This window comes from Adhaeribacter radiodurans (assembly GCF_014075995.1).
Taxonomy (GTDB): Bacteria; Bacteroidota; Bacteroidia; order Cytophagales; family Hymenobacteraceae; genus Adhaeribacter; species Adhaeribacter radiodurans.
In genome coordinates this window covers 403,700-634,385 of record NZ_CP055153.1, presented here as the reverse complement: position 1 = coordinate 634,385, position 230,686 = coordinate 403,700, and the positions used below count along the sequence as shown (strand labels likewise).

The window sequence follows — 230,686 nt, the reverse complement described above, 5'->3', positions numbered from 1 at the left end:
CCACCCGAAACATTAATGGTTTTTAAAGACAACTCAATACCCTTATTACTTACCGAACCCACGTTATCTTTAATAGAAACCCAGCCATTTTCGATAGCTATGTCGCGGTCCATAATAACGCCTTTCGAAAGCTTATCATAAACGTCAATAGAACCCGATATGCGGCCGTCTAACAAAGCATAGTCTAAACCTAAATCATACTCGCGTGTTCGCTCCCAGGTTAATTCCTGATTGGGCAAACGGTTAGAGGTATAACCCAAACCCAGGGTACCGCCATAATCGTAGAAAACCGGATTACTTAAATTCATTTGGGTACCGTATGCATTAATGTTGTTATTATTACCGGCTATACCGGCACTGAATCGAGCTTTTAAATCATAAATTAAAGGAATGTCTTTTATAAAATTTTCTTCGGATAGCCGCCAGGCCAAGGAAGCCGACGGGAAGGAAGACCATTTTTGACCGGGAGCTAATTTAGAAGAGCCATCCCAACGGGTTGCCAACGTAACCAGGTATTTATCTCTAAAATAATAATTTACCCGGGCCATGTACGAAACAAGGGATGATTTACTAAAACCACTTTCCACTCTTTCTCTAACGGCGGCTGTTCCAAGGTTGTAAAAAGAAGAATTAAAAGGAAGGTTAGTTGCCCGGATAAAGCTGCTTTCCAATCTATCCTGCTGCAAACTATGTAGCCCGGTAAAGGTAATACTATGCGCGCCATAGGTTTTCCGGGCGGTAATTAAGTTATCCAGAATATAAGAAAACGCTTCCTGGTTCTGCATTTCAGCGGCGGGTTGCAAACCACCACGGTTTTCGGTCTGAGAGCCCCAGTAACGTCCGGTTCTATCAAATGTAATCCGGGGAGAAAAAGTAGACCGGATATCTATCCATTTAACCGGGGAATATTGAAGGTATAAATTACCAACCCCAAAAGAACGCCGGGTATTATTCTCGGAATTGGCGTTATCTAACAATGGATTAACGGAACTGGTAATACTCGTCACATTTGTTGTTCCGGGTATAGCAATCTGACCAGGCCGGAAGACCAGGTTACCATCCGCATCGTATGGTGAAAAAATGGGCGACATCCGGAAGGCATTAGTAACGGCCAAATCACTACCCCGCTCTATTTCGGCCAGCGAAAAATTAAAACTTGCTCCGGCGGCCCACCGGTCATTCAGTTTATGGTCGGCACTAGCTTTAAAGTTATACCGGTCGAATTCTTCATTAATTAAATTTCCTTTTTCGTTCTGATAACCGGCGCCGATAATGTATTGAATATTATTGCTGCTCGTACCCGAAATAGTTAGCCAGTGATTGTTCTGGGTTCCGGTGCGCAGCACCAGGTCGCGCCAGTTAGTATATTGTTTATTAGCCACCCGGTCGGCAATGGTAGGATTATCGCCACCAGCACTACCGATAGTAGTAGGATTATTTCCAGCTATTAATTCCGGAACGATATACGAATTTTGGCGATACTCCCATACTTCATCGCCGCTCATAAAGTCAGGCATGCGGGCATTTTGCCGAATACCGGTGTACCCATCGTAAGAAATAGTAGCCTCCCCTTTTACGGTACTGCCTTGTTTGGTAGTAACAATAACTACTCCATTAGAGCCCCGCGAGCCGTAAATAGCCGTAGAAGCAGCATCTTTCAGGATATCCATTTTGGCAATATCCTGTGGGTTTAAAAAGTTAATATCCGATACAATTACTCCGTCTACTACGTATAAAGGAGAGCCGCCAGCCAGGGAATTTTGACCTCGTATTTGAATATTGTAGCTAGAACCTGCCCGGCCAGTTCCAGCCGAGATATCCACTCCTGCTACCTGACCTTGCACCGCTTGTAAAGGGTTTACCGTTCCTCTTTCGGCAATGGATTTCCCTTCTACACTGGCTACGGCTACGGTAACATCACCTTTTTTCTGCGTGCCATAACCCACAACCACTACCTCCTCCAGCGCCTTGGTATCGGCTTTTAGACTTATATTCAATTGCGTTTGATTGCCAATTTTAATGGTTTGTGTTTGGTAACCCACGTAACTAACTACCAGATTGGCGGTTTCCGGAGAAGGGACATTGAGAGAAAACTTACCCTCCATGTCTGTAGAGGTACCATTAGTGGTTCCTTGAACCAGAACCACTACTCCCGGCAAGGGGTCCTTGGTGTCTCCATCTGTAACCTGCCCGGTTACTGTAGTGGTTTGAGCCAAAGCTGGTACTGTGCAGGCCCAAATGAGGCAAAACAGTGATAATAGTCTTTTCATTGTATAATTGTTGGTTTATTTAAAATTTGGAGTTGGGTCAAATGCCCATAGCTTTCTAAAACTTTACTATTAATTACCGGGAAGTCTAAGCTTTTTGAATGAGAAAATAGCATCCATTTTTTGTTCATTCAGCACTCAATTCAACCATTAATTACCCTTCGGTTTTTAAATAATTCAATAATCTTAGCCATTAAAAAAATGGTTTACCACCATTCGGAGAGATATATTTATGCAATCGATGCCGGGAACGATTGAGAAAAAAGTGCGATAATTACAAGGAAAACGAAAGTACCCGTTAGCTGGGAATAGAACGGGTGAACCCACTGGTTATAGTAAAACAGCAAGTAAACAAGGACTGGTAAATTCTTAAAAATTAAACCTGGTAAGTACGTTGCCGAGTTTAGAATTTAAGGCAGTAAAAAAGTATAAAGAAGCGAAAGAATTATAACTCAATTAGAGTGTCTGGTATTTATAGCACTCCAGAGGAGCTTGCAAGAGAAAAGCAAAATGAAGCCAGGCACGTTACTGGCAGGTATTTAAACCAAGGGAGCTTTTAATGATTTTACATATTCAGAGGGAGTAACTTGGTATTGCTTTTTAAAACAGGTGCTGAAATAACCGGCATTATTAAAGCCTATCGCATAAGCCACTTCCGAAATATTGTTTTCTCCGGCATCTAATAACTGTTTCCCCCGCTTCAGCCGCATTTCCCGGACAAATTCAACGGGCGCCAGGTTGGTGAGGCTGGTAAACTTTTTGTAAAAAGTGGTTCTTCCCATACCTACCGTTTCTGCCACCGCATCAATGTTAAATTCGGGGTCAGACATCCCGTTTTCAACAATGCTGATTATCTTTTTTAGAAATACCTCGTCTTTAGAAGTAATTACAATTTCGCTCGGGCTTAGGTCAATAGTTCTTTTATCCCCTAGTAAAGACTCAAAAATTTTCTTGCGCTGATGGAGTAGATTTTTAACCGCGGCCAGTATAAAGTCCGATTGGAATGGCTTGGTAATGTAATAGTCCGCGCCATAATTTAAACCCTCAATCTGATGTTCGACGGATGTTTTGGCGGTTAACAAAATAACCGGGATATGACTGGTTTCTACGGTGTTCTTTAACTTATCGAGCAACTGGATACCGTCCATCTTGGGCATCATCACATCACTGATAACCAGGTCCGGAAGTTGCTGCATGGCTTTGGCGAGTCCTTCTTCGCCATTTTCGGCCTGGATAACTTTGTAATATAATCGAAACTGGTCCGTCAGTAATTTTCTTAAATCAGGATTGTCTTCCACAATTAAAACCAACGGTAGCGATTCTAAAGCTGTTACATTGGTATCGGCATTTTCAAAAGCTGGTAAAGCCTCATCAGCGGGTTCGTATTTTCTGCTTAATGCCAAGGGCGTATCTAGCCAAACCACCTCATCAGCAGTAAAATGTTCTTTTCCTGTTTTTAACTCTACCATTATGGTTACACCTTCGGTAGCATTATTTTGGGCGGTTATTTTACCATGATGTAACTCTACTAATTCCTTTGCCAGAGCCAGCCCAATACCAGTGCCTCCCCAGTTATTAACGCCTTTTTTATCGCCTTCGTAGTAAAGCTCAAATACATCATTTAGCTTATTAGCCGGAATCCCCACTCCCTGGTCTATAACTTTGATTGTAAAGAAATCGGCCAGTTTATCATAATGAACATCAACCGTAACGGACTTGCCAGCCGATGAAAATTTTATGGCATTGGAAAGCAAATTATAAATAACAATATCCATTTTCTCCAAATCTATCCAGGCCGAAAGTTCATCTACATTAGACGTTACCGAAAGGGTTATTTGCTTTTCAGCCGCAGCTTCGGTAAAATGACTGCTAATATCTTTTAAAATGGAAATAATTTCGGTTTGCGCTATTTTGAGTTTCATTTTTCCGCTCTGGGCTTTTCTGAAATCGAGAAGCTGGTTGATAAACCGAACCATGCGGTTAGTATTTTTGCGAACCACCTGGATATATTCCCGACTTTTAGGCGTTAAATCGGCCTGCTGGGAAATGGCCTCAATGGGATTTACAATTAAGGTTAAAGGAGTACGCAGTTCATGCGAAATGTTGGTAAAAAACCGCAGCTTTAATTCCGTCAGTTTTTGCTCAATCGCAATCCGGTTACGTAACCGAATCATTGAGAATGCCACTCTTCTAACGATTTCCAAGAGAATTAAAGCTAAAATAATATATACCACATACGCCCACGTGGTACGCCAAATAGGAGGGTGAATGGTTACGGCTATTTTTTTATAAGGTAAGCTTTGAAATAATTCAGGATCCTGGCTTTTCACCTCAAACACATACTCGCCGGGGGGCAGGTTGGTATAGGTTGCCTTCCGCTGATTTTTTACCTGATGCCATTCTTCATCGAAATTGGTTAAACGATACGCATAGTTTAGCTTATCACTGGCATGGTAATCCAGTACGGTAAATTCAATACCCAGTATATTTTCGTTATAAGCAAGTTCTATGTTTGGGGTATAATTTATACTTTGTTTTAAGGGTGATTTAGGGCTCGTAAGGGTAACGTCTTTGTTGTTTATCTGGAAGTTAGTGAACACCATGTTGGCGGCCACCTTCCGTTTCGTGGTTTCTGCCGGATTAAAGGTGAGATAGCCGCTTCGGGCACCAAAAAGTAAATTGCCGTTTTGTAACTTTATAGCGGCCGCCTCCGAAAAGCCGGTTTGTTCTAAGCCTTCGTAGGAATCAAAATTTTTGAACTGCTGCGTTTTCGGGTTGAATTTAGAAATGCCATTTTCAGTCGCCAGCCATAAATTACCCTGGTTGTCTTCGGCTACGCTCAAAATATAATCGTTGGGTAGTCCTTGCTCCTTCGTAAAAACTTTAAATATTACGCCTTCTTTGCCAATAATAGCTTGGTTTAACCCACCACCCGACGTGCAAACCCACATAACATTTTTACTATCCTTAAAAATATACTGCACATCGTTATTTCCAAGGCTGGACGCGTTTCCCGAAACTTTCTTATACAAAGAGAATTTATCACTAACTTTCAGATTCGGATTTAAGACGACTAAGCCATCGGTGGTAGCAATCCAGATATCGCCGTTTGGCCCCTCTTGCAGGTGCCTGATTTTAGTATGTGTGCTTATTTTATGATGGCTTAACTGGTTATTTGCATTAATAAACCGGAGTTTATTTAAAGTTTGCTCCACTAAATTTATTCCGTGGCCATAAGTACCCACCCAGATGCAGCCTTTCCTATCTTCCAGAAAAGCATAAACCATATCGCCACTTAAGCTGTACGAGTCGTTTTTATCGGGTAAAAAATGCATTAACTGGTACATGCCAGAGGCATTGCCCGTAGGTTGGGCCTTAAATAAACCATTTCCTTTGGTTCCCAGCCAAATATTGTTTTTGCTGTCTTCGAAAATAGTATAAACTATTCCCAGCCCCTCTTTGGGCAGGTTTACAAATAAGTTCTGAACCAGGTGGTGCTGGTCATACACGTATAATTTGCCGGATTTAGCCGCCAGCCAAATCCGGTTTTTACTATCGTTGTAAACGCCTCTAACTTCATTATCTGAATTATTAGCAGTATTGGGGACTAAAATTTTATAATCGAAATAATTTTCCTGGAAAATTACTTTATTAATTCCCCTGTCGTTGGTACACAACCATAATACCCCCGTGTTGTCCAGATACAAACTGGACACATAATTTGAAAATCGATGTTCCAAACTGCCCGGCTCATTGTAGAAATATTTAATGGCGTCGGTGGTTGGATCGTAGTAACCAAACCCGCCTCCTTGCATACTCACCCATACTCTTTTTTTATGGTCTTCGAAAACTTTATAATTCTTTACCGATATGTGAAAAGTGGCATCTATGGGTTGGAAAAAAAACCTAAATTGTTTAGAGCCTGGATTATACTTAATAGCGCCCCGGAATTCCGGCTGAATCCATAGCAGGCCAGATGTATCTTCAAAAACCGATAAAAAAGCACCTTTGCCCTCCACTGAGGCGGTAGTGGTGCTTAAATCGGAGGTATTTACGGTTAATAACTGACTTTGGGAATTTACCAGATACAGTACGTTCTCCCTTTTGCGGGATAAAAGAAGGCCGTTTATTTTACTGCTGCAAATCTTACTCTTGACAAAAGTGTTTGTCTTTTTTTCATATGAAACCAGGTAACCATTGCTGGTTCCAAACCAGATTTTATTTTTACCCTCTATCACACAGGTAAAATTAAGCTGGCTTAAAGAATCTGTTTGTAAGCTCCCGTTGGAGTAAGGACCGTCTGCTTTGGGTGAAAATTGATGAAGCCCTTGGGAGCTACCTACCCAAACCGTATTATTTTGAGCGGGGTACAAAAAATGAATCTGGTTGCCAGCGTTTGTTTTACCAACCGCCTGATTAATTGGATAAGGAATAATCTCCGGACGAGCAGAATTTGCTTTTTTAACGCAAAATACCCCCTGATTGGTAGTAGTTAACCAAACCACTCCCGGCTGGGCGAGTACAATTTTGTTGAAAGCAATATTCGTAATTCCTTTTTCCTGAAGCAGATCAGCTATCGCAAAAAATTGTTCTGTTTTTTTATCAAATCTATAAACTTGGTTATCGTAAGCGGTTAGCCACAGAAAGCCCGCCTGGTCTTCTACAATTTCCCCGATTCTGTTATTCTTAAGTTTAGAATTATCGCCCGGATAAGCTTTGTAAGTAACAAAATTATGACCATCAAACCGGTTAATGCCATCCCAGGTGCCAAACCACATAAAGCCTTCCTGGTCTTTGATCATGGTCATTACGCCATCGTGCGACAAACCGTCTTCCGTGGAATAACGCTCAATCTTAGCTTTTATCTGCGCGTGGGAAGTTATGGTTATTAATAAAAATAACGATAAAAATAAAAATTTCCCGAAAGCAGTATTTACCATTAAATTTGGTATAACTTATAAACAAGATTAATTACCAATCTAATGTAATCTTATTTATGAGTTATACCAAATTTTAAAATATTGAACCGTTGAGCAGCTATTTAGTTTAAGACCAACCAAATTCTGTTAAGATACAAATAAAAGAAGAACCTCCTGTGTTTGGTTTTTTTTACCAATACAACAGGAGGCGCTTCTGTTTTACACCCCAACTAAATTTCTAAAAAATTCTATTCAGAAAATTTTAATTATAACCAGGATTTTGGGTGAATTCGGATTTATTTTGTAGTACATCAATTTCTATTTGCGGTATGGGCCGTAGGTTGTGGTACTCCTGAATATTAGGAGCTGCATCCGGATTGTACATTTTTACGCGTTCAACCAGTTTACCAGTGCGCTTTAAGTCAAACCAGCGGAGTTGTTCACCGGCAAATTCACGGGCCCGCTCCTCCAGAATAAAATCCAGGTTAATGTCGGCGGCAGTTACCCGCATGTCTTCTACTTTACCCGGCAAGGCGGCCCGTTCCCGAATGGCATTCACAAAATTAGCGGCTTCGCCGGTATTGTTTAACTTCAGGCTCGCTTCGGCGGCAATTAAGTACATTTCGGCCAACCGGAACACAAAGGCATCCCGTTTACTTTCCACCACATTCACCGTGGCCCGCGTAGGGTCGTGAAATTTCCACAAGGCCGGATACCGCTGGCGAGGTTCTTTTGGCAAGCCATTAACATCATAGATATCGTCTATATCGTAAATGGTATAGGGCTTGGACGCCTTGTATTCGGCACTAAGCGGTTTTTTAGAAACAACGACTATGGTATCGCCTAGTTTTTTATCGGCCGGGAGCGTAGTAGGGTCATTGGCAAACCAAACCGTTCTGAAAGAACCATTAAACCGGGCATCTTTGGTTTCGTCGTACAGATTTAACAGGTATTTAGATGGCATGTATTGCATTAAAGCGCGGCCTGTTTCGAGCGTGCCGGTATAACCTTTTACTCCTACAAAGAAAGGCAGGTAATGCATGTGCGAATGGTTCCCACCTTCCCACAGCCAGAAATAACCTAAATCATCGTACCGGCCATAATCATTGAACACGTTGTTGGCAGCGTAATTTACAAACCAGATTACTTCTTTGTTGGTAGTGCCATTACTGTTTCCGATATCCCAAATAGCTTTATAATCATTGTTGAGCGCAAAGTCATAATCCTTGATAACTTTAGTGGCATACAGTAAAGCATTAGTATTATCATTTAGGGTGAGGTATACGCGGGCCAATAAAGCGGCTACAGCTGGTTGAATCACTCTTCCGCCTGCCGGGGTTATCTTGCCACTCAGATTGGTATAGGCAAAGGTTAAATCCTCTATAATCTGATTATAAACCTCATCCACCGGAGCGCGGGTGGCTGTTAATTCCGGAGCTACGGTTTCTTGTAACCTTAACGGGATGGGGCCAAAAATCTCCACTAAATGATAATAATAAAAGGCTCTTAGAAAACGGGCTTCGGCTTCTCTTTCCAGCTTAAGATTTTCGGTTATTGGTGACAGGGCCATTCTCCCGATGGCCGTGTTACAAGCATTTATTCCTTTGTAGAATGATTTCCACACAAAGTAAAGTCCGGTGCCATTGGTGTTAGCTCCTTGCAACAAAGCATTATAGGTATAATGCGGATAGGTATTGCCGGCCGTATTCCCATAAAGCATTTCGTCGGTTCCGGCTTCTGTAAGTAAATGCCCGATGGTTTTGCCGTACCAGGTACGGGTGGGCGTATAACAGGAATTAACAACGGCTTCCATGCCTTCGGCGGTAGCATAAAAAGTATTAGCCGTGGCATCGTTTCGGTTAGTCTCGTCCAGAAAATCGGTACAAGAGGTAAAAGTAGCTGCGGCAAACGTTACTAACAGCCCTATTAGGAAATTATTTTTTTTCATTTTTTTAAAATTAAAACCTTTATAATGGTTAGCATTACAACCCAATGTTTAAACCGAACACCAACTGCTTCGTCAGCGGAAACTCCACCGTTCCCCCTCTTTCCGGGTCGTAATCTTTTATTTTGCTGAAAGTGAAGTAATTTTTAGCCGTGCCATATACGGTAATATTCAGCGGGGTATTTTTAATAAAATTTCCCTGGAACGTATAAGCCAAGCGCACATCTTTTATTTTAAAGAAGGAGCCGTCCTTATACTTTAAAGTCGAGAGATACGGGTCCTGGCTTCTGGTAGGGCGGGGATACGCATTGGTCGGATTTTCTGGGGTCCAATAATCTACTACAGCCGCTGTATTACCCGGATAATAATAACCATGATAGTCGCTGCTGATTGTTTGACCTACCCGGGCCAGCGTGAGAACCGACAAGGATAAGTTCTTGTAAGTAAAATTATTGTTGAAACCAGCGGACCATTTGGGAGTAGACTGCCCGACAATAATCATGTCTTTGTCGGCAGTTAATTTTCCATCGCCGTTTTGGTCTTTTATTTTTATCATCCCGGGTTTGTTATTCGGGTGGAATCTTTTGGCTTCCTCGGCTTCGTTTTCCTGCCAGATACCAATTTTTTCGTAATCGTAGTACACCCGGGTGGGCGAGCCAATAAACCATCGGTTGCCAATGTCATTGCCCGATTGGCTTAATTCCACAATTTCTTCGTTGAAAGTTGAAAAATTAAAATCGCTCGACCAGTTAAAGGATTTGCCTGCCACGTTTACCGTTGAAAGTACGGCATCAATACCATAGGTTTTCGTTTTTCCAATATTCGCAATGGTCGAACTGTAACCAATCAGAGAAGGCAGGATGCGGTCCATCAACAAATCTTTTGTTTTGGTTTGGTAGGCATCTACGGAACCAGTAACCCGGTTATTAAATAATCCAAAATCAACAGCAAAGTTTAAAGTGGCAGTAGTTTCCCAGCCGAGGTCTTTATTTGCCAGCAGTTTTGGCCAGTAACCAAAGGCCGCTGTTTCGTCGAAAGAAAAAGCTACTTTAGATAAGCTGCCTTGGGTTTGATAAGCGTTTACGGCACTATTGCCGGAAACCCCATAAGTGGCCCTGAATTTTAAGTCGGAGAAAAGAGTTCTTAACCCGGAAAACACCGGCTCCTCAATGGCCCGCCAAGCTACGGCCACGGATGGAAAATAAGCCCATTTGTGCTCCTCGGCTAATACCGAAGAACCGTCAGCCCGCAAAGAAGCTGTTACCAAATACCGGTCTTTAAACTTGTAATTTGCCCGGCCAAAATATGAACTTAAGGCAGTCTCGGTCAGGCGACTGTTTGTGATTATATCCCGGTCGTTGGTGCTCAGGTTATAAAACAGCGAAGAAGAATAAGGCTGGTTTTTTCCTTCTCCGGAAAACAAAGTAGAACGGTTCTTTATCATACTGTTTCCGGCCATTAAGGTAAACGCATGATTCCCGACCTCGGCATTATAAGTCAGAACATTTTCCCAGGTAAGGGCGTTTGACTTGTTATCGATTAAAGCCGCCCGCGAGAAACCACTGTTTACACCCGACTGGGTAGTATTCGGACTTTCGTAAATTCCTTGCTGCGAAGAAATAATATCAGCCCCCAGATTTGTACGAAGCGTTAAGTTTTTCCGGATAGTCCAATCTGCAAAGCCTTGCAGAAAAAAATGGTTGAGCTTGGTATTATTGGCATATTCATTCGGGTTTTCATCCAGCAGTGGGTTCAGAGCCAAAGAACCGCTTGGGAATGGATATTTCCGGATAGTACCATCCTCGTTGTAAGGAATACCAAGCGGACTGTTTTTTATCAGGTTCCAGAAGCTGATGTTTCGTCGGTCCTGATTAGAAGTATTAAAATTAAGAACCGTTCCGACCTTCAAATTTTTAAAAACCTGGTGATCCAGGTTCAAATGCTGGATATATCGTTTCAGCTCGTCATTTTTGAGTAAGCCTTTTTCATTAAAATATTCCGAAGAAAGGCGAAAAGTAGTTTTTTCGGAACCACCCGAAATCGCAATATGATTATTCTGGACCGTTCCCTTATGCACCATTAAATCTACCCAATCGGTATTTACGCCATTGTTGATGTTCGCTAGGGCATCATTAAAAATTTTAGGGTCATCGGCCGGGCTGCTCCACTGCCCTACCGAGCGAAACTCTTCCCGCCAATAATCTACTAACTGCTGCGTATTGGTAATAGCCGGAAAAGCCGTTAAACTATTTACCCCGTAGTAGTTATTAAATTCTACTTTGGTTTTTCCGGCTTTACCGCCTTTGGTGGTAATTAAAATAACGCCGTTCGCTCCTCTCGAACCGTAAATGGCAGTGGAAGAGGCATCTTTTAAAACCTCTACTGAGGCAATGTCGTTGGGGTTAATATCTACGTAAGAACTGTACTGAATGCCGTCTACCAGAATAAGCGGTGAGTTGGAGGCTTTTAAAGAACGGTTTCCCCGTAACGTAAAATTCATGGCGGCACCCGTTTCGCCGCTGCTGCGGGTAAGGTCCAGACCGGCTACTTTACCTTGTAACGATTCCAGCACGTTTGTAACCGGCGTAGAAGTTATCTGCTCGGATTTAACGGATACCACCGAACCAGTTAAATCTGATTTCTTCACCTGGCCATAGCCAATTACCACTACCTCTTGTAAGCTTTTGGTATCCTCCAGTAAAACGATGTTAATGGTTCTTTCATTACCCACTACCCGCTCCTGGCTTTTAAAGCCGATATAATCAAATACCAGCACGGCCTTTTCGTCGGCTACTGTAACCGAAAATTTTCCATCTACCCCCGTTGTTGTACCTTTAGAAGTTCCTTTTATTAAAATGCTTACTCCCGGCAACGGAGCACCTTTATCATCGGCCACTTTACCGGTTACTTCTATAGCAAAAGCAGCTACTTTCTTAATAGTTATAACCCGATTAGCAGATGTTCCCACTGTAACATTCTCTTCTATTCGGTTCCGTTCTTTTTTAAGGGCAGCATTACTCCTTCCCGAATGAACCAATGCAGCAGGATAATCCATAGCGAAAGCCTCGAACGTAGAAATCAAAACTATTACCAGAATAGAATTGACTTTTAGCCGGATTTTAAAAAAAGGGTGCCCGGGCGAAGGGCAACCGTAATTATAAGAGTTCTTCATACTTTTTAGTTAATAAAGTGAGTGATTAAAATTTTGATAGGGTTGGAATGGTTGATTACCTATTTGCAGGAACTGCGCTGGTAGTTTTTCTTTTAAATAGTTAGATAAATTTCTTTTCATACACGTGGGCTTTAGCGTTTTACAATTGTTTATTCTGTAATTGATTTTTGATAAATAAGTATGGATTAAGGCTTGACATCCGAATGAAAGCCATTAGTCTTTTAAAGACGTTAATTGCGTTTTGTACTCTTCTACTTCGCTACCAATTCCTCCCCTACCTGACTCATTTATCTCTGAGTAATAGCTATATCCAGCGAGCTTTTATGGAAAGTCTCATTTACAAATCAGAAAATCAGGATGTGATTTATTTAACCTTACCGCTGACAAACACAAAACTTTGTTTGTCATAAAAGAGTATTAAGGCGGTATTTTTATTAAAAAAGTGAGTTAAAAGTATGCAACCGGGCCGGCAAACTGTTTTAAATTTTGGTGAAACTCTTTTAAAAATTGGCTTTAAAGCTTGAAGAAGCACGTTTTTGGGAAATTTTAATTTTAGAGGCGCAAAAATGTTCGTTCCTGATAAATTTTTCACCCACCTGTAAGGTATTTCTGGATTTTCTAAATTTCGAAGAGGAATTTTGCAATTTTGACAAGGTCGCCATAGTGTAGCCTCCTTTACTTTTCCCTGAAAGTGGCCAATTTCAAGTAGTCCTATTTTTATCAAAAATTAGAAGGTACAAACCTTTTATAGCTTTAAAAATTATCTATAAGGTCTTGAGTATTCTTTAATTAAAATATCGAATTCTACTATTAATTGCAGTTACGCACCTTAGATATAAGTCGGGCTTGGGAACTATATTTGGGCACTTCGTTAAGGGAGCAATTATTATCCTAAAAGGTTAAAACTAGAAAAGCGGTAGCGAAAAGGGATAGTCAGCGGTCGGGACAACGAGGGCCTGCTGGTTTTCCGGTGCTGCCTGGCAGCATTCCGAGGACGAGGAAAGGAAAAGCAGCCCGTCCGAGTGGCCCGACGAGGCCCGCCGGCCCTGAGGCAAACTCAGCCTTTTAAAGCGCATCCGCACAGCTGTCCAGAACTTGAAAAGGCTCCACCGAACGACGTCTCACCTATTCATCATTAAGCAAAGAATTGGTTTTGAACACTAGTAGTTTAATTTGCCTGATTTATAATCCAATCTTTTTCACCCTTAAAAATATTTTCTAAAGTATATTTTTCCGCTTCCTTTTTGGAAAGTTGCTTGGACCAGGGAACCCGTTGCGCGGTACCGGCACCTGCGCTCTGATATTCGGCGTAAAAAGCTGTTTTTTCTTTATCCGGAAACATTTTATCTCCCGGCCAGGCATGCCAACCTTCCGGAATAATGTGAGCTCCCATTTGGGTGCGTATAAATACTGTTTTGGCGTAGGGCCGCCAGGGCCGGCCTAAATAAACCTTTTTCGCTTCTGGAGCAGCTATTAATTTGCAGTCGAAAAAAACGTAACCAAACTTTTGAGATTTTCTCTGGGCCGAAGCCGTAATATACGATTCAGAAAGGCTGCGGATTGTACAGCTTTGGAATACACAAGTGGCCTCCCCGAAAATAAAATCAGTGGTACCTTCAATTATGCAATTTTCGTAGTATTGTCGGCTTTCTTCTTTGGCCGTGTACAAAGTATCCTGGTTACCCAGAATATGGCAGTTCCGCACAACAATCCTATCGCCTTCCACGTGCAAAGCTACGGCCTGCCCTACCCGTCCAGCGGTATTTTCAATAGTCAGGTTCTCCAGGATGGCATCGTTTCCCTGCACCAGAACGGTAAAAGAAGTATAGGTAGAATACTTTTCCAGGGTATAGCCATCTTTCCCGCCAGGTATCAATTTGCCCGAATAGTCATTGCCGGTAATAATCGTAGCTTCTGGGCTCTCGCCAATTAAGGAAATTTTAGTTTTCCAAGAAGGTATAATAACTTTTTCGTGGTATTTGCCTTTTTTAATATAAATCTGTACCCGCTGCTCTCCTAAATCACGCACGGAATTAACGGCTTCTTGAATGGTTTTGTAATTGCCGGTGCCGTCCTGCGCCACGGTAAGCGTGGCCGGATAATTTGTTTGCCCAAAACTATCAGGAGTAAAAAGAAAAATCACCAACAGAAAACCTACTATATATTTAGCCATGGTTCTTATTGATTAAAGTTTAGAAGGTTTATGGTCATTGTTTTTTGTATTGGGAGTAACCACCCATTTTAAAAGTTCCAGATTTGATTTCTTCATCTCATCCAGAACCAGTTCCGCTAACAGCCTGGCGCCATATTCACTAAAGTGCGTATTATCGTTTATTCCGTTCGGGAATTGCGGATTAATGCCGGGTTCTGAAACATTGAAAAGTAATTTTGAATATTCCGGACCAAAAGATTCGTAAAGCTGGCGGCTTCGGGTATCCAGGTCTAGCAGGGAAACCTTATGAGCAACTGCCACTTCGGCTACCACTTGTGAATACTCGACGTGGGTTTCCAAAGCTTTCCCCTCCGGACTAAATTTACGCCGCGATACCGGCGTTACCAAAACCGGATTGGCTTGTTTCGCTCTGGTTTCCGTGATAAACCGAATCAGATTTTTGCGGTAATCTTCCGGCGAAGTATACCGCTCTTTGTAAATTTCTTCTTTTGCTTCATCGTTATGCCCAAATTGCATCAGAACGTAATCCCCCGGTTTTAAGGCAGCGGCAATGAGTTGCCAGCGGTTTTCACCTATAAATGTCCGGGTGCTTCTCCCGCCTTTAGCGTGATTCGCTACGGTTACCTTTTCGTTGAAAAATACTGCGAAGGGTGTTCCCCACCCGGTTACCGGCGCCTGGGAAATGGGCTGGGTACAAACCGTGGAATCGCCGATAAGATATACGGTTATTTTAGCCGGCTCCGATAATTCAAAAGAACAAAGGGTAACTACTATAGCCAGAGCCGCTACTTTATAAAAAATGCGCATACAAATCAGATTATTTTTTAGGTACTGGTTTAAAGAAATGACCGGCTATGCCGCCCGGATTGAGCGTTTTTAGTTCGGCAAAAACAATTTCCGCCATTTTGCGGGCTCCGAGTTCACTAAAATGCGTGTCATCCACTTTTCCTTCCGGATAGTTAGGGTGTTGGCCCTGCTTCAGATAATTATAGAGCCACTTAGAGTTTTCCGGTCCGAAAGTTTGTAGTACAGCCTGGCTTTTTTTATTCAGCTCAATGAGGGGTACTTGCTCTTTTTGGGCTACCTTCCGAATCAGTTCCGAATAAAGCTGATGCGTATCCTGAATTTTTCCTTCCGCATTAAAACTCCGCCGGGCGGCGGGAGTAATTAAAACCGGTATTGCTTTTTTGGCCTTGGCATTTTTTATATACGTCGCCAGATTTTTTTGAAATTGCCTGGGGGTTGTTGCCTGGGGCTTGGTTGCCACTTCATCATTATGCCCGAATTGAATGAGCACGATATCGCCTGGCTGCAATTTATTTACAATGGGCTCCCAACGATTTTCTTCCAGAAACGATTTTGTACTGCGTCCGTTCTGCGCGTGGTTGTATACAACGGTGTTGCTGGTATCCACAAATTTGGCAAACATCATTCCCCAGCCGGTTTCGGGATAGGCGGTAATTTGTTTATCCGACATAGTTGAATCGCCAATCAGAAAAATCTGGCGCTTAGGTGGCGGGGTTATAAAGGCCAATCCAACCAGGGCCATTAATACAAGTACATAACTTTTATTATTTCTCATAAACTAGCTATTGGATTTGTACTGCTTTGGTAGTGGCGCCATTCAGCGCTTCGACTTTATGGATGGAATTAGCCATATCGGTGTTTAAAAGCCGAATACTTTTGCTTCGTTCGCCATTTACTTTCAGGAGCAGGTTGGTATTTTGGTTGTAGGTTAAATCATCCACCAGAATAGAACGGCTATTTTCGACATATACTACCGGGTTTGCTTCGGAGGCAGTTAGAGCTACCTTCTGTAAAGTAATTTGCTCGGCTTCTATTACTTCGGCCCCAATGTTGGCCTTCAGAACCGAATTTTTGATGCTAATATTTTTAACGCTCATTTCCGGCAAACCCCGGATAAATATACCCTTATTGGCGCCGTTACACACCACATTATCTATTTCGAAATTCCGGAATTGGGGCGTTTCTTCGGTGACGGTTGGCGTTTTTACTTTTTCGCCCGGAGCAGGCGGTTTGGTAAAATAGTACATATCAAAATAAATAGCCTCGTCCACGATATCTTTCATAAAGATGTTTTTCATGTAAATATCTTCTACTACTCCGCCCCGGCCTCTTGCTGTTTTAAACCTCAGCCCTTTGTCGGTTCCCACAAAGCTGCAATCCGAGACAAAGATGTTGCGAGCGCCACCACTCATTTCGCTGCCTATCACAAAGCCGCCGTGCCCTTTGTATACCACGCAGTTGCGGATGACAACATTTTCGGTGGGCATGCCTCTTTCCCGGCCGGGTTTATCTTTGCCAGATTTTATACAAATGCCATCATCACCCACATCAAACGTGCAGCCCTCTATTAATACATTTTTACAGGATTCCACGTCTACCCCGTCGCCATTCTGGGCATAATCCGGATTTTTCACAAACACATTTCTGAGGGTAATATCTTCACTTATGAGCAGGTGCAGTCCCCAGGCCGGCGAATTCTGAAAAGTAACACCCTCCAGCAGTATTTTTTTACACGAAGCTAAATTGAGCAGCGTGGGCCGCAAAAAGTCTTTTACCGCTGCATAATCTTTTTCGGTTTTCCCCGGCATAATGGCGCCGGGTTCTTTTAGGCTGTGCCCTTTCCGCGTTTTTTCCGAAGGAAACCAGGTACGTCCATCTTCGCTTACTGAGCCACCACTGGCTACTTTCTTTTGCCATTCCTGTTCAGTCAGGGCATCTTTGGTGACCATTCGCCAATAATCGCCGTTGCCATCAATTATACCTTTACCCGTAATGGCAATATTTTGCAGGTTAGTTCCGGAAATTGGGGATTGATTCCGCATGGATGGTTTTCCCTCATAACTGCCTTTTACCAGTGAATATTGATTAAAATCATTGGTAAAGAGCAGAATGGCACTGCGGCTGACGTGCAAATTCACATTGTTCTGCATCACTATCGGGCCGGTTTGCCAAACACCCCCGGGTACCAACACCACCCCTCCCCCTTTCTGGCTGCAGGTTTTAATAGCATTATTAATACTCTCGGTGTTCAGGGTCAGTCCGTCCGGCTTAGACCCAAATTGGATAATGTTAAAAGTATCGCTCTTAAATACCGGAACAGCCACTTTTGGCAGATTACTCCAGGAATATTTTTGGATGGAAGATTGTCCGTAAAGGTTACATAGACTTACCACAAGGAGCAAAAACACCAGTAGAGGCCGGAAGAATATTTTCATATAAGTAAGAATATTGGTTTTAAGCGTTAAATTTTAGCATGAAAGTATCCTTAAGGAGGATAGCCTTCATACTTTTGATGCTCATAGTAAATGAAGAGTATGCTTCTCAGCAGGTACTTTTGGTTATTTTCGGTACCATTAATCCATATTTATCCTTTAAACCCTAGTACGTAGGGTTTAAAGGGTGTATAACTGGCTTTGTCGAGAGCAGGAGTTATAAATCTGGTAAAACCGACCTCCGATCCGAGGTACTACAAAAACTTTTGCTACCCCTATTCACTTGCCTATAGTTAGTTCTTTAGCTTAATCCGGATAAATTGCCAGTGGATTAAACTGCTCATTTGGTTTTATTTTTCTCCGAAGTAGCCAATGGCTTTCCTTTGAACACTTTGTTTAAAAAGTTAACGGTGTACTGCAGAGTAGGCTTAAACCATGGCTCAAAAAGCCAGAAGGTATGCGGCGTATCAGGAATTAAGTAAGATTCATAGTAGATGCCGTGGCTTTCCAGTATTTTAATCATATCGGCTTTGCCAGCGTGAAACCGCAGATGCGAACTGGCAATAAACAATACGGGTGGGGTATTTTTGCCAGTATGAGTAAGGGCGGAGGCCTGAGCCCAAGTATCCGGAGCTTCTTCGGAGGTTCCTCCTAACCACTGCGCCGCCACGGTTCCCTCTTTTGATTCGGGATGCTTAAAGGCTAAAACACCGTCTACATCCACGATGGCTTGTACCTTATTGGAACGGGAGCGATATTCTCCTTGTTCTTCCAGCATTCCCGAACCATTGGTAGTGCCCACCAGCGCCGCTAACTGTCCGCCCGCAGAAGTACCATAAATAGCTATTTTACTCGTATCTAAATTATAATCCTGACCATGAGCCCGCAGCCAGCGCAGAGCTGCTTTTAAGTCATGCACAGCTGCCGGATAAGGCGCTTCCAGCGAAAGCCGGTACTCTGCCGTTACGGCTATATAACCTTGAGCTGCTAATTGTTGTGCCATAGGCCATTCCATGGATTTATCACCGGCCCGCCAGCCCCCTCCATGAATCAGCAACACCCCGGGGTAACCTTTAGTTGTTTTTTTTGCGGGATAAAACACATCCAGGTGAAGCGCTCTTTGGCCGAGTGAGCGGTAAACAATATTCTCTTTGCTCTTAACTCCAGCGGGCAATTTTGGCAGAACGGGCTTAACAATAGGATATTGCTTTTTAATATTTTTGAAGGCACTGACTACCGTAAAAGAAGTATCGCGAGGAAAATCGACCCGCTGCGCAACCGCCGTTCCTCCCAACAGCCAGCACCAGAACAGTAAATAAACAGTCTTTTTCATGATTACCTTTCTTATCTCATCCGGAAAGTTTAGTGCGTAACACACCGCTTTTATTCCCTGACTTTGACGTTCATCAAAACATTTTTTAGGCTTACTTCTGGCTGCTCTCCGTTATTTCGGTTGTAAGAGGCGTAATCCGGAACCAATCGTAGTCGGCGTAACCGGAGTCGTTAATCTTATCCAGCCGGGTAGCAAAAATCCCCACTTTCGCGCCTATCCAGCGGCCTGCCACTGCAGTAAAAGCAGTATCAGCATTCCGGAACTGGCTGCCATCTTCGCTATAACTGAATTGGCATTTGGCATTTTTACCTACACTTACCCGGAAGTACACTTCATTCCCGTTCAGTTTTCCCAACACTTCTTCTTTTTCGGGTGTACCTTTAAAAGCCTCTTCTACCGTATTGTAGGTTAAATAAATTCCATCCTTCTTACTTACCAGAGAAACGTAAGCATAATCTTCGCCCATCACTATCAGACCGGTTCGCTCGTTCTGGAGCTTTGCGTTCGGAGTGAATTTTAGCTTGGTAGTAACTGTAAAAGTATCAGCCGGAAATTTTTGCAGCAGCAGGTTGGGCACATCCCAATAATTTCTAAAATCAGCCGGAACCTGGTCGGTAAACAAACGCAATTGTCCTTTACTGCCAGTGATAAAAGCCCAGGTTGCTTTTGGGTTAGCGTGCCATTGCCATTGTAGCCCCAACGTGTGGTCGTCAAATTCATCCGACTCCTGTGGGGTAGTGACCGGAAAAATTTTACCCATATTCGGTTTTTTATAAGTGAGCACCGGCTGGCCTTTCCCATCGCCCTCTTTATCTTCTCCTATTACCGGCCAATTGTTTACCCACTTCATGGGCTGCAGGTGCATTACCCGCCCATATGCTCCTATATCCTGAAAGTGAAGAAACCAGTCTTCGCCGTTTTTATTATCTACCCAAGCCCCCTGATGCGGACCATTAACAGGGCTGGATCCCTGGTCCATCACAATGCGTTCCTCATAAGGACCATACACATTTTTAGAACGCAGCACTAATTGCCAACCAGTAGCCACCCCACCGGCCGGAGCAAAAATGTAGTAATAACCATTGTGCTTGTAAAACTTAGGCCCCTCTACCGTTGGATGGGCATCATGCCCATCAAACACCATCACTCCTTCATCTAACACCTTTGTTCCATCCGGGCTTAGGCGGTTGATGGTTAAAATACTCTTAATGCCGGCGCGGCTTCCCGCCCAACCATGTATTAGGTAGGCCTTTCCGTCCTCGTCCCAGAACGGACAGGAGTCTATTAACCCTTTTCCTTCCTTTACCAGTACCGGCTTCTCCCAAGGGCCAGCCGGATTTTTAGTTTTTACCATATAAATACCAAAATCCGGATCTCCCCAGTAGATATAAAACTCTTCATTGTGGTACCGGATAGAAGGGGCCCATACGCCATTGCCGTGCTGCGGCTTAGAGAAATGCGCATAAGGCGTTAATCGGTCTAAGGCATACCCTATTATTTTCCAGTTAACTAAATCCTTAGAATACAGAATTTGCAAGCCCGGCACCGCATTAAAACTGGAAGAAGTCATGTAATAATCATCTTCTGCGCGGCATACATCCGGGTCAGAATAGTCGGCGTAAAGAACCGGGTTCTTATAGGTGCCATCTCCCTGGTCGGCTACCCACACCTTAGAAATCCCGGTAACTGGAGCAGCCTCGTTGGTGAGGGATGTATTGCTGGCTGCTGTATTACGTTGAGCAACGCTGGAACAGGAACTACAAAATAAGGCTGCAACTACAACAGAATAAGTAAAGGATAGGCGGAAGAAAATCATTGTGTTTACTATTAATCATTTTACCAAATAAATTTGCCGCTGAGCAGCCCAGTAATGAAATTGGTCAGGTACCAAAAGAATGTAATTGCTCTTCGTTTACTTTCTCTATTGCTTTATTTGCTTTCAATGTTTTTAGGAATAAAGCCCATTTCATTCAGCCATTCTTCACATAGATTAGTCCATAATTGCGTAGAGCCCGGGTTATTGCGTAGGGCAATGGCATGCCCGCCTTGGGGGAAAATATGTAAACTGGCCGGAATTTTATGGTTCAGCAAGGCTTGGTAAAACAAGACACTGTTGAGCGGACTAACGGCATTATCATTGGTCGCATGCACTAAAAAAGTAGGTGGAGTAGCGGCAGTAACCTGTAATTCTGTAGAAAACCTTTCTACTAGTTTTTTAGCAGGCTTGTCGCCCAACAGATTGTCTCTGCTACCGGTATGCGCATAAGTTCCCAGGCTAATGACGGGAGATATTAGAATCATGAAATTTGGCCGGAAGGATACCTTATTGTACGTGTCATTAATGGCAGCTACATCTTCCGGGTAAGTACCCAACGTAGTAGCCAAATGTCCTCCTGCCGAAGAACCCATAATGCCTATTTTCTCCTGGTTAATGCCCCATTTGGCGGCATTGGCTCTGATTAGACGAACCGCCCGCTGGGCATCCTGCAATGGGCCAATTTGTCTCTCCTTCAAATCTGGTGAATTGGGCAGCCGGTAGTTGAGCACAAAAGCACTGATACCTATGGTATTAAACCACTTTGCCAATTGCAGCCCGCTAATAACATAAGCCAGCCGGGCATATCCACCCCCCGGACAAATTACTACCGCTGTTCGCTTGTTTTCCTGATCCGAAGGGAAATAGGCATACATGCCAGGCGTACCTACCTGATAAATCCTTTCATTGGTGATGCTGTCCTTCAAGGAAAGCCCTTTTGAATTGGGCATCTTGTTTTTAGGCCAAAGCGGAATAAATTCCTGTGCATTCACTTTTGGCAAACTTAGACACAGGATCAAGACTAATAGTAAGAGACGTAACATGTACGATTGTTGATAAAATGGATAATAGTTCTTTTTATTATTATTTGGTATTACATTAATAATTCATTTTGGAAAATAATTTAAATAGTTAGTGTGCTTAGAATGGACTAAATAGTGCTTGGTTTAATATTTACCAAATAATAATATTAGCTGTATTTATAATTTACAATTTCAAGTCCAGAGTATGGGGGCATAAGTTTGACACAAACCAGATTTAGTAAAATTAGCCACTATCAAAAGCTAACATAAAACAATAATCTCCATAATGGCAAAGTCATAAGCAAATATAGATAAGCAGAAGAGATTGGAGTTTTAAAAATTGGTGAAATACTTTAAAAAACAGTTTATCCTTAACTAATATGCCTTGTAACTTCAAGATTCAGGTAGCCTAAATTGAATTAATCTTAAATACTTACTACTACCAACATGAAATGAGAATGATGTCCATTTCTTGAGCTAGTATTGAGTAGATATTTTGTAATGATTTCTTTCTTTTTCGCTACCGACTTAGTTCGACAAATATTTTCTTTAACATCGTACTCCCTTCTTTCAATTCCTTTAGCCGATCTACTTAGCAAGAAGTTTACAAGATCATCTGCTTAGATAAAGCCAGTTATTACCTTGAAAACGAATTGCGGGTTCACGAAAACATTGGCCTAGTTTATTTGGCTACTACTAAAACCCAGGAAAAAGATTTTAACTAAAGTCAATGTGGTTCTTCGCACCTTCTGGTTAAACCCGAATTTATAAAATGCATTGCCACTATTACCTTGGCTTACTCCTACGAACAAATTAATTCTCTACTCTACTCCACTCCTCCTACATCAACCAGATCGTCCAATAACTTTTAAACACTATGTAAATACCTTTATTATTAGACAAATGGAATATGAAATTTGGTAAAATTTTTATATTCCATTTTGGCTAAGAAATTTATTCGATTAACCGAGGAGGAACAGTTTAACTTACAACAAGGCCATAAGCATCATGCTCCTGCTCCAGTAAAGACCGTTGTCATTGCTAAGTGTTGAGCCCCCAAGGCAAGGAAGTTAAGAAATTGGATCAAATCTTAGCTTTAATTCCGCTTTCGATTTATTCCTGGTTTTACCGCTGGGAAGAAAAAGTATTAGTGAGCCGGTTCAACCAAAAAGGAGGAAGAAAGCAATTTTGGTTGAGGCGGAGCGAGCCATCATTAACCAGAAAGTACAAGCTCATCAGCAAAAGCTTTCCCTAGTCCGAAAAGAACTAATATCGGAACTCCAAAAAGAGTTCTTTGCAAAAACTTTGAACCGCTTATTAAAAGCTTAGTGTTGGCTGGAAACGTTGGCGAAGATGATTGAAGGCGCAGCAAGCCCCAGAAAAAGTACTCGATAAGCAGGCCCGTTTGGCCGAAATAGAGCATTTAGAACTGATGGGTAAGAAAGCGGCTTTTATTTACGGCCGGTGCTGGTTTACGGCTGGCCCTACCCAGGAGAGGAAATCAGAATACCGCCGCAAAATTCAAAAAGAGTAAACGTGTTTGGGTGATGACAAAGAACAATAAGTTGCTTAGCTTTCAAAATGAAGGAAGTTTGCAAACGGATCTTATATCATATAATAGAGTGCCTTCAGCATTGGGCAGACACGCTCAGCAAGCCAACAGTTCTGGTGTCAGATGGTGCATCTATTTATCAGGCTATGCCCTTTTTGATTCAGTTGAAGCAATGGCATGAAAAGAATTTGTTTATTTTATTTTTACCGAAGTATTGCCCGCACCAGAAAAAATTGATACCCTTTAGCGAAAGATTAAATATGAAAGGTGCCAGCCAAAAACTATGCTTCTGTACCCGTGTTAAAAGAACCGTTAGGGCAGGCTCTCTCCCAGATAGGTTAATAGTATTCCATCAATTTTAGGAATTCTACTTTATAATCCTTTGTGACTAAGCACTTACCATTTGGAATTTTTAGTTGTTGGGTGAAATGGCAGTACCTTTATTCCTGTGCATTTAGCAGCGCATGGTCAATGACGTTCAGTATCCGCTGAGGAGGATTAGTTATCAAACCTAGACTTGAGGCCACTTTATCGGTCGAGAAAAGCCAATGCCTTAGATGACCATGGCTAAGCGATAATGATTATTTTGAACCATCTCAATGGCATTGTTGCCATACGTTTTATAAATTTTGACCGCAAACAAAGTAGAAATATTATGAGATTGTAAAAACAACATGACATTCCTAATTTCCTGATGTTCTATCCAGGCCTGGCGGATCATTTCCAGCTTCAATCTAGCAATTCCTTCTACTTCGGTTAATCTTTCGATATTTGATTCAAACACCTTCAGGGTTTAAGCGCCAAAATGCTTCACAATTCTTTTTGCAGTTACCGGGCCTACCCCTTTAATTAATTCCGGAACCTAAGTACTTTTCCAGGGCGTTAGCCGTAGCCGGTTTCCGTTCAATAACTTTAGTAGCTTTAAATAGCAGACCATAACTCGTATGCGTGATCCACTGCCCATAAAAGTCAAGGGTAGCTCCGGCAAACACTTTGGATTGATGCACCAGTATCGTGATTTCTTCCTGAGGCTTCTGAAAATTGTTTACCTTAAGCACGGTATAGCCGGTATCCACACTGTGGAAAGTAATGCGTTTGACGATCCCGGAGAGTTTTTCCATCTCCGCGGAAGGTTCCAAGTCAGGTGCCGGCATATGGAAGGAATTGGTTATACCAAAGATAATATTCCCCAATAAGATAAATAAAAGTAACCTTTCTTTTCTGGTTTACTCTAATGTAAATGGATCTCATTCCATCTGGGACATGAAGGGAGTGGGAAAAAGCTTAATTGCGGATAGCCATATAGGCAACGAAACCAACTACTTAGTTTACCTTCAATTAGAATGTATTAGCATTTTAGAGGAGTTCTTTAAAACCAAAACGGATTTAGGTAAACCTATACCATTCTAAGTATCTTTCATTAAGACGGCTTAAGTTATAATTCCTAAAATTATAACTTAACAAAGCAAGTTAAAGAGTAGTTAAGTGCTTACCTAAATAAATCTAGTGTCCGAAATATTTCCGAAATAAATAAAAAAGCCTCTTCGTTTGAAACGAAGAGGCTTTTTAGCTGTAGGGGAAGGAATCGAACCTCCACGGAGTAGTTAGGCAAGAATCAACTTAGAGGTCGAAAACGCTTTATCCTATTTATCTCCACCCCCGAGAGAGGAGGGCATGTCTGCCAGTTTCAACACCCTACAGTGTGTTTTTATTTATTCAAATATACGGCTTAAAATTAATTACTTCAAAATATTTTAAATATTTTACTTAAAAATTATGTTATTTTAAATTTATCCTTACTTTTGTTAAAACAAATCAAAAATCGGCGAATTTTATGCTCAAAAATTTAGAAATTGACAATACGGATCTTAAAATCCTCTCTCTGCTGATGGAAGACGCGAAAATGGCGTATGCAGATGTAGGAAAAGAAGTGTTTGTTTCGGGTGGTACCGTCCACGTCCGGATGAAAAAAATGGAACAAATGGGAATCGTAACCGGTACCCAATTAAAGTTAAATTATGGTAATCTGGGTTATGATGTAAATGCTTTTTTGGGAATTTACCTGCGCAAAAGCTCTATGTATAACGAGGTGTTAGAGCAACTCCGTCGGATACCAGAAGTAATTAGCGTAAATTATACTACGGGAATTTACAGCATGTTTGCCAAACTTATTTGCAAAGATACCATGCACCTTAAAAACGTTTTAACGGATAAAATCCAGAAAATACCGGGTATTCAACGAACCGAAACTTTTATTTCCCTTGAAGAAAGTATTAGCCGGCCCGTTCAGCTACTATAATAGCAAGGAGAAATTCTATCAACAGCTAAGTTTAGCCCATAAAAAACTGCATCTGCCTTTAGGTAAACCATTACCCTATTAGCAGATGCAGTTCTATAATTATATTGGTCAAAAAACTTATTTCAACCGGATATTCAGTTCGTTCAGCTGCGCTTCGGCAATCGGCGACGGAGAATCAATCATGGTATCGCGACCAGAGTTGTTTTTAGGGAAAGCAATAAAATCGCGGATAGAGTCGGCTCCACCAAATAAAGAACACAATCGATCAAAACCAAAGGCAATACCTCCGTGCGGTGGAGCTCCGTATTCGAAGGCATTTAATAAAAAGCCAAACTGCTCGCGTGCTTCTTCTTCGGTAAAGCCTAATAATTTAAACATGCGTTCCTGTAAGGGCCGCTCGTGAATCCGGATAGAACCGCCTCCTACTTCTACGCCGTTAATTACCATATCGTAGGCGTTGGCCCGAACAGCCCCCGGGTCCGTTTCTAGTAAGCTAAAATCTTCCTGCTTGGGTGAGGTAAAAGGATGGTGCATGGCAAAATAACGTTTCTCTTCTTCGTTGTATTCCAGCAGCGGAAAATCCAGCACCCACAGAGGCGCAAAAGTATTCTTATCGCGTAAACCTAAGCGCTCTCCCATTTCTAAACGTAATTCTGATAAGGCTTTACGGGCTTTATCAGCGGCCCCCGCAATTACTAAAAGTAAATCACCGGGTTTAGCCGCAAATGCTTGTACCCATTGCTGCAGAGCCTCCTGATTAAAGAATTTATCTACCGATGATTTTACCGTACCATCTGCTTCTACGCGGGCATAAATTAAGCCAGTAGCTCCCAGTTGTGGTCGTTTTACAAACTCGGTTAATTCGTCTAATTGCTTGCGGGTATAAGAAGCAGCGCCGGTAACATTTATTCCAATTATTAATTGAGCGTCGTCAAAAACCTTAAATCCTTTGTTTTGCACAAAGCTATTCATCTCCACAAAACGCATGTCAAAACGAGTATCCGGTTTATCATTGCCGTAGTACTTCATGGCATCGGCGTAAGTCATCCGGGGAAACTCCGGCACTTCTACCCCGCGTACTGTTTTAAACAAGTACTTTACCAACCCTTCAAAAGTATTCAGAATATCTTCCTGCGAAATAAAAGAAAGTTCACAGTCTATTTGGGTAAACTCAGGCTGGCGATCGGCTCGTAGATCTTCGTCGCGAAAACACTTCACAATTTGAAAATACTTATCGAACCCCGATACCATGAGCAATTGCTTAAACGTTTGCGGCGATTGCGGCAAGGCATAAAACTCACCCGGGTTCATCCGGCTAGGTACCACAAAATCGCGGGCTCCTTCGGGAGTTGATTTAATTAATACGGGAGTTTCTACCTCAATAAACTGCAAGCCATCAAGGTAAGCCCGGGTTTGTTGCATCATGCGGTGACGAAGTTCCAGATTTTTGCGTACGCTGCTGCGTCGTAAATCCAGGTAGCGGTATCTCATACGCAAATCATCGCCCCCATCCGTATCGTCTTCGATTAAAAAAGGTGGTAATTTAGCCGGGTTCAGAACGGCTAAATCATGTAATTGTATTTCAATATCGCCGGTGAGTAGCTTATCGTTTTTAGATATTCGCTCGATTACGGTACCAGTGGCTTTAATTACAAATTCGCGGCCTAAATTACGCGCTTGGCTAATAGTTTCGGCTGGAGTAATTCCTTCCTCGAGCTTTAATTGAGTAATGCCATACCGGTCGCGCAGATCAACCCAAAGCATACCGCCTTTGTCGCGGGTACGTTGCACCCAACCAGTAAGGGTAACCTCCTGTCCTACATTTTCTAATCTTAATTCGCCACAAGTATGGGTTCTAAGCATATAATTAATCTATCTAATCTAAAAACGTTCAATCTTTTAAATACGCAAGTGAGTTGCAGCTTACTAAAAGAATTTCTCAAGTAAAAACAACCCTCACCACTGCCTAAAATTGGAGGGGCAAACTTAAAAAAAATAAGTAATTCAGCCAAAGTTAGCTTTGCTACTAGTTTTAATTTAACAGCACCTCAGAATAATAGACAAAGATTAGAATATCTCTTAAACTTATACCAGAATTGCAGTAAATATTTCGAAGGAGAAATGTAGGTATGTACACTATAGCAAGATAAAACCAAGGCTTTATCTACAGGTAACCTAACATTAAAGTGCTCAAAACTAATTTCATTTCAGGACTTTAGATAAGTATACTAGGTAAAAGCCCTGAAATGAATAAGTGTAAAACGAATTTTGGGATGATCTCACCCAGAATAGCTTTTGCTGTATTAATTCGTTTTATATGTAAAAGAAAGAGAGTTTGCTTGGCTAAAACACAGCTAGAATACGCGTATAAACCTGAATTTACTTTAATGCAGGAACAAAGATCCTAAAAAGTTTTATTCAGGAGATATACGAAATAGGCCGATTGGCACTTACTGTTATTTTAAAGTAGCGATTCTGCCAGAAGCGGCTTTGTATTGTTCGTACTCCGGAGAGGAAGCATAGATATTCGCTTTCTTAGCTACTTTCTTTTCTTCGGAGTTGTAGTTTAAAATAAATAGCAGACTTATAAAAGCAATAATATGAAACAACAAAGAGCTTAAACTATAAAGTTCTTTTCTTCGTTTGGCACTCAATTTTTTCATAGCAAACAACCGCAAATAAAACTTAAGATATCAACGTCAAGACCCTCCCCATGCATACTTAGTTGCACGTCCGAAAAATTTATTTACTTTTTTCTTCTACACAATTCCTAAATACTGTTCTTAAGAAAAAAAGTTTAACTCGTTTACCCAAGAAGCCAAAGGTAACATTTGAATTTAAATAGAACTAGATAAATTTAACAATTCTCTAATAATTTAGTCTGATTACAAGTAAGAATTAAGTATTTAAGCTGTTTAGGTTAAAAAAACAGAATAAATACGTACTTATTAAGCTTATCTCCTGACACCTTAGCTAAAAAATAAAGAAAGGTTACCTGGCAAAAAGTAGTCCCAATGGTATAACAACCCCAATTTTTGAAGCAACTAACCTTACAATCTTTTTGTTATAAGTAGTTGGTCTATTAAAATAACAATAATAATTAACCAAGAATTTTCAATCCATTTCTATACTTTAAACTACCTTCGTTGAAGTATTTAGTAAAAATAGTTGGCAATTAACCAGAACTTATTTTGCCTTTTTATTTTGCAAACATTTATGAAATATCTCTTTCTTTCTTTAACATTAGTTTTTGGGCTAAGCAGCTTTGGGCCTGGCAGGTTAAAACCAATTAAGATTACTAAAAATATTACTACCTCTTTGCCCGCTGATTTTGGGGTTATGCCAGACGAATTGATTGCATCGAGGTATCCGGCGCAACGGAAACCTATTGCAGCTTATACCGGAGCCAACGGCTTAGTTGATTTAGTGGTTACAGAAAAACCTTCTACTTTCGCGAAGAAAGACATACCGTTGCTTCAAAAGTTTTATAAACCCGCCATTTTAAGTATGTATTCGGAGGTACAATTTATCCGGGAGGAAGTAACTACTCTTAATGGCCATGAATTTTTGGTTTTTGAGTTTGTATCGTCAGTAAAGGATGATGACAAGAAAAAAAATAAATTAGCTCCTATCCAGAAATACACGATTGTTCAATACGCAATTGAAAACGATAAGCTGCTGATTTTTACTTTTAATTGTCCGGCAAATTTAAAACCCGAATGGCAAGCTACCGCTAATAAAATAATGCGTTCCATTAAAATTAGCTAAAAATAACAGAACAAATCGGGCTAAAGGCAGTTAAAGTTATCTGACTTCATATTTTATTTTATTAATTATAACCCACGTGCTTTCAGTACTCAGCGACGAACATTTTATGAAAGAGGCGTACAAACAAGCATTGTACGCTTTAGAAGAAGGCGAGCTTCCTATTGGCGCAGTAGTGGTTAGCCAAAACAAAATAATTGCCCGGGCCTACAATCAAACCGAAAAGTTAAACGATGTAACCGCCCATGCCGAGATACTGGCTATTACAGCGGCAGAAAATTACTTAGGTAATAAATACTTGCACGAATGCACCCTGTACGTAACCGTAGAACCTTGTGTTATGTGCGCGGGAGCAAGCTATTGGGCGCAATTAAAACGATTGGTATATGCTACAGCTGATCCGAAGCGAGGCTTCCGGCGTTTTGGGAGTACTTTATTGCACCCGAAAACGGAAATGGAAAGCGGTATTCTGGCGCACGAATGCTCGGAACTGCTCCGGGAGTTTTTTTTGAATAAACGAAATTAGCGGCTATCTTTGGCTGCTTTTGCTGGTATTATACATACTTGAATATCTAACCTTTAAAACTATAAAACTATGGCTTTCGAACTCCCTCAATTACCTTATGCTTACGATGCCCTGGAACCACATATCGACCGGCAAACCATGGAAATTCATCATACTAAGCATCACCAGGCGTATACTACCAACTTAAACAATGCCATTCAGGGTACCGATTTGGAAGGAAAATCCATTGAAGAAATCCTGCAAAATATTGGTAATGCTCCAGCGGCAGTGCGCAATAATGGTGGTGGTTACTACAACCATAATTTGTTCTGGACCATTCTGGCTCCTAATGCCGGCGGCGAGCCCACCGGGCCAATTGCCGATGCAATTACCAGTTCTTTTGGCTCCTACGAAAAATTTAAAGACGAATTTACGAAAGCGGCTACTACCCGATTTGGTTCGGGTTGGGCTTGGCTGTGCCAAATGGAAGGTGGCAACTTACAAATTTGCTCTACCGCCAACCAAGATAACCCACTTATGGATGTCGAAAAAAATTGCGGCGGTTTTCCTTTATTAGGTTTAGACGTTTGGGAACACGCTTACTATTTAAAATACCAAAATCGTCGGCCTGAGTATATTACTGCTTTCTTTAACCTGATTAATTGGGACGAAGTAAACCGCCGGTTCTCACAAGCTAGCTAATTAACTTTTTTATATTTTTAAGGGCTTCGGTTATTTAACCGAAGCCCTTTCTTTTTTATGCGTTTAATCAAAGTAAGTTTAAGAATTTTCAAATTAACTTAGCAAAACTTAAAAACTCACATTTAAAATTAACTTAACTTTACCTGTTCAAATCACCCAAACAATTCTGTTCCGCGTAGAACAACCTGCCAGGTGAAAAACACAATTATCTTATTCTAACACCATATGATTTACACCTTTACTTTTTTATGGAGCGATTTACGGGGTTGATTGGGATAGTACTTATTTTAGGTTTAGCGTTCCTACTATCCAATAACCGCAAGGCCATTAATTACCGGTTGGTAGGAGTTGGTTTATTACTGCAATTTGGGCTAGCCATTTTTATTTTAAAAACCGATACTGGCAAAGCTATTTTTGGCTACGTAGGTCACAGCATCGAGAGATTATTGAGCCTTGCGCAGAAAGGTTCAGAATTTGTGTTTGGCGCATTAGTAAACAAAGAGGTACTCGAAAAAGCTTTTGGGATAGGCAACGGTCATATATTTTTCTTTAATGTTATTCCAACTATCATTTTTGTGGCGGTTCTGGTAAATATTGCCTACCATATTGGTTTGATGCAGATAATAGTATCTGCTATGGCCAAGGCCGTGCATTGGGCCATGGGCGTTAGCGGTGCCGAAGCGGTATCGAACGTGGCAAGTGCTTTTGTGGGCCAGGTAGAAGCACAGATTATGATTAAACCTTACCTTAAAGGTATGACCAATTCGGAGCTAATGGCCTCAATGGCGGGCTCGTTTGCTTGTATTGCGGGTGGAGTTATGGCTACTTATATTTCTTTTGGTGTACCTGCGCCTTATTTACTGGCGGCTAGTTTAATGGCTGCCCCGGGAGCTTTGGTAATAGCTAAAATTGTTTACCCCGAAACCGAACAATCCGAGACGAAAGGCATTGTAAAGCTCGAAGTAAAAAAAACACACACCAACATTATAGATGCTATTGCCGCTGGGGCTTCGGATGGTTTAAAAGTAGGCTTAAATGTAACCGCCATGCTAATCGGGTTTATTGCCTTAATAGCCTTAATTGATGTTTTACTCGGCAAACTGGGTCCGCTTATTCAGGTACCTGCTCTTAGTTTAAATTTATTATTGGGGAAACTCTTTGCCGTATTTGCCTGGGCCATGGGTGTACCAGGCAAAGATGTGGAAACGGCCGGAGCATTAATGGGTACTAAAATGGTGGTAAACGAATTTGTAGCTTACCTGGATTTAGTAAAAATTAAAGAAACCCTGCATCCTAAAACTCTTCTTATTACCAGTTTTGCCCTTTGCGGATTTGCTAATTTTTCATCTATTGCTATTCAGGTGGGCGGTATTGGCGAATTGGCTCCTTCGCGCCGGGCCGATTTAGCAAAACTAGGATTTAAAGCCCTTATCTGCGGTACCTTGGCCTCTTATCTTTCAGCTACCTTGGCGGGTTTACTAATTTAATTTTTTAAATGTTCGGTCTGAATAAAGTACCAAACTCAATTCCTGTGACTGCCTGTTAGTTGCAAAAATACTCCGGTAAATTTGGAAATATCTCCAAACCTATACTTAATTTGCAACATCAAACCCTGTTACCAAACAGAATTGATTTATAAAGAAGAGGCGAGAGAATAGGCTCCCTGACCCTCTGGCAACCATCAGCCTTTGTTGAAAGGTGCCAATTCCTATCCCGATGTAGGGGAAATATAAATTAATTTTATATGAAATACACTAAATACCTTTCTGGGTCTACTATTGTGCAGCCTTCTGCTGTTCTGCCAAGTTTTTTACGTTCTATATGGCCTGTAACTTTTGGTTGTTGTAGCTGTTAAGCTATTTTCGTTTCCCGCATTTTTACTTTTTTATAATTCGTTTTTTAATCCGGGAAGTACCGCGAATACTAATCTGTTTTATCTTGCTGCTATTATTTTTTAAACTTCAACCTTAAGCTTATGTCTGCTCCAAATTTAAAATTTGAAACCTTACAATTACATGCCGGCCAAGAAGTCGATCCAACCACTGGTTCCCGCGCGGTACCTTTATACCAAACTACGTCTTACGTGTTTAATAGCGCGGAGCACGGAGCTAATTTATTTGCCCTGAAAGAATTCGGGAATATTTATACCCGGCTTATGAACCCTACTACCGATGTGTTTGAAAAGCGCATGGCGGCATTAGAAGGGGGTGTAGCCGCTCTGGCAGTAGCTTCGGGGCAGGCTTCGCAGTTTATTGCTTTAAATAATATATTACAAGCCGGCGACAATTTTGTGAGCACCTCGTTTTTATACGGTGGTACCTACAACCAATTTAAAGTAGCTTTTAAACGCCTTGGTGTAGAAGTACGCTTTGCCGACGGCGACAATCCGGAGAGTTTTGAAAAACTAATTGATGATAAAACTAAAGCACTTTACTTGGAAACAATTGGTAACCCAGGCTTTAATATTCCGGATTTTGAAGCCATTGCCGCTCTTGCCGAAAAACACAACCTACCTTTAATTGTAGATAATACTTTTGGCGCCGGTGGATATCTTTTTAGGCCGTTAGAACACGGCGCCCACATTGTAGTTGAATCAGCCACGAAGTGGATTGGTGGCCACGGTACCAGCATTGGCGGGGTAATAATAGATGGCGGTAAATACGATTTTAATAATGGCAAATATCCACAATTCTCTGAACCAGCCGAAGGCTATCACGGCTTGGTATTTGGCGATGTATTTGGCCCGAATGGTCCGTTTGGCAATATTCAGTTTATTATTCGCGCCCGCGTAGAAGGGCTTCGTGATTTTGGTCCGGCTATTAGTCCGTTTAACTCGTTTTTACTATTACAAGGCTTAGAAACCTTATCGTTGCGGGTAGAGCGTCATTCACAAAATGCACAGGAACTAGCGCAATGGTTGGAACAACATCCTCTCGTTGATAGTGTAAATTATCCGGGTTTACCCAGCAGTTCTTACCACGAATTAGCTAAAAAATATTTAAAAAGAGGCTTTGGAGGTATGTTGTCGTTCAATATAAAAGGCGATAAAGAAAGCGCTACCCGGTTTATTGATAATTTAAAACTTACCAGCCACCTGGCCAACGTAGGCGATGCCAAAACGCTTATTATTCAACCGGCAGCTACTACCCATCAGCAATTATCCGAGGTAGAACAAAAAGCCGCCGGTGTTTCCCCAACCTTTTTGCGGGTATCGGTAGGTATTGAACACATTGATGATATTAAAGCGGACTTTGAGCAAGCTTTTGCCCAGGTAAATACTTCTGGTGGGTCTGGTGGCTCAAATACAGATGCTACTAGCCCCGGTTCAGAAATTACCGAGAAGATTATAGAATCTGTTTAATTAACTTAGCCGGCTATTTTCTTTAACCAGGCAATAGCCGGCTAAAAAATCTTTACCCGGCAGGATTATAGGAAGTGTAAGTTGGTAATAGAAATTAATCCGCTATAGTTTATCTATCTATTTTTAAGAATTAACAGTGAAAAAATATAAAGACTCAAAATTACCTCTGTTTTGTTGTTGCAGCAATTTCTGCTGTTGCCATAACAACGGGTGGGCGGCGCAGGAGTGGAATTTCCTGACTGTAAATTTGGTTTTTGTATCTTTGCGGAAATAACACAACGCATGAGTCAGGAAATTTTACATTGCCCACAGCCTTTTTTACTCGAATGTGGGAAAACGTTACCTCAGCTTCAGATTACTTATCATACTTACGGTACGCTAAATGCCGAAAGAAATAATGTTATTTGGGTATGTCATGCGCTTACGGCCAATGCGGATGTGTTTGATTGGTGGAAAGGCTTATTCGGAACCAATTTTTTATTTAATCCGGAAGAACATTTTATTATTTGCGCGAACATCTTAGGTTCCTGCTACGGTACCACCGGTCCACTTTCTGAAAACCCTGAATCGGGTGAGGCTTATTTTCAGTCCTTCCCAGATATTTCTATTCGCGACATGGTGGCCGCTCACGAAATTTTACGGCAACATCTGGGCATTTCTAAAATTAATATTTTAATTGGTGGTTCTCTGGGGGGGCAACAAGCCTTGGAATGGGCAATTCTGCAACCCGGAATTGTTCAGCATTTACTAATAGTAGCTACCAACGCGTTTCATTCGCCGTGGGGCATTGCCTTTAACGAAGCCCAACGCATGGCCATTCGCGCCGATCATACCTATCATTTGAACGTGCCGGATGGAGGCCGAAAAGGTTTAAAAGCTGCCCGGGCCATTGCTTTACTCAGTTATCGTACTTACGATACGTACTCTAAAACGCAACGCGAAACAGATTTAAATAGAACCGATAATTTTAACGCCAGTTCCTACCAAAATTACCAGGGCGAAAAATTAGTTAATCGTTTTGATGCGTATTCTTACATCTCGCTCAGTAAAACCATGGATTCGCACAATGTAGGGCGGCATCGCGGCAGCGTAGAAAGTGCTTTACAACAGGTAAAAGCCAAAACTTTAGTAATAGGAATAAGTTCCGATATCTTGTTCCCAACATCAGAGCAGCGGTATCTGGCTCAACATATCCCGGGAGCAATCTATCAGGAAATTGATTCTTTTTACGGGCACGATGGATTTTTAATTGAAACCGAAAAATTAACGCAGCTTATTGAGACGTTTCTGGCCGTACCAGTAGCGAAATAAATTTTTGCAAGATATTGGTTTCCATTAATTTTGCATTCTAATTAGTACCACAACGTTATACCGGCTGTGAAAACTTCAGCCAAAAACGTGTTATTTATTACTTATGACTAAGATTCAGAAAATAGGTTTGTTTGGGTTTGGCTGCGTAGGACAGGGGTTATATGATGTATTGGAAAACAGCCGCGGTATTAAAGCCAGCATTGAGAAAATATGTGTAAAAGACCGCACTAAAAAGCGTAAGTTACCTACTTCCTACTTTACGTTCGAAAAAGATGATATTTTAGACAATCCGGAAATTGACCTGATTGTTGAATTGATTGATAATGCCGACGAAGCCTTTGAGATTGTAGCTACTGCCTTAAAAAAAGGTAAAAACGTGGTAACTGCCAATAAAAAAATGGTGGCTCAGCACTTAGAAGAGTTGGTTCAATTGCAGCACGAGCACCAGGTATCGTTGTTGTACGAAGCCTCATGTTGCGGTTCTATTCCGATTATCCGGACACTGGAAGAGTACTACGATAATGAGTTACTGTATGCCGTAAGTGGTATTTTTAATGGTTCTTCGAACTATATTCTATCAAAAATTTTTAACGAGAATTTAGATTACGACATAGCCCTTAAACAAGCCCAGGATTTAGGCTTTGCCGAAACCGACCCCACCCTAGACGTAGGTGGATTTGACCCTAAATATAAATTAACTATTATCGCGGCGCATGCTTTTGGCTTATTCCTGAACCCGGATACTGTTTTTAATATCGGCATTCAAAATTTATCGAAGTACGATATTCAATATGCCCGCGAGAAAGACTATAAAATCAAATTGGTGCCGCACGTAAGTAAAGTAGACGAAGCTACCGTTACTTTATTTGTAATGCCCCAGTTTATTACCCGCAAACATCCCCTTTACAACGTTGACAACGAATATAATGGCGTGATTGTAGAGGCTGCTTTCTCCGAAAAGCAATTCTTTTCGGGTAAGGGAGCTGGTGGGTATCCTACTGGTTCAGCCGTTTTATCGGATATATCGGCTTTAACCTACGGCTACAAATACGAATACAAAAAACACCTGCAGCACATCGAAGTAAACTCTACTAATAATATTGAGGTAGAAGTTTATCTGCGCTACACCAACAAAGATTTACTCAAAACGCTGCAGTTTGAAAATATTTCCGAGAAATTTATCGCGAAAGATTTTAAATACATTATCGGCTATGTGCGGCTCGACACTTTATTGCAGAACATTGAGTTACTCCGCGAATCGGATGCGTTTTTAGTAAGTACGGGTAACTTTCAGGCCAGAGATACTACACCTGCAGACGTACGGGAAAAAGCTATTGAAGAAATAGAAGTAATTTAAAAATTATATACTCTTAACAAGAAGGTTGTGCTGTTTTAGTGGCACAGCCTTTTTTATTTCCTTTTAAAGTAATTTGTACTTAATATTAACTTTCTCCACTCAGGACTTTTTACGTGGCCAATACCTCTCAATAAATAGAATATTTTACCCATGATCTTTCCCCCTACTCTACGGGTCGGCGATAAAATTGCGATTTGTGCTTTAGCCCGTAAAATTACCTTATCCGAAATTCAACCTGCTATTCAGATACTTACTTCATGGGGTTTAGAAGTAGTTATTGGCAAAAGTATAGCCGGAGATTACCATCAGTTTGCCGGTAACGATGAGTTACGCGTTTCTGATTTGCAAACCATGCTGGATAACCCAGAAATTAAAGCCATTATCTCTGCCCGGGGTGGCTACGGCACCACTCGCCTGCTGGATCAAATTGATTTTACTTTATTTGCGCAATCTCCTAAATGGATAGTAGGGTTTAGCGATATTACTGCATTGCTATTTCATTTAACCGGGCTAGGTTATGCTTGCATTCATGGCATAATGCCTTCTTTATTCGGGCGGGCAGGCAGTGAAGCGGCCATCGAGAGTCTACGCCAGATTTTATTTGATGAACCCATTAGCTACCAGGTTACAGGGCACAATTTTAACCGACCTGGCGAAGCTACCGGCCAACTAATTGGCGGCAACATTAGTTTGCTAAACACTATAATTGGTACACCTTCTGATGTGGATTATGCGGGCAAAATCTTGTTTGTAGAAGAAATCGACGAATATTTATATAACCTCGACCGGATGTTGGTACAGTTAAAGCGTTGCGGTAAATTAGCAACCTTATCCGGTTTAATTGTGGGGCACATGACCGATTTGCGCGACAATCCGGTTCCATTTGGAAAAACAGCTTACGAAATTATTCAGGAACACACGGCTAACTATTCGTATCCAATTTGCTTTGATTTCCCAACTGGTCACGAAACGAATAATCTAGCTTTAATTTGCGGGAAGCAAGTTCATTTAAAAGTAAAGGCAAATGGGAGTTTGCTGGAGTACGTATCGGAGGAAGTTAACCTTTAAATATAATTTCACTAAAATCAACGGCAACCACCTGGTAAACTACAAGTAAAAGTAAAACCCCGATAAACTGCTATTTACCGGGGTTTTACTTTTAATGTTTTCTTCTGATAAAATTTAGAAAAAGGGTTTAAGCTTATTCTTCATAAGCCCAGTCAATGCCGGTTTTCATGTCTTTAACCACAATTCCTAATTTTTTAAACTCGGCCCGAATTTCATCTACTTTGTCGTAATCTTTGGCATCTTTGGCTTCTTTGTAAAACTTAAGGAGCAAGGCTAGCATCTGGTCCAAGTTATCTGGTTGTTCTTCGGTTAAACCTAATACATCGGTTACTAAGGCCCGGTAAGTAGTTTTTAAATTTTGGAACATACTGATGCTTAAACTAGTTACCGGCACCTGCCCCATGTAAATGCTGTTTATTTTCTTTAAAACATTAAACAAAGAGGCAATAGCTTTAGCGGTATTCAGGTCATCATTTAAACTGCGGTAGCAATCGTCGAGTAGCTTTTGCAGGTCGCTGTCCTGAGCGCCCGTTTCTTGGCCTTCAGAAGGATAATCAATTTTATCTAAAACCTTTAAACCGTTCATTAACTTTAAATACCCTTTTCGGGCAGCCAGCAAGGCTTCGTTCGAGAAATCTAAAGTACTGCGATAATGCGCCTGCAACACAAAAAAACGGATAGTCATGGGAGTATAAGCCGTTTGCAGTAACTCATGCTGACCGGAGAACAACTCGCGGAGCGTAATAAAATTCCCCAACGATTTACCCATTTTCTGGCCATTAATAGTAATCAGGTTATTATGGACCCAGTATTTAGCGGCATCGGTATGGTTACTAGCCTGGCTTTGGGCAATCTCACATTCGTGGTGCGGAAACATTAAATCCAAACCACCACCATGAATATCAAACTGTGCTCCTAAATACTTGCGGCTCATTGCCGAGCATTCTAGGTGCCAGCCCGGAAAACCATCGCTCCACGGCGAAGGCCAGCGCATAATATGCGCTTCCGAAGCTTTCTTCCAAAGAGCGAAATCGAGCGGCGAACGCTTTTCCTGCTGCCCGTCCAACTCACGGGTGTTTGCTAATAAATCATCGATAATTCGGCCCGATAATTTACCGTAGTGGTGTTGCTGGTTATAAGCTTGCACATCAAAATAAACCGAACCATTTACCTCGTAAGCATAGCCATTGTTTATGATTTCCTGAATCATACCTATCTGCTCAATCATATGACCAGAGGCGCGCGGTTCAATACTCGGTGAAAGCACATTTAGCTGCTGCATATCCTGGTGGTAGCGGCTGGTAAAATGCTGCACCACTTCCATGGGTTCTAATTGAGCGGCTTTAGCCTGTTTGGCAATTTTATCTTCGCCTTCGTCGGCATCGTTTACTAAATGACCAACATCGGTGATATTGCGCACATAACGTACTTTGTAGCCAATATGAGTTAAATACCGGAATAGCACATCGAAAGTAATAGCCGCCCGACTATGGCCTAAATGCGCTTCGCCGTATACCGTAGGGCCGCACACATACATTCCTACAAAGGGAGCGTGCAGCGGTTCAAATATTTCTTTTTTTCGGGTAAGGGTGTTATAAAGAGCTAAAGGTTGCATGGGCGCAAAGGTAGTAGATTTAGTCGATAGTCCATAGACGATAGTCAATAGTCCAGAGAGTTTGAATGGCTATATATTTTTTCAGTCTGGTATTATTCAGGCTTAAAAAGCTAATTATGGTTTCACACTATACAGTATAAACCGTGGACTGTCGACCAGTGTCTATTGACTAATTATATAAGTAGCCGTTAGCGGAAAATGGTCGGAAAAAGTTATATCGTGGTGTACTTTAAAATTACTTACTTTTAAAGCAGGACTAAAAAACTGATTATCGATACGAAGTAAAGGCAAAATACCATTATAAGTACTTCCCACTCCCCAACCAGCGGCCGTATGTGCGTTTAGTAACTGGCGGTTCAATTTTTGGTAAGTATAACTGTAAGGCACATCGTTTAAATCGCCGCAAACGATTACCGAGTAAGGCGAATCTTTAAGATGGTCGTATAAAGTATTTACCTGGTAACTGCGTTTAATAAAACCATTCTTTAAACGGCGTAAGACTTTCCGTAAATCTTTCCCGAATAAATTTTGCTCCCGGTAGGTATTAATAATATCCTGCTCCTCAATGCTCATCGATTGCAAATGAAAATTGTATACCCGTACGGTATCATTCTTAATTTTCAAATCGGCAAACATTGCGTGGTTTTGAGTAAGCTTCTCGAACTTAATTGTGCCTTTATTTAAAATTGGATACTTAGAAATAATTGCCATCCCAAACTGGCCATTTACCCGGTTAATTAAGGTATTGGATATGAAATAATACTTACCGTATTTTTTTACAATTTTTTGTACCGAATTATAAACAGAAGATTGGGGCTCGTTGTAGAACTCCTGCAAGCAATATACATCAGCAGAATTTTCGGCTACCCATTTTATCATGTCCCGGGAATTAGTGGCCTGTTTATCTTGCAGGTGCGCGTAAGTATTAAAAATACGCACATTATAACTTAACACATCTAGGGTTGCGGTTTTAGGTAAATTAGCAGCTTTTGCTTCAGAAGGCTTTTCGTTAAAATTCAGGGTTAAACCCCGCTGGTAGTAGTTCCAGGCAAATACTATTACTAAAACCGGCATAATAACCAGGCGTGAGCGTTGCCAACCCCAAGTAAAAAGGTAAACCAGGTTAAGTACTAACGGAATGGGCGTGGTAAATAAAAAAAAGCCGGTTAGCCAAAAATAGTAAGATGGAATACGCATGGATGCAATTGCCAGCAATAACCAGATTACCAGAATATAATAAAATGTAACCGAAACTTTTTTACGCACGCTTTAAAAATAAACCAGAACAAACTTACAAATTAAGGTTTAATGTCTATAATTTCACCTTAGTAAATATACCAAACAATTAAAATTAGTAATAACCTGCTTTTAGCTACCTTAAAGTACTTCTTTTACCTCTCTCTTCTATTCTATTGGTACTTTTATCTTAGTATCTGTAAGGTAATCAACCAGAAAAAATTAAAGCAAAAAGAATGGAATTTGTTTTAAACGTAATTTTTTCATACATTTGTACAAATTAATTGGATGAAGAGGGGACAGGCGTCCCCTATTTTGTTTTTTAGAAAACAGAAGTACATGACGCTAAACGCGGAAAATATTAAAACAATGTTACCCAGTTGTCTGCCTTCGGATGAATTATTCGTAGTAAAAGTTCAGGTATCGGATAATCCGGCTAAGCCCAAAATTACGGTAATACTGGATGGCGATAATGGCGTAGGAATAGATGAATGCGCCGTGGTTAGCCGACGGCTGAACAACCGCATTGAAACTACATATGGCGACGATATTAGCTATGTCCTGGAAGTAACCTCGCCGGGAGCAGATCAGCCTTTAACGTCGGAGCGACAGTACAAACGCCATGTTGGCCGTAAACTGAAGTTGGTACTAAAAGATGGCTCTGAAAAAACCGGAATCTTAGAAGAAGTACTGGCCGATGGCATTAAAATTACGGAAGAAGTAAAAGAAAAAAGTAAAAAAGTTACCCTGGTACCAACCCAGGTAAACTTTACGGATATAGTGAAGACGAATATTGTAATATCTTTTAAATAAGAAAGAAAAATGAACAGTTCAGTCCTGATAGAATCATTTGCGGAGTTTGCCAAGTTCAAGAATATTGACCGTCCTACTATGATGCGAATTCTGGAAGACGTATTCCGGACCATGATTCGTAAGAGGTGGGGAACGGATGAAAACTTCGATATTATCCTGAACGTGGAGAAAGGGGATTTGGAAATCTGGCGTAACCGCGAAATTGTAGATGATAATTCCGAAGACATTTGGGACCACGATAAAATTGCCTTATCTGATGCTCAAAAAATTGAGCCGGATTTTGAAGTAGGGGAAGAAGTATCGGAAGAAATAAAATTAGAAGATTTTGGCCGCCGGGCCGTTTTAACAGCTCGGCAAACTTTAATTCAACGGGTAAAAGATCTGGAAAAAGATTTAATGTACCAGAAATACAAAGATCTGGTAGGTGAAATTATTTCCGGCGAAGTATATCAGGTTTGGAATCGCGAAGTAATGCTCGTGGACCAGGACGACAACGAGTTAATTATTCCAAAATCAGAGCAAATACCCAAAGACCGTTACCGGAAGGGCGATGTAGTACGGGCAGTAGTACACCGCGTAGAAATTCATAATGGTACGCCTAAAATTATTTTATCGCGTACGTCTCCTGCCTTTTTGGAGCGGTTGTTTGAAAACGAAGTACCTGAAATTTACGACGGCTTAATTGTAATTAAAAACATTGTGCGTGAACCGGGAGAACGGGCTAAAGTAGCAGTAGAATCGTACGATGACCGCATTGACCCGGTAGGAGCCTGCGTAGGCATGAAAGGTTCCCGGATTCACTCAATTGTACGTGAACTGGAAAACGAGAATATTGATGTTATTAATTACACCGATAATCTTGAACTGTATATCCAACGCTCTTTGAGCCCAGCTAAAATTAGCAGCATTCGCATTAACGAAGAAGACGGTCGGGCTTCCGTTTTCCTGAAACCCGACCAGGTTTCATTGGCAATCGGTAAAGGCGGACAAAATATTAAATTAGCTAGCCGCTTGGTAGGTTTAGAAATTGATGTATTCCGGGAGCAGGAAGAATACGAAGAAGATATCTCTCTGGACGAATTCTCCGATGAAATTGATGCCTGGGTAATTGAAGAACTCAAGCGGATAGGTTTAGATACCGCTAAAAGCGTATTGGCTGTTACACGCGAAGATTTAGTACGCCGCACCGAATTAGAAGAAGAAACTGTAGATGATTTACTAGCAGTTATCCGGCAGGAATTTGATACAGATAACAGTTAAACTTGGTGTATGCGCAGCGGAACGAACAACAGCTACTTATTTGTTATACTTATTATAGTAACAGTTGAATAATATTTTTTTGATTACGAAAAATTTGGATTCAGAAACGCATTATTTCATTTAATTTAGCGCGAAAATTACGGCGATTCAACCGATTACCAATAACCTATTAAAAAAGACAGCATATTTAGAGCATGGCAGAAGAAAAAACGATGAGGCTTAAACAGGTAGCAACAACCTTAAACATCAGTACGTCTACGGTGGTAGACTTTCTGGCGGCTAAAGGTTTTGATATCGAGAACAAACCTACCTCAAAAATAACATCGAAGCAGTTCGAGGTGCTGATGAATGCATTTGAATCGTCGGTTCAGGCTAAAATTGAGGCTGAAAAATTAAATATTAACAAAAAGCCTTCTGGTGTTGCTGCCCAAACAGAAGTGCCTGAGGTGAAGAAAGCCGACCCAAATATATTTGCGAAACCTAACCCTGCACCAAAACCTACCCCTACTCCCACTATACCTGAGGTAAAAAAACCTGAGATTCCTAAAGACGTGCCCGTTGAAACCGGAGTTAAATTACCAGGTCTTAAAGTAGTTGGCAACATTAATTTAAATAGCCCCAAAACTGCCCCGGCCCCAGTAGCTGCGCCTGCGCCAAAGCCTGTAGAACAACCGGTAGCAGTTGCGGAACATGAGCCTGCCCCAGTGATTGTAGATGTAGAGGAAAAACCAATAGAGATTCCGGAATTTAAAGAGCCTGAGGTTGAAGTTCCTCAACCAGAAATAGTTCATACCCCGGAACCGGAACCAGAAGCACCAGCAATACAACCAGTGATGGAGAAGGTTGAGGAAGCACCCGTTGCAGAAGTTCCTCAACAGATAGAACCGCAACCACAACCTGTAGCAGAACTTCCTGCTCCAACTGCCTCCGTAAATGATACTACTGTAGAAGAGCAAGCAGAAGCAGATGTGGAAGAAACGGAAGTTACCAACGAAGAAGTTTCACATAATAACGACGAAGAAATAGAACAAATTATTCCGGCCAAGGCAGATACCTTAAAAGGCCTTACTGTTTTAGGTAAAATTGAATTACCTAAAGATTTTCCGCGTAAAAAAGGCGGTAAACCAACTCCTGAAATCAGAAACAAGCCAGCGAGTGCCCCTGTAAGTAATAACCAGAACCAACATAGTTCTGCTAATACTGGTGGAGGCAGCGGAAACAATAAGAAAAAACGGAAACGTATTATTGTTCAGAACAACGCTGCTGCACCTGATCCATCTGAACGGCCGGTGGTAACACGCGGCGAGCGTAAAGATTTTAGCCAGCCGCGTCCAAACCAAGGAGGTAATAACAACCGGCCTAATAATCGTCCTGCTACACCAGGTGCCAATAACCGGCCGCCAATAGCTGCAGGAGCAAAACCAGAGGTTTCTGACAAACAAATTCAGGATCAAATTAAAGCTACCCTGGCTCGTTTAAGTGGTAACAAAAATACCAATACAAACCGGGCAAAATATCGCCGTGAGAAACGCTCGGCTATAGCTGATGCTACTGAAGAAAGAAGACAACAGGAACAATCAGAAGCTAAAATTTTAAAGTTAACTGAATTTATTTCGGCTAATGACCTGGCTTCACTCATGAACGTATCCGTTAACGATGTAATTAAAGTTTGTATGTCGTTGGGTATGTTCGTCTCTATTAACCAACGCCTGGATGCAGAAGCTATTACTATTATTTCAGACGAATTTGGCTACGATGTAGAGTTTTTATCTACTGAAGAGGAAGAAGTAATAGTAGAGGAAGAAGATGATACCGATGACCTGGTAGACCGTGCACCAATTGTAACTATAATGGGTCACGTTGACCACGGTAAAACTTCATTGCTCGATTATATCCGTAATTCTAAAGTAACTGCTGGTGAGGCAGGTGGTATTACCCAGCACATTGGAGCGTACGATGTATTAACGGATACCGGTAAACGCATTACCTTCTTAGATACACCAGGTCACGAGGCCTTTACGGCGATGCGCGCCCGGGGTGCTAAGGTTACCGACGTAGTTATTATTGTAGTAGCTGCCGACGATGATGTAATGCCTCAAACTAAAGAAGCATTAAATCATGCGCAAGCAGCAGGTGGTCCTATTGTAATTGCAATTAATAAAATAGATAAGCCTTCCGCGAACCCAGATCGTATCCGGGAACAATTAGCCGCTATAAATGTACTCGTGGAAGATTGGGGCGGTAAGTACCAATGCCAGGAAATCTCGGCCAAAACGGGGGTAGGTATACCGGAGTTGCTGGAAAAAGTATTGCTTGAAGCCGAATTATTGGAATTAAAAGCAAACCCAGACCGTAACGCGGTGGGTACTATTATTGAAGCTTCGTTAGATAAAGGCCGCGGTTATGTAACTACCGTGCTGGTACAAACCGGAACCTTGCACGTAGGAGATGTTATGTTAGCTGGTTCACATTACGGCCGCGTTCGGGCTATGACCGATCACCGGGGCAAAAAAATGAAAACAGCCGGACCTTCTACTCCTGTACAGGTGCTGGGTCTGGATGGTGCGCCGCAAGCTGGTGATAAGTTTGTTGTATACGATACAGAACGGGAAGCACGCGAAATTGCTTCGAGCCGCCAGCAGTTGCAACGCGAACAAAGCTTACGTACCAAGAAGCACATTACCTTGGATGAAATTGGCCGCCGTTTAGCAATTGGTTCTTTTAAAGAATTAAACGTAATTGTTAAAGGTGACGTGGATGGTTCCGTAGAAGCCCTTTCCGATTCATTACTAAAACTTTCTACGAACGAAGTTCAGGTAAATATTCTGGCAAAAGGCGTTGGTCAAATTTCAGAATCCGATGTATTGTTAGCTTCCGCTTCTGACGCAATTATTATTGGCTTCCAGGTGCGGCCATCGGCCAACGCGCGGAGACTCGCCGAGCAGGAACAAATTGATATCCGGCTTTACTCTATTATCTACAATGCTATTAACGAGTTGAAAGATGCAATGGAAGGTATGTTAGCACCAACTATGCAGGAGGTAGTAATAGCCAACGTAGAAGTACGCGAAGTATTCCGGATTACAAAAGTGGGTACTATTGCCGGCTGTATGGTTACTGATGGAACGATCAACCGCAATAGCCGGGTACGATTAGTGCGCGACGGTATTGTAGTTTTCTCTGGTGAAATCCTAGCTCTGAAACGCTTTAAAGACGATGTATCTGAGGTACGCCAAGGTTACGAATGCGGTATTAGCATTAAAAACTTTAACGATATTCAGGAAGGTGATATTATTGAAGCATACGAAGAACGCGAAGTGAAACGTACCTTGTAGAGTTAAGTCTTGCGTCAAGCAAGTAAGTTTTAAACAAAATTTATTTAAAATAAAAAAGCCGGAAGTGTACTTCCGGTTTTTTTATTTCCGTTATGTTAACAACTTTTAAAATGCTTAGCTGTTCTGATTAAATAAAATGGATGATTGTAGCCAGGATTACTTTTTACTTTCTTTTAATTAATTTACTAAAACCAATAGAGCAGCAATAGCAACAATGACTAGACTTCCAAAGGCTTTCATTAACTAGTCACTTTTAAACCTTTACAAATCATTAATGGCAAAACAGTAGTATACTGTATAATTTACCTAATTTTGCAACTTATTTAAATACAGTTAATTCCTGATTGCAGCGTGAGTTTTGAGATAAAGTTATCCCTTTTTGAAGGCCCTTTTGATTTGCTTCTTTTCTTTATTGAGCGCGATGAACTGGATATCCATGATATTCCAATCTATAAAATCACAAACGATTTTATGGCGTACATTGCTCAACTCGAAAAGTTAAATATGGACGTAGCCAGCGAATTTATTTTAACCGCTGCTACCTTAATGCGTATTAAGGCTAAAATGCTCCTGCCCCGGATAGAAAAGGACGAACAGGGTAACGACATAGATCCGCGTAAAGAACTGGTACAGCACTTACTTGAGTATAAAAAATATAAAGCCATAATCGGCGATATGGCCGAAATGGAAGAAAGACGCTTGCTCCAGGAAGAACGGGGTAATATTGAAGATGAATTACAGCTAATAGCTAAAAAAAGTAAACTCGATTATGAACTTCAGGATTTAAGCTTATATAAACTCATGCGGGTTTTTGAAAAAGCAATGAACCGCTACGAGGAAGAACAAAACCGGCCCAAACATACTGTTTATACTTACCCGTATACCATTGAACAGCAACGTGATTTTATTCAAACCAAATTACAAAAAGCTGGTTCTATCACTTTTACGGAACTCATAACGGCTTTTCCGGATAAAATTGGAATTATTTTTAATTTCTTAGCCATTTTGGATATGCTACAACTGCAGGTAATTAGCATAATTATTGACGAAGGCTTTAATAATTTCCGGCTTAAAGTATTTGAGGAATCTTTACAAGTAGCTTCTGATGGATCTGAATAGAAAAAAATTACTGGAAAACTTTTCGACAAAGCGAATATTAATTCCAGTATTTATTGGATTGGTGGTAATTGGCTACATGTTTTACCGGAACAACAATATCACCGATTTGCAAAATTTAAAAAATGCCCAGCCCTTTTGGCTGGTTATGACTATTTTGGTGTTAATAGTTCGCGATGCAGGATACGTTTATCGTATTCGGCATATCACCGAAAAAGTCCTTACCTGGCGCAAAAGCCTGGATGTAATTATGCTGTGGGAGTTTGCCTCCTGCGTGTTGCCGTCGGTGGCGGGTGGTTCTACGGTAGCGGCCTTTATTATTAACAAAGAAGGCATTCCATTAGGTAAGTCGTTGGCGTACGTAATGGTTACCGCTATGCTCGACAATATGTTTTTTTTAGCAGCAGTACCTCTAGTTTTGTTTGCCACCCAAGGCGATGTTTTCCCCGATGTAACCGCTCTACCCGAATCATTTAAAGCAGGTTTAGAGATTGCATTTATTATTAGCTATTTACTAATTGCTTTATACGCGATGTTAATGTGGTACGCTTTATTTCGCAACCCTAAAGCAGTTAAACGATTATTCCTACGAATTACTTCAATAGGTTTTCTAAAAAAGTGGCGGTTAGCGGCTTATAAACATGGCAACGAGTTAGTATGGGCGTCGCGGCAATTAAAAGGTTATTCTTTTGGTTATTGGAGCAGAGCCTGCTTATCTACTATCTTCGTCTGGACGGCTCGTTACTATGTTATTAATTGCTTGATTGCAGCTTTTACCAATATTGGCTTTCAGGACCACATGCTTATTTTTTCGCGTAACCTAATTTATAAAGTAGTACTGTTAGTAGCTATAACGCCCGGAGGCGCTGGTTTCGCCGAAATTGCTTTTCCTACTTTTTTTGGTAAATGGCTAGGTAGCTTTACCACTGTTATTGTATTGCTTTACCGCATGGTTACCTATTATCTTTATTTAATTTTAGGTTCTGTATTTTTACCACGCTGGGTATCCAGGGTATTTGGCACTAATGTTAAACCAGAATTAGAGCCGGAGCTATCAACCAAATAAAGTTTCTGAAAGGCCCCCTTTGTTAAAAGGTCTGGTTTCTTTTATAGAAATAAATTTTAAAACTAAGCATGCTTCTAATAATAAAAGAGAAAGCTGGCTCATTAAAATGAACCAGCTTTCTCTTTTATTATTTTAATTTAATGTTTACCCTATTTCATTATTGTTTGAAAAGCAGCCATTTAGAAACGCTCATCGGCAGCAAAAAAGAAATCTCCCTCGATTTGGGCATTTTCATCAGAGTCAGAGCCGTGTACGGCGTTGGCTTCAACAGATTTAGCAAACTTTTTCCGGATGGTTCCTTCTTCGGCTTGGGCCGGATTAGTAGCTCCAATCAACTTACGAAAATCGGCTACTGCATTTTCTTTCTCCAGAATCATGGCTACAATTGGGCCAGAGCTCATATAATTTACTAAACCCTCGTAAAAAGGACGTTCTTTGTGCACTTCGTAAAACTGACCAGCCCGCTCCGAAGTTAATTTTGTTTTTTTCAAAGCAACAATCCGGAAACCACCCGCTTCGATCATTTGAGTAATAGCGCCAATGTGGTTGTCTTGTACCGCATCCGGCTTAATCATTGTAAATGTTTGGTTAGTAGCCATGTATATAAATTTGTTTTTTTTAGTAAATAATAATATTTAATAGTTTATAAAGGTATATGTTGAAAAACTGGATTGCTGAATTGTTTTTAAATTGTACAACCTATTATGGATTATGTAAAAAAGTAAAACAACTTTCCAGTCTTTTAACCTTCCAACTTTAAAGCCAACCGCAAAACCGGCGCAAAATTAACAGAGTTCGGCAATATACTACTAATAATTAGCTGGTTTAAGCGTTATTTGACTGCTGTTTGAGCCTTGATAATTAATGTTTTGTTTTAAATTATTTTATACCGAATTTTGTGTCTTGCACCTAATTTTTAAAAAGGAGCTTTTAAGCTAAGAATGCAACAAATTACTGCTCTAAAGGAACTGCTTCAGGAACCAAAAGAGATTCTGATCACCACTCACCATAAACCTGATGCCGATGCATTAGGTTCTTCGCTGGGTTTAGCTGGTTACCTCAAAAAGAAAGGTCACGTAGTTACAGTAGTTACCCCTTCTGATTACCCGGATTTCCTTAACTGGATGAACGGTAACAACGAGGTAATTACCTACGACCCGAATGTAAATGATGAACTAGTACGTAAATTAATAAATCAGGCCAACGTTATTTTCTGTCTCGATTTTTCTTCGTTGAGTCGAATTAATGAATTGGGCCCTTATGTACAAGAAGCGCCGGGCGTAAAAGTACTGGTTGATCATCACTTAGAACCCGAGAATTTTGCCGAAATAAGTTTCTCCAATACCAAAGCTGCCGCTACCGCCGAGTTGGTGTTTGAATTAATTCGCGATTTAGGCGACCAATCGTTAATTGATGTTCATATTGGCGAATGCTTATACGCGGGCATTATGACCGATACGGGTTCTTTCCGGCATCCGAGTACCTCGCGTAATGTTCACTTAATTATTGCCGAACTGCTGCACGTTGGCGTGAACACTTCTAATATTCACCGTCTTATTTACGATAGTCATACTGAAACCCGGCTGCGGTTTTTAGGCTATGTGCTGAAAGATAAGCTAACCGTACTCCGGGAATTTAGAACAGCTTATATTGCTATTACAGCCGACGAATTAAAACACTATGATTCTAAAACCGGCGATACCGAAGGCCTCGTAAATTTTGCCTTATCTATTGAAGGAGTAGTTTTTGCTGCTTTAATAATTGACCGTAGTAACGCCGTTAAAATGTCATTCCGGTCGGTAGGCGATTTTTCAGTGAACGATTTTGCGCGCAAACATTTCCAAGGAGGTGGCCACCGCAATGCGGCTGGCGGTATATCGTACGATTCACTTACCGATACAGTAGCTAAATTTTTACAAACTTTACCTGAGTATAAAGACCAACTAACCAAAGATAATTAATTCGTAACCTATATTTAAAATGTTAAAAAAAAGTAAATTTTTCCTTCCCGTGCTTGCGGGTCTTTGTGCGTTACAAGCTTGTAACAATAATAAATCAGTAGATTTTAAGAAAGCCGATAACGGCGTTGAATACAAATTATTTACTAAAAACAAAAACGGTAAATTTGAACCTAAAAACGCACCTGCCAAAACGGATACAGTTGGTAAACCAAAAGAAGGACAGGTGCTTACCTTGGAAATGAAGTATTTTACCCAAAATAAATCCGGTAAAGATACGCTCTTGTTTGACACGCGTAAAAACGGTTTCCCGGTTCAAATTCCAATAATGAAAGCTACCTTTAAAGGCGGTTTAGAAGATGCATTTTCATTGGTTCGGCCAGGTGATAGCGCTGTTTTCCGAATCAGTGCCGATTCTTTATTTGCCAGAACGTTTCAGCAACCTATGCCTCCTTTTATTAAGAAAGGCTCAAAGTTAACCTTCCAGGTATTGGCTCAAAAGGTACAGTCGCAGCAGGAAGCCATGATGGATCAGCAGAAAATGATGATGGAATTCATGGAGAAACAAAACAAAAAAGATGAGCAAATTATTCAGGAATACGTTAAAAAAGAAGGTTTAAATGCTCAGAAAACAGCTTCTGGTTTATATTACGTAGTAAACCAACCGGGAAGTGGTGCACCGGCTAAAGCTGGCCAAACAGTTTCGGTTAAGTACAAAGGCACTTTGCTGGATGGTAAAGTATTTGACTCGTCGGATAATCCGCAATTAGGCGGTAAACCTTTTCAGTTTACTTTAGGCCAGCAGCAGGTAATCAGAGGTTGGGACGAAGGTATTGCTTTATTAAATAAAGGAGCAAAATGCACCTTAATTGTACCCTCCACTATGGGTTACGGACCACAATCGCAAGGGACTATCCCGGCAAATGCGGTGCTCCGCTTTGATGTTGAACTAGTAGACGTTAAATAATTGTTTGATTAAGTAGGATAGTGTAAGATACTGATTCCGAAACAGTTGAAAGAAAACAGGTTACATTCGTAATGAAAAGCGGTTGCAATAAACGGCCTACCTCTTCGTTTCGAGTGTAATCTTTATCTGACTAAAAATCCGGAGATTTAAATCCTATTTTTAACAAAATTTAACAACACTCATGAATCTAAAATCCATTTTTACTACGGTTATTAATAACCGATTATTAACTGCAATTTTCTTTTTTCTAAGTTTAACTGCGTTTTACGGCTGTAATAACAACGATGAACTGGAAGATGAAGCCCGCCGTCGGGAAGAAGCGTACAAAAAGCAATTAGCTATTGATACAGTTACTATCAAAAACTATATTCTTACTAAAAATATACCTAATGCCCAACGCTCGCCTTATAAATCCGGCTTGTTTTATGCCATACAAAAACCGGGTACCGGCGATAGCGCAGCTTTAGGAAAAACAGTAGTTACTCATTACATACTAACCAATTTACAAGGCGACACTCTTGATACCTCCCGTAAACCACGTTCTGGTCAAACAACCATTACCCCATTAACTTTCCAACTGGGCCGTGCTAATATTCTTTCGGGCTTCCAGGAAGGAGTTTCGCTGATGCGGGTAGGAGAACGTTCTTTATTCTTTTTACCTTCGGGCTTAGCTTACGGAGACCAGGCACAGGAAAAAATTCCGGCTAACAGCGTGTTAATATTCGACATTGAATTGCTGGAAGTAAAATAACTTATAATTTATGTTCCCAACTTTTAAAACACCCAGATTAACTACCATCCTCTGTTTTTTGGTGCTATTGCCCTTCTTAGGCTGTAAGAGCGAAGATCCGTACGAAAAATACAACCGGCAGCAACGTGAAGCAGACGACCAGTATATTCAGGAGTATCTAACTGCTAATAAAATTACAAACTTTACTAAAACGTCTACTGGTTTATACTATTTGCCCCAACAAGCCGGAACGGGGGCTAAGGTGCAAAAAGGCAATTTGGTGAAGATGCATTACATAGGTAAATTCCTGAATGGTCAAAAGTTTGAATCATCTTACGATACTGGTATTCCGCTTACTTTCACGGTAGGATCTGGTCAGGTAATTCGGGGTTGGGATGAAGGTGCCTTGTTAATGAGTGATCAGGAAAAGGCTACTTTAATTGTTCCTTCGCATTTAGCTTACGGGCAATATGGAAGCCCATCCGGCTCAATCCCGGGGGGTACTGTTTTAGTATTTGATATGACTATATTAGAAGTTAAATAGCTCGTTCTCCTTCTTAATCAACCAATTATTAAAAAGAGAGCGCCACTTAGTAGTAAGTGGCGCTTTTTTATTGATAAAGCATTTAACCGCAAATTAATTTAGCTAAATCAATGCCTTGGTATAATTAAGCATAAAGGCATAAGTTATTTAACAGTAAAATTTTAATACTTTAATTTAATCAGATAACACTTCAGAAAGTACTTGCAAAGATTTGATTTCGCCGAGTTTTTCCACGTGTAATTGATAATACCGGATTAAAATAAGTAAAAGTTCTTTCCGGACTTTATTGTTCATAAAAACCTCCTCGGAGCTCTGCATTAAAGCATCAAAATAAGCTTCAAACATCTGAAAATGCAGTACTGAACCACGGCTTTGGGTAGCCGTACCCACCGAAAAGGCTACTTGCGAAGTAATGTCGGCCCCCGAGGTAGGACCAAAACCTAGATAATGCGCTAACTGCAGCAAAAAGAACAGATGGAAATTACTAAATCCTTGCTCTTGCTGATCGAAATAAACAATAGAATCGTACAAAAACCCGAATAAAGGCGGATTCTCTTCTTCTTCCTGAATAGTATAGGCTAGTACTTCCGATAAAAATAAAACAATACTACTCTTGCGGGTATCGAACGGAATACTGGAAAACGGGTAATTACATTTATACTCCGATATTCGGGTAATGCCGCCCTTAGACGAAGTGTACACCACCATATCCAGTAAAGTAAATGGCTGAAACAAAGCAATTCGGGCTCCAGGTCCTTTCTTGCGCACACTGTTTACAATATAGGTTTGCAGGCCTAATTGTTCGGTATAAACCCGGGCAATAATAGAAGTTTCTCGGTACTTTATAAAATTAAGAACAATACCGCGTGTTTTTACCAGCACCGCTTGGGGAGTTTAGAGTTATAAGTTAAGAGTTAAACGAATAGAATAGCTCAGAAGATTTAGTTGAATAGTAGCAGAGATTATGAAAAAGTAAGTAGTAAAAATGTCATTCCAGATTTATAAAAAGTAGTTATTACTCCGGAAAGAATTTCTACTTTATTTAATAAGAGAAATTTACCCTATAGGTATTCAAAAAACTGTAACCTAATCCACTACGGCTACTTTACTAATGCAACTCTGGCTGCCATCGGAAGTGGAACTAAAAACCAGATATACGCCGGTTTTTACGCGACGCCCGTGCACATCGCGGGTGTTCCAGGCTACTGTACCGCCGGCAGCTTGGGTTTCGTAAACTAAATGGCCCGCTGTATCGGTAATTTTTACGCGCGCGTTATTGGGTAAATCTGAAATAGCTACTAAGCCTTCCGACTCGGGGCGTACCGGGTTGGGGAAAACCGTAGCGCAACTTGGCTTGCCTTCGGTAACGGTAGCCGCTCCTCTATAACTTACTAAACCAACATCGGTGGAGATAAATACTTCGCCGGTTTTTTGGTTTATACTAATATCTGCAATTTTATTAGACAGCAAAGGACTATTTTCACTGGTAAAGTTAGCCAATAACTTATCTCCATTTTCGTTAAACAGCCACAATCCCGCATCGGTGCCTATCCATTTTCGGTTACCGCCATCTACCGCAATGGCCCGTACTAATTGTCCTTCCAGAGTGGGTCGGCCATTAATAATTGGCTGACTAGCCGTAAAATCGTTACCAAAAGCTTGATCCGGATCATCAAAAATGGCTAATCCATTATTTGTACCTACCCAAATAGCACCCATTCGATCTTTAGCCAGACTATAAACATCTAAGCCAGGTAGGTTAGCATTAGCCGGCGTGAAATGTTTAAAAGTATTGGCCACGTCATCAAAGACTAATAAACCTTTTGCACTCGTACCATTTTTACTAAGTGCCATCCACTTAAAGTTTACATCGTCTATTACAATACGTTCTAAGTTGCTGCCATCCGAAAAGCCAGGAAAAGAAAACGATTGCCAGGTATTGTCGAGCTTTAACACGTGCAAACCCGGTAAATTAGGAAACTGATTACGATTTAATACCCAAATATTTCCTTCGGCATCGGCTGCCACATCGGGTACCCGGGTAAAGTTATTGTTATTGGGCAAAGAAGATAGTAAAGTACTATTTGTAGGGTCATATACTTTAAATTGTCCCAAACCTGCCCATTCCAAAAGCCCATTACCGTAAGAACCCATGTATAATTTTTGATTAACAGGATTGCGGACTGCCCGGGTTAAATCGGTTATTGCCGGAAATTGATTAGGATCGGTTTGTAACCAGCTGGTATAATTTGTCCATTGCCCGTTGGCATATTCGTAAAAACCTGCTTTAGCGCCTCGCTGTTCGTACGATTGGTTATAGCCGCCTTCCAGCACGAAAGTAGCTGCATTATCGGAATACACACTAAAGGCTTGATTAGAAAATGGCCCGGCCGGTACAATAGCTGTATAGGTATTATTTACTAAATGCATCAACCCCCTACTGTAATCGGCTATCCAATAGCTTTGATCGGCACTTTGCAGGGCTGCCCGAGGCTGTTTTAATAAAGGATCATCATAAATTTGTACCTGACCAGCGGCATCCAGCAAAATAACGTTGTTCTGGTTGGCAATAAGTAAATGATTGGCAGTTGCATTTAATTGGTACGCTTCGGTATTAGTTAGGTCTGCGGCGGTAGGCACCCATGCTTTTCCGTTAAATTTATAAACTCTTTCCTGATTTAATCCGGCGTAGATACTTTGAGAAAAAGTGGCAATGGTTTTACTAACAGCAGCTACCGGCAAACCAGCTTCCGTACCGAAAGTGCGCCAACTTTTATAATCGAGTAAGTTAGGCCCGTTTAAAGAAGCTGCCATTAAGCCGTTTGAGGTGGCTAAGTATATGCTATCGTTAAGCGTGGCGCTGGCATACACATCTAAAATTTGCCCGTTTAGCCCCAGATTGCTATACGTTTCTTTAATTTCCAGCTTTTCTAAATCCAGCACTACTACACCAAAGCTTGTAGCCAGATAGGCGTTTTTATCACGAAAAGTAATTTGATGTATCGTTTTGTCGCCTGGGATGTTCTTGCGAGCTATATCGGTTAAAGCAATTATTTCGCCTTCCCGAAGCAAATCCAAATGGGTATCTTCGTAGGCAATTACCAGCGTTTGAGTACCAGTTTCATACGCCAGGGTACTAATATTAATGCTATGAAAACCGTCGGATTTAGAAAGCGTTTTTATTTGATTAAACTCTGTATCAAATAAAAAAAAACCATCTTCGGTGGCACAATAAATTTTACTATCCACTTCAGCTATTGCTTTAGCCCGGTTATAAGGTACATGCACTTGCCATTTTCCAAGCCCCAAAGTACTTTGTTGCGCGTAAACTTTTCCGGCCCCAATACACCCAAGCACTATCCCCAAAACACTTATATATACCCGGTTTACCAGCAGCCTGTTACTCACAAAATTTACTATTTGTTCTTCAGCATAAGTTAATATTTTTCGCCCATAAATCAGTTATCCTTATTCTTCTAAACTTTCGAATTGAATGCCTCCTACCCGACCGTCTTTTAAAATATCTATTACTATCATTCCTCGGGTTGGATCTTCCAGAATTAAATTTTCTTTGAACTGCCACTCCGCGCCGGGTAAATCTGCATTTTTAAGAGTAACAAAATAGATGTAATTCTTCTTTTCCCAAACGCCCCGGGTACATTGTTTAGCTGCCTCTATAATTTCAATTTTTTCCGGCAATTGCTCTTTTAGTAAATTTACCAGCCAATTCGGATTATATTTTACCCACATTTTCAGGTTGAACGTTTAAAAATTTACTATTTACATTTAACCAGGCCCGATAAGCTTTGTTATGAGCAGGTTCTCTATTTAAATAATCTGGAATTTAAAAGTAGTTCGATTTAGTAAAGGATTGGCTTATTTGATACCACTACTTTTGAGCTAACTGTTTCATTCCTTCCAGAAAACAAATACGGCAACGAGCTTCATACGAATCCGTTTCGCCGAGCAGGATTTTTTCATCTGAAGCAGATACCCGGAAGGAATACGAAGCAATATCGCCGCAGCACACACATACAGCATGTACTTTAGTTACATATTCGGCAATAGCCATTAAGGCCGGCATGGGTCCGAAAGGCTTTCCTAAATAATCCATATCCAAACCCGCTGCAATTACCCTAATGCCGCGGTTGGCCAGAATGTCGCACACTTCAATTAAACCTTCATCAAAAAATTGTGCTTCGTCGATACCTACTACGTCGCAACTACTGCCAAGGAGTAACATATCGTGGGCAAAGTTTACCGGAGTAGAACGAATAGTCATAGCACTATGCGTTACTACATCTTCCAGATGATAGCGGGTATCTAATGCCGGTTTAAATATTTCAACGCGTTGATGGGCAATTTTAGCCCGGTTTAACCGGCGAATTAACTCTTCTGTCTTGCCCGAAAACATGGCCCCGCAAATTACCTCAATCCACCCGCGTTTTTGGTTATGTTTTACTCCAACTCGTGGCTCTATAAACACCTTCTAAATATTAAAATATGATTATCCCGATCAGGATGAAAAATTTAAATTTAAAACACTAGTACTTCACTTTGAATAGATTACGTGCGGAAACTTGGTTTGCTCGGGTATATAACCGCTCACTTCGCCAGTGGGCAACATACATTGGCACAATAATCGTTCGTTCTCTTTCAGCCGACCCTGGTTACGAAACTTTTGTTCGGCGGCGCTTAAGGCAGTAAAATAAGATTGTCCTTCGGTAACAATTAACCGGCAGGTAGTACAACGGCCTTTAGCACCGCAAGCGTGCATCCAATCAATACCGGCTTCTAAAATAGCTTGCAAAATTGTTTGCCCGGCGGCAACGTTAATAGCTTTGCCAAACAGGTTTTGTATCTTTACTATCGGCATTCTTTTTATCTTTGCCAGCCAATTAGTCTAGTTGTCGTCATGAAAGACAAATATAATCAAATAAGCGTAGAGCGGTACAGTCGTCAGTTAGCAAAAGTCTTATCCGATCGGTACTTTAACGCCACGGATACTATTAATGGTCAGCAACTCATCCATTTTGCTCCCATTAAACAAATTAACTTGTTCCTGATAAAAGAACTCCTGCATCAGTGGAACAACGAAATGGCTAACTTAAAAAGTCCTTATTTCGATTTTGAAAACGAGGAAGTGAAAGAAGCCTTGGTGCAGTTTATGAACGTACTTTCGCGTAAAATACTAATCCGGCGCACTCACTTTGAACCTTTACTAACCAAAGCCATTGCTGATACTTTTCTTTGGGTTCTAGATCCGGTTGCTGCCTTTGATCAGAAGTTTTTGCAAGTTTCGGAAGATTTATCCGCTGCTTCGCTCGAGGCGCAAGTAAAATATGTGAATATAGATAAAGAGTTGGTCCGGGAATTTATTTCTACTTTACCACCAGGCACTTTAAGCAAGGAAAACATACTGACTAAATTTAGAGAACTTCTGGAAAGTCGATCTTCCGAAAAAACGCAACCAGAAGCTATCATCGCCGAATTTAATGCTTTACTTTCCATTAAAAGCGAAGACATCGAGCATCCTGTTCCGCAAGCAGCTGTTCCCACTACTACCCGCACCGTTGATGAGTTAACCATTTCTCCGGAACGGTTTACGCCGCAACCACCATCGGCCGTACCGGTACATCCAGCATCTGCTCCGGTAAAACCAGTTGCTGCTCCCCTTAATGGAACTAAAGAAAGTAATTTGAACGAACGCTTTAAAGCCGAACGTTCGGGCACCACCTTAAACGAAAAGTTTGTGAAGCTCGAGGTGCCTAATATTGCTAACAACGAAATGAGTAAAAAAATAGAATCGCTGAAAGACTCTATTTCCATAAATCAGCGGTTTAGTTTTATTAATGAGTTGTTTAACGGGGAAAACGTGGAATATTACCAGGCTATTCAAGCACTTGATAAATTTGAAGATGCTGCCAGCGCTAAAAACTATGTTACGCAAAACTTAGCTTCCCGCTACGATTGGACCCGCAAAGAAGAACACATTAATAAATTACTCCGGCTCATTGACCGTAAATTTGCAGATAGCTGATAAAATTATTCGTTCTACAAAACAAAAAGCCGGAGATCATTACTCCGGCTTTTTGTTTTGCTATTGCTATGTTCTGTTAAAAGAAGGCTCGCTTTTACTTTGTTGCGGTAGGATAACTGCTTTTTACGTTATGAATGGTTTGTAATAAGCCATCGGTGTAGGTATCGCTGGCTAGTTGCCAGAACATGATTCCTCCTAATTTATTATCCAGCACGTATTTCGTTTTTATTTCAATTGAGCGCTTGTCATCGTAAGTAAAAAACAGCTTTTTAGCTGAGTTGTATAAATAAGGTGCTTTGGCGGTTTCGTCCCAAAAAGATACATAACCACTGTCGGCGGGTAATTGAGTAGTAAAATCTTTAAAATCTACGCCACTTTTAAACTTACCAGGTTGGTTAAGACCATTATTCACATTTTCTACGTTTTGGAACATTCTGCCGTAAAATGCAGCTCCTACAATTAGTTGTTCGCGGGGTATACCTAAATTGATTAAGTAATTTACGGCAAAGTCGGTAGAATTTTCCTGATTTGGGGTAGAATACAAACCCGTATGGTGGCCGGTAACCTTAGAATACCCGTTTATCAGGTCGTAGGTCATCAAGTTTACGTAATCTACCTGATGCATTACTTTCTTCCATTCAACGGCTTTTTCTAAAAATTCTTTAAACCCACCCGCCGCAAAGCTCAACTCATATTTAGAGTCTAATTTTCTTAATGTTTTTACCAGCTTCGTAAAGTTCTGTTTATCTGCCGGGGTAAATTTATGGCCAGGATACCCTTCTACCGCTGGATATTCCCAATCTAAATCTAACCCATCGGTACCAAAGTGCTGGTGCAATTCTTTTATAGATTGCGCGAATTCTTGTCTTCCTTTTTTAGTAGAAAAAACATCGGAACAAGGTTCGCAACCACCCCACCCACCCAGGGATACAATCACTTTTAGCTGCGGATTTTTCTTTTTTAAGGATACCATTTTTCGAATAGTAGCGGAATCCTGAGCGCTTCTGACCTTAAAACGATTTCCTTCTAAGTGACCAAAGCAGAAAATAATATGTGTCATTTGATTAACGTCATAGCTATCTAACTCATCCGGACCGCCCGCATAATAAGCCAAAACGCGCATTTTATTCGTTGATTGCCCAAACCCAACCGTGGTAAATAGGCAAAGTGCCAGTAAAGTCAAAAGTTTTATCTTAGTAATAATCTTCATTCTATTTTTAAGTAAGTAAATGTATTCCACCAATCCGGTGAAAAAACGCAAATATATTTTCATGAGCCGATACGGGCAAAACAACTTTCACCAGATTCAGCTTTTATAATTTAAAATTTAGTAAATAAAATCTAACTACACACCCGATAACTCGGCAGGTTGGGTATTAGGAAGAGCCTGGTACAACACGAAAGAACCTTTTTCATCTTTTTCTGGCTGTACTTGCTGTTCTTTAGTGCCTTGTTTTACTTTTACCGCTTTCCAGGTGGCAGGCACGTAGGTTTTTAAAGTAAGCGGCAGATCATACAAATTTTTATCTAGAGAGTGCGTTAAATTAACGGTAATAATATTTCCTTTTTGTTCGCCTTGAACTTTGCCGTTCATTCTTTCCCGCATATATTTGGCAACATCCCCAAAAGTAGCAACCCAAAGTTTATCTTCCTTAGCCTTAATGTACCTGAAATATTCGTCAAGTAAGGTTGTGGGCAAAGCTTCCCAGCCAATTCCTTCTACCCCGTGTATAACCAACACCAACCAGTTATTATCGTGAGCGGCAACGGTATCTACCCAGGATTTCATTAAAGGCAAAGGTGTTTTAGTAGTAGCGCCGCGTTGCCATTGCACGTACTCTTTTTTTAAACTACCCGGCTGTTCGTCGCTGCCACGGTTTATCTCGGCTAAGAAGGGTTCGGGCATGCGGTTTCTTAAAGCCGGGTATATTTTTTTGGCGTATTCTACTACCCGCTCATTTTCGGTTCCGTATGGTCCTTCGGCCGAGAAAGTATATTTTGGACCGAGTTGCTTTAGAATATCCTCTTTACTTTTTTCCAGCTCATAAAGCATATTGGGCTCATCTAAGGCAGCTAAGCGAGGGTGGGTTACGGTATGGCTGGCAAATTCATGGCCTTGCGCCGCGTAACTCCGGATTTTATCCCAGGTAACTCCTCTGGCTTCGGCTACTTCTTTATTGGCCAGGTAACCGGGTTTAAAGGCTCCTTCTCTTACTTTCTTATAAACTTCATCTATTACCTTATAGGCTTCTTCTGGTTTTCCGGCATCTACTAAAGCACCGGCCTGGCTATGATAGTCGATGGTTCCCTGGTAACCTAAAAAGCCAACGGCCGATGCCCGTTCAAAAAAGTTTTCTTTGTTGGTAGGTTGGGTAGCGGTTTCGGCAATAATTTCTTTTACTGGTCGACCAATAAACCGGCCTTGGTACTGAGAACCTGGTATTTGTCCGGTAATAATAAAAAAGGTAGCCGGAAAACCCAGTTCGTTCATAATAGGCAGCGCTTTGGCAAACTGGTTAGTAGAACCATCGTCGTAGGTAAGCGAAACAGCGGCCTTTTTGCCGTACTGCCAATTGGCAATTTCGGTTTGACCAATAACTTCTTCCTTACGGTTACAGGCACTGATAATTGAAATAATAGCCGCTGAAACTAAGGTAATTTTTTTAAACATGATATGAAGGAAAAAAGAAATAAGTGCGTGATTTTAGTTAAGGTAGTACCTGGTGGATGGTGGAGATTAAATACTCTTTCGGGTCGCGAAAATATTCCCAGAAAAATATGCCAGCTAGTTTATTTTTTTGAATGTACTTACACTTTTGCTTAATGGATTTTTCGTCGTCGTAGGTGATAAATACTTTGCTGCTGGTATTAAATAAATAAGGTGCTTTGGCTTTCCGGTCCCAGTAACGTTTGTAACCCTGCTGGTTAATCATAGCATCTTTAATATCGGAATATCCGCCGCCTTGAGCAGCTTTTACGCGGGTTTGGTTTAAGCCTTTGTTCTTGGCGCTGCCGGCTTCCCAGCCCTTGCCGTAAAATGCAGCCCCTAAACCTAGTTTATGCGCCGGAACACCCGCCGCTATAAAATTTTTCACCGATTGGTCGGCCGAAGAACCCGGCACCTCACTCTTAGCTGGGTACAAATTGGTATGATGCCCAACGGTATTGTTTTTACCAGAGTAGTCGTAGGTCATTAAATAAATGTAATCCAGGTATTGCTGCACCTTATCCATTTCGGTGTTTTGGATGAAAGATTTAGACCCACCAACGGCCGCTGTTAATTCATACTTTCTTCCAGTTTCTTTTTCGAGTTTATCTAATTCTTCCCGAACGGCTTTAAACATTAAGGTATAATTTTGCTTATCCTCGGGCCGGAAAATATTACCTTCTTCGCCTTTCATGGCCGGGTATTCCCAATCAATATCTACTCCGTCCAGTTTATATTGCCGGATGATATCTACGCTGGTGCGGGCAAACAAAGCGCGGGAAGTAGGCGTTAAAACGGCATCCGAAAAGAAATCGCTCCAGCCCCAACCGCCAATTGAAATTAAGATTTTCAAATTTGGATTTTTAAGCTTCAGCGCGTTCAGCTTCCGGAAATTAATAGAATCGGTAGCCAGATTGGTTAGTACTGCCATGCTGTCTTTGCAATTAACAAAGGCGTAAATAATATGCGTTAGTTTTTCAGCATCAATTTGGTCGGCCGCAACTAAACCTCGGAAGCCTCCTACGTAACCAGTTACCACGTATTTTTTTGGCTTAGGAGTTTCCGGAGGATTGGGTTTGGGTTTAGTAAAAACTGTTAGAGCGGTAAAGAAAGCCAAGCAGAATAAGCTGAATCGTTTATTTATCATATATTAAACTTTAATTACTAATTTTCAAGGACATAATGCAGCAAGCACCAATAGTTCCAAATTCCAGCATTTTTTCAATCCAAGTGAAATGAAACGAAGTTAATCCTAAACTTTCTGGGCAGCTTAAACCGAAGCGCGGGAAAGTTCTTCCCGGAGGCGGGTGGCTACTATTTTTTCCTGTCCGGGTTTCAACATCCAAACGGTAACAGTAATGTTGTTTTCCTGACCATCGCCTACTTCAATGGAAGGATTTCCCATGCGCAACTTTTCCTGCAAATCCGTTGACTTCATTTTTATTTTGCTCTGGTCCCAGGCTATTTTCAGGGTGGGGGTATGATTACCTAATGGCGGAGCTGTAACCGAAGTAGTAATACCGTCTACTTTTTTAACTGCATTCTCAATATGGGCGACACCTGCTTCCCATTGTTTCCATACTTTATTCTGGTCCTGAGTCACGAACTTCTCCAGCGCCACGTACATGCCCAGAATTTCTTCTTTGTTCACCTTCATGCCCCGGCCAATATTATAGCCCCGTGGTAGCATGTGCTGGCGGGCAGCGGCAATTATATCCTTTTTACCCATTAGAATACCTGCACTTTGAGGGCCACGTAGAGCTTTACCACCTGAAATTACCACAAAGTCGAAGCCCATGTCGTTAAATCGCCAGAGATTTTCTACTGGAGGCACATCGGCGGCAATATCAATGGAAGTAGGTATGTTGTGTTTCTTACCTAAGGCTACCCATTCTTCGTGCTGAATTTTTCCCTGGTCGGACTGGATATGCAGGAAATGCATTAAAGCTGTTCGCTCGTTAATAGCTTTTTCTACATCTTCCACGGTTTCAACCATTACCATTTTGCAACCAGTATTGGTAAGGGCATGGTTATACACAATATCGTGGCCTTTTTGGCAAATAACTTCCGATTTCATGCCGGTGTATTCCAGGTGGGGTAAGGCTTCAATTTTTTTCTGATCCATACCTGTTAAAATGCCCGCCAGGCCTAAAGTCATGCCTGCAAAGGCACCGGACGTAACCACCGCTGATTCGGAGTGAGCAATTTTAGCAATCTTCTCCCCTACCTTATCCTGCAATTCATCAATCAAACAAAAATCTTTTGCGCTGCCGTTAATGGCATCCAGCACTTCGTCGTGCATCAGGGAACCGGTCATGCGGGTATAAGTGCCTGCCGCGTTAATAAAGGTACGCACTCCTAATTCCTTAAATAAGTCTCGCTTCCGGGACGGAGCAGCCAGGGAAGCTGATACGGGTAAGGCTGGCCCCAACAATCCGCCTACAAAAGGAATAGCAGACAAATGTTTAATTAATTTTCTTCGGCTTAACATGAAAGTAGTTGTTTGTTATTTGTTGTTCGGACTCTAATCTTTTGGTAGAAAACTCCTTGTGAGTATTTATATTATAAACCAATTTCGTAGAAGTAATTACTATTCAGACTTTTACTTCGTTACACGTAAGCAATACAATCCATTTCTACCAGAGAATCGCCGGGTACGCCGCCGTAAGTGGCTACTGTAGTACGCACCGGTGGTTTGCTGCCAAACCGTCCACGGAAAACTTCGTTCATAGCTTTATAATCGTTTAAATCAGCCAGATACACATTCACCTTTAATACCTTTTGCATAGAAGAACCCGCTTTTTTTAGTTCGGAATCCAGTTCTTTTAAAACATGCTCGGTATGTGCTTTAATATCACCCTCAAAATGAGCTCCTTTGCCGGCCACAAAAACCAGATTACCCATTTTAGTAGAGCCCGAAAATAAAGGTACGTCCTGATAATTAGTCACATTAAATACTTCTTTTTCCAGGGGAGCACTGGCTTTGGCGCTATTAGTTAAGCCCAAACCGGCAATACCAGCCACAGAAGCAAACAATCGTTTTAAAATAGATCTTCTTTGTACATTTTCCATAGGTACCTGAATAAGTTTGGTTGAAGAATAGAGTTGATTCGTTGCTCTAAATATAAACTTTTTGCCGGCAATGCCCCAAATTCTTTAAAGCTGGAATAAATTGGCAAGTCTTTTTGTGTAAGCCTCAAATTGATGGTAGTAATTTATTACAAAATGCTCATAAAAAAGCATTCAGGCGAAGAGGGTATCTTTTTGAATTCAAGTACTCTGGTTTTAGGAATCTGGATTTTTGTATTATATTAAAAGCTCTATTTACCTGGTTAAATTTTTATGCACCTACTTTTTCATAAAAAAATAAAAAAACTCAACTATTCCTTTTTATTCTTTTTCGGTTTAGCTGTTTTACTTACTCTGGAGAATTGTGCTCCCAAGAAAAAACAAAGTAGTATAGTTTGGGATAAAAACCTCTACACCATTGGTTCGCAATCTTCGCCGAGAGCCGAAGATTTAAATAAAGATGGCGTATTGGATATTGTTATTGGTGGGGGCAAAAACGAATTTCAACAAAGTGACCAAGGAATTTTGGCCTTAAATGGTAAAACCGGAGAAGTATTATGGCAACAGGAAGCTCCAGACCAGGTATATGGTTCAGCTACATTTTATGATATTTCCGGCGACAGCGTAAAAGATATTTTTATTGGTGGCCGGTCTCCGAACTTAAAGGCTTTGGATGGTAAAACCGGAAAAGTAATCTGGAAGTATGATTACCAGTACGAGAAAGATCCTATTTTACGCTATGCCCGTTTCAATTTTTACAACATTGCCTTAGTTCCCGATCAAAATAAAGATGGTTTGCCAGATTTACTGGCTCTTAACGGCGGTAATGCGCAGGCCAAGCCTAATTCCGAAGCGGACCGATTTCCGGGCGTGTTAATGGTTATTGATGCGAAAACTGGTCTGGTGTTAGCCGCCGACACCATGCCCGACGGAAAAGAATCGTATATGTCGCCGTTGTGCTTTAAACAGCCCGACAGTCCGGATTACAATATTGTATTTGGCACAGGCGGCGAAACCATACCAGGAAGTTTGTACATCACGAAACTTTCTGATTTAATGGAAAAGAAATTGAACCGGTCCAAAGTACTTGCCACCGAGAAAGGCCACGGATTTATTGCCCCACCGGTTTTAGCCGATATAACGCAGGATGGTAATTATGATATTGTAGGCATCTCGCACGGTAGTACCGTTTTTGCCATAGATGGAAAAAATCAAAAACAATTATGGAAGCAAAATATTCCGGGTACCGAATCCAGTAATAGTTTTGCCGTGGGCTATTTCACCGACGATGATATTCCGGATTTCTTCACTTTTGTGAGCAAAGGCGCTTGGCCGGCAAATACCGGTACCATGCAAATGTTAATAGATGGCAAAGACGGCCACATAGCGTACCAAAATTCCTTAGGTTGTTCCGGATTTTCTTCGCCGGTAGTTTATGATTTAAATAACGATGGTCAGGACGAAGCAATTATTAGCATTAATGAATATGATTGCACCCGCGATTTAACCAATCAATCTTCTTTCCCGATTGAAAACAAGCTTTTAGCCATCAACTTTAAAGACAAATCTATTAACACCATTGACCAAACCAGCGGATTTAAAAATATTTTCTCCACTCCCTGGATTGGCGACTTGGATAATGATGGGTTTCTGGACATTGTTCATTGCCAGTATTTCAGCCATTCCGATATCCTCTCTTTTTTGGGTATGCGGGTAAAACGAATTGATACTCCCATTAAAATTAAAGAAAAGCCTCTATGGGGAGCCTACATGGGTTCTAATGGTAACGGTTTGTTTTCGACGGCCCGGTAAGAGGTTATAAGTAGTAGGTAGTAGGTAGTAGGTTTTAAGTTTTACGTTAAATTTAATTCAAATTATCCGGCGAAAATCTTCTCTTCACCGAAACAACAAACTTCTTTTAAGGTGGGTTGTTTCAATAAAGTAAGCCCCAATTGAAAATTTAAATTGATTCCTGCGTAAAAAAGCCATTACCTTCGCTCTTGTTGTCAAAAGAATTACTAAACCATGAAATTACACTACCGCGATTTAGGTCAGGGCACTCCGTTTGTTATCTTACATGGTTTATTTGGCCTTTCGGATAATTGGCAAACTTTGGCTAAATACTGGAGCCAGAAATACCACGTATACCTGCTCGATTTACGAAACCACGGTCGCTCGCCGCACAGTACTGATTTTAATCACGACTTAATGGTCGAAGATTTAGCAGAATTTATAACCGACCACCAGTTAGTTAATCCGGTTGTGATGGGTCATTCGATGGGTGGTAAAGCAGCCATGAACTTTGCTCTCAGCTATCCTGAAAAAGTAAATAAATTAATTGTGGTAGATATAGCTCCGCGTCCTTACCCTGTGCACCACCAAGATATTATTAACGGATTAAATGCCATTAATATAAGCACCATGACCAGCCGTAGCGAGGCAGAAGCTGCTCTGTTACCTTATATTCCAGAAGCAGATACGCGGTTATTTTTGCTAAAAAACCTTTACCGAAAAGAAGATAACACCTTTGGCTGGCGCATGAATTTAGCCTCAATTGAACAAAACATTGAAGAAATAGGCCGCGAAATTACTGCTGAAGTACCATTTACTAAACCTACATTGTTTATAAAAGGAGGCAACTCCCGCTACATACAGGAAAAAGACTATCCAGCTATTCAACGTTTATTTCCGCAGTCGCAAATTGTCGCTGTGGAGAATGCTGGCCACTGGGTACACGCCGAAGCGCCTGAAAAGTTTTACCAGTTGGTTGTAGATTTTATCCGTTAACGGCATGCCTACACCCGGTATAATTTACCTTATTCCCACCATACTTGCCGAGGATACTGCGGCGGCCGTTATTCCGGCGCAAGTAACGCAGTGCATTTCCGGACTTTCGTACTTTATCGTGGAAAACGCCCGCACAGCCCGGCGTTATATTAAAACCATGGCTACCGATAAAGTTATTGAATCGTTGCTGATTACCGTAATTGATAAAAACTCTTCGGAAGCAGAAGTTAAAAAAGCTTTAGAGCCGATTACCAAGGGGCAAAACGCCGGTATTATTTCGGAAGCTGGCTGCCCCGGCGTAGCTGACCCGGGTGCCGAAGTAGTAAAATTGGCGCATCGCGCCGGAATAAAAGTAGTGCCCTTAGTAGGTCCATCGTCGATATTAATGGCCCTGATGGGTTCTGGTTTTAACGGGCAGTCGTTTGCTTTTCACGGGTATTTGCCCATCGAGAAAAAAGACCGGGTACAGGCCATCCGGAATTTAGAAAAAGAAATGCTGCAGCGCGACCAAACGCAAATCTTTATGGAAACGCCTTACCGCAACAATCAAATGCTCACCGATTTATTGCAACAGCTTCACCCTACTACCCGCCTTTGCATTGCCACCAATATTACCGGCCCGAACGAATTTATCAAAACCAATACCATCGCGAATTGGCAAGGCAATTTACCCGACATTCATAAGCAGCCCACGGTTTTCTTAATTTACCGCTCATAGTTTACTATTTTTGTTAATGTTCTTTCGGTCTTGGTTTTTCCTTTTTCTATTTTGGTTTATACCAGTTTTTAATTTTGCCAAAACCGCAGGAACAAATAAAAAATTACCTCTCCAACGGTATGAGTACAGCCACCCGCAAATGGGTACTGTTTTCCGGATAGTTCTGTATGCTCGCTCTGCAACTCAGGCCCAATCAGCCGCTGAAGCCGCTTTTAACCGCGTAGACCAGTTAAACCAAGTAATGAGCGACTATATTCCGGATAGCGAACTAAATCAGCTTTCGGTAACAGCAGGTACGGGTAAAAAAGTAAAATTAAGTCCGGACTTGTGGCAGATCTTACAAATTTCACAAGAGGTTGCCCAAAAAACAGAAGGAGCTTTCGATATAACCGTAGGCCCATTGGTGCAACTTTGGCGACGAAGCCGTAGGAAACAGCAACTTCCAAGTCCCGAAGCGTTAGCCAAGGCTAAAGCGGCAACTGGCTACCAGCATTTAATTTTAAATAAGCAACATAAAACCGCGCAATTACTGGTACCCAATATGCAGTTAGATTTGGGCGCCATTGGCAAAGGCTACGCCGTAGATGAAGCCATGGAAGTTTTGCGACAAAATAGAATAAAAATAGCCCTGATAGATGGCGGTGGAAACATCCGGGTAAGTAAAGCGCCACCTGCTACTAAAGGCTGGGAAATTGATTTAAGCATTGGCAACGAAACTAATTACATAGGCGGTAAGCAAATTTATCTGAAACACGGCGGCGTTGCTACTTCCGGTGATTTGTACCAATTTGTAGAGCTAAACGGCCAACGCTATTCGCACATTATTAATCCTTTTACCGGCCTAGGCCTTACGGACCAGCGACTGGTAACCATAATAGCTAAAAACGGCACCGATGCCGATTGGCTTTCTACAGCTTTAAGTGTTTTACCTATAGAGCAAAGTATAGAGTTAGCCAATCACACACCCAAAGCAGCTGCGGCCATTGTAAACAACGTTAGCAGCACTATTAAGCAACATCAATCGCGCCGCTTCCAACTTTTAAAGTGGGTTAAGTAAGTGGGTTAGAATAAAGCACCGTTTATGGTGGAACAGACAGTATATTAAATTTGCTTAACGTACCCCTACTCAGAAGACATACTATTCAAATGAACTTCTTCTTTAGGTTTAAACCATAAACAGAATACTAATTTTACTTGCAAGGGAACGGCATAAGTCTAAACTTTGTGGTATAAGTAAGCGGTTGATGGCAACCTATAAACTAAAATAATATTTACCACATGAACTTAACCAGACGTCCGCGCCGGAACCGGAGAACAGAAGTAATCCGGAACCTGGTTCAGGAAAATAACCTTACCGTTAACGATTTAATATTCCCCATTTTTGTGCTGGAAGGGGAAAACAAGAAAGTAGAAATTACCTCGATACCCGGCATTGCCCGGTACTCTACCGATAGAATGCTCGACGAAATTGCGTCTTGCGTAGACCTTGGCGTGAAAGCCTTTGCACCTTTCCCCAATATTCAGGAAAGTAAAAAAGACCGGTTTGCGTCCGAAAGCTTTAATCCTGAAGGCTTATTTCCTTCTTTTATCCGGGAAGTAAAAAGAAATTTTCCGGACGTGATTTTAGTAACCGATGTGGCTATGGACCCCTACTCTTCCGATGGTCACGACGGTATTGTAGATAATGGCGAAATTTTAAACGATGCGACTTTAGAAATACTGGCCAAAATGGCTTTAGAACAAGCCCGCGCAGGTGCCGATATTATTGCTCCATCCGACATGATGGATGGCCGGGTTGGCTTTATTCGCGAGCAGTTAGATCGAAATGGATTTCAGAATGTAGCTATTATGAGCTATACCGCTAAATATGCAGGTGCTTTCTACGGTCCGTTCCGCGATGCTCTTGATTCTGCCCCAAAATTTGGCGATAAGAAAACGTACCAGATGAACCCCGCGAATAGCCGGGAGGCTTTACTGGAAGCTGAGTTAGACACCGCCGAAGGAGCCGATTATTTAATGGTAAAACCAGCTTTAGCCTATCTGGATATTATTAAACTGTTGCGCGACAATTCACATTTACCCATTGCCGCTTATAATGTAAGCGGTGAGTACGCTATGGTAAAAGCGGCAGCCCAAAATGGTTGGATTGATGGCGAAAAAGCCATGATGGAATGTTTACTAAGTATGAAACGGGCTGGTGCCGATATTATTCTCACTTATTTTGCCAAAGAAGCCGCTCAATATTTAAAAAAAGGCTAACAATTAAGTACCTCCATAAAACAGAAAGGCCAGCTAAATACAGCTGGCCTTTCTGTTTTATGTAATCTTTAACTATTTAAAAGCTGTTTCGCATTAAAAAAAGTAAAAATTTCGCCTAAGAGTTTATCCTCACCACCATATAGGACTTTGCAACTAACTAATGGTTACTAAAATAACCCGATAATAAATAAACTTCTAAAATGCGGAACAGCTGTAAAGTTTAACTTCTAGTATCTAAAGGATTTTCCTTTAACGATTCAAAACACAATAGTATTAAGTAGAAAACCAGTGCTTAACTCTGATTATTTACTAAAATTCAAACTACTTACCTTGAATTAAATAAGTAGATATAAGCGCCTTATATTTAGAGTGGTGATAATAAATAATATCCACTTTTTTAATCACCTAAAAACAGCACCTTCCCCGACTCCATATCGTTGGCTGTAGCAACGGTATACAAATACATTCCCCGATGCACCTGTGCTCCCGTAGATGAGCGGCCATTCCATTGCACAGTGTTGTTACCGGGTTGTTTGCTTTCGTCTAATAAAGTGGTTATAAGCCGCCCCGCCACATCGTAAATTTTAATAATTACCCGGCTTTGCCGCGGTATGGTATACTCAATGGTTATCGGTTTATTTACCGTAAACGGAGAAGGGTAAGCTTTTACCGCAATCTGATCGGTTGCTGCCGGGCTTTCAATATCTACGTTATAATTTACCGTGTATACGCCATTACCGTGGGTTCCTACTGCCACCAGGTTATCTACCGACCGGGATAAAACCATATCCACCGGAACATCGCCAATGGTAGTCTGGCCTTCTTTCAGCCAAATGGTTTGTTCGCCTTGTAAGTTAGCCGTAGCGTATAAGCCGGTACTGGTTCCTACAAAATACTTGGTTTGACCACCGGTTGTAGAAGGTAAAATACTTACCCAACGGGTAGAAGGGCCATTTCCGGTGCCATCAGGTCTTTGTTCTAAATTACCGGCCACTGCTACCCAGGTAGTACCGCCATCTTTGGTTTGAAATAAACTAAGTACCCCATAGTTAGAAAATGTAACTATTACTTCGTTGGCATCGGCTGGATTTACCGCAATACAAGAAATATAACCTGGCGGGAAATTAGTTCCGGTAATAGTAGTTCTGGCTGGAGTGGCTCCTCCCGGGTTGGTTAACTTAAATAACTTGCCATTATCCGTACCAAAATAAACAATATCAGCGGGTGTTTTACTTACTGCTACTGCGGTGATGCGTCGGGATAAAGAAGGATCGACGGTGCTTATGATGCGCCAATTAGGAGTTTCTTCGTTTAAATCCCCTTTGGACAACGGAATAGCTGAAATATCGCTGTTGCGGTACAAGGTATCCCCTTTGGGCAAATACATTACAAATTGGTTATTCGGATCAATAAGGTACGGATTAATAAATTCGTAACCTTCTACTCCCGCTGGATTAAGCTGTGCATAACCTAAAAATTCGTTTGTATTACTAAAAGCGTATCGCACAATAAAACCTTCCTGAGCTGAAACAATCCAGGAATTTTTAGTAATAGCAGTAGTAGCACCATCGCCGAAAAACAAATTACTCCAGTTAGTGGTCGCACTGTTGTTTTGCGTTACCCAAGAGCCGTTATCCTGAAATCCGCCCAGAATATCGTTTTCTTGTTCGTTTAAGTTAATGGCAATACTATAGCATTGGGTGGTAATATATCCCCGGTTTAAATCTTCGTAGCGGATGGAATCGGAAGTATTAATATTATTAGCCCGGCTAAGTCCTCCATCGTGCCCGGAAAGAATCCGGTTTGGGTTAGATGGATAAAATACCAAAGCATGTTGGTCCGGGTGATGGTTGGGATACCAATCTACATTTTCCAGGTAACCACCAATCCAGCGCGTTTGATTACCAGTAGCAAACCCATTTCTGGACACATACAAGTTGGTACCTCCAATAAAAACTATGTTCGGATTATCAGGTTTCACCTGAATAAGCATATTATAATTATCCTGAGCATTGTAATCTCCTATATCTTTCGAAAAATCAGGTACGTTAGCCGATCGATCTTCCCAGGTACCGCCCGCTCCGCTACCATCACCAGAAATATAGGTATATTTCCAGATACTGGCATCAAACTTACCAAAATTGGGAGTATGAGCCAGGAAATAAACTATGTTTTCGTTGGAAGGCGCAATAGCCAGCACAATCCGTTCAAATCCTTCCGGAAATTTAGCTGGGGTTATATTAATCCAGTTGGTGCCTTCCGTTGACCGAAATATGCCTTTTTGGGGTGAGCTGCCGCTACCGCTGGTTGTAATTTCGCTCATGGTAGCATAACGCACTCCTTGACTACTAATGGCAATATCGGTATAACGGGAGTAATTATTACTTTGTACGGCACTGTTCGTGCCTAAGGCATTCGTCCAGGTAGTGCCGCCATTCACGGAACGTTGAATACCGCCAATCGTAGCCACGTATACTTCATCCTGATTAACATTAGCCGGGTTCGTGACCAATCGCCAACTCCACTGAAAAACGTTATTAAAGGTGGTTACGTCGGTAGTTTGTGTAGAGGGTAGAATTTGCCAGGATATTCCATTATTTGTTGATTTATAGATTCCGTTGCCCCGGTAATTGGCCGAAGGCGCTGCTGCCGAATTACCCTCCAACTCGCCGCTGCCATGGTACCAAATATTTGTTTTACCCGGACGCGTGTCTTGCGCTAAGGCGGAAACGCTGTGCAGCATACTAGGTTCCGTTGTTTTTTCCCACGACACGCCATTATCCGTAGAACGCCACATACCACCCGAAACCCCACCGGCTAAAATTACATTCTCGTCGGCCACATCAATAGCTAAGGCCCGCGTACGCCCGCCTACATTATACGGACCACGTTGGTCCCAGTCGGCAATTAGTTGCCTGGCTGCCGGATTTACATTTTTATACTGCAATAAAGCTGTGTTGCGCGGTAATTTAGCAGCAAAGCTTAATTCTTTCGCGCGGATATTTTCCGGAATATCTCCGGTAAACGGATTTTTTAATCTGTCAAATTCATAACGGGCACGGGCACCCGGATCTTCCTCTGAGCCAATTTCAGATTTTACTTTTTTCTTGATGCGGTGAATGTAGTAAGAAGCAGATTGCGCGTCTTTACCCCTCAGCATTGTTTTAGTAGAAAAATAAAACGCACCACAAAAAACAATAAGTAAGAAAAATATAGATAACAGGTAGCGATTCCTAGTTGATGAATGCATTATGCCCAAAAGGTAAGTAATAAAGGAATGTTTTTTTCTAGTCTGAAGTATAAGTTACTGGTATCTACCTAACAATGCAAGCCCAGGTTTTGCCATTTATCAGTTACAAAACCTTACTTTAAAAAGCACTAAAGAAGCATATAGTGACCGCTTAAGGGTTAAGGAATTTGATAAACTGCCACCTGGTACCAAGGCGAAGTGGTGCCAACCATCTCCGCACCCGGTGAAATATCAGCCTGAAAAGAACTACCTATTTTTAAACCGGGTAAAGGGGTGGTCATGTTTGGCAACAGTTTAGCCGAAGGTTGTAAAGAAAAAGTAAAATAAGCGTTTATTTCTTGGTCTACGGCCAGCGTTTGATTAAAGGAATGTCCGTAGCCCAATATCTTTTGAATTTTTACTTTAGCCCGGCAAGGTACCTGACCACAAATACCGGTAACTCCGGCTTCCGGTTCCGGCGAAATAGCAATTACTTTCCCAATGATGCGGCAATGCCCGGGAGAAATAGCCGGCGCCGCTGCTTGCTGGTTACTTTGCTTTATAGGTAAAGGTGGCGCTTTTTTCTTCTCAGGCATTTGGTTTTCGGTAGTAACGGGTAGTTCCGCTTCTGTTTTTTGCTGAGCCGTTAATTTGCAACCCCATAACAATACAACAGACCATAAGCACACAGTTACCCATTTAATAAGTATTTTCATCTAGCTCCTTCTCTTTCTTAAGCAGTTTAACCTTTTGCTTTTAACTCCTGCGCTTCGGTTTATAATGCGAATTATTAAAAATCTTTTGGGCATCTTTTTCCGCCATAAGCTGCGGCAAAGTAACTTCCGGATTTTCTTCCATGTATTTCCGCACAATTTGCCAGCCTACCCACCGGCCAATTCTTCCCGGGCATTTGGCATCAATCTCCGGTACGGTGGGGCGTTCTTCCAGGTATTTGCCCGTTTTAAAATGATTGGTTTCAAAAAGTAAATTTTTCTCTACTAAATGCGCCCAAATTTTACCCTCATTGTATTGCACATCGGCAATTTGCTGGTCCGAGAAACCAATTATGGTAGAATCAGGGGTACAGGGCAAAACATGTTGTGTAAAGTAGTACGACTTTCCGTAATAGATCATCTGAGCCATCATGCGTTTATCGTCTAAATCCGTGGAGTTAAATTTGGCCGATTGCTGCAGCATTACCGCCGGAATTAAATTTTGTGGTTTGTAGCGGTCCAAAATGTAATTGGGTTGTTTAGGTCGATAACTAGCTTTATCACCCACAAAATAATCCAGACCCAGTACAATTATGCTATCGCTCACCACTAAATCCGGCCCCAGTAAGCCCGATACAAAAGTTTGGACCTGCGGTAAGTTTGTTTTCGGATAATAATATTTAATGTGCTTAAATGCCGTTACTAAATCGCGTTGCTGAGGCTCCAGATTACCAAAAGTCTTCTCGGTTTCGGTTACAAATTTACTTAATTGCGGATTGGTAACCAGACCATAAAGGGAGTTTATTAAGTTGTTATCTAAATGGTTAGCATCAACTTGCAGGTACTTCCGAGCGAATAAAGAATTTGCCTGTAAGAAGCGTTGCACATCTTCTTTTGATTTACTGGCGTATAAAGCTTTTTCCAGCCGTTGTATTGGCAGATTAATGTTAATGGCAGCAATTCTGGAATCAATTTCGCAGGATTTTTTCTGGCAACTGAATACCAACAACAAAGAAAGAAAAACAAATATTTGGCTATGTTTTATTAAATACATTTGCTACAAAACTAAACTATTATACTGATAGGCTTTTAATCTGTTTATTTAATTTACAACTATGAAAAAAATTACTTTTATCTGTCTCTTATTGGCTTTTACGTCTACTGCTTTCGCCCAGGAGCTAGAATTAGGCATTAAAATTACACCTTCCATTGCCGGCCAGCGTCTTATTGTACCTTCTAATGTAGACTTTGAAAAAGAAGGTGCTAATTTCCGGTTTGGGTTTGGGGTAATTGCTGATTTATACTTTACCGAAAATGCCGCTTTCTCCACAGGTTTATCTTTTACCGGAAAAGGTGGAAGCGTTTCTTACCCTACTTCATTTATTCAACCTGGCGTTAGTGGTCGTACTACCGACGACATTTCCTTACAATACTTAGAAATTCCACTTACGGTTAAATTATTTACGAACGAGGTGGCTCCCGATATGAGAGTTTATTTCCAGACTGGTTTTTCGCTTAACCCCCGCATGGGAGCAAAGGTTAACGGTGAAAAATTAGACCCAGATAATAAAAAATATTCTAAACACTTCAACGTATTTGATGCGGATGTTATTTTAGGAACCGGCTTGGAATACCAGGTTGGGGAAACTACTAAATTATTCGGTGGTTTATCATATCATCGTGGCTTAGCCAGCATTGATGATTATTATGAAGAAAGAATTAGCGATAAAATTGAAGTAAGAAACAATATTTTTTCTCTTGATTTAGGAGTTAAGTTTTAGAAATAACTTTCTGGTTTAAATTTCTCTTACAATTCTAACTTTGAAGCATTAAAAAACCCGCCGTTTAATTAACGGCGGGTTTTATTTTTATTAATAATGGGTGCTAATTAAACTACTTCGTCTACTGCTTCAAACTTATCTTGTACACTGTTTACTTCTATAGCGCTGGAGTGTACTTCAATTTCTTCGTTACGTTCATCCATTATCTTATATTCCGTTAAGCCCAACGAAGTATCTTTCATAACTCCAATCCATTTATAATAATGGAAGAACCACTTCAGTTGCTTCGAAATCAGGCCCTTGGTGTAATACGCGTGTAAAAACGGATGCACGTAAAGCGTAATGTTCTTCTGATTCTGGTTCGTTAGTAAATCGTCAATAGTATTTTCGATTTCGTCGGTAACCAAAATGCTGGCCGATATTTTACCAGTGCCGTTACAAGTCGGGCAAACTTCGCCAGTAACAATGTTTTGTTCCGGTCGTACGCGCTGGCGGGTAATCTGCATTAACCCAAATTTAGAAATAGGCAAAACCGTTGATTTAGAACGGTCCCTTTTCATCTCTTCTTTTACTACATCAAACACTTTCTGGCGGTTTTCCGCCGATTTCATATCAATAAAATCCGTAACAATTATACCACCTAAATCGCGAAGTCGCATTTGGCGTACAACTTCGCGGGCAGCCGTTAGGTTTACATTGAGGGCGGTTGCTTCCTGATCCGTCTCGGTGTTCGATTTATTTCCGCTGTTCACGTCGATTACGTGTAGCGCTTCGGTGTGTTCAATTACCAGGTAACCTCCACCGGGTATACTTACCGTTTTACCAAACAGCGATTTTAGCTGCTTTTCAATTCCAAACTGCTCAAAGGTTTTTACTTTACCTGAGTAGTGCTTTAAAATCCGGGCTTTATCCGGTGCAATTTTCTCAATATAATTTTTGGTCTCTTCGTACAGTTTGGCACTATCTACCACTATACTGTCGAAGCTTTCGTTTAAAATATCCCGCAGGATGGACGACGATCTTCCTAGTTCGCCGAGAACTTTATCGCGCTCTTTGGCTGTACGTAATACATTAAAGCCTTCTTCCCAATTAGCCACCATGCTCCGCAGATCTTTATCCAGTTCTGCCACATCGCGGCCTTCTGCTACTGTCCGGATAATTACCCCGAAATTTTCGGGCTTAATGGACATAATTAACCGCTTCAGTCGCTGGCGCTCTTCTTTGCTCACAATTTTCTTAGATACGCTCACCGTATTCGAAAACGGAACCAGCACCAGATACCGACCAGCCAACGACAACTCGCACGAGAGTCGCGGCCCCTTGGTAGAAATAGGTTCTTTAACAATTTGTACCAGTAATTGCTGCCCTTTTTTCAGCACATCGCTGATTTTACCGAGCTTATCAATTTCGGGTTCAAATTTATACTGACTTAAACGAGCCGTAGCGTTTTTTTGCGTCTGAGCTACTTTTACGAATTTACTGAGCGATCGAAAATTGACGCCCAAGTCGTGGTAGTGGAGAAAAGCGTCTTTCTCGTATCCAATATCAATAAAAGCAGCATTCAGGCCGGGCATTACTTTTTTAACAGTGCCCAGAAAAATATCTCCTACAGTATAGTTGGTATCATTACGTTCAAAGTGATATTCAACTAATCTTTTATCCTGTAAGAGCGCGATTCGTTCCCCATCCTGAGTAGAATTGATAATTAATTCATTACTCACTATTTTAAGGATTAGGTGTTAACTAAAATACCAAAACCCACGATTGCGCGCTGCAACGTGGGCCTGCAAAAAAATAACAAAGTGCTATTTTTTCTTATGTCTGTTTTTCCGTAGACGTTTTTTTCTTTTGTGAGTAGAGATTTTGTGTCTTTTTCTTTTTTTACCGCAAGGCATAATTTTTTGATTTAATGGATTAAACTTTTTTGATTTTTTGGGTAATCTAACTACAACAGAATTTTTGCTACAGCTAAATTAGTACTATTTTAATTTACTTAATTCATTATCTACCGATGCCTGAAAACCAGGATCATCGCTGAGCGATTTAGCTCTTTTTAAGGCTGTTTCGGCCTCTTGTTTTTTGCCTGCTTCTGCCAATGAAACTCCCAGGTAAAAATTACCTTGTACGTGCTTCGGATTAAGGCTTACTAATTTCTCAAATCGCTCAATAGCTTTATCGTACTGCGTAGATTGAATAGACAAAATACCCAGGTTAAACAAAGCTTTTTCGTTATTTGGATCGGTAGTAATTACTTCCCGTAGCAGGGTAATTCCTTGCATAGGCGACTCACTGGCAATGTAAGTCATGGCTATGTTGGTTTTAGCATCCAGGTTAGCTGGGTTATTTTGCAACACTTTTTCGTACAGGCTCCGGGCTTTTTCTCCTAGTACCTTCGAGCGGTCTTCGGTGGCCGCAAAGCTAAATGCCTCAAAGTATTGATCTGCCGCTTTCTGATATGCTGTTTCACCGGGACGAACCGCTGCTACCTGCTCATAAAAGTAACCAGCACTATCATATTTACTAATTGCCGCGTACTTCTGCCCTAACTGGTTAGCTAGTTTCAGGCGCGCCAAATCATTTTTTTCCAGGTTATATTGCCGCCGCAAAAGATTTAATTCGGCAAGTTGCTGAGGGGTTGCTTCTACGTGAGCTACCTCTTCGGCATCATGGCCTTCGCCGGGGGCGTGCGCATGACCTTCGTGGCTTTCTTCTCCGGAGGCAGGTGCGGTTCCTTTATCGCGAGCCGCACCTGATTTGGAAAGAGCTCCTTGCTTATCTTTGTTTATAATAACTCTGGGCAAAAAAAACATTCCAATAATAAGCGCAATTGCCGCTATTACCACTAAAATTTGAGGTCGGAAGATCGTTTTCAGAAGCTATTATAAATTATTATGATACAAATAAGATAAGTTAACTATTCCCATTTATTGAGAAACAGCTGCTACGTTCAGCTTTTTGCTATTTTTTATTTTCTGAATAAATGTTTTTGAAGGCTTAAAGGAAGGAATAAAGTGCTCATCAATAATAATAGCCGTATTTTTGGAGATGTTACGGGCTACTTTCTTCGCTCTTTTCTTATTGACAAAGCTACCGAATCCTCTCACATAGATATTGTTACCATTAGACATGGAATCTTTCACTACTTTGAAGAATGCTTCAACGGTAGCAGCTACATCCGTTTTCTCAATACCTGTCTTCTCTGCAATCTCTGATATTACTTCTGCTTTAGTCACTGTGGTAAAGTTTGTTTGTTAGTTAAAAAAATAATTAAATAAAATTGTTGCGTTATAAGGCTAACTCTGTCTTTTACTTAGCTTTAAATCGGGGCACAAAGGTACTCCCACTTTTCGATAAGTAAAAACTATTTACTCAAAAAATCATTTTATGCTGTCAGATTGTTGTTAAGCATACTATTTTTAAGTCAAATAATACCATAATGGCGCTTCCTACTCCTGATTATTTTGCCACTACCTTAATAAATTGGTACCAACGTCATCAACGTTCTTTACCTTGGCGCGAAACCAAAGATCCGTACGCTATTTGGCTATCCGAAGTAATTTTACAACAAACCCGGGTGAAACAAGGATTACCTTATTACCTGGATTTTATCTCTGCTTACCCTACTGTTCAGGATTTAGCAGCCGCTCCGCCTGACGAAGTACTCCGCCACTGGCAAGGTCTGGGGTATTATTCCCGGGCCCGCAATATGCACCAAACGGCCATCTATATAACGAAAGAATGTAATGGAATATTTCCTGCTACTTACAATGGTTTATTGCAATTAAAAGGAATTGGTCCGTATACAGCCGCCGCAATTGCTTCTTTTGCTTATAGAGAAAAGGTAGCCGTAGTAGATGGTAACGTGTTTAGGGTACTGGCCAGAGTATTTGGGTTGGCCGAAAACATTGCTAGTCCGGCCGGTAAAAAAGCCTTTCAGGTACTCGCCGATTCGTTAATTCCCGCTGATCACCCGGATACTTATAACCAAGCCATTATGGAATTTGGGGCTATCCAATGCACCCCATTAATGCCCGATTGCTTGTTTTGTCCTTTCCAGCAGGTGTGCTACGCGTTTCAGCACGGCCTGGTAGAAGCCTTACCGCATAAAGTTAAAAATAAAGGCAGCCGCTTGCGATATTTCCATTATCTGGTGTTTCGACACGAGCAAACGTATTATTTAAAAAAGCGAACGGAAAGTGATATTTGGCAGGGGCTCTACGATTTTTATTTATTACCCGAAGAGGAAGCTGCTTTTTCCCCGGAAAGTATCCGGCAACAAGTATCCAGTCTGGAACCTTCTATAGATTATAAATATATTCAGGAACCCATTAAAACGTATAAACGTACTTTAAGTCACCAGAAAATAGTAGCCAAATTTTATCTGATAGAACTAAATTTCCGTTTAAGGGAGAAAAGCCTGGAATCAACTGACTTAGTGGCTTATTCGAAAGATGAAATTGAGCAATTACCTAAATCTGTCCTTATCAGCCAATATTTGCAGGATACCGGATTTTAATTATATTTAAACTTAACTTTAGTTTTGTAAACCTAAACGCGTTTTCTATGGCAAGTGTAAACAAAGTAATTTTAGTAGGTAATTTGGGCAAAGATCCGGAAGTACGGCATCTGGAAGGCGGCGTAGCTGTAGCTCGTTTTCCGATTGCTACTTCTGAGACTTTTAAAGATAAAAATGGCGAAAAGCAGGAACGCACCGAGTGGCACAACATTGTGGTATGGCGTGGTTTAGCTGAAGTAGCCGAGAAATACTTAAAAAAAGGGCAATCAGTTTACATTGAAGGTAAAATCAGAACGAACAATTATCAGGATAAAGAAGGTATTCAGCGTTACTCCACCGAAATAGTAGCCGATAACATGACTATGTTAGGTGGCCGGACCGATGCCGGAGCAAATAACAGCAACCCGGAAACGGCTGGTTCGAGTTCAGGCGGGCGGGCTGAAGCGCCGGCCTTTGAGGGTGAACCAGATGATTTGCCCTTTTAACCCGATGTTCCACTAAACAGCTTTACTTTGGAAAATATTGATTCGGGCGGCGACCCTGAGAGTAAAAGTTTTATAGTACTCTCCTTACTTTTAATCCTTCCCGATTTTTCGGGCTTGTTGCCGTATCTTACTTTCATTTGCATTATTTTTTTACTAACAGCCTCAGCCCTGGTTTCGGGAGCTGAGGTTGCATTTTTCTCCTTATCCGAAAACGACCTGATACTTTGCCGGCAAAGCCCGAAGCGCTCGATACATCTGATACCAGTTTTACTGGAAAACCCGCGCCGGTTGCTTACTACTCTATTGGTACTCGATACTATTATTAATTTGAGTATTGTTATTATTAGTTTGCATCTTTTTTGGGAGGTAGTTGCTTTGCCCACTATTAACATGGGCATGTTATTAGGCTTTACCTTACTATTTACCTTGGCAATTGCTTTTTTTGGCGAAGTATTACCAAAAGTATATGCCAATCAGAAGAACCTGATTACGGCGCAACGAATGACGGGCGTAGTAAATACGGCACAAAATTTACTTTCTCCGCTTGTTTCATTGCTTTTATACATTACTCAAGCCATCGAGAACCGATATCGTCATCGGCCCACTACCCAAATTATTGAAGAACTACAGCAAGCCATTGAAGAAGCTAGCACCCCTGAAACTACCCACGAAGAAAAAGAAATCCTGAAAGGGATTGTTAATTTTGGTTCGCTTACGGTAAAACAAGTAATGCGCTCCCGCATGGATATTGCTGCTTTTGATATTACCCAAAAACTCGCCGAAATTATTCCGTTAATTAACCAGTATGAGTACTCCCGGATTCCGGTTTACAACGGCAGCATTGACCAGATAGAAGGCATTTTATACGTAAAAGATTTGCTTCCGCATTTAGATGCCAGCCCTGACTTTATTTGGCAAACCTTAATCCGGCCGCCGTATTTTGTACCGGAAATTAAAAAAGTAGATGATTTACTAAAAGATTTTCAGGAGCGCCACGTTCATATGGCTATTGTTGTAGATGAATACGGCGGCACGTCGGGTTTGTTAACCTTTGAAGATGTAATTGAAGAAATTGTGGGCGATATTAAAGATGAATTTGACGAAGAAGACGAAATTGTTTATTCGCAAATCAACGAAAACACCTATATCTTTGAAGGGAAAACCTCGCTGGCCGATTTCTGCCGGATTATTGGTAGTACTACCGATATTTTTGAGCCGGTAAGAGGTAAAAACGAATCAATAGGAGGTTTAATGATTGAGTTATTTTCTAAAATTCCGCAGGATGGCGAAGATACTGAATTTGATAAATTTAAGTTTGTAATAGAATCAGCGGATAACAAACACGTTAAACGTGTAAAAGTATATGTGGGCGAAAGCAAGGAAAATATTTCATCGGTGGCTTAAGCAACCAGTTTTGCTGTTGTGCTTAGGTTCTTTTGTTTTCTATTCGTGCTCCGAAGAGTTTACTCCTAAACCTAAAGGCTACAACCGCATTGATTTACCGGTGCCAAAGTACCGGCCGCTTACCGAAAAACATCCATATTATTTCGAATATTCGGTATACAGTAAAATCCGGCCAGACTCCTCTCGGCTGGCAGAACCACATTGGATTAACGTGTTTTACCCTCGTTTTAACGCCAATGTGCAGCTTACCTATCGAACTATTAACCATAATCAAAAGACCTTTAATGCGCTTATCGAAGATGCTCGCCGCTTAACCTCCAAGCACCAGATAAAGGCCGAAGGAATTACGGAAGCAGTAATAAAAACTCCTACAGGCAAAACCGCTAATTTATTTGAACTAAGCGGCGAAGTTCCCAGCCAATTTCAGTTCTATGTAACCGATTCTACGGAGCGATTTTTCCGGGGTGCCTTGTATTTTCGTACCGCTACCGCCAACGACTCGCTGGCTCCAGTAATTGAATACATTAAAAAGGACATTGTTCATATGCTCAACACTTTGGAGTGGAGGTAAACAATTTAAGAATTTGAAATTAAAAATTATGAATTAGAAATTTAAAAACTATTTGATATTGATTGAAAATTAAAAAAGCAAATGCTATAATATCAAGGAATGAAATCTTCTTGTTTAGATTCATTTCCAATTTTTAATTTCTAATACATAATTTAAAAGAGTGTCTAACTTTTTCCGTACTAAAATTGAGTTTCTGAAAGGCATAGGTCCGCAAAGAGCAATTTTGTTGCAAACAGAACTTACTATTTTTACGTACGGCGATTTAATTCAGCATTATCCTTTCCGCTATCTTGATAGGACCCAGGTTTATAAAATCTCTGACCTCGACGAAGGTTTGCCTTTTGTGCAGATTAAAGGGTTTGTAAAATCAAAAGAGTTACTAGGGGAAGGCCGCAAACAGCGCTTATCGGTTATAGTACAAGATAGTACCGGTGAATTAGAATTGGTTTGGTTTAAAGGCGTTAAATGGATGCAAACGCAACTCCAAAAAAGCTTGGAGTATGTTATTTTTGGTAAGCCTACATTTTTTAACAGCCGCCTGAATATGGCCCATCCGGAGATAGAAGCTGTAAGCGAAATAAAAGCTGATCAAAGTTTTCTGCAACCGGTTTACAATACCACCGAAAAACTTAAAAATCACCGTATTGATAGTAAGGCCATTAGCCGCATGATGGCCGAATTGCTAAAGCTGGCTCAACCGCAGGTAAAAGAAACTTTGCCTTTTAGTTTGTTGGACCGGTATCGCATGATTTCGAAGCTAGATGCCTTACAGAACATTCATTTTCCGGCATCAACCGAAAAGCTTACTGCAGCCCGCTTCCGACTTAAATTTGAAGAGTTGTTTTATGTACAACTAAAGTTACTTCGGCAGAAAACAGTGCGTAAAGCCGAACTTAAAGGTCAGGTTTTTAAACAAGTGCCTACTCTTACGGAGTTTTATAATAACCATTTAGCTTTTGATTTAACCAATGCTCAAAAAAGAGTAGTTAAAGAAATTTACAAAGATTTAGGCGCTGGCAAACAAATGAACCGGCTCTTGCAAGGCGATGTAGGTAGTGGTAAAACCATTGTGGCTTTTATTGCTATGCTCATTGCCTACGACAACGGCGCTCAATCTTGTTTAATGGCTCCCACCGAGATTCTGGCCGATCAGCATTATGTAGGTTTAAAGCAATACGCTGATAAATTAGGTATTTTAATAGGCAAACTTACCGGCTCTACCAAGCAGAGCGAACGCAGAATTTTGCACGAACAACTGCAATCGGGCGAAATGAAAATGATTGTAGGTACTCATGCGCTGCTCGAAGATGTAGTAAAGTTCCAGAACCTGGGCCTTTGCATAATTGACGAGCAACACCGGTTTGGGGTAGCCCAACGCTCCAAACTTTGGCAGAAAAATCCATGGATTATACCCCACGTGCTCGTTATGACGGCTACTCCTATTCCGCGCACTTTAGCCATGACCTTGTATGGCGATTTGGATGTATCGGTAATTGATGAGTTGCCCGCCGGCCGAAAAGAAATAATTACGGTGCACCGCTACGATGCGCACCGGTTGCGGGTATTCGGCTTCTTGCGTGAACAAATAAAACTGGGTCGCCAGGTCTACATTGTGTATCCACTTATCGAAGAATCCGAAACAATGGATTACAAAGATTTAATGGATGGTTACGAAAGCGTGACGCGGGCATTTCCGGAATACCAGATTAGCATGGTGCACGGCAAAATGAAGCCGCAGGACAAAGATTTTGAAATGCAGCGCTTCGTAAAAAACGAAACTCATATTATGGTAGCTACTACTGTAATTGAAGTGGGGGTAAATGTGCCTAATGCTTCGGTTATGATAATTGAAAGTGCCGAACGGTTTGGTTTATCGCAACTACATCAATTACGCGGGCGCGTAGGACGGGGAGCCGAGCAAAGCTACTGCATATTAATGACCAGTTACAAACTAAGCAAGGAAAGTAAAATTCGCTTAGAAACAATGGTTCGCACGAACAACGGTTTTGAAATTGCGGATATAGATTTAAAACTCCGTGGACCGGGAGATTTAATGGGCACGCAACAAAGTGGAGTATTAGATTTATTAATTGCTGATTTAGCAAAAGATGCTAAAATTTTGCAGGAATCAAGGGCAGCAGCTCTGGAAATTTTAGAAATGGATCCGGAATTAGCTTTGCCTGAACACGAGAATATAAAGCAGCACATTCAATCGCTACAAGCAAATACCGTAAACTGGAGCAGAATAAGTTAAAAGGAAAGTATTATTTCTGGCTGATATAAAATTGCTGAATAGGTGAATTTACTACTTTAGTAAAATTATTATCACTTACAGGGTAAGTAGCAGGAATGCTTTCTTTGTTTGCTTTAGCGGTAAGGTGCCAGTTTTGCTTATCTAAGCGACTTACAACCATTAAACTTACTAATAACAACAACTTAAGTATAGATTTCATATAAGGTTTGGTCTGTTTACAACTAGAGCTTTACTAATATTTTTAAGAATAAATTTAAAAATATTAGCTAGTTAACTGTAAATATCTGTTTGTTGATTTCATCTTGAAGGTAAAAAGTTGTTACCTATTCACTTTTAAAAGCTTTGGCAATATAATTTAATCAATAACCTTCCGGACTCAAAATCACACAAAAAAAGTAAGTAATACTATTATTTACTTTGAGCTATAAAGGTAATAAGCTCCATTCATACAATTCCCATCACATAAGAATATTCCTATAACTTTCTTAGTATTTTCCTCTTAATTTAGTAATTAATCAAATTATTTTTTTATAACATTCCTTCTTATCCTATCTTCAGGTAATAATTTATTAATACTACTCTATTTTATCTTCAACAAAAAGCATTATAATTTTAAAATATTCAATAACAGAGAATTTAATAGCTGCTTGCTTTTTACAATCTTAAAATAGAATATTACTTCATTATCTTTAGCTTAAATTTAGCTCAAACATAATTTTTAAAGTATTAACAACGTGCATGTTCGGCCTTATTAAATACTATAATTTAGAAGTTTGTCTAACAAGTTAAAATATCAAAATTTCCGCATTAGCAAAAAAGCCAACTCCTAATTTAGGAGCCGGCTTTTAAAGCATTTTTTAGTACGTTTAGTAAATAAATTGGTTCTGTTGAATCATCTCCGAAGCAATGCGGCGCCGGGCTTCTTTGATGTTAAATGGTTCGGCTTTGGTAAACCGTTTAATGCCGATGAATAACAATTTATATTCATCGCCTTCGGCCATGGCGGCTATAGCTTCTTTACCTGCTAAGTAAATACCATCCAACGCATCGTATAAATACACCAGAGCCATATCCTTTTGGCGAGCAGCTGCTTCTTCCCCCTTCAGATTAATGAGTTTTTCTACCCGCAATAAGGTTGATTCAGCGATGTAAGTTTGTATGGCCATATCGGCAATGTTCATGAGTACTTCCTGTTCTTTTTCCAGGGTCATCATAAACTTTTGTACCGCCGTGCCCGCTACCAGCAAAATAGCTTTTTTCATGTTCCGGATAATTTTCTTTTCGGCTACAAACAGGCCTTCTTCCTCTTCGCCAAAATCCGGAATACTCATAAGTTCGTCCTGAATGGCTTTGGCCGGGCTCATCAGATCCAACTCCCCTTTTAACGCTTTTTTCAGGAGCATATCCACGGTAAGCATACGATTAATTTCGTTGGTACCTTCAAAGATGCGGTTAATACGGGCATCGCGGTAAGCACGATCCATAGGATAATCAGCCGAATACCCGTAACCACCATAAATCTGTACGCCTTCATCTACCACATAATCTAACGTTTCGGAACCGTCTACTTTTAACATGGCCGCTTCTACGGCAAATTCTTTTGCGGCTCCTAACAAAGCTTCGGCGAATGGTTTGCCCGCGGCTAGTAATTCTTGTTCTTTCAGGTAAATGTCATTACCCGTGCGGTATAAAGCGGATTCGCTGGCAAATATCCGGGTAGCCATTTGGCCTAATTTATGGCGGATAGCCCCAAATTTTGAAATCGGAATTTTAAATTGAGAGCGTTCATTGGCATATTTCACCGCCAGATTAATTACTTTTTTAGAAGCTCCCAAGGTAGCGGCAGCTAATTTAATCCGGCCTAGGTTTAGAATATTAAACGCAATTAAATGGCCTTTACTAATTTGCCCGAGCACGTTTTCTTTAGGCACTAAGCAATCGGTTAGAAAAACCTGGCGGGTAGAAGAGCCTTTAATACCCATCTTATGTTCTTCGTTACCCAAACTAAAACCGGGAAAATCTTTTTCCACGATAAAGCCGGTAAACTTATCACCATCTACCTGAGCAAAAACAATAAAAACTTGCGCAAAACCGGCATTGGTAATCCACATTTTCTGTCCGTTCAGAACGTAATTTTCCCCGCCGGCATCCAATACCGCTTTGGTTTTAGCGGCTAATGCATCGGAACCGGAGCCTGGTTCGGTGAGGCAATAAGCCGCAACCCACTCCCCACTGGATAATTTTGGTAAGTACTTTTGCTTTTGTTCTTCGGTACCAAAATACAGAATAGGCAGCATGCCAATACCAGTGTGGGCGGCAAAAGCAACCGGGAACGAATGTCCGCCTCCTACCGATTCTGTTACCAGCAACGACGTGTTAAAGTCTTTATCAAAGCCACCGTATTCTTCGGGTAAGGATAAAGCAAACAAACCTAGTTCACCGGCCTGTTGCATCAACCCTTCCATCAACCCTTCTTCGTGGTTATCCAGCCGGTCTAGCAGTGGCTCCACTTGCGTTTGTACAAATTCTTTGGCCGTTTCGGCCATCATGCGTTGCTCTTCGTTAAATTCCTCCGGAATAAATACATCGGCCGCCGGAGTTTCTTTTATCAAGAACTCGCCGCCATTTAGGGTTTTATTAGCTACTTCCATGTTATTAGATGTTAGACATAGGAATAAGGATGTTAGACTGTTTTATTTAACGATGCTTTAAAAGCATTTATCATTTTCTGAATTCGTTGAATCTGATTTATAATTTCATCAAAATTTTTCTTTTGTATAAACCCGAAAGAATGAGCTAAGATTAATTGTGTTTCTAGTTCAAAAGCAGAACCAAGTGCGATTCCTAAAAACTGAAGAAATTCTTTATTAGAGTTTCTTCAGTTTTTAGGAATCGCACCTTCAGCTATGTTAGAGGCAATAGAAACAACGGATCTATTTATTTGCGATGTTAGACTAAACTTCTCATTAGCTGGAAAATTCGCCGTTTCCAAGTATACTGCTTTTGCTATTTGTATAGATTCTTGCCATATCCTTAGTTCCCGAAAATTGTGCATATAATAGTCTTTTGTCCAACATCCTTTGTCCTATATCTAATCAACTCAAAAGTTCATAAATCCCCGCCACTCCCTGACCACCGCCTACGCAGGCAGTAACCAGGCCGTACTTTTGCTTCCGGCGGCGGAGTTCGTGCCATTGCTGGATGCTCAATTTAGCCCCGGAGCAACCTAATGGGTGGCCGGTTGCAATAGCGCCACCACTCACATTTAACTTTTCTTCCGGAATATCCAGATGGCGGACTACAGCTAAGGTTTGAGCGGCAAAGGCTTCGTTAATTTCAAAAAGGTCAATATCATTCAAGTGCAAACCGGCTTGTTTAATGGCTTTAGGTACCGCCACAATAGGCCCCATACCCATAATGCGCGGGTCTACTCCGCCTGTTGCGTAAGTAACCATGCGGGCAATAGGCTCCAGATTTAATTCTTTTACCAGGCGCTCGCTCATGACGATTACAAAAGCAGCGCCATCCGAAGTTTGCGAAGCGTTGCCAGCCGTTACGGTACCATTTTGCGCAAATACCGGTTTTAGCTTGGCTAGTTTTTCTAAGGAAGTATCGGCCCGGGGACCTTCGTCGGTATCTACCACAAAGGAGCGGGTTTTCTTCTTACCATTCTCATCCACATAGGTTTCTTCGATGGTGATGGGCACAATTTGCTCCTGGAACAAACCGGCTTCAATGGCTTTTATCGCTTTTTGGTGCGAGTTATAAGAGAATTCGTCCTGGTCTTCGCGCGAAACGTTGTAATCCTTTGCTACTGCTTCGGCGGTTAAACCCATGCTTAAGAAATACTCCGGGTGCTTTACGGCTAAGTTGTAATTAGGAGCCGTTTTAAAACCTACTGTTGGTACCAGCGACATAGATTCGGTACCGCCGGCAATAATGCAATCCGAAATACCGGCGGCAATTTTACTACAGGCAATCGCAATGGTTTCAATACCGGAGCCACAGTAGCGGTTTACCGTCATCCCAGACACGCTGGTAGGTAACGCTAATAAGGCGATCATTCGGCCCATTTGTAAACCTTGTTCTGCTTCCGGGACCGCATTTCCTACAATTAAATCATCAACTCGCTCGGAGTCTAACTGAGGCACCGAAGCCAGTAAATGCTTAATGACATCGGCAGCTAAGTCGTCGGGGCGGGTAAACCGGAAGCCGCCCCGGTTTGCTTTGGTAATAGCCGAACGATAACCGGCTACGATATAGGCATTTTGCATATTTTTAGATGTTAGATATTTGATATTGGAGATTAGATTATCCGTTATAAGCAATTCAAACTTCTACAACTCCAAGCTTCTCATTCAATTTTTAAATTTTTTAATTTCGGAGCGGTTTACCCGAGGTTAAAATGCTTTTGATGCGTTCCAGGGTTTTGCGCTCACCGGTAAGGGACAAAAATGCTTCGCGTTCCAGATTCAATAAGTATTGCTCCGATACCAGCGTAGGTGTCGACAAATCGCCGCCCGACATCACATAGGCCAGCTTACGGGCAATTTTCTGATCGTGCTCTGAAATATAACTTCCTTCGTACATGGCGTACACGCCTGAAATAAACATGCCTAAAGCGCCGCGGCCCAGTACTTTAATATCCTTGCGCGGTACAGGTTGCGTATAACCAGCTTCGGCGAGTTCAATGGCGGCTAGTTTAGCTTCGGCGAGTAAGCGGTTGTTGTTAATAGTAATCGCATCGCCCCGGCGCATAAAACCTAAATCAAAGGCTTCTTGGGCGGAAGTAGATACTTTAGCCATAGCAATGGTGGTAAAGGTATTGCGTAAACTATTAAATTCCGGATCACCTTCTTCGAATGAATCCGCGGTGCGCAAAGTCATTTCTTTGGTGCCGCCGCCCCCCGGAATTAGACCTACACCAAATTCTACCAGCCCCATGTACGTTTCAGCGGCAGCCTGTATTTTATCGGCGTGCAGACTCAATTCGCAGCCACCGCCCAAAGCTAAACCATGCGGGGCAGCCACTACCGGAATAGCGCTGTAACGCATGCGCATCATAGTGTTCTGGAATTGCCGGATCATAATATTTAATTCATCATAATCCTGATCAAGGGCGTACATGTATACTAAAGCCAGGTTTGCTCCCGCTGAAAAGTTTGGCGCATCGTTGCCAACTACTAAGCCCCGAAAATCCTTCTCCCCTATTTCTACAGCTTTGTTTAAACCCTGAATGATCTCGGAGCCCAGCGTATTCATTTTGGTATGAAACTCCAGGTTTAAAATACCATCGCCGATATCAAACAAAGTAGCGCCAGCGTTTTTCCAGACCACATTGCTCTCTCGAAAATTATCTAGAATAATAAAGCTTTCGGTACCCGGAATATTTTGGTAAGATTTACTGGGGATGTCGTAGTAAAGGCGCGAACCTTGGTTTGTTTTATAAAATGAAGTGTTACCAGCGGCTAGAAAATCGTACACCCAGGCGGCTGGCTTTCGATCTTCGGCTTCCATGGCTTTCACGGTTTCAGCTACGCCTAAGGCATCCCATAGCTCAAACGGACCAATTTCCCAACCAAAGCCGGCCCGCATGGCATCATCAATCCGGTATAATTCATCGGATATTTCCGGAATGCGATGCGAGATATAACTGAATAAACCGTGCGAAGTAGCTTTAAAAAACTCAGCGGCTTTGTCGCTACCGCTATACAAAGCTTTCAAGCGGGGTTTTAAGTTATCAATAGTTTTAAGCGGCTCCAGGCTGGCAAATTTCACTTTTTGCTTCGGAGCGTACTCCAGGGTATTTAAATCCAAGGTTAAGATCTCGGTTTCGCCCTGTGCATTTTTAGTTTTTTTGTAAAACCCCTGACCAGTTTTATCGCCTAACCAGTTTTTATCCAGCATTTGCTGCACGTAATCTGGTAATTGAAACAACTCCCGGGCTTCGTCTTTCTCGCCGGTTTGGTACAAACCTTGGGCAACTTTGGCTAAAGTATCTAAACCTACCACATCTAACGTCCGGAAAGTAGCGGATTTAGGACGGCCGGTAATTGGTCCGGTAATACGATCGACTTCATCGATGTTTAAGCCCAGCTTTTGCATTTGGCTGAACGTATCCATAATCCCGAAAATACCAATGCGGTTTGCGATAAAGGCTGGGGTATCTTTGGCTAATACGGTAGTTTTACCCAGGTATAAATCGCCGTAGTGTAGCAGAAAATCAACCACACTTTTATCAGTTTCAGGGGTCGGAATTATTTCGAGCAGTTTTAAGTAGCGCGGCGGATTAAAAAAGTGCGTTCCGCAAAAGTGCTTCCGGAAATCATCGGAACGGCCGGCAGTCATCAAATGAATAGGAATACCCGACGTGTTAGAGGTAATAAGCGTACCCGGTTTACGATATTGTTCTACTTTTTCGTAAAGACTTTGCTTAATTTTTAAATTTTCGACCACTACCTCTATCACCCAGTCGCAGGAAGCAATATTTTTTAAATTATCGTCAAAGTTTCCGGTGGAAATGTATTTCGCGTCGGCTTTCCGGTACAGCGGAGCCGGGTTGGAACCAATGGCAATTTGCAAGGCACTGTTTACAATCCGATTTTTTACAGTTGGATGATCCAGGGTAAGACCCCGTTGCGCTTCTTCCGGGGAAAGTTCTTTGGGAGCAATATCAAGCAGCAAAACCGGTACGCCAATATTAGCAAAGTGACAGGCAATGCGCGAACCCATGATGCCCGAACCTAAAACCGCAACTTTTTTAATTATTCTTTTCATTTGACAGACACGAAGTAGTTGTTCGTTATTCGTTGTTCGTTATTCGACGAAGGAATTTTAAAAATTAACAAATTTCCATCATTCAAAAGCCAGATTAATCTTCCAGCAGTATTCAAAATCTGGTTAAAACGACATCAGCATACTATTTATAGATTTCTTTACTTTCAATTAAGCCGTTAATTTGGTTGATCACTTTAAAAAAAACCGCCAGATCGGTTTCGGGTATTTGTTCTCGCACTTTCTGGTTAAAGGTTCTTACGGTTTGCCGGGCCAGTTCTTTTTTCTCTAATCCTTTTCCGGTTAAAAATATACGCACCGACCGTTTATCAACGGCATCCCCTACTTTGTAAATCAGGCCGTCTTCTTCCATGCTTTTTAAAATGCGGGTTAAGCTGCGAGCTTCCAAGCCCATTTTAGGTGCTATTTTAGTAGCGGGAGTACCTTCCTGCGGATGAATATTTAAAAGCACGAAACCAATAGAAGTGGTAACATCATACTTAGCAGCTTGCAGATTGTACATGCGCGCAATGGCGTGCCAGCACACTTTTACATTATAATCAACGGTTTCTTCGGGCTTCATACATTTAAGCTGTATTACCAAATATACGAAAATTTTAAAAATTTATTATGCTTGCATACTATTCTACTAAAATAATTTTCACCTCACGTGCTAACTTGTTTTAGTAGTTTCTACGAGAAAAATACAACAGGAATGAACCGGTAAAAGTGATTTAATGCCGGAAGAAAGCAACCAGAAGAAAGTCCAGAAATACTTGAGAAACGTAAATTTTTTAAATTATTATATTACTTAACAATTAGCCACAAGCAAAGCTAGCCTGCTTAGGTGTTGCAGGGTTCAAGAGAAAACAGAAATAAGCAAAAATGTACTTAATAAATCTTTTCGATGAGCGCCTGATTGTTCTGCAAGATAACTTTGCGTTTCAGGCTTAGTTTGGCCGTTAACTCGCCGCTCTCAATGGTCCAGGGTTTAGGCATGAGTTCGTGGCGTTTAATTTGTTCCCACTGGGCAAAATGCTCGTTGTAACTTTTTACTTCCCGGTTAAATTTCTCTAGCACCGCAGGGTGATTAATCATTTCGGCATCAGTGGTATAAGGAATATCATGCAAGCGACAATACTCCCGCAAATCCGGGAACGAAGGCACAATTAACGCCGAGGCAAATTTGCGCCCGTCGCCAATTACCATTACCTGCTCAATCAGGTTAGATTCTTTTAATTTATTTTCAATGAGCTGCGGGGCAATGTATTTACCGCCAGAGGTTTTAAACATTTCTTTTTTGCGATCGGTGATTTTTAAATATTTGCCTTCCACCATTTCCCCAATATCGCCGGTATGAAACCAACCATCCGCATCTATTACTTCGGCGGTGAGCTCCGGGTGTTTGTAGTAACCTTTCATGACGCTGGCGCTGCGGGTTAAAATTTCGCCGTCGGTTTCGGCTATTTTTACTTCCATGTCATCCACGGGCGGCCCTACGGTGCCAATCATGTGGTCTTCGGGGTTGTGGCGGTTGACTGCAATTACCGGCGAAGTTTCGGTAAGACCGTAACCTTCCATTACCCGGATATTAGCGGCGCCAAATACCCGGGCTAAACGCGGCTGCAATGCTGCCCCACCCGATACTATGGCAATAACGTTTCCGCCCAAAGCTTCGCGCCATTTATTAAAAATTAACTTATTGGCCAAGGCTAGTTGCGCAGTGTACCAGGCACTCATGCCGCGCACATCGTATTTTAACCCCAACTCTAAAGCCCAGAAAAATAAATTTTTCTTCACCCCGGTTAAATCTTTGCCTTTCGCTACAATTTTATCGTACACTTTTTCCAGCAAACGCGGCACGGTAGCAAACACGTGGGGTTTTACTTCACGTAAATTTTCGGCTACTTTTTCAATGCTTTCGGCGTAGTAAATACTTACGCCCTCGGCCATGTACAGCACCGATAACATGCGTTCGTAAATATGGCAAAGTGGCAAAAAACTTAAAGCGCGATGTTGATTATTTACCGGTACGTACGGCTGGCACGACTTGTAATTACTTACAATATTGTTGTGCGTGAGCATAACTCCTTTGGGGTTACCGGTGGTACCAGAAGTATAAATAATAGTAAATAAATCTTCGGGAGTTACCGCGGCTTTTATGGCTTTTAACCGATCTAAATCTGCTTCCCGGGCCTGGTTCAAAATATCGGACCAATGCTTCACTCCCGGCAAACGATCGAACGAATAAATTCCCTGTATGCCTTCTATTTGGGCAGTAGCCGCGCTTACTTTACTATACAGCTTTTCATCCGAAACCAAAATCAGTTTTACTTCTGCTTCTTTAAGAATATAGCGGTAATCATCTTCGGTAATGGTGGGGTACAGGGGCACACTAATGGCACCTATTTGTTGAATCCCTAAATCCGCAATAATCCACTCGGGGCGATTAAAAGAAACCAGCGCAATTTTATCTTCTTTTTTAAAACCCATGGCCAGTAAACCCAAACTAAACTGGTACACGGCATCCACTACTTCCTGGGTACTTTGTTTATGCCAGGTATCGTTAATTTTAGCCGACAAACAATCGGGTTGCGGATACTTTTGTAATTGATAGGCTAAAACATCGAAGGCTCGGGTTATTTGCAGCATGGTGTTAAAACGCAGACGTGGTACTTTTTAGAACTAAAACCTGTAACAATATACCAGTTATACGCTGGTTCAGAAAAAACGGCATCTCCGAAATATAATACTTTCCGGGGGAATACCCCCATTTTTTTAAAAAATTACAGAGCTAAACTGCATTGGTCCGGAGCAGTCTGCACATTTTTAGTATTTTTGGTATTCTTTAACGATCCCGCATGAATTTAGCCATTTTCTTTGAGCCGCTTCCCGAAGAGCTTTACCTGCATCAAAGCAACCCGAAAACTTTTGGGGCCAGCATTGATCCGTTTATTCATAAGTTTCCGGAGTGGCGCCAGGCCGATATGGCCATACTGGGAGTAAATGAAATCCGGGGTACTGGTCAGGATACGAACCCGGAGCTACGACCCGCTACCGAAGTAAGGCGTCAGCTATACGCCCTTAAGAAAGGCACCGGCCGGTATAAGATTGCGGATTTAGGCGACTTATTGCCCGGCATAACCTTAGAAGACACTTACCTGCGGATTAAAGAAATTGTAGAAAATTTAATCAGCCAGAACACTTTACCAATTATTATCGGGGGCAGCCACGACCTGGATTACGGGCAATTTCTGGCCTACGAAAACCTGGGTAAAGCTATTAACCTGGTTACCATTGATTCGCACATTGACATGAGCGAAGAAGTTGGAGTACCGCCACATAAACAGCACTTACAACGCATTCTGCTGCACGAGCCTAATTACTTGTTCAGCCTGAGCCAGATTGCCTACCAATCTTATTTTGTAGAACAGGAAGTAGCCGTAGTTTTAGAAAAATTACACTTCGAAACAGTACGTTTGGGTTTGGTGCACACTAATATCCAGGAAGTAGAGCCGGTAGTGCGGCACGCCGATTTAATTAGTTTTGATATTCGGGCCATTAAACACCACGATGCGCCCGGCTACGAACCCGCCAACCCATTTGGCTTAACCGGCGAAGAAGCTTGCCAATTGTGCTGGTACGCTGGCCTAAACGATTCGCTGAGTTCTTTCGGCATTTACGAATACAACCCGGCTCTGGACGAACGCCAGGTAACCGCTACTACTATTGCGGTAATGCTCTGGTATTTTGTAGAAGGCTTTTACCACCGCAAGAACGAAACGGATTTTACCAGCAACAAATTTTTAAAATATGCCATTGGCTTTCATGATAACCCGAATAAAATGGTGTTTTACAAAAGCAAAGTGAGCGATAAATGGTGGATGGAAGTAGAACCCTTACGCTCCGAAAAGCAAGCCAAAATAATACCTTGCTCCTACGAAGATTACCTGCTCGCCGCCAAAGGAGAAATACCGAATCGCTGGATTTTAACCCAGTCGCGCCTGGCATAATGGTTACAAGTTACAGGTTTAGTAAAATGTAGTACTCAAGCCTTATACTGCTACTTATTACATTATTATATTTAAATGACAGAACAAGTACTCCCGGAATACACTAAAAATCAATTGGCTTTGCGTAATGGGCAGGATCGCGAAGAAATCTGGATTGCGTACGAAGGCAACATCTATGACGTAAAAAAATCGCGGCTGTGGAGCCGGGGCAATCACTATGAGCATTGGGCCGGTCAGGACTTAACTGAAGAACTAAAAGATGCCCCGCATACCGAATACGTGTTCGACAAATTTCAAATAATTGGTCGTCTGAAAAAGTAAAATTTTTAAAAATTTACCCGTACCAACTTTTTATTAGCCATTAAAAGATAAAATTAAGCTGAGAACAAAATTAGTTTTTCAACTTTTGTAAACTTACAACCTCTAACTTACGAATGAGTACCACCGAAACCGCTTCTAACTTTAATCACCTGGAAAAAATGTCGGTAAACGAATTGCTGACCAACATTAACCAGGAAGATAAAACCGTACCACTGGCCGTTGAAAAAGCTATTCCGCAAATAGAAGCTTTGGTAAAAGCTGTAGTGGAGAAAATGAGAATCGGGGGCCGTTTGTTTTACATTGGCGCCGGTACCAGCGGCCGGTTGGGCATTGTGGACGCCTCGGAATGCCCACCTACTTATGGAGTGCCCCACGGTTTGGTAGTAGGTATTATTGCCGGCGGTGACACGGCTATCCGGAAAGCCGTAGAATTTGCTGAAGATGATTTTAACCAGGCCTGGCAAGATTTACAAGCCCATGCGATTACCGATAAAGACGTAGTAGTGGGTATTGCCGCTTCTGGCCGTACGCCGTATGTAATTGGCGGCCTGGAAACTGCCCGGCAGAACGGCTTAGTTACCGGTTGTATTGTGTGTAATGCGGGTTCCAAAGTAGCGGCCGTAGCCGAGTACCCCGTAGAAATTATAACGGGTCCGGAGTTTGTAACCGGCAGCACCCGCATGAAAGCCGGCACTGCCCAGAAACTAGCTTTAAACATGCTTACCACCGCTACCATGATTCAATTGGGCCACGTGAAAGGCAACAAAATGGTTGACATGCAGCTCTCGAACCACAAACTGGTAAACCGCGCTATTAGGATGGTAATGGATGAATTACAGATAGACGAAACTACAGCCACTGCTTTAATTCAACAACACGGCAACGTGCGCGCTGCCATTGAAAACTATCAGAAGTAAATCACGGATTTCCGCGGATTAAGCTGATGACGCGGATGCCATATTGATTTTAAAAGGATCAAATAGAGATTGAATTATTTTAAAATAAACAAAAAACTATGCTGGGGCTCCGAACAACCATTTACAAAGTAGGCGATATTACCAAAGCTAAAGCTTGGTACGCGCAGGTTTTTGAAACCGCCCCTTATTTTGACGAGCCATTTTACGTGGGCTTTAATATTAAAGGCTACGAACTCGGCCTTCAACCGGAAGACACACCCACCACCAACAAGACCGAAAGTGTAATAGCTTATTGGGGAGTAAATCAAATAACGGAAGAATATGACCGCCTGATTACCTTAGGAGCTACCGAGAACGAAAAGCCTTACAATGTAGGCGGCGATATTGTAACCGCCACCATGAAAGACCCTTGGGGCAATGTTATCGGGTTAATCTATAATCCGGAATTTAAATTAGAAGATGAGTAAAACACAGCACTTAAATTGCGTCAGCGCAGTTGTTAACCATTTGTAATAATTGTAAGCAGTTATACGCTACCTGCTCGCACTAGCCAAAATATTATATACACCGAAGCATAGCAGACAAACTTTGGGGCATTTGTCCGCGGTAATTACTATTCCTACTATCCTGGCAGTTTGTAAAAAAGAAATTTTTGAAAATCGCTTTTCCACGTAGGCTTGCCTATTTGCCTCGCTAACAAATTCTTAACTCCAGGATCTGCGAAAACCGAAAAATCCATGCAAATCTGCGAACCGAATTAGCAACCTGGCTTTTGGTTTTGAGTAACATTGAGTAAATTGAATTATCTTAATTGTTACTCTTATTTTATGCATACCATCGAGCCTTTTTATAACTGGATCGAGGCCTACAGTGCTTCCGAAGACCCGCGCTCGCCGTTGTACGGCGCGGAAAACAACCTTTTAGAATTTACAAATACCATTTATGGCTATTACATTCATCCGCAGTGGGACGATATTGAATCGGAAACACTGTTTTTAAAAATACTTTTCGTGGATTACGATCTGGGCTTTTGCATTATCGAGTTTATCGGCGAGTGGAATGATACCCTGCACAACGACATTATGCAGCTCAAGCGCAACATTATTGACCCTATGGTGCAGGAAGGCATTCAAAAATTTATTTTGATCGGCGAAAACGTGTTTAACTTTCACGGGTCAGACGATTGCTACTACGAAGAATGGTTTGAAGACGTAGAAGACGGCTGGATTGTAGCCATTAATTTTCAGGATTTTGTATTGGAGGAAATGAAAAGATACAACCTGGATTATTACATTAATTTTGGCGGCAACCTGGAAGAAATAAACTGGCGCACTTTTGAACCTCGTAAATTATTTAGTCTGGTAAGTAATCTTATTCAAAAAAGACTAGGATAACAACTCAAATAATTATACCAATTTTTTCTGGAGTAAATGTAAAAAAGGCCAGACTACATAGCCTGGCCTTTTAGCAAAAAATCAAATTACATGTACTAGTTACTGGGGAGTAACTGCATCGATACTATCCTTTGAGGCTTCAGCATTATCTTGAGCAGCCTCTTCCTGGTGTTCCGCTGCATCTTCTCTATGCTCTGCAGCATCATCGGCCGCTTTTTCCTGTTTAGATTCGCAAGAAGCAAAAGAAAAGGCACTAGCCGCGATAAACATAAACAATAGCTTTTTCATAGTTTTATTAGGTTCGGGTTTTGTGGAAGATACATCAAAATTGCCTTCTATATTATAGAAGCAGATTAATGCAATTTGATACTTATACTGATTCCTAAAATAAAAGTTTCCGAATTAATACGCATAAAAAATCCTCAGCTAGCTGAGGATTTTTCTTTTACAATTAAATATCCGGTATTAAAGATTTTAACTTCATTCGCTTACTTTTTTCGGAAAACAACATTTATAGGCACCCCTTCAAAGCCGAAGTGTTTCCGGATTTTATTTTCCAGAAAACGAGTATAGCTTTCTTTGATGTACTGCGGCAAATTACAGAAAAAGGCAAATGTAGGATTATGCGTTGGCAACTGCGTAATATACTTAATCTTCACAAACTTACCTTTGATGGCTGGTGGCGGATACGCTTCTATTTCTTTTAAGATTATGTCGTTCAGTTTAGAAGTAGATATTTTCTGCGTTTTGTTTTTATAAACCTGATAAGCCGTTTCAATGGCTTTATGCACCCGTTGTTTCGTTAATACTGAAGTAAAAATTATAGGCATGTAAGTTAGAGGAGCCAATTTTTCCCGGAGCTGATCTTCGTATTCTTTCATGGTATTGGTTTCTTTCTCAACCAAATCCCATTTATTTACTAAAATTACAATGCCTTTCCGGTTTTTATCGGCAAGGCCAATTATGTTCATATCCTGGGCCTCCAGACCGCGGGTTGCATCCAGTATTACAATACATACATCTGATTCTTCGATAGCTTTTATAGACCGAAGTACCGAATAAAATTCAATATCTTCGTGAACTTTGGTTTTGCGTCGTAAGCCGGCTGTATCAGTAATTATAAACTCCATCCCAAAGGCATTATACCGCGAGTTAATGGAATCACGGGTAGTGCCCGCCACATCAGTAACAATATTGCGTTCTTCGCCGAGCAGCAAATTAACGAATGATGACTTACCAACGTTAGGGCGACCAACTACCGCCAATTTGGGAATACCTTCGTCGGGGTTTTCAACATCTTCCGTTTGAAAGTGTTTTACTACTTCGTCGAGTAAATCGCCGGTGCCGGAGCCACTCGCCGATGATACCGGAAAAATTTCCTCGCCCAAACCTAAAGCGTAAAAATCGCCGGTAAACTGCGCTTTTAAGTTGGTATCGGCTTTATTGGCCACAATGTAAATGGGCTTGTCGGAGCGGCGCAGTACTGCGGCAAATTCTTCGTCGAGGCTGTGCAAACCTTCTTCTACATCCACCATAAATAAAATTACGGTAGCCTCTTTAATGGCCAGTTCTACTTGTTTCCGGATTTCGCCTTCGAAAATATCATCGGAGCCATGTACGTAACCGCCCGTATCAACCACGGTAAAATTCTTACCGATCCATTCGCCGTAGCCATAATGGCGGTCGCGGGTAACGCCGCTTTGGTTATCCATAATGGCTTTACGCTCGCCTACCAGGCGGTTAAAAAGCGTGGATTTGCCCACGTTAGGGCGACCCACAATTGCAACAATATTTGACATTCGTCTTTGTTTTGTGGTTTCAGCCCGTGCCGGAGCGGACGGGTTACCGAAACCGATTTAGAAAAAATATTAGTCTGTAGACCATAGTCGATAGTCCCCAGATTTATTAATTAGTTAATAGTTGCCTGTATACAGCCTCAGAATTTTAAAATTTTCCATAGACTTTGGCCAATGGACCTTAGACTCTAGTCTATCAACTACATATCGTTATACCCAAATTTATTAAGCGCTTTCGGGTTAGAGCGCCAATCTTCCTGTACGCGTACGTACAATTCTAAATGTACTTGCTTAGCAAAAAACTGCTCCATTTCCTGGCGGGCCTGCGTGCCCACTTTCTTCAGCATTTTGCCTTCGTGACCTATTACGATGCCTTTTTGGCTCTTACGTTCCACCATAATTTCGGCGCGCATCCGGATAATAGTCTCTTCTTCCTTAAATTCTTCTATTACTACTTCGCAACTGTACGGAATTTCTTTTTTATAATTTAAAAAAATCTTTTCGCGGATAATCTCAGCGGCAAAGAAACGCTCGGGCTTGTCGGTTAGTTCATCTTTGTCGTAATAAGCCGGATGTTCTGGTAAATAATCCAGAATTGCCTGGAATACCTTATCGGTATTAAACTTCTCTAATGCCGATATCGGAATAATTTGATCGGCTTTTATGCGCTCACCCCAATACGTTATTTTTTCCTTTACCTCTTCTTCTGTGGCCTGGTCAATTTTATTAATTAACAGCAGTATTTTAGCTTCTACGTTTTGCAGGCGTTTAATAATTTCTTCTTCGTCGTGCTTCTCATAAATATCCGTTACAAATAAAATAACATCGGCATCTTCTAAAGAAGCGCTTACAAAGCGCATCATGGATTGGTGTAACTCGTACTTGGGTTGAATAATACCGGGCGTATCGGAATAAACAATCTGAAAATCGTCGCCGTTGAGAATACCCATAATTCGGTGGCGGGTAGTCTGTGCTTTAGAAGTAATAATAGACAAACGTTCGCCTACCATTACGTTCATGAGCGTGGATTTACCTACGTTGGGCTTGCCAATAATACTAACAAACCCTGCTTTATGTGGTTTTTCGCTCATTTTAGTTTCAGGTTACACGTTGCTGATTATATAGTTGAAAGGTTAGAAAATTAATAGCCTTCTGTATTAATCTATTTTACTCCAGGTAAGTAGCCAGCATTAAATTTTTAGCTAATTTCCTCTAACTCTAGCAACGAGGGCGCAAAAGTACGGTTTTTAATTGATTATTTTGATACATCTCTTAATATAAGCCTGTTGCTGCATAAATTTTAGAACAAAGCTCAGCCTACTTATGTTAACTTCTCAACTTGCTAACCTGTAATCTGCAACGTAAAACTTGTAACTTGCAACCTCAAACCTGCAATTCTAAACATGAATGATACCAACACCCGGAAAACCGGGGTTTTATTAGTTAACTTAGGTACCCCCGATACTCCCGAAACCGGCGATGTACGCAAATACCTCCGGGAATTTTTAATGGATAAGCGGGTAATTGACATACCAGTTACCCAACGTTTCTTTTTGATTAATGGTATTATTGCTCCGTTTCGCGCGCCTAAATCGGCCAAAGTTTACAAACAGCTATGGGATGAACGGGGCTCGCCTTTGTTGTACTACGGCGTAGATTTAAAAAATTTAGTACAAGAGCAATTAGGTTCTAAGTACCACGTGGCATTGGGCATGCGTTACCAAAGTCCCAGTATTCAGAGTGCGCTGGAGGAACTACGCGCAAAATTTGTGGACCGGATTATTGTATTGCCCTTGTTTCCGCAATATGCCTCGGCTTCTACAGGTTCGGTGCAGGATAAAGTAATGGAAATTGTAAAAGATTGGTGGATTGTGCCGGACATTACTTTTATTAGTTCGTTCTGCGATGATCCTTTGTTTATTAAAGCTTTTGCTGCACTTGGCCGTAAGTATTTAGAGAAAGAACCGTACGATCACGTGGTATTTAGCTACCATGGTATACCAGAGCGTCACATTTTAAAAGGTAGTGTAAACAATTATTGCCAGCTAGGTTCGTGTTGTAATACCTACCATAAAATGAATAGGTATTGCTACCGGGCACAGTGTTTTCTAACGTCGCGGTTGCTGGCAAAAGAGCTTAATCTAACGGAAGACCAATACAGCGTTACATTTCAATCACGGTTAGGCAAAGACCCTTGGCTTAAACCATATACCGATGAGTTACTAAAAGAATTGCCTGCCCAAGGAAAAAAACGGGTATTAGCATTTAGCCCTGCCTTTGTGGCCGACTGCCTCGAAACTACTGTTGAAGTAGGCAGTGAGTTTAAAGAATTGTTTGAACAAGCGGGTGGCAAACACTGGCAATTAGTGGAAAGTTTAAACACGAGCCCGTTGTGGGTAGAAGCCGTAAAGCAGATGATTTTACGTAATTAAATGTTTTAATTAAAAAGAAGATAGTTGCGCAACTGTCTTCTTTTTAAGCCTTATTAAAGTCTATCCATTTACTGGCACTTACCGGATTATACCCTTGCATATTTTGCAGTAGCTTTTCCGGCTCATCTGCTACAATCAGGTTAGTACGGTGCTCTTCCCGGATAAAACCTTCGGTCACTGCTCCCTCAATTAGTTGAATAAACTTGTCGAAATAGCCATTTATATTATAAAACCCTACCGGTTTAATAATTATGCCCAACTGATTCCAAGTAATAATTTCACAAACTTCATCCAGGGTACCAAAACCACCCGGCATAGCTATAAAGGCATCGGCTAAATCTGCCATTAAGGCTTTTCGCTGGTGCATGGTTTGTACCACGTGTAATTCAGTAAGCGTTGCATGCGCTACTTCACGTTCTACTAAACTTTGTGGTATCACGCCTATTGCCTTACCGCCATGAGCCAAAACATTATCCGCAATAACTCCCATTAAGCCTACATTTCCACCGCCATATACTAAGGCAATTCCTTGTTGAGCAAACATTTTACCCAACTCCCGCGCTTTAGTTGTATAAATTTCTTTGTTCCCAAAGTTGGCGCCACAAAACACAGCAATACACTTCATTTACTATTCTATCTTTTTAATAAATAATCTTAAATCTTTTATTTCTGTGCTTTTAACTAAAGTAATCAATCAAAAGAACTAACAATAGTTTAAACTTACGAACTCTATTAATGTGTAAACTCAGAACGAAGCACGGATTAATCGGTCGTTAATGGCTTTGCCTAATCCAGTTTCCGGCACTTGTTCTGCTAAAATAATATCAATTGGTAAAGAATCTAATTGGCGGAGAGCGGCAAATAAATTACGGGCCGCTTCACTGGTATCTCCACTAGGTGCTAAAATATATTGTTGTTCCCGAGGAACTTGCTGCCATACTTTCTGAAAAGATAAAATACCTGTTCGGTGCGGGTCAAACTGCTTTATGTTTTTACTAATATCACCTAATACTACTTTTTTGCGGGGAGCATAATGGCTACTGAGCATACCCGGCGCTTTGGGATTAGAACTACTCGTTTTTACAAATTTAACGCGCTGCCCTATGATTGTTTCAATTTCTTCTATGGCCAGACCACCTAAGCGTAGTATTTCTACTTCATTATTTACTAAATTAATAATAGTGGATTCAATTCCTATCTGGCACGGGCCGCCATCCAGAATATACGGAATACGATCGCCGAGCTGTTGCGCCACGTGCTGTGCTGTAGTAGGACTCACATAACCAAACGGGTTAGCGCTGGGAGCAGCCAGGGGAAAATCTAATTGCCGCAATAAACTTAAAGTAAGCGGATGATTAGGAATACGTATGCCTACCGATTCGTTCCCGGACGTAACCAGCAGCGGAATTATTGGATTACGGGGTAAAATAAAAGTAACCGGGCCGGGCATAAACGCTTCGGCTAACTGGTAAGCTCGATTTGGGATATTTACTGCTATCTTCTCAAACTCCTGAATGCTATGCGTATGCACAATTAAAGGGTCAAAAGCCGGCCGCTGCTTGGCCTCAAAAATAGAAACAACTGCTTCTTCCAGGTAAGCATTGGCTGCTAAGCCATAAACGGTTTCAGTGGGGATGGATACAAGCTGTCCAGTCCGCAGTAAATTAGCAGCGTGGTTTATATCCGTTCCTGTTATTGCCATAATAGTTGGTAAATTGCCGCAAAAGTAAATAAATTAAATTACTCCTGATTTAACTTCTAAAATCCTTCAGGAACAGGCATAATACAGAAGGGCTGCTATTTTTGTTTTATAGCAGCCCTTCTGTATTAAAATAATAAATTGTTTAATGATTTATGCTGGCACTTTAACGTATAAACCAGCTAATTTTTCTGCCGCATAGTCAATTTCGGCAGGCGTATTGTATTTGCTAAATGAAAAACGAATAGCTCCCCGGTCCGGATCACAGTTTAAGGCACTTAAAACATGCGAACCGGCATTGGCGCCGCTGGTACAGGCACTACCCCCAGAAGCTGAAATTTTATTTATATCTAAATTAAAAAGCAACATTTCCGTAATATCAGAAGGAGGTAAACTTACATTTAACACAGTATACAAGCTTTTTTCGGCTATAGCTGAGTTGCCGTTAAATTGCACATCCGGAATTTGGGCCGTTAATCGTTCAATCATGCGGTTTTTTAAGCTTTGAATATACTGCTGATGCTTATCCATATCGCGGTAGGCAATTTCCAGAGCTTTGGCCAAACCAATAATGCCGTAAACATTTTCGGTTCCACCCCGCATATTCCGTTCCTGCGAACCACCATGAATAAGCGGCGGAATTTTTACAGCACCATTCGTATAAATAAAACCAACTCCTTTAGGACCATGAAATTTATGAGCGGATCCTACAATAAAATGCGTTTTTAATTGCTGCAGATCATGCTGGTAATGGCCCATGGTTTGTACTGTATCCGAATGAAAAACGGCATTATATTTTAAACAAATCTCGCTAATAGCTTGAACATCGTTTAAGTTACCAATTTCGTTATTGGCATGCATAATGGATACAAACGTTTGATTATTAGTAGTTAAGAGAGATTCTAAATGATCTAAATCAAGATTACCTTTTTCGTCGTAGTTCAGGTATTGCAGATTAATTTCACCTAGTTTCTCCAATGCTTCTAAGGAATGTAGTACCGCATGGTGTTCTAAACGCGTGGTTATAGCTTGTTTAATGCCAAGTGCCCGAATAGTAGAAAATACAGCTATATTATCGGCCTCCGTACCACCAGAAGTAAAGAAAATTTCGGCGGGTGCCGCATTAAGCAAGCCAGCAATTGTTTTTCGTGCTTTTTCAATAGCCGACCGTACCTGCCGTCCATGCGCATGAATCGACGATGGATTACCAAAATATTCTAACATGTACGGCGCCATCGTATCAAAAACTTCTTTATCCAGTGGGGTGGTAGCAGCGTTATCCAGGTAAACAACCATTTTATTAGAAATTAAAATTATGAAATAGAAATTATGATTTATCTTAATCTCTATTTCTTCACACAAAAATAGAACATAAAAAAATGGATGGAAAGTTTAATGACTAAACTTTCCATCCACTTCTGATTTTAAATAGCAGTTTCTATTTTTAACTAACTATTTTTAACTAACCATTTCTAATTTAATTATGCTTTTACCGAAATAATTTCTTTTATGTCTGTAATAATTTTATTAGCTAAATGTTCGGCGGTAGCATTGGTTTCTGATTCGGCATAAATCCGAATAATTGGTTCGGTGTTAGACCGACGTAAATGAACCCATTCTTTATTAAATTCGATTTTAACGCCATCAATGGTATTTACCGGTTGTTTGGCGTAACGTTTTTGCATTTGCACCAGAACATCTCCCACATCTACTTCCGGGGTTAACTCAATTTTATTTTTAGAAATGAAATAGTTAGGGTACGATGCGCGCATACGAGTCATCCGCAGATCACTTTTAGCTAAATGCGTTAGAAATAAAGCAATACCCACGAGAGCATCGCGGCCGTAATGTAGTTCCGGGTAAATAACACCACCGTTACCTTCGCCCCCAATTACAGCATTTTTCTCTTTCATTAAATTTACCACGTTTACCTCGCCAACCGCGGCAGCAAAATACTCACCGCCTGCTTTTTCAGTTACGTCGCGTAAAGCTCGGGTAGAAGATAAATTAGATACTGTATTGCCTTTTGTATGTTGTAATACGTAATCGGCTACGGCCACCAAGGTATACTCTTCACCGAACATGCTGCCATCTTCGCAAACCAAAGCCAGCCGGTCTACATCCGGATCTACTACTATACCTAAGTCAAACTTACCTTTTTCTAATATTTTAGAAATTTCACGCAGATTTTCTGGTAAGGGTTCCGGATTATGCGCAAAGTTACCATCCGGTTCGCAATATAATTTTTCGATTTGGGTAACGCCCAGCGCTTCCAGCAACATAGGCACAGCAAAACCGCCGCTTGAATTAACAGCATCTACTACTACCCGGAAATTTTTCGCTTTAATAGCTTCTACATCTACTAAAGGTAGCTCTACAATAGCTTTTATGTGCTTGCGTAAAGCATTATCACTTTGTATGTATTTACCTAATTTAGTAACCGGAGCAAAATCAAAAGCTTCCTTTTCTGCTATTTCTAATATTAATTTACCCTCAATATCCGAAATAAACTCGCCTTTATCATTCAGCAATTTTAGAGCATTCCACTGCTTTGGGTTATGACTAGCCGTTAAAATAATGCCTCCCCCAGCTTGTTTAGCAGGAACAGCCATTTCTACGGTAGGAGTAGTAGATAATCCTACATCAATTACATTAATGCCCATACTTTGCAGAGTAGCTGCAACCAGCTTATTCACCATGTCGCCGGATAAGCGGGCATCACGCCCTACTACAATCGTATTATTTTGGGTAGTTTCCAGAACCCATTCGCCAAAAGCGGCGGTGAACTTAACTACATCCAAGGGAGTTAGAGCCTCCCCGGTTTTGCCGCCAATTGTTCCCCGGATTCCTGAGATAGATTTTATTAAAGCCACGTGTATTACGTTAAATTTTTACAAAGCTACTTATTGTGAGATTTTTCCTCTACAAAAAAGCAGCCGAATTATTGAGACAAGGCTAAATAATGCATTTTTAAGCCTAACTTTATTTTCAGGTGCAATATACAATACAGTTAGTCGGATTAACAACCCTAACTATAAATAGTAAATCCAGAAGCAAATATAACAGTGGTGTACCAGAAACTGTTTTTAGTTGCTTTAATAACCAAGCATAACCGAATCACTTTAAGTTTATTATCGTACCTGTAAAATATACTAATTATTCATCTTTTATATTATTTATGCCTGATAAAGAAGCTACTCGTCAGAATCACTTGCAAGCATTTAACCGCCTGCTGGATATTATGGACGAGTTACGAGAGAAATGTCCCTGGGATCGGAAACAAACCATTACGAGTCTGCGGCATTTAACCATTGAAGAAACTTACGAGCTTTCGGATGCCATTTTGCGCAACGATATGTCTGATGTTAAAAAAGAAATAGGGGATTTATTATTACATTTAGTATTCTACGCCAAAATTGCTTCTGAAACTCAAATTTTTGATTTAGCCGACGTTTTAAATAGTTTATGTGATAAGCTTATTTTCCGGCATCCGCATATTTACGGCAATACAGAAGCAAACACAGAAGAAGAAGTTAAAAAGAATTGGGAACAGTTAAAGATAAAAGAAGGCAATAAATCGGTGCTAGGGGGCGTTCCAGTATCGCTGCCAGCTTTAGTAAAAGCCATGCGCATTCAGGAAAAGGCCCGCGGAGCAGGATTTGATTGGGACAACAAAACCCAGGTTTGGGAAAAAGTAGAAGAAGAATTAAGCGAATTTAAAACTGAATATCATTTAAAAGCTGAAGAAGAAATTGATATAGAGAAAGCAACCGACGAATTAGGTGATTTGCTCTTTTCTATTATCAACTTCGCCCGTTTTATTGAGGTAAACCCAGAAGAAGCGTTAGAGCGAACTAATTTAAAATTTATTAAGCGATTTCAGTACTTGGAGCAGGAAGCTCAAAAGAACGGTAAATCTCTAACCCAAATGACTCTAGCAGAGATGGATGTATATTGGAACCAAGCCAAAAAAGTTCTTTAAACATCTATGGATTATTGCTTCCAGGAGAAAGATAATAAAGTAATTTAAAATATTTTTTTGGTTGAAATGCAATTAAACGTGCATTTATCGCTACATTAGTTCAACTTAAAATATATAGTAAGAGTATAATACATATAAGTACTTGCTAGGCAGCCTAATAAATTTAATTTAAAATTAAAATAATGTAAAAATTTACTAAATGTATTATTTACATTAAGGATTAAGAAGATTTTTATTATTAATTTGTCAACCATATAAATACTTAAATAAAAAAATCTTAATTTCAAAAATATTTACATTTTGCTATAAGGTCTATTTTTAGTTAGGTTTGTAAGAAATGTTGCTAGAATTTTATGGAAATTTCTCTTTACTTACATCCTTAAACAGGTAGCTGATCTTAAAACTGAGTTAATCTGGAAATTCTGGTAACACTCAAGTTTTAATTTAAAAATTTACTTAGCTGGTTCTTAAAAAGGCGTATACCGGTTATTTTAGTAGATAGCCTTAAAAAACAAAAACAAAAAAATTATTTAACCCAACCCAAAAACTAAACTTTTAAATCTTAACAACAATGGAAAAAAAGAATGCCGTAGTTACGAATGCGCCAAAACCAGCAACTTCAAAGCCAGCTGCTGCTACCGCTAATAAAGAAGGTGCAGCCGGTTCTATATTTGCCAGCATCGTTATCCCAGTAGCAATTGTGGTTTCAATCCTGATATACATGTTTATCCTGGGCAACCCGGCAAACTTTGAAGGTGGAAATCCAGAAAATCACCCACTACCAGGTAATTACCTTGGCGTAGTTTACAAAGGTGGCGTTATTGTGCCAATGTTGATTTCCTTAAACTTAATGGTTCTAGTTTTTGCTATTGAGCGTTTCTTAACCATTAATAAAGCAAGAGGTAGCAAAGGAATTGAGCAGTTTGTAAGAACTATCCGCCAAAGATTAAATGTTAACGATGTAAACGGTGCTTTAGCTGCCTGCGATGCTCAAAAAGGTTCAGTAGCTAACGTAGTTAGATCTGGTTTAGGCAAATACAAAGAAATGGAAACGGACCGTACTTTGGCCAAAGATCAAAAAATTCTGGCTATCCAGAAGGAAATTGAAGAATCTACCGCTTTAGAACTACCTATGCTAGAGAAAAACCTGGTAATTATTTCTACTATTGCTTCCATCTCTACCTTAGTAGGTCTGATTGGAACAGTACTAGGTATGATTAAAGCGTTCTCGGCTCTTGCAACTGCTGGTAGCCCAGATGCTGTTGCTCTTGCAAACGGTATCTCTGAAGCTTTGATTAATACCGCTCTGGGTATTATTGGTTCTACTATTGCCATTATAGCTTATAACTTCTTCACAAGTAAAATTGATGCTCTTACTTATAGCATCGACGAAGCTGGTTTTAGTATTATCCAAACCTTTGCTGCGCAGCACGATAATGCTGGTCATACTAGCGCTACTGCTACACATTCATCTGTTAACGTATAATTTTTTTAGTATTTAAAATAATATGCCTAAAGTAAAACCTCATAGAGCCCGACCTACCCTGGACATGACGCCCATGGTAGACTTGGCCTTCTTGCTGGTTACCTTCTTCATGCTGATTTCTAAATTTGCACCTGAAGAAGTAGTGGTCGTAGATACTCCGTCATCTACCTCGGACATTAAACTACCGGAATCGGATATTATTACGATTACCGTAGATAAAACCGGACGAGCTTTTTACGCAGTAGGCGGCCAAAAAACCAGACAGGAATTATTAGATAAAATGGCAGCTAAATACAAACTAAACTTCACTCCTGCGGAGAAACAGCAATTCGCAACAATGGAGAGTTTTGGCGTGCCAATTGAACAACTTAAATCTTTACTTAACCTGAGTCCGGAAGAACGGAAAAGAGCCAGACAGCCAGGTGTTCCTTTTGATTCTGTGAATAATCAATTAGGCGACTGGATAATGCAAACCCGTTACTCCAACCCGAAAGTAAAGATTGCAATTAAAGGTGATAATGATGCGTCTGTACCTGCTATTAAAGGAGTTATTAAAACTCTACAAGATAGAAAGGTAAACCGTTTCAATCTGATCACCGATATGGAAGTAAAACCTAGAAACCTCTAAGCACAAACAGAAATGGCAGAAATACAAGAGAAAGGCGGCGGAGGCGGGAAAGGCGGTAAGAAAAGATCCAAGAAACAATCTACCCGGATTGATATGACCCCGATGGTGGACCTTGGCTTCCTTTTATTAACGTTCTTTATTTTGACTACTACCTTCGCCAAACCGCAGACGATGGAAATTAACATGCCGGTTAAAGACGTAAAACCAGAAGAACAGCAAGCATTGAAAGCTTCAAATGCACTTACCTTAATTGCAGATGAAAAAGATCAGCTTTTCTGGTACGCTGGTTTACCGGATAATCCTACCGAACCTGGTGTGCAGTTAACCGATTATTCAGCTAATGGCCTCCGGAAAATCTTATTAGATCGCCGGTCTAATCCGAACTTAACCGTACTACTTAAGCAAACGGATAAGTCGCGGTATAAGAATATGGTGGATATGCTGGATGAAATGAACATTACTGGCATCCGGAAGTATGCAATTGTAGATGTGGATCCCCGGGATACGAAATTAATTGCTGACGCAAAAGCTAAATTATAGTAGAAAATGGAACAACAACTAAATTATTCAACCGCGTCGCTCGATGACATTGTTTTCGAGTACCGCAATAAGTCCTACGGAGCCTTTTTCCTTCGGAAGATTTATAATAAGCACGTTACCATTGCTACTTTTATTGCTATTGCTATTTTTATCTTGTTTATAAGTGCTCCTTTAATTGCTAAATTAATTGGTGGCGACGATGAGACAAATAAAGTAGTGAAAATAGAGAAAGTAGTAGAGCTCGCTGAACCACCTTCATTAGAAAATAAACCACCTCCACCCCCACCAGATTTGCCGCCACCGCCACCACCCGTGGTTTCTACGGTAAAATTTACCCCTCCGGTTATTAAGAAAGATGAGGAGGTACGGGAAGAGGAAGAAATTCCGGATCAGAAAGAATTGGAAGATGTAGTTATCTCTACAAAAACTGTAGAAGGTAATACGAACCAAGAAGTACTGACCGAAGTTGAGGCACCTTCTGAAGTAGGTGAAGTTGTGGAAGAACAAATCTTTACCTTCGTAGAACAGAACCCAACCTTCCCCGGCGGTATCGAAGCAATGTACAAATACTTAGGTAAAAACATTAGATACCCCGCTGTAGCTTCTCGGAACGGCTTAGAAGGTAACGTAATTCTACAGTTCGTAGTAAATAAAGAAGGTGCTATTTCTGATATTCAGGTAGTAAAATCTTTAGGTGGCGGTACCGACGAAGAAGCGGTTCGCGTAATTAAATCAATGCCAAACTGGTCTCCAGGTAAGCAAAATGGTCGGCCGGTAAATGTTCGTTATACATTACCTGTTCGCTTTAAATTACAGTAATTACAAATTGTTTATAAAAAAAACTCTGGTTTCCTTTATGGAAATCAGAGTTTTTTTATTCTATTAAATAAAGGTTCAATCTTTTTACCATTTAAAATTATCTGCGTTAAGTATATTAACAATTTTCAATGATATAATTTTATAATATTTTACGTTATACAAATTATAACATTAATGAAAGAATAGGCTTTTATATAACGTCTAGAATTTACTAATTAATACTATGCTCCCTAATTCAAATCGATCTAGCCGTAGCCCAAATAAAGCATTGAGGTATTTTACTTTATTTATGTGCTTGCTATACCCAGCACTAGGTTTGTTTATCATGTTTTCTGACGATAATCAGCTTACTTTACCCGATAAATATAAAATTATTTTAGGAGTTATGTTAATAGCGTATGGAGCCTTGCGCTTCTATCGGTCGTATAAAAAGAATAAGCCGCAAGATTACTCGGATGAAGATAATTAAACGTAAAACATAGGAATACACCTTAATTGAAAATATAATAAAACGCCTCTGCAGAATAATAGAACTAAACATTATAGCTAAAATAATAAGTTTGTAAGGTATTTAATTCTGCAATAATGACGCTTTAACCAATCTGTTTTATAAAAGAAATGAAAAGCTCCTTATCTTTTAAATTTTATTGGCGATTACTAATATTGCCGATGTTAGTGGCCGGAATATTTGCCTGTAACCGCGAAGGTAAAATAGAAGATACGCCCACTTCCGGAACCATAAAAATTAGCGTAGATGAGGCCTTTGCTCCTATTATCGATTCGCATGTTTATGCTTTTCAGAAGTTTTATAAGTATGCAAAGGTAAATGCTTCTTACAAATCAGAAGCGGAAACAGTAAAGGATTTACTACAGGATAGCGCTCGCCTGATTGTAATTTCACGGCCTTTAACAGACGATGAAAAGAAAGTTTTTGAGCAACAAAAAATAATACCTCGCATAACTAAAATTGCTGTAGATGGAGTTGCCCTTATTACGCATCCCAGCAACCCCGATACTACCTTTACGATGGAAGAAGTGCGTACTATTTTCAGTGGTAAAGTAACTTCTTGGCGACAACTTAATCCTAGTTCCAAATTATCAGATATTACCATTGTATTTGATAATGCTGGCTCAAGTACAGCACGTTACATTACGGATTCCGTTATTAACAAACAACCATTACCTAAAAAAATATTTGCGGCAAAAACGAATAAGGCTCTGGTAGATTATGTAGCTCAAAACCCCAATGCCTTAGGCGTAATAGGTGTTAATTGGATTAGCGATTTTGATGATAGCACCTCCATCGGATTTTTACGTAAGATAAAAGTAGCAGCGGTAAGTAATAATCCAGACAAAGAAGTAACCGAAGCCTTCGTTCAACCGTTTCAAGGATATTTGGCACAAAAAAGTTATCCTTTGCGTCGAAATGTTTATATTGTGAGCCGAGAAGCACGGGCAGGGCTTGGCACAGGTTTTGCATCATTCGTAGCTGGTGATAAAGGCCAGCGTATAATACTGAAATCGGGTCTAGTACCTGCCAGTGTGCCGGTACGTATAATATCTATTAAAGAATAAAAAATTAAACCAACTACCAATCTTTTAATTATTAAACCTTTTAAACCATGATCAAAAACTGGAAGTATATTCTGGCGATTTCTGCTTCTTTTATTACATCGGCTGGGTTTGCGCAAAGTGTGCAAGATGTACAGCGTTTAGTAGAAGTAGAACGTTATAAAGAAGCAAAAGCAGCCCTGCTACGCCTAAATACATCAAACCCGAATGACGAAGTAAGTTATAACTTAGGAGATTTATACCTAAAAGAGGGAAAAGTTGACTCTGCCAATACCATATTCACCCAAGCACTGGCAAAAGACGACAAATCTGCCAGAAGTATGGTGGGTTTAGGCAAAGTTGCTTTAATGAAAGGCAATACTGCTGAGGCAGAACGTCAGTTTGATGCAGCTATTAAGCGGACAAAAGGTAAAGACGCAAACATTTTTAAACTAATTGGTCAAGCCTACGCTGATTCTGATGTAAAAGATATAACTAAGGCTCTTGGTTATATGAACGAAGCCAATAAAATTACTAAAAATAACGATGCAGAGGCTCATATCATTTTAGGTGATATCCATTTGAAGAACCCCAATGGTGGTGGCGAGGCAATGACTGCTTACGACAGAGCTATTCAAATTGATCCAAATAACGCTAAAGCTTACCTGAAAAAAGGTCAGTTATATGTTCGCTCTAAGAACTATAACGAAGCTCAGGCAGCTTTCGAGAAAGTTATCGCTCTTAATCCAAACTATGCCCCTGCCTACCGCGATTTAGGTGAAATGAACTACTTTGTAGGTAAATACGATAAAGCTGTTGAGAATTTTAAAAAATATCGCTCAATGGCTGAAAACTCGATTGATACACAAATCAAGTATGCCTCTTTCTTGTTCTTAACAGAAGATTATCAGGGTACATTAGCTGAAGCGCAACAAGTTTTGCAGCAAGACCCTAATAATTTAGTAATGAACCGTTTATTAGCTTACTCGCTGTACAAGACCGATAAAACTCCGGAAGCCTTACAGGTTATGGAAAAATACTTTCAAATAGCTCAAGCTGACCCAACCAAAATAATAGCTTCTGATTATGCTTATTATGGTCGTATGTTAGCTGATACTGGTAAAACAGAAGAAGCAACTGCCAACCTGGAAAAAGCTTTAGCCATGGATCCAGAAAACTTAGATGTGCAAAACGAAGCAGCAGCGGCTTATGTAAAAGCTAAGCAATATGACAAAGCTATAGCGATGTATAAAAACAAAGTTAAAGCGAAACCAAGCTTAGTAGATAATTTTAAATTAGCTGACGTATACTTGGCGGCTGGCCAATTTGACTCTGCTGACTCACTTTATGCTGGTATAATTCAGGCCAGACCAGAGTATGCAACTGCTTACTTACGTCGGGCTCAAGTAGCTGAAAGCAAAGATAAAGCCCAAACTGGTGCTGCAAAAGATGCTTATGAGCAATACATTAAAGTTGCTAACCAAGATCCGACTAAGGCAGCTTCCAATAAACAAGGCTTATTTGTGGCTAATTATTATTTAGGCTTCCAGGCTTATAAAGCAAAGGATTACGCTACTGCCAAAACTTACTGGAACGAAGCCAAACGTTTAGATCCAACTAACAAGGATGTAGAAACTGCCTTAAAAAATATTGAAGTAGCTCAAAAAAGGCCAACTGCATCTAAAAGAAAGTAAGTTCATTTAATAACTCTTAAATTACAGAAAAGCCTGCTCTGATTCTTAGAGCAGGCTTTTCTATTTGGAATCTATAAGTTTTTGCCATCTGTCTAAAACAATTTTAAAATCTTCAGGTAAATCTGAATCAAACTGCATTTGTTGTTTAGTGGTAGGATGACGAAATCCGAGTGATTTGGCATGTAGCGCCTGACGTGGCATTAAATCTAACGTATTTTCTATAAATGCTTTTAATGAGCCTGTCTTTTGACCGTATACTTGTTTATCCCCGCCGTAAGTAGGATCACCAAATAACGGATGCCCAATAAATCTAAAATGAGCTCGAATTTGATGTGTGCGGCCCGTTTCTAAATTACATTTAACTAAGGTTACGTATTCAAAAGATTGTAATACTTTATAATGGGTAATGGCTGATTTACCTTGCTCACCATCGGGATAAACAGCCATGATTTTTCGATCCTTTAAGCTGCGTCCAATATGGCCCCTAATGGTTCCTTTAGATTCTTTAGGCACTCCCCAAATTAAAGCATAATACGTGCGCTCAATAGAGTGGTCAAAAAACTGACGAGCCAAATAACTCATAGCATACTCCGTTTTAGCAATAACGAGTAACCCTGAAGTATCTTTATCAATGCGATGAACTAAACCTGGCCTACCTTCACCATTGCGGCCTGTTGGCAGATTTTGCAAATGGTAGGTGAGCGCATTTACTAAAGTACCCGTCCAGTTACTATAAGCCGGATGTACTACCATGCCTGCTTCCTTATTTACTAAAAGAAGATCATCATCTTCATAAATAATGTTTAAAGGAATATTTTCAGGAACAATATCTGTATCGCGGGGAGGGTCTGGTAAAGTTACCGTAATAATGTCATTTGGTTTAACTTTATAACTTACCTTAGCCGGTTCGTTATTCACCCGAATAGACTCAGAACGAATGGCATTTTGTAACTTATTGCGCGTTACATTGGGCAACCGATCCATCAGAAATTTATCTAATCGTAGTAAAGCCTGCCCTTTATCAACTACAATACGGACGTGCTCATATAAATCATCTGATTCGGCTAAGTTCTCTTCGTATAACTGATTTTCTTGCAACATTGCGGCAGTAATTAATTACTAATTGTATTCTAAAATAAGTACCTGGACAAAATAAATATTCATTTTCACGCGCAGTATCAATAGTAAAACAACCACCCTACCATCCTAAACTTAGGAGAGGAGCTTTTCCTCCAACTTATCATCTATCATTTAAGTTGCCTCCTTACTTAATTGTTGTGCTTCTATAAACTTAGAGCTGGGTTTATACTATCATTTAAAATAAATAGCTATTCGTAATCTTGTACTTGGATTAATTTACAAAAGGCTAAAAATAAAAAAGCCGGTGTATAGCTACACCGGCTTTCTAAAAGTTAATTTTAATCTTATTTGTTCTTCTTGGTAGTAGCTGGAGTAGTTATTTTTCCAGCGGGAGAAGTATTACTTGCTGCCGGAGCTTGTACGGCCGGAGCTGGGGCACCTTTAGCAGGAGGAGTAATACCCATTTGCTTTAAAACTAAATCAGAAATATTACCATCTTCGGGAGCGTGCAATAAAATAGCCGCAGTACCTGCACCTGCATCAGAATTAAATACATAAGTATAGCCATTACTCTTTGCTACATCATCAATAGCTTTCTGCATTTTCTTGTAAGCAGGCTCTAATAAAGCTTGTTGCTTTTTCTGTAAAGAAAGTTCGGCATTGCGTTGAAATTCTTCAATAGATGAACGCAAATTCATAAGCTCCTTTTCTTTATCCTTCCGGATAACGTCCGTCATAGTAGCGGCGCCTTTTTGATAGGTTTCTCCTTTAGATTCAAATTCCTTTACTTTACTTTGCAATTGGGTTTCTAATTGGGTACTATATGTTTTTAAATCTGACTCGATTTGTTTGCTCTCTGGCATTAGGCTTAATACATAATCAACGTTTGTATAGCCGATTTTAGGAGTAGAAGCAGTTGTTTGAGCTAAAGATGTTAACTGCACAGTTACAAACAATAGAGCAGTAGCAACAATAATTTTTACTTTGTTCATTTTAATCAATTAATTGGTTTACTTTTTACTTTTTCTTTGGTTGGGTTTTAGCTGGGGCTTTGGTACCGGTAGTTTTACGAGCTGCCGGAGCTTGTTTTTGGGTCGTAGCATTCTCATCAGAAGCACCAACGTCATCGCCATCCTGCGATTGAACTTGGCTACCTGGAGTGTCTACGTTCGAAGTATTGGGCCGAGCTCCAGCTGTATTTTTTTCTGGAGAAGCTAAACCTAGTTCCTCGAGCACATATTCGGTATAATCATGAACTGGATTAGTGTACAACATAACTAATTCGCCGGATTTATCAAAAATAATTTGCAATTGACGTTTTTTAGCTACTTTTTCAATAGCATCGTATACCTCATCCTGCACGGGTTTAATTAACTCCTGGCGCTTTTTAAATACAGTACCTTCAAAGCCAAATATTTTTTTCTGGTATTCCTTAACTTCTTTTTCTTTTTCTACAATTTCGTTTTGCCGCTTCTTCTTCATTTCCTCGGTTAACAAAACTTCTTCGGCTTGATAAGCTTTGTACATCTTATCAATGTTTTGATACATTCCTTCAATATCTTTCTGCCAGTTGGCAGATAGTTTATCAATCTCTTGCTGTGCCGACTTATAAGCAGGCATTTTACTTAAGATAAACTCCGAATCTACATAACCAAACTTCTGAGCAAAAGAAGCATTAGTTAAAAGCAGGAGTAAGATAACAAAAAACCAATATTTTTTCATTCTATAATTAATTAGATTCTTTTCCCTTATACTTTCTCGTCAGATTAAACTTAATTAAGTACCGTTTGTATCTTGTAAACACACATAAAGCTATTAAAATTTCGTGCCACAAATATTTTGTCCTGAATAGCTTATCTAATTTGCTGACCAATAATAAAGTGGAACATACCTCCCGGTTTGGTTGCAGGCACATTAGTCGCGGCCGGTACTTTATCAAAGCCCCAACCATAATCAAAGCCCAATAAACCGAAAGCAGCCATAAAAATACGGGCACCTATACCAGCCGAACGGTACAATTTAAATGGACTATATTGTTGAATCGAACCAAAATTATTACCTGCCTCGGCAAATCCTAACACATAAACCGTTGCTTGCGGATTAGGAGATACTAAATAACGTAATTCGGTAACAAATTTATTGTATGCAACCCCTCCTTGGCTAGATGGGCTAACAGATTCATCTTCGTAGCCCCGCAAGCCAATATATTCGGTTCCTACCAAAATGTTACCGCCACCTAAACCAGAACCACCCAGTTTGAAACGTTCAACGGGGCCTACTGCCTGGTCCTTACGGTAGCTACCTAAGAATCCAAAGTGAGCGCGAGTGTTAAGTACTAATTTACCTTTACGCGTTAATGAAGTGAAGAAAGATGCATCCAACATCCATTTGTTAAATTCAATCCACTTCATCGCATCCCGGTTTTCATCAAACAACGAATAAGGAGGCGTTAGATTTAAGCTTAAGCTCAACGTTGACCCAGATCTTGGGAAAGTTAGCTGATCTATGCTGCTCCGAGATAAAGTATTAATAAAGGAGATACTATTTAATGTACCCGATTGATAATTAGCACCAAAAATAGGATAGTTTTTTGTTATGTACTGATTATATGAAAGTGAGTGAGACAAACTAAAGTAATTATCCGGCCAGCTTAACCGACGGCCTAAACTCACCGAACCGCCATTAATGCGGATACCTTGTAACTCTTCGCCGTTACTAATGGTGCGCGATACGGTCCGGTTTATACCCACACTAAAGGAGTTCCGTTTACGACCGCCTAACCATGGCTCGGTAAAAGATAAAGAGTATGATTGATAGCGCAAGCCATTAGCCTGAATATTCAAGGCTAAACGCTGTCCATCGCCCCCCGGTATAGGACGCCAATTACGTGGATCGCCGGCTTTTTTAAGCGAAAAGTTATTTAATACTAAACCAACGGTACCCACAATACCATAAGGACCGCCCCAACCACCAGATAAAGTAATTTGGTCACTAGGCTTCTCGGTTACCGTGTATTTAATATCTACAGTACCTTCTTCTTGATTAGGAATGGGGTTCATGCCAATTTGTTCCGGGTCAAAATAACCTAAAGTAGCAATTTCGCGCTGAGACCGAATCAAGTCTGAACGACTAAATTTCTGGCCTGGAATAGTGTACAATTCGCGTAAAATTACGTGATCGCTGGTTTTAGTATTACCAGATACGGTAACTTCTTTAATTCGGGCTTGGGCGCCTTCTCTCACGCGCATTTCAATATCAATGGAATCGCCTTCCACTAATACCTCTACCGGATCAATCTGGAAAAACAAATAACCATCATCCATGTACAACGATGACACGTCGCTACCATTCGGATTGTATTGTAAGCGTTTGTTTAATTCTTCTTTATTATAAACATCGCCTTTTTTTATACCGAGTACACTACCTAATTGCTTGGCATCATAAATATAATTACCCGTCCAGGAAATGTTGCGGTAAAAGTACTTATTGCCTTCGTCTACTTTAATTTGAATAGCTAACTTACCATTAGGCCGCATGTAAACCGAATCGGATACAATAGTTGCATCCCGGAAACCTTGTGAATTGTAATAGTCAATCACACTGGTTTTATCGGTTTCGTATAAAGCACGGTTAAATTTAGAAGATGTGAATAGTTTATAAGGCCGCTTTTCTTTGGTTTTCTTCATTTTGCGGCGTAATTTTTTATCCGAAATAGCTTCGTTGCCCTCGAAAGCAATTTCTTCTATTCTTACTTTATTGCCCTTATCCACCGCAATATTTAAAACAACACTGTTCGGCAATACGGAATCAGGCTTTTGGAACACATTTACTTTAGCGTTCATATAACCTTTTTCGACAAAATAATTGCGAACCGTATTTTTGGTAGTACTTAGCAAAGCGTCTGTTACTACTTTGCCGCGGATCAATTTTATTTTATCGCGTAAAGCATCGGCTTGCCCTTTTTTAATACCTGAAAAATCGAACCGGGATAAACGTGGACGTTCGGTTAGGAAAAAGTCTAAAAACACTTGATCCCCTTCTATTTTAGTAATAGATACTTCTACGTTACCTAAAATTCCCTGATCCCATAATTTGTGAATAGCTTTGCTCAAATCTTCGCCAGGGAGCTTTATTCGGTCGCCTACCCGTAAACCAGTGATAGAAATAAGGGTATTGGGATCTAAAAACTTGGCTCCACTTACCGTTACCGCACCAATACGATATTCTTTGGGATTATTATAGTCCAACTCTACGTTGGTACCCTGGGTTCCTATATTTACTTGAGCGGATGCAGCGGTTGTTAATAAAACAAACAAAAACAACCAGAAATATTTAATCATTAAGTAATACTTTTATTAGTTAATTGTTCACTGGTTTTACCAAAGCGGCGTTCCCGGCTTTGATAAGACAATATGGCTTCGTATAAGTGCTGTTTGCGGAAATCAGGCCAAAGTAAGTTAGTTATGTAAATTTCGGTATAGGCCAATTGCCAAAGCAAAAAATTACTAATCCGCATTTCGCCGCTGGTTCTAATAAGTAATTCCGGATCGGGAATGCCAGCCGTCGCTACATGGTCAGCAATAATTTGTTCATTAATCTCTTCTGGTTGAAGTTCACCAGCCGCTACCAATGCACTAATTTGCCGAAAGGCTTGCGTTAAATCCCAACGGCCACTGTAACTTAAAGCTACATTTAAAGTCATACGGGTATTCTCTGCGGTTAACTCCATTGCTTCCAGCAGTTCCCGACGGCAATTTTTTGGTAAGCTATCAGTATCTCCTATGGTTTGTAACCGAATATTATTTTTATTTAAAGTAGCGGTTTCTTTCCGGATAGTCGAAACCAGTAATTCCATTAATGCGTTTACTTCGTATTGCGGACGAGACCAGTTTTCAGTGGAAAAAGCATAGAGCGTTAAATAAGGAATTCCCAACTCCGCTGATCCTTCAACCGTATCCCGCACCGCGGAAATAGCATTTTGGTGCCCGAATATGCGAGCTCCCCCCTTTTGTTTTGCCCAACGCCCATTGCCATCCATAATAACGGCAACGTGTTTTGGTAAATTGTTTAAATCAATTTTTTCCTGAAGACTCATTCAACCCAAATTTCCGCGCAAGTTACAAAAACCCTGGCAATTATGCGTTATGAATCTGCAATAAACAATAATTTCCTTCTGAATTTGACACTGAGCTACGCACTTCAAAGTATTTGATTTTCAGAATAATAGTTCTGGCAAGGCTCTGATTTAAGCAAAAAGTTAAACAAATACTTACCAGAAGGCCCAATATATTTATTATAAAGCCTAAGGGTTTCTGGCCTGCCTTTATTAGATGAACAGGATGTGGAAATGGTTGCCTAATTAAAAAATAATTTTTTATGCTTTACTGCTTTAGACTTAGTAGCCGGTGGGCAAAGGAGCTTATAAAAAGTATAGGAAATACTAATACCATTATAAAAGTACCAGTCATTATCGTAAGGGTCGGTAAGCAGAAGTTCTTGGTAAGGCAGTTCTGGGTAATCTTTTTTTTGCAGGTAATCTAAATGGTCGCCGTTTTTAGCTATGATTTTACGGGCGCCCACCTCTAAGCCTAAATTCCAGTTATACGAAAGCGCATATTTAAAACCAATACCCGTAGGAATAGAAAGCACCGTAGCACTTTCCGTTGGCTTGGTATATTTATCTTCTAAAACTACTTTATTGCTAAAACGTGCAGCAGCAAAGCTGATAAAGTAATATGGAGTCCAACGTGTACGGCGCTTCTGATTATAATAATCCAGAAAATTATATTCCAATCCCGCCGACAGCTCTACTAAATTAGTTTTAAAATTTGCTTGCCGAAAAGTATTTACGGGGAGTTCTGCATCTTTATCCTGCGCGCGGAGCATACCGGCCATTAGGTGCGCCTTTAAAGTAACTGGCTTGGAAATATCTTTTTTATAAAACAAAACAACTCCCGGTCGATTATTTTGAAAACGGTAATTAGGGGCAACTTCGCCTTTATAAACTAATCCACCGATACCTCCGCCAATTTCACTGGTATTTTGGGCATGTAATTCATTGGCAAAAAAAAGACTCCTTACTAACCATAGGCTTATAAGGAGTGTAGTGCGTACACTTAGATTGAACATGTAATAAATTAAAAAAGTAATGTAGAATTACCTCATTATACTACCTAGGTTTAGGACATTTAATAGGATGAGGAATTATATAATACAAGGCAATTCCAGTAGTAATATACCAGTCTTTATCGGTTACATCGCCACGTTGATCTCCTTTTAAACCAAAGCCGCTAATGTGTTTATAGCCATAATTATCGGTTAAAACCGGAGTAAAGCCCGAATCAGCGCTTCTATCAGATAATAAAGCAGCGGTTTGGCCTTTTGCCGCCGTTAAATCTCCTTTATCCGCGTAATTGGTACTAATATCGTCTATATAATCAGTAAAAGTTTTACGCCAGCAAATTTCAAAACCTATATCTACGTTAGCATCAATTTTATACTTAACGCCAAAACCCACTGGAATAGCTAACTGAATTAATTTATAAGGCTTAGGGTACCCTTTACTGTCCCGGTCTTCGGCGTACTGCCCTTCGGTACCTAGAGGTTGTAATTCATAGAAACCAGCTTTCATGCCTTCACCATCAAAATAAGCTTTTGGATTATGTTTGAAAACGCCTATACCGATAAAACCGTAGGGCATAAAATTAGGCCGACGACGATAAGGAAAGCTGTTTTGAAATAATTCAAAAATAGCGACGCCATTTAACTCTAAAATATTATTCCGGAAGTTCAAATTACGCTCGAACCGTGGAATGTTGTCTTCTTCATTTTCGGAAGCGCTTTTTTTATCGTCGCCGTAAATGCGGCCCCACGAAAGGCTTCCCCGAGCCGAAATACGAGGGGTGAACTTATACGTGTAAGTCGCACCAATATTTAAACGGGTAGAAAGTAAACGCAGACTGGTAACATTTGCATCCGGAGCGGTTTCTCCCAGATAATTCATGGCATTTAAATTCAGACCAATAATACCATAGCGGCTTGACTTTTGCCAAGGCTTTCCGTAAGCGTCGGAAACACGAATATCCGTACCTATTTTTCTATAGCGCCTTTTTTTAAGCCAACTCTGACCATGAGCAGTATCAATCGTGAACGATAAAAAACCAATAAGAATTACAACCGTGGCGCAAATATTTTTCATTTTCACTTCCTTCGCAGGTATATTAGTTGCAGCGAGCGTTTGCTAATAATACCTAAGCTGCTCAAAATTAGAAATTAAATATAGATTTAAAAATATTTTTAAGCTAACACCTTCTTCTTTACAAATCGTTTCGCTTATCGAAGCCCCAGTTCAACTTAGTTCGTAAGGTAGTTAAGAAATTCGTATCTGCTATTTTAACCAATCTGGCATTAAAGTTTTCTCGTTTTACCGCAATTTTAATGGATGCATCTACGGGCTTGGAACGAGAATCGAGCGAAACCAAAAAATTATTGCTACGTCCCTCAATTTCAAACGATAAAACACTCTTATCGGATACTATCAAGGGCCGCACATTTAGATTATGTGGACATACGGGTGAAATAACAAAATTGTTAGTTTGAGGCAAAACTACCGGTCCGCCGCAACTTAACGAATATCCAGTTGAACCGGTTGGGGTAGCCACAATCAATCCATCGGCCCAATAAGAATTCAGATATTCACCATCAATGTAAGTATGTACTACAATCATGGTAGAAGTATCGGTTTTTAAAATAGAGAACTCATTCAGGCCAAAATTAACGCCGTCAAAAATATCCTGATCGGTTTCCGCCCGAATCAAAGATCGTTCTTCTATAATATACTCACCTTTATACAAAGCCTCAATGGCCGAAGCTGTTTGGTTAAATGGTACGTTTGCCAGGAAACCTAACCGCCCGGTATTTATGCCTAAAATGGGAATTTGCTTTGCCCCCACATACGTAATAGTATCTAGCAGAGTGCCATCGCCGCCAATACTTAACACGAACTCTACACCTTCTAACGGATCGCCCCGCCGAAAAGTATTCACATTTACCGGTAAATGGATGTGATTTTGCAAGTATATTTTAAAATACTCTACAATAATGATTTCGGTTTGCCGCTCGGCTAAATCATTAAAAAGTTCCTGAATATAGGGCAACAGCGCTTCTTTAAAAGGCTTCCCGAGAATGGCTATTTTCATGCAAAATTTAAAATGGAATGCCGGTAGTAACAAAAAAACCCGTTTGCCCGGTTTTAGTTAAAGTATACTCCAAAGTAACAACTTTATCGTAATACGTAACAAGGTGCAACCCAATTCCTGCCGACATTAGCAAGCGATTGGCAAAACTATTTTCGGCCGCGTAATATTCATCGCGGGCGTAACCGGCATCGGTAAACGCATTTACATAGATTGCCAGCGGAATACGATTAAACTTTGGGCTTTTAATAAAATCAAGAACCACCTCGCGTTGCGGCAAAAGGTTGCGCGATAAGCCTTGTTTAAACAGCCCATACTGTTGCCCTCCTACCACATACAATTGGTAACCCCGCACTACCACCGAACCAAATCCTAAGCTCTGGTTATCGGCAAAAGCTAACCGGCGGCTCAGGGTACTTTTACCATCCAGACCCATGCTGTAAAAAAGATTTCGGGTTAAGGGTATATACCGGCTGTACCTAACTCTAAGGGAGGTACTGGCATTACCACTTTTATTACCATATAAACGTTGCGCAAAAGCCACCTGAAAAAAGCTCCCCATCAAGGGATACGAAAAAGTGTTACGATAATTACGGGTATGCACCAGGTTGATTTCCGCGAATTGCCGTTTTTGCCAGCCTAAATAATAAGATGAATTTAGGTTGAATGCTTCATCTGAGATTTGTTGCCAATTATAGGCCAATGAAAGCGTAGTTTGCTGCTGCACATTGGGGCGGTAAAGTAAGCCCGATGAAACATAAACCCGTTGAATGGGAAATTTATCGTCCTGCCTTAAGGTAATTGGTTGGTTAAACTGGGTGGTGTAATCTAAGGCATGACTGCGATAAAGCGAGACACCAAAAGTAGCACCTATTTTAGAGTGACTCACCCTGGGTTTAATGTAAAACAACTCGTATTTGCGATTATACCCATGCTGCACATTCATCCGGAGCGTTTCGTTTAAACCCCTGAAATTTCTAACCAGCAAGTGTACCCCATAATCAATCCGGCGCCAATCATGGTGGTAAAGCCAGGCATTAAAATTACGATCGGCAAGCGAGAAAATAGGAACCGGCCAAATATACCAGCGCTCCTGTAAGGTAAAAATAAGATTCAACTTCCCGTTTTCGCATAAAGCAATATAACGTACCCAATGAAAGAGCTGTAAGTTATAAAGCCTAAGTTGATTAGCTGCCAGGCGCTTTCGTAAATCAGTCGCATTGATTAGGTCACCTGCTTTTAAATCGAGTTCGGCCTGCAGAATCTTTTCCTGAGTAGTTTTATTACCTTCAAATTGAATGCTACCAATCTGTATTTGCCCAGAATCGGTGGGGCAACCCAGAATATTTTGCGCGGAATCGATAATAAAACCATTTGCCGGGCTAACGGTAGTTTGCGCGGCAACAGAAAGCTGAAGAAAGAAAAGTAAAAGAAGAAATAACGGAACCCGCCGCACAAAGAAAATTTAGATATTAATATACTTCAGGAGCAAGTCTAAACGATCCTGATCGTTTTTTTCTTCGGCAACATCCTGGTATTGGGCGGTAATGCGGTAATTAAAGCGCTCGAAAGTGGCAATAATACGTTTTAAGTCGCCGGTATTTATTTTAAGCGTTAACCGGATTCTAAACGGATCCAGCTCATCCGGCGATACATAAGCACTTAGAATTTTGGCATTATTCGTTTCTACTAAACGACTAATTTCAGTAAGCGAATAATCGCGCTCGTTCATACTCAATACCAGTATTCCGCCTTGTCCCTGCATAGCCGACATTTGACCAAAAGCCGAAATAGTATCGTTAACGGTAATAACTCCTAAAAATTCATGTTGCTCATCGAGTACCGGCACTACCTGAATTTTATTTTTAATAGCTGTTTCCATTACATTATAGAAATGCTGGTTGTGCATCACAAATACGTCTTCGTAACCAAACGGTACTGTTTGCAACGATTCGTGCGCTACTTTAGACTCCAGAATATCTTCTTCGGTAATAAGGCCCAGAAATTGACGTAGCTTCACCACCGGGAGTTGGTTCACCCGGAATTCTTCCATCCAGCGTACGGCCTTAGCCGGCGTATCCGACAGCTTCAAGGGTGGAATCATTTGGTTTATAAGCTCTTCTGCAATCATGTGCGTAATTCCTGGTTTTCTGTTTATATACCTGTAACAGAAAAAAGTTACTAATTAGTTTACATACGTATTGTGCACCTATTAAGGATTTCTTTCCAAAAAATTATGCAGGTAATTATTAAAAACTTCTGGCTGCTCCATCATAGGAGCATGCGAGCATTTATCTACAAAATGTAATTCCGAGTTCTTTATCAGTCGATTAAACTCGTGTGCTACATGCGGCGGTGTAATAGTATCGTTTAAGCCCCATATTAAACACGTAGGAACCGTTATCCGGGTTATATCTTTGGTCATATTATGGCGCTGGGCCGATTTAGCCATAGCAATAATCCGGAGAACTTTAGAATTACTATTTGTAATCGAGAACACCTCATCTACTAATTCTTGAGTAGCGGTATTAGGGTCGTAAAAAGTAAATTCTACACGTTCTTTTATATACCCGTAATTCCCTCGCTTCGGGAAAGTACTTCCCATCGAATCTTCAAACAACCCCGAACTACCCGTTAGTACTAACCGTTTTACGCGCGAAATATTGTTTAGGGTATACACCAAAGCAATATGCCCGCCCAGGGAATTTCCTAGTAAGGTAAAGTTATCAAGTTGTTTTAATTTCACAAATTTCTCAATAAAAGCAGTCAGGCCTGGCACACCGGCTTCGCGCAATGGCATCTCGTAAATTGGCATTAAAGGAATAATGATCCGGTAATGCGGCGAAAAAGCATTTATAACGCCACTCCAGTTACTTAATGCGCCAAATAAGCCATGCAACAGCAGTAAAATTTCGCCCTTGCCTTCGTCGATGTACTTAAAATCTCCTTCTTCTTTGATTTCCAAATCCATTGTTTCCGGTAATTCTCATTTGAGGCCGCAGGTAGCCTGTTATTTAATTTCAATATCCGCAATAGTAACCCAATTACGCAGGATATCCAAACCGTAGGTGGTTAAAGCTGCCTCCGGGTGAAACTGCAGTGCATATAAAGGTAATGTTTTGTGCCGGAATGCCATCAGCTCGCCCTTATTTGTGTAAGCCAGTGGCACCATGTGCGGCCCGGGTTCTTGTAATACCAGCGAGTGGTAACGTACTACCGGCATAGTTTGCGGCAACCCTTCAAAAATTGAATCGGGTACACACGTTATTTCCGAAACTTTACCGTGCATGGGTTTACTGCCTTTTACCAAAGTAGCCCCGAAAAATTCGCCTAAAGCTTGGTGTCCCAGACATATTCCTAACATAGGTAATTTAGCATGATAATGTTCTATTACCTGCATTAAAACACCCGCCTCACGCGGCTTACCCGGCCCCGGCGATAAAACTATTGCATTAAAGTTTAATTGTTGAATATCGGCTAAAGGTACATCGTTCCGGATTACCTGCGCCGATACACCTAATTGCCCAAAATAATCCAGCAAATTATACGTAAACGAATCAAAAGAATCCAACAACAAAATCAAACCTTAGAAAATAATTATCTTTTACTTAATGCGGTAACAACGTTATTCACTTAAAATAAGCCTTTTAAAGTGCTCAATAAATATTTAACATAAGGCAGAAAAAAACCCAGCACCTCCAGGGCATATGGGGTAGATTTTACAACAAATGGGTAAACCTCCGACTTCTTTATAGCCTCCTCTGCAATTTTTATATCTGCCAGATTTAAAACGTATAAAAACAAACTTACCCCAAAGCACCATTTTAGTCCGCCTAAAACGCCACCCGCTAAGTTATCGAACATACCCAGTGGGGTAAGATGAACTATTTTTTTAGCTATTATCCCCGCTAGTCGCACTGCCAGAATAATCAGAATAAAAACAACTAAAAAAGTAATAAATGGTAACAAGCCGTACGCTTCGCCAATAAATTCTCGCATTACCGGAATAGTGGCATTTAAAAATTGCAGCCCGAAGATTAGCCCAATAAACCAGGCTACTAACGAAATAACTTCGAGCAGCAATCCTTTCCGGAACCCACTAAAAGCACCATAGGCAATAGGTGCCAGCAAAAACAAATCAAAAGCAGACAACCTTAAAAAATTAAGCGTTGGTATTATTTAATAACTGACTTACCGCCGCTGAAATGGCTTTACCATCGGCTTGACCACTAAGTTCCCGTGCTGCTACTCCCATTACTTTACCCAAGTCCGAAGGTCCGGTAGCCCCTACGCGCTGAATAATCTCTACTAACCGCGCCCGCAAATCACCTTCGTCGAGTTGAGCGGGTAAATACTGTTCAATTACAGCTAACTGTGCTAATTCTACCTGCTCTAAATCCGACCGGTTTTGCTTTGCAAATATTTCAGCCGATTCGCGACGTTGTTTTGCCGCTTTGGTCAATAACTTCAATTCAGCATCGGTAGATAAATTTTCGGAAGCGCCTTTTTCTGTTTCTGCTAACAATATCTGCGATTTTATGCTGCGTAAGGCTTCTAACCGCACTTTATCTTTAGCCAACATGGCTTTCTTGATATCGCCTTCAATCTTTTCTTTTAAACTCATAGTGTCAGATTTTTAGTTTTTCGGATGATTACAGATATTTGAATAAAGACAAAACAATGAAATGCATTTTTGTCAATTAATGATTCTGCAGGGTTAAAATTAAGAAATAAATTTGTATTTAGCCGAAGTGATTCGGTAACACCTGCTAGTGTACCGCCAAAAGCGGAGAGGTATATTTAAAATTAATATCGCAACAACCAGGTCTATTGCTAAGTCCAATGTCTAACACTGAATATCTAACAGCTAAAAATGACTAAATTAAGCGTAAATATAAATAAAATTGCCACCCTTCGGAATGCTCGTGGGGGGAACAGGCCTAACCTAGTACAAAGCGCTTTAGACTGCGAACGTTTTGGTGCGCAAGGCATTACGGTACACCCCCGCCCCGATGAGCGCCATATCCGTTACCAAGATGTATTAGATTTAAAAGAAGTAGTAACCACAGAGTTTAATATTGAAGGTAATCCTACACTTGGTTTTCTGGAATTAGTAAAAAAAGTAAAACCCGAACAAGTTACCTTAGTTCCCGATGCCCCCGATGCCATTACCTCTAATGCTGGCTGGGATACCATTCAGCACCAAAGCTATTTACAGGAAGTTATATCCGATTTAAAAAGTATAGGTACCCGGGTTTCGATTTTTGTAGATCCCATAGTAGAAATGGTAGAAGGTGCAGCTAAAACAGGAACTGACCGCATTGAACTATACACCGAAGCTTACGCCAGTCATTATCACCAAAACCGGGAACAAGCTATTGCTCCTTATGTAAAAGCAGCCGAACGGGCTGTTGCGTTAGGATTGGGAATTAATGCAGGCCATGATTTAGATTTAGATAATTTAAAGTACCTGAAACAAAATCTTCCGGGTTTGCTAGAGGTATCTATTGGTCATGCGCTTATTTGCGATGCCTTGTATTTTGGATTGGAGAATACCATACAACTTTATTTACGTCAGCTTTCTTAATTAATTCCCTTTGATTCAATCCCTCGACATAGATGCTTTTTTAAATTACGCTACTGAGCATAACATACCGGTACTCGATGTACGGGCTCCGAAAGAATTTAACGAAGGCCACATACCTGCCGCCCAGAGTTTGCCTTTATTTACCGACGAGGAAAGAAAACAAGTAGGCACTACTTACAAACAGATTAACAAAGACCAGGCTGTTTTACTTGGGCTAGATTTATTCGGACCGAAAATGTCGGAGATGGTGCGCCAAGCCGAAAAATTAGCTCCTGGTAAAGAAGTAATGCTGCATTGCTGGCGGGGAGGTATGCGTAGTGCCGGAGTAGCCTGGCTTTTAGATTTAGCTGGTTTTAAAGTTAACTTATTACGCGACGGTTATAAAGCTTTCCGCCGATTAGTAAAGCACACTTTTGCTCAACCTATGCCTCTTATGGTAATTGGTGGCCTTACAGGCAGTGGTAAAACCGAGATCCTACAAGAACTTCAAAAACTAGGGGAAAATATTATTGATCTGGAAAAATTAGCGCACCATCGTGGGTCGGCTTTTGGTGGTATTGGCCAGCCAAGCCAGCCATCTGTGGAACAATTTGAAAACGAATTGGGCCTAAATTTACTTCGGTTCCAAACAGCTAATCGTATCTGGCTGGAAGATGAAAACAGTGTGGTTGGACGCCTTAATTTGCCGGTATCGCTTTATAACCAAATGCAGCAAGCGCCTCTTATTAAGCTGGAAATACCTAAAATGGCCCGCATTCAAAAACTTGCTGCTGATTATCGTTCTGCCGATAAAGAATTATTGCAGCAAGCCATCGAACGTATTAAAAAACGTTTGGGAGGTTTAGCCTACAAAGAAGCTTTAACGGCTATTGATACCGGCGACATGGAAAAAATGGTGGAAATAGCATTGGTCTATTACGACAAAGCCTATTCTTACCAACTTGACCTTAAACCAGCCGACAAAATTACAACCGTTGCCTTACCAAAATTTGATCCTCCCGCCAATGCAAGAGAGATTTTGGAGGTAGTTCAAAAGCTTAAAATTCTAAAGTAAATCTAATTTAGTCCAGAATTTTAATGCCAAACTGAAATAAAAAAGACGTATTTACTATTTCTAATATATCTATTTGATAAAACCTACTGCCCAGAATTATTGACACCAGTTTGGCTATGGAGCCCCTGCTGCTGCAAGCATTCCTCAGACAAGGTCTAAGAAAGGAAGGATAGCAAGTGCGAGAGAGCCAAACAAGGCCCGCCGGCCACGTAGCAAACATAGTTGGCTGAACCAACCACATTCGCACTGTAGCTTGGAGAATTGAAAAGGCTCCACAGACAAAATATTATCGTACGGCTTTTATAATTCAATCAGGTATAAGTATACAAAAACACTCTGTTTATAAATTTTAAGAAGGATATTTAAGAGCTATCTTCGTGAGGAATTAAAATTTAACAGATTCTTTTGCTACATACTACTATAACATGCAAAACATCAAATTAACGCAATACAGTCATGGTGCTGGGTGTGGTTGCAAAATTGCACCTAAGGTACTAGATACAATCCTGCATACTACTTTTCAAGCTCCGGAGGATAAGAATCTGCTCGTTGGAAACAGTTCCCGCGACGATGCGGCGGTGTATGCTTTGGGGGATGGTACGGCCATTATTAGTACTACCGATTTTTTTATGCCGATTGTAGACGATGCCTTTGATTTTGGAAAGATTGCTTCAGCCAATGCAATAAGTGATGTTTATGCGATGGGTGGCAAGCCTTTAATGGCAATTGCCGTGCTTGGTTGGTCAGTAAATACCTTACCCGCTGAGGTTGCCCAACGCGTTATTGATGGAAGTCGCGCCATTTGCCACGAAGCGGGCATTCCGTTAGCGGGTGGTCATAGTATTGATAGTCCGGAACCGATTTTTGGTTTGGCAGTAACGGGATTAGTAAACATTGAAAATTTAAAACAAAATAATACCGCTACTGCAGGTTGTGAATTGTATTTAACCAAACCACTTGGGGTAGGAATACTAACCACCGCTCAGAAGAAAGGTATTTTGAAACCCGAACACGCCAGCACTGCCCCACTTCAAATGATGCAGCTAAATATAATTGGAACTGAATTAGGTAAATTACCCGGCGTAAAAGCGTTAACCGATGTAACTGGTTTTGGTTTATTAGGCCACCTTTCGGAAGTTTGTGAAGGCAGCGGCTTACAAGCCACCATTCAATTTTCGGAAGTTCCCCGCTTACCGCAATTGGATGATTACCTGGCGCAAAAATCTGTGCCAGGAGGCACTACGCGAAACTGGGACAGCTACGGTCATAAAATTAGTGCGCTTACCGATTACCAGCGCGCCATTCTCTGCGACCCGCAAACTAGCGGTGGTTTATTAGTGGCTGTTGATCCGGCTAGCCGCGAGGAAGTGCAAGCAGTTTTCCAATCTTACGGCTTAGATTTAAAATCATTCGGCTACTTGCACGTTCCGGATGACTCCGGCACTGTTATCAATGTTGAATAAATAAACCTGGTTCTCCTAAAATTCCGAAAATCAGGTTCAATTAAAAACCACATGGCTTTATACTTAAAACTAATAAAAACCCTGGCAATACTGGTTGGAGGTTTGTATGCACTCCGGTTTTTTATTGGTTTGTTTTCGCGGCGACAGAGTACCTTTACCTTAGATTTTCACCGGCAGTTTTCCCTACTTTTTTGGTCTATCTTATGTTTACTGGTGATAATCCCTTTGCTAAGTGCCCTTATTACCTCTACCCTATTACCTTTAGAATTAATATTTCTTGTAATAGCCTCAACGCTACTATTATCCTTTTCGCTACCGAGCTTTTTCCTGCACATTCAGTATTGGCGCCAAAGCCAGCATTTGCTGGTTGAAGTAGATAAACGCAACGAATCTTTTAAGATCTATAATCTGACGCATAAGCATTTTTACGCCAAGGAAAAGATTATTCATACTACTTACACCCGTTGCCGGTCGAAGCAATATTTTTGGAGCAAGTACGAATACGTAACTTTTGAAATGATTAATGGCGATAAAATTAAAGTTACTTCCCTACTACTTTCATTAGACCAACTTACCCGTTTCTTACCCAGTAATTCAATTCGCACCCAAAACAAAATTATTTGCTGGCTGTAAATTATTTTTAATAGGTTTATCCAACTATCTAATTTTGACTCAATTACAAACAGTAATAACCTTGATATACCTTGATAAATGTAGTCTATCGTTCTGAAAGTAATCAGCCAACCCTCCGCTCATCAATTATTCTGCTTAATAGTGTTTGATAATTGTTATTGCCTCTCCAAATTTACTAATTAACTCAAGTTGCGAGATATAAAAGGGGGTAAAAAAAGTCTGTTCTAACCAAGGCTAAATACGTTTTAAAGTTTGCAAAGACTTAAAATGGACAAGCCATGGAAGAACAGACCATAGCAATATACTGCTTTATTGACGATTTTTTTCGTACCATCGGTCGAAAAGAAGATAGTCATTGTAAAATTTCGGATGCCGAAATACTCACCACTGCTTTACTAGCTGCCCGCTACTTCTATGGAAACTTGCATTCGGCCTGTACCTATATGCAAGAACACCAAGGCGTACAGATGATCGATAAATCCGGCTTTATCCGCCGCTTACATAGTCTGCAGCAGCAACTGTTAGCCTTGTTCACCGCTTTAAGTCAAAGCCTCAAGCAACTCAATACCGGCAGTCGCTATCTGATCGATTCTTTTCCGGTAGCCGTTTGTGACAATATTCGTATTCCCCGCTCGCACCTTTTACAAGGAGCAGCTTACCGCGGTAAGAACGTGAGCAAAAGGCGTTATTTTTATGGCTTTAAGGTGCAAGTTATTACCACCGAAGCAGGCCTACCAGTTGAGTTTTACATCCACGCCGGCTCCTTTGCTGATATCACGGCCTTTCAGGCCATGGCGGTAGATCTGCCCGATCATAGTCACCTGTACGCCGATAGTGCTTACACCTGCTATGAACTGGAAGATCTTTTCAGCGAATGCGAACAAGTCCAGCTGCAAGTCTGCCGCAAGTCCAACAGCAAAAGAAAAGATGAGCCCTATCAGGCTTTTTTGAAAAACTATTATCGCAAACGCATCGAAACTACCTTTAGCGGTATCACTAATTTCTTCCCTAAGAAGATTCATGCCGTCACTGCTCAAGGATTTATACTCAAAATAATGCTCTTTATTTTCGCTTATACCCTCAACCTAGTAGTTTCATAGCTCGCAACTTAAGTTAATTACTTGAATATGGCAGATTCATTAGATATTTTATCAATTATAAGCTTTAATAAAAAAGCCCTTGAACTACTTCAAGGGCTTTTTAGCACTATAAACAGTGTAAGTTTTTCACTTTATTCTGTTCCGCCATCCCACCACACTTTAGTAGTGTAGGTATCTGGTTTGGTTGCACCAGTAGCGTAATTTTGATTACCGGCCGCTTCCGTAGATGGATATTTTAAACGTACCGGAATAGTACCATTAGTAACATTACCTTGATAATTAACCGGAGTTAACTGCGGATACTCGGTTCTTCTCCAGTCAGACCAGGCTTCCCACCAGTTAAAGAATTTATTCACCCACAATTGCTCATAAATCATTGGTAAAGCTCCTTTAGCTGAACCATATGGATAGGCAGCGAGGTAAGTAGCAACCTGAGCATCCGATACGATTAAAGAAGCATCATAAGGAGTATACATTTGCATAGAAGCTTTTACGCCAGCATTGTAATGCTCCGCAGCTGTTCCAGTAATGCCAGAGCCAATTCCTCTTTCCAGCGCTTCGGCCAACAGCAATTCTACTTCACCGTAGTTCATAATCATATACGGATCATCTAATTGCAGCATTAAGAAGTTAATACGCGAATAGGTTTTAGCCTGATCTACCGGACCGCCTTCTAAAGCATCCAATCCACTCTGATCTAAACCATTTGGCATACCTTTTTGAGCTAGTGGGTCGGTGTTAATAGGTTTCCACTCAGCAGCTGACCAATCAGCAATACCCCCGCTCAAAATCATTAACCGCGGATCATCATCGGCAACTGAATTTTGGTTAGTACCTTTTAGAAAATCTACCAGAGTTTTACTCAAGTAAGAAGGCTGCCCACCATCGCCCGGATAAAAAGCCCGAGAAATACCGTTTTGGTTTATCCACTGGCTTGGTCCGGTTCCCATTTTTACCCAAACGTTATCCGCGTTACTGGTAAACACGCCACCGGCTACGGCTTTGGTCACGTATTGCTTAGATAATTCAGGTGCTACGTTTGAGATCCGCATGGCTAATCGGAGCATTAGAGAGTTACCCCATCTTTTCCATTTAGCAACATCGCCTTCATAAATAAAATCAGCTTTAGCAAATCCTTCGTCCGGATTAGTAGCACTTAGAGCGGTAGAAGCTTCATCTAACTCCTTCAATAAGTCGGCGTAAATAGCCGATTGCTTATCATACTTGGGAAAGAAAATACCTTCCATACCCTGGTTAGCTTCAAAGTACGGAACATTACCGTAAAAGTCAGTTAACCGGTGAAAGCTAAATGCTCTGACAATCCGAGCTGCGTTACGCATATTCTGATATTTACCTTCGGCAAATCCGCCTGGGCCAGTTTGCTTCAGAATTTCAGCAATATTTTTTAACTGGTCGTTATAGGTAAATTCAAAAGGCGCAGAAGCAGTCTCGAAATTATCCTGATATTTATCACCAGGGGCAATACCGCCGCCTGCATTCGCTAAATGCTGAATAGCGTAAGCAGTCATCCCAATATTAGTTCGCCAATCGATAAACCGGTTATCGCCGGCTGATCCGTTAGAGGCAATACCTAACTCTGAAGCGGTAAAAAGGTAATTTAAATCAATTTGATTTACGGCTTGTGGGTTCACATTTAAATTATGCAACTCATCCGTATCACAACCGGCTAAGGGAACTACCAGCCCCATCGTACCTAAAATAATTTTATGTATGTATTTCATTTTTGTTTTTACTTTTTAGTTCATCAAAATCCTACCCGCAGATTGAAGCCGTAACTACGTGACCGTGGCATACCGAAGTAATCCAAACCTTGGCCGTTACCGCTGGAATAGCTAGACTCTGGATCGATATTATCGGTTTTCTTCCAGAGAATGGCCAGGTTACGACCTACAAAAGATAAGCTCAAGCTCTGGAAAGGAGTCTTTTTCAGGATAGCTTGCGGGAAGTTGTAGCCAAAAGTTAACTGACGAAGTTTCGCAAAAGAAGCATCGTACACAAAGCGGTCCTGGGCTCTTTCGCCTAATTGGCTCCAGTAATTCTGAGCTTCTTGTGGACTAAGTGTTTTTGAGAATTGCTCGTAGATAGGATTACCACCTGTATCCGTACCATTCTGGGTAACACCTGAAACGGTTAATGGAGCTTCTCCTTCTCGTCCTTGCAATGATTGTTTATGTAAGCCCCATTGGGTTAAACGCACGTTAGTACCAGAATAAATATCACCTCCTAATTTAAAATCTACCAGCACACCTAAGTTGAAGTTTTTGAAGGAGAAAGTGTTGTTAAAACCACCGGTCCAATCGGCTAAGCCGTTACCAATAATCTCCATCTCATCAGATTGTACCGGAGCACCATTTGGTTCAAATACTAACTGGCCATCAGGTGATTTCTTTTGCACCCAACCAGTTAACTCACCGAAAGGCTGACCCACAATATGTTTAACAAAAACAGTACGGGTGCGAGGCTCTTCTACAATTAGTTCGTCGTTACCTTCAATTAACTTAATTACTTTATTGCGGTTACGGGCAAAGTTTAAAGAAGCATCCCAGGTAAAGGCTCCTCTTACTGGAGTAGCATTTAATAACACCTCAATGCCTTTATTTTCCAATTCACCTACGTTAACTAAAGTAGAACCAAAGCCAGATGCCCGGGAAATAGTAGCATTTAAGATATCGTTGGTAGTTTTTTGATGATAATAGGTAAACTCTAAACCTAACCGATCTTGTAAAAAGCGCAAATCAGTACCTAATTCAATCTCAGTGGATGTTAAAGGTAAAAGGTCTGGGTTTGGAATTGAACCGTTGCTACCACCCGCAGTGGAGAAAGAAGCCATTGGCCGGCCTAAGTGGGTAGCGCCTAATAAAGAGTAGGTATTATTAGTTTGGTATGGTCCTACGGTTACGTTACCTACCTGAGCCCAGGAAGCCCGCACTTTACCAAAACTTAACCACTGTGGCAAAGTAGAGAACGCATCGGTAAATACAAAGCTGGCGCCAATAGATGGATAGGTAATATCGTTAATATTAGGATTCAAAACCGAGAACCAATCTTTACGCATAGTTCCAGTTAAATACAGAAATTGATTAAAGCTAATTTCTGCGGAAGCAAATAAAGAGTTAATGCCTGATTCAGAGTAGCCAAAGTCGTAAGTACGGGTAGCAGAGTTATTAATAAAGTGCTCGAAAGGAACGTTAAAGCCGTTACCATTTAAGTTAAGCCGCTCACTATTCCGACGCATGCGGTTAGCACCAACAAAAGCATTCACTCCAATCTTGCCAAAGGTTTTATCAAATCCTAAAATAGATTCCATGTTAATTTCCCTTACCCGGTCTTCGCCTTCGTTCATAGAACCACCACGGGTATGACCCGTTCCTTGGGGTACAATTTGCTGATCTCTTCTGGTGAACCAGTCCATACCGGCCCGACCCGAAATGTATAAATAATCAGTCAGGTTATACCGCAACTGCGCCGAAGGAATAATCCGGTCGCGCACATCATCTACGGATACTTGGTAGGCTACCCAATATGGGTTTTGTCCCCATGGGTTGTTCGATTGTTGAAACTCTTCGCCTACTGATTTGCCCCAAATACTTAATAGTGCAGGATCGGTATTAGCCGGAATGGCACCTAATTTACTTGGATCGCCTTTATAATCTAACACATTATGGTTACCAGGCATCCGGTAGATAGATTGGAAGGCATTATTTGGTGAGTCAGATAACCAAGGGCGGTTATCTGCATCTTCGTGCGAATACAATATTTTAGCATTGAAAGTAAGGTTTTTACCAAACTTACCATCGGTAGCTAAAGACATATTTAAACGATCGAAACCAGAGTTAGGCATAGTAGATTTACTACGCAAGTCAGAAACGGAAAAACGAAAAGTTTGATTTTCGCCGCCGCCGGTTAAAGAAAGCGTATTTGTCCAGGCAGTACCCGTTTCATAAAAACGTTTCCAATTATCACCAGTATAAGAATAAGGGCGGGTTACACCATCAAACTGCATAACCTGGCTGCCATCGAAACGTGGTCCCCAGGAAACATCGCCCCAGTTATACGCTTGCTGCGCGCTGGTTGGTTTAGAAGCCACAAACGGAGAAGTCGGGTCGTTGGGATTAGACCGTACGTAATTACCACTGCCGAAGTCTTTTTGTAAATCAGTTAAGTTATTAATACTTTCCATTACAAAGTTAGAGTTGTATTCAACTCCAATACCTTTTCTCTTAGAACCTTTTTTAGTAGTAATGTTAATAACACCATTAGCTGCTCTGGCTCCGTAAAGGGCGGCGGCACTGGCACCTTTTAATACCGTCATGGATTCAATATCATCGGGGTTAATACTGGCCATACCATCACCCCGGTCAACACCGCCCCAAACTCCGGCCTGACCAAAGTTCGAGTTGTCCATTGGAATACCATCCACTACGTAGAGGGGCTGGTTGTTGCCCTGTAAAGATTTATTACCCCGGATTACTACTCGCGAAGATCCGGCTGGACCAGATGCAACTCCACTTACGTTTACCCCGGCTACTCTACCAGAAAGAGCATTAGATAAGTTATTTTCCCGGGCTTGGGTTAAATTTTCGCCGCCTACTTCCGTTACCGAATAACCTAAGGCTTTTTTCTCCCGCTGAATACCTAATGCGGTAACTACTACTTCGTTTAATTGCTTGGTATCCGCTTCCAGAGTTATATTAATCGTTGCCTGATTGTTAATCGGAACAGTTCTTGAATTATATCCAATATAAGAGAAAACCAAGGTGCCTGTAGCAGGTGCCTGTAACGAATAATCGCCATTAACATCCGTTGTAGTTCCTTGTGAGGTTCCTTGCACAACAATACTCACCCCTGGTAAGGCCTCGTTGCCGGCGCCCGTAACCCTTCCTTTAATAGGAATTTGCGCACTCACTGTCATAGTTAGCCAGCAAGTCGTAAGAAATAGAAAAAGTAACTTTTTTTTCATTGGTTGAATAAATTGGTTGAAAATTAAAAATACTTAAGTAGTAGTGTAATCAAGTGTATTCCAGTAAAGCGGAATTCTACCATTTAAAACAATGGTCATAAGTAGCGCAAAATTCTTATAGATAAAAGGTGGTGTATATGATATAAATTTAATATTTATTTTTACATATAAAATAGAACTTTATAAAATTTCGATAATTTATTGTACTATGAAGCTTTACTTAAAAACTATTTAAATACAGTATATAATAATTATAACTTTCCTAATTATGGAAGCAAGTTCTACAACTAAAATATTTTCATATTTTAAGGACAAAATAGCATTTATTAAATAACTCACTTACAACCAGCTATTTATATTTTCCTAATAAATTAGCACCTTGTCTTTAAGCAGTGATATTATACCAGAGCAGGCTCAAAGTAAAATATACTCTTTATTACTCTATTTTTATCTGATTTAAATAGAAAGGAATAGGCAATGTTATACAGAATATGGATTTCTGCTGCTTTTTATCTTTATCGTTACTATTTAAAGAAGCAAAATTTCTTATTCGGTTTATCAACCAACAAAAAGCAAAATAACAGAACGAGCCTTCTACTTTTGCTTCCATACTATTGAAGAAAGGATAGGGAAATTAGAAAGAGCATTAATCAATGAACTAAATAGTATAATTTATTAGATTAAACCGGTGAGTATAAAACGGTTTTTAGTAATATCCAGACGAAGCGATAATTTACTTACTGATAAAAGCCTAATTTTAAACTCTGTTAGTAGGTTGAAGAAAAAAGAAACTTACTATTTGTCTGGCTTTATTTTCTGTAATACAAACTGCCCAATTTGTTGCCCTTGTATAAAACCATTATCTACCGCATCCCGGTAGTGAATGCCTCCGTAAAGTCGAGAAATAGCGGCTTCTTGAGCAGCCTGTTGAAAAGAACTAAATTTGCGGGCAGGCAGGCCAAACTCTACTTCTACTGTATCATTATAAGCAAAATTTTCACCGGCTAAGGCCGTTAACACCAGTGCCACCGCCGACGATACCACGCTGTGCCCACTGGTATATTCCGGAAAGGGCGGAGTTTGCAGCAAAGAGCGCCAATCTTTATCAATTTGGGTATTAATAAAAGTTTCTGGCCTTATTCGATTGCTCCGGTATTTCTCGTTCCAGCAAGAAATAAAAGCATCCGACATGGTAAGCCCCACTACTGTATGCCAACGAACGGTTTCGGCTAAGGAAAGCTGCTTTTGCATACAGGCAATCCCGGTAATTCCCATCCAATGCCCACCGGGAGAAATTTTCTTCTTTCCGTAACTAACGTGCCCTTGCAATACCAGGAAAAATGGATTACAGTCCCAGAAGTTGGCAATATTCTTTTGCTCCTGATTCAGATTACGGGTAACATCGTATACTTCATTAGCTAAGTTATAGAAAGGAGTACCCACCTGTTTATTAAAAGGTACAGCCGGCAATGGCTTAAACTGAGCCGCACTATCTAACAGGAAAGGTCGTAAACTGCCCCAGTACGGTTCGTAAGCTTCCAGGTAGCCGGGAGGAGTAGGTTGCCAGTTTTGTGCTTCTTTAAGTGGCGTATACCGCATATACCCGGTAGTTTTTAAGTAACCATCTTTAGCAGCATACCGCATTAATTGTTTTACAATCAGATCTGCGTAAGCAGTAGAGTTAGTAATTATTTCTTTGTTTAAACGATACTTAGAACCAGCTTCATCTATTAAATTCTTACGCGCTTCTTCGAGCAAATAACCAGAAGGCAATAATTCTTCCCCCATCCGGAGCAGCGCGTATAAACTGGAAAAATTAACATCAATGGTTTGATTAGGAGTAGCAACAGGTATTTCCGGGTAATCGCGCAGCATGCCTTGGTAAGCAACATAATTTGCAGGATTAGCTAGTTGCCGTTGAACTTCATAGGCGGCTAAATTAGCATAGGCATAGTACCGGGCGGCCGCACAAGGTCCGGTCACGTCTCGTACCATTATGTCGGTTAATTTCTTTACCGTTTGTACGTAGTTCCTGGCAGCGGCCGGGTAAGCAGGTGTTCCCGCTTTGCTAACAGCTGCATTTAGTAAAGCAGTTAAAAATAAAAGTAAAGTAAGCTGCTTCATAAACCGGGCGCATTTAGTAAATAACTCTGGACAGTTTGGTTATTCCGGCCAAATAGCAGGAAGGTAGCACCGCCTTTTTTAATCACCGCAATATCCCGCACATCGCCTTTTACCTGTAAGCCACTTTGCCATTGCGGCACATAGGTAAATTGCAGCTTGCCGGTATTACGCAATACCATACCGTAATTAGCATCCATTTTGCCAATTTTTAATCGTGAGTACGATTGATTACCGCCTAATATAATATCTTTCAATCCATCCTGGTCTACATCCAAAAAAGCAATCGCGTAAACCGGTGCAAACTGCGCTTCGGCAGGTAAATCATGCGAAGTAAAAGTTCCATCGCCTCTATTTTCCAACAGAACCGAATTAAAATTAACGGCTTTTAATGTCTTAGCCTGACTTAATTGTTCGGGCGTTAAAATATTGGTTAAAGTAGCATCGGCATAAGCCTGATAACTGGTAAATTTCTTCCGCAACGGAATCATTTGGTTAAGAGCTTCGTCGCGGGTTACCAATGGGTAGGAGTTTCCTTGAATGTAATAGCAAACAAAAGGATCAATTGATTCATTCTGGTCAAAGTCGCCGTACACTACAGTAACCGGTTCTTTCTCGGAAGGCTTTAATTGCGTATTCTGCCCGAAATTTCCGGCTATAATATCTAAATCGCCATCTTTGTCTAAATCTTCTAAAGCTAAACGGTTCCACCAACCATTGGTATTTGCTCCGGTTATGGCTGTCTCCGCCTGCTTTAATACACCTTTTTGATTTAGTAAAACCGTAATGGGCATCCATTCCCCGGCAATAACTAAATCAGGCCAGCTATCTTTATTTACGTCCAGCGAAACAGCACTGGTTACCAGACCCATTTTTTCCAGGAAAGGCGCCAATTGAGCAGTTCCTTCAGTAAATTTTCCTTTACCATCATTTAGTAAAATACGACTGGTGGCCGGCTCCGGATATTTGCCCGGAATGACTCTGCCACCCACAAACAAATCTAAATCGCCGTCTTTATCAATATCTAAAGCAGTTACACAAGCATCGCTGCTGCTTTCGTAAGGAATATTATCTTTGGCGCGGGTAAAGGTTCCGGTACCATTGTTCAGGTATAACCGATCTTGCAAAAGCATGTCTTTCTCCATGTAAGCAAAGCCACCACTTACCACGTATAAATCCTGATCGCCATCTTTATCAGCATCCAAGAACAACGCACCCGTATCTTCGCACATAAAATCGGTGTTAAAATCAGCCTGAGGCGAGACTTTCCAGGTGCCATTTTTTTGTTGTAACAATAAAGTACCCGCTTGACCTTTGGCTCCGGCCGCATAAATATCTACTAAACCATCGCTGTTAACATCTGCCTGCGCCAAATGCGGTCCTTGGTAAGAAAGCATATTGGGCATAAGCGACTGGCGTTTGAAATCGTTGTAATCATCTTCGTAATGCTCAAAAGGAATAGTATCCTTACTTACCATAGTAAACAAAGACTTCATCCGAGTAATTGGTTTCCAGGTTTTACCAGCCGCTTGGGGCTCTAAAACTACTTTTTGATTGATTTTTACTTGGCTTAGTGTCTGCATTTTACTATCTGGCCAAACTACTCGCACGCTATCTACCTGGTTTATAGCTCCCAAACCAAAATGCAAAGGCATGTACATGCTGGATTGAAAGCCACGGGAAGGATAAAACTCCTGGTACTGAGAATTACCTTTAGTAAATACCCAAACTTTGGCACCTAATGATTTGGCCGGCAGCCCAGTTCCTAATTGTACTTGCAAGTAATTATTGTTAGCCGAACGAGCCTCGTTCCGATAGAGAGCAACTTCTTTATTAACGTTATTAGTAATAATTTCCAGGTCGCCGTCATTGTCTAAATCGGCGTAAACGGCACCGTTCGAAAGAAAAGCCTGATCGAAGCCCCATTCTTTTACTTTATTCTGAAACCCTAAGCGGCCATTATTCCGGAAAATATAGTTTTGGGTAGCCGTAGAAGGCATTTGCTTCAGAATGTCCATTAGGGCAGTGGGGTTACCCTGGTCTTCTTTCATTTTCTGGTCCGCGTAATACTTCATGAAGTCCATATTGGTGTAATCGCGGAGGTAGCCGTTGGTAATAAACAAATCTTTCCAGCCATCGTTATCAAAATCAGCCACTAAAGGAGTCCAACTCCAATCGGTATTCGATACGCCTGCCAGTTGCCCAATCTCACTGAAAGTTCCATCGCCGTTGTTGAGTTGCAGCATATTGCGCATAATCTGGTGATAGAACCCGTTTTTAAGCATATTATAATAGGTCTCGTAGTTTTCCGGCCCGTATAATAGTTTTTGCCGGTGGTTGTCGGCAGGCAGCATGTCCAGGGTAAAAATATCCGGCAAACCATCATTATTTATATCGGCAATTTCGTTGCCCATCGAAAAATAACTCAGGTGACCTATAGATTGCTCTAACTTATCGGTGAAAGTTCCGTTGCCGTTGTTCAGGTAAAGATAATCCTGTTCAATGTAATCGTTCGACACGTAAATATCGGGCCAGCCATCCAGGTTTACATCCGCAATTGCAATGCCCAACCCAAAACCAATGGGGTTACCTTTAATACCGGCGTTAGCGCTTACATCTACAAACTTACCGTTATCGTTCCGCAGAAGGCGGTCGCCGGCAAATTCATCGCGCATGGCTTTCACGGCAGCCGCGTCGAAGCGTTTAAAATCTTTTATGTTATGATTCAGTGAATAACAGTCCAGATCGCCGTCTTTGTCGTAATCGAAGAAAACAGCTTGGGTGCTATGGGTGGGTAAATCTAAGCCGTATTCAGCAGCTTTTTCAGTGAAAGTAAGATTTTGGTTATTGATAAACAGTTTATTGCGCCGATCTTTTGGTTCACCGTTGCCGGAGTAGCAAACGTAAATATCCAGCCAACCATCTTTATTAAGATCAACCAGGGTAACGCCGGTCTTCCAGCCTCTACCTTTATTAATTCCGGCTTGCGCCGTAACATCTTTAAACTGCAGGTTACCTTGATTTAGATACAGCCGATCTGCCCCCATATTACCTGTAAAATACAAATCGGGAAGCCCATCGTTATTGAGATCGCCTACCGCCACTCCTCCCCCGTTATAGAAATATTCGTAGGCCAGCACATTAGCCGATTCCGACTCAATAAGTTTATTAACAAACTGAATACCGGTTTGCTTTGGATTAAGCAGAGTAAACTGGGCTCTGGCATTTGGCCCACAAAAAACGAACAGCAAACAAAAAGAAATTAACCAAAAGTATTTTAGAGAGTTTAGCTGCTGACTACTAGAACGGGTAGATGGATGGATGCGTTTTAAGGTAAATATTTTTGCTTTCACTTCTGCTACTACATTATACTCAAATCATTTAAAGTAAAAATGAGGTTATTTCTGATACCAGACCAGGTTCTCTATATTACTTCATACAAGATACTCAATCTATTTCATTTTCAGAAAATAAATATTTATTCCCCAGAAACTTCAATTAAAAAGTAAAAGTTTAAACCCGATAAAATTACTTTTATAAGAAAGGCGGATACAACCACTTGGCCAAATATTCTAAATTTTTGAAGGATTAAAAATGAGCTTAAAATAGAACACTGTGTGCTATTTTAGGAAGCTGCTATTAGGTTTAGGAAGATTAATAAAAAATTTAATACGCTGGTTTAAAATTTGGATATAGCATAATTTACTAAAACCTGAAAAGAATATCATTAAAAAAAATAACCCTTGGCTTATTGAGCCAAGGGTTAGAAAATTTAATTTATAGTATTTAAAAAATAAGTAACTGAACAAAATTAATTTTATATACTCAAGGTCAGCATCGTAGCAAAAAGCAATTAATAATCATATACTTATACACACAAAAGTCTAATATCTTGATACTTGTGGCTCTTTACTTAAAAGCTTTGAGGCTTAACTTTTCTTTTTGGGTTGATGCATCATTAGTTTGTTGATATAAGCGGTTACCTCCGTTGCCGGGCGTTTTTCAACTAAGTAAAACTGTCCTTTTTTAGTACTATCCCAGGTATTAGAACCATCTGCCTTCACCACTATTCTACCCGGTTTCAGCTCATAGTAAGGTGCCGCTCCTTTTATAGCTACTAAAACCGCCGTTTGGTCCCAACTCATACGGCCATTTTTATCTTCTCTAGCTTTTGGTATACTTATCCGGAATACATCCTTTGTCGGGCTCTTGGTAATGCTTTTATTTTGAATAAGCGGAATACCGGTTTTAACTTTTTCGCCGATTTCAAACCCGCTGAATATAATTGGAGTGGGCCAATTGTTTAAAGCCTTAATAGAAGCTTCGGTATCTCTATAAACGTTATACTCCCGGCCTTCCGGAAATTTACCGGCCATACTTACCAGTTGTTTTACTTTCTGGTTTATTAGTTCTTTACCCGATAGTTTGGAATATTGATCAGGCTTAGATTCTAACAAATTTGCTAAATTGGTAAAGAAACCTACGGTTACAATGGTTACGCTCTTATCGGGTTGTTTGGCTAGTATTTGACGGTACAGGGTTACTGCATCGGGTACTTCGGCATTAGATTTAACACGATGCGGATAACGGGCTACAATGGTATCGGACCAATGTTGCGAATCAGGATCATCTACGGCTTTTCCTTTTGGTACGGCAATCGGGATATTTGGCCGGTTAAAGTAAGTATTAAATACACTAAGCACCTGGCTTACCTTGGCGTACTTATCGCTGGCAATTGTAGCCAAAATATTTACCTGACCGCTATCGGCTAAAGCGTGCAGTAAGGTAATTGCTCCTACATCATCGTAATCGGGCCCAATATCCGTGTCAAAGATTAAAGATACCGGCTTCTTCATACTGGTCTTTTGAGCAAAACTTAAACTACCGATTAATAAAATAAATAAACAACTAAGAGAGATCCGTTTTACCATAAAGGCTGTAAGAGTTAAGAACAAGAAACATTAAGCGAGTATAAGTTCCTAAAAATGGATGAAAATGCATTCATAACCAAAAAAATTAGCCAGGTACTGAATTAAGAGCAATAGGTAAACCGCCACTTTACTTTAAATAAAATTTTACCGTACCGGTATTTACTCTTTTATCCAGTTAAATTTTTAACTTCTAGTAAATATAGATTTAAGGTTATCTCTGATTTGATAACAAGAATTCTTTTTCAGAAACTGGTACAGAATTTACGTTGTAGGTTAATTTATTCTTCCGGAATTCGCCCATCAATAACTCCACTACCTTCGAATAACTTTTTATTCCGTCAGCTTGATCATTGGCTTTCAAAAATAAATCGTAAAACCATCCGCTAAATACTTCAATCGGATTTTGAAAACTTTCCCAATACCGTCGGTTTTCGGCCAAGTCTTGTTTTAAACCCGAACTGTAGTATCGCCTCATTTTCTTGTAAGCCCGAGGATTTACTTTTCGTAACCGGTTCATAGCGTATTTTAAAGCCATATAATTACCGGAATATTGAAAAAAAGGATCCGGGTTTAAACGGCAAACCAGATACGAAACAAAATTTGCCTCATCTTCGGAAGCAAAGCCTATTTGGTGCGCCATTTCATGGCAAATGGTTCCGGGCAATAAATACGCCGGCGGGTGCATGTTTACGTTAGCTTCGCCGGTAAACGGAAAATAAATTCCACTCACCCCAAAAAAAGACATTACCTGCGGTACATAAACGGCCTTAACCGAATAATGTGAGTAAGCTAATTCCGGAAAAGCTGGCGCTACTGCTTTAAAACCCGCGGTAGCCTGGGCTAACATTTTAACTTGGCTAATTGGTGCATGTAAAGGCTGGCTCTGGTTTTGAGTAAGTTGATTGCGGCTGGCATTAGTAAGTTGAATAAGTCGGAGGCACAATTTTTCCAGGTCGGCACTTGAAACTGGAGCTTCTTTTATTTGCACAATTTGCTCAAGGGGCCGGCGATGGTAATTTAAACCCCACATGCCAGTAAATAGAAAATAAAAAATAGACAAAAAAGTAAAAATGCCCAGTAAACTGGAACGGCCAAATTCTTTTAAACTAATTTGCCGGAGAGCTAATTTTCGAATATGTTTTACAATGGCAATTATTAATCCGAGTACCAGGCTATAAAATAAAATTTGTCCAATCGGGAAAGAGAAACTACCAAATAGTATTCTTAAAAATTGGCTTAGTTTTTTGTAAAACAAGCCTGTATAGAATTTTTCTACCAGCAACGGATTAGCAGCAATTAGTTTTACTAAAATTATTTGTAGCGGTAGACTCAGATAGATAAAGATGTCTCTGTTTTTTTTACTCACTTTTATTAATTCTACTACATTAAAATATTAATCTCCCAAGCAACTGTAAAATAAAAGGTTTCATGGTGCTTTGGAAGATTTGTATTCATAACCATGTACAATTTAAAAATATTTTACCGACAATTTACTAAAGCAATAACAGCTTCTAAATTGCTGAATGGACATGAACAACTTTTAAAATAGTAATTTATACTGCTCAACTATTTCCCATCATTAAATATCGATTGTATTTACAGGTAAAAAAGCAGGATAGCAATTGTTATTAAAGCTCAAAAGCTCGAAAAGTTTTCTCCTATTAAGAAGTGTAGTATTGGATAGGAATAATTACGGGAAATTGCTCGATGCAATCTGCAAGGGGCTTTTAATTAGCAGTTTGGCCTGTGGTGAACATGAAGGGGCTAGAGCCCGACAGATAGCCATTTTAAATGTATAATGGAACATTACTCTACTTACTCTTTACCAGGGCAATTCTCCATTATTTAATCTTCGCTAACTTATTGTAGTTAAAGCAACGGGTAAGATTTACTAAATAATAAATACTAGTAGCTCCTACGCCTCTACTAAAATTATTTAGAGCAGATAATTAACTAAATAACCATCTCTGGGCATCTTCTTTTGTTAAGAACACTTCTACGTTAATAGAACTTCTAATTTTAGAATTTGCAACTAGCGCATCCTGAACCCGATACACATCCATAGATACTAAAGAGATAGGATTTACTAAATACGCCAATTTCAGATTTTCTCCATTTAACAAAGGCACTATTTCCTTCATTACCCAATTCTGATCAGCAATTTCCAGGTAGCTCCTTTCCCGGACATCATATAAAATACGAGTTATATCGTATTCGTCGGCATAACTTACAATTAAGCTAAGTTCTTTCCGAAAAATAGTGCTTGTATGCTGCTGTAACCACGTAATTTCAACGTACTCTTTTTTTGTATTTATCTCTACTTTAATGTAATCCGTGGCATATATTGATTGCAGATGTATCATAAAAAAGATAAATAAACCTTTCATTAAATTTAGAAGCGGGTCAGTTCTATGCAGATTTTGCTTTTGAATGCCGGTAAATTACCAGTAACCTAACCCGTGCAATAAAAAACTGGCTACGTTACACTCCTTAAAGTGTTTCCTGAAGCCAGGAACAGGCCGACTCCATATCTAGAAAGAACTCTAAATTAAACAACTGCTTCGGCTTAATAAGTTGAGTTGGGTCATCCATAATGGGTTGCCTATCTGTCATCATCAGGGTCTCTGGTTGCAAAACAATAGCAAACTTCCGGAGCTTTCCGCCTTTTAGTAAAGGGCGCATCTTGGCATACATCCAATGTTGGTCGGCCATGTATAAGTATTGCACCTTACGCGAATCGGTTAACCATAATTTTGCTTTATGCTCCAGCGCAATCAGGATAGCTTGGCGGTAACCTTGCCGGTAAACTTCGCTTGTGGGATGTTGTAGCCAGGTAAGGCGTAATAAAGAAATGTCGGGATTTATGTTTATTTTAAGTCCTTCATCCTCAAAAACCAAAAGCGTAGTAGAAGTATCAGTCATAGTTGTTTAAAATTGGTTATTCGTTTTAATAGCAAGAGGGTAATCAAATACTAACAATAATTGTTTTAATCTGGAACTTGGTTAAGCAAGTATTCAGATATTTGCGCTTATAGAATCAAAAAAATCCTATAAGAAACTTGGCTGAATTATAAACCTTATGGATTATTATAACTGCGGCTAAACACTTTTAATAGGTAGGATAGTATTGCTGGAAAGTTTTATATTACAATAAAAAAAGCATCCTGAAGAGGATGCTTTCACAAATAAAAGTGAGGCGTACTGGGTTCGAACCAGTGACCTCTACCCTGTCAAGGTAGCGCTCTGAACCAACTGAGCTAACACCCCGGTGCGTTAAACAAAGCTACATATTTCCTCTAACTTTACAATAAAGCAAATTTTAGAGGTGTTAAGACCAAAGCAAAAGAACGAAGGAATTACAGCTAGCTTGAAGCAATTTTTACCAGTAGGGCAAAACAATTGAGCTTCTACTCAAAAGTGGTTAAGAGAGTTGGTTTATACAGGAAAGTTTAGGTAGTAGTTAACGTTTAAGGAAGGACTAAATTAGCTATTTGAATTTCTCAAGAGAAATACTTAAACTTCACTTAGTTGGAACAGCATTTTTAATTCCTTGAGTAATTTCAGATAAACGCTTTTGAAAACCCTCGGGACGATGTTCCACTTCCTTTACCTGAATAGCATTTATCATTTCTAATAATTCAGCGGGATGTTCTGTGGAGCGGCCTGTTGCCATACTCACGTAGCGCATAGTAGTCCAGAGTAAGGATTTTAAATGCGTACGGGCCTCGTTAAACATAGTGCCTTCAATTACAATGCTATTTTCATCGAAATGCACCAACTGCGTTTGTATAATAATATTCTCGCCAAGGTCAGCCGGACGGAGATAAGCAGTTTGATGGTGCGTAACTACCCAGTTTGCCTGGTATTTTTTAGAAAGCTCCAGCAAATTTAAAGCGTAATAGTAGCGGGTATGCTCTTCGCGGGTGTTTAAGAAATAATCAAAATACCGCACATTATTTAAATGGCCCAAGGCGTCACAATCCTGAAAGCGAACAAATAACTTTGTTTCAGGTGATTTAACAATATTTTCAGCATCTATTTTCATAGAGATAAAGTACGTACAACCGCTCCATTATATCAGAAATTTAACAGAAAATAAAGGATTTTTATAGATCTAATCTTTCCCTGTTAGCCGCTATGCCAAGCAAGTAAACTGCCTGCATTTCTAAAATTCTTCAGCTTGAGGCAAATTTTACCTTAAGAATTTTCAGTTTCGGCTTGCCGGGCTTCTACTTCAAATTTGTTATGGTAATACCCCACTTTAATAGATTCAATTAAATAAAGCCAGAGAAATTTAAAAAAGCCATACCGCTGAAATTGCCGGATATGGCAGCACTCGTGCGCAAACCACGATTTGTTTTTTAGGAATGATTCTTTTTTTACCCCGCTTAAGTGAATAGCTTTTCCTAACACCATTGCCACATTATCTGATTTTAGCACCACGCGGGCAATGCGGGCTAATACAGAATTTTCAACAATTTTATAATCCACCTAAATGCTTTATTTAACGGATAAATCCAAAATATATTCTTTTCTTAATGCTGCAATAAACCAATAAAGCCATAGTAAATTTTATAGATAGATTGCACGAAAAAAAGAAAATACTACTTACAATTTTTGGTAGTTTAAAAATTCTAGCTAGATTTAAGCTATCAAAGTAATCAAACGAATTAGTTTTATACTATATTTTCAGTTTGAAGGTTTCAAAATCAACCGTTTATCAGGAAAAAATTACTTTTTTATTAACTAATAGGCGCTAAGCGTTTTTGTATCACTTTAATCCGATTAGATGAAAAACTTTATTTTAGGAGGTTGTGCCATTGTTGCCATGAGTTTATCCTTTTTCTTCGAACAGGCACCAACTGGTAAAAATACTAAATTAGCTGCAATGGAATCGGCTTCGGTTTTACCGGTAGATTTACCAACTAACTCTACTACTTCACCCGCCATTAATTTTAGAGACACCCTTTACTACAACTACTACGCTCAAACCCTGGGAGTTAAATTCAATTACTCCGAAGACAAACAACTGTTGGCTACGGTAGCCGATTGGTTAGGAACCCCCTACCGCAGTGGCGCTGCTTCTAAAAAAGGAACGGATTGTTCCGGGTTTGTAACGAAAGTTTACCAGGAAGTATATGGCATAAAATTAACCCATAGTTCCCGTTCTATGTTTCAGAGTGTGGAACGAATAAAAAAATCAGCAATAAAAGCCGGTGATTTAGTGTTTTTCCGGCGCGGACCGGGTAAACCTATTTACCACGTGGGCATCTACCTCAACAACAATAAATTTATTCATTCGGCTAGCAATGGCGGAGTTATGGTATCTTCGTTAAACCAAGCTTATTACGCCCGCAATTTTTATGCGGCTGGTCGGGTTAACATGTAATTACTAATTTTACATAAAACGGCCCGGTAGCAGGTATAATTTTATACCTGCTACCGGGCCGTTTTTATTTGGCAACTACCCAGAATACAGTTATTCTATTACCTATCTTCGGCACCTAATTGTTTAACTAAGTAAACAGAAACATCAATATCAAGATAGTAGAGGTTAGACTTTTGTGTATAAGCAATAGTATGTTAATTTCTTTTTACTACGCTTTTGATAGCATGTTTAGTAAATTAATTTTGTTCAGTTACTTAGATCTACTTCATAACAATTACGGTTCTTAATTTTCTAGTCTCAAAACTTTAAAATTTTATCAACTTTATAATATTATAACTATTTCGACGTATACCAGTATAAAAGAGGCACGTTAAATTAGTAATACGGTTACTATACCGTTAACAATTGTTTCTAATTTGTTAATTAATAACACAGGCACTTTTAAACTTAACCCACTGAAATTCAGCACTAAAAACTATGAAAAATCAAACTAATACTGGTCAGAAAATATCTGAATCACCTATTTTTAAAAATATTTTATCTAAAGCCGAAGAATATTTAAAGAAACCGCTCCGGGTAAAAAAGCTTCTGAACGACGCTTATACGAAGGCCAGCCAGAAAAAAGATGTCGGCACCATTGCCCACGAAGCATGGGAAAGTTTACAAACATTGTCGCGCATGATTAAAGCAGCTGTTTCCGGCGAATATACCGGTATCCCGACAAGTACACTGGTTGGGGGAATAGCAGTAGTGTTGTACTTTTTATCTCCGGTTGATTTTGTGCCCGACTTTATTCCTGTAATTGGGCTCTTAGATGATGCCGCTTTACTAGCCTGGTTTATGACCAGCATAAAATCGGAAATGGATAAATTTGAAGAATGGGAAAAAGGCAATCAGGCCCAAACGATTCAAAATGCTATGATGAGCAGCAATCAACCGGTAGATACCTCTGCCAATACGCCTAAATACAGTTCTACTTACGATAACTCCGACACCGATAATCAAACCTTCAGCGGCAGCCAGGCTACCGGCGCAGAAACTAACCCTTCCTCGCAAAGACGGAACGAAGATGGCACTCTTAAAAACGATCAGGAAAAACTGGGAGTAAAGGACTTTGCCCCCCACGACTTACCAACCGAAAGCAATACGCCTGACGATTCAGCTATTAAAGTTACTTCTGCCGGAATTGGGGAACCAAATGTACGAGCGGCCACTACCGATAGCACGCGTTTACCAAATTCCAACCAAGATGATCGCAAACTGGGCGGTAACGTTCGCTAATTAAACTATTAAATTTTATTATAAAACCACTTCTTAAACGGAAGTGGTTTTTTGTTTCTGATTAGGAACGAGTTCCATTTTGCTGCCTGCACCAGACTTGCGTATTTGGCCAAGTTATGTAACTTTGGTAACTAACCATCCTGATTATTGTGCCATCTGTAACACCACCTATCTCATCTGTCCGAGTTCATGTAGAAGGAATTGGAACCGTTTTATTTGAACGTAGTGCTAAAGCCAAACACATCAGCATCCGTATTAAACCTTTAGCCGGCGTACGGGTGGCGGTGCCCCAACGAGTAAACTTTGAAAAAGCCCACGCATTTTTATTAAGTAAAATTGATTGGATAAAGGGCCACTTGCAAAACATAAACAAACAAGAAAATAAGCGCACCGTTTTTTCCCAACACTCTCTTTTCCGAACTTTTAACCATACGCTACAATTACAAGCTGTAGCCATTAGTAATTCATTTAAGGCACGCATTTCCGGAGAAACTTTACTGGTAACTTATCCGGATTATAAATCCGAAGAAGAGGAGGAAGTACAGGAATTTATTAGGCAAGCTGTAGAAGCTACTTACCGTCTGGAAGCCAAAGCGTATTTACCTGGCCGGGTAGATTTTTTTGCCCGCAAATTTGACTTTACCTACAACAAAGTTGTAATTAAAAATACCAGTACCCGCTGGGGAAGTTGTTCGGCTGTAAATAATATAAATTTAAACCTTCACCTGATGCGCTTGCCGGAACATTTACGCGATTACGTAATTCTGCACGAACTGGCCCATACCGTAGAAAAAAACCATGGTCCCCGTTTCTGGGCCTTGCTCGATCGTATTAGCGGTAATGCCCGCTACTTAGACCGCCAAATGAAAGCTTACCGAACATCTATCTTTTAAGTTAATTCAGTTTTTGTTTCCAGGGCTTTCACCTTTAATTATGACCAATATCCCGGTGAGATTTAGAATATTTTAAAGTAAGCTAAATCTATTTGCCTACTTTTTTTTATTTACCCGGCTTAGCTTATTAGCTAAAGATTTTCTCATAAAGGTTAGATTCTTTAACTTGTTGCGGTACAATTCCAATAATTAAAAACAGGTCTTCTTAAACGTAAATGGAAATAAATATCTCCGATAACCCACAGGAACTTGGTAAAGCTGCCGGTTCTACCGCGGCCAAATTAATCCGGCAAGCCATTGCCGAAAAAGGAAGCGCTACTATAATTTTAGCTACCGGCACCAGTCAGTTTGAAACTTTAAAGCAGTTAATTGCTGAACCAAATATAGATTGGAGCCAGGTTACCATGTTCCATTTGGACGAGTACATTGGCTTACCTGAATCTTCGCCGGCCAGTTTCCGCAAATACCTGAAAGAGCGTTTTATCTCCAGAGTTCCTGCCTTAAAAGCGGTTCACCTGGTTAATGGCGAAACTGCACCTGAAGCAGAATGCGAACGTTTAGGTGAATTAATCCAAAATAATCCGGTAGATGTAGCTTTAATCGGAATTGGAGAAAACGGACATATTGCCTTTAACGACCCACCCGCCGATTTTGAAACAGAACAGCCCTATATTATTGTAGAATTAGACGAGCCTTGCCGCCGCCAACAATTCGGAGAAGGTTGGTTTCAGTCAATGGAAGAAGTTCCCCGACAAGCCATCAGTATGTCGGTAAAGCAGATTATGAAATCTAAACGCATTATTTGCTCCGTGCCTGATAGCCGGAAAGCTGAAGCGGTAAAAAATAGCCTGGAACAACCCGTGAGTACTATTTACCCTGCCTCTATCCTGCAAAATCATCCGGATTGTAAATTTTACCTCGACCAAGCATCGGCATTCCTGCTAACCAAAAAAATTTGATAAACCAGGTTATTGTGGGTTAATCAAAATTAAAAAAGATTATATTTAGAGTAACCGGCCATATTCATTTAAAATCACTATGAAAGAAAATTACAATAGACGAAAGTTTATTAAATCGGCAACGGTTGCCGGTATTGGTTTAGGATTAAGTTTAAAATCATCGCCCGGCTGGAGCTTAGATAATCCCGTTCCGAAAGGCAAGAGAGTAGGTATAATTGGTTTAGATACTTCGCATAGCACTGCTTTTACTAAAGCGCTAAACAGCCCGGATGCTAAACCAGAATTTGAAGGATACCGGGTAGTAGCGGCCTACCCCAAAGGCAGTAATGACATAGAATCAAGTATTAAACGCATACCGGAATACACCGAAGAAGTAAAAAAGTACAACGTTAAAATTGTTGATTCTATTAAAAAACTGCTGCAGGAAGTAGACGTAGTGCTACTGGAAACCAACGATGGTCGGCCACATCTGGAGCAAGTACTACCCGTTTTAAAAGCCGGGAAACGGGTTTTTATTGACAAACCCATTGCGGGCTCTTTAAAAGACACAGTTGCCATTTTCGAAGCCGCCAAACAATACAAAATACCGGTTTTTTCTTCTTCCTCTTTACGTTATTTAGCTACTGCGCAAGAAGTGGTGCAAGGCAAAATCGGGAAAGTTTTAGGCGCTGATACGTACAGTCCGGCTACTTTAGAAAAAACGCATCCGGATTTGTTCTGGTACGGTATTCACGGCGTAGAAACCTTGTTTACCGTTATGGGTGCCGGCTGCAAAAGCGTAGTTCGCCACTCCACTGATAGTACAGAATTAGTGGTAGGCACCTGGCAAGATAACCGCATCGGAACGTTCCGGGGCACCCGCACTGGCACGCATGATTACGGCGGAACAGTTTTCGGCGAAAAAGGAAATTTAACCCTTGGTCCTTACGATGGCTATAATGCCTTACTGGTTCAAATAATTAAATTCTTTCAAACCGGGCAAGCACCTGTAACACCCGAAGAAACCTTAGAAATATACGCTTTTATGGAAGCTGCGGACGAAAGCAAACGCCAGAGCGGTCAACTTGTTACTTTAGAAAGTGTGCTACAAAAAGCAAGAGCTGCTAAAGGTTGAACCAAGTCTTTTTAATACATATTAGTTGTCGGGAAAAATTACTTTAGAACAGGTTTTTGTTTAATTGAAATGGATAACAGCAATTTTAGAATCCAACAACTAATAACCAACAACTACTTTTTATTATTTTGATTTTACCTTAATACTTACATTGATAAAGATTTAAATATGAAGAGCACGCGTCGATTATTCATAAAAAATGCTGTTACCGGAGCGGCAGCTGTTTCTTTTGGGGGTGTATTGCCTGGTTTTAGTGCCAAGAGTTACGGCAACATACTAGGAGCTAATGAACGCATTAAAGTAGCCAGTATGGGAGTTAATTCCAGGGGGCTAGCCGTTGCCAGCAATTTTGCCCGGCAGGAGAATTGCGAAGTACTCTATATTTCTGACGTGGACTCCCGGGCCGCTGCTAAATGTATTGCTACCGTAGAACCCATTCAGAAAAAGAAACCTAAAGCGGCACCCGATTTTAGAAAAGCTCTCGAAGTTAAAAACCTGGATGCATTAATTGTAACCGCTCCCGACCACTGGCATGCGCCGGCAGCCATTCTGGCCTGTAAAGCGGGCAAACACGTTTACCTCGAAAAACCAGCCAGCCATAACCCCAAAGAAGGCGAAATGGTAGTGGAAGCCGCTAAAAAATACAACCGGGTTATTCAATTGGGAAACCAGCGCCGTTCCTGGCCCAATGTAGTAGCAGCTATTAAAGAATTACATGCCGGAGTAATCGGTCGGCCTTATTTTGCCAAAAGTTGGTACACCAATAACCGGCCGTCTATTGGCAAAGGTAATGAAGTGCCGGTGCCTTCGTGGCTTAATTATGAACTATGGCAAGGCCCCGCACCACGCCAACCTTACCGCGATAACTTAATTCATTACAACTGGCATTGGTTCTGGAACTGGGGTACCGGCGAATCTTTAAATAACGGCACCCACATGGTAGATTTAGCGCGTTGGGGCTTAGGCGTGGATTATCCTACGCGGGTTACTTCGGCCGGTGGACGTTACCGTTACCAGGATGATTGGCAAACTCCCGATACCCAAGTTATTACTATGGAATTTAATAACCGTACGAGCATGGTTTGGGAAGGCCGTAGTTGCAATGGCCGTACCATTGAAGGCAATAGTGCGGGGGTAATGTTTTATGGTGAGAACGGTTCTTTATTAATTGAAAGCGGCAACTCTTACATTATTTACGATTTGCAGAACAAAGTTGTAAAAGAAGTAAAGAACGACATGGAAATTGATGCCCGTAACCTGGCCGACCCCGCTCAGGAATTAGATGCTTTCCATATCCGAAACTTTTTTGATGGTATCCGCCAAGGCACCAAAGTAAATTCTGATATTTTAAGTGGCCATCAAAGTACTTTACTGGTTCAATTAGGCAATATTGCCCTTCGGTCGGGCCATACGTTAAACATTAACCCGGAAAACGGCCACATTATTAATGATAACGAAGCCATGAAATTCTGGAGCCGCGAATACCAACCGGGTTGGGAACCGAAAGTATAGTCAATTTACCAGTTACCATTTACTAATTTATTTATTCACTTAAAGGAAAACCAAAAATATCTGAGCATCCAATAACTAAATTTCCACAAAGAGTAATTAGTAACAACTGTAGCAAAGAATAAACTTCACCAGTTTAATTGTGGAGAGCCTTCTAAAATTCTGGTGCCAAGTAACAAGGCATTCAAACGAAAGAGGATAGTAGTAGTAGTAGTAGCAGCATCTCCTCCCCTGTTTTAAGGGGAGTTGCCGCAAGCGGAGGGGTAAACGGGTTACGGTTCAAACAAGTTAGCGCCATAGCCTTGAGACTGGTACAGGCACAACGGATAAACCAATACAATAACACTAGTCTATAATTAAATCTGCTAAACAGCAATGAACAAAACGATAGAAGTAACCACCAACAAACCAACTTCATTGGTAGCTGTTAGTTCTTTAAGCAAGCGCGATACGGTTATTTCTATTCTTATTATTGGTCTGCTGTTTTTTATTTTTGGGTTTGTGTCCTGGGTAAATGCCATTCTGATTCCTTATTTTAAAATAGCCTGCGAACTGACTCATTTTAAAGCTTACCTGGTAACTTTTGCTTTTTACATTTCTTACTTTTTCATGTCGGTTCCGGCTTCCTTTTTTCTAAAAAAAGTAGGTTTTAAAAAGGGAATGATGTTTGGATTTTGGACCATGGCCGTCGGGGCTTTTATTTTTGTTCCGGCAGCTTATACTCGTACCTATGAAATATTTTTAATTGGATTGTTTACCATTGGGGTAGGTTTGGCTATTCTGCAAACGGCAGCTAATCCTTACATCACCGTATTAGGTCCCAAAGAACGCGCGGCCCAGCGCATTAGTATCATGGGCATTTGTAACAAAGGAGCGGGCATTCTGGCCCCCATAATCTTTGCCGCGGTAATTCTAAAAGCAAACGACACGGAATTGTTCACCCAATTGGCTACCATGGGTGAAGCTGAAAAAAACACGGCTCTGGATGCTTTAATTCGCCGGGTAATTGTGCCTTACACCTGTATTGGTGTGGTACTTTTAGGTTTAGGTTTACTGGTTCGGTACTCGCCTCTGCCAGATATTAATACCGAACAAGAAACGGCAGAAGTAGCTTTAGCCAATTCCGACAAAACCAGTATTCTTCAGTTTCCCCACTTAATTTTAGGCGCTTTTGCTATTTTTCTCCACGTTGGTACCCAGGTAATTGCCATTGATACCATTATCGGCTATGCCAATTCCATGCACATTGATTTAATGGAAGCTAAAGTTTTTCCGTCCTATACCTTATTTGTCACTATTTGCGGGTACATTCTGGGAATTATTTTTATCCCAAAATTTATCAGCCAGGTAAATACTTTGCGCTTATTTACCTTAATGGGCGCGGTTTTTACTTTATTCATCCTCTTTGCCAAAGGACAGGTTTCATTTTTAGGCCATACTTCGGACGTCTCCATCTGGTTTGTGGTGTTGTTAGGCTTAGCGAACTCACTGGTTTGGGCCGGCATCTGGCCTTTAGCCTTAGATGGATTAGGCCGATTTACTAAAATCGGTGCTTCCGTTATGATTATGGGTTTATGCGGCAATGCCATTCTGCCTTTATTTTACGGCTATTTTGCCGATGCTTACGACGTTCGCACTGCTTATTGGGTATTATTTCCGTGTTACCTTTACCTGGTATTTTACGCTTTCCGGGGGCACCGCATCCGGAGTTGGAAATAATTTATTTTAATCTTTCCTGCTTTTAATTAAATTTCTATTCATGATTCCACAAAAGTTAAAATTATACAATGGTAGAATAATTACGCCTTACCGAATTATTCCTAATGGCACCATATTAATAAACGAGGGTAAAATTACCGCGGTAAGTGAAGGAAATATAGAAGTAGCCGATGCGCGGGAAATAGATGTGCAGGGGAAATACATTGCGCCGGGTTTTATTGATATTCATGTGCACGGCGGTGGCGGGCACGATTTTATGGATGGTACGGAAGAAGCTTTTTTAAAAATAGCAGAGACGCATGCCCGGTATGGCACCACGGCTATGCTACCAACTACCCTTACCAGTACGCACGAAGAATTACTGCAAACACTTGAAATTTACGAGCAGGCCGATAAAAATAATAAAAAAGGCGCTCAGTTTCTGGGGTTACATTTAGAAGGTCCTTACTTTGCTATGACCCAGCGGGGGGCGCAGGACCCTCGTTACATTCGCGACCCCGACCCAAAAGAATATACCGATATCCTGGCTCGTTCTGCTTCGATTAAACGCTGGAGTGCCGCTCCGGAATTAAAAGGAGCGATTGAATTTGGTCAGTATTTACGTTCCAAAGGAATTTTAGCCGCCGTTGCGCATACCGATGCTATTTACGAGCACGTTATTGAAGCTTTTGAAAATGGCTATACCCTGGCTACACATCTTTACTCGGCTATGTCGGGGGTTACCCGCCGAAATGCTTTCCGCTACGCCGGGGTAATTGAAAGCGCTTTTATCCTCGACGAAATGGACGTGGAAATAATTGCTGACGGCATTCATTTGCCGCCGCCGCTTTTAAAACTGGTTTACAAAACTAAAGGCCCAGACCGGACAGCATTAATCACCGATGCCATGCGGGCAGCCGGAATGCCCCCCGGCGAGAGTATTTTAGGAAGTAAACACAACGGTTTAAAAGTAATTGTAGAAGACGACGTAGCCAAATTACCCGACCGAAGTTCTTTTGCTGGCAGCGTAGCCACCACCGACCGCTTGGTACGGAATATGGTTTTTCAGGCCGATGTTCCTTTAGTAGATGCCGTTCGAATGATGACCAGTACCCCAGCTAGAATTTTAGGAATTTTAGAAAAGAAAGGAACGCTGGCAGTTGGTAAAGATGCCGACATAGTAGTATTTGATTCAAACATTACTATAGATTCTACTATTATTAAAGGAGAAGTAGTTTATTTTGTTTAGCAATATTAAAGCAACGGCTACTTTTAACGGGGAATCACCTTTCTTTCAATCAAGAAACGAGAATTTATTTTATACCCTTGTGATGGTTATAAGATGCTTTTTTTGAGTTGATTACTTAATATAATTTCTATATATTACCCAGGTAAAATCGACAACTATGGCCCTTACGCAAACCCAGCTCGTTTCTGATGCTCCGGATTTAAAACCTGTTTCTGCGGCTCCAACTTCTCCCAACCGCTTAGCTTCTATAGATATTTTGCGGGCTATAACTATGGTTCTCATGATATTTGTAAATGACCTCTGGTCGTTAAAAAATATTCCGGCCTGGTTAGAACACGTTCCCCGAGGGGTAGATGGCATGGGACTAGCCGACACCATATTTCCGGCTTTTTTATTTATTGTTGGAATGTCGCTTCCATTGGCCATAGCCAATCGTAAAGCAAAAGGCGACAGTAATTTTACTTTATTGGGGCATATTGTAACCCGAACAATAGGTTTGCTGGTAATGGGTTTATTTCTGGTAAACGGCGAATACATTAATGCTGCCGCAACCGGTATGCCCCGGGTAGTATGGTATTCCCTTTCCTGTATTTCTTTCATTCTTATCTGGAACATTTATCCTGCTTCTATTAAAACCCAAACAGCCCGTATTTTGCAAGGCGTTGGCATTGCTATATTGCTCGTACTAGCTTTCCTTTACCGGGGCGGCGAAGACGATGCTGCTAATCGTTTTTCTATTTATTGGTGGGGCATTCTGGGGTTAATTGGTTGGTCGTATTTTACCAGTGCGCTTATTACTTTATTTGCCGGGAAACGGCAGGTGATTATTGTGGCCGCCTGGGTATTGTTCTGCGGTTTAAGCATGGTGGCGGCGGCCAAATTAATTCCGGAAGGCAGCATAATCCAACTTCTGCCCAGTCCTATTCTGGGGGGTACTCTGGTAGCTCTTAGTTTGGGAGGCGCTTTAACTACTTTGCTTTTTAAATACCTGCAAAAACAAAACTCGCCTAGTAAAACCACACAAGCTTTTATTGCTATTTCAGCAGGACTGATTTTACTCGGCTTTTATACCCGCACGTTTTGGGGAATTGCTAAACTGGGGGCTACTCCGCCTTGGTTATTTATCTGCAGCGCCTTAACCATTCTTACTTTTTTAGTTATTTATTGGATAGCCGATGTAAGTGGCAAAGCGCGTTGGTTTGCATTTATAAAACCCGCCGGAACCGACACTTTGCTGTGTTACTTAATGCCTTACTTTGCCTATGCCGGGGTACAGCTTTTAAATATTCATTGGCCGGAATTTATGCTCACAGGAGGAGTTGGCCTTTTAAAATCCTTTGTGTTTGCCTTGCTCTGCGTTTGGGTAGCAGGCTTACTCAGCAAAAAAGGTATTCGGCTGAAACTTTAAAATTAAATTTTTTGAATTTTTGCGGACTGAAACTTTATTCCAGTTCTGTTTAAGTGTGTCTTATTTCTTAGTACATAACTTTTACTAAATCTATTTACTTTCCTTCCTAAAACGAATGCATTTATAATATGAAAAACTACGCGTGTAGCCTGCTATTTCTTTGTATAAGTTTTTTCGTGATGCAAACTCCGGCTCTGGCTCAACAAAAACTAGACACCTTGCTGGTTGTTCGAGGGTTTTGTATTGGGGCGCCTAAACCCCAGGGGGTAGATGCCTTTGTTACTTTTATTAACGAAGAACTGGCTCCCCGCAAGGTAAATACCCTAATTTTACGGGTTGATTTTAATTTCCAATTCGAAAGCCATCCGGAGTTGCGCGATTCGGTAGCTTTATCTAAAGCCGACGTTAAAAAGCTCGTTGCAGCCTGCAAAACAAATAATATCCGGATTATTCCTCAAATAAATTTACTGGGCCACCAATCCTGGGCAACTACTACGTATAACTTATTGCGCGTATACCCTACTTTCGACGAAACGCCCCACGTAAAAATGCCGGCTAAGTACGAATGGCCGAATCCAGATAATTTGTATTGTAAAAGTTACTGCCCGCTGCACCCGGGAGTACATCCGGTGGTTTTTGCGTTAGTGGACGAAATTACCGAAGCTTTTGAAACCGATGCTTTTCACGCCGGAATGGACGAAGTTTTCTACATTGGCGATGATAAATGTCCGCGTTGCTCCGGTCGCGACAAAGCTGAGCTTTTTGCCGGAGAAGTAAAGAAAATCCGCGACCACCTGGCGCAAAATAAAAAAGAATTATGGATTTGGGGTGACCGGTTAATAGATGGCAAAACAACCGGTATGGGCATCTGGGAAGCCAGCTTCAACAACACCCATCGGGCAATTGATATGATACCCAAAGACGTAGTAATTTGCGACTGGCACTACGAACGGCCTGACCAGACTGCCGTTTACTTTGCCATGAAGGGATTTCAGGTAATTACCTGTCCTTGGCGGCAACCTACTGTAGCTTTGGCTCAGGTAGATGATATGTTAAAATTCCGGACATCGGCTACTAAGGAAATGAAAGACCGCTATCAGGGAATGATGCAAACAGTTTGGTCGGGAGCCGAAGCTTTCCTGGATGGTTACTACGGTCGAAAAATAGATGCCGAAGCCGGTGAAAACACGCCCTGGAATACTTTTAGAACCATGTATGCTAAAATTACAGATTTAGATAAACCCGCTAAAAAAGAGCGCAAAGGAAAAAAGAAAAAATAGGTGAGTTTACTATAGCATTAAAGTTTAAAACTGAATGTATAAACTTAGAGAAAATTAGTAAAATAGTGCTGTTAAATAGCGCGGCTTAAATCCTGTTTCCGGTGCGTATCCAAGGCCAATAAAATAAAGAGCAGAATGGTAAACGACCATAACGAAGAACCACCATAGCTAAAAAACGGCAAAGGAATACCAACTACCGGCGCTAACCCAATGGTCATGCCTACATTTACCAGAAAATGAAAGAAAATAATAGAAGCAACGCAATAGCCATAGGTACGCCCAAACACCGATTTTTGCCGTTCGGCAATAAAAATTATACGGGTAAGTAAACCCATAAATAAAACAATCAGCAACATACTGCCTAACCAGCCATGCTCTTCGCCAATGGTGCAAAATATAAAGTCAGTACTTTGTTCCGGCACAAAATCGAACTTGGTTTGGGTACCTTGTAAAAATCCCTTGCCCAATATGCCGCCCGAGCCAATAGCAATTTTAGATTGGATAACGTTCCAACCATCACCCAACGGATCTGCTTCGGGGTTAATAAAAGCATTAATGCGGCTGCGCTGGTGCGGCTGCAAAACGTTACTTACCAAAAAATCTACGCTGAAAATAATTACAACCACTGCCGCATACAATAGCCCAATAAGCTTAATCTTGCGTAGCAATCGTTGATTTAGCCAGAGATAAGTACCTACTAACAAAGTAATAACTCCAATCAGATAAAACTTCGGAAAAATCAGGGTTAGAATAAATAATGCAGCTACTACCGCCACTATAATTAAAATTATCGGCGACATGCCTTCGCGAAAAAAAGCAAGTAAAAATGCCCCAAATACCAGTGCCGAACCCGTTTCATTCGAAAGTATAATTAATAAAGGCGGCAATAAAGTAATAGCTGATAATTTTGCGTGGTCGCGCCAGTTTTGCTGTTGTAAATCTACGTTACTCATAAACTTAGAAACAGCTAAGGCTGTAGCAAACTTAGCAAACTCGGCGGGCTGCAAACGTAGTTCTCCAATTACCAGCCACGATCGCGACCCTTTTATAGGAGTAGCCAACACCAGCGTTACCAACAGCATAAAAATGGTAAAAGCATAAATCAGGTAGGCAAAAGAATCGTATGCTTTGTAATCAATTACCAGCAATACAATAATTAATACTATTGCTGCGCCAATCCAAATCAGCTGTTTCCCTGAATTCATAGTAAAATCGAAGATGCTCGGGTGGGAATCCGGATTAAAAACAGCCGCATATACGTTTATCCAACCTAAAATAACCAGGGCTGCATATAAGCTTACGGTAATCCAATCTATGTTCCGGGATATTCTATCTCCTTGCCGCACCATTAATGTTTCGAGCTTAAATAATCCTGGTTTATCAGCCAATTTTCCCAACGATTCCATTGAGGACCCGTTATTTTACCAGTCAGGTATTTCTGAATCATTAAACTAGCCAAAGGAGAGGATGATACTGAACCGAAGCCAGCGTTTTCGATGTAAACGGCAATAGCAATTTTTGGATTTTGTCTGGGGGCAAAGGCCACAAAAACAGCGTGGTCACGGCCTCGGGCATTTTGTACCGTACCGGTTTTACCGCAAATCTCAATGCCTAATCCACTTAAATTGGCCCACCAGCCAGTTCCCCAGCGCGAAGATACCACTTGCGCCATACCTTCAATCACCGGTTCGAAATGTTTCTGATCAATTGACGTGTAGCACTTTTCCTGAAACTCGGGTAAGGGTTGCTTGTTTTTACCTACACTTTTAACAATATGTGGCGTAATGTAATACCCTTTGTTGGCAATGGTAGCCATTAAATTAGCCATTTGCAGGGGGCTTGTCTCTGTTTCGCCCTGCCCAATACTTAAGGAATAAATAGTAGGGTATTTCCAATGATTACGGCCATGCACACGATCGTAGTACGATGATGTAGGAATATTCCCCCGGACTTCGTAGGGTAAATCTACTCCCAGTTTATTGGCAAAGCCAAAAGTTAATACCTCTTTTCTCCAATCATCTAATCCTAATCGGGTATCGGTAAAAACATTACGGGATTTTCCGCGGTTTACCACGTTTTTAAAAACCATGTAAAAGTATGGATTACAGGAATTCTCAATCCCGATAGCCAAATTTTTAGGATATGGGTGCCCATGCGCACATTTTACTAAAGACTGGTTACAAGGAAATCCTGTTTCGGGAGTAATTACCCCCTGATCCAAGGCTATTAAAGCTTGTACTAGCTTAAAAATAGAACCTGGGGGATATTTAGAGCTTTGGGGCCGGTTTAATAATGGTTTATCTGGGTCTCGTAATAAACTTAAGTAGTTTTTACCTAATTCTTTTCCGGTAAGTAAATTCGGATCATAAAACGGCGCCGAAATAAAGGATAATATTTCGCCGGTTGCCGGCTCAATAGCTACTACTGTACCGCGTTTACCCGCCATTAACTTTTCGCCGTACTGTTGCAGTTCCAAATCAATGGTACTTACTAAATCCTGACCGGCTACGGCTAAGGTATCGTATTCGCCGTTTCTAAAAGGGCCTTTGTCTATGCCCCGAACATTCACCATTTTGTACTTAACACCCTTTTTACCCATTAAATACTTTTCGTATTTAAGCTCTATGCCGCTTTTACCAATGTAATCGCCGGGAGTATAATGGGCATATTCTGGTTTAGCTAATTGGTTAGGGCTTACCTCCCCTATATAACCCAACGCATGCGACAAACTTTGGTGCGAGTAGCCACGTACCGTACGGGCATTAATGTAAAAACCCGGAAATTCAATTAAATTATCCTGAATAGCGGCAAACTCTTGTGTGGTAAGCTTAGGTAAAAAAGGGGAAGGTTTTACGTACGAGTATAATTTAGCTTCTTTTATTTTCTGCCGGAATTCTTCTATGGATATCCGGAATAACTGACAGAAACGCGTTGTATCAATACCTTTGATTTCTTTAGGCACCACCATCAAATCATAAACCGGAATATTTTGCACCAGCAACTTACCATTTCGGTCGTAGATTAAACCTCGAAAAGGATACTGTACAATTTTTTGAATGGCATTATTTTCGGCGGCCAGCTTGTACTTCGGGTCAAGTACTTGGATATAAAACAGCTTGAGCGCAAATACAATCCCCACCGTAAAAAATATGCCCTGAACTACATATTTTCGACTTTCTAAATATCTCAATTTGGCTTACCCCTACTTAATAATTGTTTGTACCCTACCATTCCGGCAGTTATACAACTTTGGTTTAAATATAATACAAAGATACTCAACAGTTAGTTAGTTGAAAAGGTGAAATTTATAAAGTTGCAAGTTACAGGTTGTGGACTTGAAAAGTTGGAACGTTTGATAGTTTTAGGTTGAAAAGTTAATTCTAAGTTTTGGTTTGTTACTATTCTTTTAAAACAATCAACAGAGCAGTTTACTTCTTAAAAGAAAATTAGGAGTTGTTGTCTATAGACTGTAGATTCTGAACTAAATATCAACCTCCCAACCATTTACCGGCTTGAGCGTCGGCGGGAGAAAAATAGCAGTTGAATAATAATCATTACCATTCCCGTGAATAATGTACTCACGACAACTTTTGATAAAGTAAATCCGATAAGTTTAATTCCGGCTAATTCTAGAAAGAAAAATATAAGGTGATGAAAGAAGATTAAAATAAAACTATACACCAAAAACCAGCGCCATCCCATTATATGTAAATTCACCGAGTCATTTTGGTCGTAGCCATCGCGAGGAGTTAATAATAGTAAAATATACGGTCGCAGGTAGGCTAACAAAACCGTTGCCGCCGCGTGAATGCCACCCGTATCGTAGAAAAGGTCCAGAGTAAAGCCGGTAACAAACCCCAGTAGTAACAGCAATACGGGTGGCATTTGAATAGGCAGGAACAATAAAAAAGCCAGGTAAATAAAGCAGAAGCCCGTATCAAAGAGAACTAAACTATGCATAACGAACACCTGCATCGCTAGCAAAATTACAAGGCGTAATCCGTGTCCGATAATGCGTAAACTATTCACTTGGTATTACTCCGCTTTTAATTTCTAAAGAATCCTGTTCGGCCTGAAATTTATTTTTTACCACGTACACAAACGATAAACGGGAAAAATCAACGGCTAATTTTATTTTAATCGTGTAAAAACTTTTATCTGATTCCCGGCTCGCTGAAACAATAGTACCAATTAGCACACCATCGGGATAAACGGCGTTATAGCCCGATGAAACTATTGTATCCCCTTTTACAATTTTTTTGTCTAAAGGCACGTAATCCAATAGCGCCATTCGGGCATCGGCACCGTCCCATTTTATAGTACCTATGGTATTATTTGTGCCAGGCAAGCGGCTCTTAATTTTAGCGGCAATAAACATTTTACTATGCAGCAACGACGTAACCGTAGCAAAATGCAGCGAAACTGTTTTTACCCGTCCAATTAATCCTTCGGCAGCTATTACTCCCATACCCGGACTTATACCATCGGCGCTGCCTACATTAAGGGTTAAAAAATTATTTAACTGACGGATAGAATTATTAATAACTTTGGCCGGAATATACTCGTGCGCCAAGCGGATTTTTAACGAATCGTAAGTAGGAATACTATCGGTCTGAATAAAAACTGAATCGGAAAATGCCGGTAAACTATCGTGCGCCCGGATAGCTTGTATGCGGTAAAGCTGCTGCCTGAGGTTCGTATTTTCCTGCACCAGCGTCTGATTTACTTGTACCAGGCGGAAATAATCGAATACCTGGCTCCGAAAAGCTAATACTTCTCCGACGTAATAATTAGCGGAATTAAAAAATGCGGCATTCTGGTATTTATTATTCCGGATAATAAGGTACCCGCACCCAATTTCCAGTAAAATAAAAACCAGAAATGCCCGGTAGCGATATATGAACGCAAATAAATTCCGCATTCAGGGCCTTAGGTGAGCAGCACGTTCTTAAAACCGTTTATATTTTTAATGGCAGCTCCCGTACCCCGTACTACGGCGCGCAAAGGATCTTCGGCAATATGAATAGGCAGTTTGGTTTTAGCGGCTAGACGTTTATCTAAGCCCCGCAACATGGCACCGCCGCCGGTTAAATGAATGCCATTGTCGTAAATATCGGCTGACAATTCTGGTGGGGCTATTTCTAAAGCTTTTAAAACAGCTTCTTCAATTTTAGAAACCGATTTATCCAAGGCAATGGCAATTTCGGTGTAGGTAACTTTTATTACCTTAGGAATGCCCGTCATTAAATCACGGCCACGAATTTCATAATCGGCGGGCGGAGTTTCTAAATCTGTAAGGGCCGCTCCTACTTCTATTTTAATTTTTTCGGCCGAGCGTTCGCCAATGAGTAAATTATGCTGACGACGCATATGATCGAGAATATCTTTATTAAATACATCGCCGGCTACCCGAATAGACTGGTCGCATACAATACCCGAAAGTGCAATTACGGCAATTTCGGTGGTTCCGCCGCCAATATCCACGATCATGGTACCAATGGGCTGTTCCACATCAATCCCAATGCCAATAGCAGCAGCCATTGGTTCCTGAATCATCCATACTTCCTTGGCTCCGGCATGTTCGGCCGAGTCGCGCACAGCCCGCTTTTCTACTTCGGTAATGCCCGACGGAATACAGATAACCATGCGATGCGAAGGTTGAAACAAGCGATTACCCGTATCAATCATTTTAATTAAACCCCGAATCATTTCTTCGGCGGCATGAAAGTCGGCAATTACACCATCTTTTAAAGGCCGGATAGTTTTAATATTATCGTGGGTTTTTTCGTGCATTTGCATGGCACTCCGGCCTACGGCTAAAACTTTATTAGTGGTGCGATCGATGGCAATAATAGAAGGTTCATCGATTACAATTTTATCGTTATGAATGATGAGGGTATTGGCCGTACCCAGATCAATAGCTATATCACTAGTTAAAAAATTGAATAATCCCATGCTTTTATCAACTACGTATAGTAGCAGCAGTTAAAAATTTTGGTGCGTTAGTAATATCCAACGCTATAGGCTGCGAAATTAAACAATTTTTAATCAATACTGTCAAACAGTTTTAATTACCATTCATTTAATTCGAATTTAACCTCCTTAAGACCAAAAATCAAGAATATTTTGTTCCTCCCTAATCAAAGCCAGCACCCTCCTGATTAAATATTACAAAAAGCATATAATAGTAATTTACCTAGAACCAGTTTGAGAGAATTTTTACTTTTTACTAATCAAAAACGGCGGCCAGCCCCAATAAGCCAGTCGCCGTAAACCATAGGTATACTTACTATTGAAGAATTAATGCAGGAAATGACGAATTCCGGTAAATACCATTGCCATATTATGCGAGTCGCAGAAATCAATAGAATCCTGATCTTTTACTGAACCACCAGGCTGAACCACGGCTTCAATGCCTACTTTAGAAGCAATCTCAACGCAATCCGGAAAAGGAAAGAAAGCATCAGAAGCCATAACTGCTCCTTTTAAACTAAAACCAAAGCTCTCGGCTTTTTCAATGGCTTGCCGAAGTGCATCTACCCGGGAAGTTTGCCCCACACCACTTGCCAGTAATTGATTGGCACGAGCCAACACAATGGTATTGGATTTAGTATGTTTACACACTTTAGCGGCAAAAACCAAGGCCTGGTTTTCTTCGGGGGTTGTTGCCCGTTTGGTTACTACTCTAAAATCGGCTTCCGTTTCGGTTTTTAAATCTTTGTCTTGTTCAATTACTCCGTTTAAAAGAGTTTTAAATTGCTTTTCGGGTAAAGCAATATTTTTGCGCTGCAAAAGTATGCGGTTCTTTTTGGCTTGTAAAATTTGTAAAGCCTCCGCTTCAAATTCTGGCGCAATCAGCACTTCAAAAAATAACTTGTGTAGTTCTTCGGCGGTGGCTTTGTCAACTGCCCGATTAGCGACAATAACACCTCCAAAGGCCGAAACCGGATCGCAGGCTAAAGCATTCAGATAAGCTAGTTCTAATGTAGAGGCTACAGCTACTCCACAGGCATTGGTATGCTTGATAATAGCTACGGTTGGTTCGTCGGTAAATTCATCTATTAAATTTACCGCAGCATCCACGTCAACCAAGTTGTTATACGATAATTGCTTACCGTGTAATTGATCAAAAAGAGCCGTTAAATCGCCGTAGAAAGCTCCTTGCTGGTGCGGGTTTTCGCCGTAACGGAGGGGAGTACGCTGGCGTAAGCTAGTCTTAAACACAGAATTTTCGCCGGCGTTTAAGTAATTAAAAATATGAGTATCGTAATGCGAAGAAATATCGAATGCTTTGGCGGCAAAACGTTTACGATCTTCCAGGTCGGTAGCGCCTTCTTTGCTTGTTAATAGTTCGGCTACTTCGGTGTACTGCTCCCGCGACGAAACTACCAGCACATCTTTAAAATTTTTTGCTGCCGCCCGAATTAAAGAAATACCACCAATGTCAATTTTCTCGATGGTATCTTCTTCTGACGCTCCGGAAGCAACTGTTTCTTCGAAGGGATATAAATCTACAATTACTAAATCAATAGCGGGAATTTCATAACGTTCAGTTTCAGCTAAATCGGTTTCGTGGTTCCGACGATGCAAAATGCCACCGAAAACTTTTGGGTGTAAGGTTTTTACCCGTCCGCCAAAAATTGCAGGGTATTGCGTTAAATCTTCCACGGCCGTTACCTTAGCGCCCAGCCCTTCCAGAAAAGTTTGGGTACCACCCGTTGAATATAGCTGAACGTTGTATTGATTAAGCAATTCTACAATCGGCTCCAGCTTATCTTTATAATAAACCGAAATTAAAGCTGATTTTATTTTTTTCATTATAGTTATAAGTTACGAGTTGCAGGTTACAGGTTAAAATTGGAAGGTTATTTTTAGTTGCAGGTTACAAGTTGCAGGTTGCAAGTAATTTTCGTTTTAAGGTATGCCTGGTTCTTGTATAGTATTGTATTTAAAATATCCACTCCTTCACGCCATTAATTTATGGACTAGAAAGCAGCAATTGTTCTATTATCCGGGGTAGATACGTGTGTTCGAGCTCGAGTACCCGCGCTGCTAATTGTTCTGGAGTATCGTTAGGATCTACCGGGCAAGTGTGCTGGTAAATACTCCCACCCTGGTCGTAGTGCTCATTTACGTAATGAATAGTAATACCCGATTCTTTTTCGCCAGCTTCTAAAACAGCCTGATGAACGTGCAAACCATGCATTCCTTTTCCGCCATATTTAGGCAGCAAGGCCGGATGAATATTAATAATTTTATTAGGAAAAGCCTGTAGAAAATCCAGAGGAATCAGCCACAAAAAGCCGGCAAGTACCAGTAAATCGGGTTTAAACGACTCTACCTGGCGGAGCAAGACACCATTTTTATATTCTTCACGGGTAAAAGAAAAAGAGGATATCTCAAATGCTTCGGCTCTTTTTAAAGCGTAAGCATCGGGCTTATTAGAGAAAAGAGCAACCACTTTTATTTGCGGATGGTCTTTAAAATACGCCATTATCTGTTGCGCATTGCTGCCAGATCCGGAGGCGAAAAGAACAATATGCTTTTTTATATCAGCCAAACCGAAGTAGTTTTAAAGGGGCAAATATAGGTGATTATTTAGGGACTTAAGAACGGGAAAGTAAATTTTATAAACAGGTTACTAAAACTTAAAGCTGATTATGTTGTCTTTGCGCTATTCCAAATAAAACTCAAATAGCAGCTACATCAAGGAAGTTAAACTTTGGTTATTTTTTGTTAAACTTTACAGCAGCCGTTTATTTATAATCAGAAGTATAATTACGGTAAGATTTCCTTTAGAAAAGTTCGGGGGTAATGGGTTATTTATATATTTGACATTTATCAGAGGTAAATTATTATATGTTTCGGCGCGATTTTCTTAAAACTTCCTTTCTGGCGGGGGTAGGTACTTCGGTTTTACCTTCTTCTGGTGCTTCTATAATTCCTAAAACCAATGACCGGGATTATTGGGTGCAAACTCTTACTAAAATTGCCGACCCTGTGCTTATGAATTTAAGCCAGGGCAAGTTAAAAGCAACCATGCCGGTTGAAGCAGCAAGAGGACAGGAAAAAGATCGCCCCCAATATACTTACCTCGAAGCATTTGGCCGATTACTGGCTGGTATGGCTCCCTGGCTGGAAATAGGACCAGATGATACTCCGGAAGGAAAACTACGACAGAAATTCCTGGATCTGGTACATCAATCTTTAAAGATGTCGGTGAATCCTCAATCTCCGGATTTCATGAATTTTAATCAAGGTGGCCAACCGGTAGTAGATGCCGCTTTTTTGAGCCATGCTCTTATTCGAGCACCAAAACAACTGCGGGATAAAATAGAACCCGAAACACGTACCCAACTAATTAAAGCTTTACAATCGAGCCGGGTAATAAAACCTTACTACAGCAACTGGCTTTTATTTAGCGCCATGATAGAAATTGCCCTACTTAGTTTAGGCGAGCAATGGGATGCTATGCGGGTAGATTATGCCTTAAAGGAACACCAGAATTGGTATAAAGGTGATGGTGTATACGGCGATGGACCAGAATTTCATTTTGACTACTACAACAGTTACGTCATTCACCCGATGTTAGTGGATATTACTAAAACCCTCGCGGAACACGATAAGCAACATGAAGAACTCTATCAAACTATTCTGCACCGGGCTCAGCGTTATGCCGCCATTCAGGAAAGGTTAATCTCCCCGGAAGGAACGTTTCCACCGGTAGGCCGCTCCCTGGCTTATCGGTTTGGGGCATTTCAAGCTTTGGCACAGGTGGTGTTAATGGAGAAATTAAGTAACGAAATAAAACCCACCCAGGTAAGAAGTGCGCTTACGGCAGTTATTAAAAAAACAATTTCTGCTCCAAATACTTTCAATAAAAATGGTTGGTTGCAAATTGGTTTTTGTGGCCATCAGCCGAGCATCGGCGAAACGTATATTTCTACGGGTAGTTTGTATTTGTGTACAACCGGTATGTTGCCATTGGGATTACCCGCCACAAATGAATTTTGGTCGGCACCGCCCCTAGACTGGACAGCGAAAAAAGCTTGGTCCGGCATAGACTTGCCTACTGATCATGCTATTAAAGGTTAGCTTTTTAGTTGCAGGTTGAAGAGTTGAAAAGTTTGAAGGTTAGAAAGTTGGAAGGTTTAAAGTTTTCTAATTCTAAATCTTACTTAGTCGCAGTATAGTATTATATCTTAAAATACGCACTCATTCATTTATTCCAGCATTCACTCCTTCACACTGTGGTCTATTAACTATCAACCATCGACTACTATGCATATCGGAACAATAGCATAGAAAGCATACCTGCCAGCATAATCCATTTCACTTGCCGGCTTAAACGGGTAAAGTCTTTTTTGCGATCTGCCCGGTAGATTTTATACGTTAAAAACCCCATGGGTACTATTACCAATAGTAGGATATAAGCAGTAAACAAAACTTCGTATATCCGGTAAATAACGCCTGTTAGTAAAGTAATAGCAAAGGCAGTAATAAAAAAGTAAAGAAACCACTTCGCTCCGGGTATCCCCACTACAATGGGTAAAGTCCGGCAATCAAAACTAGCATCTCCTTTTACGTCTTCCATATCTTTTATAATCTCCCGCACGATGGATATTAAAAATACGAAAGCCGCATAGGCCCACACTGCTTTATTAGCCAGATTATCAAAAACTGGTACAACTAATACCATGGTAGCCGACAGTAGGGCTATGGTAATATTACCTATTAAAAAAGTTTGTTTTAGCCGGGCAGAATAGCCCCATAACAGCAAAGCTGCTCCCACATGAATAAGTCCCACTTTTATACCTAGGCTAAAACTAACGAATACTCCTATGGCGGATAGAACCAGGTGCGCGAGCATGGCTTGGCGCCGGTTTACGAACTTACCTACTACTACTCGCTTGGGCTTATTAATGGCATCAATTTTAATATCGTAGTAGTCGTTAATAATGTAGCCGGCCGCTGCTACGCAAAAAGTAGAAAATAACAGGAGTAAAAAGCGGGTGTCGAACAAAACCTGCGACCAAGGCTGGTGCGGTAAAAGTAAACAGGCTCGTACCAACAATTGGCAAAAAGCCATGAGTACTAAATTGGTAAACCGGATGAGTCTAAAAATAGTTTTCACGTGCTAAAACCGGTTTTCCAAATAAAGCTATACTTTGGCAAAGTACGCAAATCAATAGCACATAAAAAAAGCCTCTTAGCAGAAGAGGCTTTTAAAACTAGCAGGATACCTAAATATCTTGTTATACCTTTTTCACGTTTACTGCATTTATGCCTTTTTTGCCCTCTTGTGTATCAAACTCAACTTTATCATTCTGCTGAATCTGACCACCGCTTAATCCGGTGACATGGACAAAGAAGTCTTCTTTGCTAAGATCATCAGTAATAAACCCGTAACCTTTGGATTCATTAAAGAATTTTACTGTTCCTGTTTTCATAAAAATTTAAAGAATTTGAATTAAATGATTCCGTAAAGATAAAAGTATTTTAGAGAATCACAAGTTTTCAACCTTCTAAATAAATAATTATTCTAATATTTTTAATAATTCACCAATTGCTATGTGTCTTTAATACAGTTTCAATTAAATCCCTTACAGCGCCCTTACCACCCGGTACTTCAGACACATAGTGGCAAACCTTTTTGATGTCGGAAACGGCATCGGCCGGGCAGGCAGCTATTCCGCATTTTTGCATTACTTCCAGATCGGGCACGTCATCTCCCATGTATACAATATGCTCAGCTAAAAGATTTTGTTCCTCCAGAAATGCCGCAAATACCTGGGCTTTATTCTCTACTCCTAAGTAAATATGTTCTACATCCAATGAGCGTAAGCGCTTGTACACACCTTCTTCCTTTCGGCCCGAAATAATGGCTACTACATACCCTTTTTTTATGGCATGCCGGATAGCATATCCATCTTTAATGTTAAAGGCCCGCACCTGCTCACCACTTGCCAGGCAGTACAATAAACCATCAGTTAATACCCCATCTACATCAAATATAAAAGCTTTGCTATTAGAAAAATTTGGTTGTTCGTTCATAAAAGTAATTAGTCCATAATCCACGGACAAAAGCTATTTGTTTTACAGTTCGGGTGTTAAATTATTAATAATTTATCCAGCAAATAGTAATTATTTACTTTAACGGTATCCGAGTATCCAAATACCTCACGCTCCCGAGACTTCACTATTAAAGCAGACTTGCTCCAGAGCAGTAACATGTATGCCTTTGGTAATTTAAAGGAGAGTAATTTATAGGGTTATTCTAAGTTATCTATCTGGTTTAACTCGGCTAGTTCTTTTGCCTTTTGCTGAATGCTCTGAGATAGCGTTGTATATACAGCCAGGTAATTTAAATTTTGCTGCAGTAATTGTTGGTGCTGGGTCAGGATGTTTTCATCAGAACGTACAGCAGGCCCAGTCTGCACCTGAAAGGGTGAGTGGGTAAAAGCTTTCTGAAAAGTTTCTGTTATGAGTGGCTGTAATACCGAAAATTTAAGCTGGTGCTTTGCCAATAATTCCTGGCTAATTCCAAGTAAATGGTTGGTAAAATTACAGGCAAAAACAGCCGCCAGATGAATTATTTTACGAGCTTCTGTGGTTAGTTCCAATACTTGGTCGCTAATACTTTCTGCTAGCTTTTTCAACAAATCCATATCCGTCGGATTGCTTGTTTCCAAACCAATAGGAGTTTGTTTTAAATTAATAGCTACTTCTTTACTAAAAGTTTGAACAGGATAGAAAACCCCTCCTCTGATTTTTGGTTGCGCTGTAAATACCGAAACAGGTAAACTACCAGAGGTATGCACCACTAAACTATTAATCGGGAAAATAGCTTGCTTCAATACGTCTGCTACCGCATCGTCTTTTACAGCTAAAATAAAGATATCGGCTTTAACTAAACTAAAGTCTAACTGCTGGGTAGGATGAGCTTGCAACAAAGCTTCTGCTAAAAATTCAGCTTTAGCCAAAGTTCGGCTGTAAACGGTAATAATCCGGTGACCCGCTTGCTCAAACGCGTGCCCAAGGTGCCAAGCCACATTTCCGGCGCCAATAAGTGCAATAGAAAGAGGAGATGTCATATCAAAACAAATATAAAATGCTTAAAATAAAAAAGCGGAGAATTCTCCGCTTTCTTGTAGAATATTGATCATTTGAATCAACCTATTTAAGCCATTTGTTTATTACGCACGGCACGCTTTTTAGAGCTGCCCGCGTCGGGGTTAACTACGGTTTTGGCTTCCCGATAGCGCTTCACAATGGCCATTCCAAAACCTACTGACATAATTATAGTGCCTATCCAAAGAATATTGATAAACGGTTTTTCTACCGCGGCTAAAATAATGTAATCCTTCTGCGTGGTATTTACACCCACTTTAAACTTATTATTTTTAGTATCAATGTTCAGGAAAGTCAGGCGTAAGCCTAAATCTTCTATTTCGTCCGGAATACGTCCTACCAAGTTATCTTTGATTACAAAAACCGGGTGAGCGTGGTAATCTTTGTCTTCGCCGGAAATAATAAAATCGGCTTGTACGGCCACATCGTTTGGACCCAGTTGGGTACCTTTTACATCTTTAGTTGGTTCAATAGCTTTTAATACCGCAAAATAATCGTTCAGGTACAAAGTATCACCAATTGCCAGATCCTGTTCTTTTAATTCACTCCATTGTTTTTCTTTATCGTCGGCAGCTACCCGTACGTGGGTGTATAAATCTTTATCCGAAAACATTTTTATATCCGGAGAGGCAATAAAGCCCATTTCGGGATTTACCTGCGCTCGGGGATAAAGTGTAAAGGCTTTGCCCGTTTCCCGGTTTTTAAATTCAATCTGATAATAAGTATTTTCCGGATACACGTTTACGGTGTCGCCAGTCTTAAAGTAAATTTTATCTTTATACTTAATATCTGACCGTACCAGAGCTTTATGCTCATCCGCCAATTGAAATAATAATTGCTTATTTACGTATTCCGGAAAATCTTTCACCTCAAAATAGCGCCCTCGGTAAGCTACGTCATAAGGTCCCATTGGTACTTTCTCGTTCCGGAACAACAGCACGTTATCCCGATTTATATCATCCGGAAAATCGCGGGAATACAACAAGCCCGAAGTGTTTTTCGAAATAATGTTAGAGTAACCCGACGAAAATAAAATACCAAATAACATTAAGGCAATACCAATGTGCGCAATGGCACCACCCGATAATTTTACTTTCCGCCGGATTAAGGTAAGCACCATACTAATATTAGCGAATATGGAAAATACCGATACAAATAGCAGCACAAAGTAAGAGAAGGTATTTACTTTAGGAATTAAACCTATTTTGCCCAGCATATACACCAGACTTACAAAAAGCAAAGTTAAAATAGCTGGAACTGCCAGAGCATTTAGCACTTTAGACTTGTCGTTCTTTTGCCACCAAAGCAACTGTGCCAGCCCGGAAAATATAGCAATCCCTACGCCCATCCATAACTGAAATTTCGTGTAATGTGCAATCTGATCGGCGGGTAAAGCCATGTTTGATTTAATACCGATAAAGCCCAGGAATGAGTTATAAACCGGAATAGATGTGGTAACCAGAACCTGGAAGGCTCCCAAGCACAGTATAGCCACTCCAATAAATACCCAAAACTCGCTATTGTAAGTAGTTAATTCTTTTTCGGTAGCAGGAATAGTTGCCCAGTGACGAACCAATAAAACAATTGATAGTACCACAAAAGCTGCCAGGTAGGCAAACAATTGTCCGGACAAACCTAAATCAGTAAAAGAATGAACAGAAGCATTTCCTAATATACCACTACGGGTTAAAAAGGTAGCATAGAGTACTAGTAAAAATGTAGTAATTACTAAAATAAACGAAGTGCGCAAAGCATGCTTGCTCCGCTTGTAAATAACCAGCGTATGTAATGCCGCAATTAATACTAACCAAGGAATATAAACGGCATTTTCTACCGGGTCCCAGTTCCAGTAACCACCAAAATTTAAGGTTTCGTAGGCCCAATAAGCGCCCATCATAATACCCACCCCTAAAATTAATCCCCCAAATAAATTCCAGGGCAAGGCAGGTTTAATCCAGGAAGTGTATTCGCGCTTCCAAAGGCCGGCAATAGCAAAAGCAAAAGGCACTAAGGTAATTGCAAAGCCCAGGAACAAGGTTGGCGGGTGAATTACCATCCAGTAATTTTGCAGTAATGGATTCAGGCCAGTGCCATCTTTCGGAATGAAGTTCGGATTAAGTTTAAATACCGGTGCATCACTCATAAAATCACGCAGGAGAATAAACGGCGATGAACCTATCTTTAAATCACCTATTACTATGCCCAGGATCATAGAAGTAAGGAATAATTGCACAAAAGCGAAAACCGCCATAGTAGGCGCCTCCCACTTTTTATTAAACCTGATAATGGCTAAGCCCAGTAAGGTATGCCAGAAAATCCAAAGCAAAAAACTTCCCTCCTGGCCTTCCCAGAAACAGGAAATCATGAAATGGGTGGGTAAGTAATTGGAAGAGTGGCTCCAGGCGTAATAATATTCGTAGCGGTGGTTATAAATAATATTAAACAAACTAAAAATAATGCTTAATACCGCAATAGTATGAACGTAAAAAGCACCTCGCCCCAGGTTGCGCCAATTTTTATCTGTCTCGCCGAGAGGTTTACCTTTAGCTGCCATAAAGTAAGCCAATGCGGCTACTATTGCTGCTACAAAAGCTACAATCACACTTGCATGCCCCAGATCACCGATGAACGTATTTATCACTACTTTTTATAAGTTTAGAGTTATGAGTTTGGACTTATGAATTAGTTGATTCGTTCATAGCCTTTACTCGCTTTAATTACACTATTTAAACATTATCCAGATTAATAAAAAGTATTAGAATATAAAATTATAAGATAATCAACTCTTAACTCATAACTTTTAACTCTAAACTGTTTTATAAGCTTGCTGTTTGCTTAATTTCTTTCTCGACGTATTTCGACGGACACTTAAGTAATATCTTATCAGCTACAAAAGAATCTTTCTTCATACTACCCATAATTACTACCTGTTCTGAGCGCTCAAAATCCTGCGGTTTTGGTTGGAAATACACCACCCGTTGTTCATTATGCAAGGTGTCTACTAATACAAACGAGAAATAATTTGGGTCCAACACCGGATTGTACTCCATCCCCACAATATGGCCCTGGGCATCTTTTTTTAAACGCCCTACTACGTGCACTTTGCTGGTTTTGCCTTCAGAAGCTAGTTCGCGAGCTTCTTTAAACGAAACGTACATACTGGCATCGCCGGCCGAAGAAATAATAATACCAATAGCTAATGCAATAATGCCAATAGCAATAATATGCGATCTTTTCATTTGTTTGTTTTAAAATTTGAGAAAGCTACTCTCTTTATGTAAACACGAATTTAGTATAATAATTCCAGTAAAAACCTGATTAAAATCAGCTTCTGTACTGTTGTTCTAATCGGGCTACCTTCCGATCAAGTCTTATTAAATACAGAATCAGACCAGCCAAAACGGTAATAATTACTGCTACTACCACGTAAATTTTACCATCGCGGCGTAAAGTATCGGCCATTGCTACTTCCGGGTTTCCTGCTTCAGTGGTCGCCTGTACCGTAGTAACACTTTCGGCCGTTTGAGCCAGTGTAACATTTTGTTCGGCAGAAATCAGCAGCAATAATATAAATAGATATTTAAGCATGTTGTTCATGGAATTTATGTTGAAGAAGTTCGATCCGGGTTTTTACGTTTACCATCCAAACGCCCAGCATGGTCCAGGCAATTACTGCCGGATAAAAAACCATCCGCATGTTATTATCTAAATCGTAAGAGCTAAAACCAGGGTTACCGCCGTTGCCAGGGTGCAGCGAATCGGTTAAGCGCGGTAATATAAATAACAACGGAATAAGGGCAGCAAAAGCAAAAATATTGTAAACGGCACTAATACGGGCCCGCTGTTGCTGCTCGGCAAACGAACTGCGCAGTACCAGATAAGCAAAGTAAATTAGTAAGCCAATAGCCGAAGCATTTTGCTTTGGGTCGTTACTCCAGAACTCTCCCCAAGTAAACCGGGCCCACTCCATACCAGTAATAATACCCAGCACTCCGAATAAAACGCCCACTTTGGCGGCTGATTCAGCAACCGTATCGTTCCGCACCGAAGGAATCCGGAGATATTTAATGGAATACACTACTGATATAGTCAGAATAATAATCATACCGAACCACATAGGCACGTGAAAGTAGATATTGCGGATTGTTTCGTTAAGGATTGCCAAGTGCGGCACCTTGTTCAATAAACCGGCAATTATTGTGTAAAACAGCAACAAAACCGTTAATATTTTCCACCAAGTTAATTTCATAATATTATAATAGTGAAGCTCATGTGCTCTAATAATGTAACAAACACTTTTAGCGTTTTATTAAATTTAAGGTGAATATTTTTACAAACTTAAAGCTAATTTCCACTGCTTTTTATTACTCATACTTTATTCTTCTGTATATAATATAAACCCTTACTCTTATAGTTAACGAAAAATCAACTTCGCCATAAATACGGAAACAGAACATAAGATACACTCACCACTATCAGGTTTATAGCCAATAAAGTCAACAATTCATCTACACTTACCGAACGGTCCAAACCATCAATGGCATTTTTCGATAATTTCATGAGCATAAGCAGCATAGGAATAATTACTGGGAAGCTTAATACCGCCATTAGGGTACTGCTGTTGGATGCTTTAGCAGCAATGCTCGAAATCATGGTTAAAGAAGTAGAAAAACCCAAGGCTCCTAATACAATTGTTAACAAAAACAGCGCATCATCCTGCACAGGATTACCTAGTACTATGGCGTAAAAAACATAGCAGATAAGTGCCAGCACCAACATGAGTACTGTATTGTATACAATTTTAGCCAGAATAATCCCTTGCGGACTTACTAAAGAATAATAATAAAGCAACCGGCCACGGTTTTCCTGAATAAAGCTTTTGGCAATGGCATTTACCGAAGTAAAAAGTAAAATTATCCAGAATAAAGCATTCCAGACCGGCACTTCTAAATTAGCAAACCGCAACCGGAAACTTAAATAACAGACAAAAACGGTACTGCCCACATACAACAACATGCCGTTAAAGGCATATTTCTGCCGCAATTCCAGCAAAAAATCTTTTTGTACTAAGTAGCTTACCTCTTTAAACAACACCTTATACTTTTCGGACAAATTTACAATAGAAAAATCGGGAATGATAATAAAATAAGGAATATTACCAACTCACCTGCCTTAACCTATTTACTAACAGCAGTATATGGTTGTATTAATAGTAAAAATTGCTTTAGAAAATTGATGAGATACTTATAATATAGAACTTTAACATAACAGTAACAATGCCGGCCCGAACATAACAATAACTTAACAGGCCGATAATTTTAGGATAATCTAAGCGGGATACTTTTGCAACCGAGACTAAGATCAGTATCCCATTCATGAAAAAATTAATTCTACTCCTTACCTTACTAAGCACCAGTGTGCTCGCTTTTGCCCAACAGGGCACCTTAGCCGGAAAAGTGAAAGACAAAAAAACCGGCGAACCTATTATTGGAGCAGTAGTTTTTATTACTGGTTCCAACAAAGGTTCTACCACCGATCTTGAGGGCAATTACTCCATCCAGATTGATCCTGGCGTTTATAAGATTACCGCTTCTTACGTATCGTACAAGCCGCAAAATTTTGAAAGTGTTCAAATTACTGCTGGTAAAGCCACTACTTTAGATATAGCCATTGAAGAAGCTACCACGCAACTAGGGGGAGTAACAATTACCGGTACCAAGCAAACTAACACTGACATTACTTTAATTAAGGAATTAAAGCAAAGTGAAGTAGTAGTAAGCGGAGTGTCCGGGGAACAAATTACTAAATCGCTGGACCGAGATGCCGCTGAAACGGTAAAACGGATTCCGGGGGTAACGGTAATGAACGACCGTTATATTTACGTGCGGGGTTTAAGTGAGCGCTACAACACGGTTATGCTCAACGATGCTTTAACCCCTAGTACCGAATCCGATACCAAAGCGTTTTCATTTGATATTCTGCCGACCAGTGTTATCGACCGGATTATGATTTATAAAGGTGGTTCTCCAGAACTACCCGGAGAATTTGGTGGGGGTGTTATTAAAGTTTACACGAAAAATTTTGCTGATCAAAACAGCACTACTTTAAACATTTCCGGCTCTTACCGTAATAACACTACCTTCAATAATTTTGCTAGTTACACGGGAGGTAAAACGGACTTCTTAGGATTTGATGATGGTTCCCGGACCTTACCCGGCTCTTTTCCGGAGAATCTGAACGAAGCGAATAATAGCGCTATTACCACTGCTGCCCGTAGTTTACTCAACACCTGGTTACCCACCAACAAATCTGCCTTACCTGATTTAAGAATGTCGCTGGGATTAACCCGCCGCATGGATATCGGGGATGTAAAAATTAGTAATCTTACTTCTCTCTCCTATTCTAATACCCGTCAGTCTTATAACGCTTTGCGTAAGGATTATTTGGAATATAATCCAGCTACTCAAAGTAGTTCGTTGGCTTATAGCTTCCATGATCAGCAATCAAACGCTAACGTACGGTTAGGGGTAATTCATAACTGGGGAGTTCGGTTTAACAATCGTCATAAATTAGAATTCCGCAACTTATTTAATCAATTAGGCAGCAGTCAGGTAACTGAACGCCAGGGAACTGACCAAACCAACGGAGTACAGGAGCAGCGCAATTACGCCTTACGTTACGAAAGCCGCACTATTTATTCGGGCCAATTACAAGGAACACACACCCTGCCTAATTTAAAAAACACATTTACTTGGACAACCGGTTATTCTTATACCAACCGGAACGAGCCAGATTACCGCCGGGTACGCACTCAGCGCGAGGCCGGTTCTAACGAAGCTTTTGCGGTATTAATCCCAACCGTGCCCAGCTTACGCGATGCCAGCCGCTTTTATTCTAAATTAAACGAAAACATTGTAATGGCCAGTGGCCAATTCGAACATTTGTTTGGTCAGCCAGATTCTACGTCTGGTGAAATTGAAAATGCGTCGAAACTCCGGGTAGGTTTTTATACCGAAAACAAAAAACGCGATTTTAATGCCCGTTATATGTCGTACGCGCCTGGCTCCAACTATAACATTGGCTTAGTTTACGAACCTTTAGATCAGATCTTCTCCCAGCAAAATATTGATAATGGCAACCTACTATTAAATGAAGGCACTAGCCCTAGCGATCATTACACTGCTTCTAACTTATTAGTAGCTGGTTATACGGGCATTAATTTACCACTCGGAGTTAAATTTAATTTATCTGGTGGGGTTCGGGCTGAATACAACCGTCAGCAATTACACAGTCGCCGTTTAGGTGGTGCTCCGGTAGAAGTAAATAACCCTATTACCCGGGTATTGCCTTCTTTTAACTTAACCTACAATCTAACGACTAAATCGTTATTGCGTTGGAGTTCTAGTTTGAGTGTAAACCGTCCTGAATTTAGAGAACTAGCCCCATTTACTTACTATGACTTCAACACAAACTTCGAGATTACTGGTAATCCTAATTTAAAAACGCCAACTATTTATAATACCGATATCCGGTACGAATTATATACCAATCCTACTGAAATTATTTCCTTTGGCGCATTCTATAAGTATTTCCAAAAACCAATCGAAAATACTTTCGAAAATACCAACGCAGCTAATTCCTACACTTTTGGCAACTCCGATTTTTCGACCAGCTACGGGATAGAAACTGAAATTCGCAAATCGCTGCTGGACCTTTCAGAATCTAAATTCGTGCAAAACATCTCTCTGGTTTTAAATGCCACTTTAATTAAGAGCCAGGTAAACTTAGGCGATTTAGCCACTATCCAGGATAAGAAGCGGGCTATGATGGGCCAGTCTCCTTACATCCTTAATTCAGGAATTTACTACCAGGATGATGATCGTAAATGGCAAGTAAACCTGCTTTATAACGTAGTGGGCAAACGCATCTTTATTGTGGGTAATTCTCAAAACCCCACGGTATACGAAATGCCCCGCAATGTTCTGGACCTGACTTTAACAAAAGGTATCGGCGAGCGCTTTGAAATAAAAGCGGGTATTCAGGATTTATTTAATCAAAAATTCCGCCTGACTCAAGATTCGGACAGTAATGCCAAGATTAATAAAATCGACGAGTCTATTTACGAATACCGTCGCGGCCAATATACTACGTTTGGTATCTCCTATAAACTATAATAACTCTACTATCTAAAAACTACCAACACTCACCTAACTAAAATCTAATTCAAAAATTATTATGAAAAAATTACAAAGCTGGGCATTGCTTATCTTAATAGCCGTGGCCTCTTTTGCTTGCGACGACAACGATAGTTCAAACCCGGTAACACCTAAAACTGAATTTAAGGTTACCGAAGCCAATGGTATGACCGAGGTTGAGGGATCAACCGCTCAGGATTTTACTTTTTCAGCTTCTAAAAAATACCTTTTAAAAGGCTTCGTGTACGTACAGAGTGGTGCTACTTTAACTATTGAACCCGGTACCATTATTAAAGGCGATAAAGCTTCTAAAGCTACTTTAATTATTGAACGCGGTGGCAAAATCATGGCGGAGGGTACGTCTTCTAAACCAATTGTTTTTACTTCGGCTCAAGTTAAAGGTAGCCGTAAATCCGGCGACTGGGGAGGAATTATTTTATTAGGTGATGCACCTATAAACCTACCCAATGGTACTGGTAAAATTGAAGGAGGGGTAGATCGGGAATATGGCGGTACCAATGCTACTGATAATTCGGGTAGCTTAAAATACATACGGATTGAATTTGGTGGTATTGCGTTTCAGCCGGATAATGAAATTAATGGCCTAACCTTGGGTGGGGTTGGCTCCGGCACAACTCTGGATTATATTCAGGTGTCGCACAGTGGTGACGATTCTTTCGAGTGGTTTGGTGGCACCGTTAATGCCAAGCATTTAGTAGCTTATAAAACCGTAGACGATATGTTTGATACCGATAATGGCTTCTCGGGCAAATTGCAGTTCCTGGTAGGCATGAGTGATCCGGCTGTAGCCGATGTATCGGGTTCTAATGGCTTTGAATCTGATAACGATGCGCAAGGTTCTGCCGCTACTCCTAAAACTTCGGCTACCTTCTCCAACGTTTCTTTATTCGGTCCTAAAGCTAACCCGGAAGCTGCTGCTACCGATTATAACTCCAATTTTAAAAGGGGCATGCACATTCGCCGGAACAGCAGTATTTCGGTTTATAATACTTTAGTTGCGGGCTGGCCAACTGGTCTATTACTCGACGATCAAAGCGGTAATAGCTCTACCACCGAAGCTAATGCTACTTCTGGTTCTTTAAAAATAAAAAATGTAGTTATTGCGGGTTCTGGTTCTAAAGCTTTAACCGTGTTTGCCGGGGATGCTACCGTTACCCCTAATAAACCCGCTAGTACCTTTGATTTAGCTGCTTTCTTTAATGCAACAGGTAATAACAACAGCCTTATTGCCGATTACGCCACTTTAAATTTACTAAATGCTTTTAATCAAACAGCTCCTAACTTTTTACCGGCTGCCGGTTCTGTTCTGCTAACTACCGGTGCTACTACCGGCCTTGATCCATTCTTCGAAAATGCCAATTACGTAGGTGCTTTCGGAACTACCGATTGGACTGCCGGCTGGACCAACTGGAATGCCAACGAAGTAGAATATTAAAAACTACCAAGAAAATGATGGTGCATTGAATGGGTGAGAATAAGATGTATCCATCTCTCGTTGAAGCAGCTTAGTCTCCTGTTTTAACGGCCTAAAGCCTGCCGGAACCGGCAGGCTTTTTTGTTTTTATACTTCTTTTTAATTTCTCTATTCTTTACTAAATTAATCTTACCATTGAAGCACTATACTATTTCTATTATTTCATGAATACTATAATCACTACTAGGCAGGAAAAAGACTGGCCTACTATAGTCCCTATTTAACCTTTTACTTTTATTTAGGCATTTCGTAACATACCGGCAAATTCATTTGGTAAAGGACTTTCTTCAATGGCGGTTGCGGCTTTTTCTATGTCATAAGCTACCCTCACAAATTCTACCTTAATACTTTCCGGATTGTTTAATGAACTCTCTGGTGTTAGCTCCAAAATAACGTAGCAACTGCGCGGATCACCGTCCTTTGGTTTACCTACCGAACCAATATTAATGGCGTGCCGATAACGGGTTTTCCCTTCGCGCTCATAAGGTAAAACCCGATGGTAGGGCTTGTGCGTATGACCAAAGAACAATAAATCTGTCTGTGCTTCTTCCATCATCCGTAGAAAACTTTTTTCCGTTCGGTCTTCAAACAGGTACTCATTAATTTTACGCGGACTACCATGCACCAACAGCATTTCTATTTTATTGGCTTCTTCAGATTTATCCATAAATGTTACCCGCAGATGCCGTGGTAGCATCCGCAGGTAATTTCGGGTTTCCTGCGTTACAATACTATTTGTGTAATTAATCGATTGTTGGCCTAATTCTCTTTCAAAATCAGTCTTGTAAGCACAACCACATTCAGGAATATTTTGCCCAACTCCTTCGTCGTAATTACCCGCTATAGTGGGAATTTTCCTTCTTCGGATTTCAGTTACTACTTCGTTGGGCCAGGTAGCATAGCCAACTAGGTCGCCCAAACAATAAAGAGCATCCAGGTTTTGTTCGTCCATATTGGCCAGCGTGGCCTCTAAAGCAGGAAGATTGGCATGGATATCACTAAAAAGAGCTATTCTCATATTTTTTTTAGTAAACGAAACAGTTGATTAGCAACAGCCCGTACCAGCAGTGCAACACGAAGAATTGGGTTTTTCGGCGTAAACCGTAATGCTGTAAATACCAGTGCCGCTGTCCTGATAAGCTTTTAGTTCTTCTTCAGATAAATAATTAATAAGTAAATCTTCCGGCAAAGTAATCAGCCTTTTTTTCTGTACCTGCACATTCTCAAAACCTACTGCGTTAATAATGCCCAGGTATTCTTCCTGCTGAATAGCTCCGGAAACACAACCAGCGTACATTTCTGCCGCTTTTTGTAAACCGGCTGGTAATTCGCCTTCCAGCACCACATCCGAAATACTGAAATGACCTTTTGGTTTTAATACCCGGAAGGTTTCTTTAAATGCTTGTTCTTTATTGGGCACTAAGTTTAACACGCAATTGCTTACTACCACATCTACCCGGTTAGCAGCTAGCGGCAAATCTTCAATCTCTCCTAAGCGAAACTCCACGTTGGTAAAGCCTAATTTTTCTGCATTTATCTTTGCTTTTTGAATCATGGCCTCGGTCATATCTACGCCTATAACTTTGCCGGTTTCACCTACAATAGACCTAGCCACAAAACAATCGTTACCCGCCCCCGAGCCTAAGTCCAGTACAGTATCACCTACTTTTAAGTGCGCGTACTCAGTAGGTAACCCGCAACCCAAACCTAAATCAGCTTCCGATTGGTAACCTTTTAATTTTGAATAATCTTCGGCCATAATAGTGATATCGGTAGCACAACCACAAGTAGCGCCGCAACAGGAGCTTTCGTTTTGCACTTTGCTTTGCAGGGCAATTTCGCTGTACTTTTCTTTTACAATTTGCTTTAGTTCTTCTGCAGTTTTCATAAATTTTAAATTATCGGTTTATTGTAATATTACGATTGAATTAAAGAAATTTTTTATACCATTAGGCGGTTCATAACGGTTGCCGAAGCCGGACAAACCAAGCTAAATTGAGTTGTATTTTGAATAGCTACAGGTACCAGTGAGCGTTTTACCTGGGTAAAGCCACGTTTAGCAAAAAAGTTAGCGGCTGTAGTAGTAATTAAATAAACGTCATGTACGCCTTTTTCCTTGGCTAACTCCAGAGTGGCTTGCAATAAACCATCGCCGAATCCCCGACCTTGGTTGTCAGGTACTACCGCCAAAGACCGCAGGAGAGCCACTGTTCCGTATATTTCCAAGCCACAAGTACCTACAACCGTATCCGCGTTTTTAACGATAATGAAATTATCTAAGGGCTCGGGAAGATCTGTAGAGGGCAGATTTAGTATATTTAGTAAATTTATAACTGCGATCCGGTCCGTAACAGTTGCTGGAATTAAGGAAACGTTCATAACCTAAAAGTTTAACAGCAGTTTTTACTGGCTACCGGTAAGGTAAATAAATTTAAAAGCATATCTTTTGCTTGTTCCCACACCGGCTCGTTAATGCAGTAACACACACTAGTGCCTTCTATCTCACCTTTAATTAAACCAACAGCTTTCAATTCTTTCAGGTGCTGCGAAATGGTAGCCTGGGCTAAGGGTAGTTTTTCCACTAAATTGCTGCAAATACAGGTTTGCTGCTTTAACAAATACTGCAGAATAGCTACCCGGGCCGGATGCGCAATAGCCTTAGCGTAAGTAGCCAATTGGTTTTGCGCTTCAGTGAAATTCTGTGTTTTAGTAACTCCCATATAAAATCAACGTTTTATCGCAATATTACGATAATAAATCATATAAGCAAAAGAAATTTCTTTGAATTATCCCCATATTATTCATAGCACACCAATCCAAAAACTTTTGCTTAGTATATAAAAGTTATTTCACTGCCTGGTTCTCTTGCCAATGGTTTGGTTTAAGTTCAATTTCAACCGGAACCTCCTCTAAAAACGCAGTAATTTTACTGGTAGAGAACATCTTCTGTCTACTATTTTGGTTCTTGGGTCTCTTTTCTTCATAAGTGCTTCTATGAAGTATTATATCAGGAAGTAATTACTAATTAACCTAAGAGAATTTTAAAAATTAGCCAACCCAGTAGGCTTAAGTAGTAGACCAGAGTAGAGCAAGCGTATTAATCAAATCAACCCGGAGGAAACTAATTTACTACGTAGCTATATAATTTCCTCCGGATTGACGCGGATATTTTAACGTATACTCAATCGCATAAACATTCTGCCATAAAACACCTCTTGCAAGCATGAGCGCAGACTTCTTTTGATTACCGCTGGAACTAAGCAAATACTATTGGGTATTAATAGGTATGCACAACACCTGCTTGTAAGGCATTCTCATAGTTTTCTTTTTCAAATTGATACAAAAAAGGCGAGCGGTGCGCGCCAATAGATCGTTGTTCATTTAATTTTCGAACCAAACCTAAAGCGATTAACTTTTTAGCAAAATTCCGCTGATCCAGTTCTTTTCCCAGGATGGTTTCGTAAAGCGTATGAATTTCCGGTAGTGTAAATTTTTCCGGTAAAAGATTATACCCAATAGGTTGGTGATAAATCTGCAACCGCAGGGTTAACAAAGCTTTATCTACTACTTCATTCTGGTCAAATAAAAGCGTGGGAATTTCCCTTACATCCCACCAATGGTAATCTTCGGTAAAAAAGTCGGTCTGGACCGTAACTTTTGAAAAATCTACCAAAGCAAAATAGCCAATTGATAAAGTTCGCTGCAGCAACCAGTTACAATCATCTAAATTCAAATTAAATTTTTCTTTGAACTCCTGGGCACTCCTTTCCCGGACCCGGTAAGGAGAATCGCCAAATATGTGAAACTGTTGCAAAAATAAATTACTTAAACTGGTTTTATCCTGCAAGATCCGGTAGGCAGCCTGGCTCAAAGGTTCTCTTCGCTTTATAAAACCACCAGGTAAACCCCAGCCCTCCAATCCTTTCCATTTTAGGAGTAAAATCTTAAGTTGCTGCTGATGGTAGCCAAAAATGACTGGATCAATGCTCACATGTGCTAGATATTCATGGTGGCCATTACGGACAAAGTCATTTACTTCTTCTAGGGTGTTCATACTACAAATTTAAAAAAAATTAATCCGTAAATTATACGGATTACAAAAAAGCTTTCTATATTTAATGTGTAAATTTTACATATTTGGAATTAAAAAATTTTTAATATCTCCTTAATTAAAACTCATTACCTTATTATTCACCTTAAAACCATTATTAAATCATGAAAAAGTTAAGCGTTCTTTTCCTTTTAAGTTTCTTTTCTCTGCTGATTTTTGCTACCAGTGTACAAGCTCAAACCACTCCCGAAGATTATTTTGTTGGTACCTGGAACGTGAAAGCTTTTGGCTTGCCCGATGGTGATAAGGACTTGGTCATTCAATTTGAAAAGAAGGATGGTAAACTTACCGGCGGTTTTGTAGACCCAGCTACTAAAAAAGTAATAAACCCTTTTACTAGTGTGGAGCTAGCCTCGAATAAATTAAAAGCAAATTTTATTGCTCCGGAACAGCAAATGGATGTGTACCTGACTTTAGAAAAGAAAGATGATACCAATGTTACCGGTAGCATAATGGATATGTTCAATATGGAAGGCAGCAAAGCCAAGTAGTCGCATTCTCTTAGGTTTGTCGTCCTGTCTCGCTCATTTATGAAGTATAATTTTTCTTTACTGCTCCGAAGATTTTTCGGAGCGGTATTCCTCTGCCTGATTGCCTTAGGATTATGGTCCTACATGGTAGTAAAAGACATTCCCCGGATTTTAGTTTTCAGCAAAACCGCGGCTTTTCGTCACTCGTCCATTGGTGCCGGTCAAAAAGCCTTATTTGCACTTGGTAAACAAAATGACTTTGCGGTCGACACCACCGAAAATGCCGGAAGATTTTCAGAAGAAAATCTAAGAAAATATCAGGCGGTTGTGTTTCTTAATACCACCGGTGATGTGCTTAATCCCATTCAGCAGAATGCTTTTGAACGTTATATTCAGGCCGGGGGCGGTTATTTAGGAATTCATGCGGCCGCCGATACCGAATATGAATGGCCTTGGTATAATAAACTGGCTGGGGCCTGGTTCGAAAGTCATCCCAATCCGGACAATGTACAGAAAGGAACGTTTGTAGTCGTAGATAAAAACCATCCGGCTACTAGCTTCTTACCGGAGAAGTGGGAGCGGACAGATGAATTTTATTCCTACAAAAACATCAGCCCGGCTATCAAAGTTCTGTTGAAAATAGATGAAAAAACCTACCGCGGCGGTACCAACGGCGATAATCATCCCATGGCCTGGTACCAGGAGTTCGAGGGCGGCCGTTCTTTCTACACGGCGGGTGGGCACACCGATGCTAGCTTTGCGGAGCCTTTGTTTCTAAAGCACCTCGCTGCCGGATTAAACTACGTAATGGGCGGCAATACTCCCAAACCGCTGGACTATACCAAGGCCAAAACCAAACGGATGCCCGAAGAGAACCGGTTTGCCAAAGTAATTTTAGAAGAGAAATTGGATGAGCCGATGGAGTTGACCGTTTTACCAGATAACCGGGTACTTTTTATTGAACGAAAAGGCAAAGTAAAACTTTTTAGCCCCGCTACCGGCAAGACGAAAGTAATTGCCAATATTCCGGTAAATACGAAAGTTACCGACAAAGAAGGAAAAACAGGCAATGATGAAGCCGGCTTACTAAGTTTAACCAAAGACCCTGGCTTTGCGCAAAACGGGTGGATTTACCTGTATTATGCTCCGGAAGGAAAAGAGCCTAAAAATATCTTAACCCGGTACCAGTTAAAAGGCGATGAGCTGGTGATGGATTCTAAAAAGGTACTGCTGGAAGTAGCTACGCAACGGGAAATAAGTGGCCATGCTGGTGGTTCACTTACTTTTGATGCAAAAGGTAACCTGTATTTATCAACTGGTGATAATATTAATCCGCACGGTTCCAATGGCTTCAGCCCTTCAGATGAACGTCCGGGCCGGGAACCCTTTGATGCACAGATGACTTCCGGAAATACGAATGATTTACGGGGAAAAATATTGCGCATACATCCGGAAAAAGATGGTACTTATACCATTCCGGAAGGGAATTTATTTCCGAAAGGTACGCCTAAAACCCGGCTAGAAATATATACGATGGGGCACCGCAATCCGTATCGGATTTCAGTAGATCCTAAAACCAGTTTCCTGTACTGGGGCGATATTGGTCCGGATGCCAGTAAACCCGGTGAGTTACGTGGTCCGGAGGGCTTTGATGAAATTGGACAAGCCCGGAAAGCCGGTAACTATGGCTGGCCGTATTTTGTGGGCGACAACAAAGCCTATTATAAATATGATTTTGCGGCGAATAAATCCGGCGAAATCTACAACCCAGAGAAGCCAATCAATAATTCACTCAACAATACCGGTTTAAATCAATTACCACCTGCTCAAAAAGCTTTTATCTGGTATTCTTACGCCGAGTCTAAAGAATTTCCGCTGGTGGGTGCCGGGGGGCGCAGTGCCATGGCGGGACCAATGTTTTATGCCGATCAATTTAAAACTGCTAAGCGGGCTTTCCCGGATTATTATGATGGTAAATTATTCATCTACGAGTGGATGCGCGGCTGGCTCATGGCCGTTACTTTAGACAAAGAGGGCAATTACAGTTCCATGGAGCGGATAATGCCGAGTTACAAGTTCTCTAATCCAGTGGACATCGAATTTGGCCCCGAGGGAGATTTGTACATGCTCGAATATGGCAGCGGCTGGTTTACCCAAAACGATGATGCCCGTTTAGTGCGGATTGAGTACAATGCCGGCAACCGTAAACCGGTAATTCAATTAGCTACCGATAAAAAAGGCGGAGCCCTTCCTTTTAAAGCTCATCTTTCTTCGAAAGGCACCAAAGATGCAGATAACGATGCCTTAAAATACGTTTGGAAAGTAACCGCTCAAAATGGAGGTACCACCCGAACATTTAACGAAGCGAATCCAACGGTAACTTTTGACAAAGCTGGCATTTACAAAGCTACCCTGACTGTAACGGATGCCAAAGGGGCCAACAGTAGCCAAAGCCTCGAGATTATGGCTGGTAATGAAGAGCCGGTGCTCACCTTTAAAACTTCGACCAGTAACCAAACTTTTTTCTTTCCGAATCAACCCTTAGAATACGAAGTAAAAGTAAGCGATAAGGAAGATGGTAGTCTGGATAACGGAAAAATAAAACCCGAAGAAGTAGCCATTACTTTTGACTATCTGCCGGAAGGATTTGATATTGTCTCGATTGCCCAAGGTCATCGCAGCGCAGATGCTTCGGCGGGTGTGGTAAAAGGTTTGAAACTCATCCAAAGTAATGATTGTAAAGCTTGCCATAGCATCGATAAAAAATCTGTTGGACCGGCTTACCAGCAAGTAGCCTTAAAATACAAAAACGATTCGGGGGCAGCCCAACGGTTGGCCAAAAAAGTAATTTCTGGTGGTAGTGGGGTTTGGGGAGAAGTAACTATGAGTGCGCACCCCCAATTAGCCGAAGCCGATGCCCGGGAAATGGTCAACTATATTCTAAGTTTGGCAGACGCAAAACAAGCTGCCACCACTTTACCCGTAAAAGGAAGTTATAACATGACTATTCCCTCCGGAGATAAAGGAGAAGGGTTTTATGTAGTAAGAGCCGCCTACAAGGATAAAGGCAGCAAGAGCATTCCTTCGATTAGCGCCGAAAAAATAATGACCTTGCGTAATGCCAAGTTGCCGGCCGGCAAAGCCGAGAAAATAGAAGGAGTGATGAAATATGGTACTATTATCATTGCTTCTACCAAAGGGTCGAGTATTGGTTTTAGTAACCTGGACCTAACCGGTATCGAACAAATTAAATTTACTGCCTCTGCCCCCAAAGCGCAACTGAATGCCGCCGGTGGAAGGATAGAAGTTCACCTAGATTCTCCTACCGGAAAACTCGTCGGGCAAACGGCTATGATTTCGCCGCCCGATGGAACCAATAAAACCGGTACGCCCGATGTCGTAGCCAAACTTTCTGGTGCCAGCGGTATCCACGATGTTTATTTTGTCTTCCAAAACGAAAAAGCTCCTGCGGGCCAAGCCTTAATGGTAGTTATGAATCTAGAATTCCAAACCAGTAAGTCGGCTAGTATGAGTGCCGCCCCAGTTACTCAAGCGGTGCCTGGAACAAGTGTTGCCGCGAAAAATCTGGAGGCGTATTCGGGCAAGTACAAAATGACCGGACTTCCTTTTGAATATGTTGAAATTTCTTCTAAAGAAGACAAACTACACCTAAATGCCGGAGGCAATGAAGGCGTTCTCTCCCCTGGAAAGGAAAATGATGTATTTGAAGGGGATAGTGGAACCCAGTTAATTTTTGGCCGAAATGCCGACAAAAAAGTTACCACCATTACCCTAAAGGCTCAGGGCTTTACCTTTGAAGGGACAAAAGAATAAAAGGTTATAGCTTAACAAATTTAAGCGGGTCAATCTTTCCATGTTGGCCTGCTTAAATTCTAAACTTCCTTCTCCATAAATTAACCTTTACGCTTTATGAAAAAGATTTTTAAAGTTATACTTTTTAGCCTCCTTAGTCTATTCTTAATCTTTGGGGCAGCTATAGCTATATTCTTCTATAAAATAAGCTATGGCTTTCCTGTGAGTTACGAGACCGAAAAGCCGGCAATTTCATTTCCACAAAACCAATCAGCCGTATTAATTTTTTCCAAAACAACCGGATTCCGGCACGGAGAATCCATTGAGGCATCTTTGCCTGTATTTACCGAAATGGGCAAGCGAAATGGTTGGTTTATTTACCAAACAGAAGAGGGAGGTGTTTTTAATCCGGAGCAGCTGAAACAATTTAAAGCAGTAATTTTTAATAATTCTACCGGTAGGGTGCTTAACGATGAACAGCAACAAGCCTTAAGCCAATATGTAGAAGCAGGCGGAGCTTTACTGGGGATTCATGGGGCCGGGGATAATTCTCATAACTGGAACTGGTATGAGCAAAACTTACTAGGCACTCGCTTTTCCCATCACCCAATCAACCCTCAATTTCAAAAATCAGACGTCCACGTTGAATCTTCTGCCGACACTGCTTTTACCCAAGGCTTACCCCAATCGTGGGTGCATGAAGATGAATGGTATATTTTTAATAGCCAACCAAAAGGTGCTCAGATAATATCCTACATCAATGGAGACAATATTAACCCCAACGGAAATATACTTTGGACCAAGAATAAAAACTTCGGGATGGGTCCCTACCACCCGGTGGCTTGGAATCGTTCGGTGGGCAAAGGAAAAGCTTTTTATACTTCCATGGGACATAGTAATGAAGTATGGCAAGATACTAATTTCGTGCACCTCGTGGAGAATGCCCTTCAATGGTCAATGAAATAACTTACATCAGTACCTTAATTAATAGTAAGTAACCAGACAAAAATAATTTACTATACTTGATGTAGATGCTTTGATGGTATACTATTATTAATCAGTTGCTTATTATCAAAAAGTCTAGCATCTAATCTCTTGACACTTGTGTCTTTTTACTAAATTATATTAGCTAATTGGCACCTTACGCAGAATAGCTTCGATAAAATCTTTGGTTTTTATATCATCCGCTTCAGCTTCGTAATTTAAAATAATCCGGTGATTGAGCACATCAGAGGCGACTTCTTTTATATCTTCGGGTAATACATAATCGCGCTCGTCGAAAAACGCTACTGCCTTCGCTGCCAGATTTAAAGCAATACTAGCCCGCGGCGACACCCCAAATTGAATGTAATCGGCAAACTCATTTAAATCGTATTCCGCTGGCCGGCGGGTAGCAAATACCAACTCGATAATGTATTTCTCGAGCACTTCCGAAATTTGCACCTGGTTTATTTCGCTGCGAATCGCAAAAATATCTTCTTTGGTTAAAATAGTATTTACCGCGCCGGCAAACGACATATTGGCCATGCGGCGCATTACTTCTAATTCATCCGTTTTTTTTAAATAATTCACGTACACCTTCATCATAAAGCGGTCAACCTGAGCTTCGGGCAGCGGGTAAGTTCCTTCGTGTTCCACAGGGTTCTGAGTAGCCAGTACTAAAAAAGGCAAATCCAGTTTAAAAGTGTGTTCACCAATAGTTACTTGTTTTTCCTGCATGGCTTCCAGTAACGCCGATTGCACCTTTGCCGGCGAACGGTTTACTTCATCGGCCAAAATCAGATTAGCGAAAATGGGCCCTTTTTTAACTTCAAAAGCAGAAGCGTTTTGGTTATAAATCATGGTCCCGATTAAATCGGAAGGCAGTAAATCGGGGGTAAATTGGATGCGTTGAAAATTTAAATGCAAAACGCGGCTAAGCGTATTTATAGTAAGCGTTTTAGCTAAACCCGGTACTCCTTCGAGCAAAATATGACCGCCGGTAAATAACCCAATCAATAGGCGATTTACCATGTATTGTTGCCCCACTACTACCTTGCCTACTTCGGCAAAAACCTGCTTAATTTTTTTCTGATGTTCCTGGATTCGCTCCTGATACGAAACCTGCGATTCAAACTCCATTCTGTTATCCGGAATAATTTTAGTGTTTTAACGATGAAATCAGTAACACTTGTACTTACTTCACCATTTTTTAAAAATAAAATATACTGCCAGCACCATAAAAAAGAAGCCTATGGCGTGGTTCCAGGCTAACTTATCGGTTCGGAATATAAAAACGGTAATTAAGGTAAACACAAGCAACGAAATTACTTCCTGAATAATTTTAAGCTCAAACATGGAAAATGGCCCTCCGTTATCCTCAAATCCGATCTTGTTTGCCGGCACCTGAAAAACATATTCAAAAAAGGCTAATCCCCAGCTAATTAATACAACCCCAATTAAGCCTACCTGTTGCAAACAACTTATTTTCTTAAACTGCAGGTGCCCATACCAGGCAAACGTCATGAAGATATTAGAAAACAGAAGCAGTACAATGGTGTAAATTCCTTTCAAAGTCATAGTGCCTAAACAATTTTTAAAATTACATAAAAGTACCAAAATTAAATGGAGTTATATGGGCATGTTGCTACCTGTTTATATTAACCCCATCCATTACACCCAGCCTAAATAATGACTAACTAAGCTCCTATGTTCCATTATTTACGGGCATACCAATTGAAATTTAACCTAGTTACAGCAGTAAAAAAGCAATTTATGCTGTTATTTATCTATATATAATGAATTTTATATATTTTTATATATTATTGGTAATATATTTGCTATTTTATGATGATAACAATAAAACAATATGGTGTTAGCGGTTCAAAGCTTGAAACAAATACTTAAAGTAGAAAAACCAGCTTACGCAAAAGCCGAAATCATTTATCCGGTAAGCTTGAACTCAAGTAGAAAAATAAAGAGCAGTATTTCTAGTATAGTGTATATACTGGATGTTACGCCTAACCGAAATATTTATTGCAGCCCTCAGGTAATGCAAATATTAGGTTACACGTTGGCCGATGTTAGAGCGATGGGCAATAGTTTTCCGTTAGATATTATTCATCCAGCGGATAAACTTCTCTTACATGAGTTTCGTCGCAGGATGATAGAAGTTCCAGAAGAGGAATCGTTTGAATTAGAATACCGCTTGCAACATAAAAATGGCAATTGGTTATCGTTTTTAACCCAAGAAAGCATTTACAGCCGCCACGAAAACGGCACCGTTCACGAAATAGTTGGTACAGCGCTAGCCTTGGATTTACTAAATAACTTGGTTAGCGATATAACAGAAATTGCAGAAGCTTCGCAAAAAGATGATTTATTCCGGCTAATTTCAGAAAACCTAACGGACCTTATCAGCCTGCATACTCCAGATGGTACAGCTATTTATTATTCACCTAGTAGTAAAGACTTGCTGGGGTATGAAGCCGAAGAACTATTAGGCGTAAAGTGCGCTCATTTAATTCATCCGGAGGATATAGCACGGGTACAAGAAGTTCTCGAAAATGGACCTATTACTCCCACCACTAACATTCTCACGCAATATCGTATCCGTAAAAAATCCGGCGAATATATTTGGTTCGAAAGCACTACTAAAGTAATCATAGATGAGAATGGTCAGGTAACCCGCTTTCAAAGTTCTTCGCGGGATATTACCGAACGAAAAAAAGCAGAAGTTGCTTTAGAGAAAAGCGAAAGAAAATACCGGGATCTGGTACTATACAGTCAGGTAATTATTTTCACTCATACCCTGGACGGTACAATCTTATCTACCAATCCTATTCTGCAAAACTTACTCGGGTATACCGAATTTGAACTAATAGGCCTGCCCTTTACCGAGTTGCTACGTTCCCGCGACCAGGTGCGGTACCAGGAATATCTGAAAGACATTGAACAACACAATAAAGTGGTTGGGGTGGTAACCGTGTTGAACAAACAAGGGCAACCCAAACACTTGCTTTACCACAACATAAAGGTAAATGACCCCGAAGTAGAACCCTACGTAATTGCTTTTGCGCAAGATATTACCGAGCGATTAGAAGCTGAAAACAAACTTAAAAAAGCTAAAATAAAAGCGGAACAATCTGCCAAATCAAAAGAATTGTTCCTGGCCAATATGAGCCACGAAATCCGAACGCCCATGAATGGCATTATTGGAATGGCCGCTTTGTTAAAGAAAACTAATCTGGATAATATCCAGCAAAATTATTTAAAGCTAATTCAGGAGTCGGCTCAAAATTTATTAGTTATAATTAACGATGTGCTGGATGTTGCTAAAATTGAATCAGGTAAGCTTGAACTAGAAAATATACCTTTTAATGTTAACGAAATTCTGCAATCAGCTTGTCAATCTCTAACGTACAAAGCCGAAGAAAAGGATATTTTGCTTCATTTAAAACCTTTACCTTTAACTAAACCATCCGTTACCGGCGACCCATATCGCCTTACTCAGATTTTAATTAATTTGCTTAGCAATGCCATTAAATTCACGAACATTGGTCAAGTAGAGCTGGTAGCCGAAGTAATAAAAGAAACTATATTTGATTACACGCTGCGCTTTTCGGTTACAGATACAGGAATTGGTATTCCGGCAAATAAACTGGACAGAATTTTTGAAAGCTTTGTTCAGGCAAATAGCGATACTACCCGCAAATATGGCGGCACGGGATTGGGACTTTCTATTTGCAAAAATTTAGTAGAATTACAAGGAGGTAAAATTTGGGTAAAAAGTAAACTTCGCCAGGGTACCACGTTTACCTTCGAGATTACTTACCCTAAAGCCAACCTGGTAGAAGAGCTAAACAATGTTGCTCCGTCAAAAATTGATTATTCCAGTCTGCAATCTTTAAAAGTATTGCTGGCCGAAGATAATGCCATTAACCAGTTTATGGCAGAGTCTATGTTAAGCAATTGGGGAGTACAATTATATATTGCGCATAACGGAAAAGAAGCCGTTAAACTGCACCAGAAAAATACCTTCGATGTAATATTAATGGATATTCAGATGCCGAAAATGGATGGCGTGGAAGCTACCCGCATTATCCGGCAAATGCCTGACCCAGTGAAAGCGAACGTTCCTATTATTGCTCTTACCGCTAATGCTTTAAAAGGAGATAGCGATATTTACTTAAAAGCCGGCATGAACGATTACATGTCGAAGCCGTACGAAGAGGAAAAATTATTTAATAAAATTTCCCAGAATATTGACTCGAATAAAATAAACAGGCAAATACTGGATGATCCAGATGAAGAAAGTACAGCCCCCAACTTACCAGCCAAAAAATTATACAGCCTGGACCTGGCACAAAAATTAGCTAAAGGCGATCCTAATTTCGTTAACCAGATAGTAGACCTGTTCGTGACCATAGTTCTGGAAGCTATCCGGAATATGCAGGCACACGTAACAGCCCAGGAATGGCAGCAATTAGGTCAGGTAGCCCACAGCATTAAACCTGCGGTAGATACGCTCATGATTACCTCTATCCGGGAAAAATTAATTCAAGTAGAAACAAATAGCAAAAACGCGCAAAACGTAGCTGACCTACCCCAACTCGTTTCAGATATTTCCAGTACCCTTGAGGCAGTTATTTCTGATTTAAAAGAAGAATTTCCAAATTAAACCTTAAGAATAAAGAAAAATTTTACTTATCATAACTTTCTGGTTAATGCGCGTGAGTAGAAGAATCTGCCTGCGAGGTAACTTGTAACTGTTTCACTTTACCTTGCTCCCATACGTTAGCTCCCGGTACGGGTGTTGGCATCGGGATATCGGAGCGTTGTTCGCGTTTTTTAGCATGGTTAACTTTAAAACGGGCATCCCGATCAGCCAAAAGTTTAGGATTAAGCTGACCATCTTTAGTAAAGCCCATCATTATTTGCGGAATGCCCATAGGTAATTCTAAATCCCGATCGGTATGCCAGGTATGAATTACTTTGCCGTAGGTAGATACTATTTGTTCCATTATCTCGTGTTCGGCTACGTCTGGAATGCCAGGTGCAATGAGTTCTCCCGATTTTACCTCGTACGTGTGGCTATGCCATAGTTCCCGTTCGGACATGGGTAAGGTTTTAAAAAGCTTTTCCGAAACAATGTATTCTACGCCCATAATTTTTGCATTTTCTCCGTTGCCGTCGAACATCACGCATTGGGTTAAATCTTCGTTTATTTTAGTACAATAATGATGTGCTTCCATCTGGCCTTTTATGTTACCATTATAAAAGTGAAACCCATCCAGGTACATATTCATTCTCTTTAAAGGCGTTTTATCCTGAAGCATATCAGCGCCCGTTTCCAACACCTTTGTTTTCGTCGATTTTTCCTTACCCGGCGATTTCACGTAAGAGCTCGTATTTTCGCCACCGCAGCTCAGCAGCCATATTGTTGGTGCCAGAGTAAGTAACTTTACTAATTTCATAAGTCCAGGCTTTTTCGTTTTCCAGTTAAACTATTTTAATGGTAAAGCTTAACGGCTATTTTCCGGGCAAGTTTATAAGCGGTTCCTCTATACATATTAATACGGGAAAATACGGGTGGGGAAATCCGTATTTAATCAAAAACCTGTTTGTGCCGAAGGAGTATGAAAAATGCTTAGCATTCTTAAAGAGTAAAAAAGCATGAAAGATTTTGTAATAGTTATTCACGGAGGAGCCGAAAATAAAACCCGCCAAGACATTGGTCCGGAAATGGAAGCCGCCTATCGGCGGGGATTGGAAGAAGCCTTACTTGCCGGATGGTCTATATTGCATGAAGGTGGGGCTGCCATTGATGCTGTAGAAGCAGCCGTAAAAGTAATGGAAAATAATTATTTGTTTAATGCTGGTAAAGGGGGCGCTTTTACGGAAAAGTATAAAAATGAATTTGACGCCTCTATTATGTGCGGGCAAACGCTAAAGGCGGGTGCCGTAGCAGGCGTACGTCGGGTTAAAAACCCCATTACTTTGGCTAAAACCATAATGGACAAATCGAAGCATGTGCTCTTAACCGGTGATGGCGCCGAAGAATTTGCCCTGGAACATCAATTAGAATTTAAGCCCGAAGAGTATTTCCGGACAAAAAAGCAATTAGATGAACTAGAAGAAACTAAAAAAGAAGAAAAGATAAAGGAATTTGATACGGTAGGTGCAGTTGCGCTCGATAAAAATGGAAATCTGGCGGCGGCTACTTCTACTGGCGGATTAGTGAACCAGCATAATGGCCGGGTAGGCGACACGCCTATTATTGGCAGCGGTACTTACGCCAATAACGAAGTATGCGCTATTTCCTGCACCGGCGACGGCGAAGGTATCATGCGGGCCGTAGTGGGCCACGAAGTATACGCTCTGGTAAAATATCAGGATTTATCTATTCAGGAAGCTTGCGAGCAGGCGGCCAACGTTTACAAAGACAAAATCAAAGGCGATAAAAATTTAATTGCTCTTGACTCCCAAGGGAATATGGGTATTTATTATGAAACCGATTTGATGTTCCGGGCTTTTAAAAAAGGGCAGCAACCGATTACTGTTGCTATTTGGCAAGATTAAAGCCGATAGTTCTTACTCCTTAACAAAGTGAACCGTATACTCGTTAGTAAGAGGCGAACCCTTATGCTTAAACGAATGGAACAAGAACAAACTACCTTGTTAAAAGATTATTCCCTGGAAGAGCGCGGTGCTTACCTGGGCGCTCTAGCTACTATGGCCTCGGCAGATGGTAATGCTACCAATGAAGAACTGGAATTTTTAAAAATGATGGCTGAAGCCGCCGAACTGCCCGACAACTTACAGCACGAAATTACTCAAATAGCCCAAAACCCCTCGCAAATAAGTCTGCAAAAATGCCTGGATACGTTAAAACAAAGCAATTTGCGCTTCTCGTTTGTAACCGATATTATCAGTTTTGCCAAATCCGACGGACAATATTCTCCCGAAGAACAACAACGCATTCAGGAAATGTCGAAATATCTGGGTATTGACCAAAAACAATTTAGCATTTTAGACCAGTTTGTAGATAAAGCCAACGATGCTAAACAGCAAGGCGAAGATCCTACTTCTCCCGCTTTCCTGAATAAAAGTGGTTTTGGCGACATGTTTAAAAATGTAGGCATTTCGCCGCAAATGGTTACGGGTATGTTGGGTATACTGGCTCCTATTGTATTAAGTAAGATGATGAGTGGTGGCCGGCGGCGCAGAGGCGGCATGATGGGCGGCTTAGGCGGAGGCCTGTTGGGTGGTTTATTGGGTGGTGGTACGGGAATGGGCGGTGGTACGGGAATGGGCGGTGGAATGTACGGCGGTGGGGGCGGCTTAGGCTCAATTATTTCCATACTGGGTGGCCTAAATGGACGACGCAATTATGGCGGACTCGGTAACGGTGGATTAGGCGGATTATTAGGCGGTATTTTAGGCGGCAATCGACGCGGCTGGTAAATCCACAAGTAAAATTTTAATTTATTAATCTTTCAAAATTATAAAAAACGCTACAGCTCCGGAGCTAGGGATTCGGCAATTCGGCTTGCTTCTTTATTTAAAGTATATAAAACATACATACAAATAAAAAGGACAATGCCACAGCTAAATCCTAATACCGGGGCGGGTAGTACCAGCAAAGCCCAACCACTCACATACGACCCGATTACATCGCTTAAGTTAATAAAGGCCATATACGCGGTAAACTGAGAGCCGGCTATATACTCTTTACAAAGTGTCATGAGAATAGGAAAAGTTGCTACACTAAAAAGCGGATCAGCCAAATTCCAGAAAAGCAGGCCCGAAATGGTAAAAGGCCGGATATTCCACCAAAACGCCAGTAAATTAAAAATCATTAAAAAGATGGCTAATGAGCCTAATACTTTTACTTGCAGTGCTTGGGGCCCTAACCAATCAGCTAATACGCCGCCACCTAACACTACCGTAAGGGTTATTAAACTCCCCCAGCCCCCTTGCAGCACCGATACTTCCTGGTCTGGCCAGTGCAGTACCTGAATTAGGTGAAAGGCAAACGAGCGAATAAAAATACTAAAGCATAAATACACCACAAATATTACCCCGAAGGTACGTAAACTGGTAGCCGCCGTTAAGCTTTGCCACAAATTCCGGAATACAATTTTCAGTTTTGGATTTTCTTCGGCAGTTAGTTTTTTTACTTTATTTTTCCGGCTGGGTAATAACGGATCGTTGGGTTCTAGTTTAATAAAAAAAGTAAATACCGTAAATAATAGTAACAAACCTGATTGTACCAACACTGCCGTTCTAAACCCAAATTGGTGCATAATATAAGCTAATGCGGCTGCGCCAAAAGAAATACCTAATAACAAACCACCTCGCATACAGGCATTTAACCTCCCCCGCTCTGCAACAGGTACTACCGAAATAGCCATGGCATCTACGCTGGCATCCTGCACGGAGGCAAACAAACTATGGGTAAAAAATACGAAGGCTAATAGCGAAAGCTGCGAAACCGGTTCGGTAACCAATAAAAGAGTGAGGGATGCCAGAAAGGCCGCAAACTGCGTAAGCACAACCCATTGTTTCCGGTGCCCGATTACGGAATATTGATACCGATCAATAATGGGGCCCCATAGAAACTGAATAATCCACGGTATGCCTACAATACTGACGAAGGTACCAATGCTCACGGAACTTACTTTTTGTCCGTTTAAATAATTGGCGATAGCAGTGAGCGCAAAACCCGAAGGAATACCCTGCATTGCATATAAGTAAAAAAAGGTAATGTACCGCAAGCGGGCACTCTGGGTTAAAGCTGGTAAAAGCATTAATAAGCGCTTTTGCGTTAAAATTCAGATTTGTTATTTCATTCGTTGGCAGAGTTCAGTATCAACTTCCCGGCATTAGCTAATTTCACTTTTTGAATAAAACTCTTTCCGAAAATTAACAATTATAACTACCCTTTGTTTTCCTCTCTTTTAATAACCAAGAAACTTATTAGCCAGATAAGCTGATTAAATTTTTAAATTAAGAAATAACTGGTTTGAATTATAATAATTAATTGAAAATTTTAATAAAGTATTACTTATCCGGAAGCATACGTGAAGTTTCATTTAGTGAAGTTTCATTTAGTGAAGTTTCATTTAGTGAAGTTTCATTTAGTAAAATACCCCTTTAATAAATCAGAATTTAAGGCTATCTATTCGGGCGTATTATTAAAGGTTTAGTATCAATTTTTGTGCAAATAAGAAAACCGCTTATACCAACATTGACTTAGCCAAACGTTTATACAGGCGGCTTCCCACATTTACTAAATTGTAAAGACCAATTATTCTTTCATAAACTTTAGAGTCTGACGGGCTTGCCCGGTTTGCAGTTGCACTAAATACAAGCCAGCCGGCAACGTTGCTACAGTTAATTCTACCTTGTTTTTATTTATTAACTCATGTTTATTTTGCTGCACTTCCTTGCCCGTGGCATCTATTACCGCCGTAAATAAATGCTCTGCCGGAGCAGCTAATTCAATAGTTAACCGGTCTTTCACCGGATTGGGATATAAGCTGGTTACCAGTTCGTTTTCTGGTTTAATTAATTGGCTATCCATAATTGACCGGTCGGCGCCGGCCACTGGCACAACTTCAATGGCGGCTACACAGGCTTTATCTACTTTAGAGATAAAATTTAGATTCAGCGTACCATCGGTAACAGTTACGTTTTTTGTTGCTATTACTGCTTTTTTAGCACCACCAGCCGCCACATAAATATCATAGTTACTTAACCAACTAGTTCCTTCGGCAGTTACATTAAACTTACGTTTGCCGGCAGCACTGTAGTAAATTTCCGCAAAATGCAGCTTCACGGAGTACGTACCATTAGTAACCGGAACGTTATAACTGAAGCTATCCCCTGCGTTAGTAACCCGGCGATTATCCTGGTAGAGGGCATCATTAGTAGTATTGCTAATTGGGGAAGCAGTAGAAGAAATACTAGTAGAACCTCTAAAATAAGCATCTGCCCTAAAATTACCCAGTGAAGTAGATACAGCATCACCACCCGAATTCAGCCGAATTGTACTGAGCGGCCCTACGGTAATGGTAACTTTTTGGGAAGTGGAACTCTGGCAACCCCAAATTACCCGGAAATTAAATGAATCGGTGCCGGTAAATCCCGGATCTGGTGTATAAACGCGGTTCGCATTCGAGCCGGTTAAGGTGCCGTGCTGGGGTTGGCCGGCCACCTTAAATTCCAGTGGAGTACCGCCGGAGCCGGTAAGCGTAATCGCTTTCGGAGTATTTACAGCCGTAGTCACACTCTGGGCATTCGCTACCGGATTAGCTTTTTGCACCACTAAGCCGCCTAACGGCCTATTACCATCCGTTGTTGGGTTTAAATGCCGTACTACACTATATGTGCCAGTCGTGCTAATTGTAAAAATGGTACCACCTTGGTAAGTACCACCGTAAGTAGTAAGACCATATAATTTTCCGTTAGAACCTCGTACTAAACCGCCAACCGGGTTAGCCCCATCGGCTAAAATATTTAAGTGGTGCAGAACGGTAAGTGTACCCCCCGGAGTACATTTAAAAACGGTTCCGTATCCATAGGTGCCACCATAATAGGTTAGTCCATAAAAATTACCATCCTGGCCTTGCATTAAATTATTACCATAAGGTTTTCCTCCATTTACATTGTCTAACTTTTTAATTACCGTGAGTACGCCACCTGGGGTAATTTTAAAGATAGTACCATACCCATTGATGCCACCAGAATACGTCATCCCATAAAAATTATTATCTGTGCCTCTTATTAAACTACCATAAGGAAAACCACCATCATTGGTTAAATTAAAGTTCCAGAGCACCGTGAATGTACCGCCCGGCGTAATCCGAAAGACAGTACCATAATCATAAATTCCACCTTCTGAAGTCATGCCGTAGAAATTACCATCTGCTCCTTGGACCAGGCTACCATAAGGCAGCCCGCCATCGTTCGTTCTATTCAGGTTCCAAAGTACCGACAACGTACCTCCCGGGGTCATTTTAAAAATAGTACCGTAACCGTAAGAGCCCCCTTTCGAGGCAAGCCCATAGAGATTACCATCGGAACCTTGCACCAAGCTGCCTCGCGGATTTTGGCCATTAACACTAGAGTTGAAAGATTTAACAGTGGAAAAGGTACTGCTGCAAAACTTAAAAATACTTCCATTATCGTTGGTGCCGCCATTATTGGTCATGCCATAGAAATTTCCATCACGTGCTTGAATTAAGCCGGCACTCGGATTGGCTCCCGAAGATTCAGGTAAATGTGCGAGTACCGTATAGGCGCCAACCGGGGTCATTTTAAAAATAGTACCTCCGTTTCCGGATCCGCCATAGGAAGTCATACCATAAAAATTACCATCGCTGCTGTTACGCAACAAACTACCCTGCGCATTGCCCCCATTGGGAGCGGCATTCAGATGTTTGAGTACCGTATAGGTACCACTAGTGGTTATTTTAAAAATAGTACCGTACCCATAAGTGCCCCCCGATTGCATAATACCATAAAGATTACCGTCGGTATTCTGAGTTAAGCTACCTTTTGGGTAACCTCCTTGAGTAGTATAGTCCAGACTTTTAAGAACGGTAAAAGATCCACCGGGAGTAAGCTTAAATATAGTTCCGTACCCCAACAACCCACCTTGGTAAAGCATTCCGTAAAAGTTACCATCGGGTGCCTTAATTAAGCTATTACCAGTAGCATATCCTCCATCAGAAGAATATTTAAGGTGGCGCCGCACGGTAAAAGTACCACCTGGCGAAACTCTAAAAATAGTACCGTTGTTGTAAGTACCTCCTTGCGAGGTAAGTCCATAAAAATTACCATCCGCTCCCTGAACTAAACTACCATACGGATAAGCCCCGTCACTTGCCTGATTTAAGTGGCGAAGCACGTTAAACGTACCACTTGGGCTTATCTTAAAAATAGTACCGTTGTTGTAAGTACCTCCTTGTGAGGTAAGTCCATAAAAATTACCATCGGTACCCTGAATCAGATTATCGTACGGATAACCGCCATCTGCATTTAAGCTAAAATGATGCAGTACCGTGTAGGTGCCACTTGGAGTAAAACTAAATATAGTACCATAGCCGTTTGTACCTCCCGAATACGTCATCCCATAAAATTTACCATCAGCACCTTGCTTCAAACTCCCCTGCGGATTGCCGCCGTTGGTAGTGTAATTAAAGCTGTACAGGTTCGTTATTTTCCCGGCAGAAGTCATTTTAAATATATTCCCATAGCCATAAGTGCCACCAGCCGAGTTCATGCCATAAAAATTACCATCCGAAGCTTTAATTAAATCGCCGTAAGGAGATTTACCGGATAAGGCAAATGTTTTTTGAACCGTAAAACCAGTTCCATCACTTTTGATGGTAAAGGCCGTTCCTGCGCCCTGTAATCCACCATCAGAAGTTAAGCCAGCCAATATATCTTGGGCCCAAACATTCAAAAACGGACATAATACCAAAATAGTAATTAACAGACTGGCTCTATACTGACGAGAAAGAAAAAGAGGCAATATCACAGGTTTTAAGCCATGCAATGCTTCAGAAGAAAGAAATTTCAGCGCATTTAAGAGTACAAACTTTTTCATAGATATAATTAGTTAAGATGGGTTTAGTAGATAAAAACAATCTATGTGTACTGCTGCACAAGGCAACTACAGAAAGAATAACAAAACTAATTACAGAAATTTTGCTAGCTGCCTACAACTATCCAACCTGGCTTAATTGTATTTTAATTTAAATTAACTAACAACCGGAAAGTATACTGTGTATTGGTGTATGCTGCTTAAGAATGGTATAAACAAGCTAAAACAACTTGCTTTTGTACTTCTTTATAATAAAGCCCTGCCTTATTAAAGTAAAAGTAAATATTTGTAGAAGAGCCAGTTACTGCTTTATTGGCAAAAGTTAAATAATTATAGAGGAAGCCGCAATACTTATTTTTAAGTATTTTTATTAATAGTAATAGAATCCGTTTAAAAGCAAAAAATGCTTTTAAAACAACTGGTATTATTTCCTGAAAACAAATAAGATTTAGGAAAGCACACAAGGATACCGGCATGCTTTAAGATGCCGGGTAAGTAGATAAACGGGAAGGTTGAAAAAGTAATATTTCAAAAAATTTTATATCTGATATCTGTTTTCAAAAAAGCAATCTTTACAAATGGCAAGTCTAATTGGTAAATGGCGCAAAGGCTGCCTCCTGTTCTTATCTATAATTTAACAACTTACTTTTATATACATTTTAGCTTTAGTTATAGCTGGTAAAATTTTGCTGGTTTGTTTTAATCCTTTTAACTTTAAAGTTGCCTGGTAAAACTTCTTTTTAGGTACAGAAAATCTGGGATCTCTAAAAAACAACTAAATCGAATGAAAAAAATTTTACTTCCTGCTCTAGTGCTAGGAATAACCGGGTGCCTGACGAGTAAACTACTGCCCGATAATGCTCCTTCTACTGCTTCGGGGCGTGACTGGCGCGAGTACCTGGGTGGACCTGACCGGAACCATTATTCTACTTTAGAACAAATTACCGCCGAAAATGTAGTCAACCTAAAAGTAGCCTGGGAATACCACACCCTCGACTCGGGCCAAATTCAATGCAATCCTATTATTGTGGATGGTGTCCTTTACGGCATGACACCTACTACCCAGCCTTTTGCCGTAGATGCTGCTACTGGACAAGAACGTTGGAAGCTAAAACCAACCGCCGAATCCAATGGTTTAAGTACCAGCCGGGGAGTTACCTACTGGGAAAGTAGTGATGATAAACGTATTTTATATACCAACGGTCCCTGGCTCTACGCTTTAGATGCCCGCACTGGTCAAGCCATACCTTCTTTCGGCGAAAACGGCCGTACCAGCTTAAAAGCGGGATTGGGAGAAACTGCCAAAGATAAATTTGTAATTTCGAACACCCCCGGCACTGTTTATCAAGATTTAATTATCATGCCCATGCGCTTGTCTGAGGGCGCCGATGCGGCTTTGGGTCATATTCAGGCGTTTGACATTCGGACAGGTAAATTGGCTTGGGTTTTCCGGACCATTCCCTCACCCGGCGAATTTGGTTACGATACCTGGCCCCCTGATACTTACAAGAACACCGATGTAGGCGGCGGAAACAATTGGTCGGGCATGTCCGTGGACCGCGAAAGAGGAATTTTGTACATACCTACCGGTTCGGCTGCTTTTGATTTTTACGGTGGCAACCGCAAAGGCCAGAATCTTTTTGCCAATTGCTTACTGGCCCTCGACGCTAAAACTGGCAAACGCCTTTGGCATTACCAACTGGTACACCACGATGTGCTGGACCGCGACGCTCCTGCTCCACCCAATTTAATTACCGTAAACCAGAATGGAAAAAAAACAGATGCAGTGGCCCAAGTGACTAAACAAGGTTACGTTTTTGTTTTTGACCGCGTAACGGGTCAGCCCTTGTACCCGATTGAAGAGCGACCTGTACCAGCCACCGACGTGGCGGAAGAGCAAACCTGGCCTACTCAGCCCTTCCCCACTAAACCGGCACCTTATGCCCGTCAATCGCTTACCGAAGCTGATTTAAATCCGTATGCCGAAAACTTAGAAGAATTAAAAACTAATTTACGGGCTGCCAGAAGCGAACCAGGGCCTTTTACTCCTCTGAGCAAACGAGGAACTATTATTTTTCCAGGCCTGGATGGAGGCGCCGAATGGGGTGGCGCTGCTGTAGACCCAGATGGCATTATGTATGTAAACAGCAACGAAATGGCCTGGTTACTCGCTCTAAAGTCTACATCTCCAGATGCTAGTTTAGCCAGTTTAAGTTCCGGAGAAAGACTCTATGCCAGTAATTGCACGTCGTGCCACGGAACCGAAAGAAAAGGTAATCCGGCAAGTGGTTATCCATCTTTAGTAGATATTCAAAAACACCGCACCACCGATTACGTGACCAATGTTGTTTCCAAAGGAAAAGGCATGATGCCGGCTTTTACTAAATTTTCGGCCGAAGAAAAGAAAGCTTTGGTTTCGTTCCTCTTCGGCACCGAGAAAGTTGAACCTGGTATTACTAAACTAAAAGAACCTGGCCTGGAAAATAAAAAAGGCATGCCCGACGTACCTTACCGCATTTCGGGTTATACCAAGTTTTTAGATAAAAAAGGCTATCCGGCTATTAGTCCGCCCTGGGGCACCCTCAATGCCATTGATTTGAATACGGGAGAATATCTCTGGAAAATACCGTTCGGCGAAACACCCGAATTAGCCGCTAAAGGAATACCGCAAACAGGTTCAGAAAGCTACGGGGGGCCGGTAATTACGGCTAGTGGTCTGCTATTTATTGCCGGTACCAAAGACCAGAAATTCCGGGTATACGATAAGAAAAACGGAAAACTGCTCTGGGAAACAACCTTGCCGGCGGCCGCTTTTGCCACCCCCAGCACCTACGAAGTAAATGGTAAACAGTATATTGTTATGGCCTGCGGCGGCACTAAACTGGGCGCCCACAAAGGCGACAGCTATATAGCTTTTGCCTTGCCAGATTGATTATTGGGTTAAACTCATTTTCTTCTTAAAAACAAAAGGTGAACCTACGGGTTCACCTTTTGTTTTTGCTTCTGGTTAAAAACTAAACTTAGCGGTTAGCCAGAACTTTTGTTTGGGGTTGTGGTTTTGCATTTAAGTACGTTAATTCAGAGTATACCACATAACCTACTTTGTCATTTACTTTTACTAAAGCCCAATGCGAGTTCCATTTACGTATTAATTCTACCCGGTCGGCAATAGTAATAGTTTCAATAATGGGGGTAGAGGTACCTGGCTGCATAAACATTTTGATGTTTTCGTACTTAGCTTGCACCACCATTCCGGGAGTTTTGTTGTCGGCCATCGCGAAACCTAGTTGGGCGATAAGCATGAGAGACAGAAGAAGCTTTTTCATAGTTTTATTTTGTTAGAGTTCGTTTGTTTCCTTTTGAAAATCAACCACTTTGCCGATTGATTTCTTTAAGAGGATTTGCAACGGATGTGCCAAAACTGAAAAAACATGAAAAAGAGCCTAAAAACGTTGTTTTAAGAGCATTTGCGGTAAAACCCTGTTCGTTTCCGGACGAAATTGTTCGTACTACTGTTCGGTTATAGCACAATTGAGCAGGATAATTAGAAAGAAAAAGGCTTAAATTACTTAATCTAAGCCTTTTTTAGAGAGAACTGCTTTTACTAATTCATTCAATTACTACTTATTTTTACTTTTTACTTCGTTCTACTTCCCAAATACTAATATTCACTTTCCTACTTATGGTAAGAAGATTGTGCACCCCTAAGGCAAAAAGATTATGGTTTGTTTAATGAGCAATAATCGGAAACAAGTAGCACCTCTGAAATAAACAACTCATCCCATTACAACCAAAAAGTAACTCCGGCTTATCCAATTATAATTGCTCTAGCACTCTTCGGGCTAATACGTAATCATGAAAGCAACACGCTTTAGGATTAGTAAATTTTTACTTCTCTTAATCAGAAATGGCTAAATTTTTTAGTTTTATTGTAATTAGGTATTCACTGGAACATATTAACTAATTATTTTAGTTTTTAACTTTGAATTGTGGAAAAAATGTTGATTTTTTACCAAATATTTTAGCATTATATTCCGTATAAAGTTATCTAAATAGGTTGTTGTACCATGAAAACTAGAAAAACTCAGGAAAAGCCTTCCTCCCATTGGAGAGAGAAAATAATTACCGGTATTAAAGCCATTGCATTTTTAAGTGCAGTGTTTGAATTGGTAAAAGGAATTTACACCTTCTTAAAAGATATTGGAGTGTTTTAATTAAATGGAATTTTACCCTGGTACGTAAAGTAGGAGCACCTTGGAACAATCTTATATCTCCATTTTACTTTTACTCTTTTCCTAATAAATTTAATTCTAACCAAACAACATTACCCCAACAAAACTAATCACCTTAGTATTAATCTTTAAGATCAGAACTATAAAAGGAGTTCTATTTATGCTGGTTTTTATTTCTATTGAAAAGAATTTTAGAAACGGAATATGGGAGTAATTATAAAAGAGTAAAGATTAACCAAACCTTGAAAAACATGTATACTCCTTAGGATGTGGAAGATTTACAATCGGTTAAATAAAGGAAAGTAATTTACTATTTTATAAAAACACCCGTATCTGGAAGAAGTGCATTAACAGTTCTAAAGCAACTCTTTCAGATATTAAAATTGCTTTTCACCAATTTTAGCTTTGCTTTTGATCAGAACAAACAACTCTAAATATTTAGATAATGGCAGCAGATGCAAACCAGCAAAATAACACCGGGTTTAAGATTTCGAAAACAAAGTTAAATACGGGTACTTCCACTCTTCAAGCTTTACAATCACTTCCAACCACTGCCCGTCCTGCCGTGAACGCGAACGACGTGGTAGTACCGGAAGGGTATGTGGTGGAACCAATTCTGGTAGGCTTATCCCTACCTACGGATGTTGCTTTTGCCGACGATGGTACTATTTTCGTTAGTGAAGGGGGTAGTTCCTGGCCTACTCGCCCCTATATGCCTGCCCGGGTTATTACGCTGCATCCATCTGGCAAAACCGATGCTATCGAGATGAACGTCCAAGCGGGCCCTCGGGGTATTACCTGGTGGAACGGCGACCTATACATAGCTTTAAAGGGTGGGTACCACATGCAATTGGTAAAGTATAACCTGCAAACCGAGAAGCTAACTATTCTTATCGACCAGATTCCGAGTGGGGGTTGGCATGAACCGGGAGGGCCCATTTTTAGTCCGGATGGTTTGATGTATTTCGGGCATGGTTCGGTATCACAGCAGGGTGTGGTGCTGCCCCAGGGATTTACTGTAGACATAGCCAAACACCCTCTAGCGCACGATGTACCCGGCGAAGATGTAACTCTCACGGGAAATAACGTGCGCAGTCGTGATCCAAAAGCGCCTTTTCCTTTTGAGGTTGAAACCGGAGCTTTTAAGCCATTTGGAACACCGGCCCGCAAGGGGGAAGTAGTAAAAGGGCAATTATTTTGTAATACGGGAGTGTGGCGTTCAAAGCCCGATGGTACAGACGCCGAACTGTTAGCTTGGGGCATCCGGAATCCGTTTGGTATGGCCATGAACGAAGAAGGCGAGCTTTATGTAACCGACAACGATTATGAAGAAACCAGCGAACGATCCATTGCCAACGACCCCGACCGGATATGGCACATTAAAAATGCGAAGCAACCTTTTGGTTCAGTGCAAAAGCCAGATTGGTACGGTTTCCCCGATATTTGCGGTGATGGCTTACCCGTGAATCATGAAAGCCATTTGCCTAGCCGGGGAAAAGCGGCCGAATTGTTATTAAAAAATCCACCCAAATGGGCCGGACCCGCTGCTTTTCTGGAACAACCGCATTCGTGTATGTGCCGGATGGACTTTTGCCGTTCTGATTCCTTTGGGCACAGAGGAGAGCTTTTTGTTGCAGAATGGGGTACACTGGCTCCGCTTAATTCTCCCCGTAAGGAGGACCTGACACATGGTTTCCGGGTAATACGGGTGAATGTTAAAGATGGTACCGCGCAACCTTTTTTTCATAATAAACAAATGGGGCCAGCTTCCACGGTTGGGGGAGCAGGTATAGAACGGCCGGTTTCCTGTAAGTTTAGCCCAGATGGTAAAAGCCTTTACGTGCTCGATTTTGGGGTAGTAAAAGTAACACCCGGTAACATGATGGCTTTTGCTCATACCGGTGTTTTATGGAAAATAACTAAAAAATAAACGAACATGTATACTAACTCCTCAACAACTCCGGTATTAATTGAATTAGATACAAAAACCTGGAATACCCAACTTGACCGGGCAAAAGCCTGGTTCGATAATGTTCTGCTCACTCAATCGTCTTACAGGCAATTGCTGGAAGATACCGTTGAAAAGATAGACGAACCGCACATGAAGCAATATTTGGCCGAAATGGCCGAACGAGCTAAAAAGCACGAAGAGCGGGTACTGGAATTGTACGCAGCCATTGACCGGCAACCATCCGAAATAAGAAAACAAGTAGGCGAATTTATGGGTAAAGCCCGGCAAGCCCTAGGTGATTTTATTGCTCTAACAGGAGGAGCTAAAGCACCCTGGCAGGATTTGCATCAGGTTTATCTTTCTAATTACAATTCTATGGGGGCGTTTGCCGTAGCCGAACAATTAGGTTTAGCGTTAGGAATTCCGGGTATTGTAGAGGTAGCGTTTTCTATTACCACCGATAAATCAACCGATCAATTGCTTTTACAAGAATGTGTTTTGGAAATGAGCTCTAAATCGATTCTGTATAAAGAATGGTTCTAAGCCATAAAATTAGTAAAAAACATTCGGTCTGAATTTTTAAAAAGCATATTCAAGGAGAATAAACTTCAGGTAAAATCAGCTAAAAACCTTAAGTAGCGTAAACAATTACCCATAGGTACAATTACTAAAAAGCTTCTAATCGATTAAAATCAACAAACTTTTTCTGAACACGACAGTACTTAATTACAAGGACCGCCAGATTTCACAAAAATCTTTTTAATTATATTTTTGTGAACACTTAAATTTATTCGTGTAAAAGCATAAAGTTTAATAATTATTTATTACTCCATACTTAACAACTACCATGAAGACAGCAGGCCTCATTTTAATAACTGCAATTGTTTCCGCTGTCTTAGCAGTAGCGGGATTTAAATACCTGGATAAAAAGGAAAGCCCGTATTACTACACTGCTGAAGACAAGCCCGTACGATTTACTAATTACCCGTTAAACGCAAATTCTGCCGCCGCCGCCACCCCTGACTTTGTGCAGGCCGCGAGTGCGGTATCGCCGGCAGTGGTGCACATAAAAACAACGTATGCCGCTTCCAGAGGTGGTAGCGGTAATCCTTTAGAAGATTTTTTTGGTTCTCCGCAATCGTCGGGGCCGGCAATGGCGTCTGGTTCGGGGGTACTCATTACCCCGGACGGATACATTGTTACCAATAATCACGTTATAGAAGATGCTGCCCAAGTAGAAGTTGTTTTACCGGATAAACGCTCTTATAAGGCTAAATTAATTGGCCGGGACCCCAGCACAGATCTGGCTTTAGTAAAAGTAGATGGTAAAAACTTACCAATAGTGGAACTCGGCAATTCCGATGAAGTGCGGGTGGGCGAATGGGTATTGGCCGTTGGTTATCCTTTATCGCTTAATTCTACCGTTACGGCTGGTATTGTAAGTGCGAAAGGCCGGAGTATAGGCATTTTGAACCGGCAAAGTCAGGAAGATTTTGGCGGACGACAAGTTGCTAACAACTCAGCAATCGAATCTTTTATTCAAACAGACGCGGCTATTAACCCCGGGAACAGTGGCGGAGCTTTAATAAATGCAACCGGACAATTAGTAGGCATTAATGCCGCTATTGCTTCTCAAACGGGTAGTTATGCTGGCTATGGGTTTGCGATACCCGTAAATTTAGTAAAAAAAGTAGTAAGCGATTTCCGGAAATACGGCGAAGTAAAACGTGGTTATTTGGGCGTAAGCTTCCCGGCACCCGCCGTAGAAGACCAAATATTGCGGGATCAAGGCATTGATCCGGCTACTATTAAAGGAGTTTATATAACTGGCATTCAACCGGAAAGTGGTGCTGCCGCTGCCGGTTTAAAAGCAGGTGATATTATTCAGAGCATTGATGGCGTAAAGGTTACTTCCTCGGCTGAATTTTCGGAAAGAGTAGCCCGGCATCGTCCGGGAGATAAAGTAGAAGTAACGTATTTGCGGGGTAGTCGGGCGAACAATGCCAGTATAACCTTAAAGGGCGAAGAAGAAGCCAAAGAAACCATTGCCAACACTGGTCTGCAAAGCAAATTAGGGGCGTCCTTCGCACCCATTCCGGCCAACATTAAAGAACGCTACCGGCTCCGTTCCGGCGTAATTATTACTGAATTGCAAAGTGGCGGCTTTTTCGACTCAGCGGGTATACCAAAAGGCACCATTATTACCAATATAAATGGCAAACCTGTTAATAGTTTGGCTGACCTGGATAATGCCATTTCATCTGCCAGAAGCCGTATGGTTCGCATTGATGGTATTACGCCCGATGGTACCAGTTTTGTATTTAACTTCCCCTTAGGCGCGTAAAAGTATTTAGTAAAAATTTACTTTTTAATCCGACTCATAAACGCCAACAGCATTTATGAGCCGGATTTTTTTATGCAGTTTTATCAAGTGAGCCGCAACGAGTTTAAAATTCTGAACTCTTTGGAACATCAATAGTCAAATTCTCATTCCCGTTTTGGGTGATTAGAATATTATCTTCAATCCGTACGCCGCCAATGTGTTTCCACTTATCTACTTCACTCCAAGAAATATCTTCTTTAAATTTGTTTTGAATTTCTGAATTTTCCAGGAGAGGTTTAATAAAGTAACACCCTGGTTCTACGGTTATTAAATAGTTTTCTACCAGTTCAATGTCAACCCGCAAGCGGGCACCAAAGTAAGTTTTTGGGTTTAAGTTTTCTTCCTGGCCTGTATCGCGTACTCGTAAGCCAACCAAATGCCCTAAACCGTGCGGAAAGAAAACCGAAACAACTTCTTTCTCAAGCAGGGTGCTCAAATTTCCTTTTAAAATTCCTAACTGTAATAATCCTTCGGTTAAAACTTTGGCCGCATGGTTATGTACATCCCGCCAGAATACGCCCGGTTTAGATAGAGCAATACACTCGGTATGCGCCTGTAAAACTAATTGATATAAAGCTTTGTGTTGGGAGGAAATATTTCTGGATGCAGGAAACATGCGGGTAATATCCACGCAATAATCATAGATATCGCACCCGGCATCTACCAGCACAAACACGTTTTCCTGAATAACTTTTTGCGTAGGTAAGGCGTGTAAAATGGCCGAATTTACACCGCTTCCCACAATAGTGTCGTAGGGCACAGTATGCGCTCCTCGTCTTAATATTTCACCTTCATACGCTACCTGAATATCCTTCTCGGTAATTCCGGGTTGTAGCACTTCCTTAATTTTGGTGTAACCTTGGGTAGCTATTTGGGCTAAATGTTTAATTAAGTTTATTTCGGAATTATCCTTTGCCCGGCGGGTTTGATCTAAGGCAGTCCTTAAATCAAAAGCCTTACCCGTTACACCACCCGGCACCTGACCTAGCTTGTAAACCTGAGCAAACTTATTATTTACTAAAAAGCTGTTTAACTCAGTAATGGCATTTCCTTTTTCCGAAACCAACAGGTCGTTTCTTTCTCCTTCCCAAACGGCATCTCCGGCCGGAATGATTTTTTGAAATTCTACCCAGCCTAAATTTTTATTATAAAGTATTACTTCTTCTTCTCTACGTCTGCCGGTAAGCCAATAATAAGCCGGATGCGGTAGAAAAGAGTAAGTTTGATCTAAGCCGCCCGGTTTAAAAATAAGATCACCCGAATACACCAGAACTGCTTCATCCGGCTGTAATAAAGCGTCCCACTTTACGGCTAACCGCTGGCGGCGTTGTTCAATATCTTGTTTAGAAAAATACATGGGTATAAATTATAAAAGGTTCAAGTCTATTCCGTTTTACAACTATTCTTTGCAAAAGTTTTTTCCGGAATACCGTTGCTGTTTAAAAAATTGGTTGGTTTAGTAGCAATGCATTGCTGTTAAAATTAATTTAACTTTTGCTTATTACTTACCTAAATGGTTAAAAGTAAATTAAAACGATAAGAGCCACTGTAAAGAGAATAATCTTCTACAGAAAGTTTTACTCAAAAATTTGGTGATAGAATTAAAACTTTAGCTTTTATAAGTACAAAGATTACTATTTATACACTACTTAACCACGCACAATTTTCCGGATGCGTTATAATAAAGAGGAAAAAGGATATGAAGGCAGGAGTCCGGCTTAAGCAATACTTTTAAGTATTTGCTAGTGAACGCCGATTAATGGAACAAAGTTAAATGCAGCAAGTACTTAATTTAAGCGTACTCCATTCTTTAACAATTATTTACTTAATTAAAGAAGAGAACATTTGTTCCCGTATTGTTCTCTTCCATATTAAAATCAACCGTTAATAGCAAGTTATTATTTTGTACTTGTTTGAAGGAAAAGAAGTGGACGGAGAAGTTGAGGAGAAACTCTTAGAACAAGTGAATGCTAAATTATACTATAAAGAATCTAAGTAAATAAATAGGGGAATTAAAGATAAATACAAAAAGTGGAGTTTAGTTAGAAGTTTACCTTGTTACTCTTCTTAATAGGAAGGAAAAGATGGTGATAAATCAATAATATTACAATTTTTGATCTTGGCCGGATAAAGATTTTTTTCTTAAAACGAAAGCTAACCAAACTAAAGATGTAATAAAACCAGAGGTAGAATAGATTAAAATTGTTAAAGGGTCCATGTTAGTGAAAAAGAAGTATTCTCATAAAAGTACAATTCACAAACAAGCAAATTAAAGGCCAATTATACCAAAGTAAAAAAGAATGCCAGAAAATTCTTTTTTATACAGTTTATCACCGATTAGCGATACTTTACTTTGAACAAATAATCTCTTAAACCTTCTAACCCCAATAGTAATAGATAATAAGTAATGGCTTTGCTATTTTAATTTTGTTTGATCAAAATTTTTCCTTAAAGCCAAAATCAACCAGATTAAAGAAATTAGAAAACCAATAACCGAGAAAGCAGATAGAGCAACAAAGTTCATAAAATGAATTCTAGTAGACAGCCAAGTACACCAGGTTAAAAACCTTTTATTATATTTAATATGTATATATTATAATATATAGACTTATACATCATAAACAGTATATAGGTTCTTTACAATAAAGTAATTTAGACGAACAGGACTTGTTTTCAGATAAACTAAAACTTTCCCTCGGTGAATAAAGTGGTCGTTTTATAGACTATCACCAAACATCTTAGCAGCTTTAATTCAATCCTACTTTAAAATTAAAAAAGGTGAACTTACGGGTTCACCTTTTTTGCCTGTGCTTACTACTCTATTTACCTATTAGCAAAAGTGCTGGGCTGCGCTTGCTGAGGCTTCACTTTTAAGTTAGTTAATTCTGAATAGTAAATGTAACCCACCTTATCGTTTACCTTTACCAAGGCCCAGTTCGCGTTCCATTTGCGAATCAGTTCTACCCGGTCGTTGGTTGTAATAGTTTCAATAATGGGACTAGCAGTCCCCGCCTGTTGAAAAACTTTAACGTTGTCGTACTTAGCCTGCACAATGAGGGAGGGAGTTTTGTTGTCGGCCATAGCAAAGCCAAACTGTACTAAAAGGGCGAGGGAAAGAAGAATCTTTTTCATAGTTGTAATGCTTTCGTATTTTAGGTTTATCGTTTATTTACTTTTTCGAAGACCAGACCTGGTGTCTGGCGCTTCTGTTAACGGTATTTGCAACGGCTGTGCCAATACCGTAAAAACCTAAAATAAGGCTCAAAAAGGCTATTTACAGAGATTTTAAAGCTGAAAGCTGTTCACTATCGAACAAAGCGGTTCGTTTATTGTCCGGTTATAGCACAGCTAACCAGAGATATGATTGGGCAAAATCTTCTAAATTGGCTGTAACTGGGTAGGTAAGCATTAGGTGGTTACTACAAGTATAAACACTCCTAAAAGTAGCCGGTAAATAAAAGAAAGAAATAAGTATTTGCCCTTGTTTAAAGGCTAAAACAATTTGAATAAGCCGCTTCAGATCAGCTGCTTTCTTGGGTTAAGGTTCAGTTTTCTGCAACTCCCCTATTCGGGCAACTACTAGCTGATGCTCTTATTGGGAGGTAAGATATTTTTTGCCTTCCATTTATTCACTTAGCAGTGTGCTTAGATTTACAGAAGAGAGCAAAAGAAAATGCACGGAACTTAATCCGTTCAAATCCTTGATGCGGGAATTAATTTTTATGGAAGAAAATCCTTAATTTATTTTGACACCTTCCTCCTACCCGAAAAATCTTTCTAAGCCACCCGCCACCTTAGTTCTCTAAACAGTTTTAAGCGAAAACAGGCTTCTGAGCAATTAAGTCATTGGCTTTCTCCGCCGGAATAGGTAAGAGCTTAAATGTAGTAAGACCAGTAGTTTCGTGGTATTTAGGGCAATTTAGCATCCAGGTACGGTCTTCCAATTCATACAAGGTTGTTTTTACAGATAAACCCGTATTCATTTTCTCGGAAATGATATAAGTGTGTAGAACTTTCATATTAATGTAAATTTATATTATTCTTAAATATAGCTTAATTTTAACCACCTATTTGCATAAATTAATATATTTTTACACAATCTGCCTTTTATTTAAAGTCACTTAAAATAAAAAATAATTTATTTTCTTTTTTTTACTAATTTGATATATATTTATAGTGCTCTTCGGTTTAATCGGAAGATTAGCATACTAGTGATTTTAAATGATTAGTTTCTCTGTTTGTTAACTATAAAATATAAAATTAAACTATGCACTGGTACGGTACCCTTTTAGAAATTGTCCTGGTAGGCGCTTATGTTTATTTTCGCCGGAAAGATTATCTATCTTCTAAGTGAGATTTACACATGCCACTACTTTAAGCTTTTACCAGTTTATTTTTCATAATCCAGATAAAACAGATTTCCTTCTTTTTAGACACTTATAAATGCGCTAATAACCAGTGGATTAATAAAGAGTTGATTTAATTTGATTGATACGCCCGCGAGCAACAGCAAATTTTATGTTAGCTCCTTTTGGTTTGGTTATCCTCCCGGTCAGAAGAAGATTTCCTTTTTGTATCCGTTAGAGAATTTCATTACCAAAATCTGACTCCCCGAAGCGATGCAAAAACATCAGGGATTATTTTCCCTGGCGTTTTTATTATACACTTATCCAAGCAAGCTAAATTAATTAGAAATTACTGATTAATAGCAAGCTCTGCTTACGCCACCTGGTACATCTTCTACAGATGCGATTTTAAATCCTTTGCTGAACGTATTCTTCATTAAATTTTTGTATAATGGTTCCTGCAACTTCTAACCTTGCTATGCAAGCTTTTATTGAACAAGCCTGCGCCCTTCATAATTATGATCAGCTAAAGACATACGGTATTAGTATTCGGCCGGATATTTTGATTAAAGGGAAAGTAATCATCAAACACCAAGGGAATAATTTTAATTGTAAGAACGATCCGGATACAATTAAAATCCGCTTAAAAGAACTATTGCTATTATAGTAGGTTCTTTACCGTCACGTTAATTGCCGTAGGCAAACTATTCCGGACAATGAGATGAAACTAAACAAAGGCTATAATTAGTAAAATTGTAAAAGGTTTTATTTAAAAAACTTATTTAATAAACCTGTTAGCAAAGCACACCTAAATAGAAATTTAGCTACGCTAAAACTTACATCCACCTCATCAACTAAAACCAATTAACTGCTTTACACAGCTTTACCTTATCTACAACTTTATTGCCTGCAAAATGCCATAAACCCCAATTGCCAGAATAGTGAAGCAGCTGAGCCAAAAGACAGCATCGTACCAGAGTGAGGGTTTTAAGGAAGCGGGTAAACGACGATAGCGAAAATAAATAGCGGCGTATACCACTAACAAAAGCAGGATTGAAGTCATAAAGCCCCCCAATAGAATCATACTCATGGGCAGCTTAATAAAAAGAAACAGCAAACACCAGCTAATCGGAAATACCCAGGCTAATACGGCAATCGTCTTTTTGCGGGTAGTATAATCAGCAAAAGAAATCCAGCCCAGTTGCCCAAAAGCATCGGAGAATATACGGGTAAAACTTGCCGCCGCCGTAAACATGGTAGAGTACAAAACCATAAAAGCGCTAATCATAAATATAATTTCGGCCCAGGGACCTAAGGTTTTGGTGTACATACCCGATAAAATTTTTACCATGGAATAACCTTCGGGCACTAATCCTTGATTATGCAACACAGCCGCACCCAAAATGTAAAAAGCGGCGGTTACTATGGTATACACCACCATGGCCAACAAGGCATCGTAATACATAATTTTTATCCAGCCACGGGCTCTTTTTTCCCATTCCGGGGTATTTTGCTTGGGCCCGGTAAAGCCAGCGTAGCCTTTTTCGATGCACCAATAGTTATAGTACATAATTTCGTCGCCGCCAACTCCGGTAATGCCAAAAGCGGCAATGGCTACTGCTACCGTACTGGGTGGCAATTTAAACTGCAATCCCTCCTGAATATCTGACCATGAAATTGCATAAGGGGTATACTGTAGAAAAAATACGGAAGCCAAGGTAAAAAAAGTAAAAAACAACATCATCACCAGCGAAAATTGCTCTACTACCTTGTAATAGCCTTTGTAAATTAGTAAAGCGGTAATTAAAGTTATTCCAATAGCCCAAACCGGAATGCTGATAACCGGGGCCATCATGTTTAAGGTAATAGCCACGCCTCCCACAATGCCGCCTACCTGCAACAGCTTAAACAGCTGAATAAATAACCACAACCAAATGCTCCAATTCGCTTTACCAATTTTAAACCCAGGCAGTTTATTTAACGACGTCATGGAGGTTTCGCCGGAATGAATAACGTGCTTGCCCCATTCTGTTTGGAGGGCTACTTTTACCAGGCAACTTAGAATAATTACCCAAAATGTTACAAAACCGGCCTGTGCACCCAAAGCGGTAGTAGCAATTAATTCTCCGGAACCTACAATAGCGGCCGAAAGTACAAACCCAGGCCCCAAATGCCGAAAAATTCCTCTCAAGGTAGTTGGTGGTTCCTGGATATTTCGGGTAGTAATAACGTATGGGTCCTGGTACTCCGGCTGTTTTTCGGAAGATGCATTTTCTACTTTCAGGGTTTCCATGGAGGTAGGATTTTAGCTTAAGCTAGTAAATTAAGATTTTATCTTGGATAATGTGCATAGTTACTGTAGTTTGAATTGTAAATCTTTGTCGCCTTTTCAAGTCTCCATTTTACGATTCTAATTTGTTTAAACCGGCTAAGTTTGCCTCATGGCCGGCGGGCCTCGTTCGGCTCTTTCGGGCGGTTTAGCGAACCTTGGCTCATTGCACTGTGCCATGCTGCTGCGCCGCACCAGAACGCTAAAAGTCCCTCAATAGCCAAACTGGCGTCTTTTGTTCTTAGCAACAGCTTTCAACGAGGATTCCTGCCTTTAAAGAATAGTATTATTGAATATGGATAAAGACTAAGCATACTTCTTTTCTCTTTGTAGCCTATTTTTATTAAAATAAAAAGGCTCTGCTAGTTGAGCAGAGCCGTTCTTTGAATAATCTTGGTAGTAATAAAAGTATTCAGGTTTTCATTTGACCTAAAACTTATTTTTCAAGTTGATTAAGAAAGGAAGGAGATCAAATCCTGGTTTAATCTTTCTTTGTGGGTGTAGAAAAGGCCGTGCGGTGCGCCTTCGTACACAATATATTGTGCCGCTGGAATTAAAGCAGCGGTGCGGTTACCGCTTGCGTCAATGGGTACGGTTTTGTCATCGTCGCCGTGAATAATTAAAGTTGGTACCGTAATGGCCTTCACGTCGTTTCTAAAATCTGTCTGGCTAAAAGCAATGCCGCATTGTTCCGTGGCTCGCGGCGAAGCTACCGAGGCCAACATGCGGTAGTAATCCAGTAAAGGCGTACTCACCGGGTGGTTTACTAAATTTACCCCGAAGAATTTCTTGCCAAAATCATCTAAAAAGCCTATTCGGTCCTTTTTCAAGCCAGCCAGAATCTCTTCAAATACGCTTTGATCCACGCCCTCCGGGTTGTCGTCGGTTTTACCAAGAAAAGGAGTAACTGCAGATACCAATACAATTTTAGATACCCGGTTACTACCATGGCGGCTTAAATAACGTACTACTTCGCCGCCGCCCATCGAAAAGCCAACCAACGCCACATCGGTTAAATCTAATTCTTCAATTATAGAATGTAAATCGTCGGCTAAGGAATCATAACTGTAACCATCCCAAGGCTTTTCGGAATGGCCGAAACCCCGCCGGTCGTATTTAATTACCCGTAAGCCGGCTTGTATTAAATCGTTTACCTGGTATTCCCACATTTCTTTACTTAAAGGCCAGCCATGAATTAATATAACCGGTCGGCCACTGCCATAATCGGCATAAGACAAGTGTATTTCTTCGTTAGTAATAGAATCTTTTTTTGAGATAAATTTCATAGTTTTATCATTTTGGTTTTTAGCAATAGCATAGAAACCAGAAAATAAAGGTTTTGTTCAAAGCTGAATTTACTTAGCAAATACCTCTAGATTGATTCTGCTCTTATGGCGAATGGGATTAAATAATTCTGTATTATTATGGTCGAAAATATTTTATCAAACTCATTCTAATTTACTTTTTCCCTGATATGAGAAAAATATACCTTTTGCTGATTTGTTGTTTTATTGCTTTTCAAACGTATAGTCAGGCCGCCAAAACCGAAGTGGCTATTATTCCGGAACCGGTTACTCTAAAAATGAATACGGGTCAGTTTACCTTACCCCGTAATGTAGTTATTGCGGCGAGTGCAAATCCTCAATTAAAAGCTACTACAACCTTCCTGCGCGAGCGCTTAGCTACGGCTACCGGCCGAAACGTTACAGTAAGCAAGCCTTCTACTACGGCTACCATCCGTTTGGTTTTGCTGCAAACTCCCGATAACAGTATTGGTAAAGAAGGTTATCATTTAGCCGTTACCCCGCAGAATATTGTGATTAGAGCCAACCAGCCGGCTGGTTTATTTTACGGGGCGCAAACGTTAATACAATTATTCCCGAACGAAATAGAAAGTACCGAATTAGTAAAAACAACAAATTGGCAGGTGCCGTGCGTAGAAGTTACCGATTACCCCCGGTTTGGCTGGCGCGGTTTAATGTTTGATGTGTCGCGGCATTTCTTTACCAAACAAGAAGTAAAACAATTTATCGACGACATGGTGCGCTACAAATACAACCTGCTGCACCTGCATTTAACCGACGACGAAGGCTGGCGCATTGAAATTAAAAGTTACCCTAAATTAACCCAGGTGGGCGCCTGGAATGTAAAAAAAGAAGGTTATTTCGGTAGCTTCTCCCCGCCACTACCCAACGAACCCCGCACCTACGGTGGTTATTATACCCAAGCCGATATTAAAGAACTGGTACAATATGCCCAGGAAAGATTTGTAAATATTTTACCGGAGATAGACGTACCGGGGCATAGTTTAGCCGCCGTAGTTTCGTATCCGGAATTATCCTGCACGCCGGGAGCAGAAAATTACCGGGTTCGCTCCGGCGAACAAATTATGGATTGGTCGCGTGGTGCGCCGCCCATTGCTTTGGTTGATAATACCTTATGCCCTGCCAACGAAAAAGTGTACGAGTTTCTGGATAAAGTAATTACCGAAGTAGCCCAGCTTTTCCCGTTCGAATACATCCACGTAGGTGGCGACGAAACTCCGCAAAATTTCTGGGAGAAAAGCGATGCTATTAAAAACCTGGCAAAGAAAGAAAATTTAAAAAATATGCACGAAGTGCAAGGTTACTTTGAAAGAAGACTGGAAAAAATAGTGCTCTCCAAAGGCAAAAAATTTATGGGTTGGGATGAGATTCTGGAAGGTGGCCTGGCACCGAGTGCTGCCGTTATGAGCTGGCGCGGCATGAAGGGTGGTATTCAGGCGGCCCGCATGAAACACGAAGTAGTAATGAGCCCTACCGACTTTGCTTATATTGATTACATGCAGGGTGATGCCAGCATTGAGCCTAAAATTTATGCTACGTTGCGGTTAAATAAAGCTTACCAATTTGAACCTCTTCCCGACAGCGTAGATGCCAAATATATTAAAGGCGGCCAGGCTAACTTATGGACCGAACAAGTATACAACATGCGGCATGCCCAATACATGACCTGGCCCCGGGGCTTTGCCATTGCCGAATCGTTGTGGTCGCCGAAAGAAAGCAAAAACTGGAACAACTTCTTTAATCGGGTAGAGAATCATTTTAACCGGTACGATTTTGCCGAAAAGAATTACGCCCCCAGCGTGTACGAACCTATTTTTAACGTTACCAAAACCCCCGATAATAACGTAAGTATTGCCTTAAGCTCAGAAGTAGAGGGGTTAGATTTATACTACACTTTTGATAATTCTTTCCCCGACCGGTTTTATCCAAAATATACCGAAGCATTAGTGCCGCCTAAAGATGCCGTTATGCTGCGAGTGGTAAGTTACCGGGGTAAAGAACAAGTAGGCCGTATGATTACCATGCCGGTTACCGACTGGAAGACTCGGGCGGGTATAAAGTAAATTCAAAAAACTGTTTTTAAATTTTTGTACTCCTCCGGATTCGCTACTTCTTTAAGGGCTAGTCCGGAGGAGTTTCTTTAAAGAGCTGTTTGGAAACAATAGCTAAGATTAACTTTTTCCGTTCTTGGTTTTTAACGTGTAACTTAAACCTAATTGGGCCGCCTCGTTATGGCTTTGTTTAGGCGAATACGCATTCCCCTGCACATCCGTAGCCTCGTATTGCAGAATTGTGCTAAAACCATAAGTGTACCGGAGGTCAGCACTTAATTTAGCATTTAGGTTGTACCTGAAACCGGCAGTAAGTCCTATATCCGGGGCGTTATATCTTAAAATATTTTTCATATTATGCGTCCTTCCCCCATCGTCCCTGTTGCGCGGAGCTATTAATAAGCTAAATTCCGGGCCCAGAAATACGGCTGTTTTGCTTTTAAGCTGGTAGCCAAGTAGCAAAGGAAGGGTAAAATAGTTATAAATGAGTGTTCCCTTCGTTCGGCTGGCTTCATTGGCGAAAGGAAGGGTGAGCGTGTCGGAATACCTACCTCCTTTTAGGGTGTAAAATAATTCTGTGCGTAAAAAGACCTTAGGCGAAATGGTAGATTCTTTCCAGATACCCAAATGATAACCTACCCGATTTTTGATTTTTAAAGTGTAGGCTTCGTTTACATTCAACCGGGTTACATTCAATCCGGCTTTCACGCCGAAAGATTTCTGGCTGTAACCAATAGTTGAAACCAGGAAAAACAAGCACACCATAAATACTACTTTTCTCATAAACTTAATTCGCGTAAAGATTTATATAAAGTTAAAAGCTGCTTAACGGTTGTAAATCTTACTAAGCTAAAGCCTAAGCCAGAAGCTACAGGCTTAATAGCCATAAAATAATCTAAAAAGTAAAAAGTAGAGGGAGAATAAAAAAGCCACCTGGAAGAGGTTGTAATGGACAACCTTACTGAATGGTGGTTCTTGCTACTGCTATAACGCCGGAACTTAATTTTATTTTGTTACCTCACAGAGATTTTTTAAATTTTTCAGAATTCTAGCCGCTTTTTACCTTAAGTGTGGGTGAGAATGAAAAAACAAAATACTTTCAAGTAGTTAGCACGTGCAGATACTCAGTAGGGACTTGGTCCGTTAGCCAAACCTGGTTTTCTGATAAATAAAACAAATAGCCGTTCTGAGTCATAGCTTGCGCATCAATCCGCAAAACCACCGGTTTGCCGTGTCGTTGCCCTACGTTCCGGGCAGTTACTACATCGGTGGATAGATGAACGTGGTGGCGGTTTTGTTTCTGTAAACCGGTAGCCAGAACGGAATTTAATGCCCCCTCGCTGGTACCATGGTAAAGTACGGCCGGTGGCACTTGCGGGATATAGCCCAACTCTACCTCAATCGAGTGTCCCTGATTAGCCCGGATTTTAGTTTTATCGGCATTAAAGGTAAACCGCTTTTTATTGTTATTAGCAACCACGTAGTCCAAAATAGCCGGGGAAAGTTTTATATTATTTTTATTGGCTTGTTGCAGCAGAGTAGCCACACTGGTCCAGCCGTTTTCATCTAAAGTGATATTTATCTTTTCGGGCTGATGCCGCAGCACCAAACTTAAAAACTTACTTATCCGTGTTATTTCTTTCTCCGGCAGCATAAGTTTACATTATATTATTTTCTGTAAAGTATTATCTGCTTTACTACCCTAAAATTTTAACGAAGTTACCGGTTCTTACTTTTATTAGAAGTTTTTGTCGGATGACCTAACCACAACAAACCATCAATAATTAATTTATTTTGTACCTCATTGAGGAACTGAAAGGATAGTTCTTTATTGGATGTATGCTCGTAGTCGATGTCGTTGTGGCCCATATTCACGTACAGCATGCGGTAATTTTTATTCGTCCAAACAACGGGATAGTAGCCACTGTGCCAGATTTCGTGCGGTTTAGGTCCGGTACCAAGCGGGAAACTGGTGCTATCTATGGTTAATAATATTTTAATATCGGGGTTTTGGCGCAAGTCGTTTTCCCAGCGGTACCATTCGTTAGGCGAAGATTTAAACGTTTTAGGCAAATCTAAAGTAGCCGGGTGTTTGGGATCCTCAACGCGTAAAATAGCCGAAGTGGGCCGCCAGGTGTTGCTACCGTAAGAACCCGATCCTAAAAATTGCTGATGGTACCAATTCCAGTTCTGCGGATAGGTGGATGGAGTTAAAGCAAAACCGGCAAAATGAAACCCCAGCCAAGCACCGCCCTTTTTCATGTATGCTTCAAAAGCGGCTCTTTGCACTGGTTCTTCCGGCCGGGTATCCAGAAAAAGTACCACTTGGTACCTCGCGAGAAAATCAGCGTTCAGGTTATTCCAGTTATTCGTAGAATCGTAAATAAAATTATATTTCGCCGCCATTTTCGGGAACCAGCGGTTGGCTTCGTGCACAAAGCTAATGTGAGCGGCATCGTTCTTAGCTGTATAAAAAGCAATTACTTTAAACGGAGCCGTCCGGGTTTGCGCCATACTTCCTGTAAAAAAGTTAAAACTAAGAACGCTCCAAATAAATACCTTTATTGCAATTTTACTTAGCTGACGAAAATGGAACATGAATGTAGTTAGGTTAATGGCTTTCCCCTTAAGATCTAAATAGTAAAAGTAAAGTTACGGCTGCTTAATTATCTTTAGCTAAAAATTTAGATTTTCATGTTCGGGTTTAAACTACCAATTTGGCTTTACGTTCCGGTAAGCTTAAGTTCGGCAATAAACTCTTCTTAACCAGGGCCGCTCCTTTCTTATTTAGATGAACTCCATCTATCGTTAATTTCAGTTTTCGTTTCTGACTAAGCCAATCAGGTCCATTTTTAAAAACAGAAATAATTCTGTCAGCAACGGTAACGGTCCAAAAACTTTCCAGAAAATAATTGGTTTGTAGTTCCTGTTGTAAAACCTGGTCAAACAACAATCCACAATCAGCTAAACCAATATTTTCTTCCTGAGCCACATGCCGGATAATGGTGTTGTACTCTTTCCGTTTGGAGTTTAAAACAAAACCTCGAAATTCGTTAATACAACCTATAGTAGTGACCACCAGTTTACCCCGGAATTTTTGCTTTACGGTTTTTACTATTTTTCTTAATTCTGCTTCAAAAGCAGGGGCGGTTTCCAAGGGTACCAAGCCTTTCTTAAGTTGCTGTTTTAAGGCAAATTGAAATAATTTACTTTTTTCTCGGAAATAAGGTAAAAAAATATCGTTGTAGCCTCCTTGCAGAACAATGTAATCAAACTCAGAATCTTGCTCAATTTTAGTTTGTAGCCGCCGGGAAATATTAGAAAACGTATCGCCATCTACCCCGAGGTTTACTAATTCATAAGCCGGAAACTCTTTTTTTATAAGCTGAATATAACTTACCCCTAATTTCCCCCTGGTAATGCTATCACCAATAAATAATATTCTCATTCTCCTGAAAGTTTAAAACTTCAGATCAGGTGATAAAACATTACCCGCTCTGAAGCATTATTATAGTACAATTTGAGAGTAAACATTTAACTTCGGATGAATCAGAAAGCTACTTAAAATTAAGTCGGGCCAAATTATTGGTCAATAATTGACATACCAATAGAAATAAGTCTATTGGTATTCTGACGTTAAAATAGGTAAGCCAGCAAACACCAAAAATGACCCAAGTAGCCTGAAAATAATTAGTGCTTCATTCCTGAATTTGCCGGTTAACTATTTATTACCAGGGCTTTTAGTAATTAATTTACTTTTTACTTCAGATATATTTCTCCCTGTAAATATAGCTTTGCTTTACCGCTTATTTCAACGCGATCGTTTAGATATTTACATTGTAAATATCCCTTCCGCTCTGATAATTGAATGGCGGTTAAGTCTGATTTTCTTAATTGTGCGGCCCAGTAAGGTGTTAAAGAAGTATGCGCTGATCCTGTAACCGGGTCTTCGTTCACGCCCGATTGCGGCGCAAAAAACCGGGACACAAAATCAACCTCATTGCCTTTAGCGGTGATAATAACACCTCGGGCGTTTAATTTGGCAATTTCGTTTAGGTTTGGAGTTATACTTTTTATTTCCACTTCGTTAGCAAATACCAGTAAATAATCCGTTTTTCCTTTCATGCCTAATCCAGGTTTAATGTTAAAGCCGGCGGTTATTTCTTCGGTTAATACAATCGGTTCTAAAACATCGGATAAGTTTAAATGGCTTACTACCGGGTAAACGCCCAGGTGTTTATTTCAAATTACCTTAAATGAATTATTCTTTCTACGTTTATCTGTTCCAGGAAATACTCGTCGTGCGATAC

General features: G+C 40.7%; 185 protein-coding genes, 1 tRNA gene, 2 pseudogenes and 1 riboswitch (2 of these 189 cut by a window edge). Of the genes and pseudogenes, 77 read left to right on the top strand and 111 right to left on the bottom strand.

Going from position 1 to position 230,686, the window contains the following annotated elements:
• The 11 genes from HUW48_RS03120 to HUW48_RS03070 all read right to left on the bottom strand — a co-directional run.
• Nucleotides 1-2,270 carry the 5' portion of a SusC/RagA family TonB-linked outer membrane protein gene (locus tag HUW48_RS03120; protein WP_182414283.1) on the bottom strand. It extends 802 nt beyond the left edge of the window, so the window shows 2,270 of its 3,072 coding nt (coding positions 1-2,270); its start codon is at nucleotides 2,268-2,270; its stop codon lies off the left edge, out of view.
• A gap of 536 nt (nucleotides 2,271-2,806) precedes the next feature.
• Complete coding sequence (locus HUW48_RS03115) at nucleotides 2,807-7,207, bottom strand: hybrid sensor histidine kinase/response regulator transcription factor (RefSeq protein WP_182414282.1); 4,401 nt, start codon at nucleotides 7,205-7,207, stop codon at nucleotides 2,807-2,809.
• 241 nt (nucleotides 7,208-7,448) lie between these two features.
• Nucleotides 7,449-9,134, bottom strand: a complete 1,686-nt coding sequence (locus HUW48_RS03110) for a RagB/SusD family nutrient uptake outer membrane protein (protein WP_182414281.1) — start codon at nucleotides 9,132-9,134, stop codon at nucleotides 7,449-7,451.
• A 34-nt stretch (nucleotides 9,135-9,168) separates the two neighbouring features.
• Nucleotides 9,169-12,303, bottom strand: a complete 3,135-nt coding sequence (locus HUW48_RS03105) for a SusC/RagA family TonB-linked outer membrane protein (RefSeq protein ID WP_182414280.1) — start codon at nucleotides 12,301-12,303, stop codon at nucleotides 9,169-9,171.
• 1,168 nt (nucleotides 12,304-13,471) lie between these two features.
• Entirely contained in the window at nucleotides 13,472-14,476 is a 1,005-nt protein-coding gene (locus HUW48_RS03100) for a pectinesterase family protein (protein ID WP_182414279.1), read from the bottom strand.
• Between the two features lie 12 nt (nucleotides 14,477-14,488).
• Nucleotides 14,489-15,283: a rhamnogalacturonan acetylesterase gene (locus HUW48_RS03095; RefSeq protein WP_182414278.1), complete on the bottom strand. Its 795-nt coding sequence runs from the start codon at nucleotides 15,281-15,283 to the stop codon at nucleotides 14,489-14,491.
• Nucleotides 15,284-15,293: 10 nt separating this feature from the next.
• The gene (locus HUW48_RS03090) at nucleotides 15,294-16,058 is read right to left on the bottom strand and encodes a rhamnogalacturonan acetylesterase (RefSeq protein WP_182414277.1); all 765 of its coding nucleotides are present in this window, start codon (nucleotides 16,056-16,058) and stop codon (nucleotides 15,294-15,296) included.
• A gap of 7 nt (nucleotides 16,059-16,065) precedes the next feature.
• On the bottom strand, nucleotides 16,066-17,718 hold the full coding sequence (locus HUW48_RS03085) for a glycoside hydrolase family 28 protein (protein ID WP_182414276.1): 1,653 nt from the start codon (nucleotides 17,716-17,718) through the stop codon (nucleotides 16,066-16,068).
• Nucleotides 17,719-18,055: 337 nt separating this feature from the next.
• A complete protein-coding gene (locus HUW48_RS03080) occupies nucleotides 18,056-19,048 on the bottom strand; it encodes an alpha/beta hydrolase (protein ID WP_182414275.1) in 993 nt (330 codons plus the stop codon).
• Nucleotides 19,049-19,139: 91 nt separating this feature from the next.
• Nucleotides 19,140-20,864 carry a glycoside hydrolase family 43 protein gene (locus HUW48_RS03075; protein WP_182414274.1) on the bottom strand — a complete coding sequence of 575 codons (1,725 nt, stop codon included), beginning with the start codon at nucleotides 20,862-20,864 and terminating at the stop codon, nucleotides 19,140-19,142.
• Nucleotides 20,865-20,977: 113 nt separating this feature from the next.
• Nucleotides 20,978-21,856 carry an alpha/beta hydrolase gene (locus HUW48_RS03070; protein WP_220463989.1) on the bottom strand — a complete coding sequence of 293 codons (879 nt, stop codon included), beginning with the start codon at nucleotides 21,854-21,856 and terminating at the stop codon, nucleotides 20,978-20,980.
• A gap of 1,387 nt (nucleotides 21,857-23,243) precedes the next feature.
• On the opposite strand from HUW48_RS03070, the gene HUW48_RS03065 reads away from it, so the two are divergent.
• Complete coding sequence (locus HUW48_RS03065) at nucleotides 23,244-23,420, top strand: hypothetical protein (protein ID WP_182414272.1); 177 nt, start codon at nucleotides 23,244-23,246, stop codon at nucleotides 23,418-23,420.
• 571 nt (nucleotides 23,421-23,991) lie between these two features.
• Here HUW48_RS03065 and HUW48_RS26710 read toward each other — a convergent pair.
• Both HUW48_RS26710 and HUW48_RS26705 read right to left on the bottom strand, forming a co-directional pair.
• Nucleotides 23,992-24,222, bottom strand: a complete 231-nt coding sequence (locus HUW48_RS26710) for a helix-hairpin-helix domain-containing protein (RefSeq protein ID WP_220463988.1) — start codon at nucleotides 24,220-24,222, stop codon at nucleotides 23,992-23,994.
• 61 nt (nucleotides 24,223-24,283) lie between these two features.
• Nucleotides 24,284-24,592, bottom strand: coding sequence for a YrrC family ATP-dependent DNA helicase (locus HUW48_RS26705; RefSeq protein WP_220463987.1), 309 nt, complete (start codon nucleotides 24,590-24,592; stop codon nucleotides 24,284-24,286).
• Nucleotides 24,593-25,272: 680 nt separating this feature from the next.
• On the opposite strand from HUW48_RS26705, the gene HUW48_RS03055 reads away from it, so the two are divergent.
• Nucleotides 25,273-25,737, top strand: coding sequence for an Lrp/AsnC ligand binding domain-containing protein (locus tag HUW48_RS03055; protein ID WP_106932747.1), 465 nt, complete (start codon nucleotides 25,273-25,275; stop codon nucleotides 25,735-25,737).
• Between the two features lie 117 nt (nucleotides 25,738-25,854).
• On the opposite strand, the gene aspS is transcribed toward HUW48_RS03055, so the two are convergent.
• On the bottom strand, nucleotides 25,855-27,600 hold the full coding sequence (gene aspS / locus HUW48_RS03050; protein ID WP_182414271.1) for an aspartate--tRNA ligase: 1,746 nt from the start codon (nucleotides 27,598-27,600) through the stop codon (nucleotides 25,855-25,857).
• Between the two features lie 593 nt (nucleotides 27,601-28,193).
• Nucleotides 28,194-28,400: a hypothetical protein gene (locus HUW48_RS03045; RefSeq protein WP_182414270.1), complete on the bottom strand. Its 207-nt coding sequence runs from the start codon at nucleotides 28,398-28,400 to the stop codon at nucleotides 28,194-28,196.
• Nucleotides 28,401-28,953: 553 nt separating this feature from the next.
• On the opposite strand from HUW48_RS03045, the gene HUW48_RS03040 reads away from it, so the two are divergent.
• The 8 genes from HUW48_RS03040 (at nucleotide 28,954) to HUW48_RS03005 (ending at nucleotide 37,806) form a co-directional block, all read left to right on the top strand.
• The gene (locus tag HUW48_RS03040) at nucleotides 28,954-29,505 is read left to right on the top strand and encodes a hypothetical protein (RefSeq protein ID WP_182414269.1); all 552 of its coding nucleotides are present in this window, start codon (nucleotides 28,954-28,956) and stop codon (nucleotides 29,503-29,505) included.
• A gap of 76 nt (nucleotides 29,506-29,581) precedes the next feature.
• Nucleotides 29,582-30,028 (top strand): nucleoside deaminase, encoded by a 447-nt coding sequence (locus tag HUW48_RS03035; protein WP_262891487.1) that lies wholly within the window; start codon nucleotides 29,582-29,584, stop codon nucleotides 30,026-30,028.
• A gap of 69 nt (nucleotides 30,029-30,097) precedes the next feature.
• A complete protein-coding gene (locus HUW48_RS03030; RefSeq protein WP_182414268.1) occupies nucleotides 30,098-30,709 on the top strand; it encodes a superoxide dismutase in 612 nt (203 codons plus the stop codon).
• A gap of 248 nt (nucleotides 30,710-30,957) precedes the next feature.
• A complete protein-coding gene (locus HUW48_RS03025; protein ID WP_182414267.1) occupies nucleotides 30,958-32,196 on the top strand; it encodes a NupC/NupG family nucleoside CNT transporter in 1,239 nt (412 codons plus the stop codon).
• A 143-nt stretch (nucleotides 32,197-32,339) separates the two neighbouring features.
• Nucleotides 32,340-32,445, top strand: a riboswitch (SAM riboswitch).
• Between the two features lie 239 nt (nucleotides 32,446-32,684).
• A complete protein-coding gene (locus HUW48_RS03020; RefSeq protein ID WP_182414266.1) occupies nucleotides 32,685-34,070 on the top strand; it encodes an O-acetylhomoserine aminocarboxypropyltransferase/cysteine synthase family protein in 1,386 nt (461 codons plus the stop codon).
• Nucleotides 34,071-34,352: 282 nt separating this feature from the next.
• Nucleotides 34,353-35,381: a homoserine O-acetyltransferase MetX gene (metX, locus tag HUW48_RS03015; RefSeq protein ID WP_182414265.1), complete on the top strand. Its 1,029-nt coding sequence runs from the start codon at nucleotides 34,353-34,355 to the stop codon at nucleotides 35,379-35,381.
• A gap of 103 nt (nucleotides 35,382-35,484) precedes the next feature.
• Complete coding sequence (locus HUW48_RS03010; RefSeq protein ID WP_182414264.1) at nucleotides 35,485-36,738, top strand: homoserine dehydrogenase; 1,254 nt, start codon at nucleotides 35,485-35,487, stop codon at nucleotides 36,736-36,738.
• A gap of 150 nt (nucleotides 36,739-36,888) precedes the next feature.
• The gene (locus tag HUW48_RS03005; protein WP_182414263.1) at nucleotides 36,889-37,806 is read left to right on the top strand and encodes a S66 peptidase family protein; all 918 of its coding nucleotides are present in this window, start codon (nucleotides 36,889-36,891) and stop codon (nucleotides 37,804-37,806) included.
• 133 nt (nucleotides 37,807-37,939) lie between these two features.
• Here HUW48_RS03005 and cysS read toward each other — a convergent pair whose 3' ends face one another.
• Nucleotides 37,940-39,421 (bottom strand): cysteine--tRNA ligase, encoded by a 1,482-nt coding sequence (cysS, locus tag HUW48_RS03000; protein WP_182416254.1) that lies wholly within the window; start codon nucleotides 39,419-39,421, stop codon nucleotides 37,940-37,942.
• A 162-nt stretch (nucleotides 39,422-39,583) separates the two neighbouring features.
• Nucleotides 39,584-40,687: an endonuclease/exonuclease/phosphatase family protein gene (locus HUW48_RS02995; RefSeq protein ID WP_182414262.1), complete on the bottom strand. Its 1,104-nt coding sequence runs from the start codon at nucleotides 40,685-40,687 to the stop codon at nucleotides 39,584-39,586.
• A 309-nt stretch (nucleotides 40,688-40,996) separates the two neighbouring features.
• On the opposite strand from HUW48_RS02995, the gene HUW48_RS02990 reads away from it, so the two are divergent.
• The 5 genes from HUW48_RS02990 (at nucleotide 40,997) to HUW48_RS02970 (ending at nucleotide 48,247) form a co-directional block, all read left to right on the top strand.
• Nucleotides 40,997-41,470 carry a ribosome maturation factor RimP gene (locus tag HUW48_RS02990; RefSeq protein ID WP_246343673.1) on the top strand — a complete coding sequence of 158 codons (474 nt, stop codon included), beginning with the start codon at nucleotides 40,997-40,999 and terminating at the stop codon, nucleotides 41,468-41,470.
• 9 nt (nucleotides 41,471-41,479) lie between these two features.
• Nucleotides 41,480-42,730: a transcription termination factor NusA gene (gene nusA / locus HUW48_RS02985; protein ID WP_182414261.1), complete on the top strand. Its 1,251-nt coding sequence runs from the start codon at nucleotides 41,480-41,482 to the stop codon at nucleotides 42,728-42,730.
• 194 nt (nucleotides 42,731-42,924) lie between these two features.
• The gene (infB, locus tag HUW48_RS02980) at nucleotides 42,925-46,065 is read left to right on the top strand and encodes a translation initiation factor IF-2 (protein ID WP_182414260.1); all 3,141 of its coding nucleotides are present in this window, start codon (nucleotides 42,925-42,927) and stop codon (nucleotides 46,063-46,065) included.
• Nucleotides 46,066-46,416: 351 nt separating this feature from the next.
• Complete coding sequence (locus HUW48_RS02975) at nucleotides 46,417-47,184, top strand: segregation and condensation protein A (RefSeq protein ID WP_182414259.1); 768 nt, start codon at nucleotides 46,417-46,419, stop codon at nucleotides 47,182-47,184.
• The gene (locus HUW48_RS02970) at nucleotides 47,171-48,247 is read left to right on the top strand and encodes a lysylphosphatidylglycerol synthase transmembrane domain-containing protein (protein ID WP_182414258.1); all 1,077 of its coding nucleotides are present in this window, start codon (nucleotides 47,171-47,173) and stop codon (nucleotides 48,245-48,247) included. The genes HUW48_RS02975 and HUW48_RS02970 overlap by 14 nt, the downstream gene beginning before the upstream one ends.
• Nucleotides 48,248-48,426: 179 nt before the next feature.
• On the opposite strand, the gene HUW48_RS02965 is transcribed toward HUW48_RS02970, so the two are convergent.
• Nucleotides 48,427-48,846, bottom strand: a complete 420-nt coding sequence (locus tag HUW48_RS02965) for a nucleoside-diphosphate kinase (RefSeq protein WP_182414257.1) — start codon at nucleotides 48,844-48,846, stop codon at nucleotides 48,427-48,429.
• A 342-nt stretch (nucleotides 48,847-49,188) separates the two neighbouring features.
• Between HUW48_RS02965 and HUW48_RS02960 the strand changes: the two genes are divergently transcribed.
• From HUW48_RS02960 to HUW48_RS02945, 4 genes are all read left to right on the top strand, one after another.
• Nucleotides 49,189-50,208: a DHH family phosphoesterase gene (locus tag HUW48_RS02960; protein WP_182414256.1), complete on the top strand. Its 1,020-nt coding sequence runs from the start codon at nucleotides 49,189-49,191 to the stop codon at nucleotides 50,206-50,208.
• A 19-nt stretch (nucleotides 50,209-50,227) separates the two neighbouring features.
• Nucleotides 50,228-51,172 (top strand): FKBP-type peptidyl-prolyl cis-trans isomerase, encoded by a 945-nt coding sequence (locus HUW48_RS02955; RefSeq protein ID WP_182414255.1) that lies wholly within the window; start codon nucleotides 50,228-50,230, stop codon nucleotides 51,170-51,172.
• Nucleotides 51,173-51,353: 181 nt separating this feature from the next.
• Nucleotides 51,354-51,923: an FKBP-type peptidyl-prolyl cis-trans isomerase gene (locus HUW48_RS02950; protein WP_182414254.1), complete on the top strand. Its 570-nt coding sequence runs from the start codon at nucleotides 51,354-51,356 to the stop codon at nucleotides 51,921-51,923.
• Between the two features lie 10 nt (nucleotides 51,924-51,933).
• On the top strand, nucleotides 51,934-52,446 hold the full coding sequence (locus tag HUW48_RS02945; protein ID WP_182414253.1) for an FKBP-type peptidyl-prolyl cis-trans isomerase: 513 nt from the start codon (nucleotides 51,934-51,936) through the stop codon (nucleotides 52,444-52,446).
• A 174-nt stretch (nucleotides 52,447-52,620) separates the two neighbouring features.
• On the opposite strand, the gene recO is transcribed toward HUW48_RS02945, so the two are convergent.
• From recO to HUW48_RS02920, 5 genes are all read right to left on the bottom strand, one after another.
• The gene (gene recO, locus HUW48_RS02940) at nucleotides 52,621-53,328 is read right to left on the bottom strand and encodes a DNA repair protein RecO (protein WP_182414252.1); all 708 of its coding nucleotides are present in this window, start codon (nucleotides 53,326-53,328) and stop codon (nucleotides 52,621-52,623) included.
• Nucleotides 53,329-53,532: 204 nt separating this feature from the next.
• Complete coding sequence (gene porZ, locus HUW48_RS02935) at nucleotides 53,533-55,854, bottom strand: type IX secretion system anionic LPS delivery protein PorZ (RefSeq protein WP_182414251.1); 2,322 nt, start codon at nucleotides 55,852-55,854, stop codon at nucleotides 53,533-53,535.
• A 60-nt stretch (nucleotides 55,855-55,914) separates the two neighbouring features.
• Nucleotides 55,915-56,196, bottom strand: a complete 282-nt coding sequence (locus HUW48_RS02930) for a hypothetical protein (RefSeq protein ID WP_182414250.1) — start codon at nucleotides 56,194-56,196, stop codon at nucleotides 55,915-55,917.
• Nucleotides 56,197-56,335: 139 nt separating this feature from the next.
• Nucleotides 56,336-56,932 (bottom strand): thymidine kinase, encoded by a 597-nt coding sequence (locus HUW48_RS02925; protein ID WP_182414249.1) that lies wholly within the window; start codon nucleotides 56,930-56,932, stop codon nucleotides 56,336-56,338.
• 66 nt (nucleotides 56,933-56,998) lie between these two features.
• Nucleotides 56,999-57,322 carry a 2Fe-2S iron-sulfur cluster-binding protein gene (locus tag HUW48_RS02920; protein WP_182414248.1) on the bottom strand — a complete coding sequence of 108 codons (324 nt, stop codon included), beginning with the start codon at nucleotides 57,320-57,322 and terminating at the stop codon, nucleotides 56,999-57,001.
• 39 nt (nucleotides 57,323-57,361) lie between these two features.
• Between HUW48_RS02920 and HUW48_RS02915 the strand changes: the two genes are divergently transcribed.
• Nucleotides 57,362-58,486: a hypothetical protein gene (locus HUW48_RS02915; RefSeq protein ID WP_182414247.1), complete on the top strand. Its 1,125-nt coding sequence runs from the start codon at nucleotides 57,362-57,364 to the stop codon at nucleotides 58,484-58,486.
• A gap of 94 nt (nucleotides 58,487-58,580) precedes the next feature.
• On the opposite strand, the gene HUW48_RS02910 is transcribed toward HUW48_RS02915, so the two are convergent.
• The 5 genes from HUW48_RS02910 to HUW48_RS02890 all read right to left on the bottom strand — a co-directional run bounded on the left by HUW48_RS02910 (nucleotide 58,581) and on the right by HUW48_RS02890 (nucleotide 64,265).
• A complete protein-coding gene (locus tag HUW48_RS02910) occupies nucleotides 58,581-59,696 on the bottom strand; it encodes a glycoside hydrolase family 18 protein (protein ID WP_220463986.1) in 1,116 nt (371 codons plus the stop codon).
• A 135-nt stretch (nucleotides 59,697-59,831) separates the two neighbouring features.
• The gene (locus HUW48_RS02905; RefSeq protein ID WP_182414246.1) at nucleotides 59,832-61,157 is read right to left on the bottom strand and encodes a polysaccharide deacetylase family protein; all 1,326 of its coding nucleotides are present in this window, start codon (nucleotides 61,155-61,157) and stop codon (nucleotides 59,832-59,834) included.
• Nucleotides 61,158-61,194: 37 nt separating this feature from the next.
• On the bottom strand, nucleotides 61,195-62,340 hold the full coding sequence (locus tag HUW48_RS02900; protein WP_182414245.1) for a glycoside hydrolase family 18 protein: 1,146 nt from the start codon (nucleotides 62,338-62,340) through the stop codon (nucleotides 61,195-61,197).
• Nucleotides 62,341-62,463: 123 nt separating this feature from the next.
• Nucleotides 62,464-63,684: an aminotransferase class V-fold PLP-dependent enzyme gene (locus tag HUW48_RS02895; protein WP_182414244.1), complete on the bottom strand. Its 1,221-nt coding sequence runs from the start codon at nucleotides 63,682-63,684 to the stop codon at nucleotides 62,464-62,466.
• Nucleotides 63,685-63,803: 119 nt separating this feature from the next.
• Complete coding sequence (locus HUW48_RS02890; RefSeq protein WP_182414243.1) at nucleotides 63,804-64,265, bottom strand: RidA family protein; 462 nt, start codon at nucleotides 64,263-64,265, stop codon at nucleotides 63,804-63,806.
• 270 nt (nucleotides 64,266-64,535) lie between these two features.
• Between HUW48_RS02890 and HUW48_RS02885 the strand changes: the two genes are divergently transcribed.
• From HUW48_RS02885 to hemB, 5 genes are all read left to right on the top strand, one after another.
• The gene (locus HUW48_RS02885) at nucleotides 64,536-66,074 is read left to right on the top strand and encodes an outer membrane protein assembly factor BamB family protein (RefSeq protein ID WP_182414242.1); all 1,539 of its coding nucleotides are present in this window, start codon (nucleotides 64,536-64,538) and stop codon (nucleotides 66,072-66,074) included.
• 213 nt (nucleotides 66,075-66,287) lie between these two features.
• Nucleotides 66,288-67,049 (top strand): alpha/beta fold hydrolase, encoded by a 762-nt coding sequence (locus HUW48_RS02880; RefSeq protein ID WP_182414241.1) that lies wholly within the window; start codon nucleotides 66,288-66,290, stop codon nucleotides 67,047-67,049.
• A gap of 4 nt (nucleotides 67,050-67,053) precedes the next feature.
• Nucleotides 67,054-67,767, top strand: coding sequence for an SAM-dependent methyltransferase (locus tag HUW48_RS02875; protein WP_182414240.1), 714 nt, complete (start codon nucleotides 67,054-67,056; stop codon nucleotides 67,765-67,767).
• A 139-nt stretch (nucleotides 67,768-67,906) separates the two neighbouring features.
• A complete protein-coding gene (locus HUW48_RS02870; RefSeq protein WP_182414239.1) occupies nucleotides 67,907-68,824 on the top strand; it encodes an FAD:protein FMN transferase in 918 nt (305 codons plus the stop codon).
• Between the two features lie 221 nt (nucleotides 68,825-69,045).
• Nucleotides 69,046-70,026: a porphobilinogen synthase gene (gene hemB / locus HUW48_RS02865; RefSeq protein ID WP_182414238.1), complete on the top strand. Its 981-nt coding sequence runs from the start codon at nucleotides 69,046-69,048 to the stop codon at nucleotides 70,024-70,026.
• 397 nt (nucleotides 70,027-70,423) lie between these two features.
• On the opposite strand, the gene HUW48_RS02860 is transcribed toward hemB, so the two are convergent.
• From HUW48_RS02860 to gldB, 3 genes are all read right to left on the bottom strand, one after another.
• Nucleotides 70,424-73,186, bottom strand: a complete 2,763-nt coding sequence (locus tag HUW48_RS02860; RefSeq protein ID WP_182414237.1) for a WD40/YVTN/BNR-like repeat-containing protein — start codon at nucleotides 73,184-73,186, stop codon at nucleotides 70,424-70,426.
• Nucleotides 73,187-73,434: 248 nt separating this feature from the next.
• Nucleotides 73,435-73,971, bottom strand: a complete 537-nt coding sequence (locus HUW48_RS02855; protein WP_182414236.1) for a hypothetical protein — start codon at nucleotides 73,969-73,971, stop codon at nucleotides 73,435-73,437.
• A 40-nt stretch (nucleotides 73,972-74,011) separates the two neighbouring features.
• Nucleotides 74,012-75,022, bottom strand: a complete 1,011-nt coding sequence (gldB, locus tag HUW48_RS02850; protein WP_246343671.1) for a gliding motility lipoprotein GldB — start codon at nucleotides 75,020-75,022, stop codon at nucleotides 74,012-74,014.
• Between the two features lie 61 nt (nucleotides 75,023-75,083).
• On the opposite strand from gldB, the gene HUW48_RS02845 reads away from it, so the two are divergent.
• Entirely contained in the window at nucleotides 75,084-75,749 is a 666-nt protein-coding gene (locus HUW48_RS02845) for a porin family protein (RefSeq protein WP_182414235.1), read from the top strand.
• Between the two features lie 107 nt (nucleotides 75,750-75,856).
• Here HUW48_RS02845 and HUW48_RS02840 read toward each other — a convergent pair whose 3' ends face one another.
• The 3 genes from HUW48_RS02840 to HUW48_RS02830 all read right to left on the bottom strand — a co-directional run bounded on the left by HUW48_RS02840 (nucleotide 75,857) and on the right by HUW48_RS02830 (nucleotide 78,982).
• A complete protein-coding gene (locus tag HUW48_RS02840; RefSeq protein ID WP_182414234.1) occupies nucleotides 75,857-77,470 on the bottom strand; it encodes an Rne/Rng family ribonuclease in 1,614 nt (537 codons plus the stop codon).
• A 258-nt stretch (nucleotides 77,471-77,728) separates the two neighbouring features.
• The gene (locus tag HUW48_RS02835; protein WP_182414233.1) at nucleotides 77,729-78,559 is read right to left on the bottom strand and encodes a tetratricopeptide repeat protein; all 831 of its coding nucleotides are present in this window, start codon (nucleotides 78,557-78,559) and stop codon (nucleotides 77,729-77,731) included.
• Between the two features lie 114 nt (nucleotides 78,560-78,673).
• Entirely contained in the window at nucleotides 78,674-78,982 is a 309-nt protein-coding gene (locus HUW48_RS02830) for an HU family DNA-binding protein (RefSeq protein WP_182414232.1), read from the bottom strand.
• A 203-nt stretch (nucleotides 78,983-79,185) separates the two neighbouring features.
• Here HUW48_RS02830 and mutY point away from each other — a divergent pair, with 203 nt between their 5' ends.
• The 5 genes from mutY to recG all read left to right on the top strand — a co-directional run bounded on the left by mutY (nucleotide 79,186) and on the right by recG (nucleotide 84,979).
• Complete coding sequence (gene mutY / locus HUW48_RS02825; RefSeq protein WP_182414231.1) at nucleotides 79,186-80,265, top strand: A/G-specific adenine glycosylase; 1,080 nt, start codon at nucleotides 79,186-79,188, stop codon at nucleotides 80,263-80,265.
• 47 nt (nucleotides 80,266-80,312) lie between these two features.
• On the top strand, nucleotides 80,313-80,750 hold the full coding sequence (locus HUW48_RS02820; RefSeq protein WP_182414230.1) for a single-stranded DNA-binding protein: 438 nt from the start codon (nucleotides 80,313-80,315) through the stop codon (nucleotides 80,748-80,750).
• Nucleotides 80,751-80,777: 27 nt separating this feature from the next.
• Nucleotides 80,778-82,154, top strand: coding sequence for a gliding motility-associated protein GldE (gene gldE / locus HUW48_RS02815; protein ID WP_246343669.1), 1,377 nt, complete (start codon nucleotides 80,778-80,780; stop codon nucleotides 82,152-82,154).
• Nucleotides 82,114-82,725: a gliding motility lipoprotein GldD gene (gene gldD, locus HUW48_RS02810; protein ID WP_182414229.1), complete on the top strand. Its 612-nt coding sequence runs from the start codon at nucleotides 82,114-82,116 to the stop codon at nucleotides 82,723-82,725. The genes gldE and gldD overlap by 41 nt, the downstream gene beginning before the upstream one ends.
• A gap of 160 nt (nucleotides 82,726-82,885) precedes the next feature.
• On the top strand, nucleotides 82,886-84,979 hold the full coding sequence (gene recG / locus HUW48_RS02805; RefSeq protein ID WP_182414228.1) for an ATP-dependent DNA helicase RecG: 2,094 nt from the start codon (nucleotides 82,886-82,888) through the stop codon (nucleotides 84,977-84,979).
• 10 nt (nucleotides 84,980-84,989) lie between these two features.
• Here the strand turns inward: recG and HUW48_RS02800 are convergent, their stop codons facing one another.
• The 7 genes and pseudogenes from HUW48_RS02800 to HUW48_RS02770 form a co-directional block, all read right to left on the bottom strand.
• Complete coding sequence (locus HUW48_RS02800) at nucleotides 84,990-85,178, bottom strand: hypothetical protein (protein WP_182414227.1); 189 nt, start codon at nucleotides 85,176-85,178, stop codon at nucleotides 84,990-84,992.
• 667 nt (nucleotides 85,179-85,845) lie between these two features.
• Nucleotides 85,846-87,630, bottom strand: coding sequence for an acyl-CoA dehydrogenase family protein (locus HUW48_RS02795; RefSeq protein ID WP_182414226.1), 1,785 nt, complete (start codon nucleotides 87,628-87,630; stop codon nucleotides 85,846-85,848).
• 32 nt (nucleotides 87,631-87,662) lie between these two features.
• Nucleotides 87,663-88,034 (bottom strand): annotated as a pseudogene (locus tag HUW48_RS02790) (four helix bundle protein).
• Between the two features lie 40 nt (nucleotides 88,035-88,074).
• Nucleotides 88,075-89,253, bottom strand: a complete 1,179-nt coding sequence (locus HUW48_RS02785; RefSeq protein WP_182414225.1) for a thiolase family protein — start codon at nucleotides 89,251-89,253, stop codon at nucleotides 88,075-88,077.
• Between the two features lie 100 nt (nucleotides 89,254-89,353).
• Nucleotides 89,354-91,756, bottom strand: a complete 2,403-nt coding sequence (locus HUW48_RS02780; RefSeq protein ID WP_182414224.1) for a 3-hydroxyacyl-CoA dehydrogenase/enoyl-CoA hydratase family protein — start codon at nucleotides 91,754-91,756, stop codon at nucleotides 89,354-89,356.
• 142 nt (nucleotides 91,757-91,898) lie between these two features.
• The gene (locus tag HUW48_RS02775; RefSeq protein WP_182414223.1) at nucleotides 91,899-92,336 is read right to left on the bottom strand and encodes a MarR family winged helix-turn-helix transcriptional regulator; all 438 of its coding nucleotides are present in this window, start codon (nucleotides 92,334-92,336) and stop codon (nucleotides 91,899-91,901) included.
• Between the two features lie 308 nt (nucleotides 92,337-92,644).
• Nucleotides 92,645-94,402 carry an AMP-dependent synthetase/ligase gene (locus HUW48_RS02770; RefSeq protein ID WP_182416249.1) on the bottom strand — a complete coding sequence of 586 codons (1,758 nt, stop codon included), beginning with the start codon at nucleotides 94,400-94,402 and terminating at the stop codon, nucleotides 92,645-92,647.
• Nucleotides 94,403-94,614: 212 nt separating this feature from the next.
• Here HUW48_RS02770 and HUW48_RS02765 point away from each other — a divergent pair, with 212 nt between their 5' ends.
• The 5 genes and pseudogenes from HUW48_RS02765 (at nucleotide 94,615) to HUW48_RS02745 (ending at nucleotide 98,398) form a co-directional block, all read left to right on the top strand.
• Nucleotides 94,615-95,766: a formimidoylglutamase gene (locus HUW48_RS02765; protein ID WP_182414222.1), complete on the top strand. Its 1,152-nt coding sequence runs from the start codon at nucleotides 94,615-94,617 to the stop codon at nucleotides 95,764-95,766.
• 75 nt (nucleotides 95,767-95,841) lie between these two features.
• Complete coding sequence (locus HUW48_RS02760; RefSeq protein ID WP_182414221.1) at nucleotides 95,842-96,087, top strand: cytochrome b5 domain-containing protein; 246 nt, start codon at nucleotides 95,842-95,844, stop codon at nucleotides 96,085-96,087.
• Nucleotides 96,088-96,194: 107 nt separating this feature from the next.
• Nucleotides 96,195-97,004 (top strand): annotated as a pseudogene (gene murQ, locus HUW48_RS02755) (N-acetylmuramic acid 6-phosphate etherase); the annotation flags it as partial.
• Nucleotides 97,005-97,102: 98 nt separating this feature from the next.
• A complete protein-coding gene (locus HUW48_RS02750; protein WP_182414219.1) occupies nucleotides 97,103-97,471 on the top strand; it encodes a VOC family protein in 369 nt (122 codons plus the stop codon).
• 360 nt (nucleotides 97,472-97,831) lie between these two features.
• Nucleotides 97,832-98,398, top strand: coding sequence for a hypothetical protein (locus HUW48_RS02745; protein WP_182414218.1), 567 nt, complete (start codon nucleotides 97,832-97,834; stop codon nucleotides 98,396-98,398).
• A 99-nt stretch (nucleotides 98,399-98,497) separates the two neighbouring features.
• Here the strand turns inward: HUW48_RS02745 and HUW48_RS02740 are convergent, their stop codons facing one another.
• The 3 genes from HUW48_RS02740 to era form a co-directional block, all read right to left on the bottom strand.
• On the bottom strand, nucleotides 98,498-98,686 hold the full coding sequence (locus HUW48_RS02740) for an entericidin (RefSeq protein WP_182414217.1): 189 nt from the start codon (nucleotides 98,684-98,686) through the stop codon (nucleotides 98,498-98,500).
• Between the two features lie 200 nt (nucleotides 98,687-98,886).
• Nucleotides 98,887-100,197: a ribosome biogenesis GTPase Der gene (gene der, locus HUW48_RS02735; protein ID WP_182414216.1), complete on the bottom strand. Its 1,311-nt coding sequence runs from the start codon at nucleotides 100,195-100,197 to the stop codon at nucleotides 98,887-98,889.
• Nucleotides 100,198-100,394: 197 nt separating this feature from the next.
• Nucleotides 100,395-101,285 carry a GTPase Era gene (gene era, locus HUW48_RS02730; RefSeq protein WP_182414215.1) on the bottom strand — a complete coding sequence of 297 codons (891 nt, stop codon included), beginning with the start codon at nucleotides 101,283-101,285 and terminating at the stop codon, nucleotides 100,395-100,397.
• Between the two features lie 312 nt (nucleotides 101,286-101,597).
• Between era and hemH the strand changes: the two genes are divergently transcribed.
• Nucleotides 101,598-102,626: a ferrochelatase gene (gene hemH, locus HUW48_RS02725; RefSeq protein WP_182414214.1), complete on the top strand. Its 1,029-nt coding sequence runs from the start codon at nucleotides 101,598-101,600 to the stop codon at nucleotides 102,624-102,626.
• Nucleotides 102,627-102,669: 43 nt separating this feature from the next.
• Here hemH and HUW48_RS02720 read toward each other — a convergent pair whose 3' ends face one another.
• The 4 genes from HUW48_RS02720 to glmM form a co-directional block, all read right to left on the bottom strand.
• A complete protein-coding gene (locus HUW48_RS02720) occupies nucleotides 102,670-103,251 on the bottom strand; it encodes an LOG family protein (protein ID WP_182414213.1) in 582 nt (193 codons plus the stop codon).
• Nucleotides 103,252-103,371: 120 nt separating this feature from the next.
• Nucleotides 103,372-104,328 (bottom strand): L-threonylcarbamoyladenylate synthase, encoded by a 957-nt coding sequence (locus tag HUW48_RS02715; protein WP_182414212.1) that lies wholly within the window; start codon nucleotides 104,326-104,328, stop codon nucleotides 103,372-103,374.
• Nucleotides 104,329-104,478: 150 nt separating this feature from the next.
• Entirely contained in the window at nucleotides 104,479-105,621 is a 1,143-nt protein-coding gene (locus HUW48_RS02710; protein WP_182414211.1) for a cysteine desulfurase family protein, read from the bottom strand.
• A 185-nt stretch (nucleotides 105,622-105,806) separates the two neighbouring features.
• Nucleotides 105,807-107,198, bottom strand: coding sequence for a phosphoglucosamine mutase (gene glmM / locus HUW48_RS02705; protein WP_182414210.1), 1,392 nt, complete (start codon nucleotides 107,196-107,198; stop codon nucleotides 105,807-105,809).
• 305 nt (nucleotides 107,199-107,503) lie between these two features.
• Here glmM and mazG point away from each other — a divergent pair, with 305 nt between their 5' ends.
• The 8 genes from mazG (at nucleotide 107,504) to HUW48_RS02665 (ending at nucleotide 115,025) form a co-directional block, all read left to right on the top strand.
• A complete protein-coding gene (gene mazG, locus HUW48_RS02700; RefSeq protein ID WP_182414209.1) occupies nucleotides 107,504-108,307 on the top strand; it encodes a nucleoside triphosphate pyrophosphohydrolase in 804 nt (267 codons plus the stop codon).
• Between the two features lie 571 nt (nucleotides 108,308-108,878).
• Nucleotides 108,879-109,793 (top strand): MotA/TolQ/ExbB proton channel family protein, encoded by a 915-nt coding sequence (locus HUW48_RS02695; RefSeq protein WP_182414208.1) that lies wholly within the window; start codon nucleotides 108,879-108,881, stop codon nucleotides 109,791-109,793.
• 22 nt (nucleotides 109,794-109,815) lie between these two features.
• Nucleotides 109,816-110,421 (top strand): ExbD/TolR family protein, encoded by a 606-nt coding sequence (locus tag HUW48_RS02690; protein WP_182414207.1) that lies wholly within the window; start codon nucleotides 109,816-109,818, stop codon nucleotides 110,419-110,421.
• 12 nt (nucleotides 110,422-110,433) lie between these two features.
• Entirely contained in the window at nucleotides 110,434-110,961 is a 528-nt protein-coding gene (locus HUW48_RS02685) for an ExbD/TolR family protein (protein WP_182414206.1), read from the top strand.
• 6 nt (nucleotides 110,962-110,967) lie between these two features.
• Nucleotides 110,968-111,780, top strand: coding sequence for an energy transducer TonB (locus tag HUW48_RS02680; RefSeq protein WP_182414205.1), 813 nt, complete (start codon nucleotides 110,968-110,970; stop codon nucleotides 111,778-111,780).
• A gap of 325 nt (nucleotides 111,781-112,105) precedes the next feature.
• On the top strand, nucleotides 112,106-112,249 hold the full coding sequence (locus HUW48_RS02675) for a hypothetical protein (protein ID WP_182414204.1): 144 nt from the start codon (nucleotides 112,106-112,108) through the stop codon (nucleotides 112,247-112,249).
• Nucleotides 112,250-112,398: 149 nt separating this feature from the next.
• Nucleotides 112,399-113,355, top strand: coding sequence for a PstS family phosphate ABC transporter substrate-binding protein (locus tag HUW48_RS02670; RefSeq protein WP_182414203.1), 957 nt, complete (start codon nucleotides 112,399-112,401; stop codon nucleotides 113,353-113,355).
• Nucleotides 113,356-113,402: 47 nt separating this feature from the next.
• The gene (locus HUW48_RS02665) at nucleotides 113,403-115,025 is read left to right on the top strand and encodes a tetratricopeptide repeat protein (RefSeq protein WP_182414202.1); all 1,623 of its coding nucleotides are present in this window, start codon (nucleotides 113,403-113,405) and stop codon (nucleotides 115,023-115,025) included.
• A gap of 60 nt (nucleotides 115,026-115,085) precedes the next feature.
• On the opposite strand, the gene HUW48_RS02660 is transcribed toward HUW48_RS02665, so the two are convergent.
• The 14 genes from HUW48_RS02660 to HUW48_RS02595 all read right to left on the bottom strand — a co-directional run bounded on the left by HUW48_RS02660 (nucleotide 115,086) and on the right by HUW48_RS02595 (nucleotide 128,924).
• Nucleotides 115,086-116,126: an RluA family pseudouridine synthase gene (locus tag HUW48_RS02660; RefSeq protein ID WP_182414201.1), complete on the bottom strand. Its 1,041-nt coding sequence runs from the start codon at nucleotides 116,124-116,126 to the stop codon at nucleotides 115,086-115,088.
• A 323-nt stretch (nucleotides 116,127-116,449) separates the two neighbouring features.
• Entirely contained in the window at nucleotides 116,450-117,097 is a 648-nt protein-coding gene (locus HUW48_RS02655) for an OmpH family outer membrane protein (RefSeq protein WP_182414200.1), read from the bottom strand.
• 25 nt (nucleotides 117,098-117,122) lie between these two features.
• On the bottom strand, nucleotides 117,123-117,827 hold the full coding sequence (locus tag HUW48_RS02650) for an OmpH family outer membrane protein (protein ID WP_182414199.1): 705 nt from the start codon (nucleotides 117,825-117,827) through the stop codon (nucleotides 117,123-117,125).
• A 131-nt stretch (nucleotides 117,828-117,958) separates the two neighbouring features.
• Nucleotides 117,959-120,445 carry an outer membrane protein assembly factor BamA gene (gene bamA, locus HUW48_RS02645; protein ID WP_182414198.1) on the bottom strand — a complete coding sequence of 829 codons (2,487 nt, stop codon included), beginning with the start codon at nucleotides 120,443-120,445 and terminating at the stop codon, nucleotides 117,959-117,961.
• The gene (locus HUW48_RS02640; protein WP_182414197.1) at nucleotides 120,445-121,200 is read right to left on the bottom strand and encodes an isoprenyl transferase; all 756 of its coding nucleotides are present in this window, start codon (nucleotides 121,198-121,200) and stop codon (nucleotides 120,445-120,447) included. Before HUW48_RS02640 ends, bamA begins: the two co-directional genes overlap by 1 nt.
• A 260-nt stretch (nucleotides 121,201-121,460) precedes the next feature.
• Complete coding sequence (porG, locus tag HUW48_RS02635) at nucleotides 121,461-122,234, bottom strand: type IX secretion system protein PorG (RefSeq protein ID WP_182414196.1); 774 nt, start codon at nucleotides 122,232-122,234, stop codon at nucleotides 121,461-121,463.
• Nucleotides 122,235-122,274: 40 nt separating this feature from the next.
• A complete protein-coding gene (locus HUW48_RS02630) occupies nucleotides 122,275-123,303 on the bottom strand; it encodes a DUF6089 family protein (protein ID WP_182414195.1) in 1,029 nt (342 codons plus the stop codon).
• Between the two features lie 118 nt (nucleotides 123,304-123,421).
• On the bottom strand, nucleotides 123,422-124,303 hold the full coding sequence (locus tag HUW48_RS02625; RefSeq protein ID WP_182414194.1) for an NAD kinase: 882 nt from the start codon (nucleotides 124,301-124,303) through the stop codon (nucleotides 123,422-123,424).
• 7 nt (nucleotides 124,304-124,310) lie between these two features.
• The gene (locus HUW48_RS02620; RefSeq protein WP_182414193.1) at nucleotides 124,311-125,756 is read right to left on the bottom strand and encodes a BamA/TamA family outer membrane protein; all 1,446 of its coding nucleotides are present in this window, start codon (nucleotides 125,754-125,756) and stop codon (nucleotides 124,311-124,313) included.
• A 9-nt stretch (nucleotides 125,757-125,765) separates the two neighbouring features.
• Nucleotides 125,766-126,431 (bottom strand): CBS domain-containing protein, encoded by a 666-nt coding sequence (locus HUW48_RS02615; protein WP_182414192.1) that lies wholly within the window; start codon nucleotides 126,429-126,431, stop codon nucleotides 125,766-125,768.
• Nucleotides 126,432-126,512: 81 nt separating this feature from the next.
• Nucleotides 126,513-127,271 carry an alpha/beta fold hydrolase gene (locus tag HUW48_RS02610; protein WP_182414191.1) on the bottom strand — a complete coding sequence of 253 codons (759 nt, stop codon included), beginning with the start codon at nucleotides 127,269-127,271 and terminating at the stop codon, nucleotides 126,513-126,515.
• Between the two features lie 39 nt (nucleotides 127,272-127,310).
• Nucleotides 127,311-127,874 (bottom strand): anthranilate synthase component II, encoded by a 564-nt coding sequence (locus tag HUW48_RS02605; RefSeq protein ID WP_317173750.1) that lies wholly within the window; start codon nucleotides 127,872-127,874, stop codon nucleotides 127,311-127,313.
• A 59-nt stretch (nucleotides 127,875-127,933) separates the two neighbouring features.
• Nucleotides 127,934-128,452, bottom strand: coding sequence for a CvpA family protein (locus tag HUW48_RS02600; protein WP_182414189.1), 519 nt, complete (start codon nucleotides 128,450-128,452; stop codon nucleotides 127,934-127,936).
• Nucleotides 128,453-128,462: 10 nt separating this feature from the next.
• Nucleotides 128,463-128,924 carry a GatB/YqeY domain-containing protein gene (locus HUW48_RS02595; protein ID WP_182414188.1) on the bottom strand — a complete coding sequence of 154 codons (462 nt, stop codon included), beginning with the start codon at nucleotides 128,922-128,924 and terminating at the stop codon, nucleotides 128,463-128,465.
• A 249-nt stretch (nucleotides 128,925-129,173) separates the two neighbouring features.
• Here HUW48_RS02595 and HUW48_RS02590 point away from each other — a divergent pair, with 249 nt between their 5' ends.
• From HUW48_RS02590 to HUW48_RS02570, 5 genes are all read left to right on the top strand, one after another.
• Complete coding sequence (locus tag HUW48_RS02590) at nucleotides 129,174-129,887, top strand: pyridoxine 5'-phosphate synthase (protein WP_182414187.1); 714 nt, start codon at nucleotides 129,174-129,176, stop codon at nucleotides 129,885-129,887.
• Nucleotides 129,888-129,897: 10 nt separating this feature from the next.
• Nucleotides 129,898-130,941 (top strand): tRNA 2-selenouridine(34) synthase MnmH, encoded by a 1,044-nt coding sequence (gene mnmH / locus HUW48_RS02585; protein ID WP_182414186.1) that lies wholly within the window; start codon nucleotides 129,898-129,900, stop codon nucleotides 130,939-130,941.
• 425 nt (nucleotides 130,942-131,366) lie between these two features.
• The gene (gene selD, locus HUW48_RS02580; protein ID WP_182414185.1) at nucleotides 131,367-132,404 is read left to right on the top strand and encodes a selenide, water dikinase SelD; all 1,038 of its coding nucleotides are present in this window, start codon (nucleotides 131,367-131,369) and stop codon (nucleotides 132,402-132,404) included.
• Nucleotides 132,405-132,455: 51 nt separating this feature from the next.
• Entirely contained in the window at nucleotides 132,456-133,037 is a 582-nt protein-coding gene (locus tag HUW48_RS02575) for a hypothetical protein (protein ID WP_182414184.1), read from the top strand.
• 278 nt (nucleotides 133,038-133,315) lie between these two features.
• Nucleotides 133,316-134,137, top strand: coding sequence for an IS982 family transposase (locus HUW48_RS02570; protein WP_182414183.1), 822 nt, complete (start codon nucleotides 133,316-133,318; stop codon nucleotides 134,135-134,137).
• Nucleotides 134,138-134,268: 131 nt separating this feature from the next.
• Here HUW48_RS02570 and HUW48_RS02565 read toward each other — a convergent pair whose 3' ends face one another.
• The 11 genes from HUW48_RS02565 to HUW48_RS02515 form a co-directional block, all read right to left on the bottom strand.
• Nucleotides 134,269-135,879 (bottom strand): SusD/RagB family nutrient-binding outer membrane lipoprotein, encoded by a 1,611-nt coding sequence (locus tag HUW48_RS02565; protein WP_182414182.1) that lies wholly within the window; start codon nucleotides 135,877-135,879, stop codon nucleotides 134,269-134,271.
• A 23-nt stretch (nucleotides 135,880-135,902) separates the two neighbouring features.
• Nucleotides 135,903-139,070, bottom strand: coding sequence for a SusC/RagA family TonB-linked outer membrane protein (locus HUW48_RS02560; RefSeq protein ID WP_246343667.1), 3,168 nt, complete (start codon nucleotides 139,068-139,070; stop codon nucleotides 135,903-135,905).
• An 843-nt stretch (nucleotides 139,071-139,913) separates the two neighbouring features.
• Nucleotides 139,914-141,242, bottom strand: a complete 1,329-nt coding sequence (locus tag HUW48_RS02555; protein ID WP_182414180.1) for a vanadium-dependent haloperoxidase — start codon at nucleotides 141,240-141,242, stop codon at nucleotides 139,914-139,916.
• Complete coding sequence (locus tag HUW48_RS02550) at nucleotides 141,239-144,592, bottom strand: VCBS repeat-containing protein (protein ID WP_246343665.1); 3,354 nt, start codon at nucleotides 144,590-144,592, stop codon at nucleotides 141,239-141,241. Before HUW48_RS02550 ends, HUW48_RS02555 begins: the two co-directional genes overlap by 4 nt.
• A 576-nt stretch (nucleotides 144,593-145,168) precedes the next feature.
• Nucleotides 145,169-146,095: a nucleoside hydrolase gene (locus tag HUW48_RS02545; protein ID WP_246343663.1), complete on the bottom strand. Its 927-nt coding sequence runs from the start codon at nucleotides 146,093-146,095 to the stop codon at nucleotides 145,169-145,171.
• A 286-nt stretch (nucleotides 146,096-146,381) separates the two neighbouring features.
• Nucleotides 146,382-147,536, bottom strand: coding sequence for a DUF3810 domain-containing protein (locus tag HUW48_RS02540; RefSeq protein WP_182414178.1), 1,155 nt, complete (start codon nucleotides 147,534-147,536; stop codon nucleotides 146,382-146,384).
• 583 nt (nucleotides 147,537-148,119) lie between these two features.
• Nucleotides 148,120-148,533 (bottom strand): hypothetical protein, encoded by a 414-nt coding sequence (locus tag HUW48_RS02535; protein WP_182414177.1) that lies wholly within the window; start codon nucleotides 148,531-148,533, stop codon nucleotides 148,120-148,122.
• A 127-nt stretch (nucleotides 148,534-148,660) separates the two neighbouring features.
• A complete protein-coding gene (locus HUW48_RS02530) occupies nucleotides 148,661-149,092 on the bottom strand; it encodes a hypothetical protein (protein WP_182414176.1) in 432 nt (143 codons plus the stop codon).
• Nucleotides 149,093-149,362: 270 nt separating this feature from the next.
• A tRNA-Val gene (locus HUW48_RS02525) sits at nucleotides 149,363-149,437 on the bottom strand.
• A gap of 253 nt (nucleotides 149,438-149,690) precedes the next feature.
• Nucleotides 149,691-150,215 carry an acyl-CoA thioesterase gene (locus tag HUW48_RS02520; RefSeq protein WP_182414175.1) on the bottom strand — a complete coding sequence of 175 codons (525 nt, stop codon included), beginning with the start codon at nucleotides 150,213-150,215 and terminating at the stop codon, nucleotides 149,691-149,693.
• A gap of 152 nt (nucleotides 150,216-150,367) precedes the next feature.
• Nucleotides 150,368-150,661, bottom strand: coding sequence for a hypothetical protein (locus HUW48_RS02515; RefSeq protein WP_182414174.1), 294 nt, complete (start codon nucleotides 150,659-150,661; stop codon nucleotides 150,368-150,370).
• Between the two features lie 298 nt (nucleotides 150,662-150,959).
• Here HUW48_RS02515 and HUW48_RS02510 point away from each other — a divergent pair, with 298 nt between their 5' ends.
• The 10 genes from HUW48_RS02510 (at nucleotide 150,960) to HUW48_RS02465 (ending at nucleotide 162,950) form a co-directional block, all read left to right on the top strand.
• Complete coding sequence (locus HUW48_RS02510; RefSeq protein ID WP_182414173.1) at nucleotides 150,960-151,559, top strand: C40 family peptidase; 600 nt, start codon at nucleotides 150,960-150,962, stop codon at nucleotides 151,557-151,559.
• Nucleotides 151,560-152,036: 477 nt separating this feature from the next.
• The gene (locus HUW48_RS02505; protein WP_182414172.1) at nucleotides 152,037-152,840 is read left to right on the top strand and encodes a YkvA family protein; all 804 of its coding nucleotides are present in this window, start codon (nucleotides 152,037-152,039) and stop codon (nucleotides 152,838-152,840) included.
• Between the two features lie 149 nt (nucleotides 152,841-152,989).
• Nucleotides 152,990-153,733, top strand: a complete 744-nt coding sequence (locus HUW48_RS02500) for a M48 family metallopeptidase (RefSeq protein ID WP_182414171.1) — start codon at nucleotides 152,990-152,992, stop codon at nucleotides 153,731-153,733.
• 215 nt (nucleotides 153,734-153,948) lie between these two features.
• Entirely contained in the window at nucleotides 153,949-154,692 is a 744-nt protein-coding gene (locus HUW48_RS02495) for a glucosamine-6-phosphate deaminase (protein WP_182414170.1), read from the top strand.
• A gap of 79 nt (nucleotides 154,693-154,771) precedes the next feature.
• Nucleotides 154,772-155,806 (top strand): Gfo/Idh/MocA family protein, encoded by a 1,035-nt coding sequence (locus HUW48_RS02490; protein WP_182414169.1) that lies wholly within the window; start codon nucleotides 154,772-154,774, stop codon nucleotides 155,804-155,806.
• Between the two features lie 168 nt (nucleotides 155,807-155,974).
• The gene (locus HUW48_RS02485; protein ID WP_182414168.1) at nucleotides 155,975-157,318 is read left to right on the top strand and encodes a Gfo/Idh/MocA family protein; all 1,344 of its coding nucleotides are present in this window, start codon (nucleotides 155,975-155,977) and stop codon (nucleotides 157,316-157,318) included.
• Nucleotides 157,319-157,690: 372 nt separating this feature from the next.
• On the top strand, nucleotides 157,691-159,034 hold the full coding sequence (locus HUW48_RS02480; RefSeq protein WP_182414167.1) for a sugar MFS transporter: 1,344 nt from the start codon (nucleotides 157,691-157,693) through the stop codon (nucleotides 159,032-159,034).
• 40 nt (nucleotides 159,035-159,074) lie between these two features.
• Nucleotides 159,075-160,262, top strand: coding sequence for an N-acetylglucosamine-6-phosphate deacetylase (gene nagA / locus HUW48_RS02475; protein WP_182414166.1), 1,188 nt, complete (start codon nucleotides 159,075-159,077; stop codon nucleotides 160,260-160,262).
• 157 nt (nucleotides 160,263-160,419) lie between these two features.
• Nucleotides 160,420-161,670 (top strand): heparan-alpha-glucosaminide N-acetyltransferase domain-containing protein, encoded by a 1,251-nt coding sequence (locus tag HUW48_RS02470; RefSeq protein WP_182414165.1) that lies wholly within the window; start codon nucleotides 160,420-160,422, stop codon nucleotides 161,668-161,670.
• Nucleotides 161,671-161,798: 128 nt separating this feature from the next.
• Nucleotides 161,799-162,950: a family 20 glycosylhydrolase gene (locus HUW48_RS02465; protein ID WP_182414164.1), complete on the top strand. Its 1,152-nt coding sequence runs from the start codon at nucleotides 161,799-161,801 to the stop codon at nucleotides 162,948-162,950.
• Nucleotides 162,951-163,021: 71 nt separating this feature from the next.
• Here the strand turns inward: HUW48_RS02465 and rodA are convergent, their stop codons facing one another.
• The 7 genes from rodA to purN form a co-directional block, all read right to left on the bottom strand.
• Nucleotides 163,022-164,356, bottom strand: coding sequence for a rod shape-determining protein RodA (gene rodA / locus HUW48_RS02460; RefSeq protein ID WP_317173749.1), 1,335 nt, complete (start codon nucleotides 164,354-164,356; stop codon nucleotides 163,022-163,024).
• The gene (gene mrdA / locus HUW48_RS02455) at nucleotides 164,299-166,140 is read right to left on the bottom strand and encodes a penicillin-binding protein 2 (RefSeq protein WP_182414163.1); all 1,842 of its coding nucleotides are present in this window, start codon (nucleotides 166,138-166,140) and stop codon (nucleotides 164,299-164,301) included. The genes rodA and mrdA overlap by 58 nt, the downstream gene beginning before the upstream one ends.
• 314 nt (nucleotides 166,141-166,454) lie before the next feature.
• Complete coding sequence (locus HUW48_RS02450) at nucleotides 166,455-166,910, bottom strand: hypothetical protein (RefSeq protein WP_246343661.1); 456 nt, start codon at nucleotides 166,908-166,910, stop codon at nucleotides 166,455-166,457.
• Nucleotides 166,911-166,971: 61 nt separating this feature from the next.
• On the bottom strand, nucleotides 166,972-167,871 hold the full coding sequence (gene mreC / locus HUW48_RS02445; RefSeq protein WP_182414161.1) for a rod shape-determining protein MreC: 900 nt from the start codon (nucleotides 167,869-167,871) through the stop codon (nucleotides 166,972-166,974).
• A gap of 8 nt (nucleotides 167,872-167,879) precedes the next feature.
• Complete coding sequence (locus HUW48_RS02440; protein ID WP_106932712.1) at nucleotides 167,880-168,905, bottom strand: rod shape-determining protein; 1,026 nt, start codon at nucleotides 168,903-168,905, stop codon at nucleotides 167,880-167,882.
• Between the two features lie 345 nt (nucleotides 168,906-169,250).
• Nucleotides 169,251-170,768, bottom strand: coding sequence for a bifunctional phosphoribosylaminoimidazolecarboxamide formyltransferase/IMP cyclohydrolase (gene purH / locus HUW48_RS02435; protein WP_182414160.1), 1,518 nt, complete (start codon nucleotides 170,766-170,768; stop codon nucleotides 169,251-169,253).
• A 160-nt stretch (nucleotides 170,769-170,928) separates the two neighbouring features.
• A complete protein-coding gene (gene purN, locus HUW48_RS02430) occupies nucleotides 170,929-171,510 on the bottom strand; it encodes a phosphoribosylglycinamide formyltransferase (protein ID WP_182414159.1) in 582 nt (193 codons plus the stop codon).
• Between the two features lie 299 nt (nucleotides 171,511-171,809).
• Between purN and HUW48_RS02425 the strand changes: the two genes are divergently transcribed.
• On the top strand, nucleotides 171,810-173,045 hold the full coding sequence (locus HUW48_RS02425) for a DUF2264 domain-containing protein (RefSeq protein WP_182414158.1): 1,236 nt from the start codon (nucleotides 171,810-171,812) through the stop codon (nucleotides 173,043-173,045).
• A 184-nt stretch (nucleotides 173,046-173,229) separates the two neighbouring features.
• Here HUW48_RS02425 and HUW48_RS02420 read toward each other — a convergent pair whose 3' ends face one another.
• The 9 genes from HUW48_RS02420 to HUW48_RS02380 all read right to left on the bottom strand — a co-directional run bounded on the left by HUW48_RS02420 (nucleotide 173,230) and on the right by HUW48_RS02380 (nucleotide 181,193).
• Nucleotides 173,230-174,084 (bottom strand): geranylgeranylglycerol-phosphate geranylgeranyltransferase, encoded by an 855-nt coding sequence (locus tag HUW48_RS02420; RefSeq protein WP_246343659.1) that lies wholly within the window; start codon nucleotides 174,082-174,084, stop codon nucleotides 173,230-173,232.
• Nucleotides 174,085-174,205: 121 nt separating this feature from the next.
• Nucleotides 174,206-174,400, bottom strand: coding sequence for a cold-shock protein (locus HUW48_RS02415; protein WP_182414157.1), 195 nt, complete (start codon nucleotides 174,398-174,400; stop codon nucleotides 174,206-174,208).
• Between the two features lie 109 nt (nucleotides 174,401-174,509).
• On the bottom strand, nucleotides 174,510-175,004 hold the full coding sequence (locus HUW48_RS02410) for a KdsC family phosphatase (RefSeq protein WP_182414156.1): 495 nt from the start codon (nucleotides 175,002-175,004) through the stop codon (nucleotides 174,510-174,512).
• 218 nt (nucleotides 175,005-175,222) lie between these two features.
• Nucleotides 175,223-176,044 carry a Rossmann-like and DUF2520 domain-containing protein gene (locus tag HUW48_RS02405; RefSeq protein WP_182414155.1) on the bottom strand — a complete coding sequence of 274 codons (822 nt, stop codon included), beginning with the start codon at nucleotides 176,042-176,044 and terminating at the stop codon, nucleotides 175,223-175,225.
• 86 nt (nucleotides 176,045-176,130) lie between these two features.
• Complete coding sequence (ccsA, locus tag HUW48_RS02400) at nucleotides 176,131-178,722, bottom strand: cytochrome c biogenesis protein CcsA (protein WP_182414154.1); 2,592 nt, start codon at nucleotides 178,720-178,722, stop codon at nucleotides 176,131-176,133.
• Between the two features lie 175 nt (nucleotides 178,723-178,897).
• Nucleotides 178,898-179,320, bottom strand: coding sequence for a cytochrome c maturation protein CcmE domain-containing protein (locus tag HUW48_RS02395; protein WP_182414153.1), 423 nt, complete (start codon nucleotides 179,318-179,320; stop codon nucleotides 178,898-178,900).
• Between the two features lie 85 nt (nucleotides 179,321-179,405).
• Nucleotides 179,406-179,669 carry a CcmD family protein gene (locus tag HUW48_RS02390; protein ID WP_220463985.1) on the bottom strand — a complete coding sequence of 88 codons (264 nt, stop codon included), beginning with the start codon at nucleotides 179,667-179,669 and terminating at the stop codon, nucleotides 179,406-179,408.
• A complete protein-coding gene (gene ccsA, locus HUW48_RS02385) occupies nucleotides 179,662-180,330 on the bottom strand; it encodes a cytochrome c biogenesis protein CcsA (RefSeq protein WP_182414151.1) in 669 nt (222 codons plus the stop codon). The genes HUW48_RS02390 and ccsA (HUW48_RS02385) overlap by 8 nt, the downstream gene beginning before the upstream one ends.
• A gap of 176 nt (nucleotides 180,331-180,506) precedes the next feature.
• A complete protein-coding gene (locus tag HUW48_RS02380; RefSeq protein ID WP_394368442.1) occupies nucleotides 180,507-181,193 on the bottom strand; it encodes a heme exporter protein CcmB in 687 nt (228 codons plus the stop codon).
• A 263-nt stretch (nucleotides 181,194-181,456) separates the two neighbouring features.
• On the opposite strand from HUW48_RS02380, the gene HUW48_RS02375 reads away from it, so the two are divergent.
• The gene (locus tag HUW48_RS02375; protein WP_182414150.1) at nucleotides 181,457-184,255 is read left to right on the top strand and encodes a TonB-dependent receptor; all 2,799 of its coding nucleotides are present in this window, start codon (nucleotides 181,457-181,459) and stop codon (nucleotides 184,253-184,255) included.
• A 61-nt stretch (nucleotides 184,256-184,316) separates the two neighbouring features.
• Nucleotides 184,317-185,732, top strand: coding sequence for a T9SS C-terminal target domain-containing protein (locus HUW48_RS02370; RefSeq protein WP_182414149.1), 1,416 nt, complete (start codon nucleotides 184,317-184,319; stop codon nucleotides 185,730-185,732).
• Nucleotides 185,733-186,009: 277 nt separating this feature from the next.
• On the opposite strand, the gene HUW48_RS02365 is transcribed toward HUW48_RS02370, so the two are convergent.
• The 5 genes from HUW48_RS02365 to HUW48_RS02345 all read right to left on the bottom strand — a co-directional run bounded on the left by HUW48_RS02365 (nucleotide 186,010) and on the right by HUW48_RS02345 (nucleotide 189,825).
• Nucleotides 186,010-186,789, bottom strand: coding sequence for a metallophosphoesterase family protein (locus tag HUW48_RS02365; protein ID WP_182414148.1), 780 nt, complete (start codon nucleotides 186,787-186,789; stop codon nucleotides 186,010-186,012).
• Nucleotides 186,790-186,816: 27 nt separating this feature from the next.
• Nucleotides 186,817-187,659: an arsenite methyltransferase gene (locus tag HUW48_RS02360; RefSeq protein WP_182414147.1), complete on the bottom strand. Its 843-nt coding sequence runs from the start codon at nucleotides 187,657-187,659 to the stop codon at nucleotides 186,817-186,819.
• A gap of 53 nt (nucleotides 187,660-187,712) precedes the next feature.
• Entirely contained in the window at nucleotides 187,713-188,150 is a 438-nt protein-coding gene (gene arsN2, locus HUW48_RS02355) for an arsenic resistance N-acetyltransferase ArsN2 (protein WP_182414146.1), read from the bottom strand.
• Between the two features lie 11 nt (nucleotides 188,151-188,161).
• Nucleotides 188,162-188,491 carry an ArsR/SmtB family transcription factor gene (locus tag HUW48_RS02350; protein ID WP_182414145.1) on the bottom strand — a complete coding sequence of 110 codons (330 nt, stop codon included), beginning with the start codon at nucleotides 188,489-188,491 and terminating at the stop codon, nucleotides 188,162-188,164.
• Between the two features lie 557 nt (nucleotides 188,492-189,048).
• Nucleotides 189,049-189,825 carry an NUDIX hydrolase gene (locus HUW48_RS02345; RefSeq protein ID WP_182414144.1) on the bottom strand — a complete coding sequence of 259 codons (777 nt, stop codon included), beginning with the start codon at nucleotides 189,823-189,825 and terminating at the stop codon, nucleotides 189,049-189,051.
• Between the two features lie 161 nt (nucleotides 189,826-189,986).
• Here HUW48_RS02345 and HUW48_RS02340 point away from each other — a divergent pair, with 161 nt between their 5' ends.
• From HUW48_RS02340 to HUW48_RS02330, 3 genes are all read left to right on the top strand, one after another.
• Complete coding sequence (locus HUW48_RS02340) at nucleotides 189,987-190,373, top strand: hypothetical protein (protein WP_182414143.1); 387 nt, start codon at nucleotides 189,987-189,989, stop codon at nucleotides 190,371-190,373.
• 39 nt (nucleotides 190,374-190,412) lie between these two features.
• Nucleotides 190,413-194,186 carry a ThuA domain-containing protein gene (locus HUW48_RS02335; protein ID WP_182414142.1) on the top strand — a complete coding sequence of 1,258 codons (3,774 nt, stop codon included), beginning with the start codon at nucleotides 190,413-190,415 and terminating at the stop codon, nucleotides 194,184-194,186.
• Between the two features lie 96 nt (nucleotides 194,187-194,282).
• Nucleotides 194,283-195,131 carry a ThuA domain-containing protein gene (locus HUW48_RS02330; protein WP_182414141.1) on the top strand — a complete coding sequence of 283 codons (849 nt, stop codon included), beginning with the start codon at nucleotides 194,283-194,285 and terminating at the stop codon, nucleotides 195,129-195,131.
• A 159-nt stretch (nucleotides 195,132-195,290) separates the two neighbouring features.
• Here HUW48_RS02330 and HUW48_RS02325 read toward each other — a convergent pair whose 3' ends face one another.
• Both HUW48_RS02325 and HUW48_RS02320 read right to left on the bottom strand, forming a co-directional pair.
• Entirely contained in the window at nucleotides 195,291-196,286 is a 996-nt protein-coding gene (locus tag HUW48_RS02325) for an AAA family ATPase (RefSeq protein WP_182414140.1), read from the bottom strand.
• A gap of 60 nt (nucleotides 196,287-196,346) precedes the next feature.
• Nucleotides 196,347-196,718, bottom strand: a complete 372-nt coding sequence (locus HUW48_RS02320) for a DMT family protein (protein WP_182416244.1) — start codon at nucleotides 196,716-196,718, stop codon at nucleotides 196,347-196,349.
• A 316-nt stretch (nucleotides 196,719-197,034) separates the two neighbouring features.
• Here HUW48_RS02320 and HUW48_RS02315 point away from each other — a divergent pair, with 316 nt between their 5' ends.
• Nucleotides 197,035-199,824 (top strand): PAS domain-containing hybrid sensor histidine kinase/response regulator, encoded by a 2,790-nt coding sequence (locus tag HUW48_RS02315; RefSeq protein WP_182414139.1) that lies wholly within the window; start codon nucleotides 197,035-197,037, stop codon nucleotides 199,822-199,824.
• Nucleotides 199,825-199,867: 43 nt separating this feature from the next.
• Here HUW48_RS02315 and HUW48_RS02310 read toward each other — a convergent pair whose 3' ends face one another.
• Nucleotides 199,868-200,620, bottom strand: coding sequence for an OBAP family protein (locus HUW48_RS02310; protein WP_182414138.1), 753 nt, complete (start codon nucleotides 200,618-200,620; stop codon nucleotides 199,868-199,870).
• Between the two features lie 199 nt (nucleotides 200,621-200,819).
• Between HUW48_RS02310 and HUW48_RS02305 the strand changes: the two genes are divergently transcribed.
• Both HUW48_RS02305 and HUW48_RS02300 read left to right on the top strand, forming a co-directional pair.
• Complete coding sequence (locus HUW48_RS02305; protein ID WP_182414137.1) at nucleotides 200,820-201,725, top strand: isoaspartyl peptidase/L-asparaginase family protein; 906 nt, start codon at nucleotides 200,820-200,822, stop codon at nucleotides 201,723-201,725.
• Between the two features lie 75 nt (nucleotides 201,726-201,800).
• Nucleotides 201,801-202,610: a tellurite resistance TerB family protein gene (locus HUW48_RS02300; RefSeq protein ID WP_182414136.1), complete on the top strand. Its 810-nt coding sequence runs from the start codon at nucleotides 201,801-201,803 to the stop codon at nucleotides 202,608-202,610.
• A 50-nt stretch (nucleotides 202,611-202,660) separates the two neighbouring features.
• On the opposite strand, the gene HUW48_RS02295 is transcribed toward HUW48_RS02300, so the two are convergent.
• Nucleotides 202,661-203,956, bottom strand: a complete 1,296-nt coding sequence (locus HUW48_RS02295) for an MFS transporter (RefSeq protein WP_246343657.1) — start codon at nucleotides 203,954-203,956, stop codon at nucleotides 202,661-202,663.
• Between the two features lie 500 nt (nucleotides 203,957-204,456).
• Nucleotides 204,457-207,762 (bottom strand): choice-of-anchor tandem repeat GloVer-containing protein, encoded by a 3,306-nt coding sequence (locus HUW48_RS02290; protein WP_182414135.1) that lies wholly within the window; start codon nucleotides 207,760-207,762, stop codon nucleotides 204,457-204,459.
• Nucleotides 207,763-208,543: 781 nt separating this feature from the next.
• Here HUW48_RS02290 and HUW48_RS02285 point away from each other — a divergent pair.
• Nucleotides 208,544-210,691: an outer membrane protein assembly factor BamB family protein gene (locus HUW48_RS02285; protein WP_182414134.1), complete on the top strand. Its 2,148-nt coding sequence runs from the start codon at nucleotides 208,544-208,546 to the stop codon at nucleotides 210,689-210,691.
• Nucleotides 210,692-210,779: 88 nt separating this feature from the next.
• On the opposite strand, the gene HUW48_RS02280 is transcribed toward HUW48_RS02285, so the two are convergent.
• On the bottom strand, nucleotides 210,780-211,085 hold the full coding sequence (locus HUW48_RS02280) for a hypothetical protein (protein WP_182414133.1): 306 nt from the start codon (nucleotides 211,083-211,085) through the stop codon (nucleotides 210,780-210,782).
• Nucleotides 211,086-211,141: 56 nt separating this feature from the next.
• On the opposite strand from HUW48_RS02280, the gene HUW48_RS02275 reads away from it, so the two are divergent.
• The 5 genes from HUW48_RS02275 (at nucleotide 211,142) to HUW48_RS02255 (ending at nucleotide 216,286) form a co-directional block, all read left to right on the top strand.
• Nucleotides 211,142-211,285, top strand: a complete 144-nt coding sequence (locus tag HUW48_RS02275; RefSeq protein ID WP_182414132.1) for a hypothetical protein — start codon at nucleotides 211,142-211,144, stop codon at nucleotides 211,283-211,285.
• Between the two features lie 541 nt (nucleotides 211,286-211,826).
• Nucleotides 211,827-211,973, top strand: a complete 147-nt coding sequence (locus HUW48_RS02270) for a hypothetical protein (protein ID WP_182414131.1) — start codon at nucleotides 211,827-211,829, stop codon at nucleotides 211,971-211,973.
• Nucleotides 211,974-212,436: 463 nt separating this feature from the next.
• Complete coding sequence (locus HUW48_RS02265) at nucleotides 212,437-213,921, top strand: PQQ-dependent sugar dehydrogenase (RefSeq protein WP_220463984.1); 1,485 nt, start codon at nucleotides 212,437-212,439, stop codon at nucleotides 213,919-213,921.
• 6 nt (nucleotides 213,922-213,927) lie between these two features.
• Nucleotides 213,928-214,485, top strand: a complete 558-nt coding sequence (locus tag HUW48_RS02260; protein WP_182414130.1) for a hypothetical protein — start codon at nucleotides 213,928-213,930, stop codon at nucleotides 214,483-214,485.
• Between the two features lie 304 nt (nucleotides 214,486-214,789).
• Complete coding sequence (locus tag HUW48_RS02255; RefSeq protein WP_182414129.1) at nucleotides 214,790-216,286, top strand: trypsin-like peptidase domain-containing protein; 1,497 nt, start codon at nucleotides 214,790-214,792, stop codon at nucleotides 216,284-216,286.
• A gap of 103 nt (nucleotides 216,287-216,389) precedes the next feature.
• Here HUW48_RS02255 and HUW48_RS02250 read toward each other — a convergent pair whose 3' ends face one another.
• The 3 genes from HUW48_RS02250 to HUW48_RS02240 all read right to left on the bottom strand — a co-directional run bounded on the left by HUW48_RS02250 (nucleotide 216,390) and on the right by HUW48_RS02240 (nucleotide 220,344).
• Nucleotides 216,390-217,682, bottom strand: a complete 1,293-nt coding sequence (locus HUW48_RS02250; RefSeq protein WP_182414128.1) for an aminopeptidase P family protein — start codon at nucleotides 217,680-217,682, stop codon at nucleotides 216,390-216,392.
• Between the two features lie 1,466 nt (nucleotides 217,683-219,148).
• Nucleotides 219,149-219,457 carry an SH3 domain-containing protein gene (locus HUW48_RS02245; protein ID WP_182414127.1) on the bottom strand — a complete coding sequence of 103 codons (309 nt, stop codon included), beginning with the start codon at nucleotides 219,455-219,457 and terminating at the stop codon, nucleotides 219,149-219,151.
• A gap of 680 nt (nucleotides 219,458-220,137) precedes the next feature.
• The gene (locus HUW48_RS02240; protein ID WP_182414126.1) at nucleotides 220,138-220,344 is read right to left on the bottom strand and encodes a hypothetical protein; all 207 of its coding nucleotides are present in this window, start codon (nucleotides 220,342-220,344) and stop codon (nucleotides 220,138-220,140) included.
• Between the two features lie 778 nt (nucleotides 220,345-221,122).
• Here HUW48_RS02240 and HUW48_RS02235 point away from each other — a divergent pair.
• Complete coding sequence (locus HUW48_RS02235) at nucleotides 221,123-221,338, top strand: hypothetical protein (protein WP_182414125.1); 216 nt, start codon at nucleotides 221,123-221,125, stop codon at nucleotides 221,336-221,338.
• Nucleotides 221,339-221,563: 225 nt separating this feature from the next.
• Here HUW48_RS02235 and HUW48_RS02230 read toward each other — a convergent pair whose 3' ends face one another.
• Together HUW48_RS02230 and HUW48_RS02225 are read right to left on the bottom strand one after the other, a co-directional pair.
• Nucleotides 221,564-222,964 carry an Nramp family divalent metal transporter gene (locus HUW48_RS02230; RefSeq protein WP_182414124.1) on the bottom strand — a complete coding sequence of 467 codons (1,401 nt, stop codon included), beginning with the start codon at nucleotides 222,962-222,964 and terminating at the stop codon, nucleotides 221,564-221,566.
• A 488-nt stretch (nucleotides 222,965-223,452) separates the two neighbouring features.
• Nucleotides 223,453-224,286: an alpha/beta fold hydrolase gene (locus HUW48_RS02225; protein WP_182414123.1), complete on the bottom strand. Its 834-nt coding sequence runs from the start codon at nucleotides 224,284-224,286 to the stop codon at nucleotides 223,453-223,455.
• A gap of 188 nt (nucleotides 224,287-224,474) precedes the next feature.
• On the opposite strand from HUW48_RS02225, the gene HUW48_RS02220 reads away from it, so the two are divergent.
• Nucleotides 224,475-226,388 carry a beta-N-acetylhexosaminidase gene (locus HUW48_RS02220; protein WP_182414122.1) on the top strand — a complete coding sequence of 638 codons (1,914 nt, stop codon included), beginning with the start codon at nucleotides 224,475-224,477 and terminating at the stop codon, nucleotides 226,386-226,388.
• A 108-nt stretch (nucleotides 226,389-226,496) separates the two neighbouring features.
• Here the strand turns inward: HUW48_RS02220 and HUW48_RS02215 are convergent, their stop codons facing one another.
• The 6 genes from HUW48_RS02215 to abc-f all read right to left on the bottom strand — a co-directional run.
• Nucleotides 226,497-227,159: a porin family protein gene (locus tag HUW48_RS02215; RefSeq protein WP_182414121.1), complete on the bottom strand. Its 663-nt coding sequence runs from the start codon at nucleotides 227,157-227,159 to the stop codon at nucleotides 226,497-226,499.
• A gap of 316 nt (nucleotides 227,160-227,475) precedes the next feature.
• Entirely contained in the window at nucleotides 227,476-228,030 is a 555-nt protein-coding gene (locus HUW48_RS02210) for an RNA 2'-phosphotransferase (protein WP_182414120.1), read from the bottom strand.
• Between the two features lie 65 nt (nucleotides 228,031-228,095).
• On the bottom strand, nucleotides 228,096-228,890 hold the full coding sequence (locus HUW48_RS02205; protein ID WP_182414119.1) for a ThuA domain-containing protein: 795 nt from the start codon (nucleotides 228,888-228,890) through the stop codon (nucleotides 228,096-228,098).
• 190 nt (nucleotides 228,891-229,080) lie between these two features.
• Nucleotides 229,081-229,824 (bottom strand): SGNH/GDSL hydrolase family protein, encoded by a 744-nt coding sequence (locus HUW48_RS02200; RefSeq protein WP_182414118.1) that lies wholly within the window; start codon nucleotides 229,822-229,824, stop codon nucleotides 229,081-229,083.
• Between the two features lie 311 nt (nucleotides 229,825-230,135).
• The gene (locus HUW48_RS02195; protein WP_182414117.1) at nucleotides 230,136-230,501 is read right to left on the bottom strand and encodes a PhzF family phenazine biosynthesis protein; all 366 of its coding nucleotides are present in this window, start codon (nucleotides 230,499-230,501) and stop codon (nucleotides 230,136-230,138) included.
• A 122-nt stretch (nucleotides 230,502-230,623) separates the two neighbouring features.
• Nucleotides 230,624-230,686 carry the end of a ribosomal protection-like ABC-F family protein gene (gene abc-f / locus HUW48_RS02190; RefSeq protein WP_182414116.1) on the bottom strand. It continues 1,527 nt past the right edge of the window, so the window shows 63 of its 1,590 coding nt (coding positions 1,528-1,590); the start codon falls outside the window, past its right edge; it ends in the stop codon at nucleotides 230,624-230,626.

Coding starts and splice junctions, on each gene's coding strand:
- HUW48_RS02390 (WP_220463985.1), bottom strand. CDS start 179,669: ATGCTTAAATATCTATTTATATTATTGCTGCTGATTTCTGCCGAACAA.
- HUW48_RS02780 (WP_182414224.1), bottom strand. CDS start 91,756: ATGAAAAGAATAATTAAAAAAGTTGCGGTTTTAGGTTCGGGCATCATG.
- HUW48_RS02360 (WP_182414147.1), bottom strand. CDS start 187,659: ATGAAAACTGCAGAAGAACTAAAGCAAATTGTAAAAGAAAAGTACAGC.
- HUW48_RS03110 (WP_182414281.1), bottom strand. CDS start 9,134: ATGAAAAAAAATAATTTCCTAATAGGGCTGTTAGTAACGTTTGCCGCA.
- HUW48_RS02905 (WP_182414246.1), bottom strand. CDS start 61,157: ATGTTTAAAAAAATTACCTTAGTTTCAGCGGCTATTATTTCAATTATC.
- HUW48_RS03055 (WP_106932747.1), top strand. CDS start 25,273: ATGCTCAAAAATTTAGAAATTGACAATACGGATCTTAAAATCCTCTCT.
- HUW48_RS03080 (WP_182414275.1), bottom strand. CDS start 19,048: ATGAAAAAGACTGTTTATTTACTGTTCTGGTGCTGGCTGTTGGGAGGA.
- HUW48_RS02745 (WP_182414218.1), top strand. CDS start 97,832: ATGCATACCATCGAGCCTTTTTATAACTGGATCGAGGCCTACAGTGCT.
- nusA (WP_182414261.1), top strand. CDS start 41,480: ATGAACAGTTCAGTCCTGATAGAATCATTTGCGGAGTTTGCCAAGTTC.
- HUW48_RS02835 (WP_182414233.1), bottom strand. CDS start 78,559: ATGTTTTTTTTGCCCAGAGTTATTATAAACAAAGATAAGCAAGGAGCT.
- HUW48_RS02285 (WP_182414134.1), top strand. CDS start 208,544: ATGAAAAAAATTTTACTTCCTGCTCTAGTGCTAGGAATAACCGGGTGC.
- HUW48_RS03045 (WP_182414270.1), bottom strand. CDS start 28,400: ATGAAAAAATTGAGTGCCAAACGAAGAAAAGAACTTTATAGTTTAAGC.
- HUW48_RS02965 (WP_182414257.1), bottom strand. CDS start 48,846: ATGGCTACTAACCAAACATTTACAATGATTAAGCCGGATGCGGTACAA.
- HUW48_RS02950 (WP_182414254.1), top strand. CDS start 51,354: ATGAATCTAAAATCCATTTTTACTACGGTTATTAATAACCGATTATTA.
- bamA (WP_182414198.1), bottom strand. CDS start 120,445: ATGATTAAATATTTCTGGTTGTTTTTGTTTGTTTTATTAACAACCGCT.
- HUW48_RS02280 (WP_182414133.1), bottom strand. CDS start 211,085: ATGAAAAAGCTTCTTCTGTCTCTCATGCTTATCGCCCAACTAGGTTTC.
- HUW48_RS02775 (WP_182414223.1), bottom strand. CDS start 92,336: ATGAAGCCCGAAGAAACCGTTGATTATAATGTAAAAGTGTGCTGGCAC.
- HUW48_RS02235 (WP_182414125.1), top strand. CDS start 221,123: ATGGTTCCTGCAACTTCTAACCTTGCTATGCAAGCTTTTATTGAACAA.
- HUW48_RS02530 (WP_182414176.1), bottom strand. CDS start 149,092: ATGACTGATACTTCTACTACGCTTTTGGTTTTTGAGGATGAAGGACTT.
- HUW48_RS02910 (WP_220463986.1), bottom strand. CDS start 59,696: ATGAAGATTATTACTAAGATAAAACTTTTGACTTTACTGGCACTTTGC.
- HUW48_RS02895 (WP_182414244.1), bottom strand. CDS start 63,684: ATGTTAAGCCGAAGAAAATTAATTAAACATTTGTCTGCTATTCCTTTT.
- HUW48_RS02370 (WP_182414149.1), top strand. CDS start 184,317: ATGAAAAAATTACAAAGCTGGGCATTGCTTATCTTAATAGCCGTGGCC.
- purH (WP_182414160.1), bottom strand. CDS start 170,768: ATGAAAAAAATAAAATCAGCTTTAATTTCGGTTTATTATAAAGATAAG.
- HUW48_RS26705 (WP_220463987.1), bottom strand. CDS start 24,592: ATGCCGGCACCTGACTTGGAACCTTCCGCGGAGATGGAAAAACTCTCC.
- infB (WP_182414260.1), top strand. CDS start 42,925: ATGGCAGAAGAAAAAACGATGAGGCTTAAACAGGTAGCAACAACCTTA.
- HUW48_RS02195 (WP_182414117.1), bottom strand. CDS start 230,501: ATGAAAGGAAAAACGGATTATTTACTGGTATTTGCTAACGAAGTGGAA.
- HUW48_RS02690 (WP_182414207.1), top strand. CDS start 109,816: ATGCCTAAAGTAAAACCTCATAGAGCCCGACCTACCCTGGACATGACG.
- HUW48_RS02575 (WP_182414184.1), top strand. CDS start 132,456: ATGGCTTTATACTTAAAACTAATAAAAACCCTGGCAATACTGGTTGGA.
- mreC (WP_182414161.1), bottom strand. CDS start 167,871: ATGCGGAATTTATTTGCGTTCATATATCGCTACCGGGCATTTCTGGTT.
- HUW48_RS02250 (WP_182414128.1), bottom strand. CDS start 217,682: ATGTATTTTTCTAAACAAGATATTGAACAACGCCGCCAGCGGTTAGCC.
- ccsA (WP_182414151.1), bottom strand. CDS start 180,330: ATGAAATTAACTTGGTGGAAAATATTAACGGTTTTGTTGCTGTTTTAC.
- HUW48_RS02375 (WP_182414150.1), top strand. CDS start 181,457: ATGAAAAAATTAATTCTACTCCTTACCTTACTAAGCACCAGTGTGCTC.
- HUW48_RS02200 (WP_182414118.1), bottom strand. CDS start 229,824: ATGAGAATATTATTTATTGGTGATAGCATTACCAGGGGGAAATTAGGG.
- HUW48_RS02520 (WP_182414175.1), bottom strand. CDS start 150,215: ATGAAAATAGATGCTGAAAATATTGTTAAATCACCTGAAACAAAGTTA.
- HUW48_RS02660 (WP_182414201.1), bottom strand. CDS start 116,126: ATGTTGCAAGAAAATCAGTTATACGAAGAGAACTTAGCCGAATCAGAT.
- HUW48_RS02310 (WP_182414138.1), bottom strand. CDS start 200,620: ATGAAATTAGTAAAGTTACTTACTCTGGCACCAACAATATGGCTGCTG.
- HUW48_RS02675 (WP_182414204.1), top strand. CDS start 112,106: ATGTTTTCTGACGATAATCAGCTTACTTTACCCGATAAATATAAAATT.
- HUW48_RS02345 (WP_182414144.1), bottom strand. CDS start 189,825: ATGAACACCCTAGAAGAAGTAAATGACTTTGTCCGTAATGGCCACCAT.
- HUW48_RS02930 (WP_182414250.1), bottom strand. CDS start 56,196: ATGTGGGTAAAATATAATCCGAATTGGCTGGTAAATTTACTAAAAGAG.
- HUW48_RS02365 (WP_182414148.1), bottom strand. CDS start 186,789: ATGAGAATAGCTCTTTTTAGTGATATCCATGCCAATCTTCCTGCTTTA.
- HUW48_RS02210 (WP_182414120.1), bottom strand. CDS start 228,030: ATGCTGCCGGAGAAAGAAATAACACGGATAAGTAAGTTTTTAAGTTTG.
- HUW48_RS02820 (WP_182414230.1), top strand. CDS start 80,313: ATGGCAAGTGTAAACAAAGTAATTTTAGTAGGTAATTTGGGCAAAGAT.
- HUW48_RS02305 (WP_182414137.1), top strand. CDS start 200,820: ATGAAAGATTTTGTAATAGTTATTCACGGAGGAGCCGAAAATAAAACC.
- HUW48_RS02680 (WP_182414205.1), top strand. CDS start 110,968: ATGGAACAACAACTAAATTATTCAACCGCGTCGCTCGATGACATTGTT.
- HUW48_RS02750 (WP_182414219.1), top strand. CDS start 97,103: ATGCTGGGGCTCCGAACAACCATTTACAAAGTAGGCGATATTACCAAA.
- HUW48_RS02215 (WP_182414121.1), bottom strand. CDS start 227,159: ATGAGAAAAGTAGTATTTATGGTGTGCTTGTTTTTCCTGGTTTCAACT.
- HUW48_RS02795 (WP_182414226.1), bottom strand. CDS start 87,630: ATGGAAGTAGCTAATAAAACCCTAAATGGCGGCGAGTTCTTGATAAAA.
- porG (WP_182414196.1), bottom strand. CDS start 122,234: ATGTTCAATCTAAGTGTACGCACTACACTCCTTATAAGCCTATGGTTA.
- HUW48_RS02505 (WP_182414172.1), top strand. CDS start 152,037: ATGAAAAATCAAACTAATACTGGTCAGAAAATATCTGAATCACCTATT.
- HUW48_RS02695 (WP_182414208.1), top strand. CDS start 108,879: ATGGAAAAAAAGAATGCCGTAGTTACGAATGCGCCAAAACCAGCAACT.
- HUW48_RS03040 (WP_182414269.1), top strand. CDS start 28,954: ATGAAATATCTCTTTCTTTCTTTAACATTAGTTTTTGGGCTAAGCAGC.
- HUW48_RS02665 (WP_182414202.1), top strand. CDS start 113,403: ATGATCAAAAACTGGAAGTATATTCTGGCGATTTCTGCTTCTTTTATT.
- HUW48_RS02740 (WP_182414217.1), bottom strand. CDS start 98,686: ATGAAAAAGCTATTGTTTATGTTTATCGCGGCTAGTGCCTTTTCTTTT.
- HUW48_RS02610 (WP_182414191.1), bottom strand. CDS start 127,271: ATGGATTTGGAAATCAAAGAAGAAGGAGATTTTAAGTACATCGACGAA.
- HUW48_RS02955 (WP_182414255.1), top strand. CDS start 50,228: ATGTTAAAAAAAAGTAAATTTTTCCTTCCCGTGCTTGCGGGTCTTTGT.
- HUW48_RS02900 (WP_182414245.1), bottom strand. CDS start 62,340: ATGATAAATAAACGATTCAGCTTATTCTGCTTGGCTTTCTTTACCGCT.
- HUW48_RS03100 (WP_182414279.1), bottom strand. CDS start 14,476: ATGGCTAAATATATAGTAGGTTTTCTGTTGGTGATTTTTCTTTTTACT.
- HUW48_RS02990 (WP_246343673.1), top strand. CDS start 40,997: ATGACGCTAAACGCGGAAAATATTAAAACAATGTTACCCAGTTGTCTG.
- HUW48_RS02970 (WP_182414258.1), top strand. CDS start 47,171: ATGGATCTGAATAGAAAAAAATTACTGGAAAACTTTTCGACAAAGCGA.
- HUW48_RS02590 (WP_182414187.1), top strand. CDS start 129,174: ATGACTAAATTAAGCGTAAATATAAATAAAATTGCCACCCTTCGGAAT.
- HUW48_RS02545 (WP_246343663.1), bottom strand. CDS start 146,095: ATGAAGAAGCCGGTATCTTTAATCTTTGACACGGATATTGGGCCCGAT.
- HUW48_RS02325 (WP_182414140.1), bottom strand. CDS start 196,286: ATGGAGTTTGAATCGCAGGTTTCGTATCAGGAGCGAATCCAGGAACAT.
- HUW48_RS02885 (WP_182414242.1), top strand. CDS start 64,536: ATGCACCTACTTTTTCATAAAAAAATAAAAAAACTCAACTATTCCTTT.
- HUW48_RS02470 (WP_182414165.1), top strand. CDS start 160,420: ATGGCCCTTACGCAAACCCAGCTCGTTTCTGATGCTCCGGATTTAAAA.
- HUW48_RS02270 (WP_182414131.1), top strand. CDS start 211,827: ATGAAAACTAGAAAAACTCAGGAAAAGCCTTCCTCCCATTGGAGAGAG.
- HUW48_RS03085 (WP_182414276.1), bottom strand. CDS start 17,718: ATGAAAATATTCTTCCGGCCTCTACTGGTGTTTTTGCTCCTTGTGGTA.
- nagA (WP_182414166.1), top strand. CDS start 159,075: ATGATTCCACAAAAGTTAAAATTATACAATGGTAGAATAATTACGCCT.
- HUW48_RS02785 (WP_182414225.1), bottom strand. CDS start 89,253: ATGCAAAATGCCTATATCGTAGCCGGTTATCGTTCGGCTATTACCAAA.
- HUW48_RS02715 (WP_182414212.1), bottom strand. CDS start 104,328: ATGGCAATAACAGGAACGGATATAAACCACGCTGCTAATTTACTGCGG.
- HUW48_RS02800 (WP_182414227.1), bottom strand. CDS start 85,178: ATGAAATCTATACTTAAGTTGTTGTTATTAGTAAGTTTAATGGTTGTA.
- gldB (WP_246343671.1), bottom strand. CDS start 75,022: ATGTATTTAATAAAACATAGCCAAATATTTGTTTTTCTTTCTTTGTTG.
- HUW48_RS02295 (WP_246343657.1), bottom strand. CDS start 203,956: ATGCTTTTACCAGCTTTAACCCAGAGTGCCCGCTTGCGGTACATTACC.
- HUW48_RS03090 (WP_182414277.1), bottom strand. CDS start 16,058: ATGAGAAATAATAAAAGTTATGTACTTGTATTAATGGCCCTGGTTGGA.
- HUW48_RS02890 (WP_182414243.1), bottom strand. CDS start 64,265: ATGGAAAATGTACAAAGAAGATCTATTTTAAAACGATTGTTTGCTTCT.
- HUW48_RS02685 (WP_182414206.1), top strand. CDS start 110,434: ATGGCAGAAATACAAGAGAAAGGCGGCGGAGGCGGGAAAGGCGGTAAG.
- HUW48_RS02510 (WP_182414173.1), top strand. CDS start 150,960: ATGAAAAACTTTATTTTAGGAGGTTGTGCCATTGTTGCCATGAGTTTA.
- HUW48_RS03105 (WP_182414280.1), bottom strand. CDS start 12,303: ATGAAGAACTCTTATAATTACGGTTGCCCTTCGCCCGGGCACCCTTTT.
- selD (WP_182414185.1), top strand. CDS start 131,367: ATGCAAAACATCAAATTAACGCAATACAGTCATGGTGCTGGGTGTGGT.
- HUW48_RS02245 (WP_182414127.1), bottom strand. CDS start 219,457: ATGAAAAAGATTCTTCTTTCCCTCGCCCTTTTAGTACAGTTTGGCTTT.
- HUW48_RS03095 (WP_182414278.1), bottom strand. CDS start 15,283: ATGCGCATTTTTTATAAAGTAGCGGCTCTGGCTATAGTAGTTACCCTT.
- HUW48_RS02760 (WP_182414221.1), top strand. CDS start 95,842: ATGACAGAACAAGTACTCCCGGAATACACTAAAAATCAATTGGCTTTG.
- HUW48_RS03020 (WP_182414266.1), top strand. CDS start 32,685: ATGTCTGCTCCAAATTTAAAATTTGAAACCTTACAATTACATGCCGGC.
- HUW48_RS02860 (WP_182414237.1), bottom strand. CDS start 73,186: ATGCTGAGGGGTAAAGACGCGCAATCTGCTTCTTACTACATTCACCGC.
- HUW48_RS02450 (WP_246343661.1), bottom strand. CDS start 166,910: ATGCATAGTTTAGTTCTCTTTGATACGGGCTTCTGCTTTATTTACCTG.
- HUW48_RS02630 (WP_182414195.1), bottom strand. CDS start 123,303: ATGAAAAATATTTGCGCCACGGTTGTAATTCTTATTGGTTTTTTATCG.
- HUW48_RS02915 (WP_182414247.1), top strand. CDS start 57,362: ATGAAAGACAAATATAATCAAATAAGCGTAGAGCGGTACAGTCGTCAG.
- HUW48_RS02260 (WP_182414130.1), top strand. CDS start 213,928: ATGTATACTAACTCCTCAACAACTCCGGTATTAATTGAATTAGATACA.
- HUW48_RS02405 (WP_182414155.1), bottom strand. CDS start 176,044: ATGACATCTCCTCTTTCTATTGCACTTATTGGCGCCGGAAATGTGGCT.
- metX (WP_182414265.1), top strand. CDS start 34,353: ATGAGTCAGGAAATTTTACATTGCCCACAGCCTTTTTTACTCGAATGT.
- HUW48_RS02670 (WP_182414203.1), top strand. CDS start 112,399: ATGAAAAGCTCCTTATCTTTTAAATTTTATTGGCGATTACTAATATTG.
- HUW48_RS02255 (WP_182414129.1), top strand. CDS start 214,790: ATGAAGACAGCAGGCCTCATTTTAATAACTGCAATTGTTTCCGCTGTC.
- HUW48_RS02920 (WP_182414248.1), bottom strand. CDS start 57,322: ATGCCGATAGTAAAGATACAAAACCTGTTTGGCAAAGCTATTAACGTT.
- HUW48_RS02710 (WP_182414211.1), bottom strand. CDS start 105,621: ATGGTTGTTTACCTGGATAACGCTGCTACCACCCCACTGGATAAAGAA.
- era (WP_182414215.1), bottom strand. CDS start 101,285: ATGAGCGAAAAACCACATAAAGCAGGGTTTGTTAGTATTATTGGCAAG.
- HUW48_RS03005 (WP_182414263.1), top strand. CDS start 36,889: ATGATCTTTCCCCCTACTCTACGGGTCGGCGATAAAATTGCGATTTGT.
- HUW48_RS02945 (WP_182414253.1), top strand. CDS start 51,934: ATGTTCCCAACTTTTAAAACACCCAGATTAACTACCATCCTCTGTTTT.
- HUW48_RS03030 (WP_182414268.1), top strand. CDS start 30,098: ATGGCTTTCGAACTCCCTCAATTACCTTATGCTTACGATGCCCTGGAA.
- HUW48_RS02570 (WP_182414183.1), top strand. CDS start 133,316: ATGGAAGAACAGACCATAGCAATATACTGCTTTATTGACGATTTTTTT.
- HUW48_RS02625 (WP_182414194.1), bottom strand. CDS start 124,303: ATGAAAATAGCCATTCTCGGGAAGCCTTTTAAAGAAGCGCTGTTGCCC.
- HUW48_RS02265 (WP_220463984.1), top strand. CDS start 212,437: ATGGCAGCAGATGCAAACCAGCAAAATAACACCGGGTTTAAGATTTCG.
- HUW48_RS02490 (WP_182414169.1), top strand. CDS start 154,772: ATGAAAGAAAATTACAATAGACGAAAGTTTATTAAATCGGCAACGGTT.
- HUW48_RS02395 (WP_182414153.1), bottom strand. CDS start 179,320: ATGAAAAGATCGCATATTATTGCTATTGGCATTATTGCATTAGCTATT.
- hemB (WP_182414238.1), top strand. CDS start 69,046: ATGAACTTAACCAGACGTCCGCGCCGGAACCGGAGAACAGAAGTAATC.
- HUW48_RS02555 (WP_182414180.1), bottom strand. CDS start 141,242: ATGAAGCAGCTTACTTTACTTTTATTTTTAACTGCTTTACTAAATGCA.
- mutY (WP_182414231.1), top strand. CDS start 79,186: ATGGCGCTTCCTACTCCTGATTATTTTGCCACTACCTTAATAAATTGG.
- HUW48_RS02300 (WP_182414136.1), top strand. CDS start 201,801: ATGGAACAAGAACAAACTACCTTGTTAAAAGATTATTCCCTGGAAGAG.
- HUW48_RS02205 (WP_182414119.1), bottom strand. CDS start 228,890: ATGGCGCAAACCCGGACGGCTCCGTTTAAAGTAATTGCTTTTTATACA.
- HUW48_RS02655 (WP_182414200.1), bottom strand. CDS start 117,097: ATGAACAAAGTAAAAATTATTGTTGCTACTGCTCTATTGTTTGTAACT.
- HUW48_RS02595 (WP_182414188.1), bottom strand. CDS start 128,924: ATGAGTTTAAAAGAAAAGATTGAAGGCGATATCAAGAAAGCCATGTTG.
- HUW48_RS02495 (WP_182414170.1), top strand. CDS start 153,949: ATGGAAATAAATATCTCCGATAACCCACAGGAACTTGGTAAAGCTGCC.
- HUW48_RS02465 (WP_182414164.1), top strand. CDS start 161,799: ATGAAAAACTACGCGTGTAGCCTGCTATTTCTTTGTATAAGTTTTTTC.
- HUW48_RS02640 (WP_182414197.1), bottom strand. CDS start 121,200: ATGAGTCTTCAGGAAAAAATTGATTTAAACAATTTACCAAAACACGTT.
- HUW48_RS02615 (WP_182414192.1), bottom strand. CDS start 126,431: ATGATTGCAGAAGAGCTTATAAACCAAATGATTCCACCCTTGAAGCTG.
- HUW48_RS02485 (WP_182414168.1), top strand. CDS start 155,975: ATGAAGAGCACGCGTCGATTATTCATAAAAAATGCTGTTACCGGAGCG.
- aspS (WP_182414271.1), bottom strand. CDS start 27,600: ATGCTTAGAACCCATACTTGTGGCGAATTAAGATTAGAAAATGTAGGA.
- mazG (WP_182414209.1), top strand. CDS start 107,504: ATGCCTGATAAAGAAGCTACTCGTCAGAATCACTTGCAAGCATTTAAC.
- HUW48_RS02855 (WP_182414236.1), bottom strand. CDS start 73,971: ATGAAAATACTTATTAAATGGGTAACTGTGTGCTTATGGTCTGTTGTA.
- HUW48_RS02220 (WP_182414122.1), top strand. CDS start 224,475: ATGAGAAAAATATACCTTTTGCTGATTTGTTGTTTTATTGCTTTTCAA.
- HUW48_RS02765 (WP_182414222.1), top strand. CDS start 94,615: ATGAATTTAGCCATTTTCTTTGAGCCGCTTCCCGAAGAGCTTTACCTG.
- HUW48_RS02870 (WP_182414239.1), top strand. CDS start 67,907: ATGGGTACTGTTTTCCGGATAGTTCTGTATGCTCGCTCTGCAACTCAG.
- HUW48_RS02845 (WP_182414235.1), top strand. CDS start 75,084: ATGAAAAAAATTACTTTTATCTGTCTCTTATTGGCTTTTACGTCTACT.
- HUW48_RS02880 (WP_182414241.1), top strand. CDS start 66,288: ATGAAATTACACTACCGCGATTTAGGTCAGGGCACTCCGTTTGTTATC.
- HUW48_RS02960 (WP_182414256.1), top strand. CDS start 49,189: ATGCAACAAATTACTGCTCTAAAGGAACTGCTTCAGGAACCAAAAGAG.
- cysS (WP_182416254.1), bottom strand. CDS start 39,421: ATGCAACCTTTAGCTCTTTATAACACCCTTACCCGAAAAAAAGAAATA.
- HUW48_RS02480 (WP_182414167.1), top strand. CDS start 157,691: ATGAACAAAACGATAGAAGTAACCACCAACAAACCAACTTCATTGGTA.
- HUW48_RS02410 (WP_182414156.1), bottom strand. CDS start 175,004: ATGAACGAACAACCAAATTTTTCTAATAGCAAAGCTTTTATATTTGAT.
- HUW48_RS03010 (WP_182414264.1), top strand. CDS start 35,485: ATGACTAAGATTCAGAAAATAGGTTTGTTTGGGTTTGGCTGCGTAGGA.
- HUW48_RS02875 (WP_182414240.1), top strand. CDS start 67,054: ATGCCTACACCCGGTATAATTTACCTTATTCCCACCATACTTGCCGAG.
- HUW48_RS03115 (WP_182414282.1), bottom strand. CDS start 7,207: ATGGTAAATACTGCTTTCGGGAAATTTTTATTTTTATCGTTATTTTTA.
- HUW48_RS02240 (WP_182414126.1), bottom strand. CDS start 220,344: ATGAAAGTTCTACACACTTATATCATTTCCGAGAAAATGAATACGGGT.
- HUW48_RS02290 (WP_182414135.1), bottom strand. CDS start 207,762: ATGAAAAAGTTTGTACTCTTAAATGCGCTGAAATTTCTTTCTTCTGAA.
- HUW48_RS02440 (WP_106932712.1), bottom strand. CDS start 168,905: ATGGGATTATTCAATTTTTTAACTAGTGATATAGCTATTGATCTGGGT.
- HUW48_RS03025 (WP_182414267.1), top strand. CDS start 30,958: ATGGAGCGATTTACGGGGTTGATTGGGATAGTACTTATTTTAGGTTTA.
- HUW48_RS02425 (WP_182414158.1), top strand. CDS start 171,810: ATGTTTCGGCGCGATTTTCTTAAAACTTCCTTTCTGGCGGGGGTAGGT.
- gldD (WP_182414229.1), top strand. CDS start 82,114: ATGTGGGCGAAAGCAAGGAAAATATTTCATCGGTGGCTTAAGCAACCA.
- der (WP_182414216.1), bottom strand. CDS start 100,197: ATGTCAAATATTGTTGCAATTGTGGGTCGCCCTAACGTGGGCAAATCC.
- HUW48_RS02225 (WP_182414123.1), bottom strand. CDS start 224,286: ATGAAATTTATCTCAAAAAAAGATTCTATTACTAACGAAGAAATACAC.
- HUW48_RS02560 (WP_246343667.1), bottom strand. CDS start 139,070: ATGACAGTGAGTGCGCAAATTCCTATTAAAGGAAGGGTTACGGGCGCC.
- HUW48_RS02650 (WP_182414199.1), bottom strand. CDS start 117,827: ATGAAAAAATATTGGTTTTTTGTTATCTTACTCCTGCTTTTAACTAAT.
- HUW48_RS02565 (WP_182414182.1), bottom strand. CDS start 135,879: ATGAAATACATACATAAAATTATTTTAGGTACGATGGGGCTGGTAGTT.
- HUW48_RS02340 (WP_182414143.1), top strand. CDS start 189,987: ATGAAAAAGTTAAGCGTTCTTTTCCTTTTAAGTTTCTTTTCTCTGCTG.
- arsN2 (WP_182414146.1), bottom strand. CDS start 188,150: ATGAACGTTTCCTTAATTCCAGCAACTGTTACGGACCGGATCGCAGTT.
- HUW48_RS02350 (WP_182414145.1), bottom strand. CDS start 188,491: ATGGGAGTTACTAAAACACAGAATTTCACTGAAGCGCAAAACCAATTG.
- HUW48_RS02415 (WP_182414157.1), bottom strand. CDS start 174,400: ATGAAAACAGGAACAGTAAAATTCTTTAATGAATCCAAAGGTTACGGG.
- hemH (WP_182414214.1), top strand. CDS start 101,598: ATGAATGATACCAACACCCGGAAAACCGGGGTTTTATTAGTTAACTTA.
- HUW48_RS02720 (WP_182414213.1), bottom strand. CDS start 103,251: ATGAAGTGTATTGCTGTGTTTTGTGGCGCCAACTTTGGGAACAAAGAA.
- HUW48_RS02335 (WP_182414142.1), top strand. CDS start 190,413: ATGAAGTATAATTTTTCTTTACTGCTCCGAAGATTTTTCGGAGCGGTA.
- HUW48_RS03075 (WP_182414274.1), bottom strand. CDS start 20,864: ATGATTTTCTTCCGCCTATCCTTTACTTATTCTGTTGTAGTTGCAGCC.
- HUW48_RS02535 (WP_182414177.1), bottom strand. CDS start 148,533: ATGATACATCTGCAATCAATATATGCCACGGATTACATTAAAGTAGAG.
- HUW48_RS02230 (WP_182414124.1), bottom strand. CDS start 222,964: ATGGAAACCCTGAAAGTAGAAAATGCATCTTCCGAAAAACAGCCGGAG.
- rodA (WP_317173749.1), bottom strand. CDS start 164,356: ATGGAATCGTTGGGAAAATTGGCTGATAAACCAGGATTATTTAAGCTC.
- HUW48_RS02330 (WP_182414141.1), top strand. CDS start 194,283: ATGAAAAAGATTTTTAAAGTTATACTTTTTAGCCTCCTTAGTCTATTC.